Origin of the sequence: Breoghania sp., assembly GCF_963674635.1 — a bacterium.
Lineage (GTDB): Bacteria > Pseudomonadota > Alphaproteobacteria > Rhizobiales > Stappiaceae > Breoghania.
This window is the reverse complement of sequence record NZ_OY771475.1, coordinates 3,547,501-3,752,500: the sequence shown is the minus strand read 5'-3', so window position 1 is coordinate 3,752,500 and position 205,000 is coordinate 3,547,501. Positions and strand designations below refer to the sequence as shown.

Below are 205,000 nucleotides of genomic sequence, written 5' to 3'. Positions count from 1 at the left end.
TCTCCCCGAGCCGCTGATTGAGGATCTGGTCCACATCTTCTCCTATGACGTGGACTACAACGCCCGGGTCAAGGCGGGCGACCAGCTTGAGGTCTTCTATTCCCTCGATTCTCCGGAAAACGGTCAGCCGCCGGAAGTGCTCTTCACCGCGCTGACGACCGGTTCCGAGCGCCACCGTTTCTATCGCTTCCGCACGCCCGACGATGGCGCGGTGGACTTTTATGACGAGAATGGCCGCAGCGCGAAGAAGTTCCTGATGCGCAAGCCGGTGGTCGGCGGACGTCTCAGCTCCCCCTATGGCAAGCGCAAGCATCCGATTCTCGGCTATGTCCGCTTCCATACCGGCGTCGACTGGGCCCTGCCCTATGGAACGCCAATCTACGCCACCGGCGATGGTGTCGTCGAAAAGGCCGGTTGGGCATCCGGCTATGGCCGTTTCACCCTGATCCGCCACGCCAACGGCTACGAAACCGGTTACGGTCACCAGCAGGCCATCGCCAAGGGCATTGAGCCCGGCGTTCACGTCAAGCAGGGCCAGATCATCGGCTATGTCGGCTCCACCGGGCGTTCGACCGGCCCGCACGTGCACTATGAAGTCCGCATCAACGACAAGTTCGTGGATCCGAACCGTGTGCGCCTGCCGCGCGGCCGCGTGCTGGAGGGCGACATGCTTGCCAGTTTCGAACGCGAACGCGAACGCATCGATGCCCTGCTGGAACGCGGCGGTGGCGGGCAGAACAACCGCGTCGCGTCACGCTGACATTGAGATCCCGGACGCTGAGAACCTGAGCGCCGGCACGTCCCGCTCGCATCACGCATAGAAAAAGGCGGCCCAGAGGGCCGCCTTTTTCGTGTCGTCTTGTGCGCGTTGCAAGATGAGCCGGATCGATCCGGCTATCAGGCCACCGCGTCCTTGCGATCTTCCGCGCGTGAGAAGAGCAGCCGGTCTGTCCCCGCCGTCACCTCCACCAGATCGCCGTCCCGGATATCGCCCGCGAGAATGCGCTCTGCCAGCGGATCCTGCACCTGCTTCTGGATCACCCGCTTCAGCGGCCTTGCGCCATAGACCGGGTCATACCCCTTTTCCGCGAGCCAGGTGCGGGCGGAGGCGTCGAGGTCGATCTGGATCTTGCGATCTTCCAGGAGCTTTTCCAGATAGCCGAGCTGGATGTCGACAATGGCCGACATCTGCGCCCGCTGCAGCCGATGGAAGAGAATGATCTCGTCCAGACGGTTGAGAAATTCGGGGCGGAAATGACCGCGCACGACCCCCATGACCTGCTCGCGCACCGCCGACGAATCCTGCCCCTCGGCCTGATTTGCCAGAAACTCCGAACCGAGGTTCGAGGTCATGATGATCAGCGTGTTGCGGAAGTCCACGGTGCGGCCCTGACCATCGGTCAGGCGACCATCATCGAGCACCTGCAGCAGCACGTTGAAGACATCCGGATGCGCCTTCTCGATCTCGTCGAACAGCACGACCTGATATGGCCGACGGCGCACCGCTTCGGTCAGCGAGCCGCCCTCCTCGTAGCCGACATAGCCCGGAGGCGCGCCGATCAGCCGGGCCACGGAGTGTTTCTCCATGAATTCCGACATGTCGATGCGCACCATCGCGGCCTCGTCATCGAAGAGGAAGTCGGCCAGCGCCTTGGTCAGCTCCGTCTTGCCGACGCCCGTGGGGCCGAGGAACATGAACGAGCCCATGGGCCTGTTGGGATCCTGCAATCCGGCGCGTGCGCGGCGAACAGCAGTCGACACGGCATGAACCGCCTCCTGCTGACCGACGACACGGCGGGCAAGCTCGTCTTCCATGCGCAGAAGCTTGTCCTTCTCGCCCTCCAGCATCTTGTCGACTGGAATGCCTGTCCAGCGCGAAACGACCTGCGCGATGTTGTCGGCAGTGACCGCCTCCTGAACCATCGCCTCATTGGGCTGTTCCGCGCCCTCGGTGGCTTCCACTTCCGCGATCTGCTTTTCCAGCCGCGGAATGATGCCATAGGCAAGCTCGCCAGCCTTCGCCAGGTCGCCCACACGCTGCGCCTTTTCCAGGTCGCTGCGCGCCTGATCGAGCTGCTCCTTAACCTTCTGCGCGGAGGAGAGCTTCTCCTTCTCACCCTGCCAGCGGGCGGTGAAGGCCGCCGATTCTTCTTCCAGATCGGCAAGCTCCGCTTCCAGCTTCTCCAGACGGTCCCGAGAGCCCTGATCAGTTTCCTTTTTCAAGGCTTCCCGCTCGATCTTGAGCTGAATGATCCGGCGGTCCAGTTCATCCAGTTCTTCCGGCTTGCTGTCGACCTGCATCCGCACACGCGAGCCCGCCTCATCGACCAGGTCGATCGCCTTGTCAGGCAGGAAGCGGTCGGTGATGTAGCGGTTGGAAAGCGTGGCCGCCGCCACCAGCGCGGAATCGGCGATCCGCACACCGTGATGCAGTTCGTACTTTTCCTTCAACCCGCGCAGGATGGAGATCGTGTCGGCGACCGTCGGCTCCGACACGAAAACCGGCTGGAACCGGCGAGCCAGTGCGGCGTCCTTTTCCACGTGCTTGCGATACTCGTCGAGCGTTGTCGCGCCCACGCAGTGCAATTCTCCCCGCGCCAGCGCAGGCTTCAGCAGGTTGGACGCATCCATCGCCCCATCGGCCTTGCCCGCGCCCACAAGCGTGTGCATCTCGTCGATGAACAGGATCACCTGCCCCTCGTCCGCCTGCACTTCCTGCAGGATCCCCTTCAGACGCTCCTCGAACTCGCCGCGATACTTCGCGCCTGCGATGAGCGCGCCCATGTCGAGCGCCAGCAGCTTCTTGTCGGCAAGCGATTCCGGCACATCACCATTGATGATGCGCAGCGCCAGCCCTTCCGCGATCGCGGTCTTGCCGACGCCTGGTTCGCCGATGAGCACGGGGTTGTTCTTGGTGCGCCGCGCCAGCACCTGCATGGTGCGGCGGATCTCATCATCACGGCCAATGACCGGATCGAGCTTGCCGTCGCGCGCATCCTGGGTGAGATCGCGGGTATATTTCTTCAACGCGTCATAGCGGTTTTCTGCCGACTCCGTGTCGGCGGTGCGGCCCTTGCGCAATTCGTTGATCGCCTGATTGAGTCCAGCGGGCGTGACGCCGGCATTGGCCAGGATCCGGGACGTCTCTGCGCTTTTTTCCATGGCGAGCGCCATGAGCAGACGTTCCACGGTGACAAAGCTGTCGCCAGCCTTTTCGGCCAGCTGCTCAGCCTGCTCGAACACTTTCGCCAGCGGCTGCGCCATGTAGAGCTGGCTGTTGCCGCCGCTCACCTTCGGCATCTTGTCGAGCGCAAGCTCAACCGCCGTCAGAGCGTCCTTCGCCCGCCCACCGGCGCGCGTGATAAGCCCCGATGCCATGCCTTCGCGGTCATCGAGCAGGACCTTCAGAATGTGTTCGGGGGTGAATTGCTGATGCCCCTGACCGAGAGCAGACGTTTGCGCGCTCTGAAGGAAGCCGCGCACACGCTCGGTATAGCGTTCCATATTCATGTTCAAATCTCCTCACCGCAGCATCACCCGAAGCATGACCTGCGAACTGGGACAAGGCGAGGCCAGATGGCCCTCGCGCGGCGCGTCAGGAGTGATGGCAGGTCAAGCTTGCGCGAACATGCGCGGACCCTCACGTCGTGCCGCAGGCTGGATATAGTGTTGCAAATTGACAACAAAAAGGGGGCGCAGACAAAAGAAGGGACTGAAAATGAAAAAGCCCGCGAAACAATCGCGGGCTTTCTCGAATTCGCAGCAAACGCAATACGCTCCGGCCCTTGCTGAAACGCTGAAGGCCCGAACGATCCGTCCTGAAAATCAGGCGTCACTTGCCTCGGTGGCCGGAGCAGAATCGCCTGCCCCATCTTCCTGCTCGGCCGCATTGGCGGCAGCACGGCGCACATTGCGACCGCGGGCCCCGCGGGCACGACGACGCGGACGCGGTGAGTCTTCACCACCATCGGCCTCTTCGCCGTCCGACGAAACGCCTTCCGCGCTCTCGTCCGTGGTCTCCGCCACCGCCTTCTTGGTGGTAGCGCGTGCAGGCCTGCGGCGCGGCTTCGGCTTTTCGGCGTCGTTGCCATTGGCGCTGCCTTCAGCCTCCGCCGACGGCTCACCCGCAGTCACCTCGCCCCCATTCTTGGCGTCGATTCCCGGCATGCGGTCGACGAAGGGTTGCGGCGCATCCTGCGGCATCACCCGCGTCTTGGCGACCACCGGCATTTCCGGCATCTGCTCGTCGCCATCCTCGTCGTCATCGACGTCCTGGTTGGCACGCGACGGGGTCGCCTGACCATTGGCCGGTGTCTGGGCCGCCGCCACGATGCGCGAATAGTGCTCGGCATGCTGGAGGTAGTTTTCCGCCATGATCCGGTCGCCTGAGACCATCGCATCGCGCGCCAGCTGCTGATACTTCTCCGCGATATGCATAGCGGTTCCGCGGATCTTCACATCCGGGCCGTTCGATTCAAACGACCGGGTCAGCGGATTGGGACCCTTGCGGCCCCGCCCGCGCAAACGCTTATTCTGATTGTTTTGTCTCATACTGCCGTTATCTCTTCAGAGCGGCTTGCCGGACATTTGCCACGGCTTTTCGACCGAACCCAATGGGGTGAACCCGGACAGCGGAGCGTTATCTCCGTTGCCGCTAACCAGCGCGCGCGAGGGCCCGATCAATTCGGACCATCCCGTGCTGTTGGTCGTTGACATTCCGCTGTCTCGGACAAGCGATCTTTTCATCGCCACATACCGATCAGGAACAGAACCTATTGTCCTGCATCCAGTGCGCCCCGGTCTTCAGCTATTTCCCAGCCCGGCTGGCAATGCTGCCAAGCGGATCGACCGGCGTCTTGGCGCCTCGGCGTGCCGCACCGTAGCCCCTTCGCGAAATAAATCCAAGCGCAATTTTCAAAGCGGAGAAAAGCGGCGTTTTCCGCCCCTAACGGCGCGCAACGACGACGCGATCGCACCCGGCAAGGTCCTGGCGAATCATGACATTGCCGAAACCCGCAAGTCGGCACAAATCGCTCACCTCGCGCCCCTGATCGAACCCGATTTCAAGGATCAGCGCCGCTCCCTCGCCGCTCAGGGCCTCAAAGGCCTGCTGCACCACACTGCGATAGGGCGCGAGCCCGTCCTCGCCGCCGTCCAGCGCGAGCATCGGATCATGGGCACGCACGCCCTCATCAAGCTCATCGATCACGGCGCTGCGAATATAGGGCGGATTGGAAACGATCAGATCCCATGGGCCGGACAGCGCATCCATCCACGACATGCAGACGAAAGCGGCCCGTCCATCCACCCCGTTCGCGATCGCATTGCGCCGCGCGGTTTCAAGCGCACCGGGCTGGATATCGCTCGCCAACCCCCAGGCATGGGGCAATTCGTGAAGCAGGGAAATCAGGATCGCGCCGGTGCCGGTGCCCAGATCCAGAATGCGCAGTGGAGCCGATGCCAGAGCCCGCGCAGCCACCAGATCAAGGGCGGCTTCAACGAGTGTCTCGGTGTCTGGGCGCGGCTCAAGTGTTTCGGAAGAAAGTGAAAACTCAAGTCCCCAGAATTCGCGACGCCCCAGGATGCGCCCAACGGGACGATGGGAAAGCCGCGCCTCCAGATGGGCGTTGAGGCGGCTAACCTCTTCCGCATTCAGGCGCCGATCTTCTTCCAGGACGATCCGGTTCGCATCGATGCCGACGACATCTGCGGCAAGCAGCCGAGCGTCCAGGTCCGGCGTTTCGAAGCCGGCCTCGCGCAAGGCGTTGCGCATGCGCCTGTAGGCAGCGCCAAGCGTCTCGCTCACCGGGGCTCGCCACTGTCGGCCGCAAGCAGCGCCGCCTGATGTTCGGTAATCAACGGCTCGATCACATCGTCCAGCGCCTCGCCGGAAATCACCTGATCGAGCTTGTAGAGGGTCAGCCCGATACGGTGATCGGTGACGCGGCCTTGCGGGAAATTGTAGGTACGGATGCGCTCGGAGCGATCGCCGGACCCCACCTGCCCGCGCCGCGCCTCGGACCGTTCGCTGTCGAGCTTCTCGCGTTCCATGTCCAGAAGGCGCGCCCGCAGAACCGTCATGGCCTTGGCGCGGTTCTGATGCTGGGACTTTTCCGCCGAGGTGACGACGATGCCGGTGGGAAGATGGGTGATGCGCACGGCGGAATCGGTCGTGTTCACATGCTGACCGCCCGCTCCCGAGGCGCGCATCGTGTCGATGCGGATATCCTCAGGCCGGATCTCGATATCAACCTCCTGCGCCTCCGGCAGAACGGCAACCGTGGCGGCGGAGGTGTGGATGCGCCCGCCCGATTCCGTGACAGGCACCCGCTGCACCCGGTGCACACCGGATTCGAACTTGAGGCGCGCAAATACACCGTTGCCGTCGACAGAGGCGATGATTTCCTTGTAGCCGCCGACTTCCCCCTCGCTGACCGAGAGAACATCCACCTTCCAGCCGCGCGTCTCGGCATAGCGCTGATACATGCGAAAGAGATCGCCGGCGAAAAGCGCAGCTTCGTCACCGCCGGTGCCCGCGCGCACTTCCAGAACGGCGCTGCCCGCATCGGCCGCATCCTTGGGCAGGAGCGCCAGACGCACGTCATGGGCAAGGCTTTCCACCTTTTCCTGAAGCTCCTCGCGCTCCATTTCCGCCAGCTCGCGCATTTCCTTGTCGGAAGAGGGATCGGCCAGAAGCTCCTGCGCCCCTTCCAGATCGGCCTGCGCCTGACGCAACTGGCGCACCATCTTCACCACCGGTTCAAGGTCGGCATAGTCGCGCGACAGACGCACATAGGTCGCCGGGTCCGGGTTGGAGGACATCCGGGCTTCCAGTTCTGCGAAGCGGTCAAGCAGACCGTCCAGTCTTTCCTGCGCCAGCATTGCGCATCAACTCCAAGGATTTTCAAAAAGCGGCGACGACATGTCAGCCAGTGCAAAGGTCGCGAAACGCCAGGACAGACAGACTGGCTACAAGGGCACGCCATTATCGCGGGCGAAGTCGCGCAGCAGCGCGCGCACCGAGCAGCTCGACTTGCCGGCTTCAAGCACCGGAAGCAGCGTCTTCCCCAGCGCATCGACATCGAGATCGATCAACATCGATTTGACCGGACCGACCGCTGAGGGCGACATGGATATGGAAGTGAACCCCAGCGCCAGCAAGGCCATGGCCTCCAGCGGACGCCCGGCAAGCTCCCCGCACAGCCCCACCGGGATATTGGCCGCCCTGGCGCGATCCGCGATCAGCTTGAGCGCCCGCAGGAACGCGACATTGAGCGTGTCGAAGCGATCGGCGACACGCGTATTGCCCCGATCCACCGCGGTGAAGAACTGGAACAGATCGTTGGAGCCGACAGAGGCGAAATCGACCACCGAGAACAATTCGTCGAGCTGGAACAGCAGCGACGGCACCTCGATCATCACGCCCAGCTTGATGGAGGCGGGCACCCGGCGCTCATGGCGGCGCAGATGCGTGATCTCGCGCTCCACCATGTCCTTGGCCTCATGGAATTCCGAAACATCGGAAACCATCGGGAACATCAGCCGAAGCTCGCGTCCACCGGCGGCGCTGAGCAGCGCGCGGATCTGGGTCCGCAACAGGCCGGGCCTGTCGAGCCCCAGACGGATCGCGCGCCAGCCCATGGCCGGGTTTTCTTCCTGGATGGACCGCAGATAGGGAAGGACCTTGTCGCCACCAATATCCAGCGAGCGGAAGATGACCGGCCGTTCGCCCGCCGCATCCAGCACCGTGGAATAGAAGCGCATCTGCTCCTTCATCCGCGGGAAGGTCGAGGCGATCATGAATTGCAGTTCGGTGCGGAAGAGCCCGATGCCGACCGCACCCGATTCGTCCAGATGCGGAAGGTCTACCAGAAGGCCGGCATTGAGTTGCAGCGTGATATCGCGCCCATCCCGCGTGATCGCCGGCTTGTTGCGCAGACGACGGAACTGAGCCTGACGGCGGGCGCGGAAGCGCACCTTTTCCGCATAGGCCTTCTCAACGTCCGACGGCGGGCGCAGATGAACATGACCGGTCTCGCCATCGACGATGAGCGAGTCGCCCGCTTCCACCAGCGAAACGATGTCGGACACGAGCCCGACGGTTGCGATACCGAGCGCGCGCGCGACGATGGAGACGTGGCTCGTCGGCCCGCCCTCTTCCAGCACCAGCCCGCGAATGCGATCGCGATCGTAATCGAGAAGCTCGGCCGCCCCCATGTTGCGGGCGACGATGATCGCGTCCTCGGGAAGCTCCTGCTCCGTCGGACCGTGCGGACGCCCCATCAGCTCGCGCAAGAGCCGGTTGGCCAGATCGTCGAAATCGTGCAGCCGCTCGCGCAGATAGGGGTCCGTCTGGCGCAGCATGCGGGCGCGGTTGTCGCTCTGGACCTTCTCGACGGAAGCCTCCGCCGTCAGGCCGTTGCGGATCGCCTCTTCGATCCTGCGGATCCAGCCGCGATCATAGGCGAACATCCGATAGGCTTCGAGAACCTCGCGATATTCGCCGGTCTGCGCCGAACCATCGCCATGGGCCAGCATGTGGTCGAGCGACAGACGCATGTCCTCGACCGCCTTGGTCAGGCGCTCAAGCTCTTCATTGACGTTTTCCGCGATGAGGTTCGTCACTACGACGCGCGGCTCATGCAGGATTACATGGCCGAGCCCGACGCCATCGCACAGGGCAACACCTTCCAGATGGAGCGGCCGCGTCAGATCCAGCCGCGCGCCCACATTGGAAATCGCCTCAAGCTCACCGGCGGCCAGCATCTCCGCGATCACCATCGCGGTTGTCTGAAGCGCCTCGACCTCGTCTTCGGAATAGGTGCGGTGCGCCTTGTTCTGCACGACAAGCACGCCCAGCGTGCGCCCGGCGCGCAGGATCGGAACACCGAGGAAGGAATGGAAGACCTCTTCCCCCGTCTCCGGCCGATAGGCGAAGGAGGGGTGGGCCTGGGCATTGGGAAGATTGAGCGGGCGCGCCTCGGCGGCGATCAGGCCGACAAGGCCCTCATTGACCGCAAGGCTGGTCTGGTGAACGGCGTCCGGATTAAGGCCTTCGGTCGCATAAAGCTCCAGCAGACCATCGGCCCGCAGGATATAAACCGAGCACACCTCGGCAACGACATTGGAGGCAATGTGCCTGACGATCTGGTCAAGCCGTTCCTGGGCGCCGCTGGGGACCGCCATAACCTCGCGGAGACGGCGCAGCAAGACGCGCGGACCGGCCGAACTGTCCCTCATCCTCCGCCTTCTCCCCTGTTTCGGTTCGGCAACCCGAAGCCTGCCGGATCAAGAGTATACCGACAGGATTCGATTCGGCATCAAGCCTGATGGCTTGTGCGATGCCCGACTAGCCGTCGAGCCCGTATAGCGAATGCAAAGTGCGAACCGCAAGCTCGGTGTAGGCAGAATCGATCAGCACGGAAATCTTGATCTCTGAGGTCGTGATGGCCCGGATGTTGATCCCTTTTCCGCAAGGCTGCGGAAACACTGCGACGCGACACCCGCATGGCTGCGCATGCCCATGCCGATCACCGACACTTTCACGACATCGGTCGCGCCTTCGAGCAGTCCGAACTGCAGGTCTGCGCGCTGGTCTTCGAGCACCTTCATGGCGCGGTCGTAATCGGCCCGCGGCACCGTGAAGGTGATATCCGTCGTGGAGCCATCGGGCGAGATGTTCTGGACGATCATGTCCACATTGATATTGCTGTCGGACAGCGGGCCGAAGACAGATGCTGCGACGCCCGGCTTGTCCGGCACGTTGCGAATGGAAATCTGCGCTTCGTCCTTGGAAAAGGCGATGCCTGTGACGACTTGCTGTTCCACGATCTCGTCCTCGTCGCAAATGAGAGTGCCCGGCGGCAGATTGTCGACGCCGATCTGCGGCGCGTCCGGGTCATCGAAAGAAGAGCGCACGAATGTGCGCACGCCATGCACCATGGCCATTTCAACCGAGCGTACCTGCAGCACCTTCGCACCCAGCGACGCCATCTCCAGCATTTCCTCAAACGAAATGCGGTCGAGGCGACGGGCGCGCGGCACGATGCGCGGGTCGGTCGTGTAGACGCCATCGACGTCGGTATAGATATCGCAGCGATCCGCCTTGATCGCAGCCGCCACCGCCACCGCGCTCGTGTCGGAGCCGCCGCGACCCAGCGTGGAAATCCGGTTGTCCGGCGACAGCCCCTGGAAACCGGCCACCACCGCGACCTGCCCCATTTCCAGCCGTTCGATCAGCTTGTCGCCGTCGATATCGGTGATGCGGGCGGCGCCATGCGCGGCGTCGGTGTGCATGGCGATCTGCCAGCCGAGCCAAGATCGCGCATCCACGCCCATCGCCTGAAGCACAATCGCCAGCAGCCCGGCAGAGACCTGCTCGCCGGACGAAACGATGGCGTCGTATTCACGCGCGTCGTGCAAGGTGGAGGCTTCGCGGCACAAGGCGACCAGTTCGTTCGTCTTGCCCGCCATAGCGGAGACCACGACGGCCACCTGATTGCCCGCTTCGACTTCGCGTTTCACGTGGCGCGCCACGTTGCGGATGCGTTCGAGATTGGCGACTGAGGTGCCGCCGAATTTCATAACCAGTCGGGCCATCGGGATCGAATTCTGGAACAATAGGTCATGCCGCCAGCTTGCGCGAAAGATCCGTTCAAGATGACGGCGTTGGTCGGCGCGTATCCATACATAGAAGCCGGGGGACCTGCAACCGGACAAACGGGAGCTGCAACCTTTCCCCCATGGATACCCTCGGCAAGCCCCCCGCCGTCCCGCGCCGTCTTGACAAGACATCGCCGAAAGCCGACGAACATGGACCCAACGCCGCAGGCTGGACGAGGAGAGGTTCGCCAATGACGACGAAGACCACCGTGGACGATGCCGAAGTCGCCCGCTTTTCGGCCATGGCCGACGACTGGTGGGACCCGACGGGGAAGTTCCGCCCCCTCCACAAGTTCAGCCCCGTGCGCCTTGGTTACATCAAGGAGCACGTGAGCGCGCATTATGGCCGCAAGCCCACGGACACACAGGCATTCAAGGGCCTGAGATGCCTGGACATCGGCTGCGGTGGCGGCCTGCTTTCCGAACCGATGAGCAGGCTTGGCGCGGCCATGGTCGGCGTTGACCCCTCGCCCGTGAACATCGAGGTGGCGCGCCTTCACGCGGAACGCACCGGCCTGGACATCGACTACCGCGCCGCGACCGCGGAAGAACTGGCGGCGGACGGAGAGCTGTTCGACGTCATCTTCAACATGGAGGTGGTGGAGCACGTCGCCGACGTTCCGGCCTATCTGGAGGCCTGCGCAAAGATGGTGAAGCCGGGTGGATTGATGTTCCTCGCGACCATCAACCGCACCCTGAAAGCCTATGCACTGGCGATCGTGACGGCCGAGCGGGTACTGCGCTGGCTCCCGCCGGGAACCCACAACTATGAAAAGCTGGTCCGCCCGCCCGAGATCGAGGGTCCGCTGACCAAGGCCGGCATGACCCTCATCGACAAGTGCGGCGTCACCTACAATCCGCTGTTCGACCGCTGGGGCCGCTCACGGGATATGGACGTCAACTACATGATGCTGTTCACCCGCCCCAAATAAGGGGCTTGTGCCAGATCATCGCCGCGCTTGGGAGGAGCCCATGGAGCCGATCGTTTTCATTCCGGGCCTTCTGTGCACGGAAATCCTCTTCGCACCGCAGCTCGGTGCCTTTTCCGATCATCCGGTGATGGTCGCCGATCACCGCAGCCATGAGTCCATCGCCGCGATCGCGCAAGCGATCCTCGCGGCAGCCCCCGAACGCTTTTCCGTCGTGGGGCTGTCAATGGGCGGCTACATCGCGCTGGAACTGGTCCGACAGGCACCGGGCCGCATTTCCCGGCTTGCCCTTCTGAACACGCTCGCACGTCCCGACACCCCCGAACAGACGGAGCACCGCGAACGGCTGATCGCGCTTGCCAATGACGGGAAGTTCGACCGCGTCGCGCCTGCGCTCTTTCCCAAATTCGTCGCGCCTGCGCGGACCGGGGACGAGACGCTCCGCGAGACGGTGGAGGAAATGGCGCACGAGACCGGCCCGCAGGCCTTTATCCGCCAGCAGCGCGCCATCATCGCGCGCATCGACCAGCGCCCGAACCTCGCCGCGATCACCTGCCCGACGCTGGTGTTGGCGGGCGAGCAGGATCAGCTGATGCCGGTGGAGGTCGTGCGCGAGATCCATGAAGGCATCCCGGCCAGCCGCTTCGAATGCCTGCCCGGTTGCGGTCATCTCTCCACACTGGAACAGCCCACAGACGTGATCCGCATCCTCAAGGACTGGATCACCTGCTGACGCCTGCCCCGCCTCACGGCCTCACACCGCCTCACGCCTTCAGCACATAGTCTCCCGGCGCATCCATGATCGGCGCATAGCCTGCCTTCGGTGCCCCCATGGAGGGCGGGGTCGTCGCGCCCTGGGAATGCGCCTTCAGCCAGTCGGACCAGGCAATCCACCAAGACCCCTCGTGATCCACGGCCCTCTCCAGCCAGCCTTCGGGATCGTGGAACCCGTTGTGCCCGTCCTGTGCGAGCATCCGGTAATGCCGGTGCTTGTGGCCGGGTTCGGACACGATGCCCGCATTGTGACCGCCATTGGCGAGAATGAAGGTGACCGGCGTGTCCGCCAGATAGGTGATCTTGTGCACCGAACGCCAGGGCGCGACATGATCGCTTTCGGTCCCCACGGCAAAGATCGGCACCTTGATTTCCTCCGGCGCGACCGGTTCTCCCTCCACCTTGTAGAGACCCTTGGCAAACTCGTTTTGGAGGAAGAGCTGGCGCAGATACTGCGAATGCATGAGATATGGCATCCGCGTGGCATCCGCGTTCCAGGCCAGCAGATCGAAGACAGGCGCACGCTCGCCCAGCATGTAATTGTGCACGTTGCGCGACCAGATCAGATCATGGGACCGCAGAAGCTGGAAGGCCCCCGCCATCTGCGTGGAATCCAGATATCCCTGCTCCCACATCATGTCTTCCAGATAGGACACCTGGCTTTCATCGATGAAAAGCGTCAGCTCGCCCGCTTCGGTGAAATCGGTCTGCGCGGCGAACAGGCTGACGGTGGCAAGCCGGTCATCCCCGAAACGCCCCATGGCGGCCGCCGCGATGGCGAGAAGCGTCCCCCCCAGACAGTAGCCGGCGGTATGGATCTTTTCTCCCGGCACAATCGCCGAGACCGCATCGAGCGCCGCCATCACGCCGAGCCGGCGATAATCATCGAGCGAGACGTCGCGATCTTCCTCGCCAGGGTTCTTCCACGAGATCATGAAGACCGTGTGCCCTTGCGAAACGAGGTAGCGCACCAGCGAGTTCGTCTGCGACAGATCGAGAATGTAATATTTCATGATCCAGGCGGGCACGATCAGCAGCGGCTCGCGCTGCACGGTCTCGGTGGTCGGTGTGTACTGGATCAGTTCGATAAGGGAGTTGCGAAAAACGACCTTGCCCGGCGTGACCGCCAGGTTTTCGCCGACCTTGAACGCCTCCGCTCCGACCGGCGGCTTCTCGTTGGCAATCCGCTTCATGTCTTCCATAAAGTTCTGGAAGCCGCGCAAGAGGTTCATGCCTCCCTCTTGGCGCGTTCGCGCAAGCACTTCCGGATTGGTGAGAGGATTGTTGGAGGGCGAGAAGACATCGAGCATCTGCCGGGTCATGAAATCGATCAGGCGCTCATGATGCGGCGAGACCCCGCGCACCCCCGTGACCGCCTCGTGCCAGAGGCTCTGGTTGATCAGGAACCCCTGATGCAGGATGTTGAAGGGAAAGGTCTGCCAGGCCGGATCGGTAAAGCGATGATCCTGCGGCAGGGGCGCGATGCAGGGCTCCGGCTGCCCCCCGGCCAGACAGGCGGCCAGATATTTCGAAAAGTCCACGCCCTCATGCCAGGCCTTGTTGCCAAGGCGCATCTGGTGCCCCGGGGTCGAGATCAGATGGGTCAGCCAGTCGGTATAGGCCAGCGCCAACGCGCTCGGCGAAAGCCCGCCGGTGAGATGCGCGAGCGTCGAGCGCGCCGCACGGTCCATGAATTCCGACAAGGCATGCGCCGATTGGGAGGGATCGGCGGCATGAGCCGCTTCACTGGCGAGCGCGCGCGGCCCCTCCTCTATCGGCCCCGCTTCCTCTGTGCGGATAATGTCATCGACCGCACCCAAACGGCCCGCCGGTGCCTTGGACGCGGCCGCTTTGGTTGACGCGGCCCGGTGCGAACCGCTTGCACGGTTGGAACGGAATGCCTTGGTCATTTTCGGGGATCGCATAGGCGGCTCGCTTTGTTTGCACCCGCGCCGAGCGTGGGCTTGAAGAACTGTATCGGGGCCCGCATCGGCGCGGGCTTGAGGGTCTGGGCTCAAGGCGAAGCGGCGGCCACCGGGACAGGTTCCAGACGGAATGCCCCTGCCACAGGCGCCCGTCGATGGGAGGCGGCACGACGTCAGCCGGACCAAACGTGCCTTCCGCAGAGGAAGTCCTCAAGCCGAAAAAGCAGGCACAGAATAGACCTGCGACATTGCACCGCACTGGTTTATTTGCACCTGCACAAAATTCGCTATCGCGCCGAAACTTTACCTAACGTAAGATACGCATGGCTGGGAGAGCCGCTGGCGGGATGTCTTACCGCCCCCGGCGGGTTGGAACAAAGGGAGAAGCGACATGCCGCGTCAGACAAAAGCGCCTGCCAAGGACCCCTCTGTCATCGCATTCCCGTGGCTCGATCCTGAATGGATGGAGAAGGCGGATTTTTTCGGCAGCCGGATCTTCGACCAGATCAGCAAGGCTCAAGTTGAGTTGCTCGACAAGAGCGAAACCCTTTTCGAAGACCATTTGAGTTTCATTCGAGGCCGACTGCACTCCGATTTCGAATGCGCCAAATCCCTGTCGGAAGCCCGCGATCCTGTCGAGGTCTTTCATGTGATGAGTGCGTTCTGGGAAAAGACCGTCGCCGACTACAATGCCTGTGCGGAAACCAACGGCGACAAACTACGCGAGATCATGGCGCAGTGTTGCGAGAACGGAATGCAGATCGCGGAGACGTCCGGCGAAGCGGCCAGCAGCGCCGAAGTTGCGCTCGACAAGGTGATGAAACCGCCGGCAAAGGCGGATTGACCGGAGCAGGTTCCGACGCAGGCTCGGGCCGGAACGGGCCAGTTTTCGTGCGCCGTCAGTTCTTTTCTTCGGGCAGAACCGGCAGGGGAAGGATCTCGATTCCTTCCTCCACGAGATCGCGCGCATCTTCCGGCGATGCCTCGCCATAGATGGAGCGCTGTTCGATCTCGCCATAGTGCATTGCGCGTGCTTCGGTCGCGAAACGGCTGCCGACATTGTCGGCGCTTTCCGTGATGAGCTTGCGAAGCTTGCGCATTGTATCCACGATCTGGGCCTGTTGCGGATTGGGCATGGCCATGACCGGAACGGCCGGTTCGCGCGGTGTGACTGAGGCGTCCTCGACCGCAGCCTCCACCGTGCGCGGCTCATCGCGCGTGCCGGAAACGGCAGGGGCCATCAGGGCCTTCGAAACCTCGCCCCCGCCACATACGGGGCAGGTCAGACGACCATCGCGCGCCTGGGCGTCGAAATCCCCGGCATTGCGGAACCAGCCCTCGAATTCATGCCCCTCGGCACATTGAAGCGAATAATGGATCATGACAGGGGTTCCGTCTGTGCTGACGCGACAGTCTCGAAGGTGAAGGCACGTTCATTGGCGATTGCCGGAATGCGGGCGCGCGCCTTCTCGACCTCGCCCGGATCTATCTCGGCCAATATGAAGCCCGGCTCATCGTGATCGGCTTCGGCAATGACCTCGCCCCACGGCGCAACGATCAGCGAATGGCCAAAGGTCTCGCGCCCGTCCTCGTGCCGCCCGCCCTGCGCCGCGGCAATGACGTAGGCGCCGTTTTCAATAGCGCGGGAACGCAGCAGCACATGCCAGTGGGCCTGTCCCGTCTGCCGGGTGAAGGCGGCGGGCACCGTCAGCACCTGCGCGCCGGCCTTGGCCTGACCGCGGAATATCTGCGGAAAGCGGACATCGTAACAGATCGCCATGCCGAGCTTTGCCCAGGGAAGATCGACAACCGGGCTGATCTCACCGGGCTGATAGGTGCGCGACTCCCGCCAGCTCTCGCCGTTGTCGAGATCCACGTCGAACATGTGGATCTTGTCGTAGCGCGCCGTGATCCCGCCTTTCGGCGTGATCAGGTATCCGCGATTGGCGACGGTTTCCTCGCCAAGACGGATCGCCAGAGACCCGATATGCAGCCAGATACCAAGTTCGCGCGCCAGCGCTCGAAGGCGCTTGAGCGCAGGATCATCGGCCTCACAGGCGATCTTGGTGAAAAGCGCCGCCCGGTCGCGTTCCAGAAGGTTCGTCATTTCCGGCGTCAGCGCATAGGACGCCCCCGCACCCGCCGCCGCGCGCACAAGCCTTTCTGCCGTCGCGATATTCGCTTCGACATCGCGACCGGATCGCATCTGGATGCAAGCCGCCTTGAACGCAGTCATCGAAATCCCTCCAGGCTGTCCTTCGCGCGTCGCCTGAACGCAAGCGCCGGACCGCACAAGGCAGTCTAGCGGCGAAGTCTTAAACCTTCCAATTCCTGCCCGTCCGCCAAGCCCGCACGGGGCCCGCCAACCATGGCCGGGATCGGCGGTTTATCAGGCCGCGAGCAGCGCGTCGAGCTTGCCGGCCTGCTCCAGGGCATGCAGCTCGTCACAGCCCCCCACATGCGTGTCACCAATGAAAATCTGCGGGAAGGTGAAGCGCCCGCTGCGGTTGATCATTTCCGCGCGCCGCTCGGGTTCCACCGTCGCATCGAATTCCTGATAGGTGACGCCCTTGGCGTCGAGCAGGCGCTTGGCGGCCGTGCAATAGCCACACATCTGGCGAGTGTAGATCACGATACTGGGCATTCGAGGTCCATCCGAAACAAAGAGCATCCAGCCAGCGCGACCGGATCCGGGATCAGGCGACTTATATTGTCAGGGACGCGGGAGAAACAACCCGGGCGAAAGTGAGGATGTCGACATGACTGGCTCCACCGCGCAGCAGAGCGCGTGTGCACGCCTTTACTGTCGCCCCCGTCGTGTAGACGTCATCGACAAGCAAGACCCGCCGCTTCGCGATGACATGCTGCGCCTGAGGCTCCACCGCAAAGGCCCCGCGCACGTTGCTCTGACGGCTCTTGCGCTCAAGCCCAACCTGGCGCCTCGTCGCCCGGATGCGCAAGAGCGCGCGGAGTTCCGCCGGTTTTCCACTCGCCGCAGCAATGGAATTCGCAAGAACGGCAGCCTGGTTGAACCTGCGTTGCCACAGCCGCCTGCGATGCAGCGGCACCGGAACGATCACATCCGCATCACGCACGAGTTCGGCACCGGCGCGCACCATCCACCGCGCCATCGCGGCACCGAGTTCAAGACGGTCGCGATATTTGAAGCCATGAACAAGTTCCCGTGAAACCTCGTCATGCAAACAGACCGCACGCGCACGGTCGAAGGGGGGCGGGTCGGCGATCGCCTCCGCGCTCAGGGCGTCTTCGCCAAGATCGTAGGCGAGCGGTGTGCCGAGCCGCGCGCAATAGGGCCGCTCGATCCAGGAAAGGCGCGACCAGCAGGTCATGCACAGACCCGGCGCGGCGTTCAGCGGCGCCTCGCACACGAAACAGACAGGCGGCAGCACAAAATCGACAAGCCCGCGCACAAGCGCGCGCATTGCCCGCCCACCGACAAGGTTCCGCCCCGGCCCGTCGCCGCTCTCGTTTGTGGTCTCGCTCAATCCCCCTCCGCGCAAGCCATACCTTCAGGACCGCTCCTCCGCTTTGACGCAAAGTCCTTTCCGCGCGATAAGCAGCCTATCATGATCCGCGAGCCGTGCCGATGTATGCGCCTTTCGACCGCCATCTCCTGACCCTCCACCGCTCCCGCGCGCTTGCAAGGCGAACGCAGGGCGCCGATTTCCTGTTGCGTCTTGTCGCCGAGGATATCGCCGACCGGCTCGCGGTAACCACACACAGCTTTGCGTTGGGCCTCGATCTCGGCGGCCATAGCGGGCTCGTCCATGCCGCCCTGCGCGCATCGGGACGGGTGGAACGCGCCCTGCGCGCAGATCTCTTCATGCCCGATCCGGATATAGAAGCCCCGGATCTGGTGATCGACGACGCGATCCTGCCCTTCGCCAATGCTTCGCTCGATCTTGTGGTCAGCGCGCTCAGCCTGCATTGGGTGAACGATCTGCCCGGCACCCTGATCCAGATCCGTCGCGCGCTCAAGCCGGACGGACTGTTCCTGGGAGCCCTTGCAGGCGGCGACACGCTTTGGGAGTTGCGCGATGCGCTGCTGTCAGCGGAAGCGGAGCTGACGGGCGGCGCGAGCCCCCGCGTTTCCCCCTTTGCCGACACCCGCGAGATGGGCGGCCTGCTGCAACGGGCAGGCTTCGCCCTGCCCGTTGCCGATCAGGACCGCCTGACGGTTCGCTACGATACGATGTTCGACCTGATGCGCGACCTGAGAGCCATGGGCGCGACGGCCGCCCTTTCCGAAAGGGGCGCGCCTGCGACCCGAACCCTGTTCATGCGGGCGGCCGAAATCTACGCCGAACGCCACAGCGATGAAGACGGGCGGATCCGTGCCACGTTCCAGATCCTGTCGGTCTCCGGCTGGGCGCCGCATGAAAGCCAGCAAAAGCCGCTTCGCCCCGGCTCCGCCAGACAGAGCCTCGCCGAAGCTCTCGGCACCTCGGAGCTTCCCACAGGCGACAAGCCTACGCGGGGCTGAGCCACAAAACCCGGCCACGAAAAAACCGGCGTCCCTTTGGGAAGCGCCGGTTTTTTTGAAACGCGTCAGATGACGTGCGGGGTTCAGTTGCCCCCGGCCAAACCGACAGCCACCGGTTCATAGAAATCGTCGCGCAAGGACGTTCCCAGCGCGGTCAGCGACCCGATGATCGCCAGAACGATGATGCTGGCGATCAGGCTGTATTCGATCGCCGTTGATCCGCGCTCGTCTGAAAGAAAGGCGCTGAACACGCGACGGATGCGGAACATGCCGTTCTTGGCAGGGCTGAGGCTCATGGTCTGCACTTTCTTGCGGGCCCTCCCGCACCGCCCCTACAAGAGGTCGATCAAGTGCGGAATAAGCGGTTCGTCTGCTGGGGGCATCGGATAATCTCGCAAGGCCTTCGGACGCACCCATTTGAGTGCCTGCCCCTCCCGGCCCTGGACAAATCCCTGCCAACGTCTGCAAACGTAAAGTGGCATGAGGAGGTGAAAATCGTCGTAAGCGTGGCTCGCGAAGGTGAGCGGGGCGAGGCACTCTTTCTTAACCGTGATCGCGAGCTCTTCGCTGAGTTCGCGGATCAGGGAATCTTCCGGACGCTCGCCCGGCTCGACCTTTCCGCCGGGAAATTCCCACATTCCTGCGAGCGCCTTTCCCTCGGGACGCTGGGCAATGAGGATGCGCCCGTCCTCATCGATAAGAGCGCAGGCGACGACGAGCAGAAGATTGGGCATCGGGGCATGTTCCATGGTGAGACGGAGCCGGAAGAGGCGATTAACGATAAACGAGCGAATTGCCATGAATGCCGAAGCATTCCCTTAACCCGCGCCCGGCGGACGGCAGTAATGGTATTGATAGGCGGGCTTGAAACCGAAATCCGCATAAAGGCCGCGGGCCGGCATGTTGTCGGCAACAACCTGAAGCCAGGCCGTCCTGGCGCCCGACTGCGCGCCATGGGCAAGGGCCGCACGCACCAACCGGCCCGCAAGGCCCTTTCGCCGATGCGCGGGAGCCGTTGCGACATCGAAAATCCCGATCAGATCCCCGTCGCAGACCCCCAGAAGCACCGCCATGGCCTCACCGTTTTCAGAGCGGATGGAGAGCGCCAGCAGGTCCGCTGGCACACGTTCCAATGAAGCGCGCAGCGCCGCAAGCGCCCGTTCGCCCACCTTGTCGGCCCCTGTTCCGCCGACGGCGGCAAAATCGGCAAGCCATTGAACAAGCGGCAGGCGCACGATGTCTTCCCCCGCCTCATCGGCGCTCGCCACATCTGCAATGTCTTGCGGAACCGGCGCCGACCAGACCTCGGTCAGCGCATAACGTTGCCAGCCCTGGGCATCGATGAGCGCATCGATGCTTTCAGGGACAAGCGGCGTCCAGCGCAGGTGCATGTCGATGCCCGCTTCGGCGAAGCGGCCCACCGCACATGCCAGGCGACGCTGCGCATCTTGATCGTCACCGGGGTCGTAGATATTGAGGGAATTGACCCGGCGCGCGGGGTTGCCCGGCGAAAGCCGGGTCAGCCACGCGCCGTCGAAATGCAGCATCTCGCTCGGAAAGGCCGTGAGATTGGCCTGCTCCAGCGCAAACACCTCGTCCAGATTGTCGGGCCGGACGAGACGCATCGCCTCAGCTTCTGTAGTCGCCATTGATCTCGACATAGGCCTTGGTGAGATCGCAGGTCCAGACCGTTGCCGCGCCATTGGCCAGGCCAATATCGGCGCGGATGACGATCTTGTCCTTCTTCATGACGGCGGACGCCGCCTCCTCGCTGTAGGCCGCATCGCGCTCGCCCTCGACCGCAACGCGCACATCGCCGAACCAGATCGCCAGACGGTCGCGATCGGCGGGCTCCCCGGCCTTGCCGACCGCCATCACCACACGCCCCCAATTGGCGTCCTCGCCCGCAATCGCGGTCTTCACCAACGGCGAGTTGGCGATCGAAAGCGCGATCTTCTTGGCCGAGGCATCGGTCTCGGCCCCTGTCACGTTCACTTCCACGAACTTGCGTGCGCCCTCACCGTCGCGCACCACCTGATGCGCAAGGTCGAGCAGGATCTCGTTGAAGGCGGCGCGGAATTCATCGAGCCGTGCATCCTCCGCCGTCAGGATCTTGGGCGCACGACCGCCTGCCGCCTTGCCGGTGGAGAAGGCCAGGACCGTATCTGAGGTGGAGGTATCGCTGTCCACGGTCACCGCGTTGAACGACCCGCCAACGCCGTCGCGCAGAAGCGCCTGAAGCACGGGGGCTGCGATGGGGGCATCGGTCACGATGAAGGAGAGCATCGTCGCCATGTCCGGCGCGATCATGCCCGCCCCCTTGGCGATGCCATTGATGGTGACGGGCATGCCACCGAGATCCACCGTGCGGGTGGCCACCTTGGGATAGGTGTCGGTGGTCATGATCGCCTTGGCCGGCTCGATCCACGGACCGGGCGCGGCGCGCGCGATCAGGTCGTCGATCACCGGGGCGAAGCGTTCGGCGGGAAGCGGTTCGCCGATCACACCGGTGGACGCGAGGAAAATCTCGCTCGGCGCATAGCCCGCCGCCTTGGCGACGATCTCGGCGGAAAGCTCCACCGCGGCCTGCCCCTTTTTGCCGGTGAAGGCATTGGCATTGCCGGAATTCACCATCAGCGCGCGCGCCACTCCACCGGACAGGTTTGCCCGGCACCAGTCGACAGGCGCAGACGGGCAGCGCGAGCGGGTGAAGACACCGGCCACCTGCGCGCCTTCGTCAAACAGCATCAGGAGCACATCCGTGCGCCCCTTGTATTTGATCCCGGCTTCGGCGGTCGCAAAACGCACCCCTTCGATTTCCGGCATTTCCGGATAGGACGCAGGCGCAAGCGGAGAAATGGCGGCGGACATGAAAACCTCGTTCAAAGCGGGGCGGGAAAGCCCCCGCTCCGTTTTAGCGGGGCGCGTTACGCGCGCAAGTCCCCTTCTTGTTTCCTTCAGCGCCTTTTCACTGCCCAGGGTGAAGAAAGGAGCCAAACCGCCGGTGAATGAAAGGAATGAGACCCCAAACCAGGATCACCACCATAATGGGAGCCAGAATTGCCGTGCGCTGCCACATGGCCCACCCCTCGGTAAGCGGGACGAGCGCATAAAGGAGAGCCGTGACCAGCGGATAGACGCATAGCAGAACGAGGAAGGTAAAGCGGCTACGGGAAAAAGCGGGTGTCGACATGGATCGGACCTTCTATACGTTACGGATCGTTCAGATCACGCGACTTAATAAAACGATCCGTTTCGTTTTGTCAAGCCGATCACGGGGCGCATCGCATGACAGGCGCGCCGGCATTCGCGCCGACATTCGCGAATGAAGGGCGGCGACATTCCGGACGGAAAAAGCCGAAACCGCAGGCTGACAAGGAACGGGAACACGGCGATGCCATTCACCGGACGATATGCTAGACCGGATGTCGATCTGCGCCGATCCTGTCGAAAGTCCTTCGCAAGGCGCCCCCGATTGCCGCACCAACACGATATCGACACGAGGAATGGACGAGCCGGAGATGTCGCAACAGATCAAGACGCGCCAGTCGGTTGGGGCAAAACGCAGTGAGGCCAGCGCTGAGGCCATCCGCAACGCGGCAACGGAGATTCTCGCCGAAAAGGGATATGCCGGCTTCTCCATCGAAGCGGTTGCCAGACGCGCCCGCGCGGGCAAGCCGACGATCTATCGCTGGTGGCCGAGCAAGGCCGCCCTTCTCCTGGATGTCTACCACCGCCAGAAACGTCCCATTGCCGACCACGACAGCGGCTCGATCGAAGAGGACGTCTTCAGGTTTCTGCGCGATCTGTTCCGCCATTGGCGCGAAACACCCTCCGGCAGCATTTTCCGCTCGGTGATCGCGGAAGCCCAGTCGAACGAAAGCGCCGCAGAGGCCTTGCGGACCTATCGCGACGAACGAATGGCCCATTCAGCGAAACTCATCGAACGCGCGAAGGCGCGCGGCGACGTGCGTGCAGACATCGATCCGCTCATCGCCGCCAACCTGATGACCAGCTATGCCTGGACGAGCCTTCTGACGGACAGCCTCGATTGCGACGAGGACACCTTGCGGCAAGTCACCAGACATCTGATCGGCCCGTGGAAGGCCTGAGCAAGGCGGCCTTGAACCCCTCACGCAAAAACGGCGAAGCCGGGCACAAGGCCCGGCTTCACGCATGTCTGTTCCATTTTCTCAGGCGGCTTATTGCGCCGACTTTTCGGCATCCGCGTTATCCGCATCAGCCTTCGCCGCATCGTCTTCCACGATGGTGATGTCGGCCTTCGCCTTCAGATCTTCCATCACCTTGTTGTAATGGCTGCGGATCGCTTCCACGCGCAGCTGGTTCTTGACCGCCTCAAAGCTCGGCGCAGGCTGGCTGCGCACTTCCTCCACCTTGATCACGTGCCAGCCGAAATCCGTTTTGACAGGCTCCTTGGAATAGGTGCCCGGCTCCATCGCGAAAGCGGCTTCGGCGAAGGGCGCAACCATCCGCTCCTTGGTGAAGAAACCGAGATCGCCGCCCTGGGGGCCGGACGGACCGGTCGACTTTTCTTTTGCCAGCTCCGCAAAATCCTTGCCGCCATCCAGCTCCTTGATGAGTTCCTTGGCTTCGTCCTCGGTCTTCACGAGAATGTGGCGGGCATGAACTTCCTTCGGGCCTTCGAAATCGCCGTACTTTTCGTCATAAAGCGCCTTGATCGCCGCCTCTTCGGGCTGCAACGACTTGTCATCGTTAAAATAGGAATCGCGTAACGTACGCAGGCGGACATATTCCAGCTGCTTCTGGACCTCCGGGTCCTTGTCGCGCCCTTCAGCCAGAGACGCCTCCGCCAGGACATGCATGTCGACCAGAACGCCGACCAGCAGGTTGCGGCGCACCGCCTCCGGCACCTGTGCCAGGTCCTGCGCATAATCCTGCGCCGCGATCGCGACATCCGCTTCGGTGATCTTCGTGCCGTTGACCGTGGCCACGACCTTGTCGCCGTCTTCGGCCGCGCTGAGCGGCGAGGCTGCGAAAAGCGCGATCAGACAACCGGCGATGAACGGACGCACAGCGACGGCCTTGGTGGAATGAAACATGTAAGCTTCCTGTCTGTGGGTGTAGGTTGCGGACCCGTGATGAAGTGGGCCATCGGCGCTGATGGGAGTTATGCCGACTGAGGCGGCGTTGACAAGCATTGTGCCCACTCTTATCTGTCGGTCGGCTCGGCTTTGTCCGTGCCCGTTAACCGTTTGGACCGCTCCGGCTCTGGCCTCCCGGCCGCCTTCGGTCCTGTCGAAACTGTATTGACGTCACGCCGCAGCCGCAGGCTTGCGACTTGGCCCGACTTTGCCAAAGGAAGGACCATCATGGTCGGCCTCGGTGCTATCGCCCGCAAGATCTTCGGTTCCGCGAACGACCGGAAGATAAAAACGTATCGCGGCAAGGTTGAGGCGATCAACGCGCTTGAGCCGGAAGTCGCAGCCCTTTCCGATGCGGAATTGCAGGCGCGAACCGCCGAGTTTCGCCAGCAACTGGCCGATGGGGCAAAGCTCGACGATCTTCTGGTTCCCGCCTTTGCGACCGTTCGCGAAGCCGCCAAACGCGTCCTGGGACAGCGCCATTTCGATGTGCAGCTGATCGGCGGCATGGTTCTTCACGACAGCGGCATCGCCGAAATGAAGACCGGTGAAGGCAAGACGCTTGTGGCCACGCTCGCCACCTACCTCAACGCGCTTGAGGGCAAGGGCGTCCACGTCGTCACCGTCAACGATTACCTCGCCAGCCGCGACGCCAACTGGATGGGCCGCGTCTACCGGTTCCTGGGCATGAGCGTCGGCGTGATCGTTCACGGCCTCGATGATCGCCAGCGTCACGCGGCCTATGCCTGCGACATCACCTACGGCACCAACAACGAATTCGGCTTCGACTATCTGCGCGACAACATGAAGTATGAGCGCGGATCGATGACCCAGCGCGGGCACCATTTCGCGATCGTCGACGAAGTGGATTCCATTCTCATCGACGAGGCGCGTACGCCTCTCATCATTTCCGGCCCGCTGGAAGACCGCTCCGATTTCTACAACACCGTCGACGCCTTCATCCCGCAGCTCACGGAAGCCGACTACGAGATCGACGAAAAGCAGCGCTCCGCCTCCTTCACCGAGGAAGGCAACGAAAAGCTGGAGCAGCTCCTTTCCGCTGCCGGGCTCTTGAAGGGCGACAGCCTCTATGACGTGGAGAACGTCTCCGTCGTCCACCACCTGCAGCAGGCGCTCAAGGCGCACAAGCTCTTCCAGCGCGACAAGGACTACATCGTTCGCAATGGCGAGGTCGTCATCATCGACGAGTTCACCGGCCGCATGATGCCGGGACGCCGCTATTCGGAAGGCCTGCATCAGGCGCTGGAGGCGAAGGAACACGTCGCAATCCAGCCGGAAAACCAGACCCTCGCCTCCGTCACGTTCCAGAACTATTTCCGCATGTACGACAAGCTTGCCGGCATGACGGGCACGGCGGCGACGGAAGCCGACGAATTCCTCGACATCTACAAGCTGGAAGTGGTCGAGATCCCGACCAACCTTCCCGTGCGCCGTATCGATGACGACGACGAGGTCTATCGCACCGCGCGTGAGAAATACGAAGCCATCGTGGAGCTGATCGGAGAGTGCAAGGATCGCGGCCAGCCGGTTCTGGTGGGCACCACCTCCATCGAGAAGTCGGAACTCATCGCCGACATTCTCAAGAAAAACGGTTACCGCCAGGCGGATGTGAGCGATCCCAATGCCTTCGCCGCGCTCTATGATGGCGATCAGGGCACCAAGAAGGAACGCGTCTTCGCCGTTCTGAACGCGCGCTACCACGAGCAGGAAGCCGCGATCATTACCCAGGCCGGTGTGCCGGGCGCCATCACCATCGCCACCAACATGGCCGGTCGCGGCACCGACATCCAGCTCGGCGGCAACCCCGATATTCGCGTCGAACAGGAACTGGGCGACATGGAAGCGGGCCCCGAGCGCGAGGCTCGCGAGGCGGAAATCCGCGCCGAAGTGGAAGCCCTCAAGCAGAAGGCGCTGGAGGCTGGCGGTCTTTACGTGGTCGCGACCGAGCGCCACGAAAGCCGCCGCATCGACAACCAGCTGCGCGGCCGTTCCGGTCGTCAGGGCGATCCGGGACACACCCGTTTCTTCCTGTCGCTGGAAGATGACCTGATGCGCATCTTCGGCTCCGACCGCATGGATTCCATGTTGCAGCGCCTGGGCCTGAAGGATGGCGAGGCGATCGTCCATCCCTGGATCAACAAGGCCCTTGAAAAGGCGCAGCAGAAGGTCGAGGCGCGCAACTTCGACATCCGCAAGAACATCCTGAAATACGATGACGTGATGAACGACCAGCGCAAGGTCGTCTTCGATCAGCGTGTGGAACTGATGGACGGGGCCGATCTGGCCGCCACCATCGCCGACATGCGCGAAGAGGTCATCGAGGACATCGTTTCGCGCCACATTCCCGAGAAAGCCTATCCCGAACAATGGGATACGGACGGCTTGCTCAACGAGGTGCGCAGCGTCCTGAACATGGACCTGCCGGTGCATGAATGGGCGCAGGAAGAAGGCATCGCCAACGAAGAGGTGTCCGAACGCCTCAAGCGCGCGGCGGCCGAGGTCATGGCGCGCAAGGTTGCGCAATATGGCCCGGACGTCATGCGCCAGATCGAAAAGGCCATCCTGCTGCAGACGCTCGACCAGCTGTGGCGTGAGCATCTGGCGACGCTGGATCATCTGCGCTCCGTTATCGGCTTCCGCGGCTATGCCCAGCGCGATCCGCTTCAGGAATACAAGACCGAAGCCTTCAGCCTGTTCGAGGCGATGCTCGGTCAGCTGCGCCAGATCGTGACAGCCCAGCTCCAGCGTGTCGAACTGGTCATGGACCAGCCGCCGGAAATGCCATCCGACGAAGACCTGCCGGAGATGCATGTCTCCCACGGCGATGACGCGCTGGGGGACGAGACGACCGCCGCCATCTCCATCGGCGCCCGCGCAGCCGCCGAGGATCGCGACCCCAATGATCCCTCCACATGGGGCAAGGTGGGCCGCAACGAGCTTTGCCCGTGTGGCTCCGGCAAGAAGTACAAGCACTGCCACGGCGCGCTTTGACGCGCCGTCCTTTCGCTGAAAATGCCTGACGAAAGATCTTTCATGCCGCCGCAGCCTTAGCGCTTCGGCGGCATGACCATTTCAGGCATCCGTGCTCGCATCGCAAACCTCCTGCCCGTGCGGCGACACAAGCCATGTGACAAGCAGGGCAATACGGTCTAAGCAACGCGGAACGCTCAACCGATGACCGGACTTCGCAAGGCCCCCATGCTGGACCCTTCCTCGACCCCGCAAGGCGTTTCTCCCTATGCCGCCCGGCGCAAGGCGGAACGGATCAGTGCGCCTTTTGTCAGCCTGATCGTTCCCGTCTTCAACGAGGAAGAGGTCATCGAGCAGTTCCTCGATGTTGTCGGTGACATTCTGGCCCGCGAAGGTCTCGCGCATGAATTCGTCTTCATTGACGATGGCAGCCGGGATCGCACCGCTGCAATCCTGAGCGGGAAGATCTCTGCCGGGCTTCCCGGCTGCCTGATCGGCCTTTCGCGCAATTTCGGCAAGGAGGCCGCCCTCACCGCCGGCCTCGACCATGCCAATGGCGACGTGGCGATCGTGCTCGACGCCGACCTTCAGGATCCGCCGGAGCTCATTCCGCAGATGATCGAGGGTTGGCGCGCCGGTTATGACGTCGTCTACGGTCTGCGCGTGGACCGCACCAGCGACAGCGCCGTCAAGCGCGGATCCGCCTCCGCCTTTTACCGCCTGTTCAACCGCCTTTCCAATATCGACCTTCCGGCCAATGCGGGCGACTTCCGCCTCATCGACCGTTGCGTGATCGAGGCGTTGCGCGACCTGCCTGAGCGCAACCGCTTCATGAAAGGTCTTTTCGCCTGGGTGGGCTTTTCTGCCATGGCGCTGCCCTATGAGCGCCCGGCGCGTGCGGCGGGCACGACCAAGTGGAATTACTGGAAACTGTGGAATTTCGCGCTCGACGGGCTCACCGGTTTTTCGACCCTGCCCTTGCGCGTCTGGTTCTACTGTGGCGCGGGCATTGCCACGCTCGCCTTTGCCTATGCGCTCTATCTGGTTCTGCGCACACTCGTTTTCGGCATCGACATGCCAGGCTACGCCTCCATCATGACGGCGATCCTGTTCTTCTCCGGCATCCAGCTCCTCTCCATCGGGATCGTCGGCGAATATGTCGCCCGCCTCTTCAACGAAACCAAGCAACGCCCGGTCTATCTCGTGCGCGACGTGATATCCGGCCCGAAGCACCCTGCCGAGAACACAGAGACCGAGGGAGCAGGCGATGCCTGATCCGGCGTGGCGCGGACGGGCGGCCGGAGAGATCCTGGCGGCCTCGCGCTTCGGCATTGTCGGGCTCGCGGCGACGGGCGTTCACGCCGGGGTGGCGCTGGCCCTTGCCATGCCCGGCATTCTGCCGCCCCTTCTCGCCAATACGATCGCGTTCCTGACCGCGTTCACGGTGTCCTTCGCAGGCCACCACTTCTGGTCGTTCCCGCAAGACAGCGACACAGGCAAACGCTGGCATGCGCGTCTGCCGCGCTTTTTCCTGATCGCGCTTGGCGGCTTTGCCATCAATTCCGGCGCGCTCGCAAGCTGGCTCACCTTCACCGATTGGCCTCAATCGGCAGGTATCGTGGTCTCGATAATCGTGGTGCCGATAGTGACCTTTCTCGGCTCAAGGCTATGGGCCTTTGCCGATACCCGCCCCGCGCACCGTGTGCCCAAACGCCGAATTCCAGACGCACCTGATGAAAACTGACCATCACAACTGCGTGTAACTGCGCTTGATCTCCTCCTTCGTCTGACCAATCTTTAGCGAACCATTTCCACACGCCGATACTTGGACCGATGCACCGACGGTCGCGACCGGCACGGAGACATCCTTCATCCTCGTGGTGAAAGTCTGCATGGGGCGCTTCTCTCAACCGGATCTCTTTCATGTCTCACGATGCTTTGATCACTTCTCTCGAAGACTGGATCATCGACCAGGCGCTTGGCACACCCAACATCGTGAGCATGTTCCGCGATGTCTGCGAAACGCTCTATTCCATCGGCGTTCCCGTGTCCCGATCGATGCTTTCGTGGCCAACGCTGCATCCGTTGATCGAGGTGGAGGCCGCAATGTGGCGGCGCGGACAGACGGTGGTGCTGGAGCAATTCGCCCATCGCGACCAGAAATCGGACGAGTGGAATCTGAGCACCTTCAAGCATCTGGTGGATTCCGGCTCTTCGGTCCTGCGCCGCCGCCTTTCCGGACAAGGCGCGCTGACCGACTTCCCGCTTCTTGAAAAGCTCGCCGCCGATGGTTTCACCGACTATCTGGCGATGATGACACGGTTCGATTCCGCCTCCACCCAGCCGGTCGGCAAGAAGGCGGGCATCCTGATCAGCTGGACCTCGAACCGCGCGGGCGGCTTCACCGATTCCGACATCCAGGCCTTGCGGCGGATCCAGCGCGGCTTCGCCGTTGCATGCCGGACGGCCATTCAGGCCAGCATCACCACGAACATCACCGAAACCTATCTCGGCAAACATGCGGGACGGGAGGTTCTGGCGGGCAATATCCGTCGCGGCGACGGCGCGACCACCAGTGCCGTCATCCTCTATTCGGATCTGCGCGGCTCATCCACGCTTGCCGAGACCATGCCCGCCGACGCCTATCTCAGCCTTCTCAATGATTTCTTCGACTGCACCGCCGGCAGCGCCATCGAGGCAGGCGGCGAGGTCCTCGACTTCATCGGAGATGCGGTGCTGGCCATCTTCCCGCTGGGCGACGACGCCGAGTGCCCAGATGCCATCCGTGCCGCCAATGTGGCCGTCCGCGATACCATCCTCCGTCATCAGGCGGTCAACATGAGGCGCCGCAACAAGGGCCTGCCGGAATTCCAGTTCGGCCTGTCCGCCTCGCTCGGTGAGGTCATGTTCGGCAATATCGGCGTTCCCTCGCGCCTGTCCTTTTCCGTCGTCGGCCCGGCGGTCAACGCCGCCGCCCGCATCGAGGATCTGACAAAGGAACTGCGCACGCCCGCGCTGGCCACCGATGCGGTGGCGTCCTTTGATCCGCAAAACTGGGAAAGCATCGGCCCCCATCACCTGAAAGGCATGGAGCATCCGGTGGAACTCTTCCGCTGGCGGACGGGCGAAATAAAACGCGCGGCAGTCGCCTGACCACCGCGCGTCCTGTTCTGTCAATTCGGCAAAGGCTGAACGATCAGCGCACGATGAAACGATCAGCGCACGATGACCGGGGCGCCGACCTTCACGCGCTCATAAAGATCGATCACATCATTATTGAACATGCGGATGCAGCCGGAAGACACCTGGCGACCGATGCTCCAGTCCTCGTTGGTGCCGTGGATGCGGTAGATCGTGTTGCCGAGATAGAGCGCGCGCGCACCAAGCGGATTGTCTTCGCCGCCGGGCATGTAGGCCGGGATCTTGCGGCCAGCCTTGGCTTCGCGAACGCGCATCTCCTGCGGCGGCGTCCAGCCCGGCCACTTGGCCTTGCGGGTGATCTTTTCACGGCCAGACCAGGTGAAGCCCTCGCGCCCGACGCCGATGCCGTATTTCATGGCCCGGCCATGTTCCAGCACATAGGTCAGCGAGCGGTCCTCGGTGTCCACGATGATCGTGCCGGGAATTTCCGCCCCGCGATAGCTCACTTCACGGCGCTTGTACTTGCGCTTGGCGATCGCCGCAGCCGCGTCCTGGGTCATGTAGTATTTGACCCATGTGCGCGTTGCGGGGTCGAAAACCATTTCCTGTGCCTTGGCCGGCACGAAATGGAACAGGGTCATGGCCACCGCAGCGGCAATAAAAAACGTCACACGGCGCATATCAGCATCTCCGATCGTCGAAACCTGGCAAGGGGCGGTGCGTCTGCGGCCTGAAACAATGCCGCCACAAGGCACAAAACATGCTCGGACCCGCGTAGCCCCGCCAGTCCGATTCGCTTGGCCGATAGTTTAGATTGCGAAGCCCGGTTTGTATGTGTTCGCTAGCACACAGCGCACGGCATTTTTCACCCAAGCCGAACCTTGCCCTGCATTGCCCGCCCGCCCGTTTCAGGCTCTTATGCGAACCGACAACAGCCTGAATATCACTGTCAAACATACCCATAAAACAGCCGACACGGCCCGCCTGAGAGGAAACCGCCATGACCGACGCACCCCGCCTGCTGCCCATTCAGGAATTTGGAGCCGATGTGGAGGGCATCCCCGTCGTCTTCATCCACGGCTTCGGCGGAGACGCCATGGGCTGGACCAACATCCAGACCGCTCTCGCCCGGCGTGTGCATTCCTTCGCCTTCGACCTGCCCGGTCACGGCAAGGCCATCGACTGGCCGGTGATCGGCCACGCGGGCAAGACCTCGCAGGCCGTTGCGGCCACGCTGGACGGGCTCGGCCTGGAGAAACTCCATCTTGTCGGCCATTCCATGGGTGGTGCGGTTTCCGCCATGATCGCCATGCGCTCGCCGGAACGCGTCGCCAGCCTGACGCTTCTGGCGCCCGGCGGCTTTGGCGAGGAAATCAACCACCGGCTGCTGCGCCGCTATGCGTCCGCGCGCGACGAAGACCAGATCCAGATCCTGCTGGAGCAGTTCTTCGGCTGGGAGAGCGCCATTCCGCCGAAGCTTGCCGCCCATATCGCCGAAACCCGCGCCACACCCGGTGCGATCGAGGCGCTTGAGACCATGGTGGCCTCCATCATTGACGGGGAACGCCAGAAGATGCTGCCGCGCGACAAGCTGGCGGAACTTCCCTGCCCGGTAAAGGTCGTCTGGGGGACGCAGGATCGCGTTCTGCCCACCCGACAGGCGCATAACCTGCCCGGCCCGATCGCCACCCACGTCTTTGAGCGCGTCGGCCACATGCTGCAGCATGAAATCCCGCGCGAAGTCTCAAGCCTTGTCATGGAAAACGTGCGCGCAGGCACACTCTAGACGGCTTTCGCGACAGCGTGCGCGCTCAGGCGGGTGGCAGGAGATCATCGCGCCACACCTCGCCCAAGGAGCGCCGCGCCATCATGTGCGAACGCGGGTGGCTGACGGAATCGACCGACAACAGCCGCCCGTCGCGCAGGTAGGCGATGTAGAAGGAGCCGCTGTCCGGATCGCCGACGAGCTTTGTCTCATCGTGGAACTGGGACAGACCGGCGATCTGAAGCTTGACATCATACTGGTCCGACCAGAACCAGGGCACGGGGTCATAGACGACCTCATTTCCCAAAATGGCGCTTGCCGCCGCCTTCGCCTGATCGATCGCGTTCTGCACGCTTTCAAGCCGGATCGTCCGCCCATAGCGGGCCGCCGGAAAGGACGTGCAGTCGCCCGCCGCATAAATTGCGCGATCGGACGTGCGGCAGCTTGCATCGACGCAGATGCCGTTATCGACCTCTAGTCCGGCCGCCTGCGCAAGCTCCACATTCGGCACCGCACCGACCGCGACCAGAACCAGATCGCATTCGATGCGCGCGCCGGAGCCAAGCCGAACGGCCTGCGCCTTGTCCTCGCCTTCCACGGCCTCGACCGTGACACCGAAGCGGATATCGACCCCATGGTCGGCATGAAGCTTCTGGAAAAAGAGGGAAAGCGCGGGCGCGACGACGCGGTTCAGAACCCGCTCCTGGCTTTCCAGAACCGTCACCTCGTGACCAAGCTCCCGCGCGACGGCGGCAACCTCAAGCCCGATATAGCCGCCGCCGACAATCGCGATCCGGCAGGGCCTTTCCAGCACCTCGCGCAGACGATCCACATCGGCAAGCGTCCTGAGCGGCAGCACACCCGGCAGGTCGAAGCCCGGCAAAGGCAGATTGCGCGGCCTCGTACCGGTCGTAATAAGAAGCGTGTCATAGGCGATGCGCTCACCATTGGCGCAAACCACCTCACGCGCCGCACGGTCGATTTCGCCAACCGGGGTGGACACGCGCAGATCAATCTTGTGCGTGTCGTAGAATTCCTCCGGGCGCAACCACAGCCGTTCGGCCTCGAATTCGCCGGAGAGATATTTCTTGGACAGCGGCGGCCTTTGATAGGGGGGATGGGCCTCATCGCCCAGCATGACGATCCCGCCTTCATACCCTCCCTGACGCAGACTGTGGGCCGCCTGCGCGCCCGCCTGACCCGCGCCAATGATCACGCATGTCTCGCTCATCGCTGCTCCGCCAATGCCGGTTCCTCAAAATACGCAGGGCACAATACGCACTTTCCCCGGCCTTGCCATCCCGTCGCGGGGGCTGAAAGGGGAAAGATGAGAATATGTGCGATATGTCAGAGACTTAAAGTGCACGGAGGGTGGTCAGAAAGCTCTTCATCTCGTCATCGACGCGCGCGGCTTCCTCCAGCATGATCTGAGCGAGCCGGTCAACCGCGGCTCCTGTTTCCTCCGCCTGCCCTCGCGCCTTGGAAATTGCCGCGACCGCCTTGTCGCCATCCTCGCCAAGGGCGGCGGCCTCCTCCAGACGAAGGGAAAGCGCCGCGATTTCCGTACGCTGTGCGCTGACTGTCCGACGCACACCGCCAGCAACCTCATCGACGCTATCGACAACCCCGGAGGCCGCCCGGAAAACCTCGATTGCATCGTCGCTTGCGGAGCGGATGGCCTGAACCTCGGCCTCGATGTCCTGCGTCGCCGTCGCGGTCTGGGCGGCGAGCTGCTTGACCTCCTGCGCCACCACCGCAAAGCCCTTGCCCGCAGCGCCTGCCCGCGCCGCCTCGATCGTTGCGTTGAGCGCAAGCAGATTGGTCCGCTCGGCAACAGCGCGAATCGCCTCCAGCATGCCTTCGATACGCCCGGTGGAGGTGGAGAGCCGGTCCATGACCGCGTCACCGCCGCCAGACCGGCTGCGCGCATCCTCCGCAGCTTCATGGGAACTGCGCGCAAGCTCGGTCATCGCCTCCAGCGAGCTGGACAGGGCCTCACGCTGCGCCTGCGCCGCAGCCAGCGCGTCGAGCACCGCGCGGTGATTGGCGCCGGATCGGTCCGCTGCCCCCAAAACATTGCGCGCGGTGACAGCGACCGCCCCAACCGCCTCGTTCATCGCGCCGGCTGCCGTCTTCAGGCTGGCAATGGCAATGGAAACCGTTTCCTCAAGATGCTGCGCCATGTCGCCGATGCGGGTATTGCGCGCCTTCCAGGCCTCCCCCGCCTTTCGAACCTCCGCCAGGGCCTCCGCCCGCACCGCAGCCTCACGGGCATCCTGGATAGTTTCGGTCGGGGAGGGCGAACCGTCGCCCGCCGCCTCCTGCCCATCGACCACCGCGCCCGGCGCCCCCTCCACGTCCGGTGCCTTTGCCGTCGCGGCCTCTGCGTGGGTGCGGGCGAACCCGCCTGCGCCGATGACAACCAGAGCAAGTCCGGCGGCCAGCAAGCCAAGTGGCATCGCGAGTTGGACGCGGGCGGCGAGAGTGCCGCTCAGCCCCGGCAAATCGTCCTCCGGCTCCGCAGGCCTTGCGGCAAGAGCCGATGTCAGCCGCTCGATCAGGGTATCAAGCCCGGCGCGAAGCTCCCGCTCGCTGGCCCCGCGCGCAAGAACCGCCTCCACATACCCCGCAAAAGCATCGCGATAGTCGGAGACGAGCTTCGAAAGCCGCGCTTCCGTGCGCGCGGGAAAACGCGCAGCGCGAACCAGGCCGACGAGCGCATCCAGTTCGCCGGCCTCGTTTTGCGGGTCCCCCCGCCCCTCACGAACCAAAAAGACGGTCTCGATCTTCCGCGCCTTGTGAAACGCCTCGCGCAACGTGCTGAGCCCGGAAGGGGGCTTTCGCTGTGATGCCAGCGCCTCAAGCGCGGTCGCAACAGCATCGCCTGCACGCCTCATGTCGCCAAGCAGGCCGCTGCTCAGATCAGCGCCGATGCGCGTCTGGATCGCCTCAAGGCTCCGGAGACGATTGCGCACCCGATCGAGTTCGGAAAGGACCGCAGAAACCATGTCGGGAGCGGTCGCGCCGTGTCCTGCCAGGTTGTTGAGCCGCCTTTGCAACCCGCTCTCCGCCTCCCCCACCGGGGCCAGCGGCTCACGCGTCGGCGCAAGAAGATATCCTTCGACGGCCCGGCGATAGTCGCGCGCGGCCATGACCGCATCGGCAAGCGCCAGATAGGCCGCCCCCGCGCTCTGGTGTGCATTGGCGCGCCGTGTCTCCCAGGAATGCACCATCCAGAAAGAGGCTGCGACCGCACACAGGCCGAGACACAACACGGCGATGCGAAGGCCGCGCCGTCGCACGCCTCTGCCCCCCTCGCCCGGGTTTCCATCCTTGCCCTCAGTCATGAACCTGCCGATGCGGACGGATCGAGCCCTGGCGCACCGTGCGTCAGAACAGACCGTCCATATCTCCTTTTTATCTGATTATGCTTGATATTTCGTTTGCCTCCTCCCCTTGGTCAGGTGAAGAGCCCCCTTCGCGCAGATACGGGAGCCATCGGGCAAATGCTCCGGCTTGCGGCGGGCACCGCTTCCGCTATGGTAGCCGCCGCTCAGATCAGGCTTTCCCGTACGGGGGCCTTTCGCCAATTGGTCGCGAAAAGCGCCCTCCAACCGGATGTCTCCATGTCCATCTTCCTGAAAGCCGTTCCGGCGATCTTCGTGCTGTTGTGGTCGACCGGCTTCATTGGCTCCAAGATGGGAACCCCCTATGCGGAGCCGCTGACATTTCTGGTCCTGCGCTATGTCGCGGTCCTGGCGCTGCTCGGGCTCTCCATGATCATCATCCGTCCGCCCCGCGGCCTGACCATGCGCGAACGCGGTCATGCCATGGTGGTCGGCATGCTCATCCACGGGCTTTATCTGGGGGGCGTCTTCTGGTCGATCAGCCGGGGCATGCCCGCAGGCGTTGCCGCCCTGATTGTCGGCCTCCAGCCGCTGATCACCGCGCTGTTTGCCGGCGTTGCGCTCGGCGAGCGGATCGATCTTCGCTATTGGATCGGCATGGCAGTCGGACTTGTCGGCATTTCACTCGTTCTGGGTCCCAAGGCAGGCCTTGCCGGAGGAGGCATCACTCCGCAAACCGTGGGCACGTGCCTGATTGCCGTGCTCGGCATTTCCTTCGGCACCATCTACCAGAAGCGCTACGCCCAGCAGATGGAGATGCGCGGCGGCGTCTTCTATCAATATGCGGGCGCAGGTGCCCTCACCGCGCTGGCGGCCTTCTTCACCGAAACCGGCACTGTGCAGTGGACGGGCGAATTCATCTTCGCGCTCGGCTGGCTGGTTCTGGTCCTGTCGCTCGGCGCGATCTCCCTGCTGATGTTGCTTATCCGCAAGGGCGAGGTCTCACGCGTCGCCGGGCTCTTCTATCTGGTGCCTGCGGCCACCGCGGTTGAGGGCTATTTCCTCTTCGGCGAGGAACTCGCGCTGATACAGATCGTCGGCATGGTGATCGCAATCGGCGCTGTCGCGCTGGTCTCCAGGCCCCGCCGGGCGATCGCCAAAACGGCCGAGGCGCCCGCAAGCTGAAACGCGGGCGGGCTCAAAGACCGCGCACGGGCGGTTAGGCCGCCCGCACACCATCCAGGAAGACATCGACCTCGCGCCGGATGGTCTCCACCTGTTCGGCCAGATGCTGCGAGAGATCCTCGACCCCGCGGCCGGTCCGCCGCGCATGCTCGCTGGCTTCTCCGACCCCGCCCATGGCTTCCGCGCCTTCCTGGGAGCGCGAGGAGGCGCCGCTGATATTGTGCGAGATCGCATCCACCGACTGGCTCTGCTGTTCAACCGCGGCGGCCACCGAATTCGCGATGGCGTTCATGTCATCGATGATCTGGCGGATATCGGCAATCGATGCGGTCGCCACGGTGGATGTCGACTGGATCGATTCCACCTGCGCCGCGATTTCTTCCGTCGCGCGGGAGGTCTGGGTGGCCAGTTCCTTCACCTCTGCCGCCACGACCGCGAAGCCCCGTCCCGCTTCCCCCGCCCGCGCGGCCTCGATGGTGGCGTTGAGGGCCAGAAGGTTCGTCTGATCGGCAATATCGCGAATGAGATGCATCACCTTGCCGATCCGCTCTGCCGCCTCAGCGAGGCTCTCCATGGTGGCTGAGGTTTGCTCCGCCCCTGTCAGCGCGCGATGGGCGATTTCGCGCGATCGGCCCGCCTGATCGGCGATCTCGCTGATGGAGGATGCCATCTGCTGGGTGGCGGCGGCGGCTTCTCCGACATTTTCAGACGCGATGCTGACGGACTGACCGGCGCGCCGCGCTTCGCCCGTCACATTGTCGGACGCCTCCTCCACCGCCTGGGCGGCACCGCGAAGATCTTGCGAGGTGCTGGTCAATTTGGCGAGCACTTGTGCGACCGTCGTCTCGAACGCGCCGACAAGATCCGCGATGCGGCCTGCGCGCTGATTGCGGGCCTCCGCATCCTCCGCCTGTGCGGCCTGCAGCTTTTCGCGTTCAAGCGCGCTGTCTCGGAAAACCAGCAACGTGCGCGCCATGGCCGACAACTCGTCCTTGCCCCGGGTTCCGGGGATCGTGACGGCGTTGTCGCCTTCGGCAAGGCGCTCCATCACCTTGCGCAGGGCCACAAGCTGGCCCGTGATCGAGGCGGCGATGGTCAGCCCCAACAGCATGGAGACCACGATTGCCGCCCCGATGATGGCCGCAACCAGCAACAGGGTGAAGGTGCGCGCGCGGTCCAGACTTTCGCCCGCATCCGCCTGTCCGGCCACAGCGCCTGCCCGAAGCGCCTCAAGACGCGGTGGCAACAGGGAGAACAGCGTTTCCATCAGTTCCCGGGACCGGATGAGTTCCGCCTTTTCTTTCGCAAAGCCGTCAAAAGCCGCGCGATAGCCCGCAAGCGCGGCGACCAGGTCTTGCTTCACGTCAGCGTCGAGCTTTGCCCTGTTGAGCGCGCGGTCCAGCCGACTGTAGGAAACCTCAAACAGCCCTTCCGCAACATCGTTGCCCTGAAGAACAAAGGCTTTCTCGTCGCGCGAGACCTGAATGACCGCAAGCTGAAGCTTTGCGAGGGCGGGATCGTTGCGGGCAAAGCGCGCCGCTTTCGTCACGGCCTTCTCAATGGTTGAGCTCGTTTCACCCAATTCCCCGAGCAACCCGCTCTCCAGGTCGAAGCCGATCCGGGTCTGGGCCGCATGCAGGACAGCGGCCGTCTCATGGATATCGTCAAGCGTCTCCATCACCCCTGCCAGTTCCGAACGGTAGGGGGCCGCCACATCGCTCGCCTCGATCCGCGCCGCGATTGCGCGCATGTCCGCCTCGCGCGCCAGGATGGCCGACATTGCTTCTTCGGAAGGCTGATAGAGATAGGTCTTCTCCGCATTTCGCAGGCCCTGCGCCGCCGCACTCATCTCGCTGACCAGCCCGGCGAAATCGGCATAGGCGCCCTCCCTGTCCGTCGCCTCCTTCACAAGTATCTGGCTCCACCAATAGGTGCCGCCGACACCGACCAGACCAACCACGGCAATCACGACAAGAGAAAACACCCGCGCCTTGAGCGACAGCCCGGAAAGAAGTCCGCTTGCATGCGCCAGTCGCTTTCGCGATGTCTGCACGCTCTCCCCCTGCCCATGGCGTCCCTGCTCGCCAGACTTGCGTTTGAACGAAAAACTCATCACCTGAACTCCAGCCCAGATCACCCCCAATTTGCAGTGAACGTTAGGTCAGATAAGTTTACCAAGCGATAACAACGCGTCCTCAAACCATTGAATACATATGATTATTTTATCATCACATCCTTCCCCTACGTTTCGATCGAGGAAGTGACGAAAAACAAAGAATTTTTTAGAATGCTCATATTCATTCCATCCGAATTAATGCCTAGGACATGGGCGAACGGACACCCCCGCGCGAAGCGCTATGCCTTCAATTCATGCAGATACCGCAGCGCGGCACGAGTGCCGCGCGCATCCTTCGTCACGCAACGACAGAAACTGTCAAAAAGCAGCAAGTCCCTCCCTTTGGAGGACTCGACAGATGCCTGTTTGCAGCGCAACATGACGTATCGGTAAATGACCCTGCCAACAAACAAATCGCAAAAGGCAGGGCGACGAACTTGGGGGATCCGAAATGACACTCGCCGCGCCGTCTCCGGCAACCGCCACGCCTGGCCTCATCGACATTGCAGCGCCGGCCATTGAAGCCGTCGACAGTCTGGTGAAGGCCGCGGCCGCCAGCATACGTGCTCGTGTCGTGGTCGACGGGCGGATCGATGCCGCGCGCATGGATGACGAGCAGCGCGCGACCCACGGACTTGCCTGGCTGGCAACCTATGCCCAGGCGCTGCGCCAGATCGCCGATTATGCGCAACGCATGAGCGCAGCCGGGCGCTATGGCAAGATCGAGGATCAGCTGGCCCGCATGGCCTTTGCCGAATATCTGGCCCAGATCTTCGGCGGCATCCCCATGAGCCAGGGCGAGATCGTGCGCCTGTCCGACCTCGGGCTCGACGGCGCGACCATCGCCCAAGCCCGCACGAGCGAGATCGAGACGCTGATCGCCACCGGCAACACGGCGGCAGAGCGCGCGCATCTGGTGGAGCTGATGGTCCAACAGCAAGGCGCGGCCACCGTGGGCGATGCCGGGCTGGACGAAACCTACGAACAGATTCGCAACGAGATGCGCCGCTTCGGCGATGCAGAGGTGCTGCCCCACGCCCACCAGTGGCACCAGGACAATGCCTATATCCCGCTTGAGGTGATCGCCGACATGGCGGAGCTGGGCGTCTTCGGCCTGACCATTCCGGAAGAATATGGCGGACTGGGACTTGGCAAGGAATCCATGTGCGTGGTCTCGGAGGAATTGTCCCGCGCCTATATTGGCGTCGGCTCGCTCGGCACCCGCTCGGAAATCGCCGCGGAACTGATTCTGTGCGGCGGCACGGATGAGCAAAAGGAAAAGTGGCTGCCGCTCATCGCCTCCGGCGAGGTTCTGCCCACCGCCGTCTTCACCGAACCCAATACCGGCTCCGACCTCGCCTCGCTCAAGACCCGCGCCGTGCGCGATGGGGACGTGTGGAAGGTCTCGGGCAACAAGACATGGATCACACACCCGGTGCGCGCGGACCTGATGACCCTGCTTGCCCGCACCAACCCGGAAGAGCCCGGTTATCGCGGTCTTTCCATGTTCCTGGCCGAAAAGCCGCGCGGCGACGATGACAATCCCTTCCCGGCGCAAGGCATGACCGGCGGCGAGATCGAGGTGATCGGCTATCGCGGCATGAAGGAATACGAAATCGCCTTCGACAATTTCGAGGTGAAGGCGGAGAATCTCCTCGGCCAGGTCGAAGGGCAGGGATTCAAGCAGCTCATGCAGACCTTCGAAGGCGCGCGCATCCAGACCGCGGCCCGCGCGATCGGCGTTGCGCAATCCGCCCTGGAACTAGGCCTGCGCTATGCCCAGGAGCGCATCCAGTTCGCCCGCCCGATCATCAAATTCCCGCGTGTGGCCGACAAACTCGCCATGATGGCGTGTGAGATCCTCGTAGCCCGCCAGCTCACCTATCATTCCGCACGGGAAAAGGACCAGGGCCGCCGCTGCGATCTTGAAGCCGGCATGGCCAAGCTTCTGGCCGCCCGTGTCGCATGGGCGGCAGCCGACAATGCCGTACAGATCCATGGTGGTAACGGCTTCGCGGAGGAATATCCGATCAGCCGCGTGCTGTGCGATGCCCGCATCCTCAATATCTTCGAAGGTGCTGCGGAAATTCAGGCGCAAGTCATCGCGCGCCGCGTGCTGGAGATGGCGGCCGAGTGACCCTGTGGCCGAATGCCTTTTCCTTACGACACCATCGACTGGCGCGCCTTCAATTGGCGCGTTAGTCGCGGAAGCTGACAGTCATCCATTTGGTATTTCTGATTATATTCTCGCCGGCCTGATTTAAAGACGCATTTGTTCACGAGAATTTTTACGAAGCCAGACGCAGACTTTCGCTCATTGGCCTTGATTTATCCGCGATATGGTCCTATGTCGCTTGGACCAGTTATTTCGATCTTCTAAGATACTGCCTGTCCGACAATGGTCGCAGTTTCGTGACGACAACTATAACTGCGTTAAGCCGCGGCAATCTCGCAACGCGGTCACTGAGATGATGGAGACAGGTAGAATGGCTACCGGCACCGTGAAATTCTTTAACACCACCAAGGGCTACGGTTTCATCCAGCCTGATGCCGGCGGGAAGGACGTTTTCGTCCACATTTCCGCTGTTGAGCGCGCTGGCATGCACGGCCTCGCCGAGAACCAGAAGGTTGAATTCGAGCTCGAGACCGGTCGTGACGGCCGCACCTCAGCCGGCTCCCTGCGCGCGATCGACTGATCTCGTCGACAGGTTACGAATTTCGAAGCCCGCCCGGGAAACCAGGCGGGCTTTTTTCTTGTCTGAAAGGGCGCAGCCTCGACTTGCGGCCCCGCAATCGAGACGACCGAAAACCGGCCCGCCGCAGGAGCGACGAACCGGAACCAGGATTACCGGGAAGCTTGAAAAGCCGGAGCCGTCAGTCGACGGGAACCTGCGGCTCGTCCTTTGTGCGCCTGATGGTCAGCGCGGTGCGAACACTGTCCACGTTGGGCGTGGCGGTCAGGTCGCGAATAATGAAATTCTGAAATGTCTGCAGATCGGGCGCGACGCATTTCAAAAGGAAATCGACCTCCCCCGACAGCATGTGCGCCTCGCGCACCAGCGGCCACTTGGCTGTGGCTTGCTCGAAAGCCTGCAGATCGCTTTCCGTCTGGCTGTGCAGCCCGACCATGGCGAACGCGGTCACATCGAAACCGAGCTGCTTTTCATCGAGAAGCGTCCGGTATCCGCGGATGATCCCCGCCTCCTCCAGCGCCCTTACCCGGCGCAAACATGGCGGAGCGGAAATGCCGACGCGTCGCGCCAGTTCCACATTCGTCATGCGGCCGTCTTCCTGGAGTTCCCGCAGGATCTTCCAGTCGATCGCATCCAATCGCGCCTTCACTATATCACTCCTGCTTGCCGCAAGCATCGATCACACTAAAACAGAGCACCCGGGGACAAGGTGTCCCACCACGAGTCGCATGCCATGCTGTATTCTTTTTGCGCTGATTTGTAAGCATATAACAATATGGCGCACGATTCGGAAAGATTATGAGAGGATATCCCCCGTGCCCGATCCTGTGACAGATGGCAACGAGACGCCGCAGATCGGATCGGCCTGGGTGCTGAGTGATGGCAAGGCTGGCGACGAAAACCAGTGCGTCGCCGTGGCCGAGGCGCTCGGCGCGCCCTACGAGACCCGCCGTGTTTCGCCGCGCCCGCCCTTTGTCTGGTTCATGCCGCGCGGCCCCATTGATCCGCGCGAAAGACCCTCAAGGCCGCAAAGCCCGATCCGCCCACCCTATCCCGATCTTGTCATCGCGTCCGGCAGGCGCGCCGTGCCCTATCTGCGCCATGTCCGCCGGGCAAGCGCGGGCAAGACGATGACCGTCTTCTTGAAGGATCCGCACACCGGACCGGAAACCGCGGATTTCATCTGGGTGCCGGAACATGATCCCTTGCGCGGACCCAATGTGCTTGCGACCCCCACGCCACCGCACCGCTTCTCGGCAAGCCGATTGCGCGAGTTGCGGTATTTCCCGCCGACGCAGATCGCCAGACTTGCGAAACCCCGCGTCGCCGTTCTGGTGGGCGGCGACAGCCGCCATCATCATTTCTCCGATTACGACGTGGAATCCTTTGGCCATGCGCTTGAGCATCTGGGCGAGACATCGCGGCTGATGATCACACTGTCGCGCCGAACCCCGACCTTGCTTGCCGACCGCGTTTCGCGCCTGGCGACGGGCGGGCCGCATCTTTTATGGGACGGAACGGGGGAAAATCCGCTTGCGGCCTACCTTGCGAATGCCGAAGCGGTTGTTGTCACGGCGGATTCAACCAATATGGTTGGAGAGGCGGCCGCGACCGGCCGTCCGGTCCTTGTCTATGAACCGAGCGGGGGACACCGAAAAATCAGTGTCTTTTTGGAGAAAATGTCGGCTCTGGGCGTCACCCGCCCCTTTGCCGGACGTCTTGAAACCTATAGGTACGAGCCAATAGACTCCACGCCTGTGATCGCGGACGAAATCCGGCGGCGCTTTCAGGCCCGACGGACCGGTCGCCCCGAATAGACCGGCACAGCGAAACGGACCGGAAAACCCGGTCGCACAAGAACCCAAGAAGCCAGACGAGCAGCAGACAAGCCCATGACCGCCCAACACACCAAGCTTCTCATCATCGGCTCCGGCCCCGCCGGTTACACGGCCGCGATCTACGCTGCCCGTGCGATGGTCGAACCTACGCTGATCGCGGGCCTTCAGCCCGGCGGCCAGCTCACCATCACCACCGAAGTGGAGAATTATCCCGGCTTCGCCGATCCCATCCAGGGCCCCTGGCTGATGGAACAGATGCAGAAGCAGGCGGAAAACGTGGGCACGAACATCGTCTGGGATCTCGTTTCGGACGTGGACCTGACCGCCACCCCGAAGCGCGTCGTGCTGGATGGCGGCGCCGTCTACACAGCCGATGCGGTGGTCATCTGCACCGGCGCGCAAGCCAAGTGGCTCGGCCTGCCCTCCGAAGAAGCCTATATGGGCGCCGGCGTCTCCGCTTGTGCGACCTGCGACGGTTTCTTCTACCGTGGCCGCAAGGTGGTCGTGATCGGCGGCGGCAACTCTGCCGTTGAAGAGGCGCTCTATCTGGCGAACCTTGCCGACGAGGTGACCATCGTCCACCGCCGCGATGAATTCCGCTCCGAGAAGATCCTTCAGCAGCGCGTCTTCGCCCATCCCAAGATCAAGGTGATCTGGGATCATGCGCTCGACGAGGTCCTCGGCGGCGGCACGCCTCCTGCCGTGACCGGCGCGCGATTGAAGAACGTCAAGACCGGCGAGACGCAGGAAATCGCCACCGATGGCGTCTTCATCGCCATCGGCCATGCGCCCGCGGTCGAGCTCTTCAAGGATCAGGTTCGCTTGAAGCCGACAGGTTATATCTGGACGGAGGCTGATTCGACCAAGACCTCTGTGCCGGGTGTTTTCGCCGCCGGTGACGTGACCGACGAGATCTATCGTCAGGCCGTGACCGCCGCGGGAATGGGCTGCATGGCCGCGCTCGAGGCAGAGAAATATCTGGCGGAACTGGCCCTGAAAACCGAAGTGGCCGCCTGACAGGCGTTCATCATCTGGCAGTGGCGGGCGCCGGACGGCGGTGTGCCCGGAGAGGAACCGGAACATGGACTGGGACAAACTGCGTATCTTCCACGCAGCGGCGCAGGCAGGCAGCTTCACCCATGCCGGCGACATGCTGCATATGAGCCAGTCTGCCGTCTCCCGCCAGGTTTCCGCGCTGGAACAGGAACTGCACGTCTCCCTGTTCCACCGCCACGCCCGCGGCCTGTTGCTGACCGAACAGGGCGAAATGCTCTATCGCACGGCACAGGACGTGTTGCGGAAACTGGAAGCGGTCCAGTCGCGCCTGACCGACACCAAGGGCAAACCCTCCGGCCTGCTGCGCATCACCACCACCGTCGGTCTCGGATCCGGCTGGCTGACCTCGCGCCTTAACGAGTTCGTCGATCTCTATCCGGATGTGAACCTTGAGCTGCTTCTGACAGATGACGAGCTGGACCTGTCGATGCGGGAAGCCGATGTGGCCATCCGCCTGCGGCAACCGGTCCAGCCCGACCTGATCCAGCGCAAGCTCTTCACCGTCCACTTCCATCTCTACGCCTGCCCGACCTATCTGAAGCGTTTCGGAAGTCCGGTGACCGAGAGCGATCTCGACAATCACCGCATCATCAGCTTCGGCGAAAAGGCTCCGGTCTATCTGCGCGACATGAACTGGCTGGAAACAGCGGGCATGCCGGAGGGCCAGAAGCGGCGCGTGTCGCTCAAGATCAACAACGTCATCGCGATCAAGCACGCCGTCCAGCGCGGCATCGGCATTGCCCTGTTGCCCGATTATCTAGTGGAACCGGATTCCAACCTCGTGCAGCTCATCGCAGGTGCCGATGTGCCCAGCTTCGACACCTATTTCGTCTATCCCTCGGAGATGAAGAACACAGCCCGGATCACCGCCTTCCGCGATTTCCTGCTGTCCAATGCCGAACACTGGGTCTATTAGGTCGCACCAGCGATCGCAGCTCCCTTTGCACACGCGCCAATTCCGTGAAAAGCCTGCCGGAAACGAGCAAAACCGGGCTTCGTTGGCAGGCCGCATGTTTCCATATCAAGGCCATGCGCACAGTGCATACCAGACTTGCGCGAGTGATAGTTGTTTAGGCACCCTATGCACCGCATATAGGCAGTGTCTGATGGTTCTGGGCCGTCGCAACCTCCTCCCTGCGACGCGCCGATTTCAGCCATCTGTTCCCTCTGGAAGGTGAATGTCCACGAGTTTCTCGTGGTCAAAACTTTTACCGGGCCTCTCGTGGGCCCGGTTTTTTTTTGCGTTCTCCCTCCTGCGCCGCATCAAGATCGCGACACCGGAACAAGCCCCTCTCAACGCGCGCCGACCCGATCCGCCCACGCCCCGCGCGGCACCGGCTTCGTTCACCGCCCCGTCATCGAAACGTGATATTTTCTGGTTACTTGTCCGCTCAGGTCGCTGCCCAGACCCCCGGATAGACGCGAGGCTCGACGCTTTCCTGGCAAATGAGCGCGCACACCCGAGACACCACATCGCCGAGCAACCTCAAGCAGCCCGCGCGCACCCTGCCCCAAGCGCCCGCCCTTGACTGACAACCAGTCCCGATGCCTGTCACGCATACGTACACCCGACCGGTTGGCGAAGACGCCATTCCGCTGGGGCATATATTTGCCGGAAAAATAGTCAGGCAAAAACACCGCCCGGATCGGGCTCTGGTCAAGCCATGCGCACAGTGCATGAATTAGGCAAAGCTGGTCACCGGTAGAGAGCCTCCCCCTCCAACCCCTGATAAATCGCTGCGACCTGTTCGGCATATCCATTGAAAAGACGTGTCGGGACGCTCTCGTCGGTTCCCAGCAGGCGTTCGCTCGCCTGGCTCCAGCGCGGATGGGGAAACTCCGGGTTCACATTCGCCCAGAACCCGTATTCTGACGGGCCCACGGCCTCCCAGAAAGAGGTTGGACGTTCGGAAGTGAACGTGATGCGGTTGATCGATTTGATCGACTTGAAGCCATATTTCCACGGCAGCGCGAGCCGCAGCGGCGCGCCGAATTGAGCCGCAAGCGGTTTGCCGTAGACGCCGGTGACCAGAAAGGCGAGCTCGTTCGTCGCCTCCGCCATGGTCACCCCTTCCGTATAGGGCCAGGGATACCAGCTCTGGCGCTGACCGGAGGCCACGTCCGGGTCGAAAAAGGTCTGGAACCTGACATGGGTCGCCCCCGCTTTCGGTCGCGCAAGACGAACGAGATCGGCAAGCGCGAAGCCTGTCCACGGAACGGCCATCGCCCAGGCTTCCACGCAACGATGCCGATAGAGCCGTTCCTCCAGATCGACACGGGCAAGGAGATCGTCGAAATCGAGGACCCTCTCCTCCTCCACCATGCCGTCTATGCGGATCTGCCAGGGGCTCAGCTTCATCGCCTGCGCCGCCTTGTAGATGCGCTTGTGCGAACCGAACTCGTAGAAATTGTTGTAGGTGGAGGCGGTATCTTCGTCCGTGAGATCGCGATCGAGCGTGTAGGTGGCATTGCGGCGGGCCGGATAGAGATCGGTTGTGGCGACGTTCGCGGACGGAGCCTGCTCCTGCGCCTGCGCGCGAAGCGGCACCAAACCTGTGGCCGCGCCTGCGATCAGCCCCGCGCCCAGTCCCGCCCTCGCCAGAAAGCGCCGTCGATTGAGAAACACCTCCTCCGGCGTCGCGCAAGCCTCCGCAATCTCCCAGCTTCGCCGAGCGATGATATGCATGATCCTCTCCTCCAATGCCCCGCAGGCAAAGCCCTAGCGCCAGATGGGCGGCGGTTCAAATCACCACGCCGTCACGACATCGGGAGCAGGAATTCAGGATCGGAAAAACGAAAAAGACGGGCGGAAGTTCCGCCCGTCTGAGGTTCGTTCGTGTCTTGTCGCAGCCGAGACCTAGGCGGCCTGCCGGCCGTGCTTTTCAAGCACCTGATCCGCCAGACGGCCGGAAAGTTCGGCCAGATGATCGAAACGGGCGGTGAAGTTGCCAACGCCGGCGGTGGCCGAGCGCATTTCGATGATCAGATCGCCGATCTCCGCTTCCGGCATCATGGCCTTCACCTGATCCCAGCCGGGCCAGTCCGGGCGGGCGTCGAAGCCCAGGATCTGGCCGCGGCGGGCGGAGATGAGGGCATTGATCTTCGCCGTCGCTTCGCTCGGGCAGTTCAGGACAACCTCCATGATCGGTTCCAGCAAGACCGGCTTGCAGGCCGCCATGCCTTCACGCATGCCGATCTGCGCCGCCGCCTTGAAGGCCTGATCGGAGCTGTCGACGCTATGGTAGGAGCCGTCCGTCAACGTCACCGCGACGTCGACCACCGGAAAGCCGAGCGGCCCCTGTTTCAGGTATTCCCGCGCACCCGTTTCCACGGAGGGGATATATTGCTTGGGCACCACGCCGCCGGTGATCTTGCTGGTGAAGACGAAGCCCTCCCCGCTTGGCGCCGGGCCAATGTCGAGCACCACATCGCCGAACTGGCCATGTCCGCCCGACTGCTTCTTGTGCCGCCCGCGAACGGTGGTGCTGCCGCGGATCGTCTCCTTGTAGGGCACATGCGGCTGGCCGGTTTCCACCTTGATGCCATAGCGGCCCGTCAGCCGCTCCAGGGCCACGCGCAAGTGCATTTCGCCCTGCCCGCGCAACAGCATTTCAGCCGTATCCTGCACCTGCTCCACGATCAGCGAGGGGTCTTCCTCGATGATGCGGCTGAGCGCGGCGGAGAGTTTCACTTCATCCTTGCGCTCGCCGGGCGCAACCGCGAAGGCCATCACCGGGGCAGGGGGCGCCAGCTTGACGAAATTGGCCTCAGGCGCCTTGTCCGCGCGCAGCGTTTCGCCGGTGGAGGCCTCCTCCAGCTTGCCCAGCGCCACGGTTTCACCGGCCCCGGCCGCATCGCGCTTGGTCACCTGACTGCCCATGACCCGCAGGACACCGGAGACACGGCTTTCCTTGCCATTCGCATTGAAAAGGAAGGTGCCGTCGGAAACGGTTCCGGAAAGCATGCGCACGATGGAGAGCTTGCCCGCATGGGGCGTGTGCAGCGTCTTGAGAACCTGCACCACCGTTCCCCCCTGCCCGTCATAGCCCAGACGTTCACAGGTCTTCTCCACCGTCGGAGCTTCATGGCGCAACACTTTCATCAAACGCGTGATGCCATTGCCATGCTCCGCGGACCCCAGCAGGACCGGGCAGATCAGCCCGCTGCGCATCTCCTGAACGAGATCCTTGAAGACGTGATTGCGCTCCGGCTGGATATCCTCCAGCAACTTTTCCATCAGCTCATCGTCATAGTCCGCGATGGCCTCCAGCATTTCAAAGCGCGCCTCGATCTGGCGCTCGCGCTCGGCGGAGGGGAAATCGATCACCTCGCTGGCGTCGTTCTCCTGGTAGACGAAGGCGCGCTCCAGGGTCAGGTCGATGAAGCCCGTGACGGATCCGTCCTTGCGGATCGGGATCTGACGCAGCACGAGCGGCACGGCGGAAGCCGGCTGCAGCATCGTCAGCACGTCATGGACGCGCCCATCCACCTTGTCGATCTTGTTGAGAAAAAGCATGCGCGGAATGCCGCGCTCTTCCAGCCGCTTCAACAGAAGCTGGAGGGCGGGAACCTTCTTGGGATCAGGTTCTGCCACCACGATGGCCATGTCGACGCCGGGAAGGACGCCGTCTGTCTCGGCCAGAAACTCCACCGACCCCGGGCAGTCGATGAAAGTATAGGAATCCCCCATGAACTCGGTTTCGGCGATATTCGCCTCCACACTCATCACATGAGAACGCGCCTCCGGAGAGGCATCACCGACGGTGTTGCCCTGGGAGACCGTTCCCTTGCGCTGGATGGCCCCCGTGCGCGCCAGGATCGATTCAAGCAAAGAGGTCTTGCCACTTGCGAATGGACCGACCAGCGCAATGCACCGGGGCCCGGCTTGTCTGCCGTTGGCGTCTCCCATGATGGTCTCTCCTTCTGATTCTCGGGTACGAGAAATGCGATGGACGCTGCGGAGAGCTCAGTCCCGATTTGAAGTTCCCTATTTGTTCGTCTGCGTCCATCCTCCGCGATAGGGGAAACCGGCAGGCTTTTCTGCCGACCCGCAATCATCGTCTCAGCCATGCGGAACAGAAGCAAGTGAATCGAATGTCGCGGTGCGGCAAATCCATTTCCGATTGACTAAATCGGGGCCCTTTCTTCGCTCAAGGTGGCATGCTAGGCCTGATCGTGAATATTCACACTTCGGCATGTGACGGGGAGGTCACGCCAAGCGTGTCGGTATCCCTGAAAAACGAGGAGAGATGGAATGCAGACCGAAACAGTCAGTGGTGTCGAACTGCAGGTACTGACCCCGGAAGAGGTGAAAGAGCGTTTCGACAACGATGAGATCGTGCTGATCGACGTGCGCACTCCGGCCGAATACTCTTTCGAGCACATTGCCGGTGCGATGCTGTTCCCGATGTCGTCGTTCGATCCGGGCAAGCTGCCCGTCCAGACCGGCAAGCCGATCGTCTTCCATTGCGGCTCGGGCATCCGCTCCAAGGCGATCGCGGATCGCTGTGCGCAGGCAGGTCTCGCCCCGCTGGCCCATATGGGCGGCGGCTTCAACGCCTGGAAGGCCGCCAAACTGCCATATAACGCAATCGATCCGGCCACCGGTGCCGTGGTCAGGAGATAGCCAGTCCGGGCCGCGCGCGCCTTCTCCCAGACAACAAAAGGCCGGGCGATCGCCCGGCCTTGCAGCGGCACGTGGTGCCCCGAGCGATCCGAAACGATCGCCTCCGACATGCAGATAGCCGCCGTAAAGACGCAGATTGTCATCGGGTGGACCCCAACCGTCCCATCGACCTGAAGACAAAAAGCATGGTCAAGCGGCGAGACCCGATGCACCCGCGGATGGAAGCCGTTCTACTCCAGCGACCTCAGTTCCAGTTCCGCGATCCCGGCGGCCAGATTGAGCCCGACCTGGCTCTTGAGGCTCACCGGTTGCAACACGATCGAGGCGTCCCCGCCCCCGACCAGCGCATTGGCACCAAGCCCCACACCCAGGGTGGCCTCCGCTGACACACCAACATAATCGCCCGCAAGCGCACCGGCTCCGACATCGCTTGAGCTTGCAAAGACAAGCCAGCGAATAATGCCGCCTTCGCTTACGCCGAGATCGAGGCCCACGCGCCGGATCTGACCGAAATAGATGTCGATCTCCCCGGCCTCGACGCGCTGGAACGTGCAGGAAAGATCCTTGGCGGAGGAAAGCGGTGTGCCCTCGCCGCTTTTGACGGCGCAATCGAGAATGCCGACCTCTACAGACCCACCCCCTTGCGCAAACGCAGGCATTGTCGTGAAAGCGGAGCCAGCACAGACCAGCAAGGCCATTGCCACAAACGCGGCGCGAGCTCGTCCGTTAGATCCAGGCCCGACACGCGAGCCTTCAAGTGCGGTCAATGATTATCCTCCCGGTGCGCCGCCTTCCGACACGGGCGCAGACGAGCCCGCATCGGTGACGGTTTTCACGCGCAGACGTTACCGCCTGCGCGTGAAGGGATCCAGCCAAGGCGGACCTAGTTCGCAGCATTCAGTTTGAGCGATGCAATGCCCGCCGCAACATTCAGGCCGTTCTGGACCTGGACGCTGACAGGATTGAGCGCGATCGACTTGTCCATGCCGCCGATGAGCGCATTGGCGCCGACGCCGCCGCCCACGGTCGCCTCGGCCGAGAGACCGACATAATCGCCCTCAAGGGCTCCCGGCTCCACATCCGCGGCAGGCGCGATGACGCCCCAGGCGATCTTGGTCACATCCGTCTTGCCCACATCGAGGCCGAACTTCGTGATGCGGCCGGTATAGGTCTCGGCCGGGCCGGAAACCGGCTCGAAGACGCAGGTGAGGTCCTTGGACGAGCCGAAGATGAAACCGGACCCACCGGCGACCGTGCAGGTGAGCGCGCCGGCCTTCACGCCGGGTTCGGCAGCTTGTGCGGGCCCGCTCACGGGCACGGATGCGAGTGTCCCGGCGATGGCAACGGTGGCGAGAAGCGCAACAGTGGGCTTCGCAGTGATACGTTTGGTCATATCATCCCTCCTTTTGTCGGCGGTGCCGCCTTCCATCAAGGGAGGGCGTTCTCACCGCGCTTTCGCCAGACCAACGCGACGCCCGGCGACAGAGTTCCCCTGGCATGTGCAGAGGGGGGGCAGGATGAGGGGATAAGACGGGCGCGAAAAACAAAGGCCCGGGCGTTTCCGCCCGGGCCTGAACCTGGATCCGGCCTTGTGCCGACAAAGCCGGGACCGATGCCTCTAGCGCACGTTTCCGCAGAAACGCTGGATGCGGGTGCAGGCCTCTTCCAGAGCTTCGTTGGAGGTCGCATAGGAGATGCGGAAGTTCGGGCCGAGACCGAAGGCAGACCCCTGCACCACCGCAACGCCTTCATCTTCCAGAAGCGCGGTCACGAAGTCTTCGTCGCTGGAAAGCAGCTTGCCGGAGTCGGTCGTCTTGCCGATCAGGCCCGCACAGGACGGATAGACGTAGAACGCGCCTTCCGGCGTCGGGCAGGAGATGCCATTTGCCTGGTTCAACATGGACACGACCAGATCGCGGCGCCCCTTGAAGATCTCGGCATTGGTGGCGATGAAATCCTGCGGGCCGCTCAGCGCCTCGTAAGCCGCCCACTGGGAGATCGAGCAGGGGTTGGAGGTCGACTGCGACTGGATCTTGGCAATCGCCTTGATCAGCTCAACCGGACCACCGGCATAACCGATACGCCAACCGGTCATCGAATAGGCCTTGGAAACGCCATTGACCGTGAGCGTACGCTCTTTCAGCGCCGGTTCCACCTGGGCGATTGTGGTAAACTCGAACGCGTCATAGACGAGATGCTCATACATGTCGTCGGTCATGATCCACACCTGCGGGTGCTTCAGCAGAACCTTGGCGATGGCCTCAAGCTCGGCGCGCGTATAGGCCGCGCCGGAAGGATTGGAGGGCGAGTTGAAGATCAGCCACTTGGTCTTCGGCGTGATCACGGCTTCCAGCGCCTCGGGCGTCACCTTGAAGCCGGTTTCCATGGAGGTTTCCACCGGCACCGGCGTTCCGCCGCCAAGCAGAACCATGTCCGGATAGCTCACCCAGTAGGGCGCAGGCACCAGCACTTCGTCGCCCGGGTTCAGCGTCGCCATCAGGGCATTGTAGAGAACCTGCTTGCCGCCGGTTCCCACGGTGATTTCCGCCGGGGTGTAGGTCAGGCCGTTTTCGCGCTGGAACTTCTCGACAATCGCCTGTTTCAGTTCCGGGATGCCGTCCACCGCCGTGTATTTCGTCTTGCCGTCCGTGATCGCCTTGATCGCCGCCTGCTTGATGTTTTCCGGGGTATCGAAATCCGGTTCGCCGGCACCAAGACCGATGACATCGCGACCGGCTGCTTTCAGCTCTCGGGCCTTGTTGGTGACCGCGATGGTCGCGGAAGGCTTCACCCGGGCGAGCGAGTCGGCAAGAAAACTCATAATCTTCGTCTCCATGAGGACCTTGATCCGCCATCTTGAAAAGCGGCGCTGGGACCGTATGCCTCCTCGCGGTGCAGTGCAACTGGCAGCGCGTTTAACCGGACGGCTTATTGACGATCCTTTCCGAATGACAGGGTGGCTGTCCCGTCGTTAACTCTCCATCGCGCTTTTGCGGATATATTTGCTCACAGGCATTAAAATCGGGGTGAATCGACGCGAAAAATAACTACACGTCGAACACGAAAAGACGAAGGCAGTGGGAAACCCTAGGGCGACGGGACATCTCTACAGAAAAAGCATGGAAGCGCACCCAAAGGCACCTCCCTGCTTTCCCGGCGACACGGCCCCCCACTACGAATAACGGAAGCCGCTGTGAGTAATCTGTTTTCCATCGTCGAGATCACCATCAAGCCACAACAGCGCGGCGCCTATCTGGACCCCTTGCGCGAACTCTTGCGCAAGGGCGCGACGAGCGGCGCGTTCCTCAGCCAGAAAATTCATATCAACCCGCGCAAACCGTCCACAGTCGTCGTAACCCTGCGCTGGACATCCGAGGAGGCGATGCGCGCCTTCCAAAACAGCGATCTGATCCACGACTTCCTGAACGAAACGGCGGGCTGCCTGGCCGGGCCCAGCATCTACAAGACCTTCACCATCGAGAGCGAGCAGACCCTGTTATGAACGCCCCCTCCCTCGACGATGTCGCCATAACCCCAACCGATGGCACAGCCGCCCGCGTGACCATCGTGTTCCTGGTGTCCGTTCACGCCGCGAGCCGAGAGGAGCTTGTTGCAGAAGTGAGCAAAGTCGCGCGCATCTCGCTGGAAACGGAAGATGGCTGCCTTGCCTACGACTACTACCTGACGGACGGGTCTCAGACCGACATGCTCGTGCGCCAGGTCTGGGCCTCGATGGAGGATTACGAGGTCCACAACAGGAAACCCTATGTGAGCGAGATGTTTGCGCGCTATGAACCGACGCTCATCGAGCCGGTACGGCGCATGATCTTGAAGCCCGCTTTCGAACACGTCACCCTGTGACCCGTTAACAGCGAACGTGCAAGGCACCTGACACAGTGGCGAATTGCCCCGATTGCGCCACACTGATGACCGACGCCACAATTTTGACCTGAAATAACACTGCAAGGGTCGGATTCATGACCCCGTGGAGGCTTATTCACCCGGCTAACTTGAAGGATCGCTGAAACGCATCCCGAAGGAACGGTCCAATGCTCAACCCGCTTGGCAAGCAGAACAGAACACGCCGCCGCAAGGACCGACGCGCGCTCGTCATCGCAGGTGGCTTCGCCCTCGCGCTGACACCGGTTCTCGCGCTGGCCGCCTCCGAAGCCCATGGCAACGGCCTGCTGATGGGCGCGATCTGGCTCTCCTTCGTTGCAATGCTGGCCACCGTCGTCGTCATGTGGCGCCGCTTTGCCAAGGACATGCTCACGAACCTGCGCCCGACCTGGGAAGACTGGAAGTAGGCAGACCCGCAGAACACCCGGAACACCGGATGCTCCAGCCCCCTCCCCCGCGCTCACATGAAAAAAGCGGGGATCGCTCCCCGCTTTCTGAAAGTTTCTCGATTTTCCTGGGCGAATGGCCTCAGGCCTTCTTCGCCCGCTCGATGGATTCCAGGATCAGGCGCTTGGCAGCGTCGACGCCTTGCCAGTCCTTCACCTTCACCCACTTGCCGTCTTCCAGATCCTTGTAGTGAGCAAAGAAGTGCTCGATCTGCTTGATCGTGATCTCCGGCAGATCCTGATAGGTCGTGATCCGGTCGTAGCGGCGGGTCAGCTTCGGGTGCGGCACCGCGATGACCTTCTCGTCGAAACCGGACTCGTCCTCCATCATCAAAACACCGATGGGACGGCAGTTGAGGATCGCGCCCGGCACGACCGGACGCTGGTTGCACACGATCACGTCGATCGGGTCGCCATCGTCGGACAGGGTGTGCGGAACGAAGCCATAATTGCCCGGATAACGCATCGGCGTGTAGAGGAAGCGGTCGACATACATCGCGCCCGCGGCCTTATCCATTTCATATTTGACCGGCTCACCACCGACCGGGACCTCAACGATCACATTGACATCTTCCGGCGGGTTCTTGCCGATCGGCACGGCATCGATACGCATGGTGCGTGTCCTTCACTGAATTTTCCGCAAGCTCACGGCCGTAAGCGACCGGCAGGCTCGCACATACGAGAAAAAGGGGGTGGGATCTGCGCCCGTCAGCCGGAGCGGATCACCTGCGGCCCGCGTTACGCGCCTCGTCGGGCCGTCTCGCGGGCTTTGTGCCGGGGACCGCACCAAAGTGCAAGCCAATTGTGTGCGTTGCAGCACCTTCCCGAGAGTGAAACAATGGCTTTCCGGCCCCTGAGGAGGGGGGCTCAAGGCGAGGGGAAAAATCATGTTGCGACGGATTTCCTTATTGATTTCAATGGTTGGCATTGTCGCTGCGACGTTGGCGGCCTCCGCGGCGGAGCGATTTGACAGCGCCTATACGAAACTGAAGCTCGACGATTGTATGATGACCTCCGTGCCGTCCCAGGAGGGGACGGACGGTGGAAGCTGGTTATGCGAGGGCTATCGCAAGATTCCGGTCTCCGTTTCGGAGGGCGACCTGCGCATGTTCGTCTCCTTCGGAGACAACGCGGCAAACGAAATGGCCGCCTCCCAGACACTTTCGGGGTTCAACTCCGTCAACGAAACGCTGGAATGGCGGCTTGTGGAGAGCGGTGGGCGACAGCCTTTCGCAACCATTTTGCGCTGGTTTGTCCAGACCGGCGAGGGCGGAACGGACCAGGTCCTGATCGTCACCCGCCTCGGGCTGGGCGCCACGTGCCAAGTCGCGCGCATCAACGCAACCCGCACGCCCGACGCCAACACCATGGCCCGTGAAATCGCCGACACGCGGGCCCGCGCGTTTCAATGTGGTGTCGATGATCTGATCAGGGTGAACATGACGGAATGAGGCGCCCTGTGTGCCCGGGCAACCGGGCTCAGGATCGTACTCAGCGTTCCGCAGGGCGGTCTGTCCATCCGAATATCAGGACAGAGACGTCGCTGCGCCCGATCCGCTCCACGCTTTCGTCGTAGAGCAGGCCGCCCATGGCCTCATAAAAGGCTTGTGCCTGCTCGTTCTCTTTCAGGACACGCACCGCGAAACCGGGCATGCCCGCGGCCCGGAGGGCGGCGCGGGTTGCGGAGAACAGCTTGCGCCCGAACCCCAGCCCCTGATGGTCCGGGTCCATGTAGAGTTCGTAGATTTCGCCGGGGAAAGGCAAATGCTTGAGGCGTGTGTGGCCGAACGTGGCATAGCCTGCCGTCGCCCCGCAAACGTCGATGACGAGAATGCGCATCTTGTAGCGGATGGCCGCGTCCCACCACGAAACGCCGCGTCGACCGAGCAGGCGTTCCAGCTCGACCCCGGGCAGGATTCCGCGATAGGCATTGCGCCAAGCGGCATCATGGATATCGGCCAACAGCTCGATATCTTCTGCGATCGCCGGACGAACAGTGACAGCTTCGATCCTCATCGTTCAACTCTAGGCGTTCGCCGAAAGCCAGAAAAGTCTTTTGATCACATGACCTTCAACCTTTCGATCTACCCTTGAGAGATATCGCAATGGAGTTTTCGCGCTCTACTTGAACCGCGAGATGCCCATGGGCCCAATACCCTTTTTGTTGGCCCGCACCGCGCGCGATGCTATCGCTCTGGAATCGTTCTCACGCTCAGGCCTCCCATGCGCCATTCCCCTTCCGCCGCCTCCCTCTGGCCCGCGCTTGCCGCCGGTCTTTCAGGCGCTGCGGGCGTCGCCCTGTCCGCAGTCGCCGCCCATGTCGACAGTTCCGGCTTTGTCAGCGCGGCTGCCGCCATCGCGCTCGCCCATGCACCAATCCTGCTCATCCTTTGCCTTCCCGGCATTCGCGATGTCCTGAGCCTGCCAGCCCTGCCTGCGCTCATGATCACCCTGGGCGTGTTTCTGTTCTGCGGAGATATGAGCGCCCGCGTCTTTCTCGACCACAAGCTGTTCGCCTATGCCGCGCCAACCGGCGGCAGCCTGCTGATCCTCGGCTGGCTGGCAATCGCGGTGCTCGCACTGCCTGCGCTTTTGGGTCGAGGCGCGCGTTAGAACGGTTTGCGCCACAAGCGCGCAGGATCGTGTTGCGCAGGCCTGTGTTTTCGGGGCACCGTAGCGCCTTCCTTTCCATGGGAAAGAAGGGGCTTATCATGAAGCGAGCATTGATCCTGCCGGCGGCGCTGGCCGCGGGCCTCGTCCTTGGCGGCACGGCGCAGGCCGAGTTTGCATTGACCATTCTGCATACGAACGATTTCCATTCCCGTATCGAACCGATCAACAAATACGATTCCACCTGCGGCGAGAAAGATCGCGCGCAAGACAAGTGCTTCGGCGGTTCGGCACGTTTCTTCACCAAGGTCGCAGAACGGCGCGAAGCGATAAGCGGCGCGGGCGGCAACGTGATTCTGGTCGATGGTGGCGACCAGTTTCAGGGCTCTCTCTTCTATTCCCAATACAAGGGCGCGGCGGCAGCGGAACTGATGAACCGCATCGGCTATGACGCCATGACCGTCGGCAACCATGAATTCGATGACGGCCCGGAAGTCCTGGCGCAGTTCATCGACGCCATCGATTTTCCGATCCTGCTGGCCAATGGCGAGTTTTCCGGCGAAATGGCGCTGAAGGACAAGCTCAAGGGCAGCATCGTGCTGGAGGTGGGCGGCGAGAAGATCGCTCTCATCGGCATCACGCCGGAGGATACGGACGAGCTTTCCTCGCCTGGAAAGAACGTCCACTTCCTCGATGCGGTGGCGACACTGAAAGGCGCGACCCAGGCCTATCAGGCCGCAGGCATCGACAAAGTCGTCCTGCTTTCCCATTCCGGGTATGCGCGTGACAAGGAACTGGCAGCCCTCGTTCCCGGCATTGACGTGATCATCGGCGGGCACAGCCACACTTATTTGGCCAATTCCGACGACAAGGCCGAAGGCCCCTACCCGACCTTCGTGGACAATCCGGCGGGCGGGCGCACCGCCATCGTGCAGGCCTACGCCTATGGCAAGTTTCTGGGCGAACTGAACGTCGTGTGGAACGATGACGGGGATCTCGTCTCCGCCGCCGGGGCCCCCATCCTGATGGATGCCGCGATCGCAGAAGATGCAGACACCTCCAGGCGCATCGCGGAGCTCGCCGCCCCGCTTGAGGAGATCCGCAGCGAGGTCATCGGTTCCGCCACCGCCTCCATCGACGGCTCCCGCGACACTTGCCGCAAAGGGGAATGCGAGATGGGCGTTCTGGTCGCCGACGCCATGCTGGAGCGGGTGCGGGCGCAGGGCATCGATGTCGCCATCCAGAATGGCGGGGGCTTGCGCGCCTCCATCGATGCGGGTGAGGTGACCATGGGCGAGGTTCTGACCGTGCTTCCCTTCCAGAACACGCTCGCAACCTTCCGCCTAAAGGGCGCCGATCTGATCACCGCGCTTGAGAACGGCTTTTCAAAGGTCGAGGAGGGCGCGGGCCGCTTCCCGCAGGTGGCCGGCATGAAGGTCATCTGGGATCCGGCAAAGCCCGCCGGAAGCCGGGTCGTTTCGGTGAAGATCGCCAAGGAAGGTGCCTTCGTTCCGCTTGATCCCGACGCGCTCTATGGCGTTGTCTCCAACAACTACATGCGCTCCGGCGGCGATGGCTACGCCATCTTCGCCAAGGCAGCCGTGGATGCCTACGATTACGGCCCGAATATTGAGGATGCGGTGGCGAGCTTTATTGCAGATGCGCAGGGCTACAAACCGCACACCGACGGTCGCATCTCGATCCTGAAATAGACGGCTTGAGAGCTTCGCCCCGCCCGGATCGACAAGATCACAGTCCGGGCGGCGGTGACGCATAGCGGTCGCGCCGCGTGATGAGGGGGGCAAGCTGCACCACCACGATGGACGCAAAGATCAGCCCACAGCCGACAAGCCCCATCGCATCCAGTCGCTCGCCCAGGATGAGCGCCCCGCACAGCGCCGCAAACAACGCCTCCGCCGATAGGATGATCGCGGCATCCGCCGCCTTGGTCCAGCGCTGCGCGATGATCTGCAGCGTGAAGGCGAAACCGCCCGACAGAATCGAGGTGTAAACAAGCTCCAGCCAGATGTCCTTGATCCCGGCCAGACTGACCCCTTCGAACACCAACCCCGGCAGCAGGGCAAGGACGCCCACCACCGAGAACTGCGCAAAGGCGAGCGCAAGCGGGCGACCGCTGGACATGCCCACGCGCCCCACCAGCACCACATGCAGGGCCCAGAAGACGGCGCAGATGATCAACAGTCCATCGCCCCAGTTCAGCCCGTCCAGATGTCCGCCACCGAGCAGGTAAACCCCGGCCAGAGACGCCAGCGACGCGGGCCAGACGGCCGGATGCGGCATGTCGCGGAAAAGAGCCGCGCCAAAGAACGGAACCATAACGACGTAGAGACCGGTCAGAAACCCGGCATTCGTCACCGTGGTGACGACGAGCGCCGATTGCTGCAAGGCAATTCCGAGGAAGAACACGACGCCCACGCCGAAGAACATCCCCATATGCGCGCGCGACACGGGCGCACCGCGATGGTGTCGCGCTTCGCGCCATGCGAAAGGCGCAAGGCAGGCGGCGGCGATCAGAAAACGAAGGCCGGTGAAAACCAGCGGCCCAACGCTCGACATCGCCGTGGACTGGGCCACGAAGGCCGAGCCCCACATGAAGGCGGTGAGCAGGAGAAGGAGATTTGCGGTAAGACGGCTCATGCCGCCCCGGTAGCCCATGGAACACCGCAAGGCAAGCTCACTTCACGGGACCACTGTCGCTATCACGCTCATTTGCGGCAGTTGTCCGGATCGACCTGTCAGCCAAGCCTAGAGATCGAGGCTGTCGAGCCCCGCTTCCAGATAGTCGGCAAGTAGCGACATGCGCGCGAGATAGCGCGCGGTCGGCCCATGCGCCCGCGAGCGCGCCTCCTCGCGCGCCGTATCGAGGTCGGAGGCGTCATAGTCGCCGCGTCCGATCCAGGCGATCGCGACGAGTTCCGCGGCCTCGTCCACATTCAGATCATCCAGCAGCGCCACCAGTTCATCGGCGGTGAGATCGTCGCGCTCCTCCTCCACCAGCCCTTCGTGGCGATAAGCTTCGGAAAGCTTGTCGCTGTCGAACTCCACGTCCCCCTCATGGCCACCTTCATAAGTGTCCTCAAGCGAACTGCTCGCCGCGCGCGCCTTTTGCACGATCATCCGCACGGTTTCCGGATTGAGCACCAACTCGACCGCCATAACCTCTCCCCACAGCAGACCCGGTTCCATCGTTTCGGGGCACGCCCCCCTGCGCAACGGCCGCTCCATTATTATCTGAAAGACACGACCCGGCAGGCACCCCGCCAATCATGGCGCGGCGCTTTCATATTATGCATATGAACGTGTTTTGAACGCGACGTCGAGTGCGCATGAACGCATGAAACCGCTTTTCCGTCGGGCCTATCCGGCAGAACCGGAGAAATCGCTTCAGGCAGAGGAGGGCGTTGCAAAGACCTCTTCCAACTCGCCGATCAGGCGGCGAACACGTGCCTCGTTATAGCCCCGGCTGTTTTCCGGAATCAGACAGCACGCATAGACGGCCAGCGCCGTGTGACCGGTATCGAGGGGAATGTAGCGAACCTGGATGAAATGCGGCACCCGAAGCCACCCTACGCGCTGGATGAAACGGTCGCCCAGCCAGTCGGGATCCATCGCCACCCGTTCCGTCATGGGTTCGCGACGCACGATCCGCATCACTTCCTGGCGCAACAATCCCGGAGGCGCGGCGAATACGGGGCCTGGAATGTTGGGCTGAACCTTCGCGCATTCTTCCGTGGGAGCGGCGATGAAGAAATCCGATGAGGGCGGAGGACTCAACTCCGCGAAATTCACCGGCCGATCATCAGGCGGCCCGAAAAGCGCATCCCAGAACCGCTCACGCCCGTCACCTGCCCAGGCCACCAGAGCCAGAGCGATCGTTAACAAGCCTGCAAAGATCAAAAGCGCATTCATGTCGCCTCACCCCCGTCGCATTCCACGAAGCGGCGGTGTTCTCACCCGTTTTAAATGGGCCTCTCAGGTGCACCGAACAAGCCGCAAGAGTGTCACGTCGGGCGAAACAGGGGGCGCAACATTGCCGCAGGGCGCCGGTCAGGCGGCGGCTACGGGCGAGACGACCTGTTCCAGAAGCCGCAGCCAGTTGCGCACGCGCTTCCCGTTCGCTCCGAAATCGCTGCTGCCGACCTGGGAGCGCGAATAGATGATCAGCGCGGTGCGCCCCACATCGACCGGGACATAGCGGATGATGATGGTGTCGGGAAACCGCATGATGGGTGTGCGCTCGATATAGCGATCCCCCAACCCGTCCTCATCCCTGGCCACACGCTCAACCCGCCCAGATCCCATGACGATGGCATCGAGCGCCGCTCTGAGCGCGTGCGGCTCCGCGGCAAAGACCGGCGAGACGAGATCCGGCTCCTCGCGCAGGCAGCTTTCCGGCAGGCACACAAGAAAGGAATTTGGCGTTCCCGGGCGCTTGAGATCCGCGAAATCGGGAACCGGCCCGAGATCGGCAGGCCCGTAGAGAGCCTGCCACGTTCTTTCCCGACCAAAGGCGAAAAAGCCCGCAACACAGGCAAGAGCGATGACGACGATTGCGATGAGGGCTGTTTTCATGGAGATACCATCGCCCGGGACCCCGCGGGGCGCAAGATCCTATACCGGTCTCCAGCCCCTAAAGGCTCGGCCCAAACCGCCGGATGAGGAGCGGATCCCTGGCAGAACTGCGTCCCAACGCAACAAGCGGCGTACCGTTCTTTGCCGACCACTTCGTAACCTTGCCGATCGTCCAAGCAGCCCCCATCAGTCCGTTGGGAAGCCGCTCGAACCTCGGATCAGCGCGCTTGAGCTCCGCTGACAGGAGGGCGGCAATCTCCGTGTCGTCGTCATAATAGGTGTTGACGGTCATTGCACAGGAGGCATCGGATTTGCTGATCCTATACGTTCCGCCACCGGTCGAGGTGTCGCCCTCCCCGCCGGCTTTCACGCATTGATTGACAAATGCCGCGACGATCTCGGGGTACTGGTCCCGCTGCGGCGACGTGAGGCGCCCACTAACGCCCACACCATTGCCGGCACATGCTCCAAGGCCCGCACAAATCAGGATTGCAACTATCGCAGACCGCATCGGAATTACCCCATTTTCGGCTTCATATGTGTTCCCGGCCCGGCACCGCTTGCGTGCTTATGCATTAGGTTCCTGAGCGCGTCTCACTGAAGGTCGTCAATACGCAGCATCCTGATTTGATACAATCCCACGTTCGCCCAACAGGCAGCGGCCGTTCGAAGCACCGCCCCTGCAAGACTTCGACGCGGTCGCTTTTTCTGAACCGCAACGAAAAAAGCCGGAGCAAATGCTCCGGCTTTCCGAATAGATACGCGACCGATTGACCTTAGCTATCCAGGAAGCTCCTGAGCTTCCGGCTGCGGCTCGGGTGCTTGAGCTTGCGAAGCGCCTTCGCCTCGATCTGGCGGATACGTTCGCGGGTCACCGAGAACTGCTGGCCGACTTCTTCCAGCGTGTGGTCGGTGTTCATGCCGATGCCGAAACGCATGCGCAGCACACGCTCTTCGCGCGGCGTGAGCGAGGCGAGCACGCGGGTCGTGGTCTCGCGCAGGTTCGACTGGATCGCCGCATCGATGGGAAGAACCGCGTTCTTGTCCTCGATGAAATCGCCCAGATGCGAATCCTCCTCGTCGCCGATCGGCGTCTCCAGAGAGATCGGCTCCTTGGCGATCTTGAGGACCTTGCGGACCTTCTCAAGCGGCATCTGCAGCTTTTCCGCCAGCTCTTCCGGGGTCGGCTCGCGGCCGATCTCGTGCAGCATCTGGCGCGAGGTCCGCACGATCTTGTTGATCGTCTCGATCATGTGCACCGGGATACGGATGGTGCGCGCCTGATCGGCGATCGAACGGGTGATCGCCTGACGGATCCACCACGTCGCATAGGTGGAGAACTTGTAGCCGCGCCGGTACTCGAACTTGTCCACCGCCTTCATCAGGCCGATATTGCCTTCCTGGATGAGATCGAGGAACTGCAAGCCGCGGTTCGTGTACTTCTTGGCGATGGAGATCACGAGGCGCAAGTTGGCCTCCACCATCTCCTTCTTGGCGATCCGGGCTTCCTTCTCGCCCTTCTGCACCATGTTCACGATCTTGCGGTACTCGGTGATCTCCAGCCCCGTTTCCGTGGCGAGGTTCTGGATCTCCTGACGCAATTCGCGGATCGTGTCCTTTTCCTTGGCGACGAAATCCTTCCAGCCGCGCGAAGAAAGGTTCGCAACCCGGCGGATCCAGTTCGGATCGAGCTCCGCGCCCTGATACTGCTTGAGGAAGTCAGTGCGGCTGACACGGTAGCTGTCGGCCAGACGCAGCAGACGGCCCTCATAGCCCATCAGGCGCTTGTTGATGTCGTAAAGCTGCGCAACCAGCGAATCGATACGGTTCTGGTTGAGCGACAGGCTCTTCACATCCTCGATGACATCGTCGCGCAGCTTCTTGTGGCGGCGCTCCTGAGACGGGGTCAGCGTCTTGTTCTGCAGACGGTTCTCGACATGCTGGTCCTGCAACCGGCGCAGCTTCTTGTAGCTGTCGGCAATGCGGTCGAAGGTCTCCAGAACCTTCGGCTTCAGCTCCGCTTCCATGGCCGCAAGCGACATGTTCGATTCGAACTCGTCGTCGTCGTCACCGTCGCCATCGCCGTCGCTGTCTTCGCCACCTTCGGACTTTTCTTCGTCCTTGGCACCGCTGGGCTCGCCCGGCTGGCCCTTGGTCACGCCGCCTTCGCCATCGCCCTCGCCTTCACCGTCCTCGTCGTCTTCAGAGCTGTTGCCCTTGCCTTCGGGGTCGGAATAGGTCGCCTCAAGGTCGATGATCTCGCGCAGCAGAATCTTGCCGTCATTGAGCTCGTCGCGCCAGATGATGATGGCCTGGAAGGTCAGCGGGCTTTCGCAAAGCCCGGCGATCATCGCCTCGCGACCGGCCTCGATACGCTTGGCGATGGCGATTTCGCCTTCGCGCGACAGAAGCTCCACCGAGCCCATCTCGCGCAGATACATGCGCACCGGATCATCGGTACGGTCCGTCGGCTCTTTGGTCGTGGTCTTGGCGACCGCGGTCGTGGACGCCTCGACGAGATCACCGCCTTCGGCCGAATCATCATCATCGGAATTGTCGGCCTCCGCCTCCTCGTCCGATTCCACCACATTGATGCCCATATCGGAGAGCATCGACATGGTGTCCTCGATCTGTTCGGAAGTGACCTCTTCCGACGGCAGGACCGCGTTCAATTCCTCATAAGTGACGTAGCCACGCTTCTTGGCGGCCTTGATCATCTTCTTGACGGCGGCATCGGAAAGATCGAGCAATGGGCCGTCAGAGGCCTCGCCCGTCGTTTCCTGCTGCTCATCCGCCTGCGTCGTCTTGGCTACCATGTCCTACTCCACAACCGCCGGGCCAACCGCCTCGGGGAGCCTCATATGTGTGTCTGCCTGCACGTCACACAAGCGCGCAGAACAACGTGCCCTGTCGCGCGCTCACCCTTAAACCGCCCGTTCAATCCCATATGTCTGATACGCCGGGTGTCTTAAGCCCCGCTTAACCGTAACCACCGGTGATCATTCGTGTGCATTTGCCGACGTCACCCAATAAAGATGGCGAGCACACGCCAACACCGAAGCTGGCTGCTTTGCCGGCGCCGGAAAATTCGTCACGGATTTCGGACAGATCCTGTGTTTTCGCCAACCTTTGTCATGGCGCCCATGCTGTCCCTGAAGGTTATTTAACTTGGACGCCGCGATTCGCAAGGGTGATTCGCCCCGGTCAAGCAGAAAAGATGGACCTTTCGGGCGTAAAAGGTCCTGAATCCGGTAATCAGGGACCTCCACAGCGAATCATTTGCCGCCCTCCAGCCCCGCCACGCGTCCCCGAGCCTGCTGGCCAGGCCGGAAAAGCGTCCTGGCCGGGAAAGACTAGCCGGCCCGACGCATCCCTTCCGCCTTGTGGGCGGCGCGGATGGCCCGCGCTTCCTCCGCCAGTTCGTGATCCCGCCGACCAAGTTCCTCGCGCCTGCGGATCACTTCCTGTTTCAGCGCCTGAATGCGCTGCCAGCTCTGTTCATCAATGTCATCCGCCGCCCCCTTCAGCTCCAGATCCATCTCGCGTTCAAGCTGGCCCAGTTCCAGTTCATCAAGAAAATGCTCAAAGCAGCGCTCGATGAAATCGTGGGAGGGATTGAAATTGAGAACCTGAAGCCGCCCGCTCAACCGCGTCCAGTTGGGATGGAACCCCGTTTCCTGCGGCGCCTTTTCCCGGTCCGCCAACACTTCGTTCAAGATCTCGTAGAAACGCGGATCAAGCGTGTCGAAAAACGAGGTGACCGCCTCATCTTCCAGATCCATCGCCAAGCGGCAAAGCTCCGCCTTGAACCCTTCATGCAGGTCGTCGTTGAAGCGCAACCGGGCGATCCGCTCCAGATGGCGTTCGAAGAGATCGAGATAGCGCGTGCACAGGCCGCACACCGTACGCTCGGTAGAAAAATGCGGGCTGTTGGGCTTTTCCACCCGCTGCGCGGCCGCCGACACATCGCGGGATTTTCCGTCGCGGCCCTTGCCCTCGCGCGTGCCTCGGCTCGCCTCCCAGAAGAGGTTCGAGAGCTTCAGCCGCATCTCAAGTTGATACCGCTTCCTGACCCGCTCGTCCCGGATCGTGGCGATCAGGTCATAGAGGCTCTTTTCCAGCGCGGCCTTGCGTTCCGGCGTCGCAATATCGCGCCCCGCCGCCTCGCGCTGCCACAGGACTTCGGAAAGCGGCAGCGCCTTGGCCGTCTCTGTCAGAAACCCCTCGCGCCCGCCCGACTGGATCAGATCGTCCGGATCCTTGCCATCGGGCAGAAAGGCGAACTGGAAGGAATAGCCGCTCTTCAGCGCGGGCAGGATCCGGTCGACCGCGCGATTGGCGGCGCTGATGCCCGCTTGATCGCCGTCGAAACAGATGACGGGCTCCGGTGCAAGCCGCCACATACGCGCGATCTGGTCCTCGGTAAACGCGGTTCCCAGAGAGGCCACAACATGGCGGATCCCGGCCTGCCACACGGCGATGGCGTCAAGATAGCCTTCGGTGACGATCGCCTGGCCCGCCTCGAATGCCGGCTGGCGGGCACGATGCAGGTTGAACAGCATCGTGCCCTTGTGAAAGAGCGGTGTCTCCGGCGAGTTCAGGTATTTCGGCTGACCGTCCGGATCGAGCGTGCGCCCGCCAAAGGCGACCACCTGGCCACGATCGTTCTGAATGGGGATGATCACGCGGTTGCGGAAGCGGTCATAGGTCGGGCGACCATTGTCGGGCCGGATCAGGAGCCCCGCCTCCACCATGATCGCCTCATCGACCCCCTGCTCGGCCAGATGGCGTTTCAGGGCGTCGCGACCATTGGGCGCGAGGCCGAAGCGAAATTCGCGCAAGGTCTCATTGGAGAGCTTGCGCCGTTCAAGATAGGCGCGTGCGGCCTGACCTGAGGGTCCGTAAAGCTCGCGCTCGAAAAAGCGCGCCGCCATCTCGCAGACATCGGCCAGTCCGGCCCGGCGCTGCTGGCGAACCTCTTCACGCGGATCCGGCTTCGGCAAATCCACACCGGCGTCGCGGGCCAGAAGTTCAACCGCTTCGGGAAAGCTCAGCCCCTCGGTCTCGGTCAGGAACTTGAAATGGTCCCCCGCCGCCCCGCAGCCGAAACACTTGTAGTGACCGCGGCGGTCATCGACATGGAAGCTCGGCGTCTTTTCCTGATGAAACGGGCAGCAGGCCCAGAAATCGCCGCGCGAAGGCTGCGTCTTGCGCCTGTCCCAGGTCACGCGTCGGCCGACCACCTCCGAAAGGGGCAGCCGCGTGCGGATATCATCAAGGAGCGAAGGCGGAAATCGCATGGGGTTCTTCTTGAGGACAGAAAGCGACAGTGTAACGCCGGAAGCGGCCGACCGACAGAACTAGCTGGCAACCACCCCGGCACACCTTACGTCAGACGTGGGATAACGGGGACAACACACCGCAACAGAGCTCGCTACCGGACGCGCCAACGCTCCCGGCAGACAGGCTTCAGATAGGTTCGACTTTGCCGGGGCGGTCGTCCTTGCGCAGCGATCTCTAGTGCAACAGGGACTTCACGACGCAGCTGGCGCGGGTGAAATCCATCTGCCCCTCATAACGCTCTCTGAGAACCGCCATGGTGCGGCCCATGTCGCGCAAGCCCTTGCATCCCAGTTCGTCCACCACCGCCTGACAGGCGGCCTCGGTGTCCGCCTCATCCAGCTGCTTGGGCAGGAACTCCAGGATGATGCTGGCTTCGTCGCGCTCCTGCTGGGCCAGGTCGATCTGGCCCGAATTCTCGTACTCGGCCGCGGAAATCTCGCGTTGCTGCACCATCTTGTGCAGGATTTCCAGGATCTCTTCCGTGCTCAGGCCATCACGTCCCTGAGTCCGGATCGAATCCGCGCGATCGTTGATCGCGGCCAGCATCAGGCGCAATGTCGCCGCGCGACGCTTGTCCTGATTCTCCACCGCTTCCGCCAGAGCAGCGTTCAAACGGGTGCGCATGGTCAGCGCCAAGCTCCGCAAACAGGGAGCCGTTCCGGCCAGATTCGCATCATTGACTCGCTATCCGATCTTAGTGAATTGATATATATGGAGAATTTTCGCGCCGTCGCGAGTTGACCCACAGTCCTGCTTGCCCTAGTGTTCGCGCCTGAGCGCGCACCGAGTTCTGGTTTGAGCCGACCATGGTTCCAGCCGTCTTCGCGCCGGGTTCTGCCCCAGCCTATGCCGATCAAATCGCATCATGCAATTGGTGACGCATAACGCTGATCAAGTGCCTGTCGCCTGTCGGCTTCCAACGATTGATCATCCGATCGGTCATCGGCCATATCAGTCCCGAATGCGTGCATGATGTCACCAACCCGATCCGGATTGCAACCCATGACGAACGCCGACGCCTGGTCCGCGACGCCGCCTACGGCCAACCTTGTCCTTGCCGACGGAACCGTGATCGAAGGATACGGTCTCGGTGCGATTGGCTCTGCGCCGGGCGAGGTCTGCTTCAATACCGCCATCACCGGCTATCAGGAGATCCTGACCGATCCGTCCTATGCCGGTCAGATCATCACCTTCACCTTCCCCCATATCGGCAACATCGGCGCCAACGATGAAGATGTGGAAACAGTGAACCTGGCCTCCGCCTCCGGCGTTCGCGGCGCGATCCTTCGCGCCGACGTCACCGCCCCGTCGAACTACCGCGCCGCGCGCGCCTTCGACGAATGGCTGAAAGCCCGCGGAATCATCGCCATAACTGGCATCGACACCCGTGCTCTGACCGCCCGCATCCGCGAAACCGGCATGCCCAACGCGGTCATCGCCCACGCCCCGGACGGCAAGTTCGACATCGAGGCGCTGAAGGCGGAAGCGGCGGCGTGGCCCGGCCTGGAAGGCATGGATCTCGCCAAGACGGTGACCTGCGGCCAGAGCTTCGAGTGGGATGAAACGTCGTGGAAGTGGAATGAGGGTTACGGCCGTCAGGAAGCGCCGAAATACCATGTCGTGGTCATCGACTACGGCATCAAGCGCAACATCCTGCGCCTGCTCGCCGACCAGGGCTGCCGGGTGAGCGTGCTTCCGGCCACCGCAACCGCACAGGACGTTTTGTCACTGGAACCGGACGGGGTCTTCCTGTCGAATGGGCCCGGCGACCCGGCTGCGACCGGCACATATGCCGTCCCAACGATTCGCGCCATCATCGATGCCGGCCTGCCGGTTTTCGGCATCTGCCTCGGGCACCAGCTCCTGGGCCTCGCACTGGGCGGAAAGACGCGCAAGATGCATCAGGGCCACCACGGCGCCAACCACCCAGTGATGGACCGCACGACCAACAAGGTCGAGATCACCTCCATGAACCATGGTTTTGCGGTTGACGCCGACAGCCTGCCGGAGGGGGTGGAGGAGACCCATGTCTCGCTCTTCGACAGCTCCAACTGCGGCCTTCGCGTCACCGGCAAGCCGGTCTTCTCGGTGCAGTATCACCCGGAAGCCTCGCCCGGCCCCCGCGACAGCCACTACCTCTTCACGCGCTTCATCAATCTGGTGCGCGAACGCAAGGGCGAAGCGGTGATTGCCGAGCGCGGAGCAGCCTGATCCGGGCGCACATGAGGGTTTCCAAGGGCTCCGCCTGAGAAGGTCGGGGCCCTTTTTGCTTGCCGAAAGTGGACGCAAGGAGCGCAAAGAGGGAAACGCGAACGGGCGCGCACAAAAGAAAACGCGGCCGACCGCACCTGGCGATCGACCGCGAAATCCAGCCATCTTGATCCGTTCAGACCCGCCCCCCTGACCTCATGTCCGGGCGCGAGACGTCTGTGGATCGCATCACGGCAGCAGCGTCTTAGAGGGCCTCGGCGGAGACGAGCGCATCCAGGTCGGCGACGATCTGCTTCGTTTCGGCGAGCTGCTGGCGAACCGTGATGGTCTGCTCTTCCAGCAAATCGAGCTGCGACGCGCAGATTGCGCGCAGGTTCTTCAGCTGCTCGGAGCGGGCGCTCTTGCCTTCGACCAGCTTGAGAACCTGACGGATCTCAACAAGGGTCAGACCGATGCGCTTCGCCTGCAGGATGACCCGCATGCGACCGATTTCCTGCTCACGGTAGAAACGGCGCGACCCGCGACGAACCGGGTTGAGAAGACCTTTCTCCTCATAGAACCGCAGCGTGCGCAGGGTCACGTCGAACATCTCGGCCATTTCCGAGATGGAATGCAGCTTGCCTTCCTCGGTCGACTGCGGGATGGGGCCAGCGATGTCGGGAACGGCTGCGATAGTGGTTGGGATTGTATTCATTTTGCCTACTTGCCAGTGGATTATCGTTGTGTAAGCCGTCCACCCAGCGGCCAAATCACAACGCGAACGCTGCGACAGATTTCATGAACCTGGAAACATTCCAAACATCATTTTGGTTCCGGCCAAGATGTCCGAAGGTTGTTTCTCAGGCCACAATTTCGATTATTCACGCCTCCCAATCAGTTCCTGCAGGGCATTTCCAACAGGTCCCGCAGAGGAGGTTCTGCATCTCCCGCGTGAACGTGCGGAATATGCCACCCCCTTGCGCTACGTAATTCGCCCCAGACGCCTAAGATTTAGCCGCAGAACCCATGCGACAACACACCCCACGCGAATCGGCCTACTTCCGTGCTCGGATCGATTGCATATGGCCGCGGTAATCTCGGGGAGAACGCCCGAACCACCGCTTCGCAGCCCGCGTAAAGTTGCCAATGCTGGAAAATCCGAGGCGATAGGCGATCTCAGAAATCATCAGATCGCTCTCCTCCAGCAGCCGCTGCGCACTCTCCCGCCGCAACCCGTCAACCAGATCGTTGAAACTCGTCCCGCAGCCGGCGAGCCGCCGCTGCAGACCGCGCGCGCTCAGGCCCATCTGCCTGGCCACCACATCCAGCGTCGCCGTTCGCTCATCCTGGCGCACGATGTCCATGATTTCCTCGCGCACCTTCAGGACGATGTCGTCCTGCCGCTTGCGCTCGCACACCAACCGGCTGTTGAGATCGCATAGCGCGCGATAAAGATCCCCATCCGCACGCGGATTGGGCAAATCGAGGCACCGTTGGGAAAACACGATCTCGTTCTGATTTGCCTCAAATTGTACATTGGCCGCCAGCAGAGCCCGATGCAGGGCGGACGATTTCGGCTTGCGACGGGCGAGCCGAACCTCGACCGGAAGCTCCGTGCGCGGCAGCGCCGCATTCAGCCAGCTTACAAAGAGACAGGCCGTCCGGTCCGTGACCTGATCCTGACGCAGGATCAACGGAGAATAGCGCCAGGAGAGCTTCGCGTTGCCATCGAACTGAACCTCTGCCGCGGCCACGTCCACATGCAGCGGCATGAAACGCACAAGCGTCTCCAAGCCTGCGCGCAGGCTCGGCACGTAACGCAAGCACAAGGCCAGCGTGCCACGCGCACCCTGATCATCCTGCCCGGTCCAGCGTAGCCCCAGACAATCGTCATCCGCCGCCTCCGACGCCATTTCGAGAAGATGGGCAAAGGCGTTCAGCGCAATATAGCAGTCGGTAGATGAGGTATCGGCGTCCCCAAGGCCCGCCTGGGCTGCAAGGCTCGTATAGTCGACGCCGCGCAGGGCGAGATAACTCGGCAATCCGTTGAGGCTGCGGCAATGCACCAGAAACGCATCCCGGCCCTGGCTATCCGCCGAGACCGATGCAGAGGCGCCGAGATGGCGCTTGCGACCGTTTTCCGTTTTCACCATGACCCGGCGGACCAACACGAGCGACGGCCTCGACCGTCCCGCAAATTACAGGGACCCGCACCGGCTCACGGCCCGACGCGGAAGGACTATTAGATGCCACCCACGCCAATGTCGCCCGCATTCTTCGCGGGGCCGATCATTCGCCGGAAGGAATTGCATCGCTCCGGCATTCCATTCAGATCAGGCAGGAACCCCTTTGCGGGACAGCGAGATCCGAAACGAATACCGGTCGGTACCGTGCAGCCGCACAACCTCACGAACGCTGACTGCGCGGCACACCTGATACGTCACGTCGGGTGGCATGCCAACCATCGGGCTTCGGTATAAATCCGAATACCTCAATGATTTTCGCATGATAGAGTTAATTTGATGATGTGGCAATTCGGACGGGAGGGATTATTCTTACACGCCCGATAAAACGCGCAGAATTCGCACAATTGCCGCACCAAGGACCGAAGCAGGCATCTGTGGTTTTGTTCCGGGCCCTTGCGAGAGGCCGCGCGGCGTTTCTCGACGCCTTTTATTAAAAATGAAGTGAGGCGGCGTAATATATTTGAGCGCGAAGCGCCGTCATCTGGGACGCCCCCCGCCCCGCTGTCGCCCCCCGCGAAGGCCGCCCCCCAGAGCCGCCCGGCACGAAAGGGGCGCCTCAAACACGGCACAAGCCGCGGCTTTGGCGCCCCGGGATCCACGCCAACTTGCCTTGCCGAAGGCCTGCGGGACGGCCGCGGTCACGATAATTTTTCCCCGCCAGACCCCTGAGGCGGCCAACAGGGGTTTCCGCCACCACACTTTTTCCCTATAAGGCCCGCTCAGCCGACCATCTTCAGTTGTCGCGATGCGACCATCCGACCGACACGACCCCGTGTCGAGGTTGGCGCACACCCATGCGCGATGCCGGGAGCCGAAATGCCCAAGCGTACTGACATCCAATCCATCCTGATCATCGGTGCCGGTCCTATCGTGATCGGCCAGGCCTGCGAGTTCGACTACTCCGGCACCCAGGCCTGCAAGGCGCTGAAAAGCGAAGGGTACCGGATCATCCTCGTCAACTCGAACCCTGCGACGATCATGACCGACCCCGATCTGGCCGATGCGACCTATATCGAGCCGATCACGCCCGAGGTCGTCGCCAAGATCATCGAGAAGGAACGCAAGGAGCGCCCGGACGAGAAGCTCGCCCTGCTGCCGACCATGGGCGGCCAGACCGCGCTGAACTGCGCGCTCTCCCTGCGCAAGATGGGTGTGCTGGACGAGTGGGACGTGGAGATGATCGGCGCGACCGCCGACGCCATCGACAAGGCGGAGGATCGCGAGCGCTTCAAGGAGGCGATGACCAAGATCGGCCTCGACACGCCGACCTCTCATCTCGCCCACTCCATGGCCGACGGCTATGTCGCGCTGGAAAAGATCGGCCTGCCCGCCATCCTGCGCCCTTCCTTCACCATGGGCGGCACCGGTGGCGGCATCGCCTACAACAAGGAAGAGTTCCTCGACATCCTGGAACGCGGCCTCGACGCCTCGCCCACCAATGAAGTGCTGATCGAGGAATCGGTGCTGGGCTGGAAGGAGTACGAGATGGAGGTCGTCCGCGACAAGGCGGACAACTGCATCATCGTGTGCTCGATCGAAAACGTCGACCCGATGGGCGTCCACACGGGTGATTCGATCACCGTCGCCCCGGCCCTGACGCTGACCGACAAGGAATACCAGATCATGCGCGACGCCTCGCTGGCGGTCCTTCGCGAGATCGGCGTGGAAACGGGCGGCTCCAACGTCCAGTTCGCGGTCAACCCCGAAAACGGGCGCCTCATCGTCATCGAGATGAACCCGCGCGTGTCGCGCTCTTCTGCACTTGCCTCCAAGGCGACCGGCTTCCCGATCGCCAAGGTCGCCGCCCGCCTCGCGGTCGGCTACACGCTGGACGAGCTTGAAAACGACATCACTGGCGGCGCGACCCCGGCTTCCTTCGAGCCGAGCATCGACTATGTCGTCACCAAGATCCCGCGCTTCGCCTTCGAGAAGTTCCCCGGCGCACAGCCCCTTCTGACAACCGCCATGAAGTCGGTGGGCGAGGTCATGGCCATCGGGCGGACGTTCCCGGAAAGCCTTCAGAAGGCCCTGCGCGGTCTGGAGACGGGCCTGTCCGGTCTCGACGAAATCGAGATCGCCGGTCTTGGACAGGGCGACGACAAGAACGCCATCCGCGCCGCTCTTGGCGCGCCGACGCCGGATCGCCTGCTGAAGGTCGCGCAGGCCATGCGCCTGGGCCTCAGTGACGTGGAAATCCACGCCGCCTGCAAGATCGATCCCTGGTTCCTGGAACAGATCCGCGACATCATCGACCTGGAGCAGAAGGTGAGCGCGCACGGCCTTCCCGGCAATGCGCAGGCCTTCCGCGGCCTGAAGTCGTTCGGCTTCTCCGACGCACGCCTGGCGCAGCTCGCCGGCAAGGATGAAGCCGAGGTCACAGCGCTTCGCACCGATCTTGACGTACACCCGGTCTACAAGCGCATCGACACCTGCGCGGCGGAATTCGCCTCGCCGACGGCCTATATGTACTCCACCTACGAGGCGCCCTTCGCCGGTGCGCCCGCCAACGAGGCCGCCCCTTCGCAAAAGAAGAAGGTGATGATTCTCGGCGGAGGACCGAACCGGATCGGTCAGGGCATCGAGTTCGACTATTGCTGCTGCCATGCCGCCTTTGCGCTTGCGGATGCGGGTTTCGAATCGATCATGGTCAACTGCAACCCGGAGACCGTCTCCACCGACTACGACACGTCTGACAGGCTCTATTTCGAACCGCTCACCGGTGAGGACGTGCTGGAGATCATCCGTGTGGAGCAGTCGCGCGGCACACTGGTCGGCGTCATCGTGCAGTTCGGTGGCCAGACCCCGCTGAAGCTCGCCCAGGCGCTCACCGAGGCCGGCGTCCCGATCCTCGGCACCTCGCCCGACAAGATCGACCTTGCCGAAGACCGCGACCGTTTCCAGAAGCTGCTGCATGAGCTGGATCTCAAGCAGCCGGAGAACGGCATCGCCCATTCGGTCGAGGAAGCCCACGCCATCATCGCCAAGATCGGTTTCCCGACGGTGATCCGTCCCTCCTACGTTCTGGGCGGGCGCGGCATGGAAATCGTGCGCGATCAGGAGCACTTCGAGCGCTATATCAACGAGGCCGTTGTCGTCTCCGGCAAGAGCCCCGTGCTGCTCGACCGCTACCTCTCGAACGCGGTGGAAGTGGACGTGGACGCGCTGTGCGACGGCAAGGACGTCTTCATCTGCGGCATCATGGAGCACATCGAGGAAGCGGGCATCCATTCCGGCGACAGCGCCTGTGCCCTGCCGCCGCATTCCCTGTCGCCCGACATCATCCGCCAGCTGGAAGACCAGACCCGCGCCATGGCGCTGGCCCTGGAAGTGGGTGGCCTGATGAACGTCCAGTACGCCATCAAGGACGACACGATCTACGTGCTGGAAGTGAACCCGCGCGCCTCGCGCACGGTGCCCTTCGTCGCCAAGACGATCGGCCTGCCCGTCGCCAAGATCGCCGCGCGCGTGATGGCCGGCGAAAGCCTCGCCTCCTTTGACCTGCACAAGAGCGAGCTCAAGCACGTGGCGGTGAAGGAAGCGGTCTTCCCGTTTGCCCGGTTCCCGGGTGTCGACACGGTGCTCGGTCCGGAAATGCGCTCCACAGGCGAGGTCATGGGCCTTGCCCGCGCCTATCCGGTGGCCTTTGCCAAGTCCCAGCTTGGCGCCGGCGTGAAACTGCCGACCTCCGGAACGGTCTTCATCTCGCTGCGCGATGCCGACAAGCCGCGCATTCTTGAGACGGCAAAGATCCTGACCCGTTGCGCATTCGAGATCATCGCCACGGGCGGAACCCAGCGTTTCCTTGAGGAAAAGGGCATTAGCTGTCGCAAGATCAACAAGGTGCTTGAAGGGCGGCCTCACATCGTCGATGCTATCAAGAACGGTGAGGTCCAGCTCGTCTTCAACACGACCGAAGGCGCACAGGCCCTTGCCGACAGCCGATCCCTGCGCCAGGCCGCGCTCATGCACAAGGTGCCCTACTACACCACCTTGTCGGGCGCGATCGCCGCAGCAAGGGCTGTTGAGGCCTACAAGACCGGCCACCTTGAAGTCCGGCCGCTGCAGGACTATTTCCCTACGGCTGCCTGACCATCTTCAAGGCAGCGGAATGATCCGGCACCTGTAGGGCGGCAAAGCGCCTCGGCCCAGGACCTCTCTTTTGCACAGAAAGGGGGAGCCATGAGGGTTGAGCGTGTGAGCGGCGACGGGCAGGCTGGAAGTTATGTCGACGCCGGATTCCGTGTATCCGGGCGAAAGATCTGATCGGTTTGGACGCTTCGGGGCAAGCCGCCCCGAAGCGTCCAACCGGTTTTTATTGACTCAAGCCGCCGCCGAACAGGCGGCGCACGCGTACCGAGAGGTCGAGAAGGCATGGAAAAAGTCCCGATGACGATTGGCGGTCACGCCAAGCTCGAGGAAGAGCTGAAGCATCGGACCTCCGTCGAACGGCCGAGGATCATTCAGGCGATTTCTGAAGCGCGCGCCATGGCGACCTTTCCGAAAACGCCGAATACCACGCCGCCAAGGAAGCCCAGAGCCACAATGAGGGCCGCATCAACGAGCTTGAGGACAAGCTTTCGCGGGCCGAGGTGATCGATGTCACCAAGCTCTCCGGCGACAAGATCAAGTTCGGCGCAACGGTCACCCTCATCGATGAGGACACCGAGGAAGAGAAGACCTACCAGATTGTCGGCGACGCTGAAGCCGACGTAAAGGAAGGTCGTGTCTCCATCTCCTCGCCCATCTCCCGTGCCCTCATCGGCAAGGAAGTCGGCGACAGTGTGGAAGTGGCAGCGCCCGGCGGCGCGCGCTCCTACGAGATCGCGGAAGTGAAGTTCATCTAGAGCATTTTCCGCCCGACAGGATCGCGGCGGACCGGTTGGATTTTGCTTCCGGCATCAAGCAGGCACCGTGTGGCGCTCCTAGAGGTGCCACACGGTCATCCATCTGTTTTCGGATACCCGGAAGCGATAGTCTTTCGTCAGATGACGAAGCACGGCGCGCATGTGCCTTGCGCCATAGACGATGGCGATGCGCCGTGGCTCATCACACGGCTCGGCCAGCACCTCTTCCAGACATTCGATCAGCCGGCGGTCATGCGCACGCAGGATCACGCCAAAAAACGCGTCGACGTCGTCTCCCCAATCCAGCCATTCCTGGCTGCTTGTGTGATCGGACATGGCTATGCCCTCAGCAAGCGATTCCCGCGTCGCGAACAGGCGCCGTTGCAGCCCGACCAATGACGGCAGAAAATAGGCCAGACACCGTAGCCGAAAAGGCAGTCCGCGCCACAATCGGTCGAACTCGTCCGTATCAAGATCCGCTCGTATAACCCTCGTATCGCAGATTTCTTTCGCCCTGAACTGTTGCTGCAATCGCAAGCCGAGCTTCTTGGAGACGGCGGCCCAGCGATAGGACCGCGTCAGGCGTTTGGAGTGGCGCGACTTAACGCCTTCATGCAGGACAATGTCATGCGAGACGGCGTCCGCAATGACCGCTTCGAAGAAAGTCGCTTCGCCGATGTGAATCATCGGAAACAGCGTCACTTCATGAGGATGGTCTTTGGAAGTCAGTACCATGCGAACCGAGCGGACACCGAAGATGCTGCTTTCGATAATCTGCATACGGCACGGTCAACTCGCTGATTGAACAAATTTTCATTGTCATAATTTTTATGCTAGCGGGTTTGACTGGCAGAGCAACCCCGCCGCCCGATATGGAAAGCCGCCATGACCGCCAAGCCCACCGTTGCCATCGAATATTGCCGCCAGTGCAACTGGATGCTGCGGGCGGGCTGGATGGCGCAGGAACTGTTGCAGACCTTTTCCGAGGAACTCGGCGGCGTCACGCTCATCCCCGGCACCGGCGGCATCTTCCGCATCACCGTCACCCATGATGGACAGCAGACCCTGATCTGGGACCGCAAGACCGAGGAGAGCTTTCCCCAACCGAAGGTCCTCAAGCAGCGTCTGCGCGACGTGATCGACCCGGACCTCGCGCTCGGCCACAGCGATCGCGCCTGAGCAAAGCGGAACAAAACCGCAACTTGCTCTTCCCTTGTCGGCCCGTTCGCCCCATATTCGGCCCCATGGCTGGCAAGAAAACTCCCCCGCACGAGACAGATCTTCCCGAAGCGTCCGGACAGGATGTTGGCGGACACGATGTCGCCGGCTTCGGCGAAAGCCCGCAAGCCGCCTTTGAAGGCGCGCCGCTGTCCGGCTCGGTGTCCGACTGGGCGCGCGAGATTTCCGGCGAGGCGGCAAAGCCCGCCCCTGCCGCCAAGGAACCGAAACCGGCCTCTGCGAAGAAACCCGCGAAGCCGAAATCCCGCAAGAAACAGGACGCCCCGGTCAGCCCCAAGGCGAAGGCGGCCGGCGGCATGAACCCGATTGCCGGGCTCGATATTTCGCTGGAGGACGCTGAGGAACTGCTGGCCAGACAGGTCGCGGAGACCAAGAAGAAGCGCAAGGGCCGCAACGCCCTGCCGGAGCTTTCCGGCGGCGGTGGTGCGACGGCCACCGTGCAGGCGCTTTCCGCGCTCATCGAAAGCGGCAACCCGCTGCACAAGAACGGCAAGATCTGGACCCCGCACCGCCCCGAGCGGCCCGAGAAATCGGAAGGCGGCGTACCGATCGAGATGGTCACGGAGTTCAAACCCTCCGGCGACCAGCCCACCGCGATCGCCGATCTCGTGGCCGGGGCGAACGACAACGAGCAGACGCAGGTGCTGCTGGGCGTGACCGGCTCGGGCAAGACCTTCACCATGGCGCAGGTGATCGCCCAGACCCAGCGCCCCGCCCTGATCCTCGCCCCCAACAAGACGCTGGCCGCCCAGCTCTATGGCGAGTTCAGGAGTTTCTTCCCCGAAAACGCGGTGGAGTATTTCGTCTCCTACTACGATTACTACCAGCCGGAAGCCTACGTCCCGCGCACCGACACCTATATCGAGAAGGAATCCTCCATCAACGAGGAGATCGACCGGATGCGCCACGCAGCGACCCGTGCGCTGCTGGAACGCGATGATGTGATCATCGTCGCCTCCGTCTCCTGCATCTACGGTATCGGGTCGGTCGAAACCTACACCGCCATGACCTTCGCGCTGGAAGTGGGCGAGCGCATCGACCAGCGCCAGCTCCTGGCAGATCTCGTGGCCCTTCAATACAAGCGCAACGACGCCGCCTTCCAGCGCGGCACCTTCCGGGTGCGCGGCGACACCATCGAGCTTTTCCCCGCCCACTTCGAGGACCGCGCCTGGCGCATCTCGCTTTTCGGCGACGAGATCGATTCCATCACCGAATTCGACCCGCTCACCGGCAAGAAGAGCGGCGATCTGAAGTCGGTGAAGGTCTACGCCAATTCGCACTATGTGACGCCCAAGCCGACGCTCAATCAGGCGGTGAAATCCATCAAGAGCGAGCTGAAGCAGCGGCTTGAAGAACTGAACAACCACGGTCGCCTGCTGGAAGCCCAGCGCCTGGAACAGCGCACGCTGTTCGATCTGGAAATGATCGAGGCGACCGGATCGTGCGCGGGCATCGAGAACTATTCGCGCTACCTGACGGGCCGCGCGCCGGGCGAACCGCCACCGACGCTGTTCGAATATCTGCCCGACAACGCGCTGGTCTTCATCGACGAGAGCCACGTCACCGTGCCCCAGATCGGCGGCATGTACCGGGGCGACTTCCGCCGCAAGGCGACGCTGGCCGAATATGGCTTCCGCCTGCCGTCCTGCATGGACAACCGCCCGCTGCGGTTTGAGGAATGGAACGCCATGCGGCCGCAGACGGTCTGCGTCTCGGCCACGCCCGGTAACTGGGAGATGGAAGAATCCGGCGGCGTCTTCGCCGAGCAGGTCATCCGCCCCACCGGGCTCATTGATCCGCCCGTCGACATCCGCCCGGCCAAGAGCCAGGTGGACGATCTTCTGGGCGAGGTGCGCGAGGTGGCGGCCAAGGGCTATCGCTCGCTGGTCACCGTGCTCACCAAGCGCATGGCGGAGGATCTGACCGAATACCTGCACGAATCCGGCGTGCGCGTGCGCTACATGCATTCCGACATCGACACGCTGGAACGCATCGAGATCCTGCGCGACCTGCGCCTCGGCGCCTTTGACGTGCTGGTCGGCATCAACCTGCTGCGTGAGGGCCTCGACATTCCCGAATGCGCGCTGGTCGCCATTCTGGATGCGGACAAGGAAGGCTTCCTGCGGTCTGAAACCTCGCTCATCCAGACCATCGGCCGCGCCGCGCGAAATGTCGACGGGCGGGTGATCCTCTATGCAGATCACGTGACCGGCTCCATGCAGCGCGCGATTGACGAGACCGACCGCCGCCGCGCCAAGCAGGTCGCCTATAACGAGGAACACGGCATCACGCCGGAATCGGTGAAGAAGAACATCGGCGACATCCTCTCCTCCGTCTACGAACGCGATCACGTCACGGTGGATTCCGGCTTCGCGGAAGAAGCGGGCGAGATGATCGGCCACAACATGACGGCCCATATCGAGGCGCTGGAAAAACGCATGCGCGAGGCCGCCGCCGATCTGGACTTCGAGGAAGCCGCCCGCCTGCGCGACGAGGTCAAGCGCCTGCGCGAAACGGAACTGGCGATTTCCGACGACCCGCTGGCCCGTCAGGCCGCCGTGGAAGACAAGAGCGGCGGCTACCGCGGCGAGCGCCCCTTTGGCGCCAGCGCCAACACGCCGAAGGGTTCAGGCTCCAAGGTGCGCAAGAACACGCTGGACGAAATGACCGTGGGAAGAACGGAAGTTCCGTTGGCTCGCGGGCGACCCGGCATCGGCAGTGACGACAAGAAGGGGCCGAAGGGCAGGCCGCGGAAGACGGGGCGTGCGGGAAGGTAGCATCGTAATGATCTCGTCAAAACACATGTCATTTAATTATATTCTGCCTATGCTTTTTGTACATTTTTTCACTTTCTATAAGACGAAAATTGCAAAATTGCTTTAGGGAATGAATACTACGTATATTTTTCCTACACTTCGCAATCCTCATATCGTCACTAATAATATATCGCGCATCGGAAATACGACATATTGCCAATAAATGGGGATCATCGCACGCATCGCAACCACTTGGCAAGCTTTCTTCAATTTCATCTAAACATCTTTCGACAACATCTAACGCGACACTCCTCACTCGACCGGATCTTGAAAGTTCTATTATCCACATCTTTACTTTTAGGACTCTTTCTATTTCCTCCTTTTGCTTTCCAGCGCCAATCGCTAGTTTAACATTTTTAGTCTCAATATCATCTTTGAGCTTATTATGCCATCCGTCCTTGTTTATCGCGCGGACGAGCTTGTTTATGTCGACACAGATAACGCTCATAGCTAAATCATCTCAAATAGATATGATTGCTCTCGGAAAAAGAATTCACGATAGCTATCGGGCGGAGAATCTACATGCCCCTTCTTATTGATTAATACTTCCGAAATTGAGTTTCCATTACTACGATTTTCGCAAAAAAGAATTTTTTGCGTTAATTCCGAGCCTTCCTCATTCTTAAACAAACAATATCTATACCTATCAATCACATAATCGCTATGCGTTTCAATAACTAACCTCAACCCAGCACGTGCCAGTTTAAATACAAGCTCACCAAAAGCCGCTTGCGCCTTAGGATGCAAATGAAGTTCAGGCTGCTGAATCAATAGTAGAGCATTCTTTTCCTGCGACATGAGTATCGCGTCTACGATAACTGGGAGTATCTGTGACACGCCATAACCCACTTCATCCAACGAAAATACCTTCCCGTTTTTCGTTATATTTATACGAATAGGAGACTTAGGATCAGACAGCTTATACGGCCGCACATCTATTTCATCGAAAAGACCGCTCTCCCTGCCAAACTGATTTATGCTTTCTTTGACGGAACTCATTTTTTCTGAATAATTTTCGAATAGTTGATATAGTCTATGAGGGATATGCTCACCACGCAACTTCCTTTCACTAGACGGTTTCATGTAGATATTTTGGGGGTCCATCCGGATCGGACCGTAATAGTTAATTCTAACCGGCGACCTCCCAATAAAATAAGGCATACCGACCGCGTTTTCCTCGCTAGAAAAATCTAAAAACGCGAGTTCCCACGCGATATTCGTAATATACGTCCGCTTAATCGGGATACTCAGAGTTCTATAGCCACGACTTGGCGAGAGATGCTCTTTCAAGACTGAGGTATATGAAAACATTTTACTTTTGCTATCGATTTTCTTAGAAAGTAATGACTTACCTTTTCTCCTCACTAACATTGCACCTTCATTGTTAACCGAAACAACCCTATCAATTAGCAGCTCTTTCCTCGATTTAGAGGCAGTATATGTAACAATTCTCCCTATTTGTTCGACACCTCCAAATTCTCCTACATCATCGCCATTCACCATAAAACCTATCGAAACTTCAGATTCTTCAATATAAGGAGAAAGTACATCAACTGACGAACTAACTTTTTCACTAGATCCAACTATATTATACTTTCTGAGAAAGCTTTCTGTAAAAATGCAGTTTATTAGATGCAATATACTTGATTTGCCAGAGCTATTATCTCCAACAATAAAATTTACACTCGCCAATTCGATATTTATACGCCTAAAACCTCTAAAGTTTTTTGCAAATACTTTCAATTCAATCATCTTTTCACCCAGCAGCATCCGTTGATTCGCCAACTTTTATCTTCGTATGAAGACTTCTCACATGCCACAAATTTTCACGTTACTTATTTCTATCGCTTGACTTGCCGCAACAGGCTAAGTTTCGTTTCTCAATCTGTACGGCAGACTCTATTGGAGTTTGCCACTTCGACCCAGAGCTTCTTATGAGTATACAAAGGTGATACGCGGCACTAGCGCTCCAGACAAAAGCCAAGCCCGTCAACACCCCAATAGGGAAAGCGGGTCAGTCCTTGCTTGCCTTAACACCGCAACAAACGGCCACTCCACATCAGTCAATTTCTTATCCCCGCCCTCACCCCATGCCCCTATCCTTCCCCCATCGCCCGGCGACAAGCGGGAAGCCATGGCAGACCGTCTGCCGTGCTGGTCGGGGATCGTGACGGCGTCGGCTGACAGGGACTAACGGCCCCCGGTAGGCTGACGCGATCGAAAGTCGTGGGGGCCCGAAAGGGCGCGCGGCTTCGGACCGGGTTCGTGCCTCGCCTCAATGCGGGTGCGGAGCCGGTCAGGAGGCTCTTGCATCACCGACCATGTCGCGGGTGAAACAGTCTCTGAAGTCGCGGCGAGAGAATGGCCGGATGGCCGAGCGTGACTTCCGGGAAAACGTCATGGGCAGGGCAAAGCCGCCACATTGCCGAAGACTCGACCGAATGCCGACACAAGGCCTGGCAATGCCGGCCGCGCCCTGCCAATTCCCTCAAAACGGCCGCGCCGAAAGGCCCGGGCGCGGTTGGCGCGTGGCCTCGGTCCGTCCGGGACCCGGAAGACACGTTTCCGTCATCGCCGGACCGGGAAACCGCAAGGGCCACACCCAGCCCGCCGCCGCGGTGAGGTTCATGGCCGCAGGCTCGCATGCGCACTACCCGGCCTAATCGTCTGGCGGAGTTATACAACCCTGAATACCTGTCGGTTTTGCAGGCCTGGCGGCATCCTTGCCCGCCTTCGAATTCAGGCAAGTGAGCCGAGACATCGTTGCAACGCCCCCTGAACAACCCCGACTCAAATCCGCTTTTGTTATTGCCTTCCAGCCCGCACTTACCCTAGTTTCAGGGCTTGATCAGTAAGCGGCTGCCCCGACTTCCGTTAATTTCCGGTTAACGCTATTCTTGGCGACGGCACGGAAATGCGTGAGAGGGAGGCCGCATGGCGTCTTTGAGGAGTTCGGAAATGGGTCTTTTCTCCAGCAAGCAGAGCTCGTCGTCTCGTGACGACGGCACCGCGCGGCCGACGGCCTACGGAGCGGAAGACGACTTTCGGGATGAGGACCGCGAAGAAACGTCCAATGTCGAGCAGCTCTCGCCGCTTGCACTGCGCATGCAGGAGCAATTGCGCAGCCTCGACAATCTCAAGGCCCGCGTCGGCGGCCTCGGGCGCACCTTCGAGCAGATGAACACGCTGGCAGCCGAGAGCTCGAACTCCATCTCGCTGCTGTCGGACTTCATTGACGCCTCGCGCACCCATGTGGAGACCGAAATCCGGCTGAAGTCGGAAAACGCCAAGCTGACGACCGACCTGATTGACCGCAATCACGAGGTCAAGTCGCTGTCGAACCAGCTGGAAGAGGCCCTGGCGGAAGTCCATTCTCTTCGCAAGCGCTCGACGGAAACCCGCACCGCTCTTGAGGGCGCGCGCAACGATCTGGTTTCCATTCGCGACAACAACAAAAAGGTCAACGAGGAATACCGCGCTCAGAGCGCCCGCCTCGTGGAGGCCAATGGCCAGATCGCCGATCTGACGGGCGAGCTGAAGGACACGGCCGCCAAGCTGGCCACGGCGGAAGAACATGCTGAAAGCCTGAAGACCGCGCTTGACGGCTTGACCCAGCGCGAGAAGGAACTGCAGCAGAACCTCTCCGAAAGCGCGGCCCTGCTGGAAGCGGAGATCCGCAAGTCACAGCAGCTTGCCGCCGAGCTGGAAGCCTCCAAGCGTCAGGTCAGCGAGTTCCGTAACGAGAATATCGACATCAAGTCCCAGCTCGACATCGCGGAACAGGAAATCGAATACGCCAAGTCGCGGCTGGAAGAGGAAAAGCGCAAGCACGACAACGAGGTCTACACGCTCAATTCAGAGATTGAGAACCTCTCCTCGCAGCGCCGCATCGGTGCCCATTCCCTGCAGGAAATGGCGACCGAGAACAATTCCCTGAAAGAGCGCAACCGCGACATGATCAAGCGGATGCAGGAAATCGAACGCCTGCTGGACAGCGCCCAGAAGAACCACGAGCACGACCGCAACGATCTGGTCAGCACCAATGCCAAGTTGCGCGAGCTGAACCTGCGTTACAACGCCGTCCTGACCGACCTCAACCACGAGCGCAGCCAGAACGCGAAATATTCCGACACCAACGAAGAGCTGGTGGAAGAGAACAAGAAGCTTCAGCGCTACCGCATCAAGTATGACAGCGCCGTGGACCAGATCGCGCAGCTCAAGTCCGTCATCGCCAACTACCAGATGGCGATGGAGAAGGACGGGATCTCCTTCGAGCACGCCACCTCCGGCGACCCTGTCGCCCGCGTGGAGAAGGTTCTCGCCGCCGAGGACGACCTGTCCGACGAGTTGCTGGAGCCGGTGCCCTCGAACGTGTCCGCGAGCGATGCGAACGCGACGTCCTCCACCGACGACACGGATGACGATGGCCCGAAGGGCGATGGCAACATCGTCAAGCTGCGCGATTAGGCAGCACCCCTGCACTTAAAATAAGCGGAAGCGAGCCGACCTCAGGTCGGCTCCTGATGCGGCGCGCTTTCGGCCCCCTCGCCCAGCGCGCGCTGCATCAACACGCAATCGAGCCAGCGGCCGAATTTCCGGCCGACATTCTTCAGCGTGCCGACGGGTTCGAAGCCCAGCGAGCGATGAAGCCCCACCGAGGCCACATGGGCGCTATCGCCGATCACCGCCACCATCTGCCGGTAGCCGCGTGACGTCGCCTCTTCGATGATCGCGCCCATGAGGGCCTTGCCCACACCGAGACGGTGCGCGTCAGGCGCGACATAGACGGAATTCTCCACCGTACCGCGATAGGCCGGGCGCGGCCTGTAGGGGCCCGCATAGGCGTAGCCGAGCACCCGCTCTGCGCCGCCCTCCACGCGTGTGCATACGAGATAGGGATAGCCGTTTGTGAGAAGCGCCTCATGGCGGCGCAGCATCTCCGCCTCGTCGGGCGGTGTCAGCTCAAAAGAGGCCGTGCCGGTTTCCACCGCGTGACGGTAGATCGCGGTGATCGAAGAAATATCATCCCCGCGGGCGGGGCGAATGGTAAACTTAGACATGTGGGAAGGTTCTGGCGGGATGTTGGGAGGATATCTTAGCCAACTGAATGTGGCTCCGTGGCCCGTTCCGGTCCAGCGCGAATTATAGGCAAGGGTTCGGCTTTCCGCATTCCGGTCCGCTGCGCGCACGAAGAGACAACCGCAGCCCCTCCCGAATGCCATACATGTGAGCTTAGACCGAAGTCGCATGTTCAAAATATTATTATATACTAACATTCGCATGTGTTAATTTATTAGCTGGATGTCGGCCACCCCGTGACCGGCACCCGCATGCACAGCCACCAGCCATAAGGTGGCGTGTGTCGTGGAACGCCCGCCGTGTCCCCCCTTGCTTTCGGACCAACGGCGCGCACCGCTGCGCAAGTCGAGACGGCGCCGAACGCCTGTCCCGCGCCGCGGGAGGAAAAAGGAGTAGGACAGTGGCTCAGATTCTCATTCTCGGCGGCGGCATTGCAGGCGTTTCGGCGGCCTATGAAATCCGTGAGGCCCTCGGCAAGTCGCATGAAGTGACCGTGGTCTCCAAGGCAGCACATTTCCAGTTCACGCCATCCAATCCGTGGGTCGCCGTCAACTGGCGCAAGCGCGAGGACATCACCGTCGACCTCGCAACCACCTTGCCCCGCCACAACGTGAAATTCGTCCACGCCGCGGCGGAAAAGGTGCTGCCGACAGAAAAGGCCGTGCGCCTTTCCAACGGTGAGACGATGACATACGACTACCTCGTCATCACCACCGGCCCGGAACTCGCCTTCGACGAGATCGAGGGGCTTGGCCCGAACGGCTTCACCAACTCCGTGTGTGACGTCGACCACGCGACCGAGGCACAGCCGCATTGGGAGGCCTTCTGCGACAAGCCCGGCCCGATTGTCGTGGGCGCCGTACAAGGCGCGTCCTGTTACGGCCCGGCCTACGAATTCGCAATGATCATGGATACCGACCTGCGCAAGCGAAAGCTACGCGACCAGGTGCCGATGACTTTCGTCACCGCAGAGCCCTATGTGGGCCACCTCGGCCTTGGCGGCGTGGGCGACACCAAGGGCTTGCTGGAATCGGAGATGCGCGAGCGGCACATCCGCTGGATCACCAACGCCAAGGTGGACAAGGTCGAGGACGGCAAAATGACCGTCACCGAACTCAACGAAGACGGCTCCTTGAAAAAGGTCCACGAATTGCCCTTCGGCTTCTCCATGATGCTGCCCGCCTTCCGTGGCATCCCCGCCCTGATGGGGGTGGAGGGGCTCACCAATCCGCGCGGCTTCGTGATCGTCGACAAGCACCAACGCAACCCGACCTATCCGGAGATCTTCTCCGCTGGCGTCTGCATCGCCATCCCGCCACTGGAGGCCACGCCGGTTCCGGTGGGGGTTCCCAAGACCGGCTACATGATCGAGAGCATGGTGACGGCAATCGCCCGCAACCTGAAGGAAATCCTGGCCGGAAAGGAGCCGTCTCACGAAGGTACGTGGAACGCCATCTGCCTCGCCGATTTCGGCGATGGCGGCGTCGTCTTCGTGGCCCAGCCCCAGAATCCGCCGCGCAACGTGAACTGGTCGGCCAGCGGAAAGTGGGTCCACCTGGCCAAGATCGCCTTCGAGAAGTACTTCCTGCGCAAGGTCCGCAAGGGCACGACCGAGCCCTATTACGAAAAGGCGGTCATGCAGATGCTCAAGATCAGCAAACTGAAGACCAAGGAACCGGCCTGAGCGCAGACGTTGCGCAGGCGGCGCCCGGCCCTTGCATGAACACAAAAGAAAACGGGCGCGGAGAGATCCGCGCCCGTTTCAATTCGTACTCAGGCTGTGCTTGACAGCGAGACCTGTCGCCTAGTCGCGGTTGCCGAAGAGCTGCAACAGCATGAGGAACAGGTTGATGAAGTCGAGATAGAGACGCAGCGCGCCCATGACGGCCTTGCGTCCGGCGACCACATCGCTGTCACCTGCGTAGTACATTTCCTTGATCTGCTGCGTGTCGTAGGCGGTCAGGCCGGCAAAGACCAGAACGCCGATCACGGAGATCGCGAACTGCATGGCGCTGGAACCGATGAACATGTTCACCAGCGACGCGATGATGATGCCGATCAGGCCCATGAACAGGAACGAGCCCCAGCCGGACAGATCCTTCTTGGTCACATAGCCGAAGAGGCTGAGACCACCGAAGGAGGCCGCGGTGATGAAGAACACCCGCGCCACCGACTGGTGGGTGTAGACCATTAGGATCGACGACAGGGAAATGCCCACAAGCGCCGCATAGATCCAGAAGGTGCTCTGCGCCGCGCCGACGCTCATCTTGTGAACGCGGAAGGACAGGAAGAAGACCATGGCCAACGGGGCCAGAATCACGAGCCACTTGAGCGGGCTCACGAAAAGAGCAAGACCAAGGCTGGTCAGCATCATGCCGTTGGGCAACTGTGCCGCGGCGTCGGCCTGATTGGTGGTCACCGACAGCATGAACGTGCCAAGCGCGGTCAGGCCGGTGATGCCGAGACCCAGCGCCATGTAGTTGTAAACGTTCAGCATGTAGGCCCGAAGGCCAGCATCATAAAGGCCGGCCTCGGCGCGCGAGCCCGCGTATCGGCTCGCCTGATTACGGTCGAAGGTCGCCATGAAATTCCTCGCTTTTCATTCGCCCCTGGGAAGACAGAAAATGCGCCTTCACGGGCGCTGAGGCGAATATGGGGGTATCCGACCACGCGAACAAGACCGCTCCGTGGCAATTTCGCGTGATTTAGCGTCCCTATGAGGCAAATGAATGGCCTTGGCCCGGGAAAGGACATGATCTTGCAATCCCGGCAAATGGTTAACCGAAACTGAATTGAGGCGAACCACGCCTAAAGATTGCGAAGCACGGGAGCAGGACGCTCGCCCAGCACACGCCAGGTGCCCACCAGGCCGAAGCCGACGGAAAGCGCCAGCGCGATCAACGCCGCGATCAGCGCGGTCATGGGCTGGAACATGAAGCCCACATGCATGATCTGCGTAATGACGTACCACGCGGCCACCGTTCCGGCGAAAACCGCGAAGATGGAGGTGGCAACGCCCAAAAGCGCATATTCGATCACATAGGCCGCGATGAGCCGTGCCCGCGTCGCCCCCAGGGTCTTGAGGATCACCGCATCATGGATGCGGTTGCGATGCCCCGCTGCCAGCGCGCCCGCCAGCACCAGGACGCTGGCGATAAGCGTGATGGCCGAGGCCCCGCGGATGGCCCAGGCAAGCTGTCCGACGAGATCGTTCACCTGCTGGATCGCGTCCTTAACCCTGACGCCGGTCACGGTTGGAAGCGCGTTGGAGATCGTTTTCAGAAGGTCGATTTCCCGGGCGGTGGAGACATCCGACTTCCACGTGATGGTGGCAAGATTGGAATGCGGCGCGCCTGCAAACGTATTGGGTGAGAAGACGAGGACGAAATTCATCGCCAGGCTTTCCCACTCCACATCGCGGATATTGGAAATCCGGGCGACAATCTCGCGCCCCAGCACATTGACCGTGACCGTATCGCCGATGGCCAGCCCAAGCCCCTTGGCGATCCCGCTTTCCATGGAAACAAGCGGCTCGCCGCTGTAGTTTTCCGGCCACCAGGACCCGGCTTCCAGTTCCGAGTTCTCCGGCAGATCCGCAGAATAGGTGATCCCGCGATCGCCGCGTAGCGCCCAGGCGACCTCCGGTGTGGGAACCACATCGCGGGCCGGAACCCCGTCGACTTTCACGATCCGCCCCCGCATCATTGGCGCGGTGACAAGCTCCGCATCCGGTGCGTTCGCCTCGACCACCTGCCTGAAGGTCGACATCTGATCGTTCTGGATATCGAGAAAGAAGAAACTCGGCGCTTCATCCGCCACCCGCGTGGTGAGTTCGCGCCTGAGATTGCCGTCAATCAGCGTCAGCGCGACCAGCAGGGTCAGGCCGAGGCCCAGCGACAGGGTCACCGAGGGCGTCAGCGCGCCCGGACGATAGATATTGCCAAGCGCCAGCCGCCACTCTGTCGCCAGCGCCGCCGCACGGCCAGATCTGCGCCCGATCCCGCGACGAAACCGCGGCAAGTGACGCGCAAGCGCCATCAGAGCGCGACCGACGCCGAAGAGCAGCACGAAGGACGCCGCAGCAGCACACACATAAATGACCGCGATCCGACGATCATAGGCGAGCACCACCGCAAGCCCCGCCAAGAGCGCGACCGTGACCGCCGTCGCCGCGACATAGCGAAGCCGCGGCAGACGCGAGGGACTGCCGATCTCATCGCGGAAAAGGGCCGTCGGCGGCACGTCGTGAGCCCGGCCGAGCGGCCAGAGCGCGAAGGCCAGCGCCGTCAGAACACCGTAGACGAGCCCCAGCGCCAGTTCGCCGGGATAGATCCCCGCAATGACGCCAACGGGCAGTACCTGCGCCAGAAAGGTGCCAGCCGCAAAAGGCAGCAATGCACCCAGCATGAGGCCGATCACGATCCCGCCCCCCGCCAGCATCAGGATCTGCATCAGATACAGCCAGAAGACGAAACCGCCCGGTGCGCCAACGCATTTGAACGTCGCGATGACGGGACGCTTGGTATCGAGAAAGGCGCGCACCGCATTGGCAACGCCAACCCCGCCCACGACAAGCGCCGTCAACCCGACAAGCGTCAGGAACTGCGTAAGCTGGCCGATGCTGCGCTTGAGGCCGGGGGCGGCGTTGTCGCGCGCGCGGATACGCCAGCCCGCATCGGGGAAGCGTTTATCCGCTTCCTCGCGCACCGCCTTCACATCCGCCTCGCCGCGCGGCCCGGAGCGCACATCATTGAGCGCCACACGGTGATGCCAGCGCACAAGCGTCCCCGGCTGAATGAGCCGGGAGGCGTCCATGGCGGCCCGCGACACCATCAGGCGCGGCCCGAAATCGACCCCGCCGGAGAGTTTGTCCGGTTCTGTGGCGATCGTGTCCGCGATCCGCAACCGCGCATAGCCGAGCGTGATTTCATCGCCCACGTCAACATTGAGCCGGGCAAGCAACGCAGGGTCGGCAGCCGCGCCCCAGACATCGCCTTGCGCCTCAAGGCTTGCATGCAGATCGCCGCCGCTGGTCAATTTCAGATCGCCGAAAAGCGGATAGGCGCCATCGATGGCCTTCACCTCGACGAGCGCCTGCGCATCGCCGGAGGGCACACGCGCCATCGCGCGCATGGTGGCGACGACGGAAACCCGGCCCACGCCATCGAGAAAAGCGCGTTCATCCGCATTGGCCTGACGCTGGACCAGCGAGAAATCCAGATCGCCACCCAGGATTGCGCGCCCCTCCCCGGCAATTCCCTCCGTCAGACCGCGCGAGATGGAAGCGACGCCGGAAATGGCGGCGACGCCCAACGCGATACAGGCAATGAAGACGTAAAAGCCGCGCACACCCCCGCGCAGTTCGCGCAAGGCGAAGCGGAAGGCGGTGGCGATGGTGGCATGCGCGCCGGCAGACCCCGCAGGCGATCCCGTCATGTCAGTGCCCCGCTGTGGCGGACGCGGGTTTGGCGACATGGTCGGCATCGATCACGCCGGAATGGATGCGCACGCTGGTGGTGCAGCGCTCGGCGAGAGAACGATCATGGGTGACCAGAACCAGCGTCGTGCCATGGCGCTTTTGCGCCTCGAACATCAGATCGATGATGGTCCCGCCGGTGTTTTCGTCGAGATTGCCCGTCGGCTCGTCCGCGATCAGGATTTCCGGCGATGTGACCAGCGCACGTGCCATGGCGACGCGCTGCTGCTCGCCGCCGGAAAGTTGAGAAGGGTAATGATTGAGGCGATCCTTGAGGCCGACCGCGGCCAGCTCATCGGCCGCACGCTTGAAGGCCTGCGCCTCGCCCGCAAGCTCCAGCGGCACGGCGACATTTTCAAGCGCGGTCATGTTGGCAACCAGATGGAACGACTGGAAGACGATGCCCACATGCCGCCCCCGGAAGCGGGCAAGTTCGTCTTCGGCCAGGGTCGTGATGTCCGTTCCGGCCACAACGACCCGCCCACTGTCGGCGCGCTCAAGCCCCGCCATCACCATGAGAAGCGTGGATTTGCCCGACCCGGACGGGCCGATGATGCCGACCGAATGGCCGCGCGCGATATCGAGATCGATGCCCTTGAGGATGTGCACACGGGCAGCCCCGTTGCCGAGCGAAAGATGGACGTCTCGCAGAGAGATCGCCGAATTCTGGGCGATGGTTTGATCCACAGGCCTTGTCCTTCGCGTTTTGAAACCCAGATCAGGTATCCTGATCCGGCGGGCAACTTGTGCGTATCGATAGCAGGGCATCTGTCCACGCAGACGCGCGCGCCTGTCCTGATGGCCACAGCATGCCTGTTGGCGACCCGCAAGCGAACGTGTTCCAGTGGCGCAAAGCCACGCATTCAGCCCAATATGGTGGCTTGAGCGAATCTATCCAGAGGGCCCATGCGTTTCTTCGCCGTGATGATCACCGTCCTTGTTGCCGCTGCGATGGGTCCCATGGCGCTCGCCTCGGCTGCGCCCATAACCCTGGTGGCGCTGGGCGACAGCCTGACCGCCGGCTACGGCCTGCCGCCCGGCGATGGCTTCCCGGACAAGCTTCAGGCCGCCCTCAAGGCGCGCGGTCATGACGTGATCGTGATCGACGCGGGCGTCTCCGGCGACACGACCTCCGGCGGGCTCTCCCGTCTCAACTGGTCGGTGGGCGAAAAGGCGGACGGCGTGATCCTGGAACTCGGCGCGAACGATGCGCTGCGCGGCATCCGCCCCCAGGAGACGCGCCGCAACCTTGCCGCCATGCTGGACCAACTGAAGGCGCGCGGCCTGCCCGTGCTTCTGGCGGGCATGATCGCTCCGCCCAACATGGGCCCGCAATACGAGCGCGAATTCAATCCCATATACCCGGATCTTGCCGAAGAATATGGCGCGCGCCTCTATCCCTTCTTTCTTGACGGGGTCGCCGGAACGCCTGCGCTCAATCAGAGCGATGGCATGCATCCGACCTCCGAAGGCGTGGACGTGATCGTCTCCCGCATCCTTCCCGATGTCGAAGCCCTGATCGCCGAGATCACCGCACCGGAAGCACGGAAAGACTGAGCACCCACCAAGTGTTTTCCACCCCAATAAGACCATGAGAAGAGCGCCTCACGCCCTCTCCTCCCAATGAACTCAGGACGTCTACATGATCGAAATGCGCAAACTCGGGCGTACCGATATCGAAGTCAGCTCCATCTGCCTCGGCACCATGACCTGGGGCCAGCAGAATACCGAAGCCGAAGGCCATCTCCAGATGGACATGGCACTGGAACGCGGCATCAATTTCTTCGACACGGCCGAGCTTTATTCCATCCCGCCCAAGGCAGAGACGCAAGGAAGCACGGAAAAGATCGTCGGCTCGTGGTTCAAGTCTCGCGGCACACGCGACAAGGTGATCCTGGCGACCAAGGTCGTCGGGCGCACGGTCAATCGCTGGTTCCGCGATGACGGCTCCGAAGGCCGCCTGAACCGCGCCCAGATCGAGGAAGCCGTCAACAAGAGCCTGAGGCGGCTTCAGACCGACTATATCGACCTCTACCAGATCCACTGGCCGGATCGCGAGGTCTCGCAGTTCGGCTCCAACCCGACGATCTGGCAGCCGCCGCAGCCCGCCGCCGACGAGACCCCGATCGAGGAAACGCTTCAGGTCATGGCCGATCTGGTGAAGGCCGGCAAGATCCGCCACGTGGGGCTTTCCAATGAGAGCGCCTGGGGCACCATGCGTTTCCTGCAGGCCGCCGATCAGCACGACCTGCCGCGCGTCGTCTCCATCCAGAACGCCTATTCGCTGCTCAACCGCACCTTCGAGACCGGCCTGGCCGAAATCGAGGCGCGCGAACAGGTCGGCCTGCTCGCCTATTCCGCGCTGGCGCAAGGGCTTCTGACCGGCAAGTATCGTGACGGCGCGCGCCCCGAAGGCTCCCGCTGGGCCCTTTTTGACCGCCAGCAGCGGTACCAGACGCCGGGCACGGAAGCGGCGGCGGAGGCCTATTTCGATCTCGCGCAGGAACTGGGCCTGTCGCCGACGGCGATGGCGCTGGCCTTCGCCCATTCCCGCCCCTTCATGACCTCCGTGATCATCGGCGCAACCAAGCCCGAACAGCTCACCGAGGACATCGACGCGGCGAATGTGGAGCTGAGCGAAGAGGCAATTTCGCGAATCAACACGATCTACCAGATCCACGGCAGCCCCTGCCCCTGATCCGCTTCCTCTTTTCACATTGCCCGATTGTGAGGGGCCGCCGCATCATTGCGGCGGCCCTTTTCGCAATTGCACAAGAAACATGGTCTGCGCGCCCTGTCGGGGGCCATCCGCACTTGCCATCGCTCTTGCGCCTCCCTCACACTGACCTCGGATAAGCAACGGGAGGAGGAGCCATGCCGCGTCTCTTTACCGGCCTGGAGATTCCGGCCGATATCGGCATGAGATTGTCGTTGCTCTCTGGCGGATTGCGAAACGCCCGCTGGATCGAGCGCGGCGATTATCACATCACCCTGCGTTTCATTGGCGATATCGAGGACAGGCTGGCCGACGAAGTCGCCGACGCGCTGGGCCGTATCCACCGCGATCCCATCGAGATCCGGCTTGGCGGGCTCGATGCCTTTGGCAAGGACAAGCCGCATTCGATCTTCGCCCGCGTGGAGCCGACGCCGGAGCTGGCCGAACTTCAGGCGGAACAGGAACGCATCGTCCAGCGCCTGGGCCTGCCGGCCGAACGGCGCAAGTTCACCCCGCACATGACGTTGTGCCGCCTGCGCGGCGGCTCAAGCGCGGATGAAGTGGCGCGCTGGCTTTCCATGCATGGCGATTTCCAGGCCCCGCCCTTCACGGCAGGCCGTTTCGTGCTGTTTTCTTCGAAAGCCTCCACTGGCGGTGGCCCTTATCTCATCGAGGAAGCCTATCCGCTGGCGGCCTGAAGCTGCTTGCGCTTATTCGACGGGTCGTGGCTTCGATGCGGAGGTTGGGCCCATGGCGAGGATGACAGCCTTCGGGACCTGGAAATCCCGGTAAAAGGCACCGTTTACCCGCAACCCGCACAATTCGCGCTGAATGACCACATACCAAAGCGCTTCACCGGCCTCCGCCAGCGCCCGCGCGTATTGCGGATCGTGCGATGCTTGCTCATCGGCCATGTCGGCCGTGCCGTCCGCCAGCCGCGCAAGCGCCTTCTCAAGCCGCTTTTGCAGGCGCCCCAGCGTGGACGCCTTCTCCGCCAGAACCTCGTGTTCCAGCGCCCTTTCGATCGGGTCGGCGTCGAAAGAGTTGGAAAAACGTTTTGGCGGGCGCAGCGACATGAACGCAAGGTCCGGTATCGGGAGGAGGCGGAACCCGCGATCCTAACGACTTGTCAGGCTCACACCAGACTGAGATGCCGCTTTTTCTCGAAGACGCGCAGAACCTTGTCGAGGTCGTGACCGCGCTTGAGGATCATCCCCCCCGCAGCAACGACCGAATAGGCCCCCTGCCTGCGGGCGTTTTTGGGATCCTTCTCGATGCGATAAAGCGGCATTTCGCTGGTTCGTCGGAAGATCGAGAAGATCGCCTTGTCTTTGTGGAAGTCCATGGCGTAGTCGCGCCATTCGCCGTCCGCCACCATTCGTCCATAGACCCTGAGGATCTGATTCAGTTCCCGCCGGTTGAAGGATATGGAAACCGGAACGGGTTTGCTCGGCGCGGCGGATGGGGACGAATAGGTCGACTGGACCGTTCCACCGCGCATCGACAGACTTTCTTCGGCCTCGCTCATGACGCCTCCCTCGCTGTCTTCATCCAGGTCTGGCGACGGGCCCGGCTTCGCGCGAAAGCAAGTCCTCTTGCACGAAAATCAGTTGTTTTCCGCAAGAACCTGCTGACGGGACGCTGAGCCGTCACACAAACATGATGCGCAGCGCGCAGCCCTGTGGCAAGCGCCAAGCGCCCAAAAACGACGCCGCGTGTCGCACCGCGCGCCCCACCCCTGTACCTTTGCGGAACAAGGAAGACCATCGTCAGTCGATCCGGCTTTCCCACGATGTTTTAGCCAGAGAAATGAAATTCATATTTTTGCCCCAATGCCGCCCTTGCGACGACACTTTGGGCAAACATAGTTCAATCGTTGCCTCAGACGGCCCGGTTCTGCCGAGACTTCGGATTTTTCAGCCCCCCAGCCCCCCGGGGACTTGGTAATGGACCGGGCCACCTGACGCATCTTGAAAGGCCGGTTTTTCCGGCCCTTTTTATTGTCCGGCTTCGCTGTGAACGTCTTCTCTCCGGCCCTTTCCGGCTTGCCCTGCGCCATGTTCCGCCCACGGGGCAATGACGGGCGCGCTTCGCAGCCTTGAACCTCATCGCAAAACCCCCAATATCTGCCCCGCCATGGCGCGGACCGCTTCGCGACGGGCAATTGACGGTTTTCAGCAACGTTTTGCGAAAAGGATGAGGGAGAAACCGGGATGAACAAAAGCGCCGGAACCGCGGAAGCGACGCCCCAGACACACGAATTTCAGGCCGAAGTCGCGCGCCTGCTGCACCTGATGGTGCATTCAGTCTATTCCAACAAGGACATCTTTCTGCGCGAACTGATTTCCAACGCGGCCGATGCCTGCGAACGCCTGCGCCAGCAGGCGCTGACGGAGCCGAAACTCATCGAGGGCGACGAGGGGTTCCGCATTCGCCTGGAGACGGACAAGGCTGCCGGAACGCTGACCATTTGCGACAATGGCACCGGCATGAGCCGCGAGGAGCTGATTGGCAATCTCGGCACCATCGCGCGCTCCGGAACCCGAGCCTTCCTGGAAAACCTCGGTGAGGCGAAAGACGGCCAGGCCCTGATCGGCCAGTTCGGCGTCGGCTTCTATTCCGCCTTCATGGTGGCAAGCAATGTGGACGTGGTGAGCCGCGCCGCAGGTTCCGATGAAGCCTGGGTCTGGCGCTCCGACGGACAGGGCAGCTTCACCGTGGAGCCCGCCGATCTTGAGACGGCGCCCGCCCGTGGCACGCGCGTGATCCTGCACCTGGCCGAGGATGCCAGGTCCTATGCCGAGGCCTATGAGATCGAACGCATCGTGCGCGAATATTCCGCCCACGTACCCGTGCCGATCGTGCTCGCCACCGAAGCGCCTGCGGACACGGATGAGGCCGAGGCCGCAGAGAGCGAAGACAAGGCCGAAACGGCGGACACGGATGCCGCCCCGAAGATCGTGGAACGCGAGATCGCCGACGGTTCCGCCCTTTGGGCACGCTCCAAGTCCGAGGTGAGCGAGGACGAGTACAAGGAATTCTACAATCACGTCTCACGCCAGTTCGACGACCCGGCCCTGACCCTGCACTACCGCGCGGAAGGCCGGCACGAGTATTCCGTGCTGCTCTTCGTGCCCTCCATGACGCCCTTCGATCTCTTCGATCCCGACCGCAAGGGGCGCGTGAAGCTCTATGTCCGCCGCGTCTTCATTGCCGACGATGTGGAGCTGCTGCCCGCCTATATGCGTTTCGTGCGCGGCGTGGTCGATTCGCAGGACCTTCCGCTCAACCTGTCGCGCGAAATGCTGCAGTCCAACCCGGTTCTTGAGGCGATTCGCAAGGGCGTCACCAACCGTGTGCTGTCGGAACTCCAGAAGCTCGCCGACAATGATGCGGAGAAATACATCAAGATCTGGGAGACCTTCGGTCCGGTCATCAAGGAAGGCCTCTATGAGGATTTCGAGCGCCGCGACAAGCTTCTGGCGCTGACCCGCTTCAAGACCACCCGCAGCGGTGACGGTTGGCGCACGCTGGCCGAATACGTCGCCGATCTGAAGGAAAACCAGACCCAGATCTTCTATGCCATCGGCGACAACGAGGCAGCTGTGAAGGCGAGCCCGCAGCTTGAAGGTTACCGCGCCCGTGACGTGGAGGTGCTGCTGCTGTCCGACCCGGTCGATGCCTTCTGGGTGCAGGTGGCCCTTGGCTATGACGGCAAGCCCTTCCGCTCCATCACCCAAGGTGCGGCCGATCTTGACGCCATCCCGATGCCCGAAGAGGCGGACAAGAAGGACACCGACGAACCTGACACCAAGGCGGATGTCGCCGCCCTCGTCGCTTACGTGAAAGAAACGCTGGGTGATTCGGTGAGCGATGTGCGCATTTCCTCGCGCCTCGCGGAAAGCCCTGTCTGCCTTGTCGCCCCGGAAGGCGGGCCCGACCGCCAGTTCGAGAAGCTGATGAGCCGCCGCGACGGCGCGCCCGGTGGGGCCGGTTCCAAGCCCATTCTCGAAATGAACCCCCGCCACGAGCTGGTCAAGGCGCTGGCCGGTCATCTGGATGATGCGTCGGCCAAGGCCTTTACCGAGGATGCGTCCTGGCTTCTCTTCGATCAGGCCCGCATTCTGGACGGCGAACGCCCCTCGGATCCCGCAGCCTTTGCGGACCGCCTGGCGCGCGTCATGGAAAAAGGACTCGGCTAGAGATCGCCCACGCCCCATGTCGTGCCAATGAAAAACGGCGGGAGCATTCCCGCCGTTTTTCATTGCAGACGCTTTGCCCGAAAGCCCTGTCCCAAGGTCTGTCCCAAGACCTGTCGCAAACACGCGCAGACATACGCCGCGCATGGATGATCCATCCGTCAAGGAAAGGTAGGACTGGAATGATGGGGGATTAAGACAGACGCCAGATCGTGGTGCCCCCGGCCCGACTCGAACGGGCACGTCCGCAAAGACAACGGATTTTGAATCCGTCGCGTCTACCAATTCCGCCACGGGGGCTTTCACGAGCGTGAAATCGAGCGCGACTATAGCGGCGGCTGAGCCCGCGTCAATCGCTCTTGCACAGCGAAATGCACACCGTGCACCACAACTGCGTCGCGCGTTCACGATCATGGCAATGGACTTGCCGACCCGCCGAGGCTAAAGAGCGTTTCATGCTTCGACGCCTCTACGACTGGACCATGTCGCTCGCTGCCGGACCACGCGCCAGGATGGCGCTGGGGGCGGTTTCATTTGCGGAAAGCTCCATCTTCCCGATCCCGCCCGACATGCTGCTGATCCCGATGGTTCTGGCGGAGCGGACGAAGGCCTGGACGCTGGCCCTTCTGTGCACGATCACATCCGTCGCCGGAGGGCTCGCGGGCTATGCCATTGGCGCATTGCTGTTTGCACAGATCGCCGAACCGATCCTTGCCTTCTACGGCTATCTGGACGCGTTCGAAACATTCAAGACCCGCTATAACGACTGGGGTGCCTGGGCGGTGCTGATCGCAGGCGTCACGCCCTTCCCTTTCAAGGTCATCACCATCGCCAGCGGTGCGACCGGGCTCGACCTCGCGGTTTTCACGATTGCCAGCATCATCGCCCGCGGTGTGCGCTTCTTCTTCGTTGCGGGCCTGCTCTATCTGTTCGGCCCGCCGATCCGGAATTTCATCGAAAAGCGCCTCGGCCTCGTCTTTACCGTTTTTATGGTCATGCTCATTGCCGGGTTCGCGGCAATCAAGCTGCTGTGAAGAAACTGGACCGCCTCATGACACGCCCCCGAGACCTTTATGCGCTTGCCCTTGAACACCGCCTGCCTCTGGTTTCGGGCCTGTGCGCGCTGGGAAGCATCGTTGTCGTGTCGAGCGCCTGGAGCTTCCAGCTTATCGGCGGCTATATGCCGTGCGAACTCTGTCTGGAACAGCGCATTCCCTACTATGCCGGCGCGCCGCTCGCACTGCTCGCCCTGCTGGTCTCCTGGAAAGCCCCAGACAAGACGCCGCTGGTTCGGCTTCTGCTGATCGCCTTTGCCCTGCTGATGATCTATGGCGGCGGCGTGGGCGCCTATCAGGCGGGCGCGGAATGGGGCTTCTGGCCCGGCCCCCTCGATTGCAGCGGAGATGGCGGTGGCGGTGTCAATGACGCGGCAAGCCTTCTCAATTCGCTTCAGACGATCAAGATCGTGAGCTGCACCGATGTGCAGTTGCGCATTCTCGGGCTCAGCTTTGCTGGATGGAATGTACTCACCTCCGCCGGACTTGCGGCCATCGCATTCTGGGCGGCACTGGCAAGGGGACGCCGCGCCTAGGGGACATCCAGGCACTTGGGGAGGAGCGATGGGAAAGCGCGAGGACGAGAGAGCCGTACGCGAGCGAGAGGCTCAACAGGCGCTTGAGCGTGTGCAGGGCGACAGCGAAACCCTCGGCACGTCGTCCTTCACCCGCGTGGCCGAGCGCACACGCGATCATTTTTCAGCCCGCGACAAGCAAGCCGAGGACGACCCGATCGAGATCTGGGGCACCCGCATCGGCCGCAGTCTTGGCTTCGTCTTCGCCATAGGACTGGTGATCTATCTGGTTGCGACCTATTTCTAGGCTCTGACGCACACCGTCCGCGCGACGCAACCATCAGGATTGCCCATGAACGCTTCCCACTGGTCCAGCGCCACAGCCCCCGATCTCGCAACCTTTCGCGACATCGCCCACGAAGCCTTCGAAGCTCTGCCGCAAGAATTCCGCGCGCAATGCGACGGGATCGTTATCGCAATCGACGAATTCCCGACCGACATCATGCTGGAAAGCGTTGGCGCGGAGGACGAATTCGACCTGCTCGGGCTGTTTGAAGGCGTGGGGCTCGCCCAGACCGGCGGTGAGACCTTCACCGGCCAGCAACCCAACCGGATCTGGCTTTTCCGCCGCCCGATCCTCGACTACTGGGCAGGCTATGACGAAAGCCTCGGAGCGATCATCACCCACGTGCTGATCCACGAGATCGGGCATCATTTCGGCCTGTCAGACGAGGACATGGAAGCCATCGAGGCGGAGGCCTGAAAGCCCCCGCGCCTACTGCTTCTTCTTTTTGCCGATCCCGAACAGGTTCGGCGCGACCTTGAAGCCCTGTTCGATGGTCTTCAAGACAGCATCGTCGTCGATCTCGCCATCCATGACCTTGTTGATGTCGATGCCTTCGCCGGTGAGCTGTTTCACCGTGTTCTCGACCGCCTTGGCGGGGTTTTTCTTGACCAGATCCAGAAGACCGCCACCGACGGACTGAAGCTGCTTGTAGGCTTCGGCCGGGTTTTCAAGAATGCCCTTGATATCGGGATAGATCCGCGGATTGGCCCAGCTTCCCTTGATCACCACCGGAACGCCGAGGCCGACCATCTCCGCGGAATTTCCCTGCCCCTCAAGCGTCGGCACAATCCGCGGTTCCACACGCCAATCGAGGGTCTGACGGCCGATATCGGTCCTGCCGCCACCGGTGACACGCACCAGCGGGCCAAGCAGCCTCAGATCGCTGGTGGAAGCCACGCCATTGGCGATATCGAAACTGGCGGAAAGCTCGCTGAAATCGGTCGCCTGTTCGTCGCCCGTATCGCCCCAGCCCAGAAGCGTCTGCGCGGAGAGATTGCGCACCATCGACGGAATGTTGATGCCGCGAAGGGAGCCGTTCGTGAACTTCACCAATGCCTTGCCGGAAAGCGCCGAGGCAAGCGCCGCCTGACTGGCGCCCGCCGTCGTTACATCGAAGGTGATCGCCGTCTTGCCATGAAGTGCGCGGAAATCCGCCAGATCGCGCAAGAAAGGATGCGCTTCCAGCCGTTCCAGCGAGAAAGACGCCGCAACGGTGGGCTGGGCGGAGGTCCCGTCAATCCGCACCGTGCCCGACGCAGCACCATCATAGAGATTGAGCGGATTGAGATCCGCCTTGAGCTTGCCGCCCGCAATCGCGACCGTCAGCTTGCTCTGGCCGATCGTCAGCTTGTCCCAGCGGATCGAGGATGCAGAGATCGCGAGATCGGCATCGACCGACTTCAAGCCGGAAAAATCGATGCGCTCGGTGCTCCAGCCGGAAGCCTGTGCTCCGCCATTGCCGCCAGCTGACCGTCCACCGCCGTTTCCGCCAGCGGATCGGGCCGAGCCGCCCCCGCCCAGATAGGGATCGAGCACCAGCGTATCGAGGCTGAGAGAAGCACTGACCCTGGGCCGTGCACCGCCCAGGGAAAGCTCGCCTTCCGCATCCCCAACGGTGCCATCAAGTGAAATCCGCGTCTGCCGGAAGGCAACCCCATCCGCAGACCCGGAGAATTTGCCTGCAACCGCAAAGGCCTTGAGGCCGTTGCCCGGAGGCAGGGGGGACCCCAGCCAGGCCATCATGTCCCGCAGGTTCGCGGTTTCAAGAGAGAGCTTGCCGTCAAACGCGCCGCCGGTGAGATTTCCGCGCGCGCCGACCGTCAGATGCCGGTTTGCAACCGCGACCTCAACGGGCGCGGGATCGCCCGCCATGAGCGGTTCCGGTGCGGCCGAGCCCGAAATGTCAAACCGCTCGCCGTTCCACAGGAAGCCTCCCTTCGCGGTCGCGGGCCGGGCAAGGCCGTCGAGCGCGAAATCGAGCGTGAATGCCTCAAGCCGCCCCGCGGCCGGATCGAGCCCGGTCACACCGAAGCGGGTCAGATCCAGCGTGTCCATCGCAATGCTGGCCGTGACCACCGGTTCCGCCGCACCGGTATCGACGACAGCGCGTCCGGTCGCCTTGCTGTCGGCGGCGGCGAGTGAAAAATCCTCGATGGTAATCCGTTCGGGCTGCACATCGGCGGTCGCCGCAAGATCATAGGCGCCAAGGTCCCTTCCGCCAGGCGCGGCAGCCCCCAATGCGGCGAGCGCCTCGTTCAGACTGTCGCCGGAAAGTCCGATGCGCAACGTGCCGGAAAACGGCTGGGCGGCGATGCGCCCGGAAACGGTCGCCGTACCGAAGTCGCTGGAGAGCTTGGCGGAGATTTCGCTGGGGCGCTGCTGGACGAGCGCGATTGGGGAACCGAGTTCTGCCTCCACCTCGAACGTCCGCTCCTGCCACCCGAAGCTGCCGGCAAGCAGCGCCGGTTCATCCGGAGAGGGAAGGGCCAGAGAGGTGTTGATCGCGGTGATGCGGGTCGCCTGCCCGCTTCGCAAATCGGAAAAGACAAGACTTCCATCGACGATGGACAGGTCATCGACCCGCACACGGCGCAACAAGGAGGCGAGATCGTCGCCGGCCTGCTCCGCCGGCATGGCCTCTTGCGCGACGGTGCGTTCCTCGCCCGGTGCGGGCGGCAAGATCCGGCGCGCGCCGTCATCTGCCTGGCTTGACCCTGGTGCCGGAAGATCGCTCGAAAGGGATTCCTCGATCAGATCACTCAGCGTACGGCGCGGCGCCCAACTCGTGCGGCCGGCCGCGTCGGTCTCCAGAAGGATACGCGGCTCGCGCAGCGTGATGCCGGTGATATGCGCATTGCCGCCGAGCAATGCCCCCAGCGACAGGCCAAAGCTGATGGAGGAGACCTTGGCGAATTCAACGCCATCGGCCCCCGCCTCGCCGGAAAGCCCGACATCGCGCGCAGTAAGGGATACGGAGGGCAGCAGGCTGATGCCGACGGCCCCGTCCACCCGCAATCGCCAGCCCGTCGCACCCTCGATTTCCGCCACGATCTGACGCTTGATCGCGTCCTTGGGAAGAAAGAAGGGGATCACCAGGGCCACTATCAAGAGCAGCAAGAGTATACCGGCAGCGCCGACGAGGATGCGTTTCACACGTAACTCCATCGAGAGCGAATCTGAGTGGAGTTTACGTTAATGGTTTACAAAAATGGTTGCGAATTGGCCGCATCGGCAATCTTTCGAAGGGCACCCGTTTCTGCGGGGCCCCTCCCCGCCGCAACGGCAGGCCCGGGCACAATTGTCGTTCAAACCGTCAGATGTGCCCGCATCTCGCTTTCCACCATCGCCTCCCGTGTGCCCTGCAGGACGACCTCGCCGCGATCCATCACCGCGAACGTGTCGGCCAGATCGCGGGCGAATTCGAAATACTGCTCCACCAGAACGATCGCCATGGTGCCCTGATCGCGCAGCCATTCGATGGCGCGCCCGATATCCTTGATGATGGAGGGCTGAATGCCCTCCGTCGGCTCATCCAGCACCAGAAGCTTGGGCCTGGTGACCAGCGCACGTCCAATGGCGAGCTGCTGCTGCTGACCGCCGGAGAGATCGCCTCCGCGACGGCGCAGCATGTCTTTCAGAACGGGAAAAAGTTCGAACACGCTTTCCGGGATCGTCTTTTCCGACGTGGCGGCGAAACCTGTTTCCAGATTCTCCTTCACGCTCAGAAGCGGGAAGATCTCGCGCCCCTGGGGCACGATGGCGATGCCCTTTCGCGCACGACGATAGGGCGACAGAGAGGTGATCGTCTCCCCTTCCAGCTTGATCATGCCCTTTGAAACCGGGTGCTGGCCGACAATGGCGCGCAGCGTGGACGTCTTGCCCACGCCGTTGCGCCCCATCAGGCAGGTCACCTTGCCCGCTTCCGCGGTGAGCGAAACGCCCTTGAGCGCCTGCGCGGCTCCATAATAGAGATCGATGTTCTCAACGCTCAGCATCGTCTTTCCCCGTCAGCCGATTTCGACGCCCCGAAATCCGGCATGCACCTACCGCCCCAGATAGACTTCCACGACCCTTGGATCGGCGGAGACGTGATCGAGCGCGCCTTCCGCCAGAACCGAGCCCTCGTGCAGGACCGTGACCTTGACGCCCAGATCGCGCACGAAGGTCATGTCGTGTTCCACCACCACGACGGAGCGGGTCTTGTTGATTTCCTTCAGCATGGTCGCGGTTTCCGCCGTCTCCGCATCCGTCATGCCGGCGGCCGGTTCATCGACGAGCATCAGCTTGGGGTCCTGCGCCAACAGCATGCCGATCTCCAGCCATTGCTTCTGGCCGTGGCTGAGATTGGCGGCCAGTTCATCGCGCCGATCCGTTAACCGGATCTGTTCCAGAAGACCGTCGATGCGGGCCCTCTCCTCGCTGCTGGCCCGATGAAACAGCGTCGAAAACGGTCCCCGCGGGGTCTTCAGCGCCAGTTCCAGATTGTCGAGCACGGTGTGACTTTCAAAGACCGTGGGCTTCTGGAACTTCCGCCCGATGCCGAGTTCAGCGATCTCCGCCTCGTCGAGCTTCGTCAGATCGACCGCGCCGTCGAAATAGATTTCGCCCACATCCGGCTGCGTCTTGCCGGTGATGACGTCCATCATCGTGGTCTTGCCCGCCCCGTTGGGCCCGATGATCGCCCGCATCTCGCCCGGCTGAAGAACCAGCGACAGCGAGTTGAGTGCCTTGAAGCCATCAAACGAGACGGAGACACCATCGAGATAGAGAACCGAGTTGGAAGCCTGCGCCAGCATCATGTCACTCCGCCGCCTGATGTTTCATGCCGCCGACAGCCCCGGTCTCCATCAGGCTCTCGTCCGTGCCCGCTTCCGTGCGAGCCGAAAGCCTGCGCTGGCGAAGAACGCTCCAGCCCTGACCGACCGTGCCGACGATGCCCCTGGGCAGGAACAGCGTCACCGCCACGAAAAGGCCGCCCAGCGCGAAGAGCCAGAATTCCGGAAAGGCCGCGGTGAACCACGTCTTTGCGAAATTAACAAGCACTGCCCCCAGGACGGCCCCCACCAGTGTGCCGCGACCGCCGACCGCCACCCAGATCACGACCTCGATGGAATTGGCAGGCGCGAATTCGCCGGGATTGATGATGCCCACCTGCGGCACGTAGAGCGCACCCGCAACGCCTGCCATCATCGCCGAGAGCACCCACACGAAGAGCTTGTAGTGTTCCACCCGGTAGCCGAGGAACCGCGTCCGGCTTTCCGCATCGCGCACCGCCACCAGCACCTTGCCGAGCTTGGAACGCGTGACCGCGCGGGCGATGAGAAAGCCTAGTGCGACAGCCACCACCGTGGCGAAGAACAGCGCCGCACGCGTGCCCTCCGCCTGGACCGAGAAGCCGAGGATGTCCTTGAAGTCGGTCAGGCCGTTATTGCCGCCAAAGCCCATGTCATTGCGAAAAAATGCCAGCAGCAGCGCATAGGTCATGGCCTGCGTGATGATAGAGAGATAGACGCCGGTGACCCGTGAGCGGAAGGCGAACCAGCCGAAGACGAAGGCCAGCAGCCCCGGCACGATCGCCACCATGGCGAAAGCGAAGGGAAAGCTGTCGAAGCCGTACCAGTACCAGGGCAGTTCCTTCCAGTTGAGGAACACCATGAAATCCGGCAGGTCCGGGTTGCCATAGACGCCGCGCGCCCCGATCTGGCGCATCAGATACATGCCCATCGCATAACCGCCGAGCGCGAAGAACGCCCCGTGGCCGAGCGAGAGAATGCCGCAATAGCCCCACACCAGATCGACCGAGAGCGCCAGCACCGCATAACACATGTATTTGCCCAGAAGGCTCACCGCATAGGTCGGCACATGCAGCGGATGGTCGGGCGCAAAGAGCAGGTTTCCGGCAGGAACCGCCACCGCGAAGGCGGCGAGCAGGACCAGAAAAATAGCACCCCGACCATCGATGGCGCGCAGGATGAAGGAAGTGATCATGCCTCGACCGCCCGGCCCTTGAGGGCGAACAGGCCCCGCGGACGCTTCTGGATGAAAAGAATGATGAAGACGAGCACGAGGATCTTGCCGAGCACCGCGCCTGCATAGGGTTCAAGGAACTTGTTGACGACGCCAAGCGTCATCGCGCCCACAAGCGTGCCCCAGAGGTTTCCGACCCCGCCAAAGACCACGACCATGAAGCTGTCGATGATGTAGCTCTGGCCGAGATTGGGCGAGACGTTGTCGATCTGGGAAAGCGCCACGCCCGCGATGCCCGCAATGCCGGAGCCGAGCCCGAAGGTCATCGCATCCACCCAGGGTGTGCGAATGCCCATGGAGCTTGCCATGCGCCGGTTCTGGGTGACCGCACGGGTGTAGAGCCCGAAACGCGTCTTCTTCAAGACACCGATCAGAACCGCGAAAACCACCAGCGAGAAGACGATGATCCAGAGCCGGTTATAGGTGATCGTCAACCCGCCGATCTCCGTCAGGCCCGACATCCAGCCCGGATTGCCGACCTCGCGATTGTTCGCGCCGAAAATCGTGCGCACCGCCTGTTGCAGGATCAGCGAGATGCCCCAAGTCGCCAGCAGCGTTTCAAGCGGACGACCATAGAGAAAGCGAATGACGAAACGCTCCAGCGCCACACCGACGCCGCCTGCGATCAGGAAGGCCAGCGGCAGAGCGATCGCGAGCGAGGCGTCGAAAAGCCAGGGCGCTGAGGTGCGAATGATCTCCTGCACGACAAACGTCGTGTAGGCCCCGATCATCACCATCTCGCCATGGGCCATGTTGATGACCCCCATCACACCGAAAGTGATGGCAAGCCCGATGGCCGCCAGCAGCAGCACGGAGCCGAGCGACAGCCCGTACCAGACATTCTGCGCTGCGCCCCACATGGCGAGGACCTGATCCACCTTGCCCAGCGCGCGGGCGGCGGCGGCCTTCAGGTCTCCTTCGGAGCTGTCCGCGGTGGCGGCAAGAATGCCGCGCGCTTCCTGATCGCCGCGCGCGGCAATGACAGCCACAGCGTCGATCTTGTCGGCCTCGGACGCATCGGAAGCGAGAACCGCCGCCGCACGGGCCTCGCGCAAGAGGCCTGCGATCGTCGCATCCTTCTCCACGCCCAGCGCCTCGTCGATCGTCTCGATGGCCTCCGGATCACGCGCCTTGAAAACCTGTTCCGCCGCGCGCATCCGGCGCTCCGGATTGGAGGACATCAGGGTCAGCGTTCCGAGCGCGGCCTTGATGGCGCGCCGAAGCCGATTGTTGATCTTGATGCGCGCCATCTCGCGGCGGCCCGCTTCGCCTGCGGCCTCACCGGTAATCGCATCGAAAAGCAGATAGTCGCGTCCGGCCTTCTTCACGATGAAGACGACGCCGTCGGACTTGCGCGCCATGAGATCATTGGAGCCCAGTGCCTGAAGGGCGGGCACGGCGGCCTCGTCGCCGGTGGCCGCGATCGCCTCGATCTGGCGCTCGGTGTCGTCATAGCGCCCGTTCGGCAACTCGTTGAGGAGCGCGCGCAACGCGGGCTTTTCCTGCGCCATGGTCGAGCCGGTTCCCCCGACGCTCACCGCCAATGCAGCGAAGGCGAAGGCCAGTGCGGAAATGAACGATCGTGGATTGAACATGATGGCGCGACTTCCCCTGAACGCATCGGACGCGAAAGAGCGGTCAACAGAGCCGCTCTTGTCCCGTCTTTTCCCGGTGGCGCGCCTTTCGGATGCGCCACCGGAAGTGTTGGTTTGATCAGCTCGGGATCAGGAGGGGATCATTCGCCCTTTCCGCCGCACTTGCCGGTCGCGACATTGAAGTTGCCGCAAGACATTGGAGCGCGCCAATCGGAGATCAGGTCGGCTGAGTCCGGCAGGTAGTCGGACCAGGCATCGCCCGGCACAAGACCGGCGGTCTCGTAGACGGTCTGGAACTGGCCATCGTCCTGGATTTCGCCGATCAGCACCGGCTTGGTGATGTGGTGGTTCGGCATCATCGCGGAATAGCCACCAGTCAGGTTGGGAACAGTTACGCCGACGAGCGCATCGATGACCGCGTCCGGATCGGTGGAACCCGCCTTCTCGACCGCCTTCACCCACATGTTGAAGCCGATATAGTGGGCTTCCATGGGATCGTTGGTGACGCGCTCCTCGTCCTTGATGAAGGCGTGCCAGGCGTCGATGAACTCGGCGTTGACGTCGGTGTCGACGGACTGGAAATAGTTCCAGGCGGCAAGGTGACCGACAAGCGGCGCGGTATCGAGACCGGCGAGTTCTTCCTCACCCACGGAGAAGGCCACCACGGGGATGTCCTCGGCCTTCACGCCCTGATTGCCCAGCTCCTTGTAGAAGGGGACATTGGCGTCGCCATTGATGGTGGAGACCACAGCGGTCTTCTTGCCTGCCGAGCCGAAGGTCTTGATGTCGGAGACGATGGTCTGCCAGTCGGAATGACCGAAGGGCGTGTAGTTGATCATGATGTCTTCGGCGGCAACGCCCTTGGCCTTCAGATAGGCCTCAAGGATCTTGTTGGTCGTGCGCGGATAGACATAGTCGGTGCCCGCCAGAACCCAGCGCTCCACACCTTCCTCGTTCATCAGGTAATCGACCGCCGGGATGGCCTGCTGGTTCGGAGCCGCCCCGGTATAGAAGACGTTGCGCTGGGACTCCTCCCCCTCATACTGGACGGGATAGAAGAGGACGGAATTCAGCTCTTCAAAGACCGGCAGAACGGACTTGCGCGACACGGAAGTCCAGCAGCCGAAGACCGCGGAAACCTCGTTGACGGAGATCAGCTCGCGGGCCTTTTCCGCAAAGAGCGGCCAGTCGGAGGCCGGATCGACGACAACCGCCTCAAGCTTCTTGCCGAGCACGCCGCCCTTCTTGTTCTGCTCCTCGATGAGCATCAGCATGACGTCCTTGAGGGTGGTCTCGGAGATCGCCATGGTGCCGGAAAGCGAGTGCAGGATACCGACCTTGATCGTGTCCTCCTGCGCCATCGCGGTGGTGGTAAGACCCGCCGACAGCGACGACGCCATCATGCCGGCCACAGCCGTCGCGCCGATCGTGCGGCGGAGCTTGTTCATGCCTGTCGCAACGCTGGTTGCCATTTTGGTAGTCCCCCATAGTCGGTTTTCGGCAGCGCCTTCCCCCCGTTCCACAGGAACCTTCGCGGGCACTCGGCTACCATCGACAGGCATCATCCGCCGGAATTGTGCAGTGCCGTATACGTCGATTGACGTAGGTGCATGCGCGTTTCGCGCAAGTCTTGCGCCCCACACCCAATGGACCTCACATGCTGGAAATCGAATTGATTGCCGGAATGCCTCGGCGCATGGCCGGTTTTCTGCAGTGGCATGAAGAGTGCTACTGCATCGGAAGGAGGGATCCCCGGTCCAAGGAAGCATCGATCTCCCTACTTCCCTGCGGGTATAGCCCTCCGATTGCAGCCAATACTTTGGGCAGCTGACTGTTTTTGAGGCAACAGACATGAGCGCGCGCCAACGCATTTTGCCGGTCCGGCGCGAATACAATCAGTGGGTTGCGAACCAGACCCTTGAAGATTACGCCCTGCGCTTCACCGCCAAATCGGCGCGGCGTTTTTCCAGCCGACGCATTTCCCAGACCGCCATCGGCGCGATTTCCTTCCTCGCGCTGGAAGCCATCGGCGGAGCGATCACGCTGTCCTATGGCACCGTGAACGCCTTCGCAGCCATTGTGGTCGGCAGCCTCGTCCTGCTTTTCGTCGGCATCCCCATCGCGCGTTACGCGACCCGCCACGGAGTGGATATCGACCTGCTGACCCGCGGCGCGGGCTTTGGCTATATCGGCTCCACCATCACCTCGCTGATCTATGCAAGCTTCACCTTCATCCTTTTCGCCATCGAAGCCTCGATCATGTCGAGCGCGCTGGACTATGCGCTCGGTGTGCCCTTGTGGATCGGCTACATCATCTCCGCCGTGGCCGTCATTCCACTGGTCACCCACGGCGTCACCCTGATCAGCCGCTTCCAGATCATTACCCAGCCCTTCTGGATCATCCTCAACATCGCCCCCTTCGCCTTCATCGCATGGGCGGACTGGGGCATGTTCGGCCAATGGCTGGATTTTGCGGGAACAAAGCCGCACGTGCCCTCCGGCCTCGGCTTTGCCGGGCTCGATCTTGTGCAATTCGGCGCGGCCTCCGCCGTCATCCTGGCGCTGATGGCGCAGATCGGCGAACAGGTCGATTTCCTGCGCTTCCTCCCCGCGACAGACGTTTCCAGCAAGCGCCATCGGATCGCGCGCTTTCTGGCAGGCCCGGGATGGGTCGTTCTCGGGGCGCCGAAAATGCTGGCGGGATCCTTCCTCGCAGTCCTCGCCCTTGCCTCCGGCATTCCCGCCGATCACGCAGCCGAGCCTTCGCGCATGTATGCGGTCGCCTTCGGCTACATGTTGCCATGGCCGAGCGCAGCCATGTTGCTGATGGCCTGTTTCGTGGTCATCTCGCAACTCAAGATCAACGTCATGAACGCCTATGCGGGCTCGCTCGCCTGGTCGAATTTCTTCTCCCGCCTCACCCACAGCCATCCGGGCCGCGTGGTCTGGCTGCTCTTCAACGTGGCGATTGCGCTCCTCCTGATGGAACTTGGCATCTACCGGCTTCTGGAAGAAACGCTCGGCGTCTTTTCCATCATTGCCATGGCCTGGCTTTCCGCGATTTCAGCCGACCTTTTCATCAACAAGCCGCTGGGCCTCGCGCCGCCGGGCATCGAGTTCAAGCGCGCCCATCTCCATGACATCAATCCGGTAGGCACCGGCGCCATGCTGCTGGCGGCGACCGTCGCGCTCATTGCCCATTACGGCCATTTCGGCGAGACGGCGGCGGCCCTGTCCACCTTCATGGCGATGGCCATCGCCTATGTCACCGCCCCGCTGATCGCGTTTGTCACGCGCGGACGTTTCTATCTGGCGCGCAAGCCCCGCCGCCACTGGCAGTCGCGCGATGCGCTTACCTGTTCGATCTGCGAAAACGCCTTCGAGCCGGAAGACATGGCCTATTGCCCGGCCTATCAACAGCCCATCTGCTCGCTATGCTGTTCGCTGGATGCGCGCTGTCATGACCTGTGCAAGCCGCAGGCGCGGATGGCCCATCAGGTCGGCTCCGTCGCAGCCCGCCTGCTTCCGGCCTGGATGCTTCAGAAATTCGCGACCCGGCTTGGCCGTTATGCGCTCACCTGCACGCTCGCCATCGCCGCCATCGGCCTGTTGCTCTTCGTGATCTATCATCGGGCGGTCGCAAGCCAGCCGGATGAGGCCGGGCTGGTCGGCCAGACCGTGACGCTGATCTTCTTCATCTTCGCGCTGGTGACCGGCATCGCAACGTGGTTTCTCGTGCTCGCCCACGACACGCGCCATGTGGCGGAGGAGGAATCCCTGCGCCAGAACGCGCTGCTGCTCAAGGAAATCGAGGCCCACCGCAAGACCGACGCCGCCCTGCAGCGGGCCAAGGAAACGGCTGAGGCCGCCAACAACGCCAAGAGCCGTTACGTGGTCGGTCTCAGCCATGAATTGCGCACCCCACTCAATGCCGTTCTGGGTTATGCGCAGGTTCTGGAACGCGCCGACGACAATCCCGTCCAGACGGATGCCGGGCTCAAGGTGATCCGCCGCTCCGCGGAACATCTTTCCGGCCTCATCGACGGCCTTCTCGATATTTCCCGCATCGAGGCCGGGCGGCTTCGGGTCTATTCCAACGAAATCAACATTCACGATTTTCTCGACCAGATCGTGGACATGTTCCGCCCGCAGGCGGCCGCCAAGCAACTCGCCTTTCACTACACCCGCGCGCCCAACCTGCCCGCCTTCGTGCGCACGGATGAAAAGCGGCTGCGCCAGATCCTCGTCAATCTGCTCTCCAACGCCATCAAGTTCACGGCAACCGGCAGCATCGCGCTCGATGTCGATTATCGCTCACAGGTCGCCACCTTCACCGTGCGCGACACCGGGCGCGGCGTCAGCGAGGCCGATCAGGCCAAGATCTTCGAACCCTTCGGGCGCGGCGAGGAAGACGCGAAATCCCTGACGCCGGGCCTCGGCCTCGGTCTCACCATCACCAAGCTCCTGTCGGAAACGCTGGGCGGCGACATCGCGCTTGAAAGCGAACGCGGCAAGGGCTCGGTCTTTCGCGTCCGCCTGATGCTGGCCGCCGTGGCCTCTCCCGTGAAACCTGCAGACCGGCCCATCGCCGGTTATGCGGGAAGGAGACGCACGGTCGTTGTGGTCGATGACAATGCCGATCACCGTGAGCTGATGCGCGAGATCCTTCACCCGCTGGGCTTCACCGTGCTCACGGCCGAAGACGGGCCGATGGCGCTGGCGCTGGTTGACGGTTTGACCCCGGATGGCTTCCTGCTCGACATCTCCATGCCCGGCATGACCGGCTGGGATCTGCTTGCCCGCCTGCGCGCACTCGGCCATTCCGCGCCCGCCATCATGCTGTCGGCCAATATCGGAGACGGGGCGACGACAATCGACGAGACGGCGCGCCACGACGATACGCTTGCCAAACCCTTCGATATCCGCCAGTTGCTGGAAAAGCTCGGCAAGCACCTCGATATCGCGTGGCTCGACGCCGACCAACTGGCCGAGGAAAATGTACGCGCGACCGGGAACGGACCCGCGAAACCGACCGGAGATGGCGGGGCTGAGAGGAAGCATGTGAAGCTCAGCGCGCGAACAGTGCGCGATCTGATCAACCTTGGCGAGATCGGCTATGTGCGCGGGATCGAGGCAAAGCTGGATGAACTGGCGCAAGTGCCTGAGAACCGGATGATCGTTGAAACGCTGCGCAGCCATTTGCAGGTCTTTGACTTTGCCGGCTACGCGCAAACGCTGGAGGGGCTGGACCATGTCGAGTAACGCAACCGACCAGCGCGACATCGTACTGGTCGTCGATGATTCCCCCGACACGCTGGGCTTTCTGACGAGCGCGCTGGAAAAGGCGGGCGTGACGGTTCTGGTCGCCACCAGCGGCGAGGCGGCGCTTTCCATCGCGAGCCGCGTCACCCCGGACATGGTGCTGATGGATGCGGTGATGCCGGGGATGGACGGTTTCGAGACCTGCCGGAACATCAAGGCCGACAGCGCGCTCGCCCATGTGCCCGTGATCTTCATGACCGGCCTGACGGAAACGGAACACGTTGTCCACGCGCTTGAATCGGGCGGCGTGGACTATCTCACCAAGCCCATCGACATCGATGAATTGCAGGCCCGCATCCGGGTGCATCTGGCGAATGCCCGCTCAGTGCAGAATGCCCGCATCGCGCTGGACGCTGCCGGGCGTCACCTGCTGGCGGTGGCCCCCTCGGGCCGGGTGCAATGGTCCACCCCGCAAGCCCAGCAAGTCCTGAAAACGATGAGCGGACGGGATGACATGCTGGAACATGTGGCGGGAGAACTGGCGCGCTCGATCTCAACGGCGGCGGAAACCGCGCCCGGCCAGAGCGCAACCCTGACGCTGGAGATCGGCAATGGCGCGAAGATCCAGCTGCACCATCTGGGGTCGATCGGGGCGGATGAGTATCTCTTCCGCCTCACGACCGCCGATCACCCCAATCAGGACGCGATCCTGCGCGAGCACTTTTCACTGACCGTGCGCGAAGCGGAAGTGCTGCTTTGGATCGCCAAGGGCAAGTCCAACCGGGATATCGGCGATATCCTTGGCCTCAGCCCGCGCACGGTGAACAAGCATCTGGAACAGATCTACGCCAAGCTCGGCGTGGAGAACCGGGCATCGGCTGCCGTTCGCGCAGCCCATGTGCTGCACGAACTGTGATCACCTGCGACGGGGATCGGCCGAAGAGGCGGAAGGCTTCAGGATTTCCGCCCGCCGGAATCGGTATCCAGATACTCAACCCAGTTTCTGAAATCGGAAAAGAGCGAGGAGATATCCAGATCCAGCTCGTTCTTGATCGCTGACCAGACATGGTTGTCATGGACAGCCCCTTCGAGCTTGCCACGCAATTCCGCCTGACGTTCCTTGAGGTCTCCCACATAGGAAGCATGCCGGCTGGAAAGCTCTCCGTGTTCCTTGAGATGACTGACTTTCTCGTCGATTGCCTTGGAGAGCGCGGCAAGCCTTTCGCTCATGGCGTCCTTTTGCTGTTCGGGCATGCGTCCCCTCTTGACCCTTGTGACCGAAGGATAAGGTGTCGGCACCGAATACCGGCCCCTGTAGGTAAGGTTGGTTCCCGGCGCACAGTTATCAAGTGCCGACCTGGAACAGCCCATACAATAACCCAGGAATGGACATTACCCCAGGAGAGAGACCATGTGATTGTCCCACGAAACCTTTCCATCGCGCCTGACAAGATCAGGTGCGCCGCCATGGTCCGGCCCCCCTGCCAGGAGCTCGCCCGCGCCGTCGGAGATCAGGAAATCGTTGGAAGATCGCGCCGCAACGCCACATCCATCACGCACCCTGTCCCGTCCCAGCACCTGACCGCTTGTCGCATTCCAGTAAACCACTTGCCCGCCGCGCGGACTGGAGGTCGCCACGATCTCGCCGTCCCGGCTGGTCATGACCGAACCGATATAGTTGTTGAACCCGTGCAGGACATCTTCCGGCGCGTTCAACAATTCGGGAACACCGTCGCGTTTCATCCGGCCAACGAGTTGCGGACGGGTTGCCTTGTCGCCCTGGAACTGACACCCGAACCAGACAGAGCCATGTCCGTCGATGGTCATGTGACGAATGGAGGAAAGCCGCTGGCTCTCGCCCAGATCGTGAGTGGCGATGATGTCGCCGGTCATCCGGTCGATCAGCGCCAAGGTCGGCTTCATGGTGGGCAGGTTGAGGATGGTTCGGCCATAGTCGGGATGGGTTTCCATGCCGCCATTGGCCACGACCAGCGTACGCCCGTCGGGCGCGAGCAGGATCTCATGCGGGCCGATACCGCCAGATGAAAACTGCGCGATCCGGCGATAGCCGTCGCTTGCATCGTAGACACCGATGAAGCCGAGACCGTTTTCGAAATCGTTCTCCGTGGCATAGAGCAGACGCCCATCCGGCGAGTAGACGCCATGGCCATAGAAATGCCGGTCCTGCGGCGAGGAGAAGAACTCCGGTTCCTTGCGACCATGAATGTCGAAGGCCGCGGCAAAGGTTCCGGGTCGCCGCGCAAAGGCCACGGCGCGGCCGCTGGGCTCATGCAGCGTCACATCATGACCGCGCCCGGGCAGCGGCACCCGCACGACATCATGGCCCTGGGCTGTGAAGACGACGACAGCATAACTGCCGTCCGCTTCCTTGCGCGCGGCAAGAAAGAGCGCCTGAGAGGTTTCCAGCGCCTCGACGCGGCGCGCAGAGAGGCCGGACAGAAGCGCAGCGCCTGCGCCCGCCAGCAACGCGCGGCGGTCAATCTCCATCAAGCGCATTGAATCCGACCTGTATCTTGAGCGCGATCGCCAGTTGGCTGCCGGCGCTCTCGCGCACGTCTTCGATGACGCCGGAAACGAATTGCAGCTTGCCGTAGCCTTCCGGCTTACGCACCGCAGAAGAAAGCGGCGGACTGATCTCGCCCAGAACCTTCAGCGCGCTTTGCAGCTCGAATTGCAGGGAATCGTCCATCCAGACCCATTCTTCCTCAAGCATGGGCTTGATCCGAAGCGCCGCCATGTAGTCCTTCAGACCACGCACCGCGGCGTCCATCATCGCAAGCGAATTGCCTGAGCGTCGAAAGAGCGTCATCAACGGCTTCGGCTTTCCGGTCCCGCTCCCAGAACCGGGCGCATCCACTGATCACGGACGATCTGCAGCCCCGTTGTCAGTGCGCCAAGGATCTGGCTGGCCGCTTCCTGATCGGTGCGGAAGGCCGGGTTGTCTTGGCCCGGATGCAGAAGAAGCGCCGAATATCCCTTCCGATCACGCCATTCCGCAGCCAGCGCATCCCCGATCCCGGTAAGGTTCTCGCCTATGGCCGTCGCATAGCCGCACCGGAAGCGCCCTTCCTCGTCTGCGGCAAGCAATGCGTCGCGCGCCTCGTCGAAGAGCACTTCCTCCAGCGCCAGAAGGCCCTGCATGGCCACGCTCTTTTCCTGAAGATCGGCGACGCGCAACACGCTCTCGTCGCGCTCGCGCACTGCGGCCTGCGCCTGGCGCCGCCCCGTTGACTTGCGGTCCGGCCAGAAAAGCAGCCGCTCCAGCCGGTGATCCTCGATCAACGGCCCGAACCGCAAAAACCCGATGCGCGCGAAACCTTGCAGCGCGCCGCGATAGCTGGCGGCGAGCCGGTCATAGCCCACCGCATCCGGCGCGGCGCAGAAGGTTTCGATCTCGCCATCCAGCGCATGGAGCGTTCCGGCGAAGCGGTCGAATTCGGGCCGGATATAGCCCTCGACCGCATTGGCGACGAACTGGCCGTGGCTCTGCGTATCTTCCGCCTCAACCGCGTGAGAAAGGCTCGGCAGAGCGAGGATCACAAGCAGCGGGGCAAGAAAGCTTCGCATCACAGGGACTCCAGAAAACGCAACAGAGCGGCGCGCTCATCGGGCTCCATGGCCACCACGGCATCGCGCGAGGTCTGGGCCTCACCGCCATGCCACAGGATCGCCTCCAGCGCGTTCCGCGCCCGCCCGTCATGAAGCATCATCGTATGCCCGTTGACCGTTTTCGTCAGCCCCGTGCCCCACAAGGGCGCGGTACGCCATTCGCGGCCCGTGGCATCGCCCACCGGGCGACCATCGGCCAGCCCCTCGCCCATGTCATGCAGCAGCATGTCGGTATAGGGCCAGATGAGCTGGAAGCGGAACTGCTTCTGCGCCGCCTCGCGGCTGGTGACATATTTCGGGCGATGACAGGCAACGCAGCCGGCTTCATTGAAAAGTGCCTTGCCCGCCAGCACCTGTTCATCCTCAACGTCCCGGCGTTTCGGCACGGCGAGATTGCGCGCATAGAAGGCGACCAGCTCCATCACCGGATCGGGGGCTTCGGTGTCACCCAGATCCGCCTGCACGCCATGGGGCATGCCACGGCAGTCCGCCTGGGCCTCAGTGCAGTCGCCCCAGGGCGCGGGGTTCTGCGGTGTGGAGATGCCGATATCGCCCGCAAAGGCGCCAGAGGACTGGGCAAGCACGGTCGGCTCGGTCGCCTTCCAGCCAAACCGGCCGATCATCGGCTCACCCGTATCGGGATTGCGGGCCCATGAAACCTTGCCCGAGATCCCGTCGCCGTCCCTATCCTCAGGATCGGCATTCGCGATGATGTCGCCGGGATGAATGGCTTCCAGCAGGCCAAGCCCGATCATCTGCGGCGTGACGCGCGGCGAGATCATCGCGTCCGGATCCATCGGACCGTAACCGAGATCGGAAACCGTGTAGGTGGGCTTGCGCAAGGTGACGGTCTCGCCGCCATTGAGCGCAACCTCCACAGGGGAATAGTCGATGCGCAGATGCCCTTCCACCGGCACATCGCCGACGGAGAATTCCTGAAGCTGCCCGCCATAGACCGGCTCGGGGATCCGCATCATCGTCTTGTTCGCCAGCGCCTCGCGCTCCGCCTCGGTGCGTGCGGGAACCGACAGGCGAAGGAACATGGAAGAGGCGATTTCATTCGGCTCGGGCGGCCGCCCGCGGCCATCCTTCAAATGGCAGTTCTGGCAGGCGCGCGCGTTGTAGAGGGGCCCGAGCCCGTCGGACGCGCGCGTGGAGGATGGCGAAGAGACCCAAAGCTTGCGAAACAGCGCATTGCCGAGCTTGAAGTCGCGCTCCTGCTTGAAGGTCAGGTTGGCGGAAAACTGGGAAAAGGCATCGCGATTGACGAGCTTGCGCGATGTCGCGGCCCCGCCCTGCATGCTCTCGAAAGCCTCGGCCTTGGAGAAGTCCCGTGAGGCCGCGGTGACTGCGGCGACGCGGGCGCGGTCCTTTTCGGAAAGATCGGTGCGCCAGGAAAGAATGCCGTCAGCGCGCGCGGGCTGCCAGTGAATGGCGATCGCAGCGCTCATGACGACGGTCAGCGTGGCAGCCGAGGCGGTGATGAGTGAAGCGCGCCGGCGGGCTGAGCTGGACCGGAAAGGGGACATATCCTTCGACCACCCTTGCTAGAGAGATTGTTCCTGTAAAAACGAAAGCGACGACGGTCGCCGCGCAGGCGGCGTCCGTCGTCTTGTCTTGCCGATCAGCTTACTCGAAGACGGCGCCGGGATTGTCGAGGCTGTCGGAGCCTTCCACTTCGAGCGCTTCCAGGTTGAGCGCCGCAACCGCGCGCTCGATCGAACGCGTCTGGTCGACGAGCGCATCGATCGCGGCCTGAACCACGGCATTGCCCTCTTCGTTGCCCTCGCCGATCATCTGATCATAGGCTTCGCTCTCGTCGCCGCGCGTCTTGAGCTCGGTGAAGGCGGCATGGGTGGCTTCCAGCTTGCCGGAAAGCTCTTCTGCCACGGACGCGTCCGCCTCGCGCACCAGCGCCGCGATGCTCGGGCCTTCCACAACGGAGCCGTCCACCCGCGTGTACCGGGCGTGATAGATGTTGCTGATGCCCAGGGCGTCGTAATAGTGCGAGTTGTGCGTGTTGTCGGAGAAGCAGTCATGCTCCTCTTCCGGATCGTGCAGGAGAAGGCCGAGCTTCATGCGCTCACCGGCCAGCTCGCCGTAGGAAAGCGAGCCCATGCCGGTCAGGATCGTGCGCAGCGCGCCCGCCTCGCCATTGGCCACCAGCGCCTCGCGCGCGGCTCCGCCCTCGGTCCAATTTCCAACCATCTCTTCCAGATCGGCAACGAGAAGCTTGGAGGCCGACGACAGGAACTGAACGCGGCGGTCGCAATGACCGCCCGTGCAATTGGCCGGATCGAAATCCGTGGCCGGACGGGCGCCCGCACCAGCATCGGTTCCGTTCAGATCCTGGCCCCAGAGCAGGAATTCGATCGCGTGATAGCCGGTGGCGACATTGGCTTCCACATCCCCCGCTTCCTGCAGCGTGTTCTGCAGGAGGTCCGGCGTGATCTCGGTAACATCCACCGTCTCGCCATTGATGGTGAGCGAGGTGTTGGCGATGATGTTGGCCGTGTAGAGCTCGTTCTCATCCGACTGGGTGCCATAGGAGGACGCATCGACATAGTCGATCAGACCCTCATCGAGCGGCCATGCGTTCACGCGGCCTTCCCAGTCGTCGACGATGGCGTTGCCGAAGCGATAGACCTCGGTCTGCTGATAGGGCACGCGGGCGGCGAACCATGCCTGACGCGCGGCCTCAAGCGTCTCCTGCGACGGGGCGGCGATCAGCTTGTCGATGGCGGTATCAAGCACCTTCGCGGTCGCCAGCGAATCCTCGTAGCCGGCCAGCGCGATGTCGGCATAGGTGGAGATGACCTCGGCGGGCTTGGTCTGCGCAAGCGCTCCCGTGGCGCTCAGCACGCCCGCGCTGGTCAGGGCCATGACCGCAGCCGCGGCTGTCGTCCTGATCGATTTCATGTGAATTGCTCCCTCTCGTAATCTGCAAAGCGCCGGTTGCCGACGCCCATGATGCACGTGCCGATGCGCCGCCCCATGGACGGCTCTCCACGGCCTGCTTCGGAAGCCCTGCCCTCAGGGCCTCCCCCTTCAGTGAAAATGTTGCCGCTCCGGACGCAGCGCGATGTCCTGAACGACCGGTTTGGGAACCCGGATCAGGTGCTGACCGATGGCGTCCAGCGCCATGCCGAAACTGCACGACGCTTCCAAGGCGTCGTGGATGCGATGACACCCGATGAGATGGGTGGCCGCCGCCTCCATGGCGGCCCGGTCCTTGTGCTGGACACCCGCCACCATGGAAAGCGCCATGCACTCGTCGCGGCACAGCTTCCCGCATCCATAGGGGAAATGGTTCATGGTACGGGTGGATACGGCGCGGATCGTGCGGATCCAGCACGAAAGCTCGGCCACCAGGGCGCGTGCCTGGCAAGCCCCCAACGATCCCGCATAGAGGTTCCACGCCATTTCCCAGCACTGGATATCGCCGGTCTCGTAACCGGACATCCAGCGGCGATACCCCTCGACCACCAGCTTTTCCGGCAACCGTTCGAGATAGCCCTTGGCGTTCACGAAGTCCTGGTCCGATGTGCGCAATGTCATGCGTTCCCCCCGACAACGACAGAAAGAACCGGCACGGCTCGCCGACACCGATAGTAAAACTGAGCTGTCTGAGCGCAGGCGTGAGCGCCCGGCAAGGAATTTCCGTCCATGTCTTCCCCCCAATCGACGCGGTTCAAGGCCCCGCCATCAAGAGTTGCTTGTCAGGTGCCAGGAGACGCTGCGCGCCGCGAGCCAGATCAAAGATCTTCGAGCAACCAATTGGTTAGCTCACGCAGACCCGAGTGTCTTACTGGCAGAATTCCGCAACCTCCCGGACAGAGCCTAAAAATGCGCAAGGGGTAGCCGGTGTCAATAAAAACTTGAAGATTAAACTCAATTTAGAATGCCTACAAACTACACACCCAAGAACATGTCTTGCCTGTACGTCACGGATATTCCATTCGTAGCTGTTCCTTGTCTGTTTTTTCATTTCCAGGGATCACGTTTGCTTTCCTGGCGAAGAGAATCTGCGCGGCGGGAACCGGAAGTGCGAAGGAAACGTTCCTCCTTCGGAGCGCAGGCGTCTTGCCTGTTTTCCAACCTCGACTAGAATGGAGCGCACCAGACGCGAAATGGCGGCAGATATGCTTGAAAAAATACGGAATTTTCTCCGCAATGTGACGGTTGGCGAAGGGGGCGACGGAACGCTTGACGCCGACGACCCGCGCCTTTGCGCGGCTGCCATTCTCGTGCATATCATCGCCGTGGACGGTGTCGTCGACGAAGCGGAGAAAACGCGGCTTCATCAGGTGCTTCAGGCCAATTACGAGCTTGATGACAAGGCGACCGCAACCCTCATCGAGGAAGCGAAGAAGCGCGCAATGGAAGCGGTGGATCTCTACGGCTTCACCAGCATCCTGAAGCGCCAGCTTGATGTGGACGATCGACGCAAGATCGTGGAGATGATGTGGGAGATGGTGTTCGCCGACGGCGAGGTTCACGAATTCGAGGACAACACCGTCTGGCGCGTCACCGAATTGCTGGGCATTCCGACCTCGGATCGGCTGGCCTTGCGCCGCAGGGTGGCCCAGCGGGTGCATTACGCCCTCGATGGAGACGCGCTGGGCGAAGAGCCCGAAACGCCGGATAGCTGAACCGATTTGCACTGCAGCATTGATCCGGGTCGCATTCTCTATAATTATTATAAACTGAGTGGATGCCCGGCTTAGCGCTCGCAAGATCCGGATAGACGCTGAATTCGGTACAGCCCGGATGCCGCACATGACATCGCCTGTGTCACTGTGCAAACCAGTCACAACCGCCCGTATCTTCGGGCCTGCAGCCACATACCGAGGATCATGCTCGTTCGTACTCCGCCGTCGAAGCCCAAGGTTCTGATCGTCCTTCATCAGGAGCATTCCACGCCTGGCCGGGTCGGACAGTCCTTGCGCCGGCGCGGCTTCGACCTGGACATGCGCCGCCCCCGTTTCGGGGACAAGCTGCCGCAAACCATGAGCGGCCATGCTGGCGCGGTGATTTTCGGCGGTCCGATGAGCGCCAACGATCCCGACGCCTATGTGCGCCGCGAGATCGACTGGTTCGATGTGCCACTGCGCGAGAAGGCTCCGTGTCTCGGCATCTGCCTGGGGGCGCAAATGCTGGCGCGCAATCTCGGCGCGGACGTCGCCCCCCATTCCGAAGGGCTGGCGGAAATCGGCTATTACCCGATCAAGGCGACGGAGACCGGAAAGGCCTTCATGCCCTGGCCTGACAAGGTTTATCAGTGGCACCGTGAGGGCTTTGACCTGCCGAGCGGAGCTGACCTGCTCGCCGAAGGCAAGCACTACCGCAACCAGGCCTTCCGCGTCGGCCCGGCGGCTTTCGGGATTCAGTTTCACCCGGAACTGACGCTCGCCATGCTCTACCGCTGGACCACCCATGGCGCGCCGCGCATGCAGCTTCCCGGTGCCCAGGGCAGGCGCGACCACTTCGCCGGACGCTCCGTCTTCGACCCAGCCATCCGGATGTGGCTGGAGAATTTTCTCGACCGCTGGATCGGCACCGCCGATGCCCCGTCGGAACTGGCCGCGCGCGCCAGCGCCTGACCGCGCCCCTCCCGAAGCTCTTCGGCTTTTCGCACACCCTTATGCCCTTGCCGGCTCACGTGGCGACAGGAGGCGATCAACATGCGCCAAAACGGGACAACATGGTTAACACCGCTGTTCCGTGACGCTTCCCGTCCGGCAAGACCCCACCGACATCTGGGGAAAGAGGCCCGAGAACCACCAGATATGGTGAGAACAAACGCAAAACACTCGAAGATCGGTGATTCGTACATTTCCCGTTCTCCCTTCCTTCTTCCCGTTACCGGGGAAAGGGGTGAAATGGCGGGCTGCGTTAACCGGATATTTCAGCTTGACCGGATCCGGGCCCGCGTGGGCCGCTCCCGCACAAATGGGTCCAAGACCTTGCCCCGATTCAGCATTTGGTACCGCAGATGGGGATGCGCGCAGCATCTCGTAGGGAACAAACCCTGAATCTGACGAAGTCGTCGATTCGGTCCGTCTTTGTTCAAGAGTCGTTCTCCGCAGCGTTCCAACTCGCGAATTTGCAGGTTCGGGTGCCTGCTTCCAGACGCCGCTTTACCGCACCTGCAAAAGAAAGCGACAAGAGTGCGCAGCCTGTGTTAGATCAACCAGCCGGCGACTTCGCCTTCCCCACTTCCGCCGCTTCGCCGACGCATGTCTGTCGGTCGGACAGGCCCGGAAACGGCGGCAGGCGCAGGACGACAGGTTGGGCCCGTGGGTGCGTGAGAATGCACCTAGGCGGGATGAGACAAGCCGAGAGAGCGCCGAAAGGGCGATTGGATCCGCAAGAGACTGAAGCGCGCCCGGCCGCAAGCGGCCAATGTGGCGCACCAGCGATCACAGATTTTCAATTTTCATGCTCCGCAACCTGCAAATGCCCCTCCCTCCGGCCGTGCGTGCCCGCACTGTCACAGCCGTGCTGGGACCGACCAATACCGGCAAGACCCACCTTGCGATCGAGCGCATGCTCGCGCATCCCACGGGCATGATCGGACTGCCGTTGCGCCTTCTGGCGCGCGAGGTCTATGGCCGGGTGGTGGCGCGCGCGGGCGAGAGCGCGGTTGCGCTGGTGACCGGCGAAGAGAAGATCGTCCCCAGAAATCCGCGTTTCTGGGTCTCCACGGTGGAGGCCATGCCGCTGGACGTGGAAACCGACTTTCTCGCCATTGACGAGGTCCAGCTCGCCGCCGACTTCCATCGCGGCCATGTCTTTACCGACCGTATCCTGAACATGCGCGGCAAGCACGAGACGCTGCTTCTGGGCGCCGCCACGATGCGGCCGATCCTGGAAAAGCTGCTGCCGGGCCTGAATGTCGTCACCCGCCCGCGCATGTCGGTCCTCACCTATGCGGGCTCGCGCAAGATCACCCGCGTGCCGCCGCGCTCCGCGGTCGTGGCCTTTTCCTCCGACGAGGTCTATGCGATCGCCGAGCTGATCCGCCGCCAGCGCGGCGGAGCCGCCGTGGTTCTGGGGTCGCTCAGCCCGCGCACCCGCAACGCCCAGGTGGAGCTCTTCCAGAACGGCGATGTGGACGTGCTGGTGGCGACCGATGCCATCGGCATGGGCCTCAATCTGGACGTGGACCACGTCGCCTTCGCGGCCGACCGCAAGTTTGACGGCTACCAGCACCGCAATTTGACGCCTGCGGAAATCGGTCAGATCGCCGGGCGCGCCGGACGCCACATGCGCGACGGCACATTCGGTGTCACAAGCCGCGTCGCCCCCTTTGACGATGAGCTGGTGGAGCACCTTGAAACCCACCAGTTCCAGTCGGTCAAAATGCTGCAGTGGCGCAACGCCGCGCTCGATTTTGCGTCCCTCGCCGCCCTGCGCGACAGCCTCGACAGGGTGCCTTTGGAACCGGGACTTACCCGCGCGCCCCCCGCTGTCGACCAGATTGCGCTTGAATTTCTGAGCCGAGACGGGGATATCCGGGCTCGCGCAGGTGATAAAGACCGGGTTGCGCTGCTTTGGGATTGCTGCCAAGTACCGGATTATCGCAAGATCGCGCCGGCCAACCATGCGGACCTGGTCTCCACGATCTTCACCTTCATGATCGACGGGGGCCGCATACCGGATGACTGGTTTGCCAAGCAGGTTGCCCACGCCGATCATATGGACGGCGATATCGACACCCTCGCCAACCGGATAGCGCATATCCGGACATGGACCTTCGTCGCCAACCGGCCTGACTGGCTGCGCGATCCGGTTCATTGGCAAGGTGTCACACGTGACGTGGAAAATAGGCTATCAGATGCCTTGCATGAACGCCTGACCCAACGGTTCGTGGACCGGCGTACAAGCGTATTGATGAGACGGTTAAGAGAGAACGCGATGCTCGAAGCGGAAATCACCGCAACCGGAGATGTGCTCGTTGAAGGACAGCATGTCGGCCACCTTCAGGGATTCCGCTTTGCACCGGACGCGGCCGTGGAGGGGAACGGAAGTCTGGACGCCAAGGCGCTGCGCGCAGCGGCCTCCAAGGCTCTGACCAGCGAGATCGAGGCGCGCGCCGAGCGCCTGTCGCTGGCGCCCAACACCGATTTCGCCCTCGCCTCCGATGGCGTCCTGCGCTGGAAGGGGGAAGTGGTCTCCAAACTGGCAGCTGGCGAAGACGTGCTGAAGCCGACGGCGCTTCTGCTCGCCGACGATCTTCTCAACGGCCCGGCGCGCGAAAAGGTTCAGGCCCGTCTCGACCTCTGGCTCAAGACGCATGTGGACACGCTCCTCAAGCCGCTCTTCGACCTGCGCGATTCGGACGAGGTCGAAGGTCTCGCGCGCGGCGTCGCCTTCCGCCTGGTGGAAGCGCTCGGCATCGTGGAACGGTCCGAGATCGCGGAAGACGTGCGCCAGCTCGACCAGCCGATGCGCGCCATCCTGCGCAAGCTCGGCGTTCGCTTTGGCGCCTACCATATCTACATCCCGGCCCTTCTGAAGCCTGCCCCGAGCCAGCTCATCGCAAAGCTCTGGGCGCTGAAGAACGGCGATCTCGACATGCCGGGCCTTGCGGAACTGCCGCAACTTTCCGCCTCCGGCCGCACCTCCATTCCCGTGGATCCCACCTTCGCCAAGCCGCTCTATCGCACGGTCGGCTACCGGGTTTGTGGCGAGCGCGCCGTGCGCATCGACATTCTGGAACGCCTCGCCGACCTGATCCGCCCGCTGATTTCCTGGCGCAAGACGGCCGCCGAAGGGCAGCCCCCCCGCCCCGAAGGCGCGCTGGATGAAGGCGGCGGCTTCACCGTCACCGTGGCCATGACCTCGCTGCTGGGCTGCTCGGGCGAGGACTTCAACTCCATTCTCCGGTCTCTCGGCTATCGCATGGAGACCCGCGAGATCCCGAACCCGGCCCTGCAGCCCGCCGAACCCGCGGCGGAAGCCGCAACCGGCACCGAAGCGGTGGCGAGCACGGAGCCTGCCGCCGACCAGGCAGCGGACGCGGAGCAGACACCGGCCAGTGAAGAGGCCCCTGCCCCGGACGCGGCAGCGCCGCAAGAGGCGGCTCCGTCTCAGGACGTGAACGAAGCGGCAGCGGGGGATGAGCCCGAAACTGTTGCAACGCCAGAGCCCGAAACCGCGTCTGCGCCGGAAGGATCCGCCGAGGCGGCCGAGGCAGAAGCGTCTGCGAGCGAAGAAGAGCTTCCCGCCACGATCACGATCGAGATCTGGCGTCCGGGCCGCGGCGATCGCCGTCGTCAGGGCGGCCGCCCGCAGCAACGCGGACGCGGCGGCGAGGAAGGCGAGCCCCGTCAGGACGGACGCGCGAACCGCCGCGGTGGCGGCGACAAGCGTCACGGCAAGGGGGCAAGCCAGGGCCAGCCTCGCGGCGACGGGCAGGGCAAGCGCCACCCCGGCAAGGGCGGCGGTGCAGGACGCGGCAATCCCGGCAAGGGCGGCGGCAATCCGCGTGGCCAGGAGGATCGCAAGCCCAAGCGCATCGATCCGGACTCGCCCTTTGCGGCGCTCGCGGCCCTGAAGGCCAGCCTGGAAAAGCCCAAGGACGACAAATAGGACCGGCCCGCGGCCAAGCTGGCGGGAGCGATCGCTCCCGCCGCCTTTGATCGCCTCGGGCACACGGGAGCGAGGGATGTCGGACGCCGAAGGACAGGGTCGGCTGCGCATCGACAAATGGTTGTGGTTTGCACGCGTGACCAAGTCACGCTCGCTGGCCCAGAAGCTGGCGACCTCGGGTCATGTCCGCCTCAACAAGGAGCGGGTCTCCGGCTCCGCACAGCAGGTGCGCGTCGGCGACGTTCTCACGATAGCTCTTGAGCATCGCGTGCTGGTCCTGCGCATCCAGGCACTTGGAACGCGCCGAGGGCCCGCGCCCGAAGCCCGACTGCTCTATGAAGACCTCAGCCCTCCGGCTCCTCCCCGTCCCATGCGTCCTGCCCCCGTCGCGGCACGAGACGCCGGAGCCGGACGCCCGACCAAGCGCGAACGTCGCCAGATTGACCGCTTTCTCGACGAAACCGGCGAAGACGACTGAATGTATCGGATGGCTGTCGGCGCGCATCTTGTCGGTTGATCTTGGGCGTCAAAAGAGCTACCAGCGGAACCGAGACAGGCCCGGCCGCGGCCTCCCACCGCCTTCGGTTCCCGCACCGTAAAGAAGGAAACTCTCCTCAAACGGCGACGGGGAGCAATTTCTTTCTGGCGGACTCTGTCGTTTGTGCCGAAACATTCGGGCACCAGTTCGCCCGCCGAGGAGAGGATGCGATGACCTACGTCGTCACCGACAATTGCATCAAGTGCAAGTACACCGATTGCGTTGAAGTTTGCCCCGTGGATTGCTTCTACGAGGGCGAGAACATGCTCGTCATCCATCCCGACGAATGCATCGATTGCGGCGTGTGCGAACCGGAATGCCCGGCTGAGGCGATCAAGCCCGACACCGAGCCCGGCCTCGAACAGTGGCTGACCGTCAATGCCGAATATGCCGAAAAATGGCCGAACCTTACCGTGAAGCGGGATGCGCCCGATGACGCGGAGAAGTTCGACGGCGAAGCCGGAAAATACGAGAAGTACTTCTCCAAGGAGCCTGGCGCCGGCGACTGAACCGCGCCACGGAAGCAGGATCGGCATGCCCGGCGAGCCTCGGCGGGCCGGGCTCCCGCGCCGGGAACCGGGCGCTGGGTTTCCAGATCCGTTTTTCAGTTTTTAAAACAACAAGATATTTGCATACTCGGCACACGAGCAAACAAAGCGCCCCTGCGGCGTCACGCCACCTCGGCGTGGGCGATTAACGTTTTTAAGGTCGATCCTTTGTAATTTCCCAGATTTGTGCTATACATGGGGTCTAGTCGGCTCGCCCTCGGAATTTGTTCCTCCTATCGGAGGTTTTTTTTGGTCACATTCCATTCCGGATCAAGTCGCCTTTTGGGTCTGCCGTACCATGTTCGGCGAACCTGTGCCAAGTGACAATGCCCGGTCATCCACTCACAATCGGGCGCGGCACGGTCGGCAAGTGACAACAGGCAAGTGAAGTGACCGCCTAAGAAGAAATCGACGTCGCAAGAACGCAATTCTGGGAACGAACCGAATTTGATCACCCCAAGACACACAGCGCTCGCCTACCCGGGCACTCTGCCCGGCATTGCAGCCATGTGTCAGTCCGTCGAAATTGATGCCCGCAAGGCGGAGCATCCGGACGTGCCTGTTCGAGGCCGTCTCTGCGCAGGAGTATAAGAGCGTATGGCAACCCCCGCGAAAAAGACCGCGCAGCGTCAGGGATTCAAGACCAACGAGTATATCGTGTATCCGGCGCATGGCGTCGGGCAGATTACCGCCATCGAAGACCAGGAAGTTGCGGGCATCAAGCTTGAGCTGCTCGTCATCAACTTCGAGAAGGACAAGATGACCCTGCGCGTTCCGGTTGCGAAGATCGCTTCCGTTGGCATGCGCAAGCTGGCGGACGCTCCGACGGTCAAGAAGGCCCTGGAGACCGTGCGCGGACGCGCCCGCGTCAAGCGCACCATGTGGAGCCGCCGCGCTCAGGAATACGAAGCGAAGATCAACTCCGGCGATCTCATTTCCATCGCCGAGGTGGTCCGCGACCTCTATCGCTCCGACACCCAGCCGGAACAGTCCTATTCCGAACGCCAGCTCTATGAAGCGGCGCTCGACCGGATGGCCCGCGAGATCCAGGCTGTGAACCGCTCTTCGGAGACCGAGGCGATCCGTCAGATCGAACAGAACCTCGCCAAGGCGCCCAAGCGCGGTGCCAAGGGCGAGGATGCTGCCGCAGATGCCTCCGCCGACGAGGAAAATGACGGCGACGACGTCGCACAGGAAGAGGCGGCCTGATCAAAGGGCCAGCCCGGCGGCCGTGACGGCGGCTTGTGCATGACAAAATGATTTGAAAGCGGCGGAGACTCAGTCTTCGCCGTTTTCGTTTGCCTTTCGCAGCCCCCTTCCCAGCCTTCCTGCGGCCATGCCGCCCGCTGCGTCAGGGATCACAAATTCGCGATCTGCCACTGATCACTATGCGTTTTTCCCGACGTCACCTTCCCAAAGGGTGAAAGTTCGCTTGTCCCCGCGACGTTTTGTCGTAATCTGCCCATAACAACGGTTTCGCTCATCGCGGGATCTTTGCTTGGGTCAGTGCCCACCCAGGCATTCCAGATCCGGAGCGAGCCCAACACCGGGCACGACCACACCCTTCGCAGATGCTGTCGGCAATCCGCCTCATCTGTCCCAAGACACCTGCACAGTCGATGTTCACCCACAGTCGATGTTCATCCGCCTGTGCCGCAACCGTCGCCTTCGGGCAAAGGGACCTTGCCCTGCGGATCGTCCGCAGAGCGCGCAGCAAAGCCAACCGATGCCGAGCCCGCCGAGAGGCGGCCCACAAACCGAAAAGCCCGATTGGTGACACCTCAATCGGACATCTGTGAAACGAACGCCCATCTGGGACGTTTGTTTCGTGAACCATTCCGGACCGGCGCGTATGAGCGCACGCCGCATCCGGTGTCGGCTTCGTCTCTTTCTCCCAAGAGGGGGCGAGGCCGCATTGATCATGACGCGCTGCCCCCGCTCACCGGGTAATGCCGCGGCCGTCCCCGCACACGGGATGACCCGACGCCCACCGGGGCAAGTCAGGACCACGGAGTACTTGGATGCAAAATCCGGTCAGTCCTCGGCGGAAATTCGTTCGTGCCGCCATGGCGGCGCCCTATCTCACGCGTGAAGAGGAACACGAGCTGGCGGTGCGCTGGCGCGATCATCAGGACACCGATGCCCTGGATCGCCTGACCACCGCCCATATGCGCCTCGTTATCGCCCTGGCAGCCAAATTCCGCTATTTCGGCTTGTCCCAGAGCGATCTCGTGCAGGAAGGCCATGTGGGCCTTCTGGAAGCCGCGGCACGTTTCGACCCGGACCGCGAGGTCCGCTTCTCCACCTATGCAAGCTGGTGGATCCGCGCCTCTGTGCAGGACTTCATCCTGCGCAACTGGTCGATCGTGCGCGGCGGCACCTCTTCCACGCAGAAGGCGCTGTTCTTCAACCTGCGTCGGCTGCGGGCCAAGCTCGCAACCGGCACGGAAGCCAAAAGCGGGCAAGCGCTCTACGACGAGATCGCGGAAGCCATGGGCGTCGATTCCAAGGATGTCGCGCTGATGGATTCACGCCTGTCCGCGCCGGACACATCTCTCAATGTGCCCGTTCTTGAAGACAGTGGCTCCAGCAGCGACCGACAGGATTTCCTCGTTAGCGAAGAGCCGTTGCCGGACGAGATCGTCGGCGGCGAGATCGATGCCGAACGCCGTCGCCTGTGGCTCAAGGAGGCTCTGGGCGTTCTCAACGAGCGCGAGCTGAAGATCGTGAGCGAGCGCCGCCTGACGGAGAATGGCGCAACGCTGGAGTCTCTGGGCGAGAAGCTCGGGATTTCCAAGGAACGTGTGCGCCAGATCGAAGTCCGCGCACTGGAGAAGCTCCGCACCACGCTCATGGCCGATCATCCGGCAATCGTGGGCTCCGTCAGCTGATTCAGAGCGGCCCGAACAGGCACGCAATTTGACAAAGGGGGCGCGACACTCGCTGTCGCGACCCCTTTTCGTTGGTGCAGGCTCGGCTCAGCCTTTGCAGCCGCCAATGGCTCAATCGACGATCAGCTTCACCGATTGGCCGATGGTCAATTGCTTGTTGGCCGTCAGCCCATTCATCAGTGCAAACAGTTCCACCCGGCGCGACGGCGCGACCCCGCTCATGCGCCGGGCAAGGCTATGCACCGTATCGCCGGCGCCCACCTTGACGACCCGCACCGACAAAGGCCGCAGGCGGGCCTGTTCGGTCGGGCTGAGTTGACGGAAACTGGTCAGCGTCTCTTCAAATGCGGAGAGGAAGCTTTGTGACGGATCGCGCGTCGCCAGAATGAAGCGATAGACGGTGGAGCCCTTGCGCACGAGACCGATGCGGAAGGACCACCCCTCCGCCAACGCCGTCGCGGTCACCGCGGGCAGCCCGTTCACGGTCGTATTGCGGATGGAGCTCTCGACCAGGCCGTTGATCCATCCCGTATTGATGTATTCCGAAAGGCTCTCCGACTCCTTCAGATCCGCGCCGTCGAAGCGCAGAGCGGTCCCCTTGCCGTCGCTTGCCAGAACCGCCTGGGGCGTGTTTTCAAGCGCGAAGCCCTGCGGCACGGTAAACCCGATCCCCAGAGCCTTGTGCAGGAAGGACTGACCGCGCACGAAACCCTGGAGGGGATCGTCCCCGAACAGCATTCCATCCAGCTTGGAGAGATAATCGTCGCGATCCTGGACGCCAATTCCCGGCGCACCGATCTGACGCGCTTCGCGGATCGCCCGTGCGACCCGGTTCGGCGTATTGGGGTGGGTGGAAAGAAAATCCGGTGCGGAACTGGAATCCGCGCGGGCGCTCATGTAGCTGGAAAACCGCCCCATGCTCTCCAGAAACCGCGCGGCCGCATATGGATCATACCCGGCCCGCGCCAGTGTCCGCACACCGATCGAATCCGCCTGAAGCTCCTGGGCTTGCGTGAACCGGGCAAGGGAGCGCTGGGACGATGCGACCGCCGCTTCAACTTCCGCCGGATCATCAACAATATTGGTGACCACCTTGCTTGCCAGGGCAGCCGCCTCTTCGCGCTGCTGGCGGGCAGCCCCGTGATGGGCCGTCACATGCGCCATTTCATGCGCCAGCACCGCAGCCATTTCGGAAGAATCGTTGGCAAGAGCCAGAAGCCCGCGCGTCACATAGAGATAGCCGCCGGGCAAGGCAAACGCGTTCACCGCGGGCGAGTTCAGGATCGTGAGCTTGTAGGCCTGTGAAGGATCATCGGAGGCGGCGACCAGCCTTCCGACGGCCTTCGCCACCGCTTCTTCCGCCCCAGCGTTCTTGTAAACCCCGCCATAGCTCGCGACCACACGGGGATGCTCGCGGGCGCCGATGGAGGCATCCGGGTTACCGCCGAAAAACACGCGGGAATTGTTGTTGAGGGGAATCTTGCTGGAACTGGTGAGCTGACATCCGGCGAGCGCCGCGCCGATAAGAAGCGTCATGACGATACGCACATGACGCCCCATGCGATGAAGAGGCCTCCCCATCGTCCCGGCAGCTCCAAGCGCTTTCAACGGCCCGCGGCCTTGCATCTGAACCGAAATGCTACGCCCCTCTCAAAACACCTCGATCTGATCCGGATGACGGACCTCGATCTGTGCTCCATTCCATTCTCGCATCCAGCCTCGCACACGAACATAACGTCCCGCGAGGGCTTTTGGGTCCCGTCCCGCCTCGCGAAAGGCGACTTCCCGGTCGACCGGGATTGTTACCGTAAAATCCCTCGACCAGTCGCGTCCGAAGTTTAGATAGAGAGTGCGCGACGTTGCGCCAACGGAAACTACAATTCCGGCGACAATACGATAAGCGTTCGCCTGTCTGGAAAGATGTGCATCGCTGGCAGACAGAATGCCCTGCTTCGAGCCACGCCGGGCATCCGGATCATGCGCCTGCGAACCGGCGGAAACACTGGCATTCCGGCGTTGCTTCGCAAGGCGCGGGCCTGTGCCGCGCCACAGCCCCCGGCCCGCGTTTCGCGCCGCGGTTTCACCCTTGTAAAGCGCGCCGGCACAGCCGACATGCGAGCCTTGCGGGCGAACCTCGACAAGTCCGGCACGAACCAGATCCGCCTGCAACCAGACCGATGAAGGAGGCGCTGATTCGCCTGAGAGAACCTCAACATGGCTCACCACCCGCCCCCAGCGGTCCGGTGCCGGATAAAGGGGATGCGCCACGATCCGCCGTCCGATCAAGGCGTGAAGGGCAGGCTGGAGCGAGGTCTTGCGCGCCCCTTCATCATTGCCGATATCGGCCAGCCGCACAGTCTCATGCGATTGGGCGGGGGAGGTGTTTTCGGGACGCAAGAGCGATGCGAAGACATCGAGGACGATGCTTCCATCAAGGGCGACCGATATCACACGCCCCTCCATTGGCAGATAGGACCGGCAGGAAGCAGGCAACGGCTCGGCGCGTGCCGGAAGCGCCAGCAGCGCCAGCAGCGCCCCAAGGACCGCCAAAGCTGGCAGAAGAAGGTTCCCTGTCCAGATCCCGCTCTGCAAACCCATGATATCCACTGTGCCGTGTGAGGACCGGCCGCCGATTGCGCCTCTGCTTGCATCTTAGCGCAAAGCTCTGCAAAGTCCGCGCGGGCGGGTGCAAGACGCTTTCAAACATGCTACACGGCATCTCTGCCGCCTGCCCATAGCGCCTGCGCGCCACCGGCCAGCCAACGGCCCCGTAGCTCAGCTGGATAGAGCATCAGATTCCTAATCTGAGGGTCACAGGTTCGAATCCTGTCGGGGTCACCACTTCCGCAACACCGCAATGGAAGCGTCCACGCGACGGCAGCGCGTCGGTGGACAAGGCTGCGACGGACTTCCCTTGCGCCATCCTCCAGCCGAAACCCGCGCCGTTGACAGACGCATCCGCACAGCTACTGCGCGGCCTCTTTGCGCAAGGTGAAACGCGGGATTTCGACGGTGAAGGTGGCGCCTTCATTCACACGCCCTTCCGCCGTCAGCCGCCAGTCGTGGCGGCGGGCCACGGTGTCGCAAATGGCAAGCCCGATGCCGTTTCCGGGGATGAAATGGCGCCGGTGAAGGCGACGGAACGGCTGAAAGATCGTCTCCGCATATTGGGGTTCGAAACCGATCCCGTTATCCGACACCCCCACACGCAACCGTGGGGACGGCTCCTGCGTCACCTCGGTCTCGATCCTTACCGACAGGCGACGATCGGGTGAGCGGTATTTCAGAGCATTGCCAATCAGATTGCGAAAGAGCTGTGAAATCGCCGTCGGATCACCAGAAATCTGGCAATGCGAGACATCCATGCGAATATCCGCATCCCCCACAAGATCTCCCTGCCTGAAATCAAGAACCAGATCTTGCAGCATGTCCGCCAGGTCGATCGAGTCGCGCACCAGATCGTCGCCGGTCGAACGAGAAAAGGTCAGAAGATCCGAAACAAGACGGGACGCGCGGCTGGATGCATCGCCCAGAACACGGAGCGAATAGTCCACATCATCCGAATGCCCCTCCTTCAGCGCGCGGCGAAGCATCTCGGAAAAATAGCGGATCTTGCGCAGGGGCTCCTGCATGTCATGGCTCGCGATCGACGCAAAATTCTGCAGGTTCTCGTTGACCTGCTCCAGTTCTGCGTTGCGACGTTCCAGTTCAGATCTCGCCTCTGCCGCTTCCGCCATATCCATGACAAACACAAGCAACTGGCGATCCGATTGCCGTGAAATCTCAAGCTCCACCTGCACGCTCGCCCCCTGTCGATCGGCAATGGCAAGCGGCAGCGTGCTGGATCGGGTCAGAAGCGCCTCGCCAGGATCCAGCGCGGCATCGGCGGCAACGCGCATCTCCGGTGGCACCAGCAGCGCAAAGGGCCGCCCCGCCACTTCATGCCGTCCATATCCGAAATGGCGAAGGAAGAGATCGGTCGTATCCACGACATTTCCCTCACCGTCGACGATGAGCCCCTTAGCCGGCGCATGTCGGAACGCTACAAGATACGGATTGCCCGCCATCTGGTCATCGACGCGGTGAGCATCTGGTCTCGTCAGGGGCTGAATCATGCAGATTCGCATCCCACGCCCCCCCTCGGGATCGGAAACAGGCTGCACACTCACGCGGACCGAAGAGGTTGTCCCCCCGTCGCGTTTGAGCAATGCCCGCCCCGAAAGCGGGTCCTCATCCTGTGTTGTCCGGTCGCTGGGATACTCCAGAAAGCTCGCGACCGCCTTGCCATGAAGATCGCGTGCGGCGCGACCAATCAACGTCGCAAAAGCAAGATTTGCAAAAAGGACGGAACCCCTGTCGTCAACAATCAGAAATGCACCAGGCAAATTCTGAAAAGCCTCAGTATACCACTGCAATTTGGCGATCACGACAGTTCTCCGACAAGACGGACAGCCCTTCTCAAACAATTTAACATCTAAATGTACGCAAGGGCTCTACGCACCAATACCTCAGAGTAAATATGACAATAAATATTCTATTATGTAGATATGTGTTTCTTTGACTTCTATATTTACTTAGGCGTCGAAGACGTGATTGCCAGCATCCGGCGGCCTTCCCTTTTTAACAGGGGCGCAATGACAGACCAATTTACTGGCATGTATTCGCCGCGCTTTCGACCGTTTATCGAACGAGAACAGGCGCATCGCACGTTATCAGAATCTGGACGCGCCTGTCTGGATTCCGGCATGGACCTTCAGGCTCACGCCCCGCCGAGGGATCATATCGCCAGATATTCGTGACGCAGTTCCTCGTTATCGAGCACCTCCCGCGCAGATCCCTCGAACACCACCTGCCCCATGTCAAGAATGATCGCCTTGTCGGCGAGCTTCAGCGCAGCCACCGCATTCTGCTCCACGATGATCGTCGTGATCCCGAGTTCCTTCACACCGGCCACGATTCGCTCGATCTCCTGAACGATGACCGGCGCCAGCCCCTCATAGGGCTCATCGAGAAGCAAGAGCTTCAGATCCCGCGCGAGCGCGCGCGCGACCGCAAGCATCTGCTGCTCGCCGCCCGACATGGTGACGGCCTCCTGCCTGCGGCGCTCCGCAAGACGCGGGAAATGGTCATAGATGCGGTCCAGATCCCAGCCTTTGGGTTCCGCCACTTGCGACAGGACAAGATTTTCCTCCACGGTCAGACCGGGAATGATGCGCCGGTCCTCCGGAACGAGCTGAACGCCCGCGCGCGCCGCCTCAAACGACTTCATCTGGTGCAGTGGTTCACCCGCCAGCCAGATCTCGCCGCGCTTCAATTCTGGAACATCGGTGCGCGCGATCGTGCGAAGGGTCGAGGTCTTGCCCGCACCGTTGCGCCCGAGAAGGGCGACGATCTCGCCTTCCTGAATATCAAAGGATATGCCTTGAACGATATAGCTCTCGCCGTAATAGGAATGAACATCACGGACCGAGAAGAAAGGCGCTCCGGCGGTTGCTGCATACCCGTCGACCTGAGAACCGGTTGCGGCCGTGGCCATGGAGTTCATCATTGTGCCTCCCCGAGATAGGCTTCCTTGACCTTGGGATCGTTGCGCACCTCTTCCGGCGTTCCTTCCGCGATGATGCGCCCCTGTGCGAGAACCGAGATCCGGTCGGCCAGCGAGAACACGACATGCATGTCGTGCTCGATGATCACCTTGGTCATGCCGCGCTCCTTGATCTTCTTGAGAAGATCGATGGTGCGGTTGGTGTCGTGGCGAGACATCCCGGCGGTCGGCTCGTCGAGAAGCAGCAGGCGCGGATGCTGCACCAGCCCCATGGCCAGCTCCAACCGACGCTTGTCGCCACGCGACAGGCTTGCCGCTTCCTGATCCTTCTTGTCGATCAGGCCGATATCCTCCAGCACGCTTTCCGCCTCGTCGCGAATTCCCCCCTCGCTCTCAAGCGCCGACCAGGCATTCAGGGTGAAGGCCCCGTCGCGCTTGGCGAACGCCGGGATCATCACGTTGTGAACGAGGCTGAGATCGGGAAAGATCTCCGGCGTCTGGAAAACGCGCGCCACGCCGAGCTGGTTGATCTCGTGCGGCTTGCGCCCGGTGAGCGCCTTTCCGTCAAAGACCACGGCGCCCGAATCCGGCGTGATGCGCCCGACACAGACATTCAGAAGCGTGGACTTTCCCGCCCCGTTCGGCCCGATGATCGCGTGCGTCTTGCCCTGCTCGATCTGGAGATCGATGTTGGACAGGGCCCTGAGACCGCCGAAACTCTTGTGGACGTCGGCAACGTGCAAAACAATGTCGTTCATGATGAGCCCCTCATTCCGCCGGTTGCGCCGCACTGGCCGGGTTCGGCGGTCCGGCCTTGCCGAAGAGTTTCGCCAGACGCCGGATGCCTTCCATCACGCCCCCCGGCAGGAAGATGACGACCAGCATGAACAGCAGACCGAGCGTCAGGTGCCAGCCCTCGCCGACAAAGAGCCCGGTGATGCTGACGACCAGATCGCGAAGCCCGTCAGGCAGGGCAGAGAAGATGTCGTTCAGCACATGCTCGTTGTAGGCGGAGAAGATATTCTCGAAATATTTGATGATCCCGGCGCCCAGAAGAGGCCCCAGAAGGGTTCCCGCACCGCCGAGAATGGTCATCAGAACCACCTCGCCCGAGGCCGTCCACTGCATGCGCTCCGCGCCGGCCAGCGGATCGGTGACCGCCAGAAGCGAGCCCGCCAGCCCCGCATACATGCCCGACACGACAAAGGCCGCGAGCGTGTAGGGACGGGTGTTGAACCCCGTGTAGTTCATCCGGTTCTGGTTCGACTTGATCGCGCGAAGCGCCATGCCGAAGGGCGAGCGGAAGATCCTGAGCGCCACATAAAAGGCGATGATCAACGCCGTGGCGCAGACGTAAAAGCCGCTCCAGCCGATGGTCTCGATGCCAAAGAAACTGGGGGTCGGCAAGCCGGGCTCGGCCACGCCGAACAGATGATCGGCGACCCGTGGATCGGTCTGCGAGAGCTGCAGCCCCGTCTCGCCATTGGTGATCGGCGTGAGAACCGAATAGGCGAGATTGTAGGACATCTGCGCGAAGGCCAATGTCAGGATGGAAAAATAGATGCCGGATCGGCGCAGCGAGACATAGCCGATCAGCAGGGCGAAGACCCCGGAGACGGCGACGCCGAAAACCAAGGCTGGAACCACGTTCATGCTGAACAGCTTGAACGTCCACACGGCCGCATAGGACCCGACACCGAGAAAGGCGGCATGACCGAATGAGAGATACCCGGTCAGACCGAACAGGATGTTGAAGCCTATGGCGAAGATGCCGTAGATCGCGATCTTCTGGAGAAGGTCCGGATAGCCGGCGCCGATCGGCGCAAGCCACAGCGGCATGGCCAGCACCACTAGGGCGAACAGCGCCATCAGGACCATGTCGTTACGCAGGAAATTGCTGTTCATGGCTTAGCTTTCCATTACCCCACGCCGTCCCATCAGACCGCGCGGCCTGACAAGCAGGATCACGACGGCGACGAGATAGATGATGATCTGGTCGATACCCGGCAGAATGTCCTTCACTTCGGTCATCGACGCGAAGGACTGGAGAACGCCGAGAAGGAAACCGGCGGCAACCGCACCGGGGAGAGACCCCATTCCGCCCACGACAACGACCACGAAGGAGAGCACGAGAAAGTCCATGCCCATGTGATAGTCCGGCGGAAGGATCGGGGTGTACATGACACCCGCAAGCCCCGCGACAATGGCGGCAATGCCGAAGACAACCGTGAAGCGCCGCTCGATATTGATGCCCAGAAGGCCCACCGTCTCGCGGTCCTGCATGCCCGCCCTCACGACCATGCCGTAGGTGGTGAATTGCAGGAAGGAGAAGACCGCGGCGATGATTGCGAGCGAGAAGCTGAGATAGATGAGCCGCCACCAGGGATAGACGACCGCCGGACCAAGCCCGAGCCAGATGCCGATGTCCGCGCTTCCGGAGACGATGTCAGGAGCGCCGGTCGGGATCGGGTTGGCACCGAAAGTCGATTTGACGACCTCCTGCAAGACGATGGCGAGACCAAACGTCACCAGAATCTGCTCAGCGTGGCTGCGCTTGTAAAAGAAGCGGATGAGACCGCGTTCCATTATCAGACCGATCAGCAGCATCACCGGAATTGCGAGCAGGATCGACAGCGGCACCGAGTAGTCGATGATCGCCTTTCCCGTATCGCCCAGCCAGAGTTCAAGATAGGGAACTTCCTTGTAGGCGTCGAAGAAGGTGACGCTTTCGTCCTTAATCTTGACAGAGATCGTGAGCAGCTTCTGCAGCGAGACCGCGCAGAAGGCGCCCATCATGAACAACGCGCCATGGGCGAAATTGACCACGCCGAGCGTGCCAAAGACCAGGGTCAGGCCCAGGGCGATCAGGGCGTAGGCCCCGCCCTTGTCGAGCCCGTTGAGAAGCTGGAGTACGAACGTATCCATCGGGTTGCGCCGGTTGTCTGTAGGATATTCCGAATGTGCCCGTCGCCTGAGGCGGCCTTGACAGGAAGGACCCTGCACTGCCACCGCCCCCACGAAACGGGAGACGGCCAGGACACGTGAGAGACGGTCGCCATGCCCGCGCGCGCCCGAGGGGCGAAACGCGCCAGCACGGCGACCGACCGGTCTTGTCGGCTTGTTAGCTGCAGGTGCCGAGTTCGCCGCCGAAGATCGTCGGGTCGTAGGTAACGGCCTCGGCCGGAACTTCCTTGACGACCTTGAGCAGATCGAACTGGCTCGACGGCGCTTCGTTGCCGCGCACCACAAGAACGTTCTTGAAGCACTGGTGGTCAGCGCCGCGGTAGAGCGTCGGGCCGTTGCCCATGCCGTCGAACTCGAAGTCCTCAAGGGCCTTGATCACTTCACACGGATAGAAGGTGCCCGCACGCTGGCAGGCATCCGCATAGAGGATCGTCTGGACATAACAGGTGTGGGCCGCCTGGGACGGCGGGAAGCCGTATTCCTGACCGAAGGACTTCACGAAAGCCTGCGAGGCCTCGTCCTGCAGCGACCAGTTCCAGTTGGTGGTCCCGAGAATGCCCTTGATGCTCTCCCCCGCACCCTGCGCCATCAGACGCGAGAACAGCGGCACCACGATCTCGAACTGCTTGCCGTTGACCTGCTTGTCGCGCAGACCGAACTGGACGGCCTGGGTCAGCGAGTTGACCATGTCCTTGCCGTAGTGGTTCAGGATCAGGACATCCGCGCCGGAGTTCAGAACCGGAGTGATGTACTGCGAGAAGTCACCCGCGCCGAGCGGTGTGCGCACGGCGTTGACGGTCTCCCAGCCGAGCGCCTCGGTGGTGTTCTTGATGGACTCTTCCTGCGTCCAGCCCCAGGTGTAGTCGGCGGTCAGGTGATAGGCGCGACGATCGGTGCCCATCTCTTCCTTCAGCACCGGGCCGAGCGCGGCGCCCGACATGTAGGCATTGAAGAAGTGGCGGAAGCCGTACTTGCGCTTGTCCTTGCCGGTGGTGTCGTTGGAATGGGTCAGACCGGCCATGAAGATGATGCCCATCTCCTGACACAGAGACTGCACCGCCACGGCCACGCCCGAGGACGAACCGCCGGTGATCATGATCGCGCCGTCCTTTTCCACCATGCGCTTGGCGGAGGAACGGGCCGCATCGGACTTGGTCTGCGTATCGCCGGTAACGAACTCGACCTTCTTGCCCAGAATGCCGTTCCCTTCCAGGGCGAGCGGCTTCATGGTGTTGAGCATGCCGCCGTCGCCTTCGCCATTGAGGTGCTTGACGGCGAGCTGATAGGCACGCAGTTCGTCCGCGCCCTCATCGGCATAGGCGCCGGTCTGGGGCACGTTGAAGCCGAGCGTGACAGTGCTCTTGTTGGTCGGATCGTTCGCAAAATTCTGAGCCCAGGCGCCCCGCGTAAAGATCGTCGGCGTGGCGAGGACGAGGCCGGAAGCCGCAGTCGCCTTCAACAGGCTACGACGGTTCACAGACGTGAAATTATCTTTCATGAATTCCTCCCGAAAGGCATGAATGCCGGTTTCTGCGCCGTGCCGCCCTATCGAATTCCTCCAAACCGATAAGGCGAAGCCCCTCCAGGCCAGAGCGCAGAGGCCCAATACATAATTATTTTTGGTAGGGGGTCGCAATACGACCTTTGGTGCGCCCCAAGTCGTACAACCGGATAAACTCTTATACTTTACGCTTAGCAGCAGCTTTATATTGCGCCGCCTTCAGAAATATACCGCATTGCATCAATTCTCTCGGGCATTCACACGACGATTTTCTTCATACCTTTTATCGAGAGGATATAGGCAACAAGTTAAGCTTAAGCTGGCGCTGCCGCCTGAAATCGTACCCTACGTCGCCTCTACCCTGACCGACGTCAGGAGACGGATCGGCTCGCCATCGAGATAGGCCTCCAGGTCCTCCACGGTCTCGCGATAGAAAACGGAATAGGTCTCCCGCGTGACGTAGCCCAAATGCGGTGTCATCAGCAGATTGGGGGCGGTGTGCAGCGGGTGGCCGGCTGGCAGCGGTTCCTCGTCATAGACATCTATGGCCGCCCCTGCGATCTGGCCATCGGCCAGCGCGCCGATCAACGCCATCGTATCGACGATGCCTGCGCGCGACGTGTTGATGAGCAACGCGTCGCGCTTCATCAACCCCAGTTCCCGCGAACCGATCAACCCACGCGTGCGCGGCGAAAGACGGGTGTGGATCGTGATGAAATCGCTGTCAGCCAACAGCTCGTCGAGGCTCGCCGTACGCCTTACCCCGACATCGGCACAACGCACCGCACTCAGGTTCTCGCTCCACGCCATGACGTCCATGCCGAACACCTTGCCGAAGGCAGCCACCTGCGAGCCGAGACGGCCAAGTCCGACAATGCCGAGCGTCGCCCCACGCAGATCTCGCCCAACGCCCGTCTGCCAGTCACCGATACCCATCGAGCTCACTTCCGGGGCCAGATTGCGCGCCGCCGCGATGATCAATCCGAAGGCGAGTTCCGCGGTCGCATGCCCCGGCGAATGCGTGCCGCACACGAGGATGCCGGCGGCCTCTGCGGCCATCAGATCGATTGCCGCATTGCTCATTCCCGTGGTCACGATCAATTTGAGATTGGGCAGGCTGGAGATCACCTCAGCCGGAAAGGCCGTGCGCTCCCGCATGACGCAAATCACGTCGTAAGGTTGCAGCTCCGCGACCACATCATCCGGTCCGACGAAAGGCGAGCGATAGGTGGTGACCTGTGCCCGCTCCTCCACTCTGCTCCAGTCGGCGAATTCACGGGCAACGCCCTGAAAATCATCGAGAACCGCAATACGCATGAGACAGTCGCCTCCCCCGGCTACCACATCATTCGTCGATACAACGAAATCCGCGCGCCGACCAGAGGCAGCACTCAAGAAAAATACAATCAGGGATTGTACGCTCGTTGTCAGCTCAGCAGCATCGACACCCGGTTCTGATAGGCGGTGGCGACATGTTGCCGGGTCGCCCTTTCGGCGGCATCGGGATTGCGCGCGGCGATGGCCTCCACGATATCCTCGTGTTCCTGGATCGATTGCGCGCCGCGCTCCGGCAATGACAGGGTGGTGCCTTCGATCAGGGCCATATGCACCCGCATGGTATCGAGCAGCTGGTTGAGATAGCGATTGTGCGAGGAACGGTGAATGACGCGGTGGAAGCGGCGGTTGATCACGGCCAGCTCCACCGGCCTGTCGACCATGGCGCGCCCCTCTTCCACGAGCTTGCGCAAAAGGGCGATTTCCTGCGGAGCGGCATGAAGCGCCGCACCGCGCGCCGCCGATCCTTCCATCACCTCGCGCGCAGCATAAAGCTCGCCGATCTGGTCGTAATCAAGCGCCGCGACGACACATCCGCGATGCGCATTGTGCGTCACCAGCCCCTGCGCCTCCAGGCGGCGCAGGGCCTCGCGGACAGGCGTTCGCGATGTGCCGAAACGCTCCGCCAGGCGCGACTCGCGCAAGGCGTCGCCGGGACCCAGCTCGCCCTGTTCGATGGCGTCGATCAGGCGGTCATAGAGGCTTTCGGGATTGGCTGGCGTGCTCGTCATGGCGACAATGTATACGATTGTTCGCGGTTTCGGAAAGCCAAACCGCACCCATCCGGCCTTGCCTGTCCCAAAGCGTCGCTCAGGACCTTTTGTCTCGGTTCGCCACCTCATCCGCCATGCGCCGCAACTCGCCTTTCAGGACCTTGCCGTAGGTGTTCTTGGGCAATTCCTCCAGAAAGATATAGTGCCTGGGACGCTTGAAGCGCGCAATCTGCGAACGGCAATGGGCATCGAGCTGGTCCGGCTCAAGCCCCTCCTCCTCCATGGCGACGACGAAGGCGACGACCTCCTCGCCCCATTCCGGCTCCGCCCGCCCGACCACGGACACCTCCCGCACCCCGGCGCAGGTCAGCAACGCCTCCTCCACCTCACGCGGATAGATATTGGTGCCGCCGGAAATGATCACATCCTTCGAGCGGTCCTTCAGCGTCAGATAGCCGTCCTCATCGAGCGCACCGAGATCGCCGGTCCAAAGCCAGCCGTCGCGCAGGGTCGCGGCGGTCGCAGTGGGGTTGCGCCAGTAGCCCGCCATGACGGATGCGCCGCGCACAAGGATCTCGCCCGTCTCGCCCGCGAAGACCGGATGCCCGGCCTCATCGGCCACCCGCACCTCAACGCAGGAATGCGCCAGCCCCACCGAGCCCAGCCGCTCCCGCCAGCGCGGATGGCTCCGCTCCGCAATCGTCTCGCGCGACAGGGCGGTGATGGTCATGGGGCTTTCGCCTTGCCCATAGATCTGGACGAAACGCGGTCCGAACTGCGCAACCGCCCGCTCGATATCGGCCACATACATCGGCCCGCCACCATAGACGATGGTTCGAATGCCTTCGCCGTCATAGCCCGAACGGGCGGCGTGATCGCAGAGCCTGCGCACCATTGTCGGCGCGGCAAACATCGACACATTGCCGATGCGCGGCGCCAGATTGGCGATTTCGGATGGATCGAACCCGCCGGAGACCGGCACCACGTGACGCGCACCGCGCAGCACATGCATGAAATTGTAGAGCCCCGCGCCATGCGACATGGGCGCGGCGTAAAGCGCGGCATCCTCGCGGTGGACCGCATCAACATCCACGAAATAGGCAAACACCATGGCGTGCAGGTTGGCGATCGTCAGCATCACCCCCTTGGGACGTCCCGTCGTGCCGGATGTGTAGAAGAGCCAGGCGAGATCCTCCTCGCGCATCGGATGCGGGACATCCATCGCCGTGTGGCGCGGCAATTCTCCTGCGAGAATTTCGGGCGTCACGACGCTCGGCCCCTCTCCACCCAGCAATGACGCAATGTCTGCGCGCGCGTCATCCACGAAGACAACACGCGCCTGCGCATCGTCAACGATATGGGCCGCCTCGCTTGGATGAAGCTTGTAATTGATCGGAACCGCCACCGCGCCGGCGAACCAGATGCCGTAGAGCAGCTCCAGATAGGTCGGGCTGTTCGCCATAAAAAGCGCCACCCGATCCCCGGGCCACACGCCCCATTCCTCCCGCAACGCCTTCGCGATGCGCCCGGCCCGCTCGGCGAACGCGCCATAGCTCGCCACCACCTCCACGCCGTGCAAGAGCGCCGGCGCATCGGGCGCCTTGCGGGCGCTGCGCAAGAGCCACTCCGCCGGGTTCACCGCCCCGCCTCACGGCCGGGATCAACCGAAAAACGATGCCACACTGCCTTCACCTCCCCCCAAGGTCACCAACCAAAGGACAGATTGCACGCAAAAGCCCTCCCCGCAAACGGGAAGGGCTTCGCTACGGCTCAAAAAGCGCTGGAAACGGTCAGATCACAGCCGAGATGGCGGTGTTCAGCTTGTCGACAAGCTCGCCGATCTGGTCGTCCGAAATGATGAAGGGAGGGGCCAGAAGAATGTGATCGCCCTGACGACCATCGATCGTGCCCTGCATCGGATAGCAGATGAGCCCGGCCTCAAAGGCTGCCTTCTTGATTTTGGGCGCAATGCCCAATGCCGGGTCGAACGTCGCCTTGGAATCTCGCTCCGCAACCAGTTCGACGCCGCGAAACAGGCCGCGCCCGCGAATATCGCCCACATGAGAGTGCTGGCCGAAGGCCTCGCGCAGGGCCGCATCGAGTTTTTCGCCCTGCGCACGCACATGGGCCAGCAGATCGCGCTCATCGAGCGCGCGCACCACCGCACAGGCCGCAGCCGCCGCCGTGGGGTGGCCCATATAGGTGTGCCCGTGCTGAAAGAAGCCGGACCCGGCCTCGATCGCCGCATAGATCTTGCCCGAGCACAGCATCGCGCCGATGGGCTGATAGCCCGCGCCAAGCCCCTTGGCGATGGTCACGATATCGGGCGCGATCCCATCCTGTTCGCAGGCAAAGAAGGAGCCCGTCCGCCCCATGCCGCACATCACCTCATCGAGGATCAGCAGCACCCCATAGTGATCGCAGATCTCGCGGATGCGGCGGAAATAGCCCTCCACGGCGGGCAGCGCCCCGGCGGTGGCGCCGACCACCGGCTCAGCAATGAAGGCCATGACCGTGTCCGGCCCGAGCCGCTCGATCTCCGCCTGCAATTCGTTGGCCGCGCGCTGACCGTAGTCGAAGGCGCTCTCACCCTCTTCGCGATAACGGTATTCGTAGCAGGGCGCGATGTGGGAGGTTTCCACCAGAAGCGGCTTGAACTGGGTCCTCCGCCATTCGTTGCCCCCCGCGGCCAGTGCCCCCAGCGTATTGCCGTGATAGCTCTGACGCCGCGCGATCACACGGTGGCGCGACCCTTGCCCGGTTTCCAGACAATACTGACGGGCGAGCTTGATCGCCGCCTCCACCGCCTCTGACCCGCCGGAGACCAGATAGACACGGTCAATGCCGTCGGGCGCATGAGCGATGAGCCTGTCGGCCAGCTCCTCCGCCGCTTCCGACGTGAAGAAGCCGGTATGGGCAAACGCGATCTTGTCGACCTGCGCATGGATGGCCGCGCGCACATCCGGATCGGAATGCCCGAGACACGACACCGCCGCGCCACCGGAGCCGTCCAGATAGCGTTTGCCGGACGTGTCGATGATGTAGCAGCCATCGCCGGTCTGCGCGATCGGAGGCGACAGGCGTGTGGATCGCCCGAAGATATGTCCGCTCATTGTCTTCCCGCTCTCAGGTGCAGCCGGGTTCGACCTGTCAGCCCGCTCGCACGACGAACACCGACTGTGCGGCGTGGCGCACGACGCGGGCCGCATTCGGGCCCAGGAGGTAATCCTTGAGTTCCGGCCTGTGCGACGCCATCACGATGAGATCGCAATCGAGCCGGTTGGCCGCTTTCATGATCTCGTCATAGATCGTGCCATGGGCGACGTGCCCCTTGGCTTTCCTGGCCTTTGGATGACCGGTGATGAAGTCGGACATGCTCTTCTTGGCCGCTGCCAGCGCCTTCTTTTCATACTCTTCCGGAAAGAAGGACCCCACGATCGACATGGAGAAAGTCGGCACCACGGTCAGGAAATGCAGTTCAGCATTGGCCGCAGCCGCCAGATAGGCCGCATCTTCCAGCACCGTCTCGCAGGTCGACATCTCAGTCAGATCGACCGGGACAAGTATCCGATTGTACATAGCGCCCAATACTCCTCAGAACGCCGGAACGGTCTGGCGTCGGCGTTGCATCATGATAACCAGCGCCAACAGCAGCAGCGCCGGAATGTAGAAGATTTCCTTGTGCATCCGCTCCGCATCAAGTTCGACAAGCGCGATCTCCACAGGCATATCGCCGTAGAAGTCATAGTCGGACAGCGCCTGGAAATAGGTCGTTCCGGGGAACGGCTCCTCCAGCAGGGCCTTGCCATCTTCCATCATCACGACAATGCCCGCGCGCTTCAGCCGCTCTGCGCCATCTCCGGGCGCGCCGAGAGGCACCAGCAATGTCCGCGTGTAGAGCTTGCCCGTGTCGAAATTCGGACCGGCCACCACAAAACGGATATCGCCGTCCGCAGGCATATTGCCGGCCATCTCCACCACGCTTGAACCGGGCCGCTCGTCAAATGGCGGCTGCACGAGGTCCAGCCAGAAGCCCGGACGGAACAGCGTGAAGGCGATCAGAAGCAGCGCCGCCGTCTCCCAGAGGCGATTGCGCGTGAAGAAATAGCCTTGTGTCGCCGCCGCAAACAGCATCATCGCGATCACCGCAACGCCAAAGATGAAGACCGCCTTGACCGGGCCGACATCGATGAGCAGCAGCTCCGTGTTGAACAGGAACATGAACGGCAGCAGTGCGGTCCGGATATCGTAGGCAAAGCCCTGCACACCGGTGCGGATCGGATCGCCGCCGGAAATGGCGGCAGCCGCGAAGGCTGCCAGACCGACAGGTGGCGTGTCATCGGCCAGAATGCCGAAATAGAACACGAAGAGATGCACCGCGATGAGCGGCACGATCAGGCCCTGACTTGCGCCCACCGACACGATGACCGGCGCCATCAGCGAGGACACCACGATGTAGTTCGCCGTGGTCGGAAGTCCCATGCCGAGGAGCAGAGACATGACCGCGACCAGCACCAGCATGAACATCAGGCTGCCGCCCGACAGGAACTCCACGAACTCGCCCACGACCTGATGCAGGCCGGTCAGCGAAACCGTCCCGACGATGACACCCGCCGCCCCCGTGGCGACACCGATGCCGATCATGTTGCGTGCGCCTGAGATCATGCCCTCGACAAAATCAGCCCAGCCTTGCTTGAAGCCTTCGGTGAACGCGCCCTGACCGCGCATCATCCGTTTCAGCGGATGCTGGGTCAGCACGATGAAGATCATCGCCATCGTCGCCCAGTAGGCCGACAGCGTCGGCGACAGGCGTTCGATCAGGATGCACCAGATCAGGATGACGATCGGCAGGATGAAGTGAAAGCCGGTGATCGCGACATCCCAGGGCCGCGGCAACACCTCGATCGGCGCGTTGGGATCATCGGGCTCCAGATCGGGATGGCGCGCGGCGGCCGACAGGAGCGCCAGATAGGCAACGAGGAACATCAACGCCGCGCTCATCAGCCCCATTCCGGGAACCGCCACCTTGATCCAGCCGAGCACGTAATAGACGCCAATGGCGATGACGCCGACGAAAATGAAGCCGAACAGGACATTGGCGAGCCGGGTCGCCAGCGTTCCGACGCGGCTCGGCCGCGGCAACCCTTCCAGCCCCAGCTTCAACGCCTCAAGGTGCACGATATAGACGAGCGCAATGTAGGAGATGATCGCCGGCAGGAAGGCATGTTTGATGAGCTCGGGATACGAGATCCCGGTAAATTCCGAAATCAGGAAGGCGGCAGCGCCCATCACCGGCGGTGTGAGCTGCCCGTTGGTGGAAGAGGCCACTTCCACGGCGCCGGCCTTTTCCGGCTTGAAGCCGGTGCGCTTCATCAAGGGAATCGTAAACGTGCCGGTCGTCACCACATTGGCGATGGAGGACCCGGAATAAAGGCCCGACAGCGCGGAGGCGACCACGGCCGCCTTGGCCGGACCGCCGCGCAAATGACCGAGCAGCGCGAAGGCGAGCTTGATGAAGTAGCTGCCTGCCCCCGCCTTTTCCAGAAGCGAGCCGAACAGCACGAACAGGAAGATCATCGACGCGGAAACGCCGAGCGCCACACCGAAGACGCCTTCCGTCTGCATCCAGTAGTGCCACATCGCCTTGGAGAAGGACGCCCCCTTCCACATGATCGCTTCCGGCATGAAGGAGAGATGGCCAAAGAACACGTAGAAGACGAAGACGGAGGCGACGATGACCAGAGGCAGCCCGAGAGCGCGGAAAACCGCAATCGCCAGCGAGACCATGCCGATCGCGGAAAAGACCAGATCCGCGGTGGTCGGCAGACCGGCGCGCCCTGCAATATCGACCTTGAAATACAGCAGATAGAGGCAGGACGAGGCGCCAATGATGGCCAGCACCCAGTCATAAAACGGCACCCGGTCGCGCGGGCTGGACCTGAACAGAGGATAGGCCAGCATCGCCAGGATGATGGCGAATGCCAGATGGATCTGGCGGGCTTCCTGACTGTTGAAGACGAAATTCAGGCCCGTCTTGTTGGCAAGGAAATAGGGAACGCTCGACGCGATATAGATCTGGAAACACGACCAGATGAACGCGATCGACAAGATCACCTTGCCCGCGAAACCGGCCGCGTTGCGCGAACCGGTCTCCACTTCGGCAACCATCAGGTCAACGTCGGCCGCATTCGCCGACGATCCGTCATCAGGAGGCGAAGCTGCACCGGCGCCCCGGGCCTCCGGCTGAGGCTCCGGACCGTCCTGATGGGGTTTGCGCGTCTTCGGGTCGCGGTTTTCGGGCGTTTCGTTGTTCATCTGCACCTCCTGTCGCCTGGCCTTGGTGAGAGAGCCAGACGAACCGGCCGCGCCTTGCGCTTGACCGGCAGTCCCCGTTTTATGTCGTCAAAACAGCCTCGCGACCGCGGGCGCATATCCCGCGGGTCGCTCAAACCGCCGAGCGGCCTCAATTGCGGCCGCGCTCCTTGCTGCGCCTGACGGCGCGGCTCCGGCAACACGCAATCGCCACCGCCGTTTTTCCAGGCGCCCGCCATGCGTGAGAAGGCCGGATACAGCTACTTGATATCCTCGAAGGCAACGAGGACGAGTTGGCCACGATGCGGACGCGCCTTGCGACGCCGATGCAGCCTCCCTGAACCAGGACCGGCCGCAAAGGTGACATCCCCGACTTCCCGTCAACGCCCCCAGCTTCCCGCGCCCAAGTTCCCGCGCCCAAGTTCCCGTTTAGCGTATGTGCCTACCGGGATACTCGCAAGACGATAGTTGCCTTTGACCGTCGATCCAACAAGGTTCCGGCACCACAGGCCGCCCGCGACACGCGCCCCGCTCAAATGCGAGGCCTCGATCCGCCCTGCAACGGCAGCCAGATCCACAAGCACCCCATGGACCAAAGCTTTCCATAAAGCCTGACGCCCAAAATAGAAACATGCGTATTTTTCTGCAAACGATACAAAACGAATGTATTTTGCCTTCTTGGGAGGCACCATGGGTCAAACGTCATATTCCGCCGCAGAGCTTCGCGCGCGATTGAGCCGTGTCGTTGAGGGCGGGCCGCGCCAGCTCGCCGCTTTTGCGGCCTGGGTGCTCGACAACTATCAGGAAGTCGCGTTCCGCTCGCTGCGCTCCACCGCCCGGGCGGCCAGGGTGAACCAGAACTCCGCTGTCCGCCTCGCCAAGACGCTGGGTTATTCCGGATACGATTCGTTTCGCAGCGACATTCAATCCGCCCTGCGCGAAGGCGTTGTCCCCTATTCGGCCCGCGCCCGCGCACTGACCGAAAGCGCAGGTGGGGGCACCCTGCAAGCGCTCCGCGACGCCAGCAGCACCAACATGGCCGCGGCCTTTTCGCCCGAGATGCATGTCGCCCTGACGGCCTGCGCGGAGGCGCTTGTGAAGGCGCGCCGGATCTACTGCATCGGCGTCAGGAGCTGTTACTCCGTTGCCCATTACTTCTGCTATGTGGGCGCCATGGCCTTCGCCAATGTCACCCACACCCCGCCGGACCCCGGCTCGATCCTGGACATGATGTCGGATGTCGGCGAGGACGACATGGTGATCGCGGTCAGCTATGCCCACTATTCCTGCGAGGTGGTACGGGGCGTGAATATCGCGCGGGACTGCGGCGCGCGCATCATTGCCATCACCGACAGCATGGCCTCACCGATCGCCCGCGGCGCATGGCATGTGGTGCCCTTGCCGATGCAGGGTCCGCATTTCATGCCATCCCTTTCCCCCGCCTTCGCGATCATCGAATTGCTTCTTGCGGAAATGGTGTTGCGCTCCCCCGGAGCCGAGCAGCGCGTCCACGCCTTCGAGGAGCGGATCAAGCGGTTCGGCGGCTTTCTCCTGATGGACGAGCCGATCTCGGACTGACCGCCCGAAACGACAAAGCCCGCCGCGATGAACACGGCGGGCTTGCGTTTTCTTCAACGATCGCAGGAGGAAATTACATCCAGCCGCGTTCCTTGTAGTACTTGATCGCACCCGGGTGCAGCGGCGCGGAGAGACCGTCCTTGATCATCTCCTTTTCCTTCAGGTTCGCGAAGGCCGGGTGGAGCTTCTTGAAGTCCTCGAAGTTGTCGAAGACGGCCTTCACGACCGTGTAGACGACATCGTCGGAAACATCGGCGGAGCTGACGAAGGTCGCGCCCACACCAAAGGTGGTGACGTCCTCATCCGTGCCCTTGTAGGTGCCGCCGGGAATGGTGGCGACACGGTAATAGGGGTTGTCGGCAACCAGCTTGTCGATGGTCTCGCCGGCAACGGACACGAGCTTCACGTCACAGGTGGTGGCGGCCTCGGTGATGGCGGCGGCCGGGTGACCGATGGTGTAGATCATCGCATCGATCTTGCCGTCGCAAAGGGCCTGGGCCATTTCCGAACCCTTGAGCTCGGCCGCAAGCGCGAAATCGTCCATCTTCATGCCATAGGCATCCATGACGACTTCCACCGTCGCGCGCTGGCCGGAACCGGGATTGCCGACATTGACCTTGTGCCCCTTCAGGGCCTGGAAGCTGTCAATGCCACTATCGGCACGCACGATCAGCGTGAACGGTTCGGCATGCACGGAGAACACGGCGCGTTCTTTCTCGAAGGGGCCCTGATCGGCAAACTTCGAGGTGCCGTGATAGGCATGGTACTGCCAATCGGACTGAGCGACGCCGAATTCCAGCTCACCCGCGCGCACGGTGTTGATATTGTAGACCGATCCACCCGTCGATTCCGCCGAACAACGGATGCCGTGGGTCTTGCGCTCCTTGTTCACCAGACGACAGATCGCGCCACCGGTGGGATAGTAGACGCCGGTGACACCGCCGGTGCCGATCGAGATGAACTGCTGTTCCGCGGCCTGCGCACCGCCAGCAAGGGCAAAAGCGACAACGGTCGCGAACATGGCCTGACGTCGGTTCATTGCTACCTCCGGTTTGTTTGTTAGGCAGATTTCAGCGAAGGGCACATAGAAACAGACGTATTGTTTTTGTCAACAATTGAGAACGTCTGTTTTCCTGGCAGGCAACCATTCTGCGAAACTCTGCCGGATATACCGGACAAAGCCTTGACGTTTCTTGCAAGCCCTTGGAGATGACGCGTCCTTATCGCCGGCTCAGACAGCGCCCGCGACACGGTCCTTGCGCAAGGCCTTGCGAAGCTCCGCGGTCTCGTCCGCCGAGACTTCGCCCGCGGAGCTCACCACAACGCCGAAAAGCTCTGCCGCGGCCTGTGCCGTGTAGCGCTCCAACCGCACGTCTTCGCCCACCAGCGCCGGGTCCCGGTCCAGTGGATCGCCATATCCGCCGCCGCCCGGTGTGCCGACCCGCACCCGGTCTCCCGGTTTCATCGGGATATCCTGTGCCTTTGAAAGATGTGCGGGCACGAGGGCCTCGCCATCCTGATAGACGGTCACGGAGTTCGGCATGCCGTCCCTGCCACCGAGCGCGCCTTGCGGCCCGAAGCGCCCATGATCCATGACAAAGCTCGCGGTGGCATGACCGCGGCGCAACTCGATCTCGTAATCGAGCCCGAAGCCGCCACGATGGGCCCCGGCCCCGCCCGATCCCTCGCGCAGCGCATAGCGGTGATAGAGAACGGGAAACTGCTGCTCCATGATTTCCACCGGCGGGGCCTTGGAGATACCGATGGTCGAGCAACCATTCGTCAGCCCGTCATGGTCGCTGTTGCCCCCATAGCCGCCGCCGGAAATCTGGTACATGACAAAGCCGCGCCCACGGTCCGGATCGTGCCCGCCCAGCGCGAAATTGCCGGAACTTCCTGCAGGCGCCGCTGTCACCCGGTCGGGCAGCGCCTCGACAAGCGCGGCGAAGACAGCTTCCGCGATGCGTTGCGAAACCTCAGCCGCGCAGCCTGAGACGGGGCGCGGATAATGGGCATCGAGAAAGGTGCCTTCCGGCGTCTTCACGTTGAGCGGTTCAAACGCGCCCGCGCTGATCGGCACATCGGGAAAGATGTGGCGCATGGCGAGATAAACGGAGGACAGCGTCGTCGCCAGAACCGAGTTCATCGGCCCGATGCAGGGCTTGGAGGACCCTTCGAAATCAAAGACAAGTTCGCCGTCCTTGGCGGTAATCGCCAGACGGATTTCCAGCGGCTCATCGACCACGCCGTCACTGTCGACATAGGCCGTTGAGCGATAGGTGCCTTCGGGGATGAGGCGGATATTCGCCCGCATCTGATCCGCAGCCCGGCGGCGCAATTCATCGATGGCCTCCGCCACCACGTCATCGCCGTAACGGTCGAGAATGCGCCCCAGACGCTTCTCGCCCACGAGAAGGGCCGCCGCCTGCGCCTTCACATCGCCGATGCGCTGCTCGGAAACGCGGATGTTGGAACAGATGATCGAATAGATTTCCGTATCCAGCACACCCTTCTTGAAGAGACGCACCGGAGGAAGCCGCAAGCCTTCCTGTTCCACCGAGGTCGCGGACGCCGAAAACCCACCCGGCACCGCGCCGCCCGTATCCGGCCAGTGGCCGGTGTTGGAGAGCCAGCAGAAGATCTCGCCGTTTCGATAGAACGGCATGGCGAAGCGCACATCCATCAGGTGCGTGCCGCCCAGATAAGGATCGTTGACGATATAGATATCGCCGGGCTCGGGAGCAGCCACGGAACCTTGCGCGATCATCTCGATCAGCGTGCGGGTGGAATATTGCATCGTGCCGACAAAGACCGGCAGACCGCCCGCGCCTTGTGCGATCAGCGAGCCGTCGCGCGCGGAGTAGATACCGTCGGACCGGTCGTTCGCCTCCGCGATGACGGGGGAGAACGCAGCGCGCGAGAAGCTCAGGTCCATCTCGTCGCAAACCTGCTGCAGGCCCGACTGGATGACGCTGAGAGTGATCGGATCGAGGCTCATGCGTCGTCTCCCCATGCGGCGGCCGCAAGCGTGATGATGATATTGCCGTCTGCATCCTGAACGGCCTTGTCTCCCGGCTCGATGACGATCGTTGTGTCCATTTGCTCCACGATGGCCGGGCCTTCGATCTCGGCATCGAGCGGCAGGTGATCGCGCCAGTAGACCGGCGTATCCATGAACTCACCGAACCACACCTTGCGAGATCCGGTCCGCGCGTCGTCCAGCTTCGCCTTGCGGCCCGCCGGATCGATGAGCAGCGAAAGATCGATCTCCTCGCGCCGCCCGATGACGGAGGTATTCACATTGACGAGGCTCGCCTTGATTTCCGGAAGCTCCACATGGAAGCGGTTGAAATAGGCCTCCTCGAAGAGCCGCTGAAGATCATCCACCGTGGGCCGATCGGTCTCGATGGGAACGCGCAGAAGGTGGGTCTGGCCGATGAACTGCATGTCGAGGGAACGGATCACCTTCACCTCGTCGATACGCACGTTTTCCCTTGCGATCAGGGCCCGGCCCTCCGCCAGTTGCTGGTCGAACAGCGCATGGACCATCTCGATGTCGAGAACACCAAGCGGCCTGTTGACCGTGTTGACGAAGTCGTGGCGAAGATCTGCAACCACACAGCCCAGCGCATTGGTGATGCCGGGGCGTGCGGGCACGAGAACACGCGGCACCCCCAGTTCGCGCGCGATGGCCGTGGCATGAAGCGGGCCTGCGCCGCCAAAGGCGAAGAGCGCGAAATCACGGGGGTCTTCGCCAAGGCTCACCGAGACCATGCGCACCGCATCCGCCATGCGCGTATTGGCGATGCGCAGCACGGCCGCCGCCGCCATGGTTGCATCCACGCCCAGCGGCTGCCCCAGTTTTTCGCCGAAGATCGCCTCGATATCGCCAAGCGACACCATGCCGGAGACCGAATTGAGCTTGTCCGGGTTCATCCGCCCGAGCAGCAGATTGGCGTCGGATATGGTCGGCTTCGTGCCACCGCGTCCATAGCAGATCGGCCCAGGCGTGGAGCCCGCACTTTCCGGCCCGACCTGAAGAAGCCCGGCCTCGGTCACCCGCGCAATCGACCCGCCACCGGCACCAACCGTGCGCACATCCACCATGGGAACATGGATCGGCATGGCATATTCGATCTCGATCTCATTCGAGACGGCAGGCTCCGCGTTGCGGATAAGCGCCACGTCGGTGGAGGTGCCGCCCATGTCATAGGTCAGCAGGTTCGCGATCCCTGCCCGCCGGCCCGTGGTCGCCGCCGCCATGACGCCGGAGGCGGGCCCGGACATCACCGTCTTCGCCGCCTCGATGGCGACGCGCCGCGCCGACACCATGCCGCCATTGCCGTTCATCACCAGAACATCGTGGCGATAGCCCTCTTCGGCCAGCTGATCGGCAAGCCGCTCCACATAACGGCGCAGCAGCGGCTGCACGGAGGCATTGATCGCCGCCGTCACCCCACGTTCGAATTCGCGACTTTCGGACAAAAGCGCATGGCCAAGCGTGATGTTCTCGTTCGGCCAGATCTCCGCGGCGATCTCGCCCGCGCGAAGCTCATGGGCCGGGTTGGCATAGGCATGGAGAAAGTGGATGACCAGTGCCTCGCAGCCCTGATCGATGAGCGCCTTCAAGGCAGCCCGCAAGCCCTCCTCGTCGAGCGGCACGAGTTCACGGCCATCGGCGTCGTAACGCTCGGCCACTTCCAGGCGCAGATCGCGCGGGATGATCGGCACGAAGCGGCCTTTCATACCGTATGGATGGGGCCGGGTGCGCCGGCCAAGCTCCAGCACATCGCGGAAGCCCGCCGTGGTGATCAGCCCCGTCTTGCAGAGATTGCGTTCCAGAACCGCATTGGTCGTCGTGGTCGTGCCGTGAACGATGAGATCGAGGGCAGCGAGATCGGCCTCCGCGATATGCAGCGCCTTGAGGACGCCGAAAGCCTGATTGTCGAGCGTCGTCGGCGTTTTCGCCAGACGCACGCTGCGCGCGGCCGCATCGAACAGGACCAGATCGGTGAAGGTTCCCCCCACATCGACACCGGCCACCAGCGACTGGCGCTGGGCGGCATTCGGGGCGGCGGGATCGGCAGGGGCGGCCAGGGGCGACGCGCTCATGGATGGATCTTCTCGTTCAAGGGAGGAAAGTGAGGGGGCGGGGCACGCGAGCGCCCCCGCGAAACGGGCCTTTTTTTTCAGTGAGCTGCCTTTGCGGCGCGGATCGCGGCCAGCACCTTGTCGGGCGTTGCGGGCATGTGGCGAAGCCTCACCCCGCAGGCATCGGCGATGGCGTTGATGATGGCGGGCGCGGTCGGGATCAGGCAGTGCTCGCCCAACCCCTTGGCCCCATAGGGTCCGTGCTCGTCGCCGGTCTCAAGGATCAGCGTCTCGATTTCTGGCACGTCGCCGATGGTCGGGATCAGGTAGTCGTGCAGGTTCTCGGTGCGACCGGGAAGAAACTCTTCCATCAGCGCCAGCCCGATGCCCTGCGCCACCCCGCCATGAACCTGACCTTCCACCAGCAGGGGATTGATCGCCTTGCCGACGTCATGGGCGGCGACGATGCGCAGAAGCTTCACGGTACCCAGCGCAGTGTCGACCTCAAGCTCTACCATCTGTGCCGTCGTGCCGAAAACCGCGTAAGGATCGCCCTGCCCGTTTTCATCGAGCGGCGAGGTCGGCGGGTCGTAACTCTCCACCGCTTCCAGCACATATGTATCGTTGTCGGGAGAGAGCGCGGCGAGATCGATCACCCGTTCGCCCGCCGCATCGCGTGCGATGATCGTGCCGCCGGAAAGCTCAAGCGTTGCATTTTCGGAAACATTGCCGAGCCGCAGGATGCGGGCGCGCAGCGCCTCGCCGCAAAGCCGCGCCGCATTGCCGGTAATGAAGGTCTGGCGGCTGGCCGATGTCTTGCCCGCATCCGGCGTCACATCCGTGTCCGGCCCGACAAGCCGGAGCGCCGCGACGGGCAGACCGAGCGCGGTCGCGAAGATCTGGGTGATGACCGTGTTGGAGCCCTGCCCGATATCGATGGCGCCCTGATGCAGCACCAGCTCGCCCGCGCGGGTGAGCCCGGCACGGATCGTGGACGGGTTCGACATGGAGGTATTGCCGCAGCCATACCAGCCGCCCGCAACACCGACGCCGCGGCGCACCGCCCCCTTGGCAGACATATTGAAGGCCTCCGCCTCGGCAAGCGCGCGGGCCCAGTGCTCGCGAAGCGCGTCAAAGCACTCGGCGATCCCCATGCCCTGATTGAAAACCTGCCCGGTCACCGTCGGGTCGCCGTTTTGAAGTGCGTTCCTGCGACGGAATTCCAGCCGGTCCATGCCAAGCTTCAGGGCAAGCTCGTCGTAAAGCGGCTCCTGCGCCAGCGCCGATTGCGGAACGCCGAACCCGCGAAACGCCCCGGCAGGCGCGGTATTGGTGTGAATGCCCACACTGCGGGCGACGTAGTTTGGCGTGCGGTAGGGACCGCTCGCATGGATCGGCACACGGTTGGCGACCGTCGGCCCCCAGCTGGCATAGGCCCCGGTGTTGAAGGTGCCGTCGAATTCGACCGCCACGATCCTCCCGTCCGCATCCGCACCGATCTTCATGGAAATCCGGGAAGGATGCCGCTTGGTGGAGGTGGCGATGGATTCGCCGCGCGAATAGGTGATGCGCACGGGCTTACCCGTCAGCCAGGCCGCCAGCGCCACATAGGGCTGGGCGGTCAGATCGAGCTTGGAGCCGAACCCGCCGCCGACCGCAGTCGGCACGATGCGCACATCTTCTGCCGCAAGCCCCAGAAGCCCGGAGATCCCGTCGCGGTTCATGAAGGGCGCCTGCGTGCAGCAATGAACCTCCAGCCGGTCACCGCAACGCGCGGCATAGCCCGCTTCCGGTTCGATATAGCCATGCTCGATGAAGCCGGTGGAGAAAGCTCCTTCCACGACCACCGCAGCCCCCGGCATGGCGGCCTCAGGATCGCCGCGCTTGACGAAGCCGCGACACATGACGTTGTCCGCGCGGCTTTCGTGCAGATCCGGAACGTCTGTTGCCTCGTCCGGCACCAGCGCATGGGGGAGCGCGGTCCATGTCACGGGGAAGACGGCCGGATCCAGTCTGCTGACGAGATCGGCGTCACCGACAATGGCCGCCACCGCCTCACCCTTGAAGCGGGTCTCATGGTCCGCAAACATTGGCTGATCCTCAAAACCCGGAATCACACCGAAACAGTTCTTTCCCGGCACATCGCTCGCCCTCATGATCAGATCGAGGCCATTGGCCAGGCGGTAGGCTTCCAGATCGCCAAATTCGAAAGCCGCGCGGTGATACGGACTGCGAATGACGCGCACGACCAGCGCGCCAGCGGGCGCGACATCGTCGCCGAACCGCTCCGTGCCCGAAACCTTGGCAAGCCCGTCGATCCGCGCCATCGCCGTCCCGACGCCGCCCGGCGCAACCCCGCCCGTGCCGCCCGCGTCCATCACCGCATTGATGATCTTGCGATAGCCGGTGCACCGGCAGAGAACCCCGCCAAGCGCATCGCGAACCTCTTGCTCTGTGGGCTCCGGCGTCTCACGCAGAAGCGCAATCGCCGCCACCATCATGCCCGGCGTACAGATGCCGCATTGGGCGGCCTGATTGCGCTGAAAAGCGGCCGCAAGCGCCTTGCCCGTCGCATCATTGGCGACAAGCCCGGCCTGCGTTTCGATGCGCGCGCCTTCCACCTGACCAAGCGCGGTGGTGCAGGCGCAGACGGGAAGGCCATCGACCAGCACCGTGCAGGCCCCACAGTCGCCGGCATCGCAGCCGACCTTGACGTCCTTCGCCTGCGCCCTCTCACGCAAGGCGTGGGACAACCGCTCCATGGGCGAAGCGGTGACAGTGACCTGCGTCCCGTTCAGATGAAAGGTCACCGCACCGTCGGTTTCAACGTCGACCAGAGCCATCTCATGCCCCTCCCTTGGCAGCCGCGACGATGGCGCGGACCACGAGTTCCCGAACCGCCTCGCGCCGATAGGAAGCGGAGGCGCGCACATCATCGATGGGGGAGAGTTCCGCGAAAGGCTCATCGCATAGAAGATCGGAAAGCGCTGCCGCATCGGGCTTGCAGCCGACAAGCTTCGCCTCCAGCGAGCCAAGCCGCGCGGCGACCGCCGAGCATGACCCGACCGCAACGGCCGCGCGTGAAATCGCGCCGCCTGCATCGAGATCGAACGCCACCGCGACCATGGCGATGGAAATGACGAGATAACGCCGTGCGCCGAGCTTCAAGAAGGACGCGCGCGTGCCCGCACGATCCGGCACCAGAATGGCGGAAACGATTTCACCTGGCTCCAGCGCCACCTTGCGTACGCCGGTTATGAAATCGCGAAGCGGCAGAATGCGGGTCCCCGCACGGCCGGAAAGCTCGACGTCAGCATCGAGGGAGAGAAGTGGCGGCACGCCATCGGCGGCCGGAGAGGCATTGCACAGATTGCCCGCAATCGTGCCCGCATTCTGGATCTGGATGGAGCCGACCTCGCGGGCAGCGCCCCGCAAACCATCGAATTGCGCGGGCAGGTCCGTCTTCGCGATCTGCGCCCAGGTCGTCATCGCCCCGATGCGCCAGACGCCATCGCGACAAGAAATTCCGCACAGCGCCTCGATGCGACCAAGATCCAGGATAGGTTCCCCCACCGGGGAGCGCCCGAGTGACGGAAAGATATCCGTGCCGCCAGCCAGAATCCGTGCGGGATGATCTGCAATGCAGGCCAGTGCATCCTCTAGAGTTTGCGGTCTGTGAAAGTGCATTGTCTCCCTCAATGCATATCATTTGCATACTAACGAATTAGAGACGCAACGGCGGATGCGTGTCAAGCGGACGGAAAAGGCAGCGTTGCCTAAATTTTCAGCGCGCACTTTTGGTTTGCAGCTCTTGCTTTTTTCATTTGTATACTAACAATAATCGTCCGCAACGGCATTTGCCATCCCCCGTTCCCGGAGCAGCCCATGTCAGCCCCCAGCGCAAGCCCCGCCACAGACTGCGAAATTCCGATCCTGCTCGGCGCCCCCTCGCCTTTTGCCGTTCCCACCGGCTGCTTCGCCCTGCGGGTGACCGAGGTTCAGCACTATACGGACCGGCTGTTCCGCTTCCGGGTGTCGCGACCGCGCGAATTCCGCTTCCGATCCGGCGAATTCGTGATGATCGGGCTGCCCAATGCCGACAAGCCCGTCTTCCGCGCCTATTCCATTGCCAGCCCCTCCTGGGACGAGGAGCTGGAATTCTTCTCCATCAAGGTGCCGGACGGACCGCTGACCGAGCACCTGCAGAAGATCCGCGCGGGCGACACGTTGCTGATGCGAAAGAAGCCCACCGGAACGCTGGTGAATGACGCCCTCACCCCCGGAAAGCGGCTCTGGATGTTTTCGACCGGCACCGGCATCGCTCCCTTTGCAAGCCTCATCCGCGCTCCCGAAACCTACGAGAAGTTCGACACGCTCATCCTCACCCATGGCTGCCGCCTGATCGATGAGCTGAAATACGGGCAGGATCTCGTTGCCGCGCTGCGCGAAGACCCGCTGATCGGCGAACTGGTCGAGGGCCGGCTCATCCACTACCCGACGGTCACCCGCGAGCCTTTCGCCAATACCGGCCGCATCACCGATCTCATCACCTCCGGCAAATTGTTCGAAGACCTCGGCCTGCCCCGCATGGGCCCCGAGGACGACCGCGCCATGATTTGCGGCTCCATGGCAATGCTCAAGGACACCAAGGCGCTCTGCCTCAGCCATGGCCTTGAGGAAGGGGCAAACAACAAACCGGCGCAGTTCGTGGTGGAACGCGCCTTTGTGGACTGACACCGGACCGCACCTCCGTTACGGAAAACAGGCCAAATGACGCGATTTTCGCCATTCATGCCCAGCAAATCAGCGGTGACGCTGCGCAAAGTCCATTGACGACATTTTCCGAAACATGTTTGCATACTAACAAATGGAGGCATGAACCTTGTCTGTTGCTCCTGGCGAAACTGTTGCTGCTGGCAAACCGGAGAAGATCCGCTGCGACGCCTGCCCGGTCATGTGTTACATCGCGGCCGGACGCTCCGGCGCTTGCGACCGCTACGCCAACGAAGACGGCAAGCTGGTTCGGCTCGATCCGCTGAAGATCCTGGAAGGCACCGCGCAGAGCGGCGGCGAAATCGTGCCGTTCCTCGAACGCGAATGGGACGGTGAGATCGTTCCGGGGCCGGAAACCTTCGTCACCGCCATCGGCGCGGGCACGACCTACCCCGATTACAAGCCCGCCCCCTTCATTGTTGCATCCGAGATCGACGGCGTGGACATGGTCACCGTCGTGACCGAGGGCATTTTCAGCTATTGCGGCGTCAAGCTGAAGATCGACACCGACCGTCATCTGGGCAACGAATGCGCCCCCGTGCGCGCCGAAGGTGAGGTTGTGGGCCACGTCACCACGTCCGAATACGGCTCGCAGATGCTGTCGCTGGGCGGCGTCCACCATCTGACCGGCGGCTCCAAGAAGGAAGGCCGCGTCACCTGCGCCACCATGTTGGCGCTGTGCAACGGCGAGGCGGTCGACCTCACCATTGACGGCGGCTCCGACCTGACCGTTGAGGCAGGCAAGGCGCCCATCATCAACGGCGCATTGGAGGAACGCATGCGGGTCGGCTGCGGGTCGGCCACGGTCGGCATGTTCGCCTCGCAATGGAAGGGCCTGGTCGACGAGGTCGTCGTGGTCGATGACCACATCACCGGGGTCATGTCCGAACATCAGGCGGGCAAGGTCATTGGCTGGGAGCCGAGCGGCATCAGGATCAACGGCCGCCGCTCCACGCCGGGCCGCTATTTTCAGGTGGCCGAACCCGGCACCGGCTGGGGCGGAACGGACCTCACCGACCCGTTGAAGATCATCGCCGCCTTCGATCCCAAGACGGCGAAGCCCGGCCAGTCGCTCCTGATGGTGTCGACCACCGGCGAACACGCGGCCTATTACGAGCTTGATGAGAACCTCGTGCCTGTCGAGACGGAAATGCCGGAACGGCTCCTGCCGTCGGTGAAGCGCATCGAGGACAATTGCGAACCGGCACTGACATCGATTCTCTTCATGGCCGGAGCGGGCGGATCGCTGCGCTCGGGCGTTACGGAGCACCCCGTGGGCCTCACCCGCTCGGTGCAAAGCGCACTCACCTATGTCAGTTCCGGCGGCGCGCCCGTCTATGTCTGGCCGGGCGGCGGCATCACCTTCATGGTGGATGTGACCCGCCTGCCGAAAAACGCCTTCGGCTATGTGCCGACCCCGGCGCTTGTCGCCCCCATCGAATTCACCATGCGGGCCGACGACTATCGCGCGCTGGGCGGCCACATGGATTACGTCATGCCGCTTTCCGAAGCTCTTGAGGGCAAGACCGGGCGGCAGAACGACCACATCCTGAAAGGCCGCCGCGGGGTGAACCGCTCCGGCGACAACCCCTGGCCGCACGGCCCCGACAACTACCCCTGGAACAGGTCTGCATGATGACGGCACCGGTTCCATTCTCCCGCCCCACAGCCAGACTGATAGGCCAGCGCCGAAGGTTGCACCTGCAGCATGGGCCCATCGATCTCGTGATCGAGGCGGAAGGACCGGGAACCGAGGTCGCGCTTGCCTACGACCAGGCCCGAGCGGCCTTCGAAACAGTCCTTTGCGATCTCGTTGCCGAACTTCCCCTCTTGCGACAGGCGACCGGCGAATGCCCGCAAGGAACCATCGCCCGGCGCATGTATGCGGCCACCGCGCCCTTCCGGCCGGAATTCATCACGCCCATGGCAGCCGTTGCAGGAAGCGTCGCCGACCATGTTCTTGCCCATCTCACGCAAGGCCGGGATCTGGCGCGCGCCTGTGTCAACAATGGCGGCGACATCGCACTGATGCTCAATGAGGGCGCCTTTCGTGTCGGCATTTGCGAGGATCCGCAAACCGGCAAGCCCGGCGGCGTGATCACCCTCTCGCCCGAGCATGCCATTCGCGGCATCGCCACCAGCGGCTGGCGCGGGCGCTCCCATTCGCTGGGCATTGCGGATGCGGTTACGGTGCTCGCGTCTTCGGCAGCCAGCGCAGATGCCGCCGCCACCATGATCGCCAACAAGGTCGACCTGCCGGGCTCCCCTCTGATTGCGCGCAGCCGTGCATCCGACCTTGCCCCCGACAGCGATCTCGGCGACCGGCTCGTCACCACCGCCGTCGGCGCCTTGTCGCCCGACGAAATCAACCGGGCGCTGGCACGCGGCGAACGTGCTGCCGCCGATTATCATTCTCGCGGTCTTGTCGCCGCGAGCTATATTGGTCTGGCCTCGGAGAAAAAGATCGTTGACCGACAAGCGATCCTTGCGCCAACCGCCCCTTTGCACACCCCCATCGTGCCCCACAAGAGCGAACGTCACCGGGAGGAACCCGTCTGTGCCTGAACCGATCCTGCGCAAGCGCGCAATCATCGTCGAGGAAATCTACCACGAGGGCGGCCCCGTGGCCGACAAGCCAACCAAGCGCGCCGCCATCCTTGCCATCATCAAGAACCCGTTTGCGGGCGGCTATGTTGAGGACATCACCGGCTTCATGGACGATCTGAAGCCCCTTGCCCTGCAGATGACAAAGGATGTGGTCGATGCGCTGGGCGGCGATCCGCATCTGATCGAAGGCTACGGAAAGGGCGCGATCGTCGGCTCCGCCGGTGAACTTGAGCACGGCGCGCTCTGGCATGTGCCGGGCGGCTATTCCATGCGCGAAATCCTGCCCTATTCCAACGCGATCGTGCCATCGGCAAAGAAGGTCGGAGGTCTGGGTGCACGCCTCGATGTGCCGATCACCCATACCAATGCCTCCTTCGTGCGCTCCCATTTCGATGCCATGGAGGTCGGCATTCCGGACGGACCGCGCGCCGATGAGATCCTGCTTGCCCTGGTCATGACGACCGGCTCGCGCATCCATGCCCGCGTCGGTGGACTGAAGGCTTCCGAGATCAAGGGCGAAGACGGCCTGCGATAGACGGCACACGACCCGCGGTCGGTTTCGGAAAGAGGAGAAGTCCGAAACCGGCCGCCCCCTTGCAAAGGGCGAAAGGACACGGGAAACGTAGTTTCTCGAAGCCTGTCCGGTTTCCCATCCGGCGCACTCAGGCGTACACAGATATGCAGGCGTTGCGAAGCGGACAGAGACAAAACAAGAAGTCGGCAAGAAGCCGACGCTTCCAGCTCAACAGAACGGTCGAAAAGGCCGCGCATGCGACAACCAGAAAGAGGGACCTATGAAAAAGCTGATCACCACGGTGGCCCTGGCGGCCTCAGCCCTTGTTGCAGGAAGCGCGGCCATGGCCGCAGACAGCATCAAGATTGGCGATATCAATCACTACAAGCGCCTTGCCGCCTTTGCCGAGCCCTATCGCAAGGGCATCGAACTGGCGCAAAAGGAAGTCAATGACGCGGGCGGCCTGCTCGGCAGACCGATGGAATTCATCTTCCGCGACGATGACGGGAAACCGGGAGATGCGGTCAAGATCGCCGAGGAACTGATGACCCGCGACGGCGCGGTCCTGTTCTCCGGGGCGATCCTGTCCAATGTCGGGCTGGCCCTGTCCTCCTTCGCGGGCGAAAAGGGCTATATCTATCTCGCCTCCGAGCCGCTGGCCGATGATCTGGTGTGGGAGGCGGGCAACCGCTACACCTTCCGACTGCGCACCTCCACCTATGTGCAGGCCGCCCTTCTGGCCGAGGAGGCCGCCAAGACAGATGCGGTGAAATACGCCACGATCGCCCCGAACTACGCCTATGGCAAAGCGGCCGTGGAAGCCTTCAAGAAGAACCTCAAGGCGCGCAAGCCCGAGGTCGAGTTCGTCACCGAACAGTGGCCCGCGCTCTTCAAGATCGACGCCGGTGCGGAAGTGCAGGCCATCGAGCGCGCAAAGCCCGACGCCATCTACAACGTCACCTTCGGCACGGACCTGCAGAAATTCGTGCGCGAAGGCACCACCCGCGGCCTCTTCGACGGGCGCAAGGTTTACGGGCTGCTCACCGGCGAGCCGGAATATCTCGACCCGCTGGGCGATGAAGCCCCCGAAGGCTGGTTCGTGACCGGTTACCCCTGGTATGCCTTCACCTCCGGCCCGGAAAAGGCGTTTGTCGACGCCTATGAGGCCGCCTATCCGGGCGAAACGCCGAGGCTCGGATCGCTCGTCGGCTACATGACCGGCAAGAGCGTCGCCGCCCTGATCACCAAGGCCGGATCCACCGACACGGAGGCGCTTGTCGCAGCCTTTGCCGATCTGAAGGTCGATGGCCCGATGGGTGAGATCACCTATCGCGCGCTCGATCACCAGTCCACGATGGGCACCTATGTCGGCACCACCGCCCTTGAGGACGGCAAGGGCGTGATGGTGGACTGGTCCTACAAGGATCCGACCCCCTACATGCCGAGCAACGACGATATCAAGTCGATGCGCCCGGCCGAATAGGCGTCCGTTTCTCCGCCCGCCGCGCCACAGGTGTTGCGGCGGGCGCCCTGCCCCTTAAAGACACAGATCGAACGCTATGGGCCTTTTTGTTGCGCAGCTCCTGACCGGGCTTGCAAACGCCGCGGCGCTGTTTCTCGTCGCTTCCGGTCTCTCCCTCATCTTCGGCGTCACGCGTATCGTGAACTTCGCACACGGCTCCTTCTACATGCTGGGCGCCTATATCGGCGTGACCCTCATGGGGCTGTTGCCGGGCCATTTCGGCTTCTGGGGCTCGATCGTGATGGCTGGCCTCGTCGTCGGCCTGATCGGCGTCATCGTGGAAATCTGTGTGCTGCGCCCCATCTACCGCGCGCCGGAACTCTTCCAGCTGGTCGCCACCTTCGGCGTGATCCTGGTCATTCAGGATCTGACCCTCATGATCTGGGGCAGCGAAGACCGCCTCGGTCCGCGCGCTCCGGGGCTGAAAAAGGTCGTGCGCATCCTCGGTGAGCCGATCCCGCAATACGATCTGGCGCTGATCGCCATCACCCCCTTCCTGCTTTTCGGCCTGTGGTGGCTGATCACAAAGACCCGCGTCGGCATTCTGGTGCGCGCGGCGACCCAGGACCGTGAAATGGTCGGCGCGCTGGGCGTCAACCAATCCTGGCTCTTCACCGGCGTCTTCTTCCTGGGGTCCGCGCTCGCCGGCCTTGGAGGCGCGATCCAGTTGCCGAAGGGCGGCGCGGACCTGCTGATGGATTTCAACATCATCGCCTCGGTCTTCGTGGTCGTGGTGATCGGCGGCATGGGCTCCATCCCCGGCGCCTTTATCGCAGCCGTGCTCATATCCGTGCTCAATGTCTTCGGCGTCACCTACGTGCCGCAAAGCACGCTGGTGCTGATGTATGTGGTGATGGCGATCGTGCTGACCGTCCGCCCCTGGGGCCTGCTGGGCCGGGAGGAAAAGGTCGGCGAACATGGTCAGGTCGGCGAACCGCAGCGCCCGATCCGGCCCGCGGGCACAACGGGGCGCCTCCTGGTGGCTGGCGTCATCGCCGTCCTTGCCGCACTTCCGTGGATGGGATCCACCTTCCTGCAGGTGCTGGCGACCGACATCCTGATCTTCTGTCTGTTCGCGGCCTCGCTTCAATTCATCCTGTCCACCGGCGGGCTCGTCAGCTTCGGCCATGCGGTCTTCTTTGGCGGCGGGGCCTATGTTTCCGCGCTTCTGGTCACCTATTTCGACACCCCCATGGAACTGGCCTTCATGCTTGCCCCCTTCGGAGCGGGGCTTCTCGCCATCGGCATCGGCTGGTTCGTGATCCGCCTGTCGGGCGTCTATTTCGCCATGCTCACCATGGCCTTCAGCCAGCTTGTCTGGTCGCTCGTGTTCCAGTGGGGCGAGGTGACCGGCGGTGATGACGGGTTGGTGAATATCTGGCCGTCGCAATGGCTGTCTGGCACCTCCGCCTATTACTATTTTACCCTTGCGGTCTCCGTCGGCGGCATCCTGATGCTGCGCCACATCACGCATTCGCCCTTCGGCTACGCGCTGCGCGCAACCCGCGACAGCACCCGCCAGGCGGAAGCAACCGGCATGGACGTGAAGAAGATCCAATGGATGGCCTTCGTTGTGGCGGGTGTCTTTGCCGGCCTTGCGGGCGGGCTCTTCGTCTTCTCCAAGGGCTCGATCTTTCCTGACGAACTCGACATCGCGACGAGCTTCGATGCCCTGATCGTCGTCTTTCTCGGCGGCGTGAAGACACTGTCGGGCGCCGTCGTCGGCGCTGCCTTCATGGAGAGCGTCAAGGACTGGCTCACCCGCATGGAATACTGGCGTCTGATCCTCGGCCTCCTGATCATCGCGGTGGTGATCATCGCGCCGGACGGCATCGTCGGATCACTGCGCAAGCTGGGCGAGCGCACCGGCCTTGTGAAGGAAGAGGAGAGCGCGCGATGACCCCCGTTCTCAAGGTCCGCAACCTGACCCGCTATTTCGGTGGCCTGCGCGCGGTCCATGATGTCAGCTTCGACGTCGCCCCCGGTGAACTGAAGGCCCTGATCGGCCCGAACGGGGCGGGCAAGTCCACCTGCTTCAACATGCTGATGGGCCAGATCGCGCCATCCCGCGGCTCCGTCTCGCTGAACGGCGAAGACATCACCGGCCTGCCGCCGCGCACCATCTGGCGGCGCGGCGTCGGGCGCACTTTCCAGATCACCGGCACCTATCAGAGTATGACGGTGGCCGAAAACGTCCAGATGGCGCTGATTTCTCATCACCGCCGCCTGTTTTCCATGCTGCCCTATGCCTACAGACTTTACCGCGAGGAGGCGTTGGCGTTGCTGGATGTGGTGGGCATGGCGGACCAGTCGGAACGCGCCTGCGCGATCCTCGCCTATGGCGATCTGAAGCGGCTGGAGCTTGCCATCGCGCTGGCCAATGATCCCACCCTCCTGCTGATGGACGAGCCGACAGCCGGAATGGCTCCTCGCGAGCGTATCGCGCTGATGCAGCTGACCGCAGATATCGTACACGAACGGCGCATCTCGGTGCTCTTCACCGAGCATGACATGGACGTCGTTTTCGCCCATGCGCATCACATCATGGTCCTGAACCGGGGCGAACTGATCGCCGATGGCACCGCCGCCGAAGTGCGCTCCAACGCCAGGGTGCAGGAAGTCTATCTGGGCGGCGGCACACTCTTTGCGGCGGAGGGCCAGCAGCATGTCTGAAGAACCCATGCTCGAAATCGGCGGGCTCAACAGTTTCTATGGCAAGGCCCATATCCTCAACGACCTCGCCTTCTCCGTGAAACGCGGCGAGGTGGTCGCCCTTCTTGGCCGCAACGGCGCGGGCAAGACCACGACCATGAAATCGATCATGCAGCTCGTGCGCCCGCGCTCCGGCCATGTCCGCTTCTGCGGCAGGGAGATCACCGGCCTGCCGTCGCACAAGGTCGCCCGCCTCGGCCTCGGCTACGTGCCGGAAGAACGGCGCATCTTCACCAACCTGACGATCCTGGAAAACCTGGAAGTGGGCCGGCAGGCTCGGCGCGCGGGAACGCCCTTCTGGAGCGAGGACGATCTCTTCAAGCTCTTTCCGAACCTGTGGGAGCGCCGCAACGCGCCGGGCAAGGCCATGTCGGGCGGCGAACAGCAGATGCTGACCATCGCCCGCACCCTGATGGGAAATCCGCGCCTGTTGCTCCTCGATGAGCCCTCCGAAGGCATCGCCCCCATCATCGTGGAGCAGATGGCCAGCACGATCCTGAAGTTCAAGCAGGAGGGCCTGACGGTCATCATCTCCGAACAGAACCTGCATTTTGCAAAGATCGTGGCCGACCGAGCCGTGATCATCGAGGGGGGAGAAAAGAAGTTCGACGGGTCTTTCGGCGATCTGGAGGATCGACCCGAGATCCGCGATGCCTATCTTTCTGTCTAGGGGGCGGCCCATCTCACCGCGCGACGCCTGACACAATGGACGAGATAGGTATGACGCGCGACAATGCCCCGGCCCACGCATGGCATCGGAGAGATCGTGCCCAATAACACAGACAACAAGACAACCGAGAAACCGGCAACGCGCGAGCACGGATATGTGCTCGACGAGCAGATCGGATACCTGCTGCGCAAGGCCTACCAGCGCAATGCCATGATATTCTCGGAAAAAATGCAGTCCGGCCTGACACCGACACAGTTCGCCGTCATGGCGCGGCTCGATGAACTGGGCTCGGTTTCACAAAACCAGCTCGGTCGCCATGCCGGTCTCGATGTCGCCACGACCAAGGGCGTGGTGGACCGCCTGCGCGCACGAGGCCTGGTCGAGACGGCCCGCGACCCCAATGACAGGCGCCGACAGATCGTCTCTCTGAGCAAGGAAGGGGCGGAGCATTTCCGCCACAACGCGAAGCTGGGCCTGGAGATATCGACAGATACGCTGGCCCCCCTCACCGCGACCGAGCGCAGCACACTCTTGCGGATCCTCAAGAAGCTGCAATAGCCCCAAGACGCGACCGGCCCCGAAAGCGCTTTCTGCTTTCGGGGCCGATTGAGCTTGCAGCCTTTGCGCGAAAGCCTGTTCAGGCCTCCACGGTAACCGGCTCGAATTCGACCAGCAGGTCCTTGGCGTCGATCTGTTCGCCCGGCGTGACATGGATGGCTCTGACAACCGCATCGCGCTGTGCGTGAATGCCGGTTTCCATCTTCATCGCCTCGATGGTGAGCAGCAGATCCCCCTCCTTCACCTTGCTTCCGACCTTGATGCCGATGGAGGCCACCGCACCCGGCATCGGCGCGCCAACCTGATTTGGATTGCCATCCTGCGCCTTGGCCTTCTGGACGACGGCGCTTGCCCCCTTGCGCCGGTCGGCGACGCGAATGAGGCGCGGCTGGCCGTTGAGCTCGAAGAACACCTTGGCATTGCCGTGATCGTCGGAATCGGTGATCGCAAGGCAGCGGATTTCCAGGGTCTTGCCCGGGTCGAGCTCAACGCTGATCTCCTCGCCCTCTTCCATGCCATAGAAGAATGTGGGCGTCGGCAAGACACGCACCGGACCGATTTCCTCGAACTTCCTGCGATAGTCCGCAAACACCTTCGGATACATCAGATAGGCGTTGAGTTCCTCGTTGTTGATGGCAACACCGCCCGCAGCCTCGGACGCCTCGCGGCGCTTGACCTCGAAATCCACCGGGGGAAGCTTGAGGCCGGGACGCACGTCGAGCGGCGTCTCGCCCTTGAGGATTTTCTTCTGCAGGGCTTCCGGGAAGCCGCCGGCCGGCCGGCCGAGATTGCCGCGCATCATGTCCACGACACTGTCGGGGAAGGAAATGTCCCGATTGGGATCCTCCACTTCGGCACGCGTCAGCCCCTGGCTGACCATCATCAGGGCCATGTCGCCGACCACCTTGGAAGATGGCGTGACCTTCACGATATCGCCGAACATCTGGTTGACCTCGGCATAGGTCTTGGCGACATCGTGCCAGCGCTCTTCAAGCCCCATGGAGCGGGCCTGCGCCTTCAGGTTGGTGAACTGGCCGCCCGGCATCTCGTGCAGATAGACCTCGGAAGCCGGGGCCTGCATGCCGCTTTCGAAAGCCACGTAATAGGCGCGCACAGCCTCCCAGTAATTGGAGATCTCGCGGATGGCATCCACGTCGAGCCCGGTCTCGCGTTCACCGCGCTCAAGGGCTTCCACGATCGTGCCAAGCGTTGCCTGTGAGGTATTGCCGGAGAGCGAATCCATGGCGCAATCGACGGCATCGACACCGGCATGGGCCGCCGCCAGGATCGTCGCGCAAGCGATACCGGCGGTGTCATGCGTGTGGAGATGGATCGGCAGGCCGACCTCTTCCTTCAGCGCCCGGATCAAGGAGACCGCGGCGGCGGGCTTCAACAGGCCAGCCATGTCCTTCAGACCGAGGATATGCACGCCCGCATCGCGCAGCTCACGCGCCATGTCGACATAGTATTTCAGGTCGTATTTGGAGCGCGCCGGATTGTCGATGTCCCCGGTGTAACAGATCGCGCCTTCGCAGATGCGGCCCGATTCCAGCACCGCATCGATGGAGACGCGCATGTTCTCCACCCAGTTGAGACTGTCGAAGACACGGAAGAGATCGACGCCCGACTTGGCGGCCTGCAGAACGAAGCCCTGCACCACGTTGTCGGGATAATTGGTGTAGCCGACGCCGTTGGAGCCGCGCAGCAGCATCTGGATCAGCAGGTTCGGCATCCGCGCGCGCAGATCGCGCAGGCGCTGCCAGGGATTTTCCTGCAAGAATCGATAGGCGACATCGAAGGTCGCGCCACCCCAGCATTCCACCGAGAAGAGTTCCGGCAGGTTCGCCGCATAGGCAGGCGCCACCTGCTTCATGTCGAAGGAGCGCATGCGGGTGGCGAGCAATGACTGGTGACCGTCACGCATGGCGGTATCGGTGATGAGCAGGCGCTTCTGCTCCAGCATCCAGTCCGCCAGCCCCTTGGCCCCACGTTCCGCGAAAATCTGGCGTGTGCCGGGAACCGGCGTTTCCACCCGGCACTCAGGGGCGACCGCGACCCGCGCATCGGGAAGCGGCTTGTAGCGGCCTTCGGTTTCCGGGTGCCCGTTGACCGAGATATCCGCGATGTAGTGCAGGATCTTGGTCGCCCGGTCACGGCGCGGCTTGAAATCGAACAACGAGGGCGTCTCGTCGATGAAGCGCGTCGTATAGGCGTCGTTCAGGAAGGTTGGGTGGCGCAGCAGGTTGATCACGAAGTCGATATTCGTGGAAACCCCGCGGATTCGGAACTCGCGAAGCGCGCGGTCCATGCGCGCGATCGCCGCCTCCGGCGTCGGCGCCCAGGCCGTCACCTTTTCAAGCAGGCTGTCATAGTAGCGGGTGATCACCGCGCCCGAATAGGCCGTACCGCCATCAAGGCGCACCCCGAGCCCGGTCGCCCCGCGATAGGCGGAGATGCGGCCATAGTCGGGAATGAAATTGTTGGTCGGGTCTTCCGTGGTGATCCGGCACTGGATGGCATGCCCGTTATGCGTCACCGCCTTCTGGCTCGCCTTGCCGGTTGCCTCCGCCAGGCATTTTCCTTCCGCAAGCAGGATCTGGGCACGCACGATATCGATGCCGGTGATCTCTTCCGTGACCGTGTGTTCCACCTGAATGCGCGGGTTCACCTCGATGAAGTAGAAATTGCCGCTTTCCATATCCATCAGGAACTCGGCCGTGCCCGCACATTCATATCCCACATGGGCCGCGATGCGGCGGCCCAGTTCGCACACTTCCGCGCGCTGGGCATCGCTCAGGTAGGGCGCGGGCGCGCGCTCCACGACCTTCTGGTTGCGCCGCTGCACCGAGCAGTCGCGCTCCCACAGGTGATAGATGTTGCCCTGCTTGTCGCCCAGAAGCTGCACTTCCACGTGGCGGGCGCGGATGATCATCTTTTCCAGATAGCCCTCGCCGTTGCCGAATGCGGCCTCGGCCTCGCGCCGTCCTTCGCGCACCTTGTCCTCTAGCTCCTCCGGGCCGTAGATCGGGCGCATGCCGCGACCGCCACCGCCCCAGGAGGCCTTGAGCATCAAGGGATAGCCGATCTCGGCGGCAACCTTGCGCGCGGCGTCCATATCATCGTCGAGGACTTCAGACGCCGGAATGACGGGCACATCGGCCGCGATCGCGATCTTGCGCGCGCTCGCCTTGTCGCCAAGCTTGCGCATGGTTTCCGCCGACGGGCCGATAAAGGCGATCCCGGCTTCGCGGCAGGCATCGACCAACGCGGGGTTTTCCGAAAGCAGCCCATAGCCGGGATGGATCGCGTCGGCACCCGAAAGGCGCGCGACCCGGATGATCTCGGGAATGGAGAGATAGGCCGCGACCGGCCCCAGCCCCTCGCCGATGCGATAGGCCTCGTCTGCCTTGAACCTGTGCAGCGAGAGTTTGTCCTCTTGCGCATAGACCGCGACCGTTTTCTTGCCCAGTTCATTGGCAGCGCGCATGACGCGGATGGCGATCTCGCCACGATTGGCGATCAGGATCTTGCTGAATTCGGACATGGAGCCTTCACTATCATTTGGACCGGCCTGACACCGGACGCACGGACGAAATCGATCCGGGAGAGCATGACGCGGATCCGCGGTTCATTCCCCCCAAGTGGCGCGTCTCGCAATGCGAAATGGCCACAAGTTAAGGAATCCGCTCCCGAAATTCGGAACCGGCAAAGGAGGTCTTTTAAGACATTCTGCCAGTGCCGTCACCGTGCATATGAACAGGAACACACGTCGGGAGTGCAGTCGTTGCGGATCAGCGACAACCGGATGCTCAACCGATGGATGCAAGAATCGTGCGGGCGCGTCGGCGAACCGGCTCATCCACCATGGCGCCCTCCACCGAGACCGCGCCGTCGCCAGCGGCAAGAACCCGCCGCGCCCATGCGATTTCGGCTTCGGAAGGTGCAAAAGCCCTCCGGACCGGGGCGATCTGTCTGGGGTGGATGCACAACTTGCCCGACATGCCGAGGCTGCGCGCATGCGCCGCATCTCCCGCCGTGACGGAGGGATCGTCGAGCACCGTCGTCACACCGTCGATGGGTGGAGAAAGACCCGCCAGCCGCGAGGCGAGCACGAGTTCGACACGTGCCGGCAGCAGGATTTCGCGCAAGTGATCGCAGGCGAGATCCGCGCAATAGTCAACGGAGCCGAAGGCCAGACGCCGAACGCCCGCTGTCGCAGCAATGGCGCGCGCGTTGGCAAGCCCCAGGGCGGTCTCGATCAGCGCAATGAGGGGAACCTCCCCCTGAAGAGCCGCGACAACCGCGGCAACGCCTTGCGCCGTTTCCGCCTTGGGCAGGATCACCCCGGCAGGCTTGAGCGCACGCACGGCGGCGACATCGCGCGGATGCCAGGGTGTGCCGCTTGCATTGATGCGAACGATGACGGGCAGATCGGTGAAATCGGTCGCGAGCTCTTCGCGCGCGCTTTCCTTGTCGGCCTCGCCCACCGCATCCTCCAGATCGAGGATCACCGCATCGGGCTCTGCCATCGCGGCCTTCGCGAAGCGGTCGGGCCGGTTGGCGGGCACGAACAGCAGCGACCGCAAGATGGTCAGATCGATCCCCGCCGTCATGCGTCTCGCCCGTTGCCGCTCGTCTTCCTTTCCCGCTGCAATGCGGGCACCGGACCATAAGAACGGTCTTCCCCGGCAAAGATCGGCGCAGGTGCGGGAAAGGAGACCGGTCCATTGGGGCTTTCGACCGTGATCCGGCGCAGATGCGGATGGCTCGAAAGACCGGCCATGTCATTGACCAGCGCCAGCGCCACATCGGCCTTCAAGAGCGCCGCGATGGCGTCGTCGCAATCACGCCTTGCAAAGGCAGCGGCCACAATGGCATCCGTCTGGTTGCGGTTTTCAACCCGCGCCACATTGGTGGCAAACCGCGAATCCGTGCCCAGCGCCTCATCTTCCAGAAAGATCTTCGCCAGATTGCGCCATTCCCGGTCGCTCTGAATGGAAATGAGGATCGGGCGACCGTCTCGGCTCTCAAAAACGCCATAAGGCGAAATGGAGGGATGGGCGAGACCGATGCGCTTTGGCGTCTTGCCGCCCTCGTGATTGAGCAGCGGCACGGTCAGCCATTCCGCGATCACGTCGAACATGGACACGGAGATATTGGCGCCCTTGCCCGTGATGGAGCGCCCGATCAGCGCCTCCAGAATGGCCGCATGCGCGGTCGCCCCGGTTGCGATATCGACAATGGAAAGCCCGACGCGCGAGGGCCCTTCCGCCGTACCCGTAATCGAGCAGAGACCGGATTCCGCCTGGATCAGAAGATCATAGGCCTTGCGATCGGCCAGCGGTCCCTGATCGCCGTAACCGGAAATGGAACACACGATGAGGCCTGGATTGGCCTTCACCAGCTCCGCCGGATCGAAGCCGAGCCGGGCCAGCGCGCCGCGCTTCAGGTTCTGGACCACCACATCCGCCCTATCGATAAGCTTCTTCAGCTCCGCCTTGCCGTCCGGCGAGGCGAGGTTCAGCGTCACCGATTGCTTGCCCCGATTAAGCCAGACGAAATAGCTCGACTGGCCCGCCGCGACATCATCGTAACCGCGCGCGAAATCGCCTTCCGGGCGCTCGATCTTGAACACCTGCGCCCCCGCATCGGCCAGACGCGCGGTGCAGAACGGCGCCGCCACCGCCTGTTCGATGGCGACGACCGTCAATCCCTCCAGCGGCATCCCCATCAGAACGACCTCGGCAGGCCGAGAACATGTTCCGCAATGTGGGAGAGGATCAGGTTGGTGGAGATCGGCGCGACCTGATAGAGCCGGGTCTCGCGGAACTTGCGCTCCACATCGTATTCGCAGGCAAAGCCAAAGCCGCCATGGAACTGGATGCAGGCATTGGCTGCCTCCCAGGAGGCCTTGGCGGCCAGATATTTGGCCATGTTGGCCTGCGCACCGCAGGGCTTGCCTTCGTCATAGAGGCGGCAGGCCTCATAGCGCATCAGGCTCGCGGCCTCGATCTCGATATAGGCTTCCGCGATCGGGAACTGAACGCCCTGGTTCTGCCCGATGGGCCGCCCGAACACGTTGCGTTCCTTCACATAGGCCGTGACGCGGTCGGTGAACCAGTGGCCGTCGCCGATACACTCGGCGGCGATCAGCGCGCGCTCGGCATTGAGGCCTGTCAGGATGTACTTGAAGCCCATCCCCTCCTCGCCGATCAGGTTCTCCGCCGGAATTTCCAGATTGTCGAAAAACAGCTCGTTGGTCTCGTGATTGACCATGTTGCGGATCGGCGCGACCGTCATGCCGCTCTTCATGGCTTCCTTGATGTCGACGAGAAAGATCGAAAGCCCTTCGGATTTCCTCTTCACGTCCGCCAGAGGCGTGGTGCGCGCCAGAAGGATCATCAGGTCGGAATGCTGGACGCGGCTGATCCAGACCTTCTGGCCGTTGATCACATACCGGTCGCCCTTGCACACCGCGGTCGTCTTGATCTTGGTGGTATCGGTGCCGGTGGTCGGCTCCGTCACGCCCATGGACTGAAGGCGCAATTCGCCCGCCGCAATCTTGGGAAGATAGCACTCACGCTGTTCCTTCGAGCCGTGCCGGACCAGCGTGTTCATGTTGTACATCTGCCCGTGACAGGCGCCCGAATTGCCGCCAGCCCGGTTGATTTCCTCCATGATCACGGAGGCCTCGGTGAGGCCCAGCCCAGACCCGCCATATTCCTCCGGGATCAGCGCCGCCATCCAGCCCGCCTTGGTCAGGGCATCGACAAACTCTTCCGGATAGGCGCGCTCATCATCGATCTTGCGGTGATACTCGTCGGGGAACTCGGCGCAAAGCGCCCGCACGGCGTCGCGGATATCCTGATAGTCGTTTGAAGCTTGCAGCACTGGTCTCTCCCATGGGCACGAACACCGGACAGGTGGCGGCGAGGCATAGTCTCTAGGCGACCAATCGCGCGCGGCCCAAATACGGAAATGCGATCCAGCCCATAGAGAATTCATATGGCAGGGTCCCATCCCGGCCATTTCCCCACCACAGGAACGTCGATTGCGGGCCGGGTGTCCGAGGCTGGCAAGTGCCGGATGCCGCCTGGATTACACGGTCGAGATCATCCTCATCGCCACCCGGCAGGGCCCAAAACGAGGCTCGGGGCGGTCAGAGACCGCCCCGAGTTCATCAGGCCCAATGGAAAGCCCGATGACAGATCCGATGGCAAGCGCGATGCGCCTCAATGCAGCAGGTCAACCGTATCGATTGCGATCATCCGCTCTTCATCTGTCGGCACGACGAGCGTGGCGACGCGCGCCTCTGCCGAACTGATATTGGGATGACCATCGCGCACCATCCCGTTGATGCCCTCATCGATCTGCACCCCCAGAACGCCAAGTCCCGCGCAGACTTTCGAGCGCACGGTCGCGCAGTTCTCGCCGATACCGGCGGTAAAGACGAGCGCGTCGAGCCCGTTCATCGCGGCCGCATAGGCCCCGATCGTCTTGCGGATGTGATAGACGAAGATTTCCAGGGCAAGCGCGCAACGCGTGTCCCCTTCAGCCGCGCGCTTCTCCACCTCCCGCATGTCGTTGCTGACGCCGGAAACGCCCAGAAGCCCGCTTTTCTTGTAGCAGATCGCCTCCACCTCCTCGATCGTCATGCCCATCTCCTTCACGAGATGAAAGATGATCGCCGGATCGAATTCGCCTGCGCGGGTGCCCATGGGAACACCGCAGAACGTTCCGAACCCCAGGCTGGTATCAACGGACCTGCCCCCCTTCACCGCATCGATGGTGACGCCATTGCCCAGATGGCAGACAACCATGGACAGGTCCTCGATCGGACGGGACAGCATGTCGGCCGCCGCCTGCGCGACATAGCGGCAGGAGGTGCCGTGGAACCCATAGCGCCGCACACCGTGCTTTTCGTAAAGCTCGTAGGGCAGCGCGTAGACATGCGCTTCGGGCGGCATGGTCTGGTGAAAGGCCGTATCGAACACCACCACATTGGGAATACCGGGAAACTTCTTCTGGCATTCCTCAATACCGGCGATATTGGCGGGGTTGTGCAGGGGCGCGAAACGGATGCAGGATCTGAGCTGCGCCATTACCTCGTCGCTGACCAGCGTCGAGGCCACGAAGACATCGCCTCCATGCACGGCGCGATGCCCGATCGCGGTGATTTCGGATGGATCCCCGATCACCGCGAATTCCGAATGCATCAGGTTGTCGGCCATGATGTCGAAGGCGGCGTCCTGATCGGGAATTGGCTGGTGGATCTCCGCCTGACGACCCTGCGCCTTATGTTCGCAATAGGCCCCCGCCTCCCCGATCCGCGCGATCAGGCCACTGGCAATGACTGCCGCAAGATCCTCGCTGAAAAGACGGTATTTCAGGCTCGAACTGCCGCAATTGATGGTCAATATCATGATGTCAGCTCATGTTTCGAAAGGAGCCTGTCTGCATGCGCCATCGCGTCAAGCAGACAGGACTGAGACGGTTTGCGAGGGTGCGGAAAAGCGGATTGGGAGGCTCCGCATCCCCCGCCCGGCGCCGGGGCCTAAGCCCCGGCAGCTGATCAGACCGGGAACTGGATGTAGGCCCAGAAACCGATCGACGTCAGGAAGTTGAAGACCAGTGTCATCGTGGCGATGGTGCAGGCTGGCGGGTCGATATGCGTGTCGCTGCCATCAAGGAAGAGGCGCGCGTAAAACTCTCCGACAAAGGCGCAGAGCAGCCCCGCCAGACCGGCCCAGATCATGCTGCCGGAGCCGACGCCGACAATGGCGGCCGGAAGCGCGATGTGGTGGGTCACGGGGGTCAGCACGCCAAGCGTCAGAAGAATGAGGCTTGCGGCGCAGATACCAAATGCCAGCAACGCGCCGGGCATCCCGTAGGTGATGCCGAGCCAGCCGCCGAACAGTCCGACGCCCAGGCCGATGACCGCAAGCTGACCAAAGGAACTCTGGAAAACCAGCCACTTGGTCGCGTCGGTGGGGTGAAGGAAGCGTTCCTTGATCGGCCCCGTACCGCACAGGCCGCAAGTGCCCCATGCCAGGCGGGCGATGAAGGCGGAGATCACGACACCAAGGCCCGGATAGTCCGTCCAGGCAAGGCCCGGACCAAAATCGGGCACCATCGCGATGAGCCAGACAGCCACATAGCCGATAATGCCGAAAGCACCGCCAACCAGCAGCACGTCCGGGCTGTTGAGCCCCATGCCGGCGGTCACGATGTTGCGCCCGGTATCGAGCTTGCCCTTGCAGGCGGCATAGGCGGCAGCCGCCACGCCGGAGGCGAAACCACCCACGTGCGGCCCGAAAACGCCGAAGGGAATTCCGAAGAAGTCGGTCGCCGCCGGCGCGATGGCAAGTTGGATCGTCACGCCCAACATGGTCAGAATGCCGACGAAGGCGAAGGCGGGCAAAGCCCCGATCGCCGCGCCGAAAATGCCGCCGCCAAAAGCGACGAGTAAGCCGATCATACTCATGTCATCCCCCGTGCAATGATATCGACAGGTCACGGACGACTTGGGCGGCCAGTCGCTCAGTCGAGTTTTGGTCTTCGATTTCCGGACGCATGTCGATTGCTCGGTCTGTTCTTGGGTTCCCGCCCGCTCTCCGCATGTAAGAAGGCACAGATTCACGCATCCCGCGGAAACGAGTTCCCGCAGCTTGAAGTCTTGCACCGATCTCTACTCAGATATCGAAAGCAACTCCGGAAAGAGTGCGCCGATCGCAAAAATCGTAGGTTCAAGTCATTTGATGGGTCAACGCCATGGATTTGTCTGGCGATGGTAATTTCTTGCGAGGCAAGACCTGACGACGGTGACGGGGCCTGTCTGTTGCTTGCGCCAGGAGCGCAGCCCCCGGCTTACCTCTGATTTTCCTGAAATGTTTCAATCGCTTGGCTTGGCAGATCGTCTTTCTCGGCCTGCGACAACAATGCAGGTCTTTCCGCAGCTTCCAACCACCGAGCGCAAGAATTCACCACGCGGGACAAAAAATTACCCGCCACCAGTCTTTTCTTGTCTGCGACCGGAATGACCACCAGAAGCTAATTTCCCTTCATTTCTGCGACTTTACTCGGATCAGGCGGCTCAAACAAAGAATTACCCGCCAATGTCAATGCGCTCTCGTTGACCCTTTTCGACCCTGGGACATACGATTTGCCAGAACGAGCGGAAAGACTTTGCAGCTACTTGCCATGATCCGAAACAACCCCAAAAACATACTCATGTTCACCGGAGACTTCTCCGAGGACTACGAAGTAATGGTGCCGTTTCAGGCGCTGAAAATGGCGGGGTTCCACGTCGAGGCCGTGTGTCCGGGGAAACGAGCCGGAGACCACATCAAGACGGCCATTCATGACTTCGAGGGTGATCAGACTTACACCGAAAAGCCCGGACATCTGTTCCGACTGAATGCCACCTTCGCCTTTATCGAGCCCGATCACTATGCGGGCCTGTATATCGCCGGCGGTCGGGCCTGCGAATATCTTCGCCTGGACAATGACCTCCTGGCGATCACGAAAGCCTTCATGGCTTCGAACCGGCCCGTCGCCTCGATCTGCCATGGTGCGCAGATCCTGACGGCAGCCGGTGTGCTCAGCGGGCGCCGGCTCACGGCCTATCCGGCCTGCGCCCCCGAAATTCGCGCCGTTGGCGGCACTTACGTCGCGGTCGAACCCGAAGAAACGGTCATCGACGGAAATCTCGCAACATCTCCCGCATGGCCCGGCCATCCGGAGCTGTTGCGCGCGTTCGTGAAGCTCGTCGACCCGCAAACCCTGACCTGAAGTAACCGGCTCCGACGGGCCGCGTGGGTCCGCCGGATCATCTCAGCCTGGAGAAGACGATGATTGAGAAGGGCTTTACAAAACCAACGGACCGCGTGATCCGGTTGAAGAACCAGATCCTGAACGCGCGGCCGTATGTGGAATCCGAACGTGCCGTCCTTGCGACGGAAGCCTACAAGGCAAGCGAGGGACTTCCGCCGATCGTCCGCCGCGCCAAGGTGGCGGAGAAGATCTTCAACGAGCTTCCGGTCACGATCCGCGACGACGAACTGATCGTCGGCTCCATCACGAAGAACCCGCGCTCCACGGAAATCTGCCCGGAATTCTCCTTCGACTGGGTGGAAAAGGAATTCGACACCATGGCCACCCGCATGGCCGACCCCTTCGAGATCCCGAAGGAAACGGCCGCGGAGCTTCACGAGTGCTTCAAGTACTGGCCCGGCAAGACGACCAGTGATCTGGCCGCCTCCTACATGTCCCAGAAGACCCATGACTGCATCAACAATGGCGTCTTCACCGTCGGCAACTACTATTTCGGTGGCGTCGGCCACGTCTGCGTCGACTATGGCAAGATCCTGAAGATCGGCTTCCGCGGCATCATCGCCGAAGCCGTGAAGCAGCTTGAGATGCTGGACCGGATGGACCCGTCCTACATCAAGAAGCAGCAGTTCTATAACGCGATCATCATCACCTACAACGCGGCGATCAACTTCGCTCATCGCTACGCCGCCAAGGCGGAAGAGCTTGCACAGGCCGAAAGCAATCCGACCCGCAAGCAGGAACTGATGCAGATCGCACAGAACTGCCGTCGCGTGCCGGAAAATCCCGCATCGACCTTCTGGGAAGCCTGCCAGACGATGTGGTTCATCCAGTGCATGATGCAGATCGAATCCAGCGGCCACTCCATCTCGCCGGGCCGTTTCGACCAGTACATGTATCCCTATCTGGAAGCCGACAAATCCGTCAGCCGCGAATTCGCGCAGGAACTCGTCGACTGCATCTGGATCAAGCTGAACGACGTCAACAAGACACGCGACGAAATCTCCGCGCAGGCCTTTGCCGGTTACGCGGTGTTCCAGAACCTGTGCGTCGGCGGTCAGACCGAAGACGGTCTCGATGCGACGAACGACATCTCCTACATGTGCATGGAAGCGGTGGCGCATGTTCGCCTGCCCGCTCCCTCGTTCTCCATCCGCGTCTGGCAGGGCACTCCGGACGAGTTCCTCTTCCGTGCAGCCGAAGTTGTCCGTCTCGGCCTTGGCGTCCCCGCCGTCTACAACGACGAAGTGATCATCCCCGCGCTTCAGAACCGGGGCGTGCTGCTCGCCGATGCCCGCGACTACGGCATCGTGGGCTGCGTGGAACCGCAACCGATCCACAAGACCGAAGGTTGGCACGACGCGGCCTTCTTCAATGTGGCCAAGGTTCTCGAAATCACGATGAATGGCGGCAAGGTCGGCGATCTTCAGCTCGGCCCGGTCACCAGCGCAATGGCCGCCTGGAAGTCGCTCGATGACTTCTATGACGCCTTCTCCACACAGATGACCTTCTTCGTGAAGCACCTGGTGGAAGCCGACAACTGCGTCGACATCGCCCACGCGGAACGCGCTCCGCTCCCCTTCCAGTCGGCCATGGTCGATGACTGCCTGGGCCGCGGCATGTCCGTTCAGGAAGGCGGCGCGATCTACAACTTCACCGGTCCGCAGGCCTTCGGCGTCGCCGATACCGGCGACAGCGTCTACGCGATGAAGAAGTTCGTCTTCGACGACAAGACCATCACCATGGCCGACCTGAAAGAGGCGCTGGACGCCAATTTCGGTCTCGCCGCGGGCGCATCCAACACCTCCGCAGAGCCGACCGAAGAGCAGGTTTACGCGGCGGTTCGCAAGGTCCTGACGAACTCCTCCTCGACCGACATGTCGACCCTGAAGGACGAAGTCTACCGCACCCTCTCCGCCGGCAACGGTGGCGGCGCTGCGAACGGCAAATACGAGAACATCCGCCGGATGCTCGACAGCGCCCCCTGCTTCGGCAACGACATCGACGAAGTCGATCTCATCGCCCGCAAGTGCGCCCAGATCTACTGCAAGGAAGTCGAGAAATATACGAACCCGCGCGGGGGTCAGTTCCAGGCCGGCATCTACCCGGTGTCCGCGAACGTGCTCTTCGGCAAGGACGTTGGCGCCCTTCCCGATGGCCGTCCCGCAAAGGCGCCTCTGGCCGATGGCGTGTCCCCGCGCCAGGGCAAGGACGTCAAGGGTCCGACCGCGGCCGCCAACTCGGTTGCCAAGCTCGACCACTTCATCGCGTCGAACGGAACGCTCTACAACCAGAAATTCCTGCCCAACGCCCTTGCTGGCGACAACGGCCTCAGGAATTTCGCGTCGCTGGTGCGCTCCTACTTCGATCACAAGGGCATGCATGTCCAGTTCAACGTGATTGACCGGCAGACCCTGCTGGACGCGCAGAAGGACCCGGAAGCCCACAAGGATCTCGTGGTCCGTGTGGCCGGCTACTCCGCCCAGTTCGTCGTGCTCGCCAAGGAAGTGCAGGACGACATCATCAGCCGTACGGAACAGACGTTCTGAGGCTCACCGACTTCGGTGTGCGCGGGCCAGGCTTTCGACCCGCGCACACCGGCCGGACGGACCGGCGGCGTACCGACCACGCCAACCGGGCCGTCCGGCCCGCCCCTTTCAAGATCCGAACAAGATCGCGCCCAGGACCGACAAGACCATGAAGACCTACAACAGCTTCTTTCCCCGCACGGAGGTCGTCTTCGGACCGTCTCTGCTGGAAAGGCTCCACGCCTACCGCGGACAGAAGGTCGCCATCGTCACGGACGCCTTCATGGCGAAATCCGGCCCGCTCGATCGTGTGAAAAGCTTTCTGCCCGACTGCGAGATCCTGGTCTTTGACGAGGCCATCCCCGAACCTCCGGTGGACACCGTATCCAGAGGCGCGAGCCTGCTTAGGGACTTCTGCCCCGACGTGGTGATCGCGCTGGGCGGCGGATCGCCGATCGATGCGGCCAAAGCCATTCTGGCCGTGGTCCGCGAAAGCATCATGGGCCGCAAGATCCCCTTCGTGGCCATCCCCACCACCAGCGGCACCGGGTCCGAAGTGACCTCCTTCGCGGTCATCTCCGATCCTGCCAACGGTCGCAAGTTTCCCCTGATTTCCGATGAGCTGGTGCCCGACGTGGCGCTGCTTGACCCGGAATTCGTTCGCACCGCCCCCCCCAGGATCACCGCCGATACCGGCATGGACGTGATCACCCACGCCATCGAGGCCGTGGTGGCGAGAGGTGCCACGCACTTCACCGACGCCTTCGCCGAAAAGTCGCTTGAGCTCGCCTTCGAATATCTCCCGAGGGCTTACGAGACCGGCGACGACATGGAAGCCCGTGACGCCATGCACCAGTCATCCTGCCTTGCAGGTCTTGCCTTCACGGGCGCAGGCCTCGGCATCAATCACAGTCTGGCGCACGCCCTCGGCGGCTGCCTTCACGTCGTCCATGGCCGCGTCAACGCGGTCCTGATGCCGGTCGTGATCGCCTGGAACGCCGAGGATCCGGAAACAGCCAAACGCTATGCCCGCATCGCCCGGCGCGTCGGTCTCGACGTGCCCAGCACGCGGGCGGGCGTGCGCACGCTCATCCGGGCGATCGAGACGTTCAACCATCGCTTCGGCATCCCCACCACCTTGCGCGGCATGGGTGTCGATATGGCGGAATTCGGCCGTATCCGGTCGGAGATCGCGGCGGCCGCACTGGCAGATGCCTGCACGGCCGGCAATCCCCGCAAACCGTCCCAATCCGAGCTGGAGAGCCTGCTCGCCCGCATCGGCGGATAGGAACCGAGGGAGAATGCAGCAGAGCACATACCGCGAAGAGCAGACGGCAAACGTAAACATCGGAACATCGTGACCAAGGAGACAGCGATGCAACAGGAAGCACTGGGAATGGTCGAGACCAAGGGTCTTGTCGGCGCGATCGAAGCGGCGGACGCCATGGTGAAATCGGCCAATGTGACCATGATTGGTTACGAGAAGATCGGCTCCGGCCTCGTGACCGTGATGGTCCGCGGCGATGTCGGTGCGGTGAAGGCGGCAACGGATGCAGGTGCTGTGGCGGCTGAAAAGGTCGGCACCGTGGCCTCGGTCCACGTCATTCCGCGTCCGCACATGGAAGTGGAACGGATCCTTCCCAAGAATGTCGCCGAATAACCCCTGAATAGGACAAGGAGACACCGTCATGAGAGACGAGCTTGTCGAACAGCTGATGGGGGAAGTCATCCGCAAGATGGGCGGCAGCAACGATGCCGCCCCGGCAGCCCCCAAGGCCGCGCCCGCGAAGGCGCCGGCCACCTGCAACCTGACCGAATTCGTCGGAACCGCCATCGGCAACACGATCGGCATGGTCATCGCCAATGTCGATCCGGCGCTGCACGAGAAGATGAACATCGACAAGAAGTACCGTTCCATCGGTATCGTCGGTGCCCGCACCGGTGCCGGTCCGCACATCTTCGCGGCTGACGAAGCGGTCAAGGCGACCAACAGCGAGGTCCTGGTGATCGAGCTGCCGCGTGATACCGAAGGCGGGGCCGGCCACGGCTCGTTGATCATCTTCGGCGCCGCCGACGTCTCTGACGCCCGGCGTGCGGTTGAAGTGATGCTGTCCGAACTCGACCGCACCTTCGGGGACGTCTATGGCAACGCTGCCGGGCATCTGGAATTCCAGTACACCGCCCGCGCCAGCGCGGCCCTCAACAAGGCGTTCGGCGCCCCGATCGGCCAGGCTTTCGGCATCACGGTCGGCGGCCCCGCAGCCATCGGCGTTCTGCTGGCCGACACGGCAGCCAAGGCGGCGACCATCGACCCCATCGCCTACAGCTCCCCGGCCAGCGGCACAAGCTTCTCCAACGAGGTGATCTTTGCATTCAGCGGCGACTCCGGTGCCGTGCGTCAGGCGATCCACGCCGCGCGCGATGTCGGCAAGCAACTGCTGGGGACCATGGATCCGACCCCGCTGGAGTCCTCGACCACGCCGTATATCTGACCCGTGAAGAAGGAAGACAGTCATGACTGAGCAAAGCCTCGGACTGATCGAGACCATAGGGCTGACGGCGGCCGTCGAAGCCGCAGACGCGGCGGTTAAGTCGGCCAATGTCACGCTCGTGGGCTACGAACTGGCCAAGGGCGAAGGCATGACGGTCGTGAAGCTTCTCGGGGATGTCGGTGCCATCAAGGCTGCGGTCTCTGCTGGGGCCGCAGCCGCCGCCCGGGTCAACCGTGTCGTCTCAACCCATGTGATCGCACGGCCATCCCGCGGCCTGACCACACTCGTGGCCAGCGCCGATACCGTCGGCATGGCACCTCCTCCTGCGCCGGACGTCGAACCGGCTCCCGAACCGGCTCCAGCCATGAAGGCGGAGCCGGTCGCGGAGACCCCGACTGAGGAGACCTCCACCCCGGAGGCCCCCGTTGCGGCGGCTTCGGTCGAGGTGGAACCGGAAGCGCCCGCAAATGCCCCTGAGGAAAAGGCGGAGAGCTCCGGGCCGGAAGAAGCCCAGGCTTCGCCCGAACCGGAAGCGACCGACGTGCCGGATCCGACGGAACCGGAACCGACAGCTCCTGAAAAGTCGGCAACCGACGACAAGCCTGAACCGGATCCCAACCAGCCGAGACCGGGCCAGCGCGCGCGCCGCCGACAGGGCCAGGGCAAGCGGAAATAGACGACCGCGCCCTTTCGCACGGCTCTGCGACCGGGAAGCGTCAATACCAGAAACAGGGTCTGACCGGATCGACCGGTCAGGCCAACGGCCCCGGCTGCGCCGGAGCACATGCCAGCCGATGGCAAGAAAAGAACAAGCAGGACGGAAAGAATGCAGCCGGTAGATGACACAATCGCTCTGATCGTTTCGCAGATCATGGCCGAGAGCCGGATCGCGGCCCGCAAGGCCACCGAAAGGGAAAAGGCTTCCGCCTCCGGCCTCGTTCCGGTGGGCGTTTCCAACCGCCACCTCCATCTTTCGCGTTGCGACATGGATGCGCTTTTCGGCCCCGGCTCCGAACTGACCCGCAAGAAGGCGATGAAGCAGCCCGGCCAATATGCTGCGGAAGAGACCGTGACGTTGCGCGGGCCCAAGGGCGAACTCCGCAAGGTTCGTGTGCTCGGCCCGCTGCGCAAGGAAACCCAGATCGAGATTTCCGTGGCCGATGGCTTCGTCCTCGGCGTGAAGCCCCCGCTGCGCATGTCCGGAAAGCTCGCCGGTTCACCGGGGGTCGAGATCATCGGCCCGGCAGGCTCCGTCAAGAAGCATGACGGCGTCATCGCAGCCCAGCGCCACATCCACATGCTCCCTGAAACCGCCGCTCCGCTGGGGCTGGTCAATGGCGAGGAAGTCGCCGTCGAGGTGCAAGGGCCCCGTGGCGGCGTGATGGAGCACGTGGCCGTGCGCGTGGCGGAAAACTCCGCGCTGGAACTGCATATCGACATCGAAGAGGCCAATGCCCTTGGCCTGAAGAACGACGACCTCGTGCGCATCCTCAAGGCCTGACGCCCCCTCGCACACGCCCCTTCAACCGCCCGCCCGGGTGAGATCCATGACGACGACAGACAAGACATTGCTGGACTTCGCCGAAATGGTGCGATCGCATTCGGTCCTGCCGCGTGAGGACTGGGCGGACGGACCGCTGAAGGTCGGCGTGGATCTCGGCACGGCCAATCTCGTCGTGTGCGTGCTTGATGCCGCGAACACGCCGGTGGCCGGCATCACCCATCGCTCCACGGTCGTGCGCGACGGCATCGTCGTCGACTATATCGGCGCGGTCCAGGCGGTGCGCGCCATGAAGGCGGATCTGGAAAAGCGCATCGGCCAGCCCCTGACGCAGGCCGCGACCGCCATCCCGCCGGGCATCCATCACGGCAGCGCCAAGGCCATCGGCAATGTGGTGGAAGCAGCCGACATGGACCTCGTCGAGATCGTCGACGAGCCGACCGCAGCGGCTCGTTTCCTCGGCATTCGTGACGGGGCCGTCGTCGATGTGGGCGGTGGCACGACCGGCATTTCCGTCTTGCGTGACGGCGAGGTTCTCGCCTCCTTCGACGAGGCAACCGGCGGCACCCACATGACCCTCGTCCTGGCCGGGGCCAGGCGGACCTCTTTCGCCGAAGCGGAAGCCTACAAGCTCGACACCGGGAACGAACGCGAGGTCTTCTCCGTCGTGCGCCCCGTCGTGGACAAGATGGCGAGCATCGTTTCCCGCTTTCTCGAAGACCATCCCGGCATCGACACTATCCATGTCGTCGGCGGTGCCTGCACCTTCACCGATTTCGAAAAGGCCTTCGCCAGGCACACGGGTCTGACCATCGTGAAACCGGCAGCCCCCCTGCTGGTGACCCCGCTCGGCATCGCCCATTACCAGCAGGCAGGAGGGCAGGCGCGATGAACGGCCATGACCTCGATACCCTGCTGAACCGGGCCCTTCTGGATATCCTGTCGGACCGCATCGTCGCCGTGCTCAACCGGCGCGCCCGCTCTGCGCTGGTCCTTTTCTCCGAGACGGATCTCGGTCTGGAAGCAGCGATTTCCTCGCTTTCCGCCCTGAGCGTGTCTGGCTGGAACCTGGAGATCCACACCAGCGCCGCGGCCAGCGCGTTGGTGAACGAACGCAGCCTCGCCAGTCTGGGCGGCGCCGCGCTTGTCGGCGCTCTTGCCCGCCCGCAGAACAGCCCCCTGCCCACCGACGGCCTCCTGGCCCGGCACGCGGTGGTGATCGTTCCCGCCATGAGCGTGTCCCTTGCCGCGCGCGCGGCACTGGGGCTGGCGGACGACGACATCTCGCGTCTTCTTTCCGGCGCGCTGGAAAGAGGCATGCGCGTGGTCGCGGCGCGGGACGGCTGCTGCCCGGCCTGCCGCGAACGCGCCACACGCGGCCTCACGCCCAGTCCCGCCTATCGCGCCTTGATGGCGAGCCACCTCACTGCGCTGGAAAGCTACGGGGTGGAATTCGCCTGGGCCTCCCGGCTTCACCAGAAGGTCGAGGACGGTCGCTCCAATCCCTCCCCCATCGCCACAAGCCTCCATCCGGTGCAAATGACAGGTCAGGTTCTGGGCCTGAGCGCCGTCAAGGCACTCAGCGGCGATGAACTGCGCCTTGCCAGCGATGTCCTTGTGACACCGCTGGCGGCGGAAGAACTCAAAGTCCGGCAAATCCGGCTCATCAGGACGTGAGGAGAAGGTCAATGTATCTCGCCAGCGTGATCGGAACGGTCGTCTCCACCAGCAAGGACACAACGCTTTGCGGCTCCAAGCTGCTCATCGTGGCGCGCCTCAACGAAAAGCTCGAACGCGAAGGTCCGACCCAGGTTGCGACCGACACCGTCGGCGCGGGGTGCGGTGAAACCGTCATCGTGACGACCGGCAGCGCCGCCCGCCAGAGCGGATCGCTCGATCACAGTGTCACCGATGCCTCCATCGTCGGCATCGTCGACAGCGTGGAAGCCCACTGAGGGACAGGAAGATGACGACCCGCTCCACCCACCTGCTGATCGAACGGCTGCTGAGCGCGCAGATCTCGAAGCCCGCTTGCGGCCTGGAGATGTCGCTCGCCGTGGCCCGGCAATTGGCGGCGGATGCCGAAGCGAAGGCAGGCGCGATGGATCTGCCGATCGTCATTGCGGTGGCCGACAGCGAGGGCGCGCCGATCCTCTTTCACCGGATGGATGGCAGCCTGCCCGCAAGCGTCGAGATCGCCACCAACAAGGCGTGGACCGCGGCAGCCTTCCGCATGTCCACGGATGAACTCGGCCGGCTCGCACAGCCCGGCCAGATGCTCTTCGGCGTCGAAGCAAGCCATGGCGGACGGGCCGTGCTGTTCGGCGGCGGCATGCCCTTGTGGCGCGAGGGGAAGGTTATCGGCGCCATCGGCATCAGTGGCGGCACGGCGGATGAGGACATGATCATCGCCGTCCACGCCCTCAACCAGTTTCAGAATTTGCGCGGGCTTTGCCCCGAACAAGGAGCAGAAAAATGAACGATCAACAGATCACCGACGCGGTCGCACAGCTGCTTGGGGGCCATGGTGCCTCCCCCGCAGCGAGCCCGGTCGCAGCCCCTGTCCCCACACCTGCTCCTGCCGCGCCGCCCGCAACGACCGGAGCCTCGTCGGTGGAAGATCTCGTTGCGAAGATCCTGGCCGAAGGCGGCGCCAAGCCGGAAACCGGCGCCTGCCCGGATTACGTGCCCGGCTCCAAGCGTTGCTGCTGGCAGCGCGCCCGCGGCGAAAACGATCCGACCGATAATCTGGTGTCCAGCCTGCTCGCCGGCGCCATGGCCCAGTCCGCCGCTCCCAAACGTGGGGTCTGCCCGGTCACGGGCCGGTCGGCACCTGACACATCCATCACCGATGAAGAAGCCCTGACCCTTGGCGACGGCGTCTTCGAGACCATGGACGAGGCCATCGAGGCGGCAGAGGAAGCCCAGCGCCAGTATCTCTTCTGCTCCATGGCGGCCCGTCACCAGTTCGTGGAAGGCATCCGCGAGGTCTTCCTCAACGAGGCGACGCTGGAACGCATCTCCCGCATGGCTGCGGACCTGACCGGCATGGGCAACACCGCGCACAAGATCATCAAGAACCGGGTGGCCGCCCAGAAGTCCCCCGGCGTCGAGGATCTCACAACCGATGCCTGTTCCGGCGATGGCGGCCTGACGCTGGTCGAATATTCGCCCTATGGCGTGATCGGCGCGATCACGCCGACCACCAACCCGACCGAAACCATCATCTGTAACTCCATCGGCATGCTGGCCGCGGGCAATGCGGCGGTCTTCAGCCCGCATCCGCGCGCCAAGCAGGTCTCGCTGCTGGCCATCAAGATGATCAACCGCAAGCTCGCCTCGCTTGGCGCGCCCGCCAACTTGGTCGTTACGGTTCTCGCCCCCTCCATCGAGAACACCAACGCCATGATGAAGCACCCGAAGGTGCGCATGCTGGTGGCGACCGGCGGCCCGGGCATCGTCAGGACCGTCATGTCCACCGGCAAGAAGGCGATCGGCGCGGGCGCCGGCAACCCGCCGGTTGTGGTGGATGAGACCGCAGACATCGAAAAGGCGGCCCAGGACATCGTCAACGGCTCCAGCTTCGACAACAACCTGCCTTGCATCGCCGAGAAGGAGATCGTCGCCGTCGAGCAGATCGCGGATTACCTGATCTCCTGCATGCGCAAATGCGGCGCCTATTTCGTCGAGGATCCGGCAATCGTGAAGAAGCTGGAAGCGCTGGTGATCAACGAGAAGGGCGGGCCGCAGACCTCCTGCGTCGGCAAGAGCGCGCGCTACCTGCTCGACAAGGTCGGCATCACCGTCGGCGACGACATCAAACTCATCCTGATCGACCTGCCCAAGGAGCACGTCTTCGTTCAGGAAGAACTGATGATGCCGATCCTGCCGCTGGTGCGCAGCCCGAGCGTCGACGACGCCATCGATCTGGCGGTCGAGCTGGAACACGGCAACCGCCACACCGCGATCATGCACTCCACCAACGTTCGCAAGCTCACCAAGATGGCGAAGCTCATCCAGACGACGATCTTCGTGAAGAACGGTCCCTCCTATGCGGGCATCGGCGTGGGGGGAGAGGGTCACACCACCTTCACCATCGCCGGTCCGACCGGCGAGGGGCTGACCTCCGCCAAGTCCTTCGCCCGTCTGCGCCGCTGCGTGATGGTCGAAGCGCTCAACGTGCGCTGAGACGCCTCGTGCCGATCCAGCGAATGAAAGACATGAGAACGAGAGAAGAGATCAGGGGAGCCGAAAGACCATGATGAACACCCGCATCATCAACGCGCCCCACAGCGAAGTGCTCCAGATGCTGCAGCGGCGCATGCCGCCGCATGGTCGCGCCTACGTGCGCGATCACTCGGTGGGGTCCATCGGGCTGGTCCAGTGCAACATCACGGATCTCTTCTTCTATTCCGATGTGGCGATGAAGGCCTCCGACGTCTTCACCGTCGAGGTCTACGGGACCTGCCCGCAACACGTCACGTCGCTCGCGATCCTCGGAGAAACATCGGCTGTGCGCACTGCAATGGATGCAATCCAGGCACAGCAATCCGCCTTCTGATCCCAGACCGGCACGAGAACCCCGGCATATGGAAGAGACCGCGGAGAAGAAAGGGAAACAAGAACCATGAACGGCATCGACTACGACATGGAGGGGATTGTCTTCGACATCCAGCGCTACTCCATCCACGACGGGCCGGGGGTCCGTACGATCGTTTTCCTGAAAGGCTGCCCCTTGCGCTGCCGTTGGTGTTCCAACCCGGAATCGCAGGCGCCCGAACCGGAACTTCTGTTCCGTGCCTCAAGCTGCATTCGCTGCGGACAATGCACGCCGGTCTGCCCGACCAAGGCGCTTTCGCGCGACAATCCCGGCTTCGTTGATCGCGACAAGTGCGTGAAATGCGGCACCTGCGTGGGCGTATGCCCGACCGATGCCCTCACCATCTCCGGCAAGAAGATGACCATCGCACAGGTCATGCTGGAGCTGCGCAAGGACGCGATCCACTATCGCCGTTCCGGCGGCGGCGTCACCCTGTCCGGCGGCGAGCCGCTGTTCCAGCATGCCTTTGCCAAGGAACTGCTCAAGGCCTGTCACGAACAGGGCTGGAACACCGCCATGGAGACCACGGGCTATACCACCCGCGAGATCATTCGCGACGTGATGCCCCATGTCGATCACGCGCTGGTGGACATCAAGACCATCGATCCGGCCAACCATCAGGCGAACACGGGCGTCGACAACCGCATCATTCTCGAAAACGCCCTCTGCATCGCGTCCCTGACCCATGCGGTCGTGCGCATACCGGTCGTTCCCGGCTTCAACGACACTGAAAAAGCGATCGGGGCCATCGCCGACTTCGCCAAGCTGATGCCCGGCGTCGATACGGTGCACCTGCTGCCCTACCACACCTATGGCGAAAACAAATACGCCCTGCTTGGTCGCCCCTATCCGATGGGAGATCTCGCCAATCTCAAGCCGGACGATGTTTCTCACCTCGTCCCGGCGGTTGAGCAGGCCGGTCTGAAGTGCCAGATCGGCGGATAACGCCTTTCGTATAGGGATCGGCTTCGGTCGATCCCTTGAAAAGACCAATAACGACAGGAACTGGTCCCATGGCCGCAACATTCATCAGCTCCGAATCCGTCACCGAAGGTCATCCGGACAAGGTCTGCGACCAGATTTCCGATGCGGTTCTCGACGCCTATCTGGAGCACGATCCGGCGGCGCGTGTTGCGGTTGAAGTGATGGCCTCCGGCAACACGCTCCATATTGCCGGCGAGGTCACCTCCACCGCGCATGTCGATATCGCGTCGGTGGCGCGCGGTGTTCTTCGCCGGATCGGCTACACAAATCCGGAGCTGGGCTTCGATGCGGATGGTTGCTTCATCCTGACCGATCTGCGCGAACAATCCCCCGACATCGCCCAGGGGGTCTCGCGGGTTGGCGAATTGGGGGCGGGAGATCAGGGCATTTTCTACGGCTTTGCCTGTGACGAGACGCCGACGCTTATGCCCGCCGCCATTCACTATGCGCACCGCCTGACAATGGCCCAGGCCGAGGCGCGCAAATCCGGCCGCCTGCCTTGGCTTCGTCCCGATGGCAAGGCGCAGGTGACGTTCCGCAATGACGCGGACGGCAAGCCCGTGGAACTGACGAGCCTCGTCTGCTCCGCCCAGCACGCTCCCGACGTTTCCCGCGAGGAGATGCTGCGCGGCCTGATTGAGGAAGTGATCGCCCCGACCATGGGGCGCTGGCTCACGCGCGACACCCGCGTTCTCATCAATCCCACAGGGCGCTTTGTTCTTGGTGGTCCGGCAGCCGATACGGGCCTGACCGGTCGCAAACTGATGGTCGACACCTATGGGGGGGTAGGCCGTCATGGAGGGGGCGCCTTTTCCGGCAAGGACGCTACCAAGCTTGACCGAACGGCCGCCTACATGGCGCGCCGGATCGCCAAGACCGTCGTCGCCGCAAAGCTGGCCGATCAATGCGAAATTTCTCTGGCGTTTGCGATAGGTCAGATTGAACCCGAGATGGTTGGCGTAAGGTTGAACGCAAGACAAAGCGTTGATACCGACCGCCTGGCACATGCGATCCGGGAGGTGTTTCCGCTTTCGGTATCTGGAATGATCGAAACCCTCGATTTGCGCAGGCCACTCTTTGAGAAGACCGCGGCATACGGCCACTTTGGTCGAGAATCGGAAGGTTTCGTGTGGGAAAGGGTGGACCTGACGGACGCCCTGCTGAAGGCATATCGGTGACTTCGCAATATCTGGACGACTTCAATCAGGATAGAGCGCGCTCGTTGCAGACGGGCCAAGACACAGCCAACCACAAAACCACCGCACGGCGACGCCTGTCGGACCTGACCAGTGTCGAGACGCTGCAGAAGGTCCAGGACAATTTCAGCGCCGCCGTCGGCGTCGCCATGGTGATCGTGGATCCCCGCGGCGAGCCCGTGACCAACCCGAGCGGGTTCAGCAACTTCTGCCAATACATCCGCAGCCACCCCATGTGGCGGGAGCGCTGCTATCATTGCGATTCCGTGGGGGGCCGCACCGCGCTGTCCACGGGCGATCCTTCGATCTACAAATGCCATTGCGGGCTGGTCGATTTCGCCGCGCCCATCATCATGCGCGGCGAGTATCTGGGCGCGGTGATCTGCGGCCAGGTCAACATGCGAACCAGTGCCCCCACCCCGGACCTGGTGGACCTGTCCGGGCTGTTTCCCACCGAAAACTCCTGGCGCGACGACCCCGCTCTCGTCAAGCTCCACGAAGACATTCGGGTCATCGATTACGAGAAGCTGCGCTCCGCCGCCTACTCGCTCTACTATATCGCCTCCTACATCGTGGAAGAGAGCTATTCGGCCAGCGTCAATCAGGAGCTCTATGCCAAGAACGTGCGGCTTCTGGAGGAATCCAAGCGCCGCGCGGAGCTGGAGCGATCCTTGCGCGAGGCGGAGCTTCAGGCACTTTCCTATCAGGTGAATCCGCATTTCTTGTTCAACGTGCTCAATACAATCGGCCGCCTCGCCCTCATCGAAGGGGCTGAGGAAACGGAGACCACGGTCCACGCCTTCGCCGACATGATGCGCTACGTCTTGAAAAAGAGCGGATCGCAATTCGTGCCGCTTTCAACGGAGTTGGACCACGTCAAGAACTACCTGTTCCTGTTGCGCCTGCGCCTTGGTGACCGCTTCACCTTCAAGATTTCCGTTCCCGAAGAGTTTGGCACCACCATCTGCCCCTTCATGGTGCTTCAGCCAATCGTCGAGAACTGCATCAACTACGCCATCGAGCCACGCGAAAGCGATGGCGTGGTGGAAATCAACGCCTTCCGGGACGGCGACGACGTGATCGTCGACATCGTCGACAACGGCGATGGCATCAGCGCGGAGCGCAAACAGGCGGTTCTGGCCGGCGTTGCGGATCGCGACGGGCGCAAGAGCATCGGCATCTACAATGTCGACAGCCGCCTCAGGCACTATTTCGGCGACGATCACGGGCTGGAGATCGTCAGCCCCTTCCGGGAGAACCGCGGTACGCTCGTCCGCATTCGGCTTCCTGCCGATTATGACGTTGCAGCGATCTGAGAGCCTTGAATTCCAATCGACAAGCCAACCGGGCCAGCACCATGTTCAATATCGTGATCATCGAAGACGAGGAACTGGAGCGCAGGGCACTTCGGCGCATCATCGAGACCAACCTGGACAGCGCCAGGATCGTGGGGGAGGCCCGCAACGGCACAGAAGCCGTTCGGTTGATCGAGACCTGTCAGATCGACCTGATGCTCGTGGACATTCGCATTCCCCGTCCAAACGGGTTGGAGATCATCCAGATGGTCCGCGACCGCGGCATGCAGACCAAGGTGATCATTCTCACCGCCTATGACTATTTCGAGATCATGCAGTCGGCGATCCATCTGAAGGCTGACAATTTCCTCCTGAAACCGGTGCGCACGGATGATCTTCTCAAAGCGGTGAGCGCGTGTCTGGGCACTGTCGACGCCACAGCGTCCACCACGCTCCCCGATGCGCCCCCATCTTTGAGTATCCCGTCTTCAAGACGGGATGAAACCCCGCAGTCGTTCCCCATCCAGGCAGATCCGGAGACCGTTGCAGAGACCGCTCACATCGCACGGCAGATTACAGACCTGGTGGAGAGCACCTCCTATCGCGCCTGCCTGACATTGGTGCGCCAGAAGCTTGAAGCCATCTACGCCCGCAAGGATGTTCCCCCACGCCGCGCGGTTCTTGAATATATCCGCACCGTTGTCCGCGTTGCGGAAGAGCGCCAACTCGCGATGCCGTCATGTATCACCCGCAAGATCGACGCGCTTGCCCAGCAAAGGCTTGATCTGCATTCGCACTATCAGATGCTGGAACTCGTCTACCAGATCGTGGATGTGCTGTTCGAGGCCCGCGAGCCGGGCGGCGCGCATGCCTCTGACTATATCCAGGATGTCCTGAACTATATCGAGAGGAACCTGCACAAGGGCGTCACCCTTGAGGAGGCGGCGGGCTTTGCGAATATCAGCTCCTGCTATCTGAGCCGCCTGTTTCGAAAGGAAATGGGGGGCACCTTCATCTCCTATCTGAAGACAAAACGGATAGAGCGGGCCAAGGAATTGCTGGCGGATAGCGACCTGCCGATCACCAATGTGTCGCTCGATCTGTCCTTTCAGGACGCCAACTACTTCTGCAAGGCCTTCAAGAAGGAAGTGGGCGTGTCTCCTTCGGAATACAGGCGTCAGTACAGGCGTCCCGTCGTCGATTGCCCCGCGCCGTCCGCATGACCGAGGCGTCCCGCCCTGCGGCCGGAGGTCAACGGTCGGTCAGATTTTCGAGATGATTTCCCCATGCGGCGCAGCTGATCCGCGCACCCGCGCAGATTGCGTTTGCACGCCGCAGCCGGGAAGACGGACGATTTCCTGGCCGACGCGCCTTGATCATTGCTCGGCCATTTGCGGAGGTTCCAGCCACGCCTTGAGATAGATCTCAAGGCGGGATCGCAGCGGCTGGTCGCCATGCAAGGCGCAGAAATGCATGGCCATGGCCTGCGTAGCGAAAGCCTGGACGCCTTCCGCCAGCAGCGCAGGCGAAATGTCACGCCGAAACTCCCCGGCGGCGAACCATTGCGCGAAGGCCTCCACTTGCCGAAGAAATGTCCGCGCAATGGGACCGATCTCCTCACGGGCGGCAGCTCCGGAATGACGCAGGATGACATCGAAGACATAACGCTCGCGGACCATGAAGTCGCAGAGCGGCATCAGGACCGCGGTTACCTCTTGCGCGTCTCGCGGGGCGCGAGCGCGCATCATCTCATCGATCAGGCCATCGATCTCTTCGCCCAGCAGCAGGTCCATCAGGACATCCTTATCCGCAAAATGCGCAAAGAACGTTCCTTTTGCCACCCCCGCCTCCGCCACGACATCCTCCACGCGAAGCGCCGAGTAGCCGTGACGGCCCACGATCTGACGCGCCGCTGCGATCAGCCGCCGGCGTGTCTCCAAGGTCCGCTTCTGGGGAAGTCTTGTCATCGTTCCAATCCGCCGTGTCAGCGCTTCGTGCCGCCTGATCGATCCCTAGCCTATGGGTCCCGGACGGTCAATAATATGACCACGGTCATTTTCTATTTGACCACGGTCATTTTATTGGTCATAGGTGACCCCACATTTAACTGACCGCGGTCAATATACGGAACCGGAACATGAAGCGTATTTTTGTGCTCGATGGGCACCCCTGCGTGGCAACGCTCTCCCATCACCTCGCCACCTCTTATGCCGAAGCCGCGGAAGCGGCCGGACACGAGGTCCGTATGCTGAACCTGTCGGCACTCTCCTTCGACATTGACCAGCAATCCAATTACCGCGACTTGAAGCCCCTGGAGCCCGATCTGGCAGCCGTCATAGACAATCTGGAGTGGGCCGATCACATCGTCATTTCGACGCCCATGTGGTGGGGAGGCCTGCCCGCGCGTCTCAAGGGACTTCTGGACCGCGCGCTTTTGCCGGGACGTGCCTTCAGCACGCGGGAAACAACGGCCTTGGGCATGCCGAAACCCATGCTTGCAGGACGAACGGCGCGCATGATCGTGACTTCGGATACACCGGGATGGTTCTTTCGACTGATCTACAAAAGCGCCCTGGTTGTGCAAATGAAGCGTCAGGTGTTCGACCTTATCGGCCTCAAGCCCTCCCGCTTCACCCTTCTTGCGGGAGCCAGTCATCCCAAGCCCGGGGTGGTGCAGCGTTGGCTCGAAAAGGCGGCTGCGCTGGGCCGAAAGGCGATCTGATCGCAAGAACCTGTCAGGCGGCACCGTCGCCTCAGCGCATCTTCGCCTCAGGGCAACGAGAACGCCCATATCGGCTGTTCTCCTGTCCCTGTGCCCGTCTGGTTCGCTTGGAACGTAAAAAGCCCCCGGCGATTTCTCGCACGGGGGCTTTTTGATTTGGTTGCGGCGGCCTGAGCGCACCGAGAGTGGCATCCGTATTTCGTGGGTCCGGGTTGCGCTCCCAATTCCGCTAACACTGGTTTCAAACAATAACCCCTGATCAGGGGATTCACTGCCCCACCCTTTCCCGCCAGAAGAACGATTGCTGAACCAATCTTTGCCGCTGCAGAACCACGCCCGGCTTGCCTGACGCGGCACGGGAGCCTGGTCGCGAAGAACTGCCATGCCGAGGGGGAATCAATGAACGCCAACGAGACCATGAGATGCAGGTCATACCCTGTGACAGACGCCGCGCGATCAGGCGCCTCCCGCAGGCTCAGAACCACTCTCCTGCTCGGGACCGCGCTCACCGTTGCGACCGCCATGGGCCTCGGAACCGCTCAAGCCGGCGGTGGCCGGGGTGGCGATGGTGGACAAGGCCCAGCCGGCAGTTTCTCCATCGTAGGGCGCGGCGGCGGCGGCGGTACAGCGGGAAACGGCGGCGGCAATGGGACCGCCGGCGTAGATAACGCAGGCAATGGCGGTGGTGGTGGGGGCGGTGCCGGCGGCTTTGCAGGCGGAACCGGTGCAACGAGTGCTCCAGGGGGCGCCGGCGGTGATGGCGGCACGGGGGGCGCGCACGGAGCGGCAATCTCCACCTCGGCAGTGATTGCAGGTGACAGGACGGCGCAAAACGGCGGCGATGGGGCCAATGGCGGTGACAACGCAGAATTCGGCGGCGGTGGCGGCGGCGGCGGCGGTGGCGAAGGTGGTCATGGCGTCGCCGTGAATGCTGCCGTGACTGTCACCAACAGCTCCGTTATTACGGGTGGCGCGGGCGGTCAGGGTGGACTGGGCGGCGCCCATGGGGCCTTTGGCACCAACGGATCCCGTGGCTATGGCGGCACGGGCGGAGCAGGCCTCTCCACGTCGGTGTCCGGCGTGTTTGTCACCAACAACACATCAGCCACCATCGCGGGCGGCAACGGCGGCGCAGGGCGGGGGGATGCCGCAGGCGGCGCCGGTATTATCGGGTCAGGTCTGAGTATCTCGAACAATGGCACGATCTCCGGCGGGTTCTCCAGCGACGGTAGTATCCGCGCCAATGCCATCGAATTCACAGGCGGCAGCAACCGTCTCTCGCTTGGCACCGGATCCGTTCTTAACGGCGGCATTGCCGTCACCGGAACACTGGAAATCGACCAGACCGACGATGTTGAAGTCGCGAATGTGATTTCCGGCAGTGGTTCGCTGGAGAAAACCGGCACCGGAGCGCTGACGCTCAGTGGCACCAATACCTATACTGGCGGCACGACGGTCAATGGCGGCAGGCTTTCCGTTTCCTCCGATGCCAATCTCGGCGCGGCGACTGGCGGCATAACGCTTACCACCGGCCTGCTGCAGATCAACGGGACCAGCTTCACCCAGTTGACGCGCGATCTCGCGGTCACCGGCAACGCTGGGTTCGAGAACAAGGACGCAGATCTGGTGGTCTCAGGCGGGCTGTCGGGCACGGGGACCTTGAACAAGTACGGCGCAGGATCCCTCATCTACAATGGCGATGGCTCCGGCTTCAGCGGGTCCCTGAACATTGTAGGGGGAACACTCGGCGGCTCCGGAACGATCGGCGGCACGGTTCGCGTCCAGTCCGGTGCAACGCTTTCGGCCGGCAACAGTCCCGGTACCCTGAGTGTTGGGGAGCTGATCCTTTTTTCCGGTTCGACATCCGAGTTCGAACTGGGAACGGCCGGAACTGTCGGAGGGGCGACTAACGATCTCGTCAGGGTCGGCGGCAACCTGACACTTGGTGGCACGCTCAACGCGACGGCGGGCTCCGCCGGCTACTACCAGCTCTATCAGTATGGTGGCACGCTGTCGGGCGCCTATGACACGGTCAACGTGACTGGTTTCAGCGGCGTCACCGGCACGATCCAGACCGGCATCCCCGGCCAGGTGAACATGGTCGTTCTCGCCGACGGACAGGTGCTGCAGTTCTGGGACGGCGCGGATGCAACCGGCAACGGAACGGTCGATGGCGGCTCCGGCACCTGGTCCACGAGTGGGACCAACTGGACCGGGCAGCCCGGCGAGGCCGGGATCAACGGTTCGTTCGTAGGCTCAGTGGCGGTCTTCGCAGGCACGGCCGGCACGGTCGCGGTGGATGGTACTCAGGGCTTCGACACACTGCAGTTCAAGACCGATGGCTATAGGCTGTCCGGCGGCACGCTCAGCATCGCTCCCGCCTCCGGCACGACCGGCACGATCAATGTCGATGCGGGCATCTCGACCGAGATCAGCTCGCAGATTGCCGGGACCGGCGACCTGGAGAAGGTCGGCGCGGGAACGCTCGTCCTCTCCGGCAGCAACACCTACACCGGCGACACGATCCTGACCGCCGGAACCTTGACCGCCGAGGATGACGGCAGCCTCGGCGACCTCTCCTCGGCGATCGTCTTCAATGGCGGCACGCTGCAGGCGGGAGCGGATTTCTCCACCACCGCGCGCGCAATGACCATCAACAACTACAAGTCGGCGAAGATCAACGTTGCCGATCCCGCAAAGAGCTTCACCGCGTCGGGCGTCATTTCCGGCACCGGCGACCTCGTCAAGATCGGCGCGGGCAAGCTCATCCTCACAGGCAACAACAGCTACTCCGGCACCACAATCCTGGGCGGCGGCACACTGTCAATCGCCAGCGACGACAACCTGGGCGCCAACTCGATCGCCTTCGAGACGGCCACGCTCGAGGTGACGGCCTCCGCAACGATCGACAACGCGATCTATCTGAACGCAAACACCACCGGCACGATCGACACGCAAGACAATGCGGTCACCGCTTCGGGCGACATTACCGGTACCGGTAATCTGGTGAAGACCGGCACCGGAACGCTCACGCTCTCCGGGAGAGGCTCCCATATCGGTTCCACGACGATCAAGGCGGGCACGCTGTCCATCACCGACGGCGACAACCTGAGTGCCAGCGCGCTCACGCTTGACGGCGGCACGTTTGCGATCACGGGCGATTCGGCCACCCTCGCCAACACCATCGCGCTTGCGGCCGGCTCTGGCACTATCGACATCAGCGGCAACGGGGCGACGTTAGGCGGTGCCATCTCCGGCTCCGGCGACCTCACCAAGACCGGTGCCGGCACGCTCACCCTCTCCGGAACCAGCACCCACACGGGCACCACGACGGTCAAGGCGGGCACGCTGTCTATCGCCGACGGCTCCAATCTCGGCACGGGCGGTCTGACGCTCGATGGCGCCACGCTCAATGTCACCGGCAGCGATGTCACACTCGCCACCGACCTGACACTCGGCGTCGGCTCGGGCACGATCCAGACGGCCAACGCCCTGACGCTCTCCGGTGCCGTCTCGGGCTCGGGCGACCTCACCAAGTCCGGTGCCGGCACGCTGCTTTACAACGGTGATGGCTCCGCCTTTACCGGCACAACGACCGTCACCGGCGGTACGCTTGGCGGCACGGGCACGCTTGGCGGGAATGTCGTGATTGAAAATGGCGCAACCCTGTCGGCGGGCAACAGCCCCGGCACGTTCACCATCAACGGCGATCTCACGCTGGATGGCGGCTCCACGTCCACCTTCGAACTGGGCGCGGCCGGCACTGTCGGCGGGGCGTCGAACGACCTTGTCAGGGTCGGCGGCAACCTGACACTTGGTGGTACGCTCAATGCGATGGTTGGCTCCGCCGGTTACTACCAGCTCTACCAGTATGGCGGCGCGCTTTCGGGCAGCTATGGCACGGTCAACGTGACCGGCTTCAGCGGTGCCACCGGCACGATCCAGACCGGCATCGCGAACCAGGTGAACATGGTCGTGCTCGCCGACGGTCAGATGCTGCAGTTCTGGGACGGTGCGGACGCGGTCGGAAACGGCACGGTGGACGGAGGAACGGGCACCTGGTCAACGACCAGCACCAACTGGACCGGCGCGCCCGGCGAGGCGAACATCAACGGGTCCTATGTCGGATCGGTCGCGGTCTTCGCAGGCACGGCCGGCACCGTCACCGTCGACGGCACGCAGTCGGTCGACACGCTGCAGTTCAAGACCGACGGCTACGTCTTGAGCGGCGGTACGCTCGACCTTGCGCCCGCCACCGGCACCACTGCGTTCCTCAATATTGACGCGGACCTTGAAGCCACGATCGGCTCGACGATCACGGCCGCGGCCGGGATCGATCTGGAAAAGACCGGCACGGGCGCCGTCCTCCTGACTGGCGACAGTTCCGGCTTTGCTGGCGACGTGCTGGTCTCCCGGGGCCTGCTTCTCGTCAACGGCACGCTCGGCGCTGGCGGCAACCGCTTCGATGTCGGCGGCGGTTCGGGCATGGCCGGGCTGTCGGGCAGCGGCACCATCGCCGGCGACGTCTTCGTCGGCACCAACGGCATCCTGGCGGGATATGGCGGCACGCCGACCGCCCCCCAGGCCGCGACGCTCACCGTCACCGGCGACCTGAGCTTCGCAAGCGACAGCGCGCTCTACGCTTTGGTGGACTTCGGCACCGACACCAACTCCACGATCAAAGTCAACGGCACCGCAACCCTTGCGGGAACCGTCAATGTCACCACCACCGGCGCGGTGCCCGGTCGCTCGACGGTCACGATCCTGACCGCCGATGGCGGGCGCACCGGCAAGTTCGACAGCGTCTACGACAATTACGCCTTCCTAGATGCCGCGCTGAGCTACACGGACACCACGGTCGACCTGACGCTGACACGCAACGACGCTGTCATGTCTGACGTTGCAAAGACCCGGAACCAGAAGGCGGTCGCGACCTCGCTCGAAGGCACGCCCGATACCAATCCGGTGGTCCACGAGATCATGGGCCTGTCGGACGACGGCGCACGCAAGGCGTTCGACAAGCTTTCGGGCGAGGCGGTCGCCTCGATGCAGGGCAGCATGACGCAGGAGGCCAACCTCGTCGGCTCGACCATTGCCACCCGCATCCACCAGGCCTTCGACGAGAGCGGCTCGACGCCGCCCCCCGGGATCACGATCGCGACCCACGGGGCCCCGGACGGCCTTGGCGGCGACGCCTACACGGTATGGATGAGGGCCTACGGATCGATTGGATCGAACGGCTCAACCGCGAACACCGCGGCTCTCGACCGCTCGGCAGCTGGCGCCATGTTCGGCGCCGACGCCCAGCTCGGCCAGGCGCGTCTCGGCGCTTTTGTCGGCTACCAGTCGGCCAATTACGACGTCAGCGCGCTGGGGTCGTCCAGCAAGGCCGACAGCTACCGCATCGGCGCCTATGCCGGCACGAAGCTTGGCGGCTTCCGCCTGTCGGGTGGTGCGGCCTACACCTGGCATGACATCGACACGACCCGCAATGTGGTCGTCGGAGCGCTGGGCGAGCGGCTGACGGGCTCAACCCATGCCGGAACGGCGCAGGCCTTCGGCGAGATCGGTTATGCCTTCCGGCTGCAAGGCGCGACCAACTGGCTGCAGCTGGAGCCTTTCGCAGGGCTGAACCATGTCTCCACCAATCTCAACGGCTACGCCGAGGGCGGCGGGGCCTCGGCGTTGACGGTGAGTGGCTCGACCAATGACGTGACCTTCACGACGCTGGGCGTGCGAACTTCATCTGAGGTCACCCTGCCTGGTGATGGCCGGCAGGCGCGGGTTTCGGCCATGGCGGGTTGGCGGCACGGGTTCGGCGACCTCACACCGACCTCGACCAACCGGCTCGCAGGCGGCGCGGCCCTCACCGTCGAGGGCGCACCGATCGCCGAGGACGTCGCGGTATTCGGCGCCGGCCTGTCGCTGGACATCACCGACCAGGCCACGTTCGGGCTCGACTATTCCGGCCAATTCGGCGAGCGGGCCGCCGATCATTCCGGCGCCGCGCGCCTGAACTTCCGGTTCTGAGAGCCTCGCCCGGAAGTGCTATCGGGTCGCGCGCGTTCTCTCTCGCGCTCATGCCCATGCGCCGTCATTGCCCGGCGAAGCCTGGGCAATCCACCTTCAGCCTCTCCTTTAACGGGCGCGCGGCATCACCCGGACTTCTCCGGGTGATGCCGACGGAGGGATTAAGTGGCCCCAATTTTCCGGACGTATGAGCGGCTGACTCAAGGTATATCCGGGACGCCTTCTGCACCGTCAATTTCAGGTCCGTCTCAGCCCGCTATGCCTTGCTCAGCGTTTTGTGCGCAAGAGTTCAATGAGACTGTTCGGTGTTTTGGAAGATCATCCAGTCCCGAATAACGCCATGTGCCTTGAAGCCACCGGTCAGGCCTTCCAGATAAACCGCTTCCGGTTTCAAGGATCACCACAGCCGTTCGAAACAGATGTTGTTTTTGGACCGGCCGCGCCCGTTCATCGTGACGCGTATCCCGGCGTCTGTCCGCGTGGATGGTCAGGCAGATCCGGCGCCCTGTGACCCCAGACAGGCATTCATGGTTTCAGGCGGTAAGAACCGGGCGATGGCCTCGTTCAAGCCTTCGACGCCGACGTCTGCATACCCCCTATTCGAGAGCCGCCAGCGGAGGACTTCCACGTCCCCCAATCCATAGTCGCAACCGGACTCAGAAAACCGTGCGTCACGGGGTGGAGATGATTTCCGATCACCGAACTTGTTTCGCTCGGCCGATCGTCATACCGCACATTATATCTGGATAAGCCTTGTGCTGCGGATGCGGTCGGCGGGTTCTGAGCCGTTTGAAGACCGCTTTCAGTCCCATCTTCACCATTAGACGGCGCACCCGATGCGCCCGCCACCGATGTTGTGGCGGCGTCGACCTTCAGCACTACGGCTGTCCGGCCACCGTGCTTTCGGCAGTTGATGCTTGGGCTTCGGAGGCGAAGCGTATCCGGAGCGAGGAGCGGGAGGCGTTTGCGCGGTTGAGAGGCTCGCCCTCTTCGCGTCCCTTCGCGCCTTTCGCCATTTTGCTTGTTGGAGAACGCAAAAAGCCCCCTCGCGTATTTGCGTCGGGGGCTTTTTTTGGAATGGTGATTTTGGTTGCGGGGGCAGGATTTGAACCTGCGACCTTCAGGTTATGAGCCTGACGAGCTACCGGGCTGCTCCACCCCGCGGTAATATTTTTGTCCTGTGTTTTTTTGCCAGGACGTTGGGCTGGTTTTCAGCCCGGTATTTATGTTTTGCCGCGTCCTCGCGGCTTTGCCGCTGCGGGCGAGGCGGGGGCTGCTCCACCCCGCGGTAAATTTTGGTGTCCTGTGGTTTTGCGCCAGGACGTTGGGCTGATTTTCAGCCCGGCATTTTTGTTTTGCCCGTCCTCGGCGCTTTGCGCATGCGGGCGAGGCGGGGGCTGCTCCTTTTGGGATGCGGCTTTTGCCTCAGGATTTCGTATCTCCGGACGTGTTTAAACGAGCGGAGCAGTTTTGCCCCACTCGGGAGATTTTCGGAGTGGAGATGATATGGCTTTTGATCGTTGAGAGATTTGTAATCGGTGTCCTTTGCAGGCCTGGCAGTGACCTACTCTCCCGCGTCTTAAGACGAAGTACCATTGGCGCAGGGGAGTTTCACGGCCGAGTTCGGAATGGGATCGGGTGGGGGCTCCCCGCAATAGCCACCAGGCCGGCGAAGGACATCGATTATCAGAAGAAACTGGTTTTTGTACTCATTTCATCGTGTTTTGTATCCGCGTTAGGGACGCACTTCCCGACATCCCGGCTAGGGATGTCGCTAGCGCGACCGCGCGCCGGCCGGTCAGGCCGCCCTCCCGGAGGGCAGCGCGCAGCGCGGTCGCCCGTGAGGGATACAAGTTATATTCAGATGATCATTGACTAATGAGAGTGATCAAGCCGAACGAGTTATTAGTACCGGTAAGCTGCATGCATTGCTGCACTTCCACACCCGGCCTATCAACGTGGTGGTCTTCCACGACTCTTCAGGGAGAACTCGTTTTGAGGTGGGTTTCCCGCTTAGATGCTTTCAGCGGTTATCCCGGCCACATATAGCTACCCTGCTATGCCGCTGGCGCGACAACAGGTCCACCAGAGATGTGTCCATCCCGGTCCTCTCGTACTAGGGACAGATCCTCTCAATTCTCCTACACCCACGGCAGATAGGGACCGAACTGTCTCGCGACGTTCTGAACCCAACTCACGTACCACTTTAATCGGCGAACAGCCGAACCCTTGGGACCTGCTCCAGCCCCAGGATGTGATGAGTCGACATCGAGGTGCCAAACGATCTCGTCGATATGGACTCTTGGAGATCATCAGCCTGTTATCCCCGGCGTACCTTTTATCCGTTGAGCGATGGCCCTTCCACGAGGGACCACCGGATCACTATGGCCGACTTTCGTCTCTGCTCGACTTGTCAGTCTCGCAGTCAGGCGGGCTTATGCCATTGCACTCAGCGAACGATTTCCGACCGTTCTGAGCCCACCATCGCGCGCCTCCGTTACTCTTTGGGAGGCGACCGCCCCAGTCAAACTACCCGCCACACACTGTCCCGGATGCTGTTACATCGCGGTTAGACATCCATGCAGGTAAGGGTGGTATTTCAAGGATGGCTCCACCAAGGCTGGCGCCCTGGCTTCAAAGCCTACCACCTATCCTACACATGCCGACACGAATGCCAGTGTGAAGCTGTAGTAAAGGTGCACGGGGTCTTTCCGTCTGACCGCAGGAACCCCGCATCTTCACGGGGAATTCAATTTCACTGAGTCTATGCTGGAGACAGCGGGGAAGTCGTTACGCCATTCGTGCAGGTCGGAACTTACCCGACAAGGAATTTCGCTACCTTAGGACCGTTATAGTTACGGCCGCCGTTTACCGGGGCTTCAATTCGGTGCTTGCACACCTCCTCTTAACCTTCCGGCACCGGGCAGGCGTCAGACCCTATACGTCGCCTTGCGGCTTCGCAGAGCCCTGTGTTTTTGATAAACAGTCGCCACCCCCTGGTCTGTGCCACCCCCACCTGGTTGCCCAAGCAGAGGTCTCCCTTCTCGCGAA

Annotated in this window: 159 protein-coding genes, 3 tRNA genes, 2 rRNA genes and 4 pseudogenes (2 of these 168 running past the window's edge); 78 read left to right on the top strand and 90 right to left on the bottom strand. The window is 62.5% G+C overall.

Features of this window, described 5'->3' with window-relative positions:
• On the top strand, positions 1-760 hold the 3' end of the coding sequence (locus tag ABGM93_RS16325; protein ID WP_321501274.1) for a M23 family metallopeptidase. It extends 1,187 nt beyond the left edge of the window; 760 of the gene's 1,947 nt are visible here — the last part of the coding sequence; its start codon lies beyond the left edge, outside the window; its stop codon occupies positions 758-760.
• A 137-nt stretch (positions 761-897) separates the two neighbouring features.
• Here the strand turns inward: ABGM93_RS16325 and clpB are convergent, their stop codons facing one another.
• From clpB to ABGM93_RS16295, 6 genes and pseudogenes are all read right to left on the bottom strand, one after another.
• A complete protein-coding gene (gene clpB / locus ABGM93_RS16320; protein ID WP_321501272.1) occupies positions 898-3,510 on the bottom strand; it encodes an ATP-dependent chaperone ClpB in 2,613 nt (870 codons plus the stop codon).
• A 315-nt stretch (positions 3,511-3,825) separates the two neighbouring features.
• Complete coding sequence (locus ABGM93_RS16315) at positions 3,826-4,551, bottom strand: DUF4167 domain-containing protein (protein WP_321501270.1); 726 nt, start codon at positions 4,549-4,551, stop codon at positions 3,826-3,828.
• Positions 4,552-4,945: 394 nt separating this feature from the next.
• Positions 4,946-5,806 carry a peptide chain release factor N(5)-glutamine methyltransferase gene (gene prmC, locus ABGM93_RS16310; protein WP_321501268.1) on the bottom strand — a complete coding sequence of 287 codons (861 nt, stop codon included), beginning with the start codon at positions 5,804-5,806 and terminating at the stop codon, positions 4,946-4,948.
• The gene (prfA, locus tag ABGM93_RS16305; protein WP_321501266.1) at positions 5,803-6,882 is read right to left on the bottom strand and encodes a peptide chain release factor 1; all 1,080 of its coding nucleotides are present in this window, start codon (positions 6,880-6,882) and stop codon (positions 5,803-5,805) included. The genes prmC and prfA overlap by 4 nt, the downstream gene beginning before the upstream one ends.
• A gap of 87 nt (positions 6,883-6,969) precedes the next feature.
• Positions 6,970-9,240 (bottom strand): phosphoenolpyruvate--protein phosphotransferase, encoded by a 2,271-nt coding sequence (ptsP, locus tag ABGM93_RS16300; RefSeq protein ID WP_321501264.1) that lies wholly within the window; start codon positions 9,238-9,240, stop codon positions 6,970-6,972.
• Between the two features lie 109 nt (positions 9,241-9,349).
• Positions 9,350-10,599 (bottom strand): annotated as a pseudogene (locus tag ABGM93_RS16295) (aspartate kinase).
• A 254-nt stretch (positions 10,600-10,853) separates the two neighbouring features.
• On the opposite strand from ABGM93_RS16295, the gene ubiG reads away from it, so the two are divergent.
• Positions 10,854-11,594, top strand: coding sequence for a bifunctional 2-polyprenyl-6-hydroxyphenol methylase/3-demethylubiquinol 3-O-methyltransferase UbiG (gene ubiG / locus ABGM93_RS16290; RefSeq protein ID WP_321501261.1), 741 nt, complete (start codon positions 10,854-10,856; stop codon positions 11,592-11,594).
• Positions 11,595-11,634: 40 nt separating this feature from the next.
• Positions 11,635-12,324 (top strand): alpha/beta fold hydrolase, encoded by a 690-nt coding sequence (locus tag ABGM93_RS16285; protein ID WP_321501259.1) that lies wholly within the window; start codon positions 11,635-11,637, stop codon positions 12,322-12,324.
• Positions 12,325-12,355: 31 nt separating this feature from the next.
• On the opposite strand, the gene ABGM93_RS16280 is transcribed toward ABGM93_RS16285, so the two are convergent.
• Positions 12,356-14,275, bottom strand: a complete 1,920-nt coding sequence (locus ABGM93_RS16280; RefSeq protein WP_321501257.1) for an alpha/beta fold hydrolase — start codon at positions 14,273-14,275, stop codon at positions 12,356-12,358.
• A 406-nt stretch (positions 14,276-14,681) separates the two neighbouring features.
• Here ABGM93_RS16280 and ABGM93_RS16275 point away from each other — a divergent pair, with 406 nt between their 5' ends.
• Positions 14,682-15,134: a phasin family protein gene (locus ABGM93_RS16275; RefSeq protein WP_321501256.1), complete on the top strand. Its 453-nt coding sequence runs from the start codon at positions 14,682-14,684 to the stop codon at positions 15,132-15,134.
• A 55-nt stretch (positions 15,135-15,189) separates the two neighbouring features.
• Here the strand turns inward: ABGM93_RS16275 and ABGM93_RS16270 are convergent, their stop codons facing one another.
• The 4 genes from ABGM93_RS16270 to ABGM93_RS16255 all read right to left on the bottom strand — a co-directional run bounded on the left by ABGM93_RS16270 (position 15,190) and on the right by ABGM93_RS16255 (position 17,796).
• Positions 15,190-15,672, bottom strand: coding sequence for a DUF1178 family protein (locus ABGM93_RS16270; RefSeq protein ID WP_321501254.1), 483 nt, complete (start codon positions 15,670-15,672; stop codon positions 15,190-15,192).
• Positions 15,669-16,526: a carbon-nitrogen hydrolase family protein gene (locus ABGM93_RS16265; RefSeq protein WP_321501252.1), complete on the bottom strand. Its 858-nt coding sequence runs from the start codon at positions 16,524-16,526 to the stop codon at positions 15,669-15,671. Before ABGM93_RS16265 ends, ABGM93_RS16270 begins: the two co-directional genes overlap by 4 nt.
• Before the next feature lie 153 nt (positions 16,527-16,679).
• Positions 16,680-16,934, bottom strand: coding sequence for a glutaredoxin 3 (grxC, locus tag ABGM93_RS16260; protein WP_321501250.1), 255 nt, complete (start codon positions 16,932-16,934; stop codon positions 16,680-16,682).
• 61 nt (positions 16,935-16,995) lie between these two features.
• Positions 16,996-17,796: a ComF family protein gene (locus ABGM93_RS16255; protein WP_321501248.1), complete on the bottom strand. Its 801-nt coding sequence runs from the start codon at positions 17,794-17,796 to the stop codon at positions 16,996-16,998.
• A gap of 101 nt (positions 17,797-17,897) precedes the next feature.
• Here ABGM93_RS16255 and ABGM93_RS16250 point away from each other — a divergent pair, with 101 nt between their 5' ends.
• Entirely contained in the window at positions 17,898-18,794 is an 897-nt protein-coding gene (locus tag ABGM93_RS16250) for a methyltransferase domain-containing protein (RefSeq protein WP_321501246.1), read from the top strand.
• Positions 18,795-18,877: 83 nt separating this feature from the next.
• Here ABGM93_RS16250 and ABGM93_RS16245 read toward each other — a convergent pair whose 3' ends face one another.
• The 4 genes from ABGM93_RS16245 to argJ form a co-directional block, all read right to left on the bottom strand.
• Positions 18,878-19,090 (bottom strand): Flp family type IVb pilin, encoded by a 213-nt coding sequence (locus ABGM93_RS16245; RefSeq protein ID WP_319774288.1) that lies wholly within the window; start codon positions 19,088-19,090, stop codon positions 18,878-18,880.
• A 36-nt stretch (positions 19,091-19,126) separates the two neighbouring features.
• Positions 19,127-19,528, bottom strand: coding sequence for an 8-oxo-dGTP diphosphatase MutT (mutT, locus tag ABGM93_RS16240; protein WP_321505969.1), 402 nt, complete (start codon positions 19,526-19,528; stop codon positions 19,127-19,129).
• An 84-nt stretch (positions 19,529-19,612) separates the two neighbouring features.
• Positions 19,613-20,443, bottom strand: coding sequence for a GNAT family N-acetyltransferase (locus tag ABGM93_RS16235; RefSeq protein WP_321501244.1), 831 nt, complete (start codon positions 20,441-20,443; stop codon positions 19,613-19,615).
• Positions 20,424-21,665: a bifunctional glutamate N-acetyltransferase/amino-acid acetyltransferase ArgJ gene (gene argJ, locus ABGM93_RS16230; RefSeq protein ID WP_321501242.1), complete on the bottom strand. Its 1,242-nt coding sequence runs from the start codon at positions 21,663-21,665 to the stop codon at positions 20,424-20,426. Before argJ ends, ABGM93_RS16235 begins: the two co-directional genes overlap by 20 nt.
• Positions 21,666-22,300: 635 nt before the next feature.
• Here argJ and ABGM93_RS16225 point away from each other — a divergent pair.
• A complete protein-coding gene (locus ABGM93_RS16225) occupies positions 22,301-22,906 on the top strand; it encodes a TetR/AcrR family transcriptional regulator (protein WP_321501240.1) in 606 nt (201 codons plus the stop codon).
• Positions 22,907-22,996: 90 nt separating this feature from the next.
• Here ABGM93_RS16225 and ABGM93_RS16220 read toward each other — a convergent pair whose 3' ends face one another.
• A complete protein-coding gene (locus ABGM93_RS16220) occupies positions 22,997-23,875 on the bottom strand; it encodes a peptidylprolyl isomerase (RefSeq protein WP_321501238.1) in 879 nt (292 codons plus the stop codon).
• A 270-nt stretch (positions 23,876-24,145) separates the two neighbouring features.
• Between ABGM93_RS16220 and secA the strand changes: the two genes are divergently transcribed.
• From secA to ABGM93_RS16200, 4 genes are all read left to right on the top strand, one after another.
• Positions 24,146-26,929, top strand: a complete 2,784-nt coding sequence (secA, locus tag ABGM93_RS16215; protein WP_321333935.1) for a preprotein translocase subunit SecA — start codon at positions 24,146-24,148, stop codon at positions 26,927-26,929.
• Between the two features lie 183 nt (positions 26,930-27,112).
• A complete protein-coding gene (locus ABGM93_RS16210) occupies positions 27,113-28,183 on the top strand; it encodes a glycosyltransferase family 2 protein (protein ID WP_321501236.1) in 1,071 nt (356 codons plus the stop codon).
• The gene (locus ABGM93_RS16205) at positions 28,176-28,652 is read left to right on the top strand and encodes a GtrA family protein (protein ID WP_321501233.1); all 477 of its coding nucleotides are present in this window, start codon (positions 28,176-28,178) and stop codon (positions 28,650-28,652) included. Before ABGM93_RS16210 ends, ABGM93_RS16205 begins: the two co-directional genes overlap by 8 nt.
• 179 nt (positions 28,653-28,831) lie before the next feature.
• Positions 28,832-30,061, top strand: coding sequence for an adenylate/guanylate cyclase domain-containing protein (locus ABGM93_RS16200; RefSeq protein ID WP_319774298.1), 1,230 nt, complete (start codon positions 28,832-28,834; stop codon positions 30,059-30,061).
• A gap of 62 nt (positions 30,062-30,123) precedes the next feature.
• On the opposite strand, the gene ABGM93_RS16195 is transcribed toward ABGM93_RS16200, so the two are convergent.
• On the bottom strand, positions 30,124-30,729 hold the full coding sequence (locus ABGM93_RS16195; RefSeq protein WP_321501231.1) for a L,D-transpeptidase: 606 nt from the start codon (positions 30,727-30,729) through the stop codon (positions 30,124-30,126).
• A gap of 320 nt (positions 30,730-31,049) precedes the next feature.
• Between ABGM93_RS16195 and ABGM93_RS16190 the strand changes: the two genes are divergently transcribed.
• Positions 31,050-31,835, top strand: coding sequence for an alpha/beta fold hydrolase (locus ABGM93_RS16190; RefSeq protein WP_321501229.1), 786 nt, complete (start codon positions 31,050-31,052; stop codon positions 31,833-31,835).
• Positions 31,836-31,860: 25 nt separating this feature from the next.
• Here the strand turns inward: ABGM93_RS16190 and ABGM93_RS16185 are convergent, their stop codons facing one another.
• Together ABGM93_RS16185 and ABGM93_RS16180 are read right to left on the bottom strand one after the other, a co-directional pair.
• Positions 31,861-33,045 carry an FAD-dependent oxidoreductase gene (locus ABGM93_RS16185; RefSeq protein ID WP_321501227.1) on the bottom strand — a complete coding sequence of 395 codons (1,185 nt, stop codon included), beginning with the start codon at positions 33,043-33,045 and terminating at the stop codon, positions 31,861-31,863.
• Between the two features lie 124 nt (positions 33,046-33,169).
• Complete coding sequence (locus ABGM93_RS16180; protein ID WP_321501225.1) at positions 33,170-35,161, bottom strand: methyl-accepting chemotaxis protein; 1,992 nt, start codon at positions 35,159-35,161, stop codon at positions 33,170-33,172.
• 279 nt (positions 35,162-35,440) lie between these two features.
• On the opposite strand from ABGM93_RS16180, the gene ABGM93_RS16175 reads away from it, so the two are divergent.
• Complete coding sequence (locus tag ABGM93_RS16175; RefSeq protein ID WP_319774303.1) at positions 35,441-36,346, top strand: DMT family transporter; 906 nt, start codon at positions 35,441-35,443, stop codon at positions 36,344-36,346.
• A 34-nt stretch (positions 36,347-36,380) separates the two neighbouring features.
• Here ABGM93_RS16175 and ABGM93_RS16170 read toward each other — a convergent pair whose 3' ends face one another.
• Entirely contained in the window at positions 36,381-38,459 is a 2,079-nt protein-coding gene (locus ABGM93_RS16170; protein ID WP_321501222.1) for a methyl-accepting chemotaxis protein, read from the bottom strand.
• 454 nt (positions 38,460-38,913) lie between these two features.
• Between ABGM93_RS16170 and ABGM93_RS16165 the strand changes: the two genes are divergently transcribed.
• Positions 38,914-40,599, top strand: coding sequence for an acyl-CoA dehydrogenase family protein (locus ABGM93_RS16165; RefSeq protein ID WP_321501220.1), 1,686 nt, complete (start codon positions 38,914-38,916; stop codon positions 40,597-40,599).
• Positions 40,600-40,948: 349 nt separating this feature from the next.
• Positions 40,949-41,158: a cold-shock protein gene (locus tag ABGM93_RS16160; protein ID WP_321501219.1), complete on the top strand. Its 210-nt coding sequence runs from the start codon at positions 40,949-40,951 to the stop codon at positions 41,156-41,158.
• Between the two features lie 178 nt (positions 41,159-41,336).
• Here the strand turns inward: ABGM93_RS16160 and ABGM93_RS16155 are convergent, their stop codons facing one another.
• Entirely contained in the window at positions 41,337-41,804 is a 468-nt protein-coding gene (locus ABGM93_RS16155; RefSeq protein ID WP_321333959.1) for an Lrp/AsnC family transcriptional regulator, read from the bottom strand.
• Positions 41,805-41,970: 166 nt separating this feature from the next.
• Between ABGM93_RS16155 and ABGM93_RS16150 the strand changes: the two genes are divergently transcribed.
• The 3 genes from ABGM93_RS16150 to ABGM93_RS16140 all read left to right on the top strand — a co-directional run bounded on the left by ABGM93_RS16150 (position 41,971) and on the right by ABGM93_RS16140 (position 44,965).
• Positions 41,971-42,972 carry a mitochondrial fission ELM1 family protein gene (locus ABGM93_RS16150; protein WP_321501216.1) on the top strand — a complete coding sequence of 334 codons (1,002 nt, stop codon included), beginning with the start codon at positions 41,971-41,973 and terminating at the stop codon, positions 42,970-42,972.
• Between the two features lie 75 nt (positions 42,973-43,047).
• Positions 43,048-44,010 carry a thioredoxin-disulfide reductase gene (gene trxB, locus ABGM93_RS16145; protein WP_321501214.1) on the top strand — a complete coding sequence of 321 codons (963 nt, stop codon included), beginning with the start codon at positions 43,048-43,050 and terminating at the stop codon, positions 44,008-44,010.
• Positions 44,011-44,074: 64 nt separating this feature from the next.
• Positions 44,075-44,965 (top strand): LysR family transcriptional regulator, encoded by an 891-nt coding sequence (locus tag ABGM93_RS16140; RefSeq protein ID WP_319774310.1) that lies wholly within the window; start codon positions 44,075-44,077, stop codon positions 44,963-44,965.
• A 780-nt stretch (positions 44,966-45,745) separates the two neighbouring features.
• Here ABGM93_RS16140 and msrP read toward each other — a convergent pair.
• Both msrP and ABGM93_RS16130 read right to left on the bottom strand, forming a co-directional pair.
• Entirely contained in the window at positions 45,746-46,735 is a 990-nt protein-coding gene (gene msrP / locus ABGM93_RS16135) for a protein-methionine-sulfoxide reductase catalytic subunit MsrP (RefSeq protein ID WP_321501212.1), read from the bottom strand.
• Between the two features lie 171 nt (positions 46,736-46,906).
• On the bottom strand, positions 46,907-48,958 hold the full coding sequence (locus ABGM93_RS16130) for an elongation factor G (RefSeq protein WP_321501210.1): 2,052 nt from the start codon (positions 48,956-48,958) through the stop codon (positions 46,907-46,909).
• A 345-nt stretch (positions 48,959-49,303) separates the two neighbouring features.
• On the opposite strand from ABGM93_RS16130, the gene ABGM93_RS16125 reads away from it, so the two are divergent.
• Positions 49,304-49,675, top strand: a complete 372-nt coding sequence (locus ABGM93_RS16125) for a rhodanese-like domain-containing protein (protein ID WP_321501208.1) — start codon at positions 49,304-49,306, stop codon at positions 49,673-49,675.
• A gap of 230 nt (positions 49,676-49,905) precedes the next feature.
• On the opposite strand, the gene ABGM93_RS16120 is transcribed toward ABGM93_RS16125, so the two are convergent.
• The 3 genes from ABGM93_RS16120 to ABGM93_RS16110 form a co-directional block, all read right to left on the bottom strand.
• Positions 49,906-50,334 carry a DUF992 domain-containing protein gene (locus ABGM93_RS16120; protein ID WP_321501206.1) on the bottom strand — a complete coding sequence of 143 codons (429 nt, stop codon included), beginning with the start codon at positions 50,332-50,334 and terminating at the stop codon, positions 49,906-49,908.
• Positions 50,335-50,558: 224 nt separating this feature from the next.
• On the bottom strand, positions 50,559-51,068 hold the full coding sequence (locus ABGM93_RS16115; RefSeq protein WP_321501204.1) for a DUF992 domain-containing protein: 510 nt from the start codon (positions 51,066-51,068) through the stop codon (positions 50,559-50,561).
• Positions 51,069-51,293: 225 nt separating this feature from the next.
• Positions 51,294-52,496 (bottom strand): pyridoxal phosphate-dependent aminotransferase, encoded by a 1,203-nt coding sequence (locus tag ABGM93_RS16110; RefSeq protein WP_321501202.1) that lies wholly within the window; start codon positions 52,494-52,496, stop codon positions 51,294-51,296.
• A gap of 372 nt (positions 52,497-52,868) precedes the next feature.
• Here ABGM93_RS16110 and ABGM93_RS16105 point away from each other — a divergent pair, with 372 nt between their 5' ends.
• The 3 genes from ABGM93_RS16105 to ABGM93_RS16095 all read left to right on the top strand — a co-directional run bounded on the left by ABGM93_RS16105 (position 52,869) and on the right by ABGM93_RS16095 (position 53,982).
• Complete coding sequence (locus tag ABGM93_RS16105) at positions 52,869-53,177, top strand: antibiotic biosynthesis monooxygenase family protein (protein ID WP_319774316.1); 309 nt, start codon at positions 52,869-52,871, stop codon at positions 53,175-53,177.
• On the top strand, positions 53,174-53,536 hold the full coding sequence (locus ABGM93_RS16100) for an antibiotic biosynthesis monooxygenase (RefSeq protein ID WP_321501200.1): 363 nt from the start codon (positions 53,174-53,176) through the stop codon (positions 53,534-53,536). The genes ABGM93_RS16105 and ABGM93_RS16100 overlap by 4 nt, the downstream gene beginning before the upstream one ends.
• A 188-nt stretch (positions 53,537-53,724) precedes the next feature.
• Entirely contained in the window at positions 53,725-53,982 is a 258-nt protein-coding gene (locus tag ABGM93_RS16095) for a hypothetical protein (RefSeq protein WP_321501198.1), read from the top strand.
• A 121-nt stretch (positions 53,983-54,103) separates the two neighbouring features.
• On the opposite strand, the gene ppa is transcribed toward ABGM93_RS16095, so the two are convergent.
• A complete protein-coding gene (gene ppa, locus ABGM93_RS16090) occupies positions 54,104-54,634 on the bottom strand; it encodes an inorganic diphosphatase (RefSeq protein ID WP_321501196.1) in 531 nt (176 codons plus the stop codon).
• A 274-nt stretch (positions 54,635-54,908) separates the two neighbouring features.
• Here ppa and ABGM93_RS16085 point away from each other — a divergent pair, with 274 nt between their 5' ends.
• A complete protein-coding gene (locus ABGM93_RS16085; protein WP_321501194.1) occupies positions 54,909-55,472 on the top strand; it encodes a hypothetical protein in 564 nt (187 codons plus the stop codon).
• A 40-nt stretch (positions 55,473-55,512) separates the two neighbouring features.
• Here the strand turns inward: ABGM93_RS16085 and ABGM93_RS16080 are convergent, their stop codons facing one another.
• Positions 55,513-56,037 (bottom strand): N-acetyltransferase, encoded by a 525-nt coding sequence (locus ABGM93_RS16080; RefSeq protein WP_319774321.1) that lies wholly within the window; start codon positions 56,035-56,037, stop codon positions 55,513-55,515.
• A 207-nt stretch (positions 56,038-56,244) separates the two neighbouring features.
• On the opposite strand from ABGM93_RS16080, the gene ABGM93_RS16075 reads away from it, so the two are divergent.
• A complete protein-coding gene (locus ABGM93_RS16075) occupies positions 56,245-56,634 on the top strand; it encodes a DUF423 domain-containing protein (RefSeq protein ID WP_321501192.1) in 390 nt (129 codons plus the stop codon).
• Between the two features lie 98 nt (positions 56,635-56,732).
• Positions 56,733-58,343, top strand: coding sequence for a bifunctional metallophosphatase/5'-nucleotidase (locus tag ABGM93_RS16070; protein WP_321501190.1), 1,611 nt, complete (start codon positions 56,733-56,735; stop codon positions 58,341-58,343).
• A gap of 37 nt (positions 58,344-58,380) precedes the next feature.
• Here ABGM93_RS16070 and ABGM93_RS16065 read toward each other — a convergent pair whose 3' ends face one another.
• The 8 genes from ABGM93_RS16065 to ABGM93_RS16030 all read right to left on the bottom strand — a co-directional run bounded on the left by ABGM93_RS16065 (position 58,381) and on the right by ABGM93_RS16030 (position 67,191).
• Positions 58,381-59,289, bottom strand: coding sequence for a DMT family transporter (locus ABGM93_RS16065; RefSeq protein WP_321501188.1), 909 nt, complete (start codon positions 59,287-59,289; stop codon positions 58,381-58,383).
• A gap of 108 nt (positions 59,290-59,397) precedes the next feature.
• On the bottom strand, positions 59,398-59,808 hold the full coding sequence (locus tag ABGM93_RS16060) for a DUF3775 domain-containing protein (protein ID WP_321501186.1): 411 nt from the start codon (positions 59,806-59,808) through the stop codon (positions 59,398-59,400).
• A 228-nt stretch (positions 59,809-60,036) separates the two neighbouring features.
• The gene (locus ABGM93_RS16055) at positions 60,037-60,561 is read right to left on the bottom strand and encodes a hypothetical protein (protein WP_321501184.1); all 525 of its coding nucleotides are present in this window, start codon (positions 60,559-60,561) and stop codon (positions 60,037-60,039) included.
• A 138-nt stretch (positions 60,562-60,699) separates the two neighbouring features.
• Positions 60,700-61,224, bottom strand: coding sequence for a DUF1499 domain-containing protein (locus tag ABGM93_RS16050; protein ID WP_321501182.1), 525 nt, complete (start codon positions 61,222-61,224; stop codon positions 60,700-60,702).
• A gap of 58 nt (positions 61,225-61,282) precedes the next feature.
• Entirely contained in the window at positions 61,283-61,516 is a 234-nt protein-coding gene (locus tag ABGM93_RS16045) for a hypothetical protein (RefSeq protein ID WP_321501179.1), read from the bottom strand.
• Between the two features lie 484 nt (positions 61,517-62,000).
• Positions 62,001-64,040, bottom strand: coding sequence for an RNA polymerase sigma factor RpoD (gene rpoD / locus ABGM93_RS16040; RefSeq protein WP_321501177.1), 2,040 nt, complete (start codon positions 64,038-64,040; stop codon positions 62,001-62,003).
• A 537-nt stretch (positions 64,041-64,577) separates the two neighbouring features.
• Positions 64,578-66,524, bottom strand: coding sequence for a DNA primase (gene dnaG / locus ABGM93_RS16035; RefSeq protein WP_321501175.1), 1,947 nt, complete (start codon positions 66,522-66,524; stop codon positions 64,578-64,580).
• A 217-nt stretch (positions 66,525-66,741) separates the two neighbouring features.
• The gene (locus ABGM93_RS16030) at positions 66,742-67,191 is read right to left on the bottom strand and encodes a GatB/YqeY domain-containing protein (RefSeq protein ID WP_321501173.1); all 450 of its coding nucleotides are present in this window, start codon (positions 67,189-67,191) and stop codon (positions 66,742-66,744) included.
• Between the two features lie 378 nt (positions 67,192-67,569).
• Between ABGM93_RS16030 and carA the strand changes: the two genes are divergently transcribed.
• Positions 67,570-68,778 carry a glutamine-hydrolyzing carbamoyl-phosphate synthase small subunit gene (gene carA / locus ABGM93_RS16025; RefSeq protein WP_321501171.1) on the top strand — a complete coding sequence of 403 codons (1,209 nt, stop codon included), beginning with the start codon at positions 67,570-67,572 and terminating at the stop codon, positions 68,776-68,778.
• Positions 68,779-69,022: 244 nt separating this feature from the next.
• Here carA and ABGM93_RS16020 read toward each other — a convergent pair whose 3' ends face one another.
• Positions 69,023-69,472, bottom strand: a complete 450-nt coding sequence (locus ABGM93_RS16020; RefSeq protein ID WP_319774333.1) for a MerR family transcriptional regulator — start codon at positions 69,470-69,472, stop codon at positions 69,023-69,025.
• Between the two features lie 340 nt (positions 69,473-69,812).
• Positions 69,813-70,910 carry an AraC family transcriptional regulator ligand-binding domain-containing protein gene (locus tag ABGM93_RS16015; protein ID WP_321501169.1) on the bottom strand — a complete coding sequence of 366 codons (1,098 nt, stop codon included), beginning with the start codon at positions 70,908-70,910 and terminating at the stop codon, positions 69,813-69,815.
• A gap of 909 nt (positions 70,911-71,819) precedes the next feature.
• Here ABGM93_RS16015 and carB point away from each other — a divergent pair.
• Complete coding sequence (gene carB / locus ABGM93_RS16010; RefSeq protein WP_321501167.1) at positions 71,820-75,092, top strand: carbamoyl-phosphate synthase large subunit; 3,273 nt, start codon at positions 71,820-71,822, stop codon at positions 75,090-75,092.
• A 282-nt stretch (positions 75,093-75,374) separates the two neighbouring features.
• A pseudogene (greA, locus tag ABGM93_RS16005) lies at positions 75,375-75,847 on the top strand (transcription elongation factor GreA).
• A gap of 78 nt (positions 75,848-75,925) precedes the next feature.
• Here the strand turns inward: greA and ABGM93_RS16000 are convergent.
• Positions 75,926-76,627, bottom strand: coding sequence for a hypothetical protein (locus ABGM93_RS16000; protein WP_321501165.1), 702 nt, complete (start codon positions 76,625-76,627; stop codon positions 75,926-75,928).
• A gap of 105 nt (positions 76,628-76,732) precedes the next feature.
• Between ABGM93_RS16000 and ABGM93_RS15995 the strand changes: the two genes are divergently transcribed.
• Both ABGM93_RS15995 and uvrB read left to right on the top strand, forming a co-directional pair.
• Positions 76,733-77,026, top strand: coding sequence for a SelT/SelW/SelH family protein (locus tag ABGM93_RS15995; RefSeq protein ID WP_321501164.1), 294 nt, complete (start codon positions 76,733-76,735; stop codon positions 77,024-77,026).
• Positions 77,027-77,172: 146 nt separating this feature from the next.
• Positions 77,173-79,863, top strand: a pseudogene (gene uvrB, locus ABGM93_RS15990) (excinuclease ABC subunit UvrB); the annotation flags it as partial.
• 489 nt (positions 79,864-80,352) lie between these two features.
• Here uvrB and ABGM93_RS15985 read toward each other — a convergent pair.
• Positions 80,353-81,672 carry an AAA family ATPase gene (locus ABGM93_RS15985; RefSeq protein WP_321501163.1) on the bottom strand — a complete coding sequence of 440 codons (1,320 nt, stop codon included), beginning with the start codon at positions 81,670-81,672 and terminating at the stop codon, positions 80,353-80,355.
• A gap of 1,188 nt (positions 81,673-82,860) precedes the next feature.
• Between ABGM93_RS15985 and ABGM93_RS15980 the strand changes: the two genes are divergently transcribed.
• The gene (locus ABGM93_RS15980; protein WP_321501162.1) at positions 82,861-84,369 is read left to right on the top strand and encodes a hypothetical protein; all 1,509 of its coding nucleotides are present in this window, start codon (positions 82,861-82,863) and stop codon (positions 84,367-84,369) included.
• Positions 84,370-84,410: 41 nt separating this feature from the next.
• Here ABGM93_RS15980 and ABGM93_RS15975 read toward each other — a convergent pair whose 3' ends face one another.
• The gene (locus tag ABGM93_RS15975) at positions 84,411-84,962 is read right to left on the bottom strand and encodes an N-acetyltransferase family protein (RefSeq protein ID WP_321501161.1); all 552 of its coding nucleotides are present in this window, start codon (positions 84,960-84,962) and stop codon (positions 84,411-84,413) included.
• Positions 84,963-85,381: 419 nt separating this feature from the next.
• Between ABGM93_RS15975 and ABGM93_RS15970 the strand changes: the two genes are divergently transcribed.
• A complete protein-coding gene (locus tag ABGM93_RS15970) occupies positions 85,382-86,665 on the top strand; it encodes an FAD-dependent oxidoreductase (RefSeq protein WP_321501159.1) in 1,284 nt (427 codons plus the stop codon).
• A gap of 120 nt (positions 86,666-86,785) precedes the next feature.
• On the opposite strand, the gene ABGM93_RS15965 is transcribed toward ABGM93_RS15970, so the two are convergent.
• From ABGM93_RS15965 to ABGM93_RS15955, 3 genes are all read right to left on the bottom strand, one after another.
• Entirely contained in the window at positions 86,786-87,565 is a 780-nt protein-coding gene (locus tag ABGM93_RS15965) for a Bax inhibitor-1/YccA family protein (protein WP_321501157.1), read from the bottom strand.
• Positions 87,566-87,789: 224 nt separating this feature from the next.
• Positions 87,790-90,417 (bottom strand): ABC transporter permease, encoded by a 2,628-nt coding sequence (locus ABGM93_RS15960; RefSeq protein ID WP_321501155.1) that lies wholly within the window; start codon positions 90,415-90,417, stop codon positions 87,790-87,792.
• A gap of 1 nt (position 90,418) precedes the next feature.
• Positions 90,419-91,132 (bottom strand): ABC transporter ATP-binding protein, encoded by a 714-nt coding sequence (locus ABGM93_RS15955; RefSeq protein ID WP_321505967.1) that lies wholly within the window; start codon positions 91,130-91,132, stop codon positions 90,419-90,421.
• Positions 91,133-91,381: 249 nt separating this feature from the next.
• On the opposite strand from ABGM93_RS15955, the gene ABGM93_RS15950 reads away from it, so the two are divergent.
• From ABGM93_RS15950 to thpR, 3 genes are all read left to right on the top strand, one after another.
• Positions 91,382-92,014: an arylesterase gene (locus tag ABGM93_RS15950; RefSeq protein WP_321505965.1), complete on the top strand. Its 633-nt coding sequence runs from the start codon at positions 91,382-91,384 to the stop codon at positions 92,012-92,014.
• 88 nt (positions 92,015-92,102) lie between these two features.
• Positions 92,103-93,155: an aldo/keto reductase gene (locus ABGM93_RS15945; RefSeq protein ID WP_321505959.1), complete on the top strand. Its 1,053-nt coding sequence runs from the start codon at positions 92,103-92,105 to the stop codon at positions 93,153-93,155.
• Positions 93,156-93,331: 176 nt separating this feature from the next.
• Positions 93,332-93,871, top strand: coding sequence for an RNA 2',3'-cyclic phosphodiesterase (gene thpR / locus ABGM93_RS15940; RefSeq protein WP_319774346.1), 540 nt, complete (start codon positions 93,332-93,334; stop codon positions 93,869-93,871).
• Positions 93,872-93,883: 12 nt separating this feature from the next.
• Here the strand turns inward: thpR and ABGM93_RS15935 are convergent, their stop codons facing one another.
• Both ABGM93_RS15935 and ABGM93_RS15930 read right to left on the bottom strand, forming a co-directional pair.
• Positions 93,884-94,249, bottom strand: coding sequence for a DUF6665 family protein (locus ABGM93_RS15935; protein ID WP_321501152.1), 366 nt, complete (start codon positions 94,247-94,249; stop codon positions 93,884-93,886).
• A gap of 59 nt (positions 94,250-94,308) precedes the next feature.
• Positions 94,309-94,674, bottom strand: coding sequence for a DUF2794 domain-containing protein (locus ABGM93_RS15930; protein ID WP_321505957.1), 366 nt, complete (start codon positions 94,672-94,674; stop codon positions 94,309-94,311).
• Positions 94,675-95,386: 712 nt separating this feature from the next.
• Here ABGM93_RS15930 and htpG point away from each other — a divergent pair.
• Positions 95,387-97,375: a molecular chaperone HtpG gene (htpG, locus tag ABGM93_RS15925; protein WP_321501150.1), complete on the top strand. Its 1,989-nt coding sequence runs from the start codon at positions 95,387-95,389 to the stop codon at positions 97,373-97,375.
• Between the two features lie 210 nt (positions 97,376-97,585).
• Here the strand turns inward: htpG and ABGM93_RS15920 are convergent.
• Positions 97,586-97,672 (bottom strand) — tRNA-Leu (locus tag ABGM93_RS15920).
• A 155-nt stretch (positions 97,673-97,827) separates the two neighbouring features.
• Between ABGM93_RS15920 and ABGM93_RS15915 the strand changes: the two genes are divergently transcribed.
• From ABGM93_RS15915 to ABGM93_RS15900, 4 genes are read left to right on the top strand one after another with little or no spacing between them, the layout of a single operon-like run.
• A complete protein-coding gene (locus ABGM93_RS15915; protein ID WP_321334022.1) occupies positions 97,828-98,406 on the top strand; it encodes a YqaA family protein in 579 nt (192 codons plus the stop codon).
• 17 nt (positions 98,407-98,423) lie between these two features.
• Entirely contained in the window at positions 98,424-98,963 is a 540-nt protein-coding gene (locus ABGM93_RS15910; protein WP_321501148.1) for a disulfide bond formation protein B, read from the top strand.
• A 28-nt stretch (positions 98,964-98,991) separates the two neighbouring features.
• Positions 98,992-99,249, top strand: coding sequence for a hypothetical protein (locus ABGM93_RS15905; protein ID WP_321501146.1), 258 nt, complete (start codon positions 98,992-98,994; stop codon positions 99,247-99,249).
• 45 nt (positions 99,250-99,294) lie between these two features.
• A complete protein-coding gene (locus ABGM93_RS15900; RefSeq protein ID WP_321501144.1) occupies positions 99,295-99,705 on the top strand; it encodes a metallopeptidase family protein in 411 nt (136 codons plus the stop codon).
• 12 nt (positions 99,706-99,717) lie between these two features.
• On the opposite strand, the gene ABGM93_RS15895 is transcribed toward ABGM93_RS15900, so the two are convergent.
• From ABGM93_RS15895 to urtA, 6 genes are all read right to left on the bottom strand, one after another.
• Positions 99,718-102,441: an AsmA family protein gene (locus ABGM93_RS15895; RefSeq protein WP_321501142.1), complete on the bottom strand. Its 2,724-nt coding sequence runs from the start codon at positions 102,439-102,441 to the stop codon at positions 99,718-99,720.
• A gap of 152 nt (positions 102,442-102,593) precedes the next feature.
• Complete coding sequence (urtE, locus tag ABGM93_RS15890) at positions 102,594-103,283, bottom strand: urea ABC transporter ATP-binding subunit UrtE (protein WP_321501140.1); 690 nt, start codon at positions 103,281-103,283, stop codon at positions 102,594-102,596.
• 48 nt (positions 103,284-103,331) lie between these two features.
• A complete protein-coding gene (gene urtD / locus ABGM93_RS15885) occupies positions 103,332-104,084 on the bottom strand; it encodes an urea ABC transporter ATP-binding protein UrtD (protein WP_321505955.1) in 753 nt (250 codons plus the stop codon).
• A gap of 4 nt (positions 104,085-104,088) precedes the next feature.
• The gene (urtC, locus tag ABGM93_RS15880) at positions 104,089-105,276 is read right to left on the bottom strand and encodes an urea ABC transporter permease subunit UrtC (RefSeq protein WP_321501139.1); all 1,188 of its coding nucleotides are present in this window, start codon (positions 105,274-105,276) and stop codon (positions 104,089-104,091) included.
• Entirely contained in the window at positions 105,273-106,910 is a 1,638-nt protein-coding gene (gene urtB / locus ABGM93_RS15875; protein WP_321501137.1) for an urea ABC transporter permease subunit UrtB, read from the bottom strand. Before urtB ends, urtC begins: the two co-directional genes overlap by 4 nt.
• Positions 106,911-107,050: 140 nt before the next feature.
• Positions 107,051-108,313: an urea ABC transporter substrate-binding protein gene (gene urtA, locus ABGM93_RS15870; protein ID WP_321334670.1), complete on the bottom strand. Its 1,263-nt coding sequence runs from the start codon at positions 108,311-108,313 to the stop codon at positions 107,051-107,053.
• Positions 108,314-108,761: 448 nt separating this feature from the next.
• Here urtA and ABGM93_RS15865 point away from each other — a divergent pair, with 448 nt between their 5' ends.
• Both ABGM93_RS15865 and ABGM93_RS15860 read left to right on the top strand, forming a co-directional pair.
• A complete protein-coding gene (locus ABGM93_RS15865) occupies positions 108,762-112,172 on the top strand; it encodes an ATP-binding protein (protein ID WP_321501135.1) in 3,411 nt (1,136 codons plus the stop codon).
• Positions 112,162-113,088 carry a response regulator transcription factor gene (locus ABGM93_RS15860; RefSeq protein ID WP_321501133.1) on the top strand — a complete coding sequence of 309 codons (927 nt, stop codon included), beginning with the start codon at positions 112,162-112,164 and terminating at the stop codon, positions 113,086-113,088. Before ABGM93_RS15865 ends, ABGM93_RS15860 begins: the two co-directional genes overlap by 11 nt.
• A 38-nt stretch (positions 113,089-113,126) precedes the next feature.
• Here ABGM93_RS15860 and ABGM93_RS15855 read toward each other — a convergent pair whose 3' ends face one another.
• The 7 genes from ABGM93_RS15855 to ABGM93_RS15825 all read right to left on the bottom strand — a co-directional run bounded on the left by ABGM93_RS15855 (position 113,127) and on the right by ABGM93_RS15825 (position 119,360).
• Entirely contained in the window at positions 113,127-113,426 is a 300-nt protein-coding gene (locus tag ABGM93_RS15855) for a hypothetical protein (RefSeq protein WP_319774358.1), read from the bottom strand.
• 138 nt (positions 113,427-113,564) lie between these two features.
• Complete coding sequence (locus tag ABGM93_RS15850) at positions 113,565-114,680, bottom strand: DUF1513 domain-containing protein (RefSeq protein WP_321505953.1); 1,116 nt, start codon at positions 114,678-114,680, stop codon at positions 113,565-113,567.
• Positions 114,670-115,002 carry a hypothetical protein gene (locus tag ABGM93_RS15845; RefSeq protein WP_321501131.1) on the bottom strand — a complete coding sequence of 111 codons (333 nt, stop codon included), beginning with the start codon at positions 115,000-115,002 and terminating at the stop codon, positions 114,670-114,672. Before ABGM93_RS15845 ends, ABGM93_RS15850 begins: the two co-directional genes overlap by 11 nt.
• Complete coding sequence (locus tag ABGM93_RS15840) at positions 115,002-115,760, bottom strand: imelysin family protein (RefSeq protein ID WP_321501129.1); 759 nt, start codon at positions 115,758-115,760, stop codon at positions 115,002-115,004. Before ABGM93_RS15840 ends, ABGM93_RS15845 begins: the two co-directional genes overlap by 1 nt.
• Positions 115,760-117,253, bottom strand: a complete 1,494-nt coding sequence (locus tag ABGM93_RS15835; protein ID WP_321501127.1) for a di-heme oxidoredictase family protein — start codon at positions 117,251-117,253, stop codon at positions 115,760-115,762. Before ABGM93_RS15835 ends, ABGM93_RS15840 begins: the two co-directional genes overlap by 1 nt.
• A gap of 178 nt (positions 117,254-117,431) precedes the next feature.
• Entirely contained in the window at positions 117,432-118,685 is a 1,254-nt protein-coding gene (locus ABGM93_RS15830; protein ID WP_321505951.1) for an imelysin family protein, read from the bottom strand.
• 165 nt (positions 118,686-118,850) lie between these two features.
• Entirely contained in the window at positions 118,851-119,360 is a 510-nt protein-coding gene (locus tag ABGM93_RS15825) for a hypothetical protein (RefSeq protein WP_321501125.1), read from the bottom strand.
• 584 nt (positions 119,361-119,944) lie between these two features.
• On the opposite strand from ABGM93_RS15825, the gene ABGM93_RS15820 reads away from it, so the two are divergent.
• The 7 genes from ABGM93_RS15820 (at position 119,945) to ABGM93_RS15790 (ending at position 129,376) form a co-directional block, all read left to right on the top strand.
• Complete coding sequence (locus tag ABGM93_RS15820; RefSeq protein WP_321501123.1) at positions 119,945-120,454, top strand: TerB family tellurite resistance protein; 510 nt, start codon at positions 119,945-119,947, stop codon at positions 120,452-120,454.
• A 204-nt stretch (positions 120,455-120,658) separates the two neighbouring features.
• On the top strand, positions 120,659-121,405 hold the full coding sequence (locus tag ABGM93_RS15815) for a glutamine amidotransferase (RefSeq protein WP_321501121.1): 747 nt from the start codon (positions 120,659-120,661) through the stop codon (positions 121,403-121,405).
• Positions 121,406-122,261: 856 nt separating this feature from the next.
• A complete protein-coding gene (locus ABGM93_RS15810) occupies positions 122,262-125,399 on the top strand; it encodes a helicase-related protein (protein WP_321501119.1) in 3,138 nt (1,045 codons plus the stop codon).
• A 76-nt stretch (positions 125,400-125,475) separates the two neighbouring features.
• Positions 125,476-125,877: an RNA-binding S4 domain-containing protein gene (locus ABGM93_RS15805; RefSeq protein WP_321501117.1), complete on the top strand. Its 402-nt coding sequence runs from the start codon at positions 125,476-125,478 to the stop codon at positions 125,875-125,877.
• A gap of 230 nt (positions 125,878-126,107) precedes the next feature.
• Complete coding sequence (gene fdxA, locus ABGM93_RS15800; RefSeq protein WP_321501115.1) at positions 126,108-126,446, top strand: ferredoxin FdxA; 339 nt, start codon at positions 126,108-126,110, stop codon at positions 126,444-126,446.
• A gap of 636 nt (positions 126,447-127,082) precedes the next feature.
• Positions 127,083-127,694 carry a CarD family transcriptional regulator gene (locus ABGM93_RS15795; protein WP_321501113.1) on the top strand — a complete coding sequence of 204 codons (612 nt, stop codon included), beginning with the start codon at positions 127,083-127,085 and terminating at the stop codon, positions 127,692-127,694.
• A gap of 812 nt (positions 127,695-128,506) precedes the next feature.
• Positions 128,507-129,376 carry an RNA polymerase factor sigma-32 gene (locus ABGM93_RS15790; RefSeq protein WP_321501110.1) on the top strand — a complete coding sequence of 290 codons (870 nt, stop codon included), beginning with the start codon at positions 128,507-128,509 and terminating at the stop codon, positions 129,374-129,376.
• A gap of 111 nt (positions 129,377-129,487) precedes the next feature.
• Here the strand turns inward: ABGM93_RS15790 and ABGM93_RS15785 are convergent, their stop codons facing one another.
• On the bottom strand, positions 129,488-130,936 hold the full coding sequence (locus ABGM93_RS15785; protein WP_321501108.1) for a M48 family metalloprotease: 1,449 nt from the start codon (positions 130,934-130,936) through the stop codon (positions 129,488-129,490).
• 90 nt (positions 130,937-131,026) lie between these two features.
• Entirely contained in the window at positions 131,027-131,974 is a 948-nt protein-coding gene (locus ABGM93_RS15780; protein ID WP_321501106.1) for a hypothetical protein, read from the bottom strand.
• Positions 131,975-132,140: 166 nt separating this feature from the next.
• On the opposite strand from ABGM93_RS15780, the gene ABGM93_RS15775 reads away from it, so the two are divergent.
• A tRNA-Arg gene (locus ABGM93_RS15775) sits at positions 132,141-132,217 on the top strand.
• A 125-nt stretch (positions 132,218-132,342) separates the two neighbouring features.
• Here ABGM93_RS15775 and ABGM93_RS15770 read toward each other — a convergent pair.
• The 12 genes from ABGM93_RS15770 to ABGM93_RS15715 all read right to left on the bottom strand — a co-directional run bounded on the left by ABGM93_RS15770 (position 132,343) and on the right by ABGM93_RS15715 (position 147,602).
• Entirely contained in the window at positions 132,343-133,491 is a 1,149-nt protein-coding gene (locus tag ABGM93_RS15770) for an ATP-binding protein (protein ID WP_321501104.1), read from the bottom strand.
• Between the two features lie 662 nt (positions 133,492-134,153).
• Positions 134,154-134,921 (bottom strand): ABC transporter ATP-binding protein, encoded by a 768-nt coding sequence (locus ABGM93_RS15765; protein ID WP_321505949.1) that lies wholly within the window; start codon positions 134,919-134,921, stop codon positions 134,154-134,156.
• Entirely contained in the window at positions 134,921-135,679 is a 759-nt protein-coding gene (locus tag ABGM93_RS15760; protein WP_319774373.1) for an ABC transporter ATP-binding protein, read from the bottom strand. The genes ABGM93_RS15765 and ABGM93_RS15760 overlap by 1 nt, the downstream gene beginning before the upstream one ends.
• 10 nt (positions 135,680-135,689) lie before the next feature.
• Positions 135,690-136,826 carry a branched-chain amino acid ABC transporter permease gene (locus ABGM93_RS15755; protein ID WP_321501101.1) on the bottom strand — a complete coding sequence of 379 codons (1,137 nt, stop codon included), beginning with the start codon at positions 136,824-136,826 and terminating at the stop codon, positions 135,690-135,692.
• Positions 136,827-136,829: 3 nt separating this feature from the next.
• Entirely contained in the window at positions 136,830-137,846 is a 1,017-nt protein-coding gene (locus ABGM93_RS15750; RefSeq protein WP_321501099.1) for a branched-chain amino acid ABC transporter permease, read from the bottom strand.
• A gap of 196 nt (positions 137,847-138,042) precedes the next feature.
• Positions 138,043-139,383, bottom strand: coding sequence for a substrate-binding protein (locus ABGM93_RS15745; RefSeq protein ID WP_321501098.1), 1,341 nt, complete (start codon positions 139,381-139,383; stop codon positions 138,043-138,045).
• 348 nt (positions 139,384-139,731) lie between these two features.
• Positions 139,732-140,703, bottom strand: coding sequence for a D-2-hydroxyacid dehydrogenase family protein (locus ABGM93_RS15740; protein WP_321501096.1), 972 nt, complete (start codon positions 140,701-140,703; stop codon positions 139,732-139,734).
• A 110-nt stretch (positions 140,704-140,813) separates the two neighbouring features.
• Positions 140,814-141,452, bottom strand: coding sequence for a GntR family transcriptional regulator (locus ABGM93_RS15735; RefSeq protein WP_319774378.1), 639 nt, complete (start codon positions 141,450-141,452; stop codon positions 140,814-140,816).
• A 79-nt stretch (positions 141,453-141,531) separates the two neighbouring features.
• The gene (locus ABGM93_RS15730; RefSeq protein ID WP_321501093.1) at positions 141,532-143,073 is read right to left on the bottom strand and encodes an AMP-binding protein; all 1,542 of its coding nucleotides are present in this window, start codon (positions 143,071-143,073) and stop codon (positions 141,532-141,534) included.
• 151 nt (positions 143,074-143,224) lie between these two features.
• Entirely contained in the window at positions 143,225-144,547 is a 1,323-nt protein-coding gene (locus tag ABGM93_RS15725; protein WP_321501092.1) for an aspartate aminotransferase family protein, read from the bottom strand.
• A 37-nt stretch (positions 144,548-144,584) separates the two neighbouring features.
• Entirely contained in the window at positions 144,585-145,013 is a 429-nt protein-coding gene (locus ABGM93_RS15720; protein ID WP_321501090.1) for a universal stress protein, read from the bottom strand.
• Between the two features lie 15 nt (positions 145,014-145,028).
• Positions 145,029-147,602 carry a TRAP transporter permease gene (locus ABGM93_RS15715; protein ID WP_321505947.1) on the bottom strand — a complete coding sequence of 858 codons (2,574 nt, stop codon included), beginning with the start codon at positions 147,600-147,602 and terminating at the stop codon, positions 145,029-145,031.
• Positions 147,603-148,436: 834 nt separating this feature from the next.
• Here ABGM93_RS15715 and ABGM93_RS15710 point away from each other — a divergent pair.
• Positions 148,437-149,324, top strand: coding sequence for a MurR/RpiR family transcriptional regulator (locus ABGM93_RS15710; protein ID WP_321501088.1), 888 nt, complete (start codon positions 148,437-148,439; stop codon positions 149,322-149,324).
• A 73-nt stretch (positions 149,325-149,397) separates the two neighbouring features.
• On the opposite strand, the gene ABGM93_RS15705 is transcribed toward ABGM93_RS15710, so the two are convergent.
• The 5 genes from ABGM93_RS15705 to ABGM93_RS15685 all read right to left on the bottom strand — a co-directional run bounded on the left by ABGM93_RS15705 (position 149,398) and on the right by ABGM93_RS15685 (position 158,102).
• Complete coding sequence (locus tag ABGM93_RS15705) at positions 149,398-150,345, bottom strand: TAXI family TRAP transporter solute-binding subunit (protein WP_321505946.1); 948 nt, start codon at positions 150,343-150,345, stop codon at positions 149,398-149,400.
• Positions 150,346-150,555: 210 nt separating this feature from the next.
• Entirely contained in the window at positions 150,556-152,322 is a 1,767-nt protein-coding gene (locus ABGM93_RS15700) for a hydantoinase B/oxoprolinase family protein (RefSeq protein WP_321501086.1), read from the bottom strand.
• Positions 152,319-154,436, bottom strand: a complete 2,118-nt coding sequence (locus ABGM93_RS15695; RefSeq protein ID WP_321501084.1) for a hydantoinase/oxoprolinase family protein — start codon at positions 154,434-154,436, stop codon at positions 152,319-152,321. Before ABGM93_RS15695 ends, ABGM93_RS15700 begins: the two co-directional genes overlap by 4 nt.
• Positions 154,437-154,513: 77 nt before the next feature.
• A complete protein-coding gene (locus tag ABGM93_RS15690; protein WP_321501082.1) occupies positions 154,514-157,258 on the bottom strand; it encodes a molybdopterin cofactor-binding domain-containing protein in 2,745 nt (914 codons plus the stop codon).
• Between the two features lies 1 nt (position 157,259).
• Complete coding sequence (locus ABGM93_RS15685; protein ID WP_321501080.1) at positions 157,260-158,102, bottom strand: FAD binding domain-containing protein; 843 nt, start codon at positions 158,100-158,102, stop codon at positions 157,260-157,262.
• 198 nt (positions 158,103-158,300) lie between these two features.
• On the opposite strand from ABGM93_RS15685, the gene ABGM93_RS15680 reads away from it, so the two are divergent.
• The 9 genes from ABGM93_RS15680 (at position 158,301) to ABGM93_RS15640 (ending at position 167,771) form a co-directional block, all read left to right on the top strand.
• Complete coding sequence (locus tag ABGM93_RS15680; RefSeq protein WP_321501077.1) at positions 158,301-159,149, top strand: ferredoxin--NADP reductase; 849 nt, start codon at positions 158,301-158,303, stop codon at positions 159,147-159,149.
• Positions 159,150-159,369: 220 nt separating this feature from the next.
• A complete protein-coding gene (locus ABGM93_RS15675; protein ID WP_321505943.1) occupies positions 159,370-160,824 on the top strand; it encodes a 6-hydroxynicotinate reductase in 1,455 nt (484 codons plus the stop codon).
• Positions 160,821-161,753, top strand: coding sequence for a UPF0280 family protein (locus tag ABGM93_RS15670; protein WP_321501075.1), 933 nt, complete (start codon positions 160,821-160,823; stop codon positions 161,751-161,753). Before ABGM93_RS15675 ends, ABGM93_RS15670 begins: the two co-directional genes overlap by 4 nt.
• Positions 161,746-162,330: an amino acid synthesis family protein gene (locus tag ABGM93_RS15665; RefSeq protein WP_321501073.1), complete on the top strand. Its 585-nt coding sequence runs from the start codon at positions 161,746-161,748 to the stop codon at positions 162,328-162,330. Before ABGM93_RS15670 ends, ABGM93_RS15665 begins: the two co-directional genes overlap by 8 nt.
• Positions 162,331-162,589: 259 nt before the next feature.
• Positions 162,590-163,792: an ABC transporter substrate-binding protein gene (locus ABGM93_RS15660; protein ID WP_319774392.1), complete on the top strand. Its 1,203-nt coding sequence runs from the start codon at positions 162,590-162,592 to the stop codon at positions 163,790-163,792.
• Between the two features lie 76 nt (positions 163,793-163,868).
• Positions 163,869-165,731 carry an ABC transporter permease gene (locus ABGM93_RS15655; RefSeq protein WP_321501071.1) on the top strand — a complete coding sequence of 621 codons (1,863 nt, stop codon included), beginning with the start codon at positions 163,869-163,871 and terminating at the stop codon, positions 165,729-165,731.
• On the top strand, positions 165,728-166,504 hold the full coding sequence (locus ABGM93_RS15650; RefSeq protein WP_321501069.1) for an ABC transporter ATP-binding protein: 777 nt from the start codon (positions 165,728-165,730) through the stop codon (positions 166,502-166,504). Before ABGM93_RS15655 ends, ABGM93_RS15650 begins: the two co-directional genes overlap by 4 nt.
• Positions 166,497-167,213 carry an ABC transporter ATP-binding protein gene (locus ABGM93_RS15645; protein ID WP_321501068.1) on the top strand — a complete coding sequence of 239 codons (717 nt, stop codon included), beginning with the start codon at positions 166,497-166,499 and terminating at the stop codon, positions 167,211-167,213. Before ABGM93_RS15650 ends, ABGM93_RS15645 begins: the two co-directional genes overlap by 8 nt.
• Before the next feature lie 96 nt (positions 167,214-167,309).
• A complete protein-coding gene (locus ABGM93_RS15640; protein ID WP_321501066.1) occupies positions 167,310-167,771 on the top strand; it encodes a MarR family transcriptional regulator in 462 nt (153 codons plus the stop codon).
• Between the two features lie 79 nt (positions 167,772-167,850).
• Here the strand turns inward: ABGM93_RS15640 and ABGM93_RS15635 are convergent, their stop codons facing one another.
• The 6 genes from ABGM93_RS15635 to ABGM93_RS15610 all read right to left on the bottom strand — a co-directional run bounded on the left by ABGM93_RS15635 (position 167,851) and on the right by ABGM93_RS15610 (position 177,255).
• Positions 167,851-171,315, bottom strand: a complete 3,465-nt coding sequence (locus tag ABGM93_RS15635; protein WP_321501063.1) for a pyruvate carboxylase — start codon at positions 171,313-171,315, stop codon at positions 167,851-167,853.
• Positions 171,316-171,580: 265 nt separating this feature from the next.
• On the bottom strand, positions 171,581-172,384 hold the full coding sequence (locus ABGM93_RS15630) for a CoA ester lyase (protein ID WP_321501061.1): 804 nt from the start codon (positions 172,382-172,384) through the stop codon (positions 171,581-171,583).
• The gene (locus tag ABGM93_RS15625) at positions 172,381-173,502 is read right to left on the bottom strand and encodes a CaiB/BaiF CoA-transferase family protein (protein WP_321501059.1); all 1,122 of its coding nucleotides are present in this window, start codon (positions 173,500-173,502) and stop codon (positions 172,381-172,383) included. The genes ABGM93_RS15630 and ABGM93_RS15625 overlap by 4 nt, the downstream gene beginning before the upstream one ends.
• On the bottom strand, positions 173,502-174,662 hold the full coding sequence (locus tag ABGM93_RS15620) for an acyl-CoA dehydrogenase family protein (protein ID WP_321501057.1): 1,161 nt from the start codon (positions 174,660-174,662) through the stop codon (positions 173,502-173,504). Before ABGM93_RS15620 ends, ABGM93_RS15625 begins: the two co-directional genes overlap by 1 nt.
• Positions 174,663-175,003: 341 nt before the next feature.
• A complete protein-coding gene (locus ABGM93_RS15615) occupies positions 175,004-176,194 on the bottom strand; it encodes an acetate kinase (RefSeq protein WP_321501055.1) in 1,191 nt (396 codons plus the stop codon).
• 149 nt (positions 176,195-176,343) lie between these two features.
• Positions 176,344-177,255, bottom strand: coding sequence for a permease (locus tag ABGM93_RS15610; protein WP_321501052.1), 912 nt, complete (start codon positions 177,253-177,255; stop codon positions 176,344-176,346).
• A 716-nt stretch (positions 177,256-177,971) separates the two neighbouring features.
• Here ABGM93_RS15610 and ABGM93_RS15605 point away from each other — a divergent pair.
• The 17 genes and pseudogenes from ABGM93_RS15605 (at position 177,972) to ABGM93_RS15525 (ending at position 194,420) form a co-directional block, all read left to right on the top strand.
• Entirely contained in the window at positions 177,972-178,562 is a 591-nt protein-coding gene (locus ABGM93_RS15605) for a DJ-1/PfpI family protein (protein ID WP_321505940.1), read from the top strand.
• Between the two features lie 59 nt (positions 178,563-178,621).
• Positions 178,622-181,150, top strand: a complete 2,529-nt coding sequence (locus ABGM93_RS15600; protein WP_321501050.1) for a glycyl radical protein — start codon at positions 178,622-178,624, stop codon at positions 181,148-181,150.
• Between the two features lie 148 nt (positions 181,151-181,298).
• Positions 181,299-182,417, top strand: a complete 1,119-nt coding sequence (locus ABGM93_RS15595; protein WP_319774418.1) for a 1-propanol dehydrogenase PduQ — start codon at positions 181,299-181,301, stop codon at positions 182,415-182,417.
• An 87-nt stretch (positions 182,418-182,504) separates the two neighbouring features.
• Positions 182,505-182,789: a BMC domain-containing protein gene (locus ABGM93_RS15590; RefSeq protein ID WP_319774419.1), complete on the top strand. Its 285-nt coding sequence runs from the start codon at positions 182,505-182,507 to the stop codon at positions 182,787-182,789.
• A 28-nt stretch (positions 182,790-182,817) separates the two neighbouring features.
• Positions 182,818-183,621: a propanediol utilization microcompartment protein PduB gene (gene pduB / locus ABGM93_RS15585; RefSeq protein WP_321501048.1), complete on the top strand. Its 804-nt coding sequence runs from the start codon at positions 182,818-182,820 to the stop codon at positions 183,619-183,621.
• Positions 183,622-183,643: 22 nt separating this feature from the next.
• Positions 183,644-183,886: pseudogene (locus tag ABGM93_RS15580) on the top strand (BMC domain-containing protein); the annotation flags it as partial.
• 561 nt (positions 183,887-184,447) lie between these two features.
• Complete coding sequence (locus tag ABGM93_RS15575; protein WP_321501044.1) at positions 184,448-185,122, top strand: phosphate propanoyltransferase; 675 nt, start codon at positions 184,448-184,450, stop codon at positions 185,120-185,122.
• Positions 185,123-185,168: 46 nt separating this feature from the next.
• Positions 185,169-186,014 (top strand): ethanolamine utilization protein EutJ, encoded by an 846-nt coding sequence (gene eutJ / locus ABGM93_RS15570; RefSeq protein ID WP_321501042.1) that lies wholly within the window; start codon positions 185,169-185,171, stop codon positions 186,012-186,014.
• Entirely contained in the window at positions 186,011-186,799 is a 789-nt protein-coding gene (locus ABGM93_RS15565) for a hypothetical protein (protein WP_321501040.1), read from the top strand. Before eutJ ends, ABGM93_RS15565 begins: the two co-directional genes overlap by 4 nt.
• Before the next feature lie 11 nt (positions 186,800-186,810).
• Positions 186,811-187,077, top strand: a complete 267-nt coding sequence (locus tag ABGM93_RS15560; protein ID WP_319774425.1) for a EutN/CcmL family microcompartment protein — start codon at positions 186,811-186,813, stop codon at positions 187,075-187,077.
• Positions 187,078-187,088: 11 nt separating this feature from the next.
• Positions 187,089-187,601 (top strand): heme-binding protein, encoded by a 513-nt coding sequence (locus ABGM93_RS15555; RefSeq protein ID WP_321501038.1) that lies wholly within the window; start codon positions 187,089-187,091, stop codon positions 187,599-187,601.
• Complete coding sequence (locus tag ABGM93_RS15550; protein WP_321501036.1) at positions 187,598-189,310, top strand: aldehyde dehydrogenase family protein; 1,713 nt, start codon at positions 187,598-187,600, stop codon at positions 189,308-189,310. Before ABGM93_RS15555 ends, ABGM93_RS15550 begins: the two co-directional genes overlap by 4 nt.
• A gap of 70 nt (positions 189,311-189,380) precedes the next feature.
• The gene (locus ABGM93_RS15545; RefSeq protein ID WP_319774428.1) at positions 189,381-189,683 is read left to right on the top strand and encodes a BMC domain-containing protein; all 303 of its coding nucleotides are present in this window, start codon (positions 189,381-189,383) and stop codon (positions 189,681-189,683) included.
• Positions 189,684-189,749: 66 nt separating this feature from the next.
• Positions 189,750-190,667, top strand: coding sequence for a glycyl-radical enzyme activating protein (locus ABGM93_RS15540; protein ID WP_321501034.1), 918 nt, complete (start codon positions 189,750-189,752; stop codon positions 190,665-190,667).
• Positions 190,668-190,735: 68 nt separating this feature from the next.
• Positions 190,736-191,884, top strand: coding sequence for a methionine adenosyltransferase (metK, locus tag ABGM93_RS15535; RefSeq protein WP_321501032.1), 1,149 nt, complete (start codon positions 190,736-190,738; stop codon positions 191,882-191,884).
• Positions 191,885-191,928: 44 nt separating this feature from the next.
• Positions 191,929-193,218 carry a PocR ligand-binding domain-containing protein gene (locus ABGM93_RS15530; RefSeq protein ID WP_321501030.1) on the top strand — a complete coding sequence of 430 codons (1,290 nt, stop codon included), beginning with the start codon at positions 191,929-191,931 and terminating at the stop codon, positions 193,216-193,218.
• Between the two features lie 41 nt (positions 193,219-193,259).
• A complete protein-coding gene (locus ABGM93_RS15525) occupies positions 193,260-194,420 on the top strand; it encodes a response regulator (RefSeq protein ID WP_321501028.1) in 1,161 nt (386 codons plus the stop codon).
• A 153-nt stretch (positions 194,421-194,573) separates the two neighbouring features.
• Here ABGM93_RS15525 and ABGM93_RS15520 read toward each other — a convergent pair whose 3' ends face one another.
• On the bottom strand, positions 194,574-195,164 hold the full coding sequence (locus ABGM93_RS15520; protein ID WP_321501025.1) for a TetR/AcrR family transcriptional regulator: 591 nt from the start codon (positions 195,162-195,164) through the stop codon (positions 194,574-194,576).
• 170 nt (positions 195,165-195,334) lie between these two features.
• Here ABGM93_RS15520 and ABGM93_RS15515 point away from each other — a divergent pair, with 170 nt between their 5' ends.
• Positions 195,335-195,919, top strand: coding sequence for an NAD(P)H-dependent oxidoreductase (locus ABGM93_RS15515; protein ID WP_321501023.1), 585 nt, complete (start codon positions 195,335-195,337; stop codon positions 195,917-195,919).
• 456 nt (positions 195,920-196,375) lie between these two features.
• On the opposite strand, the gene ABGM93_RS15510 is transcribed toward ABGM93_RS15515, so the two are convergent.
• Entirely contained in the window at positions 196,376-196,834 is a 459-nt protein-coding gene (locus ABGM93_RS15510) for a hypothetical protein (RefSeq protein WP_321501021.1), read from the bottom strand.
• Between the two features lie 21 nt (positions 196,835-196,855).
• Between ABGM93_RS15510 and ABGM93_RS15505 the strand changes: the two genes are divergently transcribed.
• Positions 196,856-201,949, top strand: coding sequence for an autotransporter domain-containing protein (locus ABGM93_RS15505; protein ID WP_321501019.1), 5,094 nt, complete (start codon positions 196,856-196,858; stop codon positions 201,947-201,949).
• Positions 201,950-203,036: 1,087 nt separating this feature from the next.
• On the opposite strand, the gene ABGM93_RS15500 is transcribed toward ABGM93_RS15505, so the two are convergent.
• The 3 genes from ABGM93_RS15500 to ABGM93_RS15490 all read right to left on the bottom strand — a co-directional run.
• Positions 203,037-203,113, bottom strand: a tRNA-Met gene (locus ABGM93_RS15500).
• Positions 203,114-203,500: 387 nt separating this feature from the next.
• Positions 203,501-203,615, bottom strand: a 5S ribosomal RNA gene (rrf, locus tag ABGM93_RS15495).
• A gap of 218 nt (positions 203,616-203,833) precedes the next feature.
• Positions 203,834-205,000 (bottom strand): 23S ribosomal RNA (locus ABGM93_RS15490) (it continues 1,577 nt past the right edge of the window).

What these genes read in the sequence shown, in the direction of transcription:
- argJ (WP_321501242.1), bottom strand. Translation starts at nt 21,665, where the DNA reads ATGTCCGCCGCCATTTCTCCGCTTGCGCCTGCGTCCTATCCGGAAATG.
- ABGM93_RS15525 (WP_321501028.1), top strand. Translation starts at nt 193,260, where the DNA reads ATGTTCAATATCGTGATCATCGAAGACGAGGAACTGGAGCGCAGGGCA.
- ABGM93_RS15720 (WP_321501090.1), bottom strand. Translation starts at nt 145,013, where the DNA reads ATGTACAATCGGATACTTGTCCCGGTCGATCTGACTGAGATGTCGACC.
- ABGM93_RS15960 (WP_321501155.1), bottom strand. Translation starts at nt 90,417, where the DNA reads ATGACGGGATCGCCTGCGGGGTCTGCCGGCGCGCATGCCACCATCGCC.
- ABGM93_RS15760 (WP_319774373.1), bottom strand. Translation starts at nt 135,679, where the DNA reads ATGAACGACATTGTTTTGCACGTTGCCGACGTCCACAAGAGTTTCGGC.
- msrP (WP_321501212.1), bottom strand. Translation starts at nt 46,735, where the DNA reads ATGCATATCATCGCTCGGCGAAGCTGGGAGATTGCGGAGGCTTGCGCG.
- ABGM93_RS16205 (WP_321501233.1), top strand. Translation starts at nt 28,176, where the DNA reads ATGCCTGATCCGGCGTGGCGCGGACGGGCGGCCGGAGAGATCCTGGCG.
- ABGM93_RS15810 (WP_321501119.1), top strand. Translation starts at nt 122,262, where the DNA reads ATGCCCCTCCCTCCGGCCGTGCGTGCCCGCACTGTCACAGCCGTGCTG.
- ABGM93_RS16075 (WP_321501192.1), top strand. Translation starts at nt 56,245, where the DNA reads ATGCGCCATTCCCCTTCCGCCGCCTCCCTCTGGCCCGCGCTTGCCGCC.
- ABGM93_RS16095 (WP_321501198.1), top strand. Translation starts at nt 53,725, where the DNA reads ATGCTCAACCCGCTTGGCAAGCAGAACAGAACACGCCGCCGCAAGGAC.
- ABGM93_RS15755 (WP_321501101.1), bottom strand. Translation starts at nt 136,826, where the DNA reads ATGAACAGCAATTTCCTGCGTAACGACATGGTCCTGATGGCGCTGTTC.
- ABGM93_RS15900 (WP_321501144.1), top strand. Translation starts at nt 99,295, where the DNA reads ATGAACGCTTCCCACTGGTCCAGCGCCACAGCCCCCGATCTCGCAACC.
- ABGM93_RS16170 (WP_321501222.1), bottom strand. Translation starts at nt 38,459, where the DNA reads ATGAGTTTTTCGTTCAAACGCAAGTCTGGCGAGCAGGGACGCCATGGG.
- ABGM93_RS15725 (WP_321501092.1), bottom strand. Translation starts at nt 144,547, where the DNA reads ATGAGCGGACATATCTTCGGGCGATCCACACGCCTGTCGCCTCCGATC.
- ABGM93_RS15830 (WP_321505951.1), bottom strand. Translation starts at nt 118,685, where the DNA reads ATGGCCCTGACCAGCGCGGGCGTGCTGAGCGCCACGGGAGCGCTTGCG.
- thpR (WP_319774346.1), top strand. Translation starts at nt 93,332, where the DNA reads ATGCCGCGTCTCTTTACCGGCCTGGAGATTCCGGCCGATATCGGCATG.
- ABGM93_RS15560 (WP_319774425.1), top strand. Translation starts at nt 186,811, where the DNA reads ATGTATCTCGCCAGCGTGATCGGAACGGTCGTCTCCACCAGCAAGGAC.
- ABGM93_RS15745 (WP_321501098.1), bottom strand. Translation starts at nt 139,383, where the DNA reads ATGAAAGATAATTTCACGTCTGTGAACCGTCGTAGCCTGTTGAAGGCG.
- ABGM93_RS16080 (WP_319774321.1), bottom strand. Translation starts at nt 56,037, where the DNA reads ATGAGGATCGAAGCTGTCACTGTTCGTCCGGCGATCGCAGAAGATATC.
- ABGM93_RS16120 (WP_321501206.1), bottom strand. Translation starts at nt 50,334, where the DNA reads ATGCCTGCGTTTGCGCAAGGGGGTGGGTCTGTAGAGGTCGGCATTCTC.
- ABGM93_RS15675 (WP_321505943.1), top strand. Translation starts at nt 159,370, where the DNA reads ATGTGTTACATCGCGGCCGGACGCTCCGGCGCTTGCGACCGCTACGCC.
- ABGM93_RS16165 (WP_321501220.1), top strand. Translation starts at nt 38,914, where the DNA reads ATGACACTCGCCGCGCCGTCTCCGGCAACCGCCACGCCTGGCCTCATC.
- ABGM93_RS15835 (WP_321501127.1), bottom strand. Translation starts at nt 117,253, where the DNA reads ATGAGCGCTGCGATCGCCATTCACTGGCAGCCCGCGCGCGCTGACGGC.
- ABGM93_RS15645 (WP_321501068.1), top strand. Translation starts at nt 166,497, where the DNA reads ATGTCTGAAGAACCCATGCTCGAAATCGGCGGGCTCAACAGTTTCTAT.
- ABGM93_RS15630 (WP_321501061.1), bottom strand. Translation starts at nt 172,384, where the DNA reads ATGACGGCGGGGATCGATCTGACCATCTTGCGGTCGCTGCTGTTCGTG.
- ABGM93_RS16055 (WP_321501184.1), bottom strand. Translation starts at nt 60,561, where the DNA reads ATGAATGCGCTTTTGATCTTTGCAGGCTTGTTAACGATCGCTCTGGCT.
- ABGM93_RS15710 (WP_321501088.1), top strand. Translation starts at nt 148,437, where the DNA reads ATGGGTCAAACGTCATATTCCGCCGCAGAGCTTCGCGCGCGATTGAGC.
- metK (WP_321501032.1), top strand. Translation starts at nt 190,736, where the DNA reads ATGGCCGCAACATTCATCAGCTCCGAATCCGTCACCGAAGGTCATCCG.
- ABGM93_RS15540 (WP_321501034.1), top strand. Translation starts at nt 189,750, where the DNA reads ATGAACGGCATCGACTACGACATGGAGGGGATTGTCTTCGACATCCAG.
- mutT (WP_321505969.1), bottom strand. Translation starts at nt 19,528, where the DNA reads ATGCCCAATCTTCTGCTCGTCGTCGCCTGCGCTCTTATCGATGAGGAC.
- ABGM93_RS16270 (WP_321501254.1), bottom strand. Translation starts at nt 15,672, where the DNA reads ATGATCCATTATTCGCTTCAATGTGCCGAGGGGCATGAATTCGAGGGC.
- ptsP (WP_321501264.1), bottom strand. Translation starts at nt 9,240, where the DNA reads ATGAGGGACAGTTCGGCCGGTCCGCGCGTCTTGCTGCGCCGTCTCCGC.
- ABGM93_RS16250 (WP_321501246.1), top strand. Translation starts at nt 17,898, where the DNA reads ATGTATGCGCCTTTCGACCGCCATCTCCTGACCCTCCACCGCTCCCGC.
- ABGM93_RS15930 (WP_321505957.1), bottom strand. Translation starts at nt 94,674, where the DNA reads ATGCGCGGTGGAACGGTCCAGTCGACCTATTCGTCCCCATCCGCCGCG.
- ABGM93_RS15765 (WP_321505949.1), bottom strand. Translation starts at nt 134,921, where the DNA reads ATGAACTCCATGGCCACGGCCGCAACCGGTTCTCAGGTCGACGGGTAT.
- ABGM93_RS15520 (WP_321501025.1), bottom strand. Translation starts at nt 195,164, where the DNA reads ATGACAAGACTTCCCCAGAAGCGGACCTTGGAGACACGCCGGCGGCTG.
- ubiG (WP_321501261.1), top strand. Translation starts at nt 10,854, where the DNA reads ATGACGACGAAGACCACCGTGGACGATGCCGAAGTCGCCCGCTTTTCG.
- rpoD (WP_321501177.1), bottom strand. Translation starts at nt 64,040, where the DNA reads ATGGTAGCCAAGACGACGCAGGCGGATGAGCAGCAGGAAACGACGGGC.
- ABGM93_RS16100 (WP_321501200.1), top strand. Translation starts at nt 53,174, where the DNA reads ATGAACGCCCCCTCCCTCGACGATGTCGCCATAACCCCAACCGATGGC.
- ABGM93_RS15550 (WP_321501036.1), top strand. Translation starts at nt 187,598, where the DNA reads ATGAACGATCAACAGATCACCGACGCGGTCGCACAGCTGCTTGGGGGC.
- ppa (WP_321501196.1), bottom strand. Translation starts at nt 54,634, where the DNA reads ATGCGTATCGATGCCGTGCCGATCGGCAAGAACCCGCCGGAAGATGTC.
- ABGM93_RS16200 (WP_319774298.1), top strand. Translation starts at nt 28,832, where the DNA reads ATGTCTCACGATGCTTTGATCACTTCTCTCGAAGACTGGATCATCGAC.
- ABGM93_RS16190 (WP_321501229.1), top strand. Translation starts at nt 31,050, where the DNA reads ATGACCGACGCACCCCGCCTGCTGCCCATTCAGGAATTTGGAGCCGAT.
- ABGM93_RS15650 (WP_321501069.1), top strand. Translation starts at nt 165,728, where the DNA reads ATGACCCCCGTTCTCAAGGTCCGCAACCTGACCCGCTATTTCGGTGGC.
- ABGM93_RS15785 (WP_321501108.1), bottom strand. Translation starts at nt 130,936, where the DNA reads ATGGGGCGTCATGTGCGTATCGTCATGACGCTTCTTATCGGCGCGGCG.
- ABGM93_RS16050 (WP_321501182.1), bottom strand. Translation starts at nt 61,224, where the DNA reads ATGAAAACAGCCCTCATCGCAATCGTCGTCATCGCTCTTGCCTGTGTT.
- dnaG (WP_321501175.1), bottom strand. Translation starts at nt 66,524, where the DNA reads ATGCGATTTCCGCCTTCGCTCCTTGATGATATCCGCACGCGGCTGCCC.
- ABGM93_RS15770 (WP_321501104.1), bottom strand. Translation starts at nt 133,491, where the DNA reads ATGATTCAGCCCCTGACGAGACCAGATGCTCACCGCGTCGATGACCAG.
- ABGM93_RS16225 (WP_321501240.1), top strand. Translation starts at nt 22,301, where the DNA reads ATGGACGAGCCGGAGATGTCGCAACAGATCAAGACGCGCCAGTCGGTT.
- ABGM93_RS15590 (WP_319774419.1), top strand. Translation starts at nt 182,505, where the DNA reads ATGCAACAGGAAGCACTGGGAATGGTCGAGACCAAGGGTCTTGTCGGC.
- ABGM93_RS15860 (WP_321501133.1), top strand. Translation starts at nt 112,162, where the DNA reads ATGTCGAGTAACGCAACCGACCAGCGCGACATCGTACTGGTCGTCGAT.
- ABGM93_RS15735 (WP_319774378.1), bottom strand. Translation starts at nt 141,452, where the DNA reads ATGACGAGCACGCCAGCCAATCCCGAAAGCCTCTATGACCGCCTGATC.
- ABGM93_RS16180 (WP_321501225.1), bottom strand. Translation starts at nt 35,161, where the DNA reads ATGACTGAGGGCAAGGATGGAAACCCGGGCGAGGGGGGCAGAGGCGTG.
- ABGM93_RS15670 (WP_321501075.1), top strand. Translation starts at nt 160,821, where the DNA reads ATGATGACGGCACCGGTTCCATTCTCCCGCCCCACAGCCAGACTGATA.
- ABGM93_RS15515 (WP_321501023.1), top strand. Translation starts at nt 195,335, where the DNA reads ATGAAGCGTATTTTTGTGCTCGATGGGCACCCCTGCGTGGCAACGCTC.
- ABGM93_RS16210 (WP_321501236.1), top strand. Translation starts at nt 27,113, where the DNA reads ATGACCGGACTTCGCAAGGCCCCCATGCTGGACCCTTCCTCGACCCCG.
- ABGM93_RS15980 (WP_321501162.1), top strand. Translation starts at nt 82,861, where the DNA reads ATGGGTCTTTTCTCCAGCAAGCAGAGCTCGTCGTCTCGTGACGACGGC.
- ABGM93_RS15985 (WP_321501163.1), bottom strand. Translation starts at nt 81,672, where the DNA reads ATGCTGCTGGGTGAAAAGATGATTGAATTGAAAGTATTTGCAAAAAAC.
- ABGM93_RS15805 (WP_321501117.1), top strand. Translation starts at nt 125,476, where the DNA reads ATGTCGGACGCCGAAGGACAGGGTCGGCTGCGCATCGACAAATGGTTG.
- ABGM93_RS15910 (WP_321501148.1), top strand. Translation starts at nt 98,424, where the DNA reads ATGACACGCCCCCGAGACCTTTATGCGCTTGCCCTTGAACACCGCCTG.
- ABGM93_RS16030 (WP_321501173.1), bottom strand. Translation starts at nt 67,191, where the DNA reads ATGCGCACCCGTTTGAACGCTGCTCTGGCGGAAGCGGTGGAGAATCAG.
- carA (WP_321501171.1), top strand. Translation starts at nt 67,570, where the DNA reads ATGACGAACGCCGACGCCTGGTCCGCGACGCCGCCTACGGCCAACCTT.
- ABGM93_RS15610 (WP_321501052.1), bottom strand. Translation starts at nt 177,255, where the DNA reads ATGAGTATGATCGGCTTACTCGTCGCTTTTGGCGGCGGCATTTTCGGC.
- ABGM93_RS16015 (WP_321501169.1), bottom strand. Translation starts at nt 70,910, where the DNA reads ATGGTGAAAACGGAAAACGGTCGCAAGCGCCATCTCGGCGCCTCTGCA.
- ABGM93_RS16160 (WP_321501219.1), top strand. Translation starts at nt 40,949, where the DNA reads ATGGCTACCGGCACCGTGAAATTCTTTAACACCACCAAGGGCTACGGT.
- ABGM93_RS15635 (WP_321501063.1), bottom strand. Translation starts at nt 171,315, where the DNA reads ATGTCCGAATTCAGCAAGATCCTGATCGCCAATCGTGGCGAGATCGCC.
- eutJ (WP_321501042.1), top strand. Translation starts at nt 185,169, where the DNA reads ATGACGACGACAGACAAGACATTGCTGGACTTCGCCGAAATGGTGCGA.
- ABGM93_RS16085 (WP_321501194.1), top strand. Translation starts at nt 54,909, where the DNA reads ATGTTGCGACGGATTTCCTTATTGATTTCAATGGTTGGCATTGTCGCT.
- ABGM93_RS16235 (WP_321501244.1), bottom strand. Translation starts at nt 20,443, where the DNA reads ATGGCGACTACAGAAGCTGAGGCGATGCGTCTCGTCCGGCCCGACAAT.
- ABGM93_RS16315 (WP_321501270.1), bottom strand. Translation starts at nt 4,551, where the DNA reads ATGAGACAAAACAATCAGAATAAGCGTTTGCGCGGGCGGGGCCGCAAG.
- ABGM93_RS16110 (WP_321501202.1), bottom strand. Translation starts at nt 52,496, where the DNA reads ATGAGTTTTCTTGCCGACTCGCTCGCCCGGGTGAAGCCTTCCGCGACC.
- ABGM93_RS16000 (WP_321501165.1), bottom strand. Translation starts at nt 76,627, where the DNA reads ATGCAGATTATCGAAAGCAGCATCTTCGGTGTCCGCTCGGTTCGCATG.
- ABGM93_RS15820 (WP_321501123.1), top strand. Translation starts at nt 119,945, where the DNA reads ATGCTTGAAAAAATACGGAATTTTCTCCGCAATGTGACGGTTGGCGAA.
- urtE (WP_321501140.1), bottom strand. Translation starts at nt 103,283, where the DNA reads ATGCTGAGCGTTGAGAACATCGATCTCTATTATGGAGCCGCGCAGGCG.
- ABGM93_RS15975 (WP_321501161.1), bottom strand. Translation starts at nt 84,962, where the DNA reads ATGTCTAAGTTTACCATTCGCCCCGCCCGCGGGGATGATATTTCTTCG.
- ABGM93_RS16045 (WP_321501179.1), bottom strand. Translation starts at nt 61,516, where the DNA reads ATGACCGTCAACACCTATTATGACGACGACACGGAGATTGCCGCCCTC.
- ABGM93_RS15565 (WP_321501040.1), top strand. Translation starts at nt 186,011, where the DNA reads ATGAACGGCCATGACCTCGATACCCTGCTGAACCGGGCCCTTCTGGAT.
- ABGM93_RS15750 (WP_321501099.1), bottom strand. Translation starts at nt 137,846, where the DNA reads ATGGATACGTTCGTACTCCAGCTTCTCAACGGGCTCGACAAGGGCGGG.
- pduB (WP_321501048.1), top strand. Translation starts at nt 182,818, where the DNA reads ATGAGAGACGAGCTTGTCGAACAGCTGATGGGGGAAGTCATCCGCAAG.
- urtC (WP_321501139.1), bottom strand. Translation starts at nt 105,276, where the DNA reads ATGATCACTTCCTTCATCCTGCGCGCCATCGATGGTCGGGGTGCTATT.
- ABGM93_RS16280 (WP_321501257.1), bottom strand. Translation starts at nt 14,275, where the DNA reads ATGACCAAGGCATTCCGTTCCAACCGTGCAAGCGGTTCGCACCGGGCC.
- ABGM93_RS16115 (WP_321501204.1), bottom strand. Translation starts at nt 51,068, where the DNA reads ATGACCAAACGTATCACTGCGAAGCCCACTGTTGCGCTTCTCGCCACC.
- ABGM93_RS16275 (WP_321501256.1), top strand. Translation starts at nt 14,682, where the DNA reads ATGCCGCGTCAGACAAAAGCGCCTGCCAAGGACCCCTCTGTCATCGCA.
- ABGM93_RS15865 (WP_321501135.1), top strand. Translation starts at nt 108,762, where the DNA reads ATGAGCGCGCGCCAACGCATTTTGCCGGTCCGGCGCGAATACAATCAG.
- ABGM93_RS16265 (WP_321501252.1), bottom strand. Translation starts at nt 16,526, where the DNA reads ATGACTGCGTTCAAGGCGGCTTGCATCCAGATGCGATCCGGTCGCGAT.
- ABGM93_RS15740 (WP_321501096.1), bottom strand. Translation starts at nt 140,703, where the DNA reads ATGCGTATTGCGGTTCTCGATGATTTTCAGGGCGTTGCCCGTGAATTC.
- ABGM93_RS15795 (WP_321501113.1), top strand. Translation starts at nt 127,083, where the DNA reads ATGGCAACCCCCGCGAAAAAGACCGCGCAGCGTCAGGGATTCAAGACC.
- ABGM93_RS15605 (WP_321505940.1), top strand. Translation starts at nt 177,972, where the DNA reads ATGATCCGAAACAACCCCAAAAACATACTCATGTTCACCGGAGACTTC.
- ABGM93_RS15700 (WP_321501086.1), bottom strand. Translation starts at nt 152,322, where the DNA reads ATGAGCCTCGATCCGATCACTCTCAGCGTCATCCAGTCGGGCCTGCAG.
- urtD (WP_321505955.1), bottom strand. Translation starts at nt 104,084, where the DNA reads ATGCTGGCGCAGGCTTCCAACTCGGTTCTCTATCTCGATGGTGTCTCC.
- ABGM93_RS16020 (WP_319774333.1), bottom strand. Translation starts at nt 69,472, where the DNA reads ATGAATACAATCCCAACCACTATCGCAGCCGTTCCCGACATCGCTGGC.
- ABGM93_RS15655 (WP_321501071.1), top strand. Translation starts at nt 163,869, where the DNA reads ATGGGCCTTTTTGTTGCGCAGCTCCTGACCGGGCTTGCAAACGCCGCG.
- ABGM93_RS15840 (WP_321501129.1), bottom strand. Translation starts at nt 115,760, where the DNA reads ATGCGAAGCTTTCTTGCCCCGCTGCTTGTGATCCTCGCTCTGCCGAGC.
- ABGM93_RS16070 (WP_321501190.1), top strand. Translation starts at nt 56,733, where the DNA reads ATGAAGCGAGCATTGATCCTGCCGGCGGCGCTGGCCGCGGGCCTCGTC.
- ABGM93_RS15660 (WP_319774392.1), top strand. Translation starts at nt 162,590, where the DNA reads ATGAAAAAGCTGATCACCACGGTGGCCCTGGCGGCCTCAGCCCTTGTT.
- ABGM93_RS16130 (WP_321501210.1), bottom strand. Translation starts at nt 48,958, where the DNA reads ATGGGAGACGCCAACGGCAGACAAGCCGGGCCCCGGTGCATTGCGCTG.
- urtA (WP_321334670.1), bottom strand. Translation starts at nt 108,313, where the DNA reads ATGATGGCGTCGTCGCTGTCGGCGGGTCTTACCACCACCGCGATGGCG.
- ABGM93_RS16065 (WP_321501188.1), bottom strand. Translation starts at nt 59,289, where the DNA reads ATGAGCCGTCTTACCGCAAATCTCCTTCTCCTGCTCACCGCCTTCATG.
- ABGM93_RS16125 (WP_321501208.1), top strand. Translation starts at nt 49,304, where the DNA reads ATGCAGACCGAAACAGTCAGTGGTGTCGAACTGCAGGTACTGACCCCG.
- ABGM93_RS15915 (WP_321334022.1), top strand. Translation starts at nt 97,828, where the DNA reads ATGCTTCGACGCCTCTACGACTGGACCATGTCGCTCGCTGCCGGACCA.
- ABGM93_RS15790 (WP_321501110.1), top strand. Translation starts at nt 128,507, where the DNA reads ATGCAAAATCCGGTCAGTCCTCGGCGGAAATTCGTTCGTGCCGCCATG.
- ABGM93_RS15510 (WP_321501021.1), bottom strand. Translation starts at nt 196,834, where the DNA reads ATGACCACCTTCGCCACCGCCGCCGCCGCCGCCACCGCCGCCGAATTC.
- trxB (WP_321501214.1), top strand. Translation starts at nt 43,048, where the DNA reads ATGACCGCCCAACACACCAAGCTTCTCATCATCGGCTCCGGCCCCGCC.
- prfA (WP_321501266.1), bottom strand. Translation starts at nt 6,882, where the DNA reads ATGCTGGCGCAGGAAAGACTGGACGGTCTGCTTGACCGCTTCGCAGAA.
- urtB (WP_321501137.1), bottom strand. Translation starts at nt 106,910, where the DNA reads ATGTTCAATCCACGATCGTTCATTTCCGCACTGGCCTTCGCCTTCGCT.
- ABGM93_RS15695 (WP_321501084.1), bottom strand. Translation starts at nt 154,436, where the DNA reads ATGAGCGCGTCGCCCCTGGCCGCCCCTGCCGATCCCGCCGCCCCGAAT.
- ABGM93_RS15615 (WP_321501055.1), bottom strand. Translation starts at nt 176,194, where the DNA reads ATGATATTGACCATCAATTGCGGCAGTTCGAGCCTGAAATACCGTCTT.
- ABGM93_RS16245 (WP_319774288.1), bottom strand. Translation starts at nt 19,090, where the DNA reads ATGAGCCTCAGCCCTGCCAAGAACGGCATGTTCCGCATCCGTCGCGTG.
- clpB (WP_321501272.1), bottom strand. Translation starts at nt 3,510, where the DNA reads ATGAATATGGAACGCTATACCGAGCGTGTGCGCGGCTTCCTTCAGAGC.
- ABGM93_RS15850 (WP_321505953.1), bottom strand. Translation starts at nt 114,680, where the DNA reads ATGGAGATTGACCGCCGCGCGTTGCTGGCGGGCGCAGGCGCTGCGCTT.
- carB (WP_321501167.1), top strand. Translation starts at nt 71,820, where the DNA reads ATGCCCAAGCGTACTGACATCCAATCCATCCTGATCATCGGTGCCGGT.
- ABGM93_RS15935 (WP_321501152.1), bottom strand. Translation starts at nt 94,249, where the DNA reads ATGTCGCTGCGCCCGCCAAAACGTTTTTCCAACTCTTTCGACGCCGAC.
- ABGM93_RS15680 (WP_321501077.1), top strand. Translation starts at nt 158,301, where the DNA reads ATGTCAGCCCCCAGCGCAAGCCCCGCCACAGACTGCGAAATTCCGATC.
- ABGM93_RS16140 (WP_319774310.1), top strand. Translation starts at nt 44,075, where the DNA reads ATGGACTGGGACAAACTGCGTATCTTCCACGCAGCGGCGCAGGCAGGC.
- ABGM93_RS15625 (WP_321501059.1), bottom strand. Translation starts at nt 173,502, where the DNA reads ATGGGGATGCCGCTGGAGGGATTGACGGTCGTCGCCATCGAACAGGCG.
- ABGM93_RS15600 (WP_321501050.1), top strand. Translation starts at nt 178,622, where the DNA reads ATGATTGAGAAGGGCTTTACAAAACCAACGGACCGCGTGATCCGGTTG.
- ABGM93_RS15855 (WP_319774358.1), bottom strand. Translation starts at nt 113,426, where the DNA reads ATGCCCGAACAGCAAAAGGACGCCATGAGCGAAAGGCTTGCCGCGCTC.
- ABGM93_RS16185 (WP_321501227.1), bottom strand. Translation starts at nt 33,045, where the DNA reads ATGAGCGAGACATGCGTGATCATTGGCGCGGGTCAGGCGGGCGCGCAG.
- htpG (WP_321501150.1), top strand. Translation starts at nt 95,387, where the DNA reads ATGAACAAAAGCGCCGGAACCGCGGAAGCGACGCCCCAGACACACGAA.
- ABGM93_RS15905 (WP_321501146.1), top strand. Translation starts at nt 98,992, where the DNA reads ATGGGAAAGCGCGAGGACGAGAGAGCCGTACGCGAGCGAGAGGCTCAA.
- ABGM93_RS15575 (WP_321501044.1), top strand. Translation starts at nt 184,448, where the DNA reads ATGCAGCCGGTAGATGACACAATCGCTCTGATCGTTTCGCAGATCATG.
- ABGM93_RS15705 (WP_321505946.1), bottom strand. Translation starts at nt 150,345, where the DNA reads ATGTTCGCGACCGTTGTCGCTTTTGCCCTTGCTGGCGGTGCGCAGGCC.
- ABGM93_RS15995 (WP_321501164.1), top strand. Translation starts at nt 76,733, where the DNA reads ATGACCGCCAAGCCCACCGTTGCCATCGAATATTGCCGCCAGTGCAAC.
- ABGM93_RS15965 (WP_321501157.1), bottom strand. Translation starts at nt 87,565, where the DNA reads ATGGCGACCTTCGACCGTAATCAGGCGAGCCGATACGCGGGCTCGCGC.
- ABGM93_RS15815 (WP_321501121.1), top strand. Translation starts at nt 120,659, where the DNA reads ATGCTCGTTCGTACTCCGCCGTCGAAGCCCAAGGTTCTGATCGTCCTT.
- ABGM93_RS16060 (WP_321501186.1), bottom strand. Translation starts at nt 59,808, where the DNA reads ATGGCGGTCGAGTTGGTGCTCAATCCGGAAACCGTGCGGATGATCGTG.
- fdxA (WP_321501115.1), top strand. Translation starts at nt 126,108, where the DNA reads ATGACCTACGTCGTCACCGACAATTGCATCAAGTGCAAGTACACCGAT.
- ABGM93_RS15690 (WP_321501082.1), bottom strand. Translation starts at nt 157,258, where the DNA reads ATGGCTCTGGTCGACGTTGAAACCGACGGTGCGGTGACCTTTCATCTG.
- grxC (WP_321501250.1), bottom strand. Translation starts at nt 16,934, where the DNA reads ATGCCCAGTATCGTGATCTACACTCGCCAGATGTGTGGCTATTGCACG.
- ABGM93_RS15780 (WP_321501106.1), bottom strand. Translation starts at nt 131,974, where the DNA reads ATGGGTTTGCAGAGCGGGATCTGGACAGGGAACCTTCTTCTGCCAGCT.
- ABGM93_RS15555 (WP_321501038.1), top strand. Translation starts at nt 187,089, where the DNA reads ATGACGACCCGCTCCACCCACCTGCTGATCGAACGGCTGCTGAGCGCG.
- secA (WP_321333935.1), top strand. Translation starts at nt 24,146, where the DNA reads ATGGTCGGCCTCGGTGCTATCGCCCGCAAGATCTTCGGTTCCGCGAAC.
- ABGM93_RS15715 (WP_321505947.1), bottom strand. Translation starts at nt 147,602, where the DNA reads ATGGTTGCCGAAGTGGAGACCGGTTCGCGCAACGCGGCCGGTTTCGCG.
- ABGM93_RS15845 (WP_321501131.1), bottom strand. Translation starts at nt 115,002, where the DNA reads ATGACGCTCTTTCGACGCTCAGGCAATTCGCTTGCGATGATGGACGCC.
- ABGM93_RS16220 (WP_321501238.1), bottom strand. Translation starts at nt 23,875, where the DNA reads ATGTTTCATTCCACCAAGGCCGTCGCTGTGCGTCCGTTCATCGCCGGT.
- ABGM93_RS15685 (WP_321501080.1), bottom strand. Translation starts at nt 158,102, where the DNA reads ATGCACTTTCACAGACCGCAAACTCTAGAGGATGCACTGGCCTGCATT.
- ABGM93_RS15595 (WP_319774418.1), top strand. Translation starts at nt 181,299, where the DNA reads ATGAAGACCTACAACAGCTTCTTTCCCCGCACGGAGGTCGTCTTCGGA.
- ABGM93_RS15825 (WP_321501125.1), bottom strand. Translation starts at nt 119,360, where the DNA reads ATGACATTGCGCACATCGGACCAGGACTTCGTGAACGCCAAGGGCTAT.
- ABGM93_RS16285 (WP_321501259.1), top strand. Translation starts at nt 11,635, where the DNA reads ATGGAGCCGATCGTTTTCATTCCGGGCCTTCTGTGCACGGAAATCCTC.
- ABGM93_RS15950 (WP_321505965.1), top strand. Translation starts at nt 91,382, where the DNA reads ATGATCACCGTCCTTGTTGCCGCTGCGATGGGTCCCATGGCGCTCGCC.
- ABGM93_RS16195 (WP_321501231.1), bottom strand. Translation starts at nt 30,729, where the DNA reads ATGCGCCGTGTGACGTTTTTTATTGCCGCTGCGGTGGCCATGACCCTG.
- ABGM93_RS15545 (WP_319774428.1), top strand. Translation starts at nt 189,381, where the DNA reads ATGATGAACACCCGCATCATCAACGCGCCCCACAGCGAAGTGCTCCAG.
- ABGM93_RS16175 (WP_319774303.1), top strand. Translation starts at nt 35,441, where the DNA reads ATGTCCATCTTCCTGAAAGCCGTTCCGGCGATCTTCGTGCTGTTGTGG.